The 225,857-nt window shown below is 69.0% G+C and carries 198 protein-coding genes, 4 tRNA genes and 3 pseudogenes (1 of these 205 running past the window's edge); 108 read left to right on the top strand and 97 right to left on the bottom strand.

Annotation, left to right across the window (positions count from 1 at the left end):
* From fhuE to AC07Q9_RS24305, 4 genes are all read right to left on the bottom strand, one after another.
* Positions 1-704, bottom strand: the start of a protein-coding gene (gene fhuE / locus AC07Q9_RS24320) for a ferric-rhodotorulic acid/ferric-coprogen receptor FhuE (protein WP_495312059.1). It extends 1,777 nt beyond the left edge of the window; the window shows 704 of its 2,481 coding nt (coding positions 1-704); its start codon is at positions 702-704; its stop codon lies beyond the left edge, outside the window.
* Between the two features lie 70 nt (positions 705-774).
* Positions 775-1,821, bottom strand: a complete 1,047-nt coding sequence (locus tag AC07Q9_RS24315) for a FecR domain-containing protein (protein ID WP_495312058.1) — start codon at positions 1,819-1,821, stop codon at positions 775-777.
* Positions 1,818-2,321: a sigma-70 family RNA polymerase sigma factor gene (locus AC07Q9_RS24310; RefSeq protein WP_070062515.1), complete on the bottom strand. Its 504-nt coding sequence runs from the start codon at positions 2,319-2,321 to the stop codon at positions 1,818-1,820. Before AC07Q9_RS24310 ends, AC07Q9_RS24315 begins: the two co-directional genes overlap by 4 nt.
* Positions 2,322-2,434: 113 nt before the next feature.
* Positions 2,435-3,184: an SDR family oxidoreductase gene (locus AC07Q9_RS24305; protein ID WP_495312057.1), complete on the bottom strand. Its 750-nt coding sequence runs from the start codon at positions 3,182-3,184 to the stop codon at positions 2,435-2,437.
* A 102-nt stretch (positions 3,185-3,286) separates the two neighbouring features.
* Here AC07Q9_RS24305 and AC07Q9_RS24300 point away from each other — a divergent pair, with 102 nt between their 5' ends.
* Positions 3,287-4,192: an AraC family transcriptional regulator gene (locus tag AC07Q9_RS24300; protein ID WP_495312056.1), complete on the top strand. Its 906-nt coding sequence runs from the start codon at positions 3,287-3,289 to the stop codon at positions 4,190-4,192.
* Positions 4,193-4,214: 22 nt separating this feature from the next.
* Here AC07Q9_RS24300 and AC07Q9_RS24295 read toward each other — a convergent pair whose 3' ends face one another.
* Entirely contained in the window at positions 4,215-5,912 is a 1,698-nt protein-coding gene (locus AC07Q9_RS24295; RefSeq protein WP_495312055.1) for a long-chain fatty acid--CoA ligase, read from the bottom strand.
* Positions 5,913-6,118: 206 nt separating this feature from the next.
* Here AC07Q9_RS24295 and AC07Q9_RS24290 point away from each other — a divergent pair, with 206 nt between their 5' ends.
* A complete protein-coding gene (locus AC07Q9_RS24290) occupies positions 6,119-6,679 on the top strand; it encodes a CHRD domain-containing protein (RefSeq protein WP_495312054.1) in 561 nt (186 codons plus the stop codon).
* A gap of 106 nt (positions 6,680-6,785) precedes the next feature.
* Entirely contained in the window at positions 6,786-7,226 is a 441-nt protein-coding gene (locus AC07Q9_RS24285) for an OsmC family protein (RefSeq protein WP_489058233.1), read from the top strand.
* Between the two features lie 25 nt (positions 7,227-7,251).
* Here the strand turns inward: AC07Q9_RS24285 and AC07Q9_RS24280 are convergent, their stop codons facing one another.
* Positions 7,252-7,980: a Crp/Fnr family transcriptional regulator gene (locus AC07Q9_RS24280; RefSeq protein WP_489058232.1), complete on the bottom strand. Its 729-nt coding sequence runs from the start codon at positions 7,978-7,980 to the stop codon at positions 7,252-7,254.
* Positions 7,981-8,122: 142 nt separating this feature from the next.
* Here AC07Q9_RS24280 and AC07Q9_RS24275 point away from each other — a divergent pair, with 142 nt between their 5' ends.
* From AC07Q9_RS24275 to AC07Q9_RS24235, 9 genes are all read left to right on the top strand, one after another.
* Positions 8,123-8,623, top strand: coding sequence for an ester cyclase (locus tag AC07Q9_RS24275; protein WP_223301409.1), 501 nt, complete (start codon positions 8,123-8,125; stop codon positions 8,621-8,623).
* Positions 8,620-9,393, top strand: a complete 774-nt coding sequence (locus tag AC07Q9_RS24270) for an SDR family NAD(P)-dependent oxidoreductase (protein ID WP_495312053.1) — start codon at positions 8,620-8,622, stop codon at positions 9,391-9,393. The genes AC07Q9_RS24275 and AC07Q9_RS24270 overlap by 4 nt, the downstream gene beginning before the upstream one ends.
* Positions 9,394-9,437: 44 nt before the next feature.
* The gene (locus tag AC07Q9_RS24265) at positions 9,438-10,511 is read left to right on the top strand and encodes an MBL fold metallo-hydrolase (RefSeq protein ID WP_495312052.1); all 1,074 of its coding nucleotides are present in this window, start codon (positions 9,438-9,440) and stop codon (positions 10,509-10,511) included.
* Between the two features lie 46 nt (positions 10,512-10,557).
* Complete coding sequence (locus AC07Q9_RS24260) at positions 10,558-11,895, top strand: MFS transporter (protein ID WP_495312051.1); 1,338 nt, start codon at positions 10,558-10,560, stop codon at positions 11,893-11,895.
* Between the two features lie 88 nt (positions 11,896-11,983).
* Positions 11,984-12,742 carry a GntR family transcriptional regulator gene (locus tag AC07Q9_RS24255; protein ID WP_495312050.1) on the top strand — a complete coding sequence of 253 codons (759 nt, stop codon included), beginning with the start codon at positions 11,984-11,986 and terminating at the stop codon, positions 12,740-12,742.
* Entirely contained in the window at positions 12,739-13,536 is a 798-nt protein-coding gene (locus AC07Q9_RS24250) for a transporter substrate-binding domain-containing protein (RefSeq protein WP_495312049.1), read from the top strand. Before AC07Q9_RS24255 ends, AC07Q9_RS24250 begins: the two co-directional genes overlap by 4 nt.
* A 15-nt stretch (positions 13,537-13,551) precedes the next feature.
* Complete coding sequence (locus tag AC07Q9_RS24245) at positions 13,552-14,214, top strand: amino acid ABC transporter permease (protein WP_062475944.1); 663 nt, start codon at positions 13,552-13,554, stop codon at positions 14,212-14,214.
* A gap of 18 nt (positions 14,215-14,232) precedes the next feature.
* Positions 14,233-14,886, top strand: coding sequence for an amino acid ABC transporter permease (locus tag AC07Q9_RS24240; RefSeq protein WP_095746234.1), 654 nt, complete (start codon positions 14,233-14,235; stop codon positions 14,884-14,886).
* The gene (locus AC07Q9_RS24235) at positions 14,870-15,655 is read left to right on the top strand and encodes an amino acid ABC transporter ATP-binding protein (protein ID WP_495302848.1); all 786 of its coding nucleotides are present in this window, start codon (positions 14,870-14,872) and stop codon (positions 15,653-15,655) included. Before AC07Q9_RS24240 ends, AC07Q9_RS24235 begins: the two co-directional genes overlap by 17 nt.
* Before the next feature lie 15 nt (positions 15,656-15,670).
* Here AC07Q9_RS24235 and AC07Q9_RS24230 read toward each other — a convergent pair whose 3' ends face one another.
* Together AC07Q9_RS24230 and idi are read right to left on the bottom strand one after the other, a co-directional pair.
* Complete coding sequence (locus AC07Q9_RS24230; RefSeq protein WP_489058225.1) at positions 15,671-15,994, bottom strand: LysR family transcriptional regulator; 324 nt, start codon at positions 15,992-15,994, stop codon at positions 15,671-15,673.
* 399 nt (positions 15,995-16,393) lie between these two features.
* A complete protein-coding gene (idi, locus tag AC07Q9_RS24225; RefSeq protein ID WP_489058224.1) occupies positions 16,394-16,939 on the bottom strand; it encodes an isopentenyl-diphosphate Delta-isomerase in 546 nt (181 codons plus the stop codon).
* A gap of 526 nt (positions 16,940-17,465) precedes the next feature.
* Here idi and AC07Q9_RS24220 point away from each other — a divergent pair.
* The 15 genes and pseudogenes from AC07Q9_RS24220 (at position 17,466) to pabB (ending at position 30,543) form a co-directional block, all read left to right on the top strand.
* A complete protein-coding gene (locus tag AC07Q9_RS24220) occupies positions 17,466-17,963 on the top strand; it encodes a P-loop nucleotide/nucleoside kinase family protein (protein WP_495312048.1) in 498 nt (165 codons plus the stop codon).
* Between the two features lie 20 nt (positions 17,964-17,983).
* Positions 17,984-18,472, top strand: a complete 489-nt coding sequence (locus tag AC07Q9_RS24215; RefSeq protein WP_495312047.1) for a GNAT family N-acetyltransferase — start codon at positions 17,984-17,986, stop codon at positions 18,470-18,472.
* Positions 18,473-18,544: 72 nt separating this feature from the next.
* The gene (locus tag AC07Q9_RS24210) at positions 18,545-19,126 is read left to right on the top strand and encodes a YceB family lipoprotein (protein ID WP_495312046.1); all 582 of its coding nucleotides are present in this window, start codon (positions 18,545-18,547) and stop codon (positions 19,124-19,126) included.
* On the top strand, positions 19,123-20,127 hold the full coding sequence (locus AC07Q9_RS24205; RefSeq protein WP_495312045.1) for a glycerophosphodiester phosphodiesterase: 1,005 nt from the start codon (positions 19,123-19,125) through the stop codon (positions 20,125-20,127). The genes AC07Q9_RS24210 and AC07Q9_RS24205 overlap by 4 nt, the downstream gene beginning before the upstream one ends.
* Complete coding sequence (locus AC07Q9_RS24200) at positions 20,124-20,399, top strand: hypothetical protein (protein ID WP_495312044.1); 276 nt, start codon at positions 20,124-20,126, stop codon at positions 20,397-20,399. Before AC07Q9_RS24205 ends, AC07Q9_RS24200 begins: the two co-directional genes overlap by 4 nt.
* A 40-nt stretch (positions 20,400-20,439) precedes the next feature.
* Complete coding sequence (locus tag AC07Q9_RS24195) at positions 20,440-20,850, top strand: hypothetical protein (RefSeq protein ID WP_495312043.1); 411 nt, start codon at positions 20,440-20,442, stop codon at positions 20,848-20,850.
* 200 nt (positions 20,851-21,050) lie between these two features.
* Positions 21,051-22,427: a TolC family protein gene (locus tag AC07Q9_RS24190; RefSeq protein ID WP_495312127.1), complete on the top strand. Its 1,377-nt coding sequence runs from the start codon at positions 21,051-21,053 to the stop codon at positions 22,425-22,427.
* Position 22,428: 1 nt separating this feature from the next.
* The gene (locus AC07Q9_RS24185) at positions 22,429-23,817 is read left to right on the top strand and encodes a multicopper oxidase family protein (protein WP_495312042.1); all 1,389 of its coding nucleotides are present in this window, start codon (positions 22,429-22,431) and stop codon (positions 23,815-23,817) included.
* A gap of 32 nt (positions 23,818-23,849) precedes the next feature.
* On the top strand, positions 23,850-24,368 hold the full coding sequence (locus AC07Q9_RS24180; RefSeq protein WP_495312041.1) for a cupredoxin domain-containing protein: 519 nt from the start codon (positions 23,850-23,852) through the stop codon (positions 24,366-24,368).
* Between the two features lie 27 nt (positions 24,369-24,395).
* Positions 24,396-24,845, top strand: coding sequence for a DUF411 domain-containing protein (locus AC07Q9_RS24175; RefSeq protein ID WP_495312040.1), 450 nt, complete (start codon positions 24,396-24,398; stop codon positions 24,843-24,845).
* Positions 24,846-24,883: 38 nt separating this feature from the next.
* Entirely contained in the window at positions 24,884-25,174 is a 291-nt protein-coding gene (locus AC07Q9_RS24170) for a copper-binding protein (protein WP_495312039.1), read from the top strand.
* A 70-nt stretch (positions 25,175-25,244) separates the two neighbouring features.
* Entirely contained in the window at positions 25,245-26,228 is a 984-nt protein-coding gene (locus AC07Q9_RS24165; RefSeq protein WP_489058212.1) for an acetyl-CoA carboxylase carboxyltransferase subunit alpha, read from the top strand.
* Between the two features lie 97 nt (positions 26,229-26,325).
* Positions 26,326-27,354 carry a P1 family peptidase gene (locus AC07Q9_RS24160; protein WP_095746246.1) on the top strand — a complete coding sequence of 343 codons (1,029 nt, stop codon included), beginning with the start codon at positions 26,326-26,328 and terminating at the stop codon, positions 27,352-27,354.
* A 27-nt stretch (positions 27,355-27,381) separates the two neighbouring features.
* Positions 27,382-28,764: a TAXI family TRAP transporter solute-binding subunit gene (locus AC07Q9_RS24155; RefSeq protein WP_495312038.1), complete on the top strand. Its 1,383-nt coding sequence runs from the start codon at positions 27,382-27,384 to the stop codon at positions 28,762-28,764.
* Between the two features lie 22 nt (positions 28,765-28,786).
* A pseudogene (gene pabB / locus AC07Q9_RS24150) lies at positions 28,787-30,543 on the top strand (aminodeoxychorismate synthase component I).
* A 67-nt stretch (positions 30,544-30,610) separates the two neighbouring features.
* Here the strand turns inward: pabB and ettA are convergent.
* The gene (ettA, locus tag AC07Q9_RS24145; RefSeq protein WP_062475998.1) at positions 30,611-32,272 is read right to left on the bottom strand and encodes an energy-dependent translational throttle protein EttA; all 1,662 of its coding nucleotides are present in this window, start codon (positions 32,270-32,272) and stop codon (positions 30,611-30,613) included.
* 290 nt (positions 32,273-32,562) lie between these two features.
* Here ettA and AC07Q9_RS24140 point away from each other — a divergent pair, with 290 nt between their 5' ends.
* Positions 32,563-34,374: a DEAD/DEAH box helicase gene (locus tag AC07Q9_RS24140; RefSeq protein WP_495312037.1), complete on the top strand. Its 1,812-nt coding sequence runs from the start codon at positions 32,563-32,565 to the stop codon at positions 34,372-34,374.
* Between the two features lie 119 nt (positions 34,375-34,493).
* Here the strand turns inward: AC07Q9_RS24140 and AC07Q9_RS24135 are convergent, their stop codons facing one another.
* On the bottom strand, positions 34,494-35,882 hold the full coding sequence (locus AC07Q9_RS24135; RefSeq protein WP_495312036.1) for a hypothetical protein: 1,389 nt from the start codon (positions 35,880-35,882) through the stop codon (positions 34,494-34,496).
* 130 nt (positions 35,883-36,012) lie between these two features.
* Between AC07Q9_RS24135 and AC07Q9_RS24130 the strand changes: the two genes are divergently transcribed.
* Positions 36,013-37,053 carry an endonuclease/exonuclease/phosphatase family protein gene (locus tag AC07Q9_RS24130; RefSeq protein WP_495312035.1) on the top strand — a complete coding sequence of 347 codons (1,041 nt, stop codon included), beginning with the start codon at positions 36,013-36,015 and terminating at the stop codon, positions 37,051-37,053.
* Between the two features lies 1 nt (position 37,054).
* On the opposite strand, the gene AC07Q9_RS24125 is transcribed toward AC07Q9_RS24130, so the two are convergent.
* The 5 genes from AC07Q9_RS24125 to AC07Q9_RS24105 all read right to left on the bottom strand — a co-directional run bounded on the left by AC07Q9_RS24125 (position 37,055) and on the right by AC07Q9_RS24105 (position 42,158).
* Positions 37,055-38,125 (bottom strand): ABC transporter ATP-binding protein, encoded by a 1,071-nt coding sequence (locus tag AC07Q9_RS24125; protein WP_492680603.1) that lies wholly within the window; start codon positions 38,123-38,125, stop codon positions 37,055-37,057.
* 19 nt (positions 38,126-38,144) lie between these two features.
* Positions 38,145-38,996, bottom strand: coding sequence for a carbohydrate ABC transporter permease (locus AC07Q9_RS24120; RefSeq protein ID WP_489058200.1), 852 nt, complete (start codon positions 38,994-38,996; stop codon positions 38,145-38,147).
* Complete coding sequence (locus AC07Q9_RS24115; protein ID WP_489058199.1) at positions 38,993-39,865, bottom strand: carbohydrate ABC transporter permease; 873 nt, start codon at positions 39,863-39,865, stop codon at positions 38,993-38,995. The genes AC07Q9_RS24120 and AC07Q9_RS24115 overlap by 4 nt, the downstream gene beginning before the upstream one ends.
* Before the next feature lie 43 nt (positions 39,866-39,908).
* On the bottom strand, positions 39,909-41,294 hold the full coding sequence (locus AC07Q9_RS24110; protein WP_492680605.1) for an ABC transporter substrate-binding protein: 1,386 nt from the start codon (positions 41,292-41,294) through the stop codon (positions 39,909-39,911).
* A gap of 120 nt (positions 41,295-41,414) precedes the next feature.
* Complete coding sequence (locus AC07Q9_RS24105; protein WP_489058195.1) at positions 41,415-42,158, bottom strand: FadR/GntR family transcriptional regulator; 744 nt, start codon at positions 42,156-42,158, stop codon at positions 41,415-41,417.
* A gap of 148 nt (positions 42,159-42,306) precedes the next feature.
* On the opposite strand from AC07Q9_RS24105, the gene AC07Q9_RS24100 reads away from it, so the two are divergent.
* The 5 genes from AC07Q9_RS24100 (at position 42,307) to AC07Q9_RS24080 (ending at position 47,108) form a co-directional block, all read left to right on the top strand.
* Positions 42,307-44,043 carry an IlvD/Edd family dehydratase gene (locus AC07Q9_RS24100; protein ID WP_495302866.1) on the top strand — a complete coding sequence of 579 codons (1,737 nt, stop codon included), beginning with the start codon at positions 42,307-42,309 and terminating at the stop codon, positions 44,041-44,043.
* A 293-nt stretch (positions 44,044-44,336) separates the two neighbouring features.
* Positions 44,337-45,248: a 2-dehydro-3-deoxygalactonokinase gene (locus AC07Q9_RS24095; protein ID WP_495312034.1), complete on the top strand. Its 912-nt coding sequence runs from the start codon at positions 44,337-44,339 to the stop codon at positions 45,246-45,248.
* Entirely contained in the window at positions 45,245-45,886 is a 642-nt protein-coding gene (locus tag AC07Q9_RS24090; RefSeq protein WP_495312033.1) for a 2-dehydro-3-deoxy-6-phosphogalactonate aldolase, read from the top strand. The genes AC07Q9_RS24095 and AC07Q9_RS24090 overlap by 4 nt, the downstream gene beginning before the upstream one ends.
* A complete protein-coding gene (locus AC07Q9_RS24085; RefSeq protein ID WP_495312126.1) occupies positions 45,886-46,668 on the top strand; it encodes an aldolase in 783 nt (260 codons plus the stop codon). Before AC07Q9_RS24090 ends, AC07Q9_RS24085 begins: the two co-directional genes overlap by 1 nt.
* 113 nt (positions 46,669-46,781) lie before the next feature.
* Positions 46,782-47,108 carry a hypothetical protein gene (locus AC07Q9_RS24080; protein WP_495312032.1) on the top strand — a complete coding sequence of 109 codons (327 nt, stop codon included), beginning with the start codon at positions 46,782-46,784 and terminating at the stop codon, positions 47,106-47,108.
* 6 nt (positions 47,109-47,114) lie between these two features.
* Here the strand turns inward: AC07Q9_RS24080 and AC07Q9_RS24075 are convergent, their stop codons facing one another.
* The 4 genes from AC07Q9_RS24075 to AC07Q9_RS24060 all read right to left on the bottom strand — a co-directional run bounded on the left by AC07Q9_RS24075 (position 47,115) and on the right by AC07Q9_RS24060 (position 51,179).
* Positions 47,115-47,822: an SDR family oxidoreductase gene (locus AC07Q9_RS24075; RefSeq protein ID WP_495312031.1), complete on the bottom strand. Its 708-nt coding sequence runs from the start codon at positions 47,820-47,822 to the stop codon at positions 47,115-47,117.
* Between the two features lie 35 nt (positions 47,823-47,857).
* Complete coding sequence (locus AC07Q9_RS24070; protein ID WP_495312030.1) at positions 47,858-49,282, bottom strand: MATE family efflux transporter; 1,425 nt, start codon at positions 49,280-49,282, stop codon at positions 47,858-47,860.
* Positions 49,283-49,297: 15 nt separating this feature from the next.
* The gene (locus AC07Q9_RS24065) at positions 49,298-50,614 is read right to left on the bottom strand and encodes an MFS transporter (protein ID WP_495312029.1); all 1,317 of its coding nucleotides are present in this window, start codon (positions 50,612-50,614) and stop codon (positions 49,298-49,300) included.
* 109 nt (positions 50,615-50,723) lie between these two features.
* Positions 50,724-51,179, bottom strand: coding sequence for a MarR family winged helix-turn-helix transcriptional regulator (locus AC07Q9_RS24060; RefSeq protein WP_307696068.1), 456 nt, complete (start codon positions 51,177-51,179; stop codon positions 50,724-50,726).
* 75 nt (positions 51,180-51,254) lie between these two features.
* Here AC07Q9_RS24060 and AC07Q9_RS24055 point away from each other — a divergent pair, with 75 nt between their 5' ends.
* From AC07Q9_RS24055 to AC07Q9_RS24015, 9 genes are all read left to right on the top strand, one after another.
* Positions 51,255-51,821 (top strand): PaaI family thioesterase, encoded by a 567-nt coding sequence (locus AC07Q9_RS24055; protein ID WP_369629653.1) that lies wholly within the window; start codon positions 51,255-51,257, stop codon positions 51,819-51,821.
* Between the two features lie 60 nt (positions 51,822-51,881).
* Positions 51,882-54,575 (top strand): phage head spike fiber domain-containing protein, encoded by a 2,694-nt coding sequence (locus tag AC07Q9_RS24050; protein ID WP_495312028.1) that lies wholly within the window; start codon positions 51,882-51,884, stop codon positions 54,573-54,575.
* Positions 54,576-54,744: 169 nt separating this feature from the next.
* Positions 54,745-55,806: a Fe(3+) ABC transporter substrate-binding protein gene (locus AC07Q9_RS24045; protein ID WP_062480133.1), complete on the top strand. Its 1,062-nt coding sequence runs from the start codon at positions 54,745-54,747 to the stop codon at positions 55,804-55,806.
* 35 nt (positions 55,807-55,841) lie between these two features.
* Positions 55,842-57,527: an ABC transporter permease gene (locus tag AC07Q9_RS24040; RefSeq protein WP_495312027.1), complete on the top strand. Its 1,686-nt coding sequence runs from the start codon at positions 55,842-55,844 to the stop codon at positions 57,525-57,527.
* Positions 57,524-58,207 carry an ABC transporter ATP-binding protein gene (locus AC07Q9_RS24035; protein WP_307587392.1) on the top strand — a complete coding sequence of 228 codons (684 nt, stop codon included), beginning with the start codon at positions 57,524-57,526 and terminating at the stop codon, positions 58,205-58,207. The genes AC07Q9_RS24040 and AC07Q9_RS24035 overlap by 4 nt, the downstream gene beginning before the upstream one ends.
* A gap of 14 nt (positions 58,208-58,221) precedes the next feature.
* Positions 58,222-59,478 carry a hypothetical protein gene (locus tag AC07Q9_RS24030; protein WP_495312026.1) on the top strand — a complete coding sequence of 419 codons (1,257 nt, stop codon included), beginning with the start codon at positions 58,222-58,224 and terminating at the stop codon, positions 59,476-59,478.
* A gap of 100 nt (positions 59,479-59,578) precedes the next feature.
* Positions 59,579-60,259, top strand: a complete 681-nt coding sequence (locus AC07Q9_RS24025) for a glutathione S-transferase family protein (RefSeq protein WP_095746263.1) — start codon at positions 59,579-59,581, stop codon at positions 60,257-60,259.
* 57 nt (positions 60,260-60,316) lie between these two features.
* A complete protein-coding gene (gloA, locus tag AC07Q9_RS24020) occupies positions 60,317-60,730 on the top strand; it encodes a lactoylglutathione lyase (protein ID WP_070062472.1) in 414 nt (137 codons plus the stop codon).
* A gap of 25 nt (positions 60,731-60,755) precedes the next feature.
* On the top strand, positions 60,756-61,322 hold the full coding sequence (locus AC07Q9_RS24015; protein WP_495312025.1) for a DUF1697 domain-containing protein: 567 nt from the start codon (positions 60,756-60,758) through the stop codon (positions 61,320-61,322).
* A gap of 12 nt (positions 61,323-61,334) precedes the next feature.
* On the opposite strand, the gene AC07Q9_RS24010 is transcribed toward AC07Q9_RS24015, so the two are convergent.
* From AC07Q9_RS24010 to AC07Q9_RS23995, 4 genes are all read right to left on the bottom strand, one after another.
* Entirely contained in the window at positions 61,335-62,063 is a 729-nt protein-coding gene (locus tag AC07Q9_RS24010) for a haloacid dehalogenase type II (protein ID WP_495312024.1), read from the bottom strand.
* Positions 62,064-62,065: 2 nt separating this feature from the next.
* Positions 62,066-62,701 carry a bifunctional 4-hydroxy-2-oxoglutarate aldolase/2-dehydro-3-deoxy-phosphogluconate aldolase gene (gene eda / locus AC07Q9_RS24005; protein WP_307696061.1) on the bottom strand — a complete coding sequence of 212 codons (636 nt, stop codon included), beginning with the start codon at positions 62,699-62,701 and terminating at the stop codon, positions 62,066-62,068.
* 42 nt (positions 62,702-62,743) lie between these two features.
* The gene (gene edd / locus AC07Q9_RS24000; RefSeq protein ID WP_495312023.1) at positions 62,744-64,573 is read right to left on the bottom strand and encodes a phosphogluconate dehydratase; all 1,830 of its coding nucleotides are present in this window, start codon (positions 64,571-64,573) and stop codon (positions 62,744-62,746) included.
* 200 nt (positions 64,574-64,773) lie between these two features.
* Positions 64,774-65,325 carry an OmpA family protein gene (locus tag AC07Q9_RS23995; protein WP_495312022.1) on the bottom strand — a complete coding sequence of 184 codons (552 nt, stop codon included), beginning with the start codon at positions 65,323-65,325 and terminating at the stop codon, positions 64,774-64,776.
* A 135-nt stretch (positions 65,326-65,460) separates the two neighbouring features.
* Here AC07Q9_RS23995 and AC07Q9_RS23990 point away from each other — a divergent pair, with 135 nt between their 5' ends.
* Both AC07Q9_RS23990 and AC07Q9_RS23985 read left to right on the top strand, forming a co-directional pair.
* The gene (locus tag AC07Q9_RS23990; protein ID WP_495312021.1) at positions 65,461-66,165 is read left to right on the top strand and encodes a gamma-glutamylcyclotransferase; all 705 of its coding nucleotides are present in this window, start codon (positions 65,461-65,463) and stop codon (positions 66,163-66,165) included.
* Positions 66,162-66,701, top strand: coding sequence for a superoxide dismutase family protein (locus AC07Q9_RS23985; RefSeq protein ID WP_495312020.1), 540 nt, complete (start codon positions 66,162-66,164; stop codon positions 66,699-66,701). The genes AC07Q9_RS23990 and AC07Q9_RS23985 overlap by 4 nt, the downstream gene beginning before the upstream one ends.
* A gap of 16 nt (positions 66,702-66,717) precedes the next feature.
* On the opposite strand, the gene AC07Q9_RS23980 is transcribed toward AC07Q9_RS23985, so the two are convergent.
* Positions 66,718-67,287 carry a nucleotidyltransferase family protein gene (locus tag AC07Q9_RS23980; RefSeq protein WP_307696056.1) on the bottom strand — a complete coding sequence of 190 codons (570 nt, stop codon included), beginning with the start codon at positions 67,285-67,287 and terminating at the stop codon, positions 66,718-66,720.
* A 29-nt stretch (positions 67,288-67,316) separates the two neighbouring features.
* Between AC07Q9_RS23980 and pdxH the strand changes: the two genes are divergently transcribed.
* A complete protein-coding gene (pdxH, locus tag AC07Q9_RS23975) occupies positions 67,317-67,973 on the top strand; it encodes a pyridoxamine 5'-phosphate oxidase (protein WP_354343788.1) in 657 nt (218 codons plus the stop codon).
* Positions 67,974-67,980: 7 nt separating this feature from the next.
* On the opposite strand, the gene AC07Q9_RS23970 is transcribed toward pdxH, so the two are convergent.
* The 6 genes from AC07Q9_RS23970 to msrA form a co-directional block, all read right to left on the bottom strand.
* Positions 67,981-69,195, bottom strand: coding sequence for an OmpA family protein (locus tag AC07Q9_RS23970; RefSeq protein WP_495312019.1), 1,215 nt, complete (start codon positions 69,193-69,195; stop codon positions 67,981-67,983).
* Positions 69,195-69,578 carry a hypothetical protein gene (locus AC07Q9_RS23965; protein WP_495312018.1) on the bottom strand — a complete coding sequence of 128 codons (384 nt, stop codon included), beginning with the start codon at positions 69,576-69,578 and terminating at the stop codon, positions 69,195-69,197. Before AC07Q9_RS23965 ends, AC07Q9_RS23970 begins: the two co-directional genes overlap by 1 nt.
* A 133-nt stretch (positions 69,579-69,711) precedes the next feature.
* A complete protein-coding gene (locus AC07Q9_RS23960; protein ID WP_495302887.1) occupies positions 69,712-70,662 on the bottom strand; it encodes an AEC family transporter in 951 nt (316 codons plus the stop codon).
* Positions 70,663-70,705: 43 nt separating this feature from the next.
* Positions 70,706-72,802 carry a TonB-dependent receptor gene (locus AC07Q9_RS23955; RefSeq protein WP_495312017.1) on the bottom strand — a complete coding sequence of 699 codons (2,097 nt, stop codon included), beginning with the start codon at positions 72,800-72,802 and terminating at the stop codon, positions 70,706-70,708.
* Between the two features lie 83 nt (positions 72,803-72,885).
* A complete protein-coding gene (locus AC07Q9_RS23950; protein ID WP_495312016.1) occupies positions 72,886-73,281 on the bottom strand; it encodes a hypothetical protein in 396 nt (131 codons plus the stop codon).
* A gap of 19 nt (positions 73,282-73,300) precedes the next feature.
* Positions 73,301-73,852 carry a peptide-methionine (S)-S-oxide reductase MsrA gene (msrA, locus tag AC07Q9_RS23945; RefSeq protein WP_139702890.1) on the bottom strand — a complete coding sequence of 184 codons (552 nt, stop codon included), beginning with the start codon at positions 73,850-73,852 and terminating at the stop codon, positions 73,301-73,303.
* Positions 73,853-73,955: 103 nt separating this feature from the next.
* Between msrA and AC07Q9_RS23940 the strand changes: the two genes are divergently transcribed.
* From AC07Q9_RS23940 to AC07Q9_RS23925, 4 genes are all read left to right on the top strand, one after another.
* On the top strand, positions 73,956-74,633 hold the full coding sequence (locus tag AC07Q9_RS23940) for a TetR/AcrR family transcriptional regulator (RefSeq protein ID WP_159270835.1): 678 nt from the start codon (positions 73,956-73,958) through the stop codon (positions 74,631-74,633).
* 94 nt (positions 74,634-74,727) lie between these two features.
* Positions 74,728-75,405: a protein-L-isoaspartate O-methyltransferase family protein gene (locus AC07Q9_RS23935; protein WP_062469799.1), complete on the top strand. Its 678-nt coding sequence runs from the start codon at positions 74,728-74,730 to the stop codon at positions 75,403-75,405.
* A gap of 16 nt (positions 75,406-75,421) precedes the next feature.
* A complete protein-coding gene (locus AC07Q9_RS23930; protein ID WP_492728021.1) occupies positions 75,422-75,775 on the top strand; it encodes a rhodanese-like domain-containing protein in 354 nt (117 codons plus the stop codon).
* A gap of 24 nt (positions 75,776-75,799) precedes the next feature.
* Positions 75,800-77,329: a TolC family outer membrane protein gene (locus AC07Q9_RS23925; RefSeq protein WP_495312015.1), complete on the top strand. Its 1,530-nt coding sequence runs from the start codon at positions 75,800-75,802 to the stop codon at positions 77,327-77,329.
* A 60-nt stretch (positions 77,330-77,389) separates the two neighbouring features.
* Here the strand turns inward: AC07Q9_RS23925 and AC07Q9_RS23920 are convergent, their stop codons facing one another.
* From AC07Q9_RS23920 to AC07Q9_RS23905, 4 genes are all read right to left on the bottom strand, one after another.
* The gene (locus AC07Q9_RS23920) at positions 77,390-77,830 is read right to left on the bottom strand and encodes a hypothetical protein (protein WP_495312014.1); all 441 of its coding nucleotides are present in this window, start codon (positions 77,828-77,830) and stop codon (positions 77,390-77,392) included.
* Positions 77,831-77,841: 11 nt separating this feature from the next.
* Positions 77,842-80,229: a M23 family metallopeptidase gene (locus AC07Q9_RS23915; protein ID WP_495312013.1), complete on the bottom strand. Its 2,388-nt coding sequence runs from the start codon at positions 80,227-80,229 to the stop codon at positions 77,842-77,844.
* Positions 80,230-80,486: 257 nt separating this feature from the next.
* On the bottom strand, positions 80,487-81,878 hold the full coding sequence (locus tag AC07Q9_RS23910) for a 3-deoxy-D-manno-octulosonic acid transferase (RefSeq protein ID WP_495312012.1): 1,392 nt from the start codon (positions 81,876-81,878) through the stop codon (positions 80,487-80,489).
* Between the two features lie 7 nt (positions 81,879-81,885).
* The gene (locus AC07Q9_RS23905) at positions 81,886-83,268 is read right to left on the bottom strand and encodes a phosphomannomutase/phosphoglucomutase (protein WP_495312011.1); all 1,383 of its coding nucleotides are present in this window, start codon (positions 83,266-83,268) and stop codon (positions 81,886-81,888) included.
* Between the two features lie 110 nt (positions 83,269-83,378).
* On the opposite strand from AC07Q9_RS23905, the gene AC07Q9_RS23900 reads away from it, so the two are divergent.
* From AC07Q9_RS23900 to AC07Q9_RS23890, 3 genes are all read left to right on the top strand, one after another.
* The gene (locus tag AC07Q9_RS23900) at positions 83,379-84,983 is read left to right on the top strand and encodes a DNA-3-methyladenine glycosylase 2 family protein (protein ID WP_495312010.1); all 1,605 of its coding nucleotides are present in this window, start codon (positions 83,379-83,381) and stop codon (positions 84,981-84,983) included.
* A complete protein-coding gene (locus AC07Q9_RS23895) occupies positions 84,980-85,477 on the top strand; it encodes a methylated-DNA--[protein]-cysteine S-methyltransferase (RefSeq protein ID WP_492680665.1) in 498 nt (165 codons plus the stop codon). The genes AC07Q9_RS23900 and AC07Q9_RS23895 overlap by 4 nt, the downstream gene beginning before the upstream one ends.
* 76 nt (positions 85,478-85,553) lie before the next feature.
* Entirely contained in the window at positions 85,554-86,516 is a 963-nt protein-coding gene (locus tag AC07Q9_RS23890; RefSeq protein WP_095746282.1) for a DMT family transporter, read from the top strand.
* Between the two features lie 7 nt (positions 86,517-86,523).
* Here AC07Q9_RS23890 and AC07Q9_RS23885 read toward each other — a convergent pair whose 3' ends face one another.
* A complete protein-coding gene (locus AC07Q9_RS23885) occupies positions 86,524-87,177 on the bottom strand; it encodes a DUF1345 domain-containing protein (protein WP_495312009.1) in 654 nt (217 codons plus the stop codon).
* Positions 87,178-87,318: 141 nt separating this feature from the next.
* Here AC07Q9_RS23885 and AC07Q9_RS23880 point away from each other — a divergent pair, with 141 nt between their 5' ends.
* Complete coding sequence (locus AC07Q9_RS23880) at positions 87,319-88,926, top strand: class I adenylate-forming enzyme family protein (protein WP_495312008.1); 1,608 nt, start codon at positions 87,319-87,321, stop codon at positions 88,924-88,926.
* Position 88,927: 1 nt separating this feature from the next.
* On the opposite strand, the gene AC07Q9_RS23875 is transcribed toward AC07Q9_RS23880, so the two are convergent.
* From AC07Q9_RS23875 to AC07Q9_RS23865, 3 genes are read right to left on the bottom strand one after another with little or no spacing between them, the layout of a single operon-like run.
* Entirely contained in the window at positions 88,928-90,472 is a 1,545-nt protein-coding gene (locus tag AC07Q9_RS23875; RefSeq protein ID WP_495312007.1) for an acyl-CoA synthetase, read from the bottom strand.
* 5 nt (positions 90,473-90,477) lie between these two features.
* Entirely contained in the window at positions 90,478-91,611 is a 1,134-nt protein-coding gene (locus tag AC07Q9_RS23870; protein ID WP_495312006.1) for a DUF5938 domain-containing protein, read from the bottom strand.
* A gap of 23 nt (positions 91,612-91,634) precedes the next feature.
* Positions 91,635-92,438, bottom strand: a complete 804-nt coding sequence (locus AC07Q9_RS23865; protein ID WP_095746287.1) for an SDR family NAD(P)-dependent oxidoreductase — start codon at positions 92,436-92,438, stop codon at positions 91,635-91,637.
* Positions 92,439-92,640: 202 nt separating this feature from the next.
* Between AC07Q9_RS23865 and AC07Q9_RS23860 the strand changes: the two genes are divergently transcribed.
* Genes AC07Q9_RS23860 through AC07Q9_RS23850 form a run of 3 tightly spaced genes read left to right on the top strand, consistent with a single transcriptional unit; the run spans position 92,641 to position 95,041 of the window.
* Complete coding sequence (locus AC07Q9_RS23860; protein ID WP_495312005.1) at positions 92,641-93,312, top strand: TetR/AcrR family transcriptional regulator; 672 nt, start codon at positions 92,641-92,643, stop codon at positions 93,310-93,312.
* A 7-nt stretch (positions 93,313-93,319) separates the two neighbouring features.
* Complete coding sequence (locus tag AC07Q9_RS23855) at positions 93,320-94,282, top strand: TIGR03571 family LLM class oxidoreductase (protein WP_495312004.1); 963 nt, start codon at positions 93,320-93,322, stop codon at positions 94,280-94,282.
* Positions 94,283-94,336: 54 nt separating this feature from the next.
* The gene (locus AC07Q9_RS23850) at positions 94,337-95,041 is read left to right on the top strand and encodes a glutathione S-transferase N-terminal domain-containing protein (protein ID WP_495312003.1); all 705 of its coding nucleotides are present in this window, start codon (positions 94,337-94,339) and stop codon (positions 95,039-95,041) included.
* 28 nt (positions 95,042-95,069) lie between these two features.
* On the opposite strand, the gene AC07Q9_RS23845 is transcribed toward AC07Q9_RS23850, so the two are convergent.
* From AC07Q9_RS23845 to AC07Q9_RS23835, 3 genes are all read right to left on the bottom strand, one after another.
* Positions 95,070-96,320, bottom strand: coding sequence for a glutamate carboxypeptidase (locus AC07Q9_RS23845; RefSeq protein ID WP_495312002.1), 1,251 nt, complete (start codon positions 96,318-96,320; stop codon positions 95,070-95,072).
* 74 nt (positions 96,321-96,394) lie between these two features.
* Positions 96,395-98,074, bottom strand: a complete 1,680-nt coding sequence (locus tag AC07Q9_RS23840; RefSeq protein ID WP_495312001.1) for a cyclic peptide export ABC transporter — start codon at positions 98,072-98,074, stop codon at positions 96,395-96,397.
* Positions 98,075-98,159: 85 nt separating this feature from the next.
* Entirely contained in the window at positions 98,160-98,393 is a 234-nt protein-coding gene (locus AC07Q9_RS23835) for a hypothetical protein (protein ID WP_062469860.1), read from the bottom strand.
* A gap of 162 nt (positions 98,394-98,555) precedes the next feature.
* Here AC07Q9_RS23835 and fhuF point away from each other — a divergent pair, with 162 nt between their 5' ends.
* From fhuF to AC07Q9_RS23805, 6 genes are all read left to right on the top strand, one after another.
* Positions 98,556-99,341, top strand: a complete 786-nt coding sequence (gene fhuF / locus AC07Q9_RS23830; protein ID WP_495312000.1) for a siderophore-iron reductase FhuF — start codon at positions 98,556-98,558, stop codon at positions 99,339-99,341.
* Positions 99,342-99,409: 68 nt separating this feature from the next.
* Positions 99,410-100,516 (top strand): GNAT family N-acetyltransferase, encoded by a 1,107-nt coding sequence (locus AC07Q9_RS23825; protein WP_495311999.1) that lies wholly within the window; start codon positions 99,410-99,412, stop codon positions 100,514-100,516.
* The gene (locus tag AC07Q9_RS23820; RefSeq protein WP_495311998.1) at positions 100,503-101,822 is read left to right on the top strand and encodes a lysine N(6)-hydroxylase/L-ornithine N(5)-oxygenase family protein; all 1,320 of its coding nucleotides are present in this window, start codon (positions 100,503-100,505) and stop codon (positions 101,820-101,822) included. Before AC07Q9_RS23825 ends, AC07Q9_RS23820 begins: the two co-directional genes overlap by 14 nt.
* A gap of 160 nt (positions 101,823-101,982) precedes the next feature.
* A complete protein-coding gene (locus AC07Q9_RS23815; protein WP_070062439.1) occupies positions 101,983-102,561 on the top strand; it encodes an RNA polymerase sigma factor in 579 nt (192 codons plus the stop codon).
* Positions 102,558-103,586 carry a FecR family protein gene (locus AC07Q9_RS23810; RefSeq protein WP_495311997.1) on the top strand — a complete coding sequence of 343 codons (1,029 nt, stop codon included), beginning with the start codon at positions 102,558-102,560 and terminating at the stop codon, positions 103,584-103,586. Before AC07Q9_RS23815 ends, AC07Q9_RS23810 begins: the two co-directional genes overlap by 4 nt.
* A 206-nt stretch (positions 103,587-103,792) precedes the next feature.
* Entirely contained in the window at positions 103,793-106,240 is a 2,448-nt protein-coding gene (locus tag AC07Q9_RS23805; RefSeq protein WP_495311996.1) for a TonB-dependent siderophore receptor, read from the top strand.
* A 96-nt stretch (positions 106,241-106,336) separates the two neighbouring features.
* Here the strand turns inward: AC07Q9_RS23805 and AC07Q9_RS23800 are convergent, their stop codons facing one another.
* The 10 genes from AC07Q9_RS23800 to AC07Q9_RS23755 all read right to left on the bottom strand — a co-directional run bounded on the left by AC07Q9_RS23800 (position 106,337) and on the right by AC07Q9_RS23755 (position 139,558).
* Complete coding sequence (locus AC07Q9_RS23800) at positions 106,337-113,725, bottom strand: amino acid adenylation domain-containing protein (RefSeq protein ID WP_495311995.1); 7,389 nt, start codon at positions 113,723-113,725, stop codon at positions 106,337-106,339.
* Complete coding sequence (locus tag AC07Q9_RS23795; RefSeq protein ID WP_495311994.1) at positions 113,726-121,489, bottom strand: amino acid adenylation domain-containing protein; 7,764 nt, start codon at positions 121,487-121,489, stop codon at positions 113,726-113,728. It abuts the gene before it with no gap.
* Entirely contained in the window at positions 121,486-124,581 is a 3,096-nt protein-coding gene (locus tag AC07Q9_RS23790; protein ID WP_495311993.1) for a non-ribosomal peptide synthetase, read from the bottom strand. Before AC07Q9_RS23790 ends, AC07Q9_RS23795 begins: the two co-directional genes overlap by 4 nt.
* A gap of 14 nt (positions 124,582-124,595) precedes the next feature.
* Positions 124,596-131,627 carry an SDR family NAD(P)-dependent oxidoreductase gene (locus tag AC07Q9_RS23785; RefSeq protein WP_495311992.1) on the bottom strand — a complete coding sequence of 2,344 codons (7,032 nt, stop codon included), beginning with the start codon at positions 131,625-131,627 and terminating at the stop codon, positions 124,596-124,598.
* Positions 131,627-136,894 (bottom strand): amino acid adenylation domain-containing protein, encoded by a 5,268-nt coding sequence (locus AC07Q9_RS23780; protein WP_495312125.1) that lies wholly within the window; start codon positions 136,892-136,894, stop codon positions 131,627-131,629. The genes AC07Q9_RS23785 and AC07Q9_RS23780 overlap by 1 nt, the downstream gene beginning before the upstream one ends.
* A 5-nt stretch (positions 136,895-136,899) precedes the next feature.
* On the bottom strand, positions 136,900-137,601 hold the full coding sequence (locus AC07Q9_RS23775; RefSeq protein ID WP_495311991.1) for a 4'-phosphopantetheinyl transferase family protein: 702 nt from the start codon (positions 137,599-137,601) through the stop codon (positions 136,900-136,902).
* The gene (locus tag AC07Q9_RS23770; protein ID WP_495311990.1) at positions 137,579-138,325 is read right to left on the bottom strand and encodes a thioesterase II family protein; all 747 of its coding nucleotides are present in this window, start codon (positions 138,323-138,325) and stop codon (positions 137,579-137,581) included. The genes AC07Q9_RS23775 and AC07Q9_RS23770 overlap by 23 nt, the downstream gene beginning before the upstream one ends.
* A 5-nt stretch (positions 138,326-138,330) precedes the next feature.
* Positions 138,331-138,579, bottom strand: coding sequence for an MbtH family protein (locus tag AC07Q9_RS23765; protein ID WP_070062433.1), 249 nt, complete (start codon positions 138,577-138,579; stop codon positions 138,331-138,333).
* A 157-nt stretch (positions 138,580-138,736) separates the two neighbouring features.
* Positions 138,737-138,985, bottom strand: coding sequence for a FecR/PupR family sigma factor regulator (locus tag AC07Q9_RS23760; RefSeq protein ID WP_495311989.1), 249 nt, complete (start codon positions 138,983-138,985; stop codon positions 138,737-138,739).
* A gap of 39 nt (positions 138,986-139,024) precedes the next feature.
* A complete protein-coding gene (locus AC07Q9_RS23755) occupies positions 139,025-139,558 on the bottom strand; it encodes a sigma-70 family RNA polymerase sigma factor (RefSeq protein ID WP_495311988.1) in 534 nt (177 codons plus the stop codon).
* 175 nt (positions 139,559-139,733) lie between these two features.
* Between AC07Q9_RS23755 and AC07Q9_RS23750 the strand changes: the two genes are divergently transcribed.
* From AC07Q9_RS23750 to AC07Q9_RS23730, 5 genes are all read left to right on the top strand, one after another.
* Complete coding sequence (locus AC07Q9_RS23750) at positions 139,734-140,573, top strand: plasmid replication/partition related protein (RefSeq protein WP_495311987.1); 840 nt, start codon at positions 139,734-139,736, stop codon at positions 140,571-140,573.
* Between the two features lie 348 nt (positions 140,574-140,921).
* Complete coding sequence (locus AC07Q9_RS23745; protein WP_495311986.1) at positions 140,922-141,638, top strand: hypothetical protein; 717 nt, start codon at positions 140,922-140,924, stop codon at positions 141,636-141,638.
* Positions 141,635-142,159, top strand: coding sequence for a GTP-binding protein (locus tag AC07Q9_RS23740; protein ID WP_062469903.1), 525 nt, complete (start codon positions 141,635-141,637; stop codon positions 142,157-142,159). Before AC07Q9_RS23745 ends, AC07Q9_RS23740 begins: the two co-directional genes overlap by 4 nt.
* Positions 142,160-142,209: 50 nt before the next feature.
* Entirely contained in the window at positions 142,210-142,593 is a 384-nt protein-coding gene (locus tag AC07Q9_RS23735; protein WP_062469906.1) for a roadblock/LC7 domain-containing protein, read from the top strand.
* A 103-nt stretch (positions 142,594-142,696) separates the two neighbouring features.
* Positions 142,697-143,056 carry a hypothetical protein gene (locus AC07Q9_RS23730; RefSeq protein WP_095746312.1) on the top strand — a complete coding sequence of 120 codons (360 nt, stop codon included), beginning with the start codon at positions 142,697-142,699 and terminating at the stop codon, positions 143,054-143,056.
* A 42-nt stretch (positions 143,057-143,098) separates the two neighbouring features.
* On the opposite strand, the gene AC07Q9_RS23725 is transcribed toward AC07Q9_RS23730, so the two are convergent.
* Genes AC07Q9_RS23725 through AC07Q9_RS23710 form a run of 4 tightly spaced genes read right to left on the bottom strand, consistent with a single transcriptional unit; the run spans position 143,099 to position 147,586 of the window.
* Positions 143,099-145,450 (bottom strand): penicillin acylase family protein, encoded by a 2,352-nt coding sequence (locus AC07Q9_RS23725; protein ID WP_495311985.1) that lies wholly within the window; start codon positions 145,448-145,450, stop codon positions 143,099-143,101.
* Positions 145,447-145,839 (bottom strand): Rid family hydrolase, encoded by a 393-nt coding sequence (locus AC07Q9_RS23720; RefSeq protein ID WP_447746431.1) that lies wholly within the window; start codon positions 145,837-145,839, stop codon positions 145,447-145,449. Before AC07Q9_RS23720 ends, AC07Q9_RS23725 begins: the two co-directional genes overlap by 4 nt.
* A gap of 42 nt (positions 145,840-145,881) precedes the next feature.
* Entirely contained in the window at positions 145,882-146,586 is a 705-nt protein-coding gene (locus AC07Q9_RS23715) for an aspartate/glutamate racemase family protein (RefSeq protein ID WP_495311984.1), read from the bottom strand.
* A 13-nt stretch (positions 146,587-146,599) separates the two neighbouring features.
* Positions 146,600-147,586, bottom strand: coding sequence for a Bug family tripartite tricarboxylate transporter substrate binding protein (locus tag AC07Q9_RS23710; RefSeq protein ID WP_489058118.1), 987 nt, complete (start codon positions 147,584-147,586; stop codon positions 146,600-146,602).
* Between the two features lie 60 nt (positions 147,587-147,646).
* Here AC07Q9_RS23710 and AC07Q9_RS23705 point away from each other — a divergent pair, with 60 nt between their 5' ends.
* Positions 147,647-148,723, top strand: a complete 1,077-nt coding sequence (locus AC07Q9_RS23705) for a helix-turn-helix transcriptional regulator (RefSeq protein WP_492680733.1) — start codon at positions 147,647-147,649, stop codon at positions 148,721-148,723.
* Positions 148,724-148,744: 21 nt separating this feature from the next.
* On the opposite strand, the gene AC07Q9_RS23700 is transcribed toward AC07Q9_RS23705, so the two are convergent.
* The 5 genes and pseudogenes from AC07Q9_RS23700 to AC07Q9_RS23680 form a co-directional block, all read right to left on the bottom strand.
* Positions 148,745-149,986, bottom strand: coding sequence for a dienelactone hydrolase family protein (locus tag AC07Q9_RS23700; RefSeq protein ID WP_495311983.1), 1,242 nt, complete (start codon positions 149,984-149,986; stop codon positions 148,745-148,747).
* 51 nt (positions 149,987-150,037) lie between these two features.
* Positions 150,038-150,526: pseudogene (locus AC07Q9_RS23695) on the bottom strand (flavin reductase family protein); the annotation flags it as partial.
* A 9-nt stretch (positions 150,527-150,535) separates the two neighbouring features.
* A pseudogene (locus AC07Q9_RS23690) lies at positions 150,536-151,771 on the bottom strand (styrene monooxygenase/indole monooxygenase family protein); the annotation flags it as partial.
* A gap of 13 nt (positions 151,772-151,784) precedes the next feature.
* A complete protein-coding gene (locus AC07Q9_RS23685) occupies positions 151,785-153,032 on the bottom strand; it encodes a styrene monooxygenase/indole monooxygenase family protein (protein WP_070062425.1) in 1,248 nt (415 codons plus the stop codon).
* A 47-nt stretch (positions 153,033-153,079) separates the two neighbouring features.
* Positions 153,080-153,874 carry an SDR family oxidoreductase gene (locus tag AC07Q9_RS23680; protein WP_062469920.1) on the bottom strand — a complete coding sequence of 265 codons (795 nt, stop codon included), beginning with the start codon at positions 153,872-153,874 and terminating at the stop codon, positions 153,080-153,082.
* Between the two features lie 183 nt (positions 153,875-154,057).
* On the opposite strand from AC07Q9_RS23680, the gene AC07Q9_RS23675 reads away from it, so the two are divergent.
* The 5 genes from AC07Q9_RS23675 to AC07Q9_RS23655 all read left to right on the top strand — a co-directional run bounded on the left by AC07Q9_RS23675 (position 154,058) and on the right by AC07Q9_RS23655 (position 159,000).
* Entirely contained in the window at positions 154,058-155,089 is a 1,032-nt protein-coding gene (locus tag AC07Q9_RS23675) for an AraC family transcriptional regulator (protein WP_492680739.1), read from the top strand.
* 297 nt (positions 155,090-155,386) lie between these two features.
* Positions 155,387-156,337, top strand: coding sequence for a universal stress protein (locus AC07Q9_RS23670; protein ID WP_489058112.1), 951 nt, complete (start codon positions 155,387-155,389; stop codon positions 156,335-156,337).
* Entirely contained in the window at positions 156,327-156,842 is a 516-nt protein-coding gene (locus tag AC07Q9_RS23665; protein WP_489058110.1) for a hypothetical protein, read from the top strand. The genes AC07Q9_RS23670 and AC07Q9_RS23665 overlap by 11 nt, the downstream gene beginning before the upstream one ends.
* Before the next feature lie 76 nt (positions 156,843-156,918).
* Positions 156,919-157,182: a hypothetical protein gene (locus AC07Q9_RS23660; protein WP_489058109.1), complete on the top strand. Its 264-nt coding sequence runs from the start codon at positions 156,919-156,921 to the stop codon at positions 157,180-157,182.
* Between the two features lie 174 nt (positions 157,183-157,356).
* Positions 157,357-159,000: an ATP-binding protein gene (locus tag AC07Q9_RS23655; protein ID WP_495311982.1), complete on the top strand. Its 1,644-nt coding sequence runs from the start codon at positions 157,357-157,359 to the stop codon at positions 158,998-159,000.
* On the opposite strand, the gene AC07Q9_RS23650 is transcribed toward AC07Q9_RS23655, so the two are convergent.
* The 10 genes from AC07Q9_RS23650 to folC form a co-directional block, all read right to left on the bottom strand.
* Complete coding sequence (locus tag AC07Q9_RS23650) at positions 158,997-159,620, bottom strand: DUF4337 domain-containing protein (RefSeq protein WP_495311981.1); 624 nt, start codon at positions 159,618-159,620, stop codon at positions 158,997-158,999. The two genes, AC07Q9_RS23655 and AC07Q9_RS23650, sit on opposite strands and share 4 nt — an antisense overlap.
* Positions 159,621-159,983: 363 nt before the next feature.
* Positions 159,984-160,060, bottom strand: a tRNA-Asp gene (locus AC07Q9_RS23645).
* 69 nt (positions 160,061-160,129) lie between these two features.
* Positions 160,130-160,205 (bottom strand) — tRNA-Glu (locus AC07Q9_RS23640).
* A gap of 51 nt (positions 160,206-160,256) precedes the next feature.
* Positions 160,257-160,332 (bottom strand) — tRNA-Ala (locus AC07Q9_RS23635).
* Positions 160,333-160,368: 36 nt separating this feature from the next.
* A complete protein-coding gene (gene gltX / locus AC07Q9_RS23630) occupies positions 160,369-161,757 on the bottom strand; it encodes a glutamate--tRNA ligase (protein ID WP_495311980.1) in 1,389 nt (462 codons plus the stop codon).
* An 11-nt stretch (positions 161,758-161,768) separates the two neighbouring features.
* Positions 161,769-162,992: an O-succinylhomoserine sulfhydrylase gene (locus AC07Q9_RS23625; RefSeq protein ID WP_495311979.1), complete on the bottom strand. Its 1,224-nt coding sequence runs from the start codon at positions 162,990-162,992 to the stop codon at positions 161,769-161,771.
* Between the two features lie 21 nt (positions 162,993-163,013).
* The gene (gene purF / locus AC07Q9_RS23620; protein WP_489058104.1) at positions 163,014-164,516 is read right to left on the bottom strand and encodes an amidophosphoribosyltransferase; all 1,503 of its coding nucleotides are present in this window, start codon (positions 164,514-164,516) and stop codon (positions 163,014-163,016) included.
* Between the two features lie 12 nt (positions 164,517-164,528).
* Positions 164,529-165,014, bottom strand: coding sequence for a CvpA family protein (locus tag AC07Q9_RS23615; protein ID WP_070062414.1), 486 nt, complete (start codon positions 165,012-165,014; stop codon positions 164,529-164,531).
* Between the two features lie 35 nt (positions 165,015-165,049).
* On the bottom strand, positions 165,050-165,913 hold the full coding sequence (locus AC07Q9_RS23610; RefSeq protein ID WP_495311978.1) for an SPOR domain-containing protein: 864 nt from the start codon (positions 165,911-165,913) through the stop codon (positions 165,050-165,052).
* Between the two features lie 72 nt (positions 165,914-165,985).
* Positions 165,986-167,293, bottom strand: a complete 1,308-nt coding sequence (gene folC / locus AC07Q9_RS23605) for a bifunctional tetrahydrofolate synthase/dihydrofolate synthase (RefSeq protein ID WP_495311977.1) — start codon at positions 167,291-167,293, stop codon at positions 165,986-165,988.
* A 36-nt stretch (positions 167,294-167,329) separates the two neighbouring features.
* On the opposite strand from folC, the gene AC07Q9_RS23600 reads away from it, so the two are divergent.
* The 4 genes from AC07Q9_RS23600 (at position 167,330) to argG (ending at position 170,180) form a co-directional block, all read left to right on the top strand.
* A complete protein-coding gene (locus tag AC07Q9_RS23600) occupies positions 167,330-167,683 on the top strand; it encodes an ArsC family reductase (protein ID WP_495311976.1) in 354 nt (117 codons plus the stop codon).
* A 58-nt stretch (positions 167,684-167,741) separates the two neighbouring features.
* On the top strand, positions 167,742-168,371 hold the full coding sequence (locus AC07Q9_RS23595) for a hypothetical protein (protein ID WP_495311975.1): 630 nt from the start codon (positions 167,742-167,744) through the stop codon (positions 168,369-168,371).
* 126 nt (positions 168,372-168,497) lie between these two features.
* Positions 168,498-168,824 carry a pyrimidine/purine nucleoside phosphorylase gene (gene ppnP, locus AC07Q9_RS23590; RefSeq protein WP_099791653.1) on the top strand — a complete coding sequence of 109 codons (327 nt, stop codon included), beginning with the start codon at positions 168,498-168,500 and terminating at the stop codon, positions 168,822-168,824.
* A 15-nt stretch (positions 168,825-168,839) separates the two neighbouring features.
* Positions 168,840-170,180, top strand: a complete 1,341-nt coding sequence (argG, locus tag AC07Q9_RS23585) for an argininosuccinate synthase (RefSeq protein WP_159273312.1) — start codon at positions 168,840-168,842, stop codon at positions 170,178-170,180.
* Between the two features lie 100 nt (positions 170,181-170,280).
* On the opposite strand, the gene AC07Q9_RS23580 is transcribed toward argG, so the two are convergent.
* Both AC07Q9_RS23580 and murB read right to left on the bottom strand, forming a co-directional pair.
* Positions 170,281-171,114, bottom strand: a complete 834-nt coding sequence (locus AC07Q9_RS23580; protein ID WP_495311974.1) for a glycine-rich domain-containing protein — start codon at positions 171,112-171,114, stop codon at positions 170,281-170,283.
* Positions 171,115-171,118: 4 nt separating this feature from the next.
* The gene (gene murB, locus AC07Q9_RS23575) at positions 171,119-172,171 is read right to left on the bottom strand and encodes a UDP-N-acetylmuramate dehydrogenase (protein ID WP_159273310.1); all 1,053 of its coding nucleotides are present in this window, start codon (positions 172,169-172,171) and stop codon (positions 171,119-171,121) included.
* A gap of 43 nt (positions 172,172-172,214) precedes the next feature.
* On the opposite strand from murB, the gene AC07Q9_RS23570 reads away from it, so the two are divergent.
* A complete protein-coding gene (locus tag AC07Q9_RS23570; RefSeq protein WP_099791661.1) occupies positions 172,215-172,700 on the top strand; it encodes a YajQ family cyclic di-GMP-binding protein in 486 nt (161 codons plus the stop codon).
* Positions 172,701-172,707: 7 nt separating this feature from the next.
* Positions 172,708-173,352, top strand: a complete 645-nt coding sequence (locus AC07Q9_RS23565) for a retropepsin-like aspartic protease family protein (RefSeq protein WP_495311973.1) — start codon at positions 172,708-172,710, stop codon at positions 173,350-173,352.
* Positions 173,353-173,371: 19 nt separating this feature from the next.
* Here AC07Q9_RS23565 and AC07Q9_RS23560 read toward each other — a convergent pair whose 3' ends face one another.
* The 4 genes from AC07Q9_RS23560 to AC07Q9_RS23545 form a co-directional block, all read right to left on the bottom strand.
* Entirely contained in the window at positions 173,372-173,725 is a 354-nt protein-coding gene (locus AC07Q9_RS23560; protein ID WP_070062404.1) for a RidA family protein, read from the bottom strand.
* A 7-nt stretch (positions 173,726-173,732) separates the two neighbouring features.
* Entirely contained in the window at positions 173,733-174,368 is a 636-nt protein-coding gene (gene plsY, locus AC07Q9_RS23555; protein WP_062469978.1) for a glycerol-3-phosphate 1-O-acyltransferase PlsY, read from the bottom strand.
* A 73-nt stretch (positions 174,369-174,441) separates the two neighbouring features.
* Positions 174,442-174,933 (bottom strand): aminoacyl-tRNA deacylase, encoded by a 492-nt coding sequence (locus AC07Q9_RS23550; protein WP_070062402.1) that lies wholly within the window; start codon positions 174,931-174,933, stop codon positions 174,442-174,444.
* Between the two features lie 9 nt (positions 174,934-174,942).
* Entirely contained in the window at positions 174,943-176,004 is a 1,062-nt protein-coding gene (locus AC07Q9_RS23545) for an aldo/keto reductase (RefSeq protein ID WP_062469984.1), read from the bottom strand.
* Between the two features lie 118 nt (positions 176,005-176,122).
* On the opposite strand from AC07Q9_RS23545, the gene AC07Q9_RS23540 reads away from it, so the two are divergent.
* Positions 176,123-177,052: an alpha/beta fold hydrolase gene (locus AC07Q9_RS23540; RefSeq protein ID WP_495311972.1), complete on the top strand. Its 930-nt coding sequence runs from the start codon at positions 176,123-176,125 to the stop codon at positions 177,050-177,052.
* Between the two features lie 2 nt (positions 177,053-177,054).
* Here AC07Q9_RS23540 and AC07Q9_RS23535 read toward each other — a convergent pair whose 3' ends face one another.
* Positions 177,055-178,161 carry a serine hydrolase domain-containing protein gene (locus AC07Q9_RS23535; protein ID WP_495311971.1) on the bottom strand — a complete coding sequence of 369 codons (1,107 nt, stop codon included), beginning with the start codon at positions 178,159-178,161 and terminating at the stop codon, positions 177,055-177,057.
* The gene (locus AC07Q9_RS23530; RefSeq protein WP_495311970.1) at positions 178,148-178,849 is read right to left on the bottom strand and encodes an aspartate/glutamate racemase family protein; all 702 of its coding nucleotides are present in this window, start codon (positions 178,847-178,849) and stop codon (positions 178,148-178,150) included. Before AC07Q9_RS23530 ends, AC07Q9_RS23535 begins: the two co-directional genes overlap by 14 nt.
* A gap of 132 nt (positions 178,850-178,981) precedes the next feature.
* On the opposite strand from AC07Q9_RS23530, the gene AC07Q9_RS23525 reads away from it, so the two are divergent.
* Positions 178,982-179,815: a MetQ/NlpA family ABC transporter substrate-binding protein gene (locus AC07Q9_RS23525; RefSeq protein ID WP_495311969.1), complete on the top strand. Its 834-nt coding sequence runs from the start codon at positions 178,982-178,984 to the stop codon at positions 179,813-179,815.
* Positions 179,812-181,167, top strand: coding sequence for an LLM class flavin-dependent oxidoreductase (locus tag AC07Q9_RS23520; RefSeq protein ID WP_495311968.1), 1,356 nt, complete (start codon positions 179,812-179,814; stop codon positions 181,165-181,167). The genes AC07Q9_RS23525 and AC07Q9_RS23520 overlap by 4 nt, the downstream gene beginning before the upstream one ends.
* Before the next feature lie 152 nt (positions 181,168-181,319).
* Here AC07Q9_RS23520 and AC07Q9_RS23515 read toward each other — a convergent pair whose 3' ends face one another.
* A complete protein-coding gene (locus AC07Q9_RS23515) occupies positions 181,320-182,222 on the bottom strand; it encodes a LysR family transcriptional regulator (RefSeq protein WP_070062397.1) in 903 nt (300 codons plus the stop codon).
* A gap of 111 nt (positions 182,223-182,333) precedes the next feature.
* Here AC07Q9_RS23515 and gcl point away from each other — a divergent pair, with 111 nt between their 5' ends.
* The 3 genes from gcl to AC07Q9_RS23500 are packed head-to-tail and all read left to right on the top strand — an operon-like array spanning position 182,334 to position 185,871.
* On the top strand, positions 182,334-184,127 hold the full coding sequence (gene gcl / locus AC07Q9_RS23510) for a glyoxylate carboligase (protein ID WP_095746339.1): 1,794 nt from the start codon (positions 182,334-182,336) through the stop codon (positions 184,125-184,127).
* Positions 184,128-184,144: 17 nt separating this feature from the next.
* Positions 184,145-184,930 (top strand): hydroxypyruvate isomerase, encoded by a 786-nt coding sequence (gene hyi / locus AC07Q9_RS23505; protein ID WP_095746340.1) that lies wholly within the window; start codon positions 184,145-184,147, stop codon positions 184,928-184,930.
* 23 nt (positions 184,931-184,953) lie between these two features.
* Positions 184,954-185,871, top strand: a complete 918-nt coding sequence (locus tag AC07Q9_RS23500) for a 2-hydroxy-3-oxopropionate reductase (RefSeq protein WP_495311967.1) — start codon at positions 184,954-184,956, stop codon at positions 185,869-185,871.
* 1 nt (position 185,872) lies between these two features.
* Here the strand turns inward: AC07Q9_RS23500 and AC07Q9_RS23495 are convergent, their stop codons facing one another.
* Positions 185,873-187,213, bottom strand: coding sequence for an NAD(P)/FAD-dependent oxidoreductase (locus AC07Q9_RS23495; protein ID WP_495311966.1), 1,341 nt, complete (start codon positions 187,211-187,213; stop codon positions 185,873-185,875).
* Positions 187,214-187,433: 220 nt separating this feature from the next.
* Here AC07Q9_RS23495 and AC07Q9_RS23490 point away from each other — a divergent pair, with 220 nt between their 5' ends.
* Entirely contained in the window at positions 187,434-189,734 is a 2,301-nt protein-coding gene (locus AC07Q9_RS23490; protein WP_489058085.1) for an NADP-dependent malic enzyme, read from the top strand.
* An 83-nt stretch (positions 189,735-189,817) separates the two neighbouring features.
* Here AC07Q9_RS23490 and AC07Q9_RS23485 read toward each other — a convergent pair whose 3' ends face one another.
* The 3 genes from AC07Q9_RS23485 to AC07Q9_RS23475 are packed head-to-tail and all read right to left on the bottom strand — an operon-like array spanning position 189,818 to position 193,370.
* The gene (locus tag AC07Q9_RS23485) at positions 189,818-190,609 is read right to left on the bottom strand and encodes an aspartate/glutamate racemase family protein (RefSeq protein WP_495311965.1); all 792 of its coding nucleotides are present in this window, start codon (positions 190,607-190,609) and stop codon (positions 189,818-189,820) included.
* 13 nt (positions 190,610-190,622) lie between these two features.
* Positions 190,623-191,672 carry an S-methyl thiohydantoin desulfurase domain-containing protein gene (locus AC07Q9_RS23480; RefSeq protein WP_495311964.1) on the bottom strand — a complete coding sequence of 350 codons (1,050 nt, stop codon included), beginning with the start codon at positions 191,670-191,672 and terminating at the stop codon, positions 190,623-190,625.
* A gap of 42 nt (positions 191,673-191,714) precedes the next feature.
* Complete coding sequence (locus AC07Q9_RS23475; protein WP_495311963.1) at positions 191,715-193,370, bottom strand: OPT/YSL family transporter; 1,656 nt, start codon at positions 193,368-193,370, stop codon at positions 191,715-191,717.
* 160 nt (positions 193,371-193,530) lie between these two features.
* Between AC07Q9_RS23475 and AC07Q9_RS23470 the strand changes: the two genes are divergently transcribed.
* The 11 genes from AC07Q9_RS23470 to AC07Q9_RS23420 all read left to right on the top strand — a co-directional run bounded on the left by AC07Q9_RS23470 (position 193,531) and on the right by AC07Q9_RS23420 (position 204,141).
* Entirely contained in the window at positions 193,531-194,307 is a 777-nt protein-coding gene (locus tag AC07Q9_RS23470) for an IclR family transcriptional regulator (protein WP_495311962.1), read from the top strand.
* A 283-nt stretch (positions 194,308-194,590) separates the two neighbouring features.
* Complete coding sequence (locus AC07Q9_RS23465; RefSeq protein ID WP_495311961.1) at positions 194,591-195,505, top strand: dihydrodipicolinate synthase family protein; 915 nt, start codon at positions 194,591-194,593, stop codon at positions 195,503-195,505.
* A 38-nt stretch (positions 195,506-195,543) separates the two neighbouring features.
* Positions 195,544-196,161 carry a TRAP transporter small permease gene (locus tag AC07Q9_RS23460; RefSeq protein WP_354343885.1) on the top strand — a complete coding sequence of 206 codons (618 nt, stop codon included), beginning with the start codon at positions 195,544-195,546 and terminating at the stop codon, positions 196,159-196,161.
* A gap of 1 nt (position 196,162) precedes the next feature.
* Entirely contained in the window at positions 196,163-197,428 is a 1,266-nt protein-coding gene (locus AC07Q9_RS23455) for a TRAP transporter large permease (RefSeq protein ID WP_062473357.1), read from the top strand.
* Between the two features lie 52 nt (positions 197,429-197,480).
* Positions 197,481-198,479: a TRAP transporter substrate-binding protein gene (locus AC07Q9_RS23450; RefSeq protein WP_495311960.1), complete on the top strand. Its 999-nt coding sequence runs from the start codon at positions 197,481-197,483 to the stop codon at positions 198,477-198,479.
* A 155-nt stretch (positions 198,480-198,634) separates the two neighbouring features.
* Positions 198,635-199,669: an ABC transporter substrate-binding protein gene (locus AC07Q9_RS23445; protein WP_495311959.1), complete on the top strand. Its 1,035-nt coding sequence runs from the start codon at positions 198,635-198,637 to the stop codon at positions 199,667-199,669.
* Complete coding sequence (locus AC07Q9_RS23440; protein WP_495311958.1) at positions 199,669-200,532, top strand: ABC transporter ATP-binding protein; 864 nt, start codon at positions 199,669-199,671, stop codon at positions 200,530-200,532. The genes AC07Q9_RS23445 and AC07Q9_RS23440 overlap by 1 nt, the downstream gene beginning before the upstream one ends.
* Before the next feature lie 10 nt (positions 200,533-200,542).
* Positions 200,543-201,313, top strand: coding sequence for an ABC transporter permease (locus tag AC07Q9_RS23435; RefSeq protein WP_495311957.1), 771 nt, complete (start codon positions 200,543-200,545; stop codon positions 201,311-201,313).
* Positions 201,314-201,324: 11 nt separating this feature from the next.
* Positions 201,325-201,801, top strand: a complete 477-nt coding sequence (locus AC07Q9_RS23430; RefSeq protein ID WP_495311956.1) for a nucleoside deaminase — start codon at positions 201,325-201,327, stop codon at positions 201,799-201,801.
* A gap of 14 nt (positions 201,802-201,815) precedes the next feature.
* Complete coding sequence (locus AC07Q9_RS23425; protein ID WP_495311955.1) at positions 201,816-202,619, top strand: aminoglycoside phosphotransferase family protein; 804 nt, start codon at positions 201,816-201,818, stop codon at positions 202,617-202,619.
* Positions 202,620-202,629: 10 nt separating this feature from the next.
* The gene (locus AC07Q9_RS23420; RefSeq protein ID WP_495311954.1) at positions 202,630-204,141 is read left to right on the top strand and encodes a hypothetical protein; all 1,512 of its coding nucleotides are present in this window, start codon (positions 202,630-202,632) and stop codon (positions 204,139-204,141) included.
* Here AC07Q9_RS23420 and AC07Q9_RS23415 read toward each other — a convergent pair.
* The 3 genes from AC07Q9_RS23415 to AC07Q9_RS23405 form a co-directional block, all read right to left on the bottom strand.
* Positions 204,105-204,326, bottom strand: a complete 222-nt coding sequence (locus AC07Q9_RS23415; RefSeq protein ID WP_495311953.1) for an oxidoreductase-like domain-containing protein — start codon at positions 204,324-204,326, stop codon at positions 204,105-204,107. The two genes, AC07Q9_RS23420 and AC07Q9_RS23415, sit on opposite strands and share 37 nt — an antisense overlap.
* Before the next feature lie 16 nt (positions 204,327-204,342).
* A complete protein-coding gene (locus tag AC07Q9_RS23410; protein WP_495311952.1) occupies positions 204,343-205,689 on the bottom strand; it encodes a sensor histidine kinase in 1,347 nt (448 codons plus the stop codon).
* 61 nt (positions 205,690-205,750) lie between these two features.
* Positions 205,751-206,431: a response regulator gene (locus AC07Q9_RS23405; protein ID WP_062473345.1), complete on the bottom strand. Its 681-nt coding sequence runs from the start codon at positions 206,429-206,431 to the stop codon at positions 205,751-205,753.
* A 121-nt stretch (positions 206,432-206,552) separates the two neighbouring features.
* On the opposite strand from AC07Q9_RS23405, the gene AC07Q9_RS23400 reads away from it, so the two are divergent.
* Positions 206,553-207,245 carry a phosphatase PAP2 family protein gene (locus tag AC07Q9_RS23400; protein WP_495311951.1) on the top strand — a complete coding sequence of 231 codons (693 nt, stop codon included), beginning with the start codon at positions 206,553-206,555 and terminating at the stop codon, positions 207,243-207,245.
* Positions 207,246-207,255: 10 nt separating this feature from the next.
* On the opposite strand, the gene lpxO is transcribed toward AC07Q9_RS23400, so the two are convergent.
* From lpxO to AC07Q9_RS23385, 3 genes are all read right to left on the bottom strand, one after another.
* Positions 207,256-208,152 (bottom strand): lipid A hydroxylase LpxO, encoded by an 897-nt coding sequence (gene lpxO, locus AC07Q9_RS23395; RefSeq protein WP_062473341.1) that lies wholly within the window; start codon positions 208,150-208,152, stop codon positions 207,256-207,258.
* A gap of 94 nt (positions 208,153-208,246) precedes the next feature.
* Positions 208,247-209,677 carry a sensor histidine kinase gene (locus tag AC07Q9_RS23390; protein ID WP_492680801.1) on the bottom strand — a complete coding sequence of 477 codons (1,431 nt, stop codon included), beginning with the start codon at positions 209,675-209,677 and terminating at the stop codon, positions 208,247-208,249.
* Positions 209,674-210,357, bottom strand: coding sequence for a response regulator (locus AC07Q9_RS23385; RefSeq protein WP_062473337.1), 684 nt, complete (start codon positions 210,355-210,357; stop codon positions 209,674-209,676). The genes AC07Q9_RS23390 and AC07Q9_RS23385 overlap by 4 nt, the downstream gene beginning before the upstream one ends.
* Before the next feature lie 166 nt (positions 210,358-210,523).
* On the opposite strand from AC07Q9_RS23385, the gene AC07Q9_RS23380 reads away from it, so the two are divergent.
* Positions 210,524-211,672 (top strand): alpha/beta hydrolase, encoded by a 1,149-nt coding sequence (locus AC07Q9_RS23380; protein WP_495311950.1) that lies wholly within the window; start codon positions 210,524-210,526, stop codon positions 211,670-211,672.
* A 3-nt stretch (positions 211,673-211,675) separates the two neighbouring features.
* Here the strand turns inward: AC07Q9_RS23380 and AC07Q9_RS23375 are convergent, their stop codons facing one another.
* Positions 211,676-212,554 carry an NAD(P)-dependent oxidoreductase gene (locus AC07Q9_RS23375; RefSeq protein WP_495311949.1) on the bottom strand — a complete coding sequence of 293 codons (879 nt, stop codon included), beginning with the start codon at positions 212,552-212,554 and terminating at the stop codon, positions 211,676-211,678.
* A gap of 127 nt (positions 212,555-212,681) precedes the next feature.
* Between AC07Q9_RS23375 and AC07Q9_RS23370 the strand changes: the two genes are divergently transcribed.
* Entirely contained in the window at positions 212,682-213,035 is a 354-nt protein-coding gene (locus AC07Q9_RS23370) for a winged helix-turn-helix transcriptional regulator (RefSeq protein WP_062473331.1), read from the top strand.
* 131 nt (positions 213,036-213,166) lie between these two features.
* On the opposite strand, the gene AC07Q9_RS23365 is transcribed toward AC07Q9_RS23370, so the two are convergent.
* From AC07Q9_RS23365 to AC07Q9_RS23355, 3 genes are read right to left on the bottom strand one after another with little or no spacing between them, the layout of a single operon-like run.
* The gene (locus tag AC07Q9_RS23365) at positions 213,167-213,568 is read right to left on the bottom strand and encodes an OsmC family protein (RefSeq protein WP_070062377.1); all 402 of its coding nucleotides are present in this window, start codon (positions 213,566-213,568) and stop codon (positions 213,167-213,169) included.
* Positions 213,569-213,599: 31 nt separating this feature from the next.
* Complete coding sequence (locus AC07Q9_RS23360; protein ID WP_495311948.1) at positions 213,600-214,079, bottom strand: GNAT family N-acetyltransferase; 480 nt, start codon at positions 214,077-214,079, stop codon at positions 213,600-213,602.
* Positions 214,076-214,543 carry an Lrp/AsnC ligand binding domain-containing protein gene (locus AC07Q9_RS23355; RefSeq protein WP_492743192.1) on the bottom strand — a complete coding sequence of 156 codons (468 nt, stop codon included), beginning with the start codon at positions 214,541-214,543 and terminating at the stop codon, positions 214,076-214,078. The genes AC07Q9_RS23360 and AC07Q9_RS23355 overlap by 4 nt, the downstream gene beginning before the upstream one ends.
* Positions 214,544-214,671: 128 nt before the next feature.
* On the opposite strand from AC07Q9_RS23355, the gene AC07Q9_RS23350 reads away from it, so the two are divergent.
* Entirely contained in the window at positions 214,672-215,973 is a 1,302-nt protein-coding gene (locus AC07Q9_RS23350; RefSeq protein WP_495303530.1) for a D-amino acid dehydrogenase, read from the top strand.
* A gap of 42 nt (positions 215,974-216,015) precedes the next feature.
* Here AC07Q9_RS23350 and AC07Q9_RS23345 read toward each other — a convergent pair whose 3' ends face one another.
* From AC07Q9_RS23345 to AC07Q9_RS23330, 4 genes are read right to left on the bottom strand one after another with little or no spacing between them, the layout of a single operon-like run.
* A complete protein-coding gene (locus AC07Q9_RS23345; protein ID WP_495311947.1) occupies positions 216,016-216,366 on the bottom strand; it encodes a hypothetical protein in 351 nt (116 codons plus the stop codon).
* 28 nt (positions 216,367-216,394) lie between these two features.
* Positions 216,395-217,219, bottom strand: a complete 825-nt coding sequence (locus tag AC07Q9_RS23340) for a MetQ/NlpA family ABC transporter substrate-binding protein (protein ID WP_495311946.1) — start codon at positions 217,217-217,219, stop codon at positions 216,395-216,397.
* 43 nt (positions 217,220-217,262) lie between these two features.
* The gene (locus AC07Q9_RS23335; RefSeq protein WP_056571730.1) at positions 217,263-217,925 is read right to left on the bottom strand and encodes a methionine ABC transporter permease; all 663 of its coding nucleotides are present in this window, start codon (positions 217,923-217,925) and stop codon (positions 217,263-217,265) included.
* Complete coding sequence (locus tag AC07Q9_RS23330) at positions 217,918-218,787, bottom strand: methionine ABC transporter ATP-binding protein (RefSeq protein WP_062473317.1); 870 nt, start codon at positions 218,785-218,787, stop codon at positions 217,918-217,920. Before AC07Q9_RS23330 ends, AC07Q9_RS23335 begins: the two co-directional genes overlap by 8 nt.
* A gap of 235 nt (positions 218,788-219,022) precedes the next feature.
* Between AC07Q9_RS23330 and AC07Q9_RS23325 the strand changes: the two genes are divergently transcribed.
* The 6 genes from AC07Q9_RS23325 to AC07Q9_RS23300 all read left to right on the top strand — a co-directional run bounded on the left by AC07Q9_RS23325 (position 219,023) and on the right by AC07Q9_RS23300 (position 225,659).
* Positions 219,023-219,838: a MetQ/NlpA family ABC transporter substrate-binding protein gene (locus AC07Q9_RS23325; protein ID WP_495311945.1), complete on the top strand. Its 816-nt coding sequence runs from the start codon at positions 219,023-219,025 to the stop codon at positions 219,836-219,838.
* Positions 219,839-220,040: 202 nt separating this feature from the next.
* Positions 220,041-221,145, top strand: a protein-coding gene (gene prfB / locus AC07Q9_RS23320) for a peptide chain release factor 2 (RefSeq protein WP_095950518.1) whose coding sequence is annotated in 2 segments (ribosomal slippage) — positions 220,041-220,121 and positions 220,123-221,145 — 1,104 coding nt in all. Because the reading frame shifts where the segments join, the coding sequence is not laid out codon by codon here.
* 3 nt (positions 221,146-221,148) lie between these two features.
* Complete coding sequence (locus AC07Q9_RS23315) at positions 221,149-221,838, top strand: HAD family hydrolase (RefSeq protein WP_070062371.1); 690 nt, start codon at positions 221,149-221,151, stop codon at positions 221,836-221,838.
* A complete protein-coding gene (pepN, locus tag AC07Q9_RS23310) occupies positions 221,822-224,521 on the top strand; it encodes an aminopeptidase N (RefSeq protein ID WP_495311944.1) in 2,700 nt (899 codons plus the stop codon). The genes AC07Q9_RS23315 and pepN overlap by 17 nt, the downstream gene beginning before the upstream one ends.
* Before the next feature lie 23 nt (positions 224,522-224,544).
* Positions 224,545-225,558 (top strand): class 1 fructose-bisphosphatase, encoded by a 1,014-nt coding sequence (locus AC07Q9_RS23305; protein ID WP_056571748.1) that lies wholly within the window; start codon positions 224,545-224,547, stop codon positions 225,556-225,558.
* Positions 225,559-225,583: 25 nt separating this feature from the next.
* A tRNA-Thr gene (locus AC07Q9_RS23300) sits at positions 225,584-225,659 on the top strand.
* Positions 225,660-225,857: the final 198 nt, after the last annotated feature.

Here is a 225,857-nt window from a genome sequence, read left to right as displayed (position 1 = left end):
TGGTAGTTGTCGATGTAGAAGCCGCGCGCGTACAGGTCGGTGCGGTCGCTGTCGGAGCTCACCGAGAACACGCCAGGCACGCTCTGCATGGCCTGGCCGAGCGACAGCAGGTTCTGGTCCTCGATCTGCTGGCGCGTGATGACGGTGACCGACTGCGGCGTCTCGCGCGGCGAGAGCGCGAGCCCGGTGGCCGCCGCCGTGGCGCGCGTGGTGTAGGCGCCGGTGCCTTCGGTGGTGCCGCTGCGGTCGGCCTCGGCCGTGACGGTGACGGGCGAGAGCGTGTCGATGCCGCCGGCCCCTGCGGCGGGCGTGCCGGCCTCGCGGCGGTGCAGCGTGTAGCTGCCGTCGGTGCGCGCCACCACCTGCAGGCCGCTGCCCGCGAGCAGGCGCTCGATGGCTTCGCGCGCGGTGTAGCGGCCCGCCACGGCGGGGCTGCTGCGCCCCTGCGTGAGCGCGGGGTCGAACGACAGCGCGATGCCGTTGCCCGCCGCGAAGGTGGCGAGCGTGCGGCCCAGCGGGCCGGCGGGAATGTCGTAGGCGCGGGACACGGCGGCGTCGAGCGATGACGATGACGCCTGCGCGAAGGCCGGCCCTCCCGCGCCGGCCAGGCCGCCGAGGGCAAGCGCCATCAGGGCATGGCGAAGGACGGTGTTCAGGCGGCGCTCTGCGAACGGGCGCAGGGCGGACGGGCGGGATGCGGACATGGAGACGGGCCTTTCGGTTGGGCAACGGTGGGTTCTTCACCCTCCTTGCCAGCCGAAACGAAAAAAAGTCTCACCCCCGGATCGATATATTTTTCGAAGCGCCCGTCGCGCGCTCTTCGGGTGCCGCGCGCGGCACGAGCGTGACCCAGTAGCCGCGCAGGCGCGTGGCCGCATCCACCGGGTAGGTCGACACCAGCATGCGCAGCACGCCGTCGGTGTCGGCCAGCGGAAAGGCGCCCGAGACACGCAGCTCGGCCACCGCCGCGTCGCACTGCAGCAGGCCGGGGCGGTAGCGCGACAGCTCGGCGGCGAAGTCGGCCAGCCGCATGCCGTCGGCCAGCAGCATGCCTTGGGTCCACGCCAGCACCGAGGCGTCTGCCGGACGGAAGTCGTCGATGCCGTCGGCCGTGAAGCGGGCCTGCTGCCCGGCCGGCAGCACGCGCGCGGCGGCGCGCTCGGGCGTGATGCGCACCGCGCCTTCGAGCACGGCGATGTGGGTGGCGCCGCCCGCCTCCTTGCGCACGCTGAAGCGCGTGCCCAGGGCCTCCAGCGTGCCGCCGGCGCTGGCCACGCGGAACGGCCGATGCGCGGCGGCGGGGTCGGGCGCGGTGGCGATGAAGATCTCGCCCGCCTGCAGCACCACGCGGCGCTGCGTGCCGTCGAAGTGCACATCGACCGCGCTGGCGGTGTTGAGCGTGAGGCGGCTGCCGTCGGCCAGCCGCAGTTCGCGGCGCTCGCCGGTGGCGGTGCGGTGCCCGGCCATCCAGCCGCGCTCGCCCGCCGTCTCGACCGCCTGCCAGCCGAGCCAGCCGGCGGGCACAGCCGCGAGCAGCGCGGCCAGCCGGCCGAGGGTGGCGCGGCGGTTGTTCGCGTTGCCGCGCACGGGCCGTGCGAGCGACGACATGGCCAGCGCCGGCGGCAGGCCGCCGAGCTTGTTCATCAACTGCTCGGCGCGCGCCCAGGCGCGGGCGTGGTCGGGGTGGCTCTGGCGCCAACGCTCGCAGGCGCGGCGGTCTTCGTCGGTGACGGCGCTGTCGTGCAGCCGCATCAGCCATTCGGCGGCTTCGTCGAGCACGCGCGGGGCGAGCGTCGATGTCTCGAAATTCATCGCGCTCATGCCATCACCGCCAGGCACCCCCGAAAGCCCTGCTGCATGTAGCGCTTGACCGTGACCAGCGACACGCCCAGCTCGCGCGCGATGTCCTCGTACTTCATGCCGTCGAGCTGCGACAGCAGGAAGGCACGTCGTGCGAGCGGCTTGAGGGCGTCGAGCATCGCGTCGATCTCGTGCAGCGTCTGCAAAATCACCAGCCGCTGCTCGGGCGACGGCGCCTCGGGCTCGGGCATGACGGCCAGCGCCTCGAGGTAGGCCCGCTCCAGCGCCTGGCGCTGGTACCAGTTCACGAGGATGTTCTTGGCCACGCTCGTGAGGTAGGCGCGCGGCTGCACGATGACCTCGGGGTTGCGCGCCGTCAGCAGCCGCGCGAAGGTGTCCTGCGCGAGGTCGGCCGCGTCGCACGAATTGCCGAGCTTCTTGCGCAGCCACGACTGCAGCCAGCCGTGGTGGTCGCTGTAGAGGGTGTGGACTTGCTGGAAGGCGGCTTCGGCAGCGGACATGGCGGGCGGCACGGCGGCGGGGGCTCCGCCTACAAATAAGAATTATTCTCATTTTAAGCAAAAAGGCTGCAGTACCGCCCTGCCCGTCCTGTTCGCACTGCGGACAGCGTGGCTCAGGCCGGCCGGGCTGCCGCGAGCGCTACCGCGTCCGCGCCCGCCGGATAGCGCAGCGTCGCATCCGAGTCGTTCGCGGCGCGCCAGACGGCCTCGGCCACGTCGGCCGCCGTGGTCACGGCCGTGGGGTTGCCCAGCGCCGCGAAGACGCCCTGCGCCAGCGCTGCGTAGTCCGACGGGATCAGGCCCTGCATGCGCTGCGCCCCGTTCTCGGTGAACCGCGTGCCGGGGCCGTAGCCCGGCTCGACCAGCTTCACGCGCACGTTGAACGACGCCAGCTCGAAGGCGAGCGAGGCGGTGAAGCCCTCGATCGCCGTCTTGCTCGCGGTGTACGCGGCCACCAGCGGCATCGGCGCGAGCGTGACGGTCGAGGTGACGTTGACCAGCACCCCCGAGCGCCGCGCCCGGAACTGCGGCAGCACGGCCTGCGCCATGGCCATCATGCCGAAGGTGTTGGTCTCGAACACCTCGCGCACGGTGGCCATGGGCGTGGCCTCGAAGGCGCCGAAGAGACCGACGCCGGCGTTGTTCACGAGCACGTCGATCGGGCCCGCGTTCTCGATGGCGGCGGCGATGCTGTCGGGTTGCGTCACGTCGAGCGGCAGCACGCGCAGGTTCGGCGCGTCGGGAAAGAGGTCGTCGCGCGGCGTGCGCATGGTGGCGACGACGCGCCAGCCCCGGGCGTGGAAGTGGCGCGCGGTGGCCAGGCCGTAGCCGGAGGAGCAGCCGGTGATCAGTGCGGTTTTCAATGGGGTTCCTTGGTGGTGGGTGATGAAGAGCCCCAACGATAGGGACAACCGGCCGGACTTGCTACCATCGAACGTCGCCATTTCTTTTGCAGGAGTCCAGCCATGGCCGATCCCCTGGCCGAAGTCATCGCGCTGCTTCGCCCGCGCGCCGTGTATTCCAAGGTGATCGCGGGCGCCGGCGCCTGGGCCGTGCGCTACACGGCCTTCGGCCAGCCCAGCTTCTGCACCATGCTCGAGGGCGAGTGCATCCTCGCGGTCGACGGCCAGCCGCCGCTGGCGCTGGCCGCCGGCGACTTCCTGCTCATGCCGGCCACGCCCGGCTTCACGCTGTCGGGGCGCACGCCGGCGCCGCCGGTGTTTCTCGATTCGCATGAACAGGCGGCGCGCGAGGACGCACACAACGAGGTCCGCCACGGCGACCGGAACGGTCCGCCCGAGGTGCGCATGCTCGGCGGCTACTTCGCCTTCGATTCGCCGGACGCGGCCCTGATGGTGTCGCTGCTGCCCTCGGTGCTGCACATGCGCAGCGTCGCGCGGCTGTCGCTGCTGGTGCAGCTCGTGCGCGAAGAGTCCCTGGCGCAGCGGCCGGGGCGCGACCTCGTGCTCGGGCGGCTGGTCGAGGTGCTGCTGATCGAGGCGCTGCGCTCGGCGCCCGGCGAAGGCGCGCCGCCGGGGCTGCTGCGCGCGCTGGCGGACAGCCGGCTGGCCGCCGCCGTGCGGCACATGCACGCGGACCCCGCACGTTCATGGACGGTGGAAGAACTCGCCGGCAAGGCCGCGCTCTCGCGCTCGGCCTTCTTCGAGCGCTTCTCGCGCGCCGTGGGCGTGCCGCCGATGGAGTACCTGCTGGCGTGGCGCATGGCGCTCGCCAAGGACCTGCTGCGCCGCGGCGGCTGCGCGCCGGCGGAGGTGGCCGCGCGCGTCGGCTACAGCTCGGCCAGCACCTTCAGCACGGCGTTCAGCCGCCATGTGGGCCAGGCGCCGGGGCGCTACGCGCGCCAGCTGTAGCCCACAGCGGCGCAGGCGGCGATCAGGCCGCCGTGCCTTCCTTCTCCTGCAGCAAGCGCCACATCACCTTGCCGCTGCCGCTCTTGGGCAGCGCATCGACGAACTCCACCTTGCGCGGAATCTTGTAGACCGCCATGTTCTCGCGGCACCAGTCGATGATCTGCTGCTCGGTCGTGTCCTTGTGCGTGGCGCGCAGCACCACCACGGCCTTGACCGATTCGCCGCGGTAGTCGTCCTTGGTCGAGATGACGCAAGCTTCCTGGATCGCGGGGTGGCGGAACATCAGCAGCTCGACCTCGGCCGGCCACACCTTGAAGCCGCTCGCGTTGATCATGCGTTTCAAGCGGTCGGTGATGAAGAAGTAGCCCTCCTCGTCCATGCGGCCCATGTCGCCCGAGCGGAAGAAGCGCTTGCCCTCGAACTCGACGAAGGCGGCCTTCGTGGCGTCGGGGCGCTTCCAGTAGCCCTGGAACACCTCGGGGCCGTGGATGATGATCTCGCCCGACTCGCCGATGGGCATCTCCTGCAGCGTGTCGGGGTCGACCACGCGCGCGTCGGTGCTCATGAACGGAATGCCCAGGCACTGCTGCTTGGGGTGGTCCGAGGGGTTGGTGTGCGAAGGCGCGGCGGTCTCGGTGAGGCCGTAGCCTTCCTGGTACTTCAGGCCGTACTGCTCGAACAGGCGCTGCGCCACGGCCTGCGGCATGGCGGCGCCGCCGCCGCCGATGTGGGTCATGCTCGTGAGGTCGTAGCTCGCGAAGTTGGGGCTGGCCATGAGGTCGATGACCATGGTCGGGATGTTGGTCCAGCTCGTGACCTTCCAGCGCGAGATGAGCCGGCCCGCCACGTCGCGGTCCCAGCGCGGCATGATGACCAGCGTGGCCGCCGCGAGGATCGAGGTGTGCATCATGCTCACCACGCCGGTGATGTGGAACATCGGCACCACGGCCAGCACCACCGCCTCCGACGTCGCCTGGCCCCAGAGCTGGCCCGCCATCGCGTTGTGCATGAGGCTCGAATGGTGGTGCACGCAGCCCTTGGGCAGGCCGGTGGTGCCGCTGGTGTAGGGCAGCAGCGCCATGTCGTTGGCGCCCACCACATGCGCGGGGGCCGCGTGGCCGGCCGCGAGCGCGTCGGTCCACGCCATGACCTGCCCGCCGGCCAGCGCGGGCAGCGGGTGGCGGGTGCCGAGCCAGTCGGCCCAGGCCGGCGCGGGGGCGTCGTCGCCGGTCACGTTCGCATCGAAGGCGTCGGTGAACTGGCTCACGATGAGGTGCGACAGGCGCTGCTCGGGCGGCAGTGCGTCGCTGGCCTTGGCCAGCTCGGCCGCGAGGTCGCCGGTGGTGATCGCCACCTTGGCGTCGGGGTCCGTGATGTAGTGCTTGAGCTCTTCGGCCCGGTTCATCGGGTTGACCGGCACCACGACGGCATTGGCGCGCAGGATCGCGAAATGCGCGATCACCAGCTGCGGGCAGTTCTGCATGTTCAGCACCACGCGGTCGCCGCGCTGCACGCCCAGCGCATGCAGCGTGCCGGCCAGCCGCTCCACCTGGTCGGCCACGTCGCGGTAGCTCAGCACGCGGCCGAAGAAGACCAGCGCGGCCTTGTCGGGGTAGCGCGCCGCCGAGGTGGCCAGGTTGTGCCACAGCGAGGTCGCGGGGACGGTGATCGAATGCGGGAGGCGCTTGGGCCAGAACTTGTAATGCGGGCGTGGTTGCATGGTCTGTGAACAGGCGAAGGAGGAAGGAGAGGGGAAGGAAAGCGGTGCGACAAAGGCGCAATGCGCCAGCCTAAGCCGCACCGGCCGCCGCTCCCATCGGGGAAGCCCCCGGGGCGTCACCTTGGCGACGCCCATTCTTCGTACGTCGGGTAGGCACAGGCGCGTCGGCTATCGTGCGGGCTCCGCTTCACCTGTGCCTGCCTGCCATGCCCGATCCCGCCCGCCCCACCTTGCGCCGACGCATCGCCCTGTTCAGTGCCGCACTGGCCGCCCTGGCCGCGGCGGGCTGCTCGCGGGTCCCCCGGTTCGGCATGTCGGCCCCCGTGACGGACTCGCCGTCCAAGGAGCCGCCGACATGGTTCGTGGCCGACTGCTGGCTCGGGACCGAGGACGTGGTCCCGCCGCACAAGAGCAAGGCCGGCGGCTCGGCGGCCGGCACCCTGACGCTGGCCACCGGGCTGTTCGAATGGCGCGTGAACGCCGCACGCCTGAGCGGGCCGGCGACGATCGTCGGCTTCTACGGCCCCGCCGCCACGGGCAACAACGGCCCGCTGGCGATCCAGCTGCCGCTGCCCAGCGAGGGGGAGCCGCGCAACGACGGCACCGGCACCGGCTACGAGCGCACCGGCACGAGCCGGCTGACGCCCGCGCAGATGGCCGACCTGATGGCGGGCCTCTGGTATGTCAGCGTATCGACACAGGCCTGGCCGGGCGGCGAGGTCCGGGGCCAGCTCAAGCGCAGCACCTGGGGCGTGCACGGCGGCTGACGTCGCCGCGTGCGATGCGCCCTGCGACTACAGACAGCGGCGACTTTCGGGGCGATACCTGCGGTTCTCCCTCCGAGCAACCCCCACCCCGACTGAAGGAATAGCCATGGCAGCAGACAAGCACGCAAGCGTTCACTGGGAAGGCGCCGGCAAGACCGGCAAGGGCCTGGTCAGCACCGAGACCGGCGCCCTCAAGGACTACCCCTACGGCTTCGCCAGCCGCTTCGAAGACGACAAGCGCGGCACCAACCCCGAGGAAATCGTCGGCGCGGCCCATGCGGCCTGCCTGACGATGGCCTTCGCCTTCGCGCTGGAAGCGGCGGGCCTGACCGCGACGCGCATCGACACCAAGGCCGCCGTGCGGCTGGCCAAGGACGGCGCCGGTTTCAAGATCGACCGCATCCAGCTCGAACTGGACGCGGCCGTGCCCAACCTCGACGAAGCGAAGTTCCAGGAAATCGCCGCCGCCGCCAAGGCCGGCTGCCCGCTGTCGAAGGCGCTGGCGAGCGTGCCCGAAATCACGTTGAAGGCGACGCTGGCCGGCTGATCGCCGACGAGCGTGCGCGCCGCGCTCAGCGCGGCGTGGCCGCGTGCCGCTCCAGCTGCGCGCGGTCGAGCAGCTCGATGCTGCGGTAGCGCACGCGCAGCGTGCCGTCTTCTTCCCACAGCTTGAGCTGCCGGTTCACGCTCTGGCGCGACACGCCGAGCATGAACGACAGGTCTTCCTGCGACACGCCCAGCAGCGTGCCGCCGCCGTCCTGCGCCGGCGCGATCGCGCGCGCGTCCAGCGTGAGCAGCCGGTGCGCCAGCCGCACGGGCAGCGGCATCAGGATCACGTCGTCGATCCAGGCCAGCGCCTGGCGCAGCCGCAGGCACACGAGCCGGGTGAAGGCCATGTGCACGTCGGGATGGTCGGCCACCAGCCGGTGGAAGTCGGCCGCCGCGACCACCGCCATCTCGGTGGTGTCGACGGCGCAGGTGTCGTAGACGCGCTCGCGCCCCACCAGCAGCGAGACCTCGCCGAACCAGTGGCCCGGCTCGAGCATCGCGATCACCGCCTCGCGCCCGCCCGACGCCACCACGCTCACGCGCAACGAGCCGCTGACCACGCCGAACAGCGCGTCGGGCGACGAGCCCTTGTGGAACAGCGATTCGCCGCGCACCAGCGTGCGCCGGTGCGCCACCGCGAGCAGGCGCTGCTGCACATCGTCGGCCAGCCGCATGTCGCTGTTGTGCACCGGCGAAGGCTGCGCGTCCGGCTCGGCGGGGCTGGCGCTGGAAGAAGGGGAAGAGCGTGGCATCGCGGGTTTGTCCGGGGCCTCGATTGCCAACACCGGACAGTCTGGGTTCGAGGGGCTGTCGATAGTACGCAGGCCCCCCGGGTCGACGCATTCGCGGCAACCCGATGTCCCCTGTCACCCCTGTCGCATGGAGCACACCCCGATGACCACACTGACCGACCTGCAAGCCCGCCGCGAGCGCCTCGTGCTCGACCATTTCGCCGACGAGACCCGCCAGGACTTCGACGCGGTGCTGGGCACCTTCCCGCACCCGCACTACGAGCTGATTCCCAGCGGCGAGGTGCACGACGGCATCGCCGACGTGCGCCAGTACTACACCGACACGCGCCGCGCCTTCCCCGACCAGCGCCACGAGATCATCCAGCTGCGCCATGCCGACGACTCGGTGATCGTGGAGTTCTGGCTGCTCGGCACGCACCGCGGCCCGCTCAAGGGCCTGCCGCCCACGGGCAACAGCTTTCGCTGCCGCATGAACGCCTTCTTCATCTTCGAGGGCGACCGGCTGGTGTGCGAGCGCGTGTACTTCGACACGCTGACGATGCTGCGCCAGCTGCTCGTGGGCGTGCCCCCGGAGATGGTGGGCGGGCTGGTCGCCGGACTGCTCGGCCAAACCGCCCCGCGGGCCGAGGCCGCCACGGCATGACCGACACGCTCGCCCGGGCGCTCGAAGGGCGCCATGCGATCGTGACCGGCGGCGCGCGCGGCATCGGCCTGGCCATCGCGCGGCGCTGCCTCGCGAACGGCGCGAGCGTCGCGCTGTGGGACGTCGAGGCCGCGACACTGGCGGAGGCGGAACGACAACTGGCACCGCTGGGCACCGTGGTCACTGCATTGGTGGATGTGCGCGACGAAGACCAGATCGCTCGCGCGGCTTCGCAGTCGCAGGAGCGCTTCGGCCGCGTCGACGTCCTCGTCAACAACGCGGGCGTGCTGGGGCCGACGGTGCCCGCGTGGGAGCACACGCCCGCGCAATGGCGCCACGTGCTCGACATCAACCTCACGGGGGCCTGGCTGTGCTGCCGCGCCCTCGCGCCGCTGATGCTGGCGCAGCGGCGCGGGCGCATCGTCAACATCGCCTCGGTCGCGGGCAAGGAAGGCAATGGCTTCAACGCCGCCTACTCGGCCTCGAAGGCCGGGCTCATCGCGCTGACCAAGTCGCTCGGCAAGGAGCTGGCCTCGTCGGGCGTGCTGGTGAACTGCATCACGCCGTCGGCGGCCGACACGGCCGTCTTCGCGGACGTGCCCGCCGAGCACCGCGAGCAGCTGCGCACCGCCCTGCTCTCGCGCGTGCCGATGGGGCGCTTTGTCGAGGTCGACGAGGTGGCGGCGATGGCTGCGTGGCTGGCGTCGGACGAGTGCTCGTTCAGCACCGGGGCGGTGTTCGATATCTCCGGGGGGCGCTCGATGTACTGAGCGACGCACCAGGCAGCCCACGCATCCAGACACAGGAGACGACCATGACCCGAGACCCCGACCCCACCGGCTTCGCGCAGATCACCGAGCTCGACGGCACGCGCGACGTCGCCATGCCGCAGGACCGCCTGCGCGCCATCCGCCGCGGTGCCGAAGCCCTGCGCGAGCGGCTGCTCGACGCACCGCCCGTTCACTTCGCGCGCAGCTTCAACCTGCTGCGCATTCCCTACCCCGCGTGGTTCGCCTTCACCGGCGTGTACTCGCAGCAGCTGCTCAAGCCGCACATGGTGCATCTGCTGGCGCGCACCGTGCTCGTCCAGTACGACGACTTCGAAGGCCGGCTGCGCACGCTGCTCTTCACGCCGGCCGACTTCGAGGCCGGCAACGCAACGCCCTACTTCAAGCGCCTGAGCGACCAGACACCGAAGTTCCTGCACAAGGCCATCGCGCCGGTCTACCAGACCGTGCTGCAGGCACTCGCCGGCTGCGGCGTGGCGCCCGAACAGATCGACCACATCACCTACGACCACCTGCACACGCAGGACGTGCGCCGCTGGCTCGGCAGCGCCAACGCGCCGGGCCTGCTGCCGAACGCGAAGCTGCTGGTGCACCGCCAGGAACTCGCGAACGTGCAGGGCCTGCTGCCGGTGCAGGCCGAGTGGTACTGCCCGCACGGCCTGGACGGGGTACCGGCCGAGCGCGTCGTCGCCTTCGACGGCAGCCTGCAGCTCGGGCCCGGTGTCGCGCTGGTGCACACGCCGGGGCACACCGAAGGCAACCACTCGCTGGTGTACCGCACGGGCGACGGCCTGCGCGTGAGCAGCGAGAACGGCGTGTCGGCCGACAGCTGGGCGCCGCTGCAGTCGCGCCACAACGGCATCCGCCGCTATGCGCAGGCCACGGGCGCCGAGGTGATCCTCAACGGCAACACGCAGGAAAGCAGCAACGACCAGTACCTGTCGATGGTGCTCGAGAAGACGCTCGCGGGCACCTCGGCGCTGCACGGCTTCAGCAACGTCGTGCCGTCGGCCGAGTGCTCGCCGCACTGGCTGTTTCCGGGCGCGCCCACGAGCCACCTGTGGGGCGAAACCAGCTTCGGCGCGCTCGTGCGGGCCTGACCTGCCAACACGCGCACAACAGCAAGAAAGAGAAGGAGACACCCCGATGAACACCGCCACCCTCGATGCCGCCGCTGGCGCGCACGCACCGGCCTCGGCCGATGCGCGCGACGACGCCGCGCTCTTTCGCAAGATCACCTGGCGGCTGATGCCGCTGCTGTGCGCCTGCTACGTGCTGAACTACCTGGACCGCACCAACGTCGGCTACGCGCAGCTGCAGATGAAGGACCAGCTGGGCTTCAGCGACGCGGTGTTCGGCCTGGGCGCCGGCATCTTCTTCCTGGGCTACGCGGTGTTCGAGATCCCGAGCAACCTGATGCTCGCGAAGATCGGCGTGCGCGCCACGCTGCTGCGCATCATGGGCCTGTGGGGCCTGGCCTCGGCGGCGATGATGTTCGCCACCACGCCCACGCAGTTCTACGTGCTGCGCTTTCTCATCGGCGTGTTCGAGGCCGGCTTCGCACCGGGCGTGCTGTTCTACCTGACGCTGTGGTTTCCCTCGCGCCGCCGCGCGCAGGCGACCGCGCTCTTCTTCATGGCCTTCGGCGCGGCGCCCATCGTCGCGGGGCCGATCGCCGGGCTCACGATGACCTACCTGGACGGCGTGCTGGCGCTGCGCGGCTGGCAGTGGCTGTTCCTGCTCGAAGGGCTGCCGAGCGTGCTGCTGGGCGTCATCGCCTTTCGCACGCTGTCGAACAGCCCGGCGCAGGCGCCGTGGCTTTCGGCGGCCGAAAAGCAGCGCGTGGCCCACCTGCTGGCCGAGGACCAGGCCGCGCACGGCGGCGCCGGGCGCCACACCTTCGGCGCGGCGATGCGCGACGGGCGCGTGTGGCTGATCGGCTTCATGTCCTTCCTGATCATCCTGGGCATCTATGCGCTGTCGTTCTGGCAGCCGACGATCCTGAAGTCGATGGGGCTCAGCGTGCTGCAGATCGGCTTCTATTCGGTGATTCCCGCCGTTGCGGGCATCGCGGCCAACATCGTCGTGGGGCGCCACTCCGACCGGCACCAGGAGCGCCGCTGGCACTTCGCGCTGGGCGCGTTCGCGGGCGCGGCCGGGCTGGCGCTGACCACGCTCTTCATGCAGAGCCCCATCGCCGCCGTGCTGTGCCTGGCGCTGGCGTCGATGGGCATCTCGAGCGCCTTCACCGTGCTGTGGGCGATTCCCGGCAGCTTCATGTCGAAGAGCGCGGCGGCGGCGGGCATTGCGCTCATCAGCACCATCGGCGGCAGCGCGGGGCTGGTGGCGCCGATGATGGTCGGCGCGCTCAAGACGCTCACGGGCGGCTTCACGGCCAGCCTGTATGTGCTGAGCGGCGCGCTGGTGCTGTCGGCGCTGCTCATGCTGCTGGCCCTGCCCCGCAGCGCGCTCGGCCAGCGGTAGCGCGCACCGTCGGCGCACCACGGCCGGCCCATTTCGGTGCACACGGCTTGCATACCAGTTGGCACGGAAGCTGCTGATATGCAGGCCCATGGCCATCTCCGCATCCGAAATCAGTGCACGCATCGTCGAAGCGGTGATGGCGCAGAAGCTCGCGCCCGGCGCGCGCCTGGGCGAGCAGCCGCTGGCGATGCTGTTCGATTGCAGCCGCACCATCGTGCGCGAGGCGCTCACGCGGCTGGCCGCGCGCGGCATCGTCACGGTGAGCGCGCGGCGCGGCTGGTTCGTCATCGAGCCCTCGCAGGACGAGGCGCGCGAGGCCTTCGAGGCACGGCGCGTGATCGAGCTCGGGCTCATCCGCAGCACGGACAAGATCGACAAGAATGCTCTGCGCCAATTGAAGGCGCACCTGCAGCGTGAAAAGGCCGCACTGAAAGAGAGCGACGTCGGCCACCGCAGCTTCCTCTTGGGCGACTTCCATGTGTGCCTGGCCGAGTGCCTGGGCAACACGCTGCTGGCCGACACGCTGCGCGACTTCACCGCGCGCACCACGCTGATCGCCATGCTCTACCAGAGCACGCACGACGCCGTGCAGTCCTGCGAAGACCACGTGCAGATCGTTGCGGCGCTGGAGCGCGGCGACCACGCCGCCGCCGAGGCGCTGATGGCCGCGCACATCGGCACGGTGCAGTCGGCGCTGCGCGTGCAGGCGCCCGCCGACCCGCTCGCGCAGCTGCGCGATGCGCTGGCACCGCTGAACAACACCCCCACGCCGAAGCGCCGCCGCAAGGCCGCGCCCGCCGACGACGCCACCACCGATTCATCGACCTACCTAGGAGCCCTGCTATGACCTCTTTCGCCTCCCGCCGTCTTGCCCTCGCGCTGGCCAGCGTCACCCTGCTGGCCGCCGCCGGCGCCGCCCAGGCGCAGAACGCGCTCGACAACGTGCTCAAGGCCAAGACCATCAAGATCGCCGTGCCCACCGACTACCCGCCGTACGGCTCGGTCGACCGCAACATGCAGCCGCAGGGCCTGGACGTCGAGATGGCGCAGCTCGTCGCCGCCAAGCTCGGCGTGAAGGTCGAGCTGGTGCCGGTGACCAGCGCCAACCGCATTCCCTATCTGCAGACGCGCAAGGCCGACCTCGTGATCTCCACGCTCGGCAAGAACGTCGAGCGCGAGAAGGTGATCGACTTCAGCGCGGCCTATGCGCCCTTCTTCCAGGCCGTGTATGCGGCCAAGAGCATGAAGCTCACCAGCTTCGCCGACATGGCCGGCAAGACCGTCGCCGTGACGCGCGGCGCCATGGAAGATCAGGAACTGAACAAGGTGGCGCCGCCGAACGTCGACTACCGCCGCTTCGAGGACAACAACGCAACGATCGCGGCCTTCGTGGCCGGCCAGACGCAGACCCTCGCCACCAGCGCGGCGGTGGCCGGCGACATGCTCGCGAAGAACCCGAAGGTGAGTGCCGAGTACAAGCTGCTGCTCAAAGACAGCCCCTGCTTCATCGGCATTGCGAAGGGCGAGACCGCATTGAAGACCCGGGTCAACGAGATCATTGCCGCCGCCAAGAAGGACGGCACGCTCGACGCGATGTCCAAGAAGTGGCTCGGCAAGGCCGCCGGCGACCTGCCGGTCTGATCGAAGGGCGCGGCCATGGGCATTGAATTCGACTTCGGCGCGGTGCTCGCCGAGTGGCCGCTGCTGCTGCGCGGCGTGGCATGGACGCTGGGCCTCACGGCCGTCGGCACCGTGCTCGGCCTGGCCGTGGGCACGCTGTGCGCGTGGGCCCGTTCGGGCGGGCCGGCGTGGTTGCGCGCGCTCGTGGGCGCGTACGTGGAGCTGATCCGCAACACGCCCTTCATCGTGCAGCTGTTCTTCATCTTCTTCGGGCTGCCGGCGGCGGGCGTGAAGCTCTCGCCCGAGGTGGCGTCGGTGATCGCGATGGTGATGAACCTGGGCGCGTACTCCACCGAGATCATCCGCGCCGGCATCGAGGCCACGCCCAAGGGGCAGATCGAAGCCGCCGTGAGCCTGGCGCTCAGCAAGGCGCAGGTGTTCCTGCGCGTGGTGCTGCCGCCGGCGCTCAAGAAGGTGTGGCCCGCGATGGTGAGCCAGATCGTCATCGTGATGCTGGGCTCGGCGGTGTGCGGGCAGATCTCGACCGAAGAGCTGAGCTACGCGGCCAACCTGATCCAGAGCCGCAACTTCCGCGCCTTCGAATCCTTCATCGTCGCCACGCTCATCTACCTGGCGCTGGCCGTGGCGCTGCGCCGCCTGCTCCAGTGGGCGGGGCCGCGCTTCTTCTTCGGCCGCTGACCGCGAGGCCCTTGCACCATGGTCGATTTTTCCTTGTGGGACATCCTGCGCAACCTGCTGATGGCGCTGCGCTGGACCGTCGTGCTCTCGCTCATCGCCTTCGTCGGCGGCGGGATCGTGGGCGCGCTGCTGCTGTTCGCGCGGCTGCGCGGCGGCAAGGCGGCGCAGCGGGCCGTGGGCCTGTACGTGCAGCTGTTCCAGGGCACGCCGCTGCTGATGCAGCTGTTTCTCGCCTATTTCGGCATTGCGCTGTTCGGCATCGACGTGTCGGCGTGGACCGCCGCGAGCGTGGCGCTCACGCTGTACACCAGCGCCTTTCTCACCGAGATCTGGCGCGGCTGCGTGGCCTCGATCCCGAAGGGCCAGTGGGAGGCCTCGGGCAGCCTGGCGCTGAGCTTCGGCGAGCAGATGCGCCACGTCATCCTGCCGCAGGCCGTGAAGATCGCCATCGCGCCGACGGTCGGCTTCCTGGTGCAGGTGATCAAGGGCACGGCGCTGGCGTCGGTGATCGGGTTCGTCGAACTCACCAAGGCCGGCAGCATGATTTCGAACGCCACCTTCCAGCCCTTCGTGGTGTTCAGCTGCGTCGCCCTGCTTTACTTCGTGCTGTGCTTCCCCGTGAGCCTGTACGCCAAGACCCTCGAGAGGAAGACCCATGGCCGCCGTGCTTGAACCCCAAACACAACCCGAAACCGCATCGTTCGCCGCGCCCATCGTGCGCATCACGGCGCTGCGCAAGTCCTACGGCACGAACGAGGTGCTCAAGGGCATCGACCTGGACGTGAAGCGCGGCGAGGTGATCGCCATCATCGGCAAGAGCGGCTCGGGCAAGAGCACGCTGCTGCGCTGCATCAACGGGCTCGAGGTGTTCCAGGAAGGTGCGCTCACGGTCGACGGCAAGCCGCTCTTGCACGAGAGCGCGATGGCCATGCGCACGCTGCGCCAGCGCGTGGGCATGATCTTCCAGGGCTTCAACCTGTTCCCGCACCTCACGGTCGGCAAGAACGTGATGCTGGCGCCCACGCTGGTGAAGAAGCGATCGCAGGCGGAAGCCGCCTCTCAGGCGCGCAAGCTGCTCGAGCGCGTGGGCCTGGCCGAGAAGTTCGATGCGATGCCCGAGCAGCTGTCGGGCGGCCAGCAGCAGCGCGTGGCCATCGCCCGCGCGCTCGCGATGGAGCCGGCCGTGCTGCTGTGCGACGAGATCACCTCGGCGCTCGACCCCGAGCTGGTGGGCGAGGTGCTGCGCGTGGTGGAGTCGCTGGCCGACGAAGGCATGACGCTGTTGATGGTCACGCACGAGATGAGCTTTGCGCGCAAGGTCAGCGACCGCGTGATCTTCATGCACCAGGGCCGCGTGCACGAGATGGGCCCGCCGGCGGAACTCTTCGGCGCGCCGCAGACGCCGGAGCTGAAGCAGTTCCTGTCGTCGCTGCACGACTGACCCGGCCCTGGCGGGCTACAGGCGCTGCTGCGATTCGTCGATGCCACACAGCAGGCCGGCGGCCTGCGGCGGCAGCGGCCGCCCGCCGCGCCGCTCGACCTCTTCGCCGGCCTGCAACACGACCTGCACCTGCTGGAACAGTTCGCAGCCGGCCGCGGTCAGCTGCACGCCCTGCTGGCTGCGCGCGAACAGCGCGTGCCCGAGGATGCCTTCGAGCTCCCTCACGCGGGCCGTGATGGCGGGTTGGCTGACGAAGAGGTGGCGGGCCGCCGCGTTGACGGAGCCCAATGTCGCGGCCCAGTGAAAGGCCTCCAGCTGCCGGAAGGTGATGCGCAACACCGCTGCCACCTCTCAGCCGGGGGCTGTTGTGGACGTGCAGGGGTACACCGCGGCCTGTTCGCTCTTCTGCTTCATGTCTGCCTTCTTTCAAAGCAATTCAATCGCATCGAATGGCGAGAAGGCCACGCAACGGGGAATTCTCATTGCATGAATTCCCATGACTACGGATGCACAACCACGGATCCCATCAATTCAACAGAGGTGATTCCTTCTCATCAAATCCTTGAATTACCCGACTTCCCAGCTTGTAAGGCATCGCCGGGAGCGAATTGATAATTTAGTGCAATAAATGTTCTCGTTAAAGAGAAATTTTCTGATATAGAACTTTGGAGCTACATGCAATGAGGACGCAAAGCAACGGAAACCAGTAGGCCTTGCGAGCCCGTAGCCCAGCGCGCGTCACCCCGTCGCCAACGCGCGTTCCTGCCAGGACCCCAGGCCTTCCGGCCCGAAGCGCTCGGCGATCCGGTGCAGCCAGATCGTGAAGTGCGCCGGGGCCCGCGCCAGTTCGCGGTGCAGGTCGGGCAACGCCAACCATCGCCACGCGCGCACCTCGCCGGGGTCGGGTTGCGGCAGGTCGTGCGCGATGCCGACGAACACGTGGTCGTACTCGTGCTCGACCAGTTCCGCGGACACCGCCTCCCGGTAGAGAAAGGCCGTCACCGGCTGTAGCGCGCACCGCAGGCCCAGCTCTTCGTGCAGCCGCCGCAGGGCGGCTGCGCCGGTTGCCTCGCCGGGGCGCGGATGCCCGCAGCAGCTGTTGCTCCACAGGCCGGGCGAGTGGTACTTGCCCAGTGCGCGCTGCTGCAGCAGCACCCGGCCCTGCGTGTCGAACAGGAAGATCGAGAACGCCCGGTGCAGGATGCCCTCGCGGTGGGCGTTCATCTTCTCGACCGCGTGCAGGGGGCGGTCTTCGGCGTCGACGGCGATCAGGAATTCGTCCATGAGGTGCTCCCGAAGTGCGGGCCGGAAAGCCTCGCGGCCCCCCGGTTTCCGTGGCCTGTTGGCCTTGAAAAAATCGGCTCGCTTCTTTAGCACGTATTTTTTGATTCCCCTTAATAGGAAATTCAAATTAGTTCTAATTAATTACATCGATGCGGAATATATAAAATGGAATAAACACAAATAATTACATAGATAACAAAAATATCGAATTGAATTCACAAATGCACCCGGCCTGTCCGAAAGGAATTTCCGGCGCATTTCAAACCGTGGTTCCTAGTTCGCGCCGTTGCCCGGTCAATGGCGCGCAGTCGGCAAAGACGTGATCGCCGCCGCTTCCCCGCAAACCCCGGGCCGGGTTACCCTCGAGCCCCATGGCCCGCCTTCGCACCGCATCGATCATTCGCCCGCTCTCGCGAGAGCGGGTGAGCTAGCGCACGGTTCGAAACCACGCCATGCAACCCGCCCCAGGAGGCGGGTTTTTCTTGTCCGTCTCCCGGGGTTTGTTCCCCCACCCGCAGGAGACCGAATGACATCGACACCACCCCCACCGCCCGTGCTCCACATGGTCTGCGGCAAGATCGGCGCCGGAAAGTCCACGCTGACCCGGCGCCTGGCGCAGGCGCCCGCCACCGTGTGCATCAGCGAAGACACCTGGCTCGCCGCGCTCTACCCCGGCGAAATCCACGCACTGCCCGACTACGTGCGGGCCGCGGGCCGGCTCAAGCAGGCGATGGGCGGGCACGTCTGCGCGCTGCTGGGCGCCGGCGTGTCGGTGGTGCTCGACTTTCCGGCCAACACCGTGAGCCACCGCGCCTGGGCGCGCGGCCTCTTCGAGCAGGCCGGCGCGGCGCACCAGCTGCACTTTCTCGACGTGCCGGACGACATCTGCAAGGCGCGGCTGCGGGCGCGCAACGCGGCGGGCGAGCACCCCTTCGAGACCTCCGACGCGCAGTTCGACCTGATCACCCGCCACTTCGTGCCGCCCACGACCGAGGAAGGCTTCCACGTGATCCGCCACACCTGACACCGGTAAGCTGCGCGCCGATGCACATCGAACCCGCCCTGTCCACCGAAGCGCCCGCCGTCGCGGCCGTGTTGACCGAAGCCGCGCAATGGCTCGCCGAGGGCGGACGCCCGCTCTGGAGTGCCGCCGACACCGGCCTCGAACGCATCCAGCGCGACACCGACGCCGGCCGCTACGTGGTGGCCAAGGAGAACGGCGACTGGGCCGGCGTGATGCGCCTGGACCTGGAAGACCCGTCGTTCCGGCCCGAGATCGCGCCCGGCAACGCGCTGTTCGTGCACAAGCTGGCCGTGCGCCGCGCCTGGGCCGGCCGGGGCGTGTCGCGCGCGCTGCTGGGCCATGCACGCGACCACGCCCGCGCGCTCGGGCGCCCCTGGCTGCGGCTGGACTGCGTGGCCGACCGCACCGCGCTGCGCACGCTGTACGAAGGCTTCGGCTTCGCGCTGCACAGCTGCATCGACCTGCGCGGCGGGACCTTTGCGCGCTACGAACTGCGCGTGAACGGCTGACCGTCCGACACGCCGACGCGCCCCTTCGGCGCTGGCGGGAACCTCATCGCCTGTGGCAAGCTCGCACGCTTCATGACCGACCGAATCCCGCCCTCTCATTTCCGCCGTCGGGTGCTGCGCGCGCTGCTGGGCGCCGCCGCCCTGCCTGCGCCGTTCGCGGCGCTGGCCGGCTTCAATTTCTTCACCAACGAATACACCGCCACGCGCGAAGAGCTGCAGTCGCAGATCGCCAAGCGCTTTCCGGTGGCCGAGCGCTATGCCGAGATCTTCATGGTCGGGCTGCGCGACCCGCAACTGGGCCTGGACGGACGCACCAACCGCGCGGCCATCACGGCCACGCTGACCATCGCCAGCCCGCTGTTGGCGGCCTCGCCGGTGCAGGGCGTGGTGTCGGTGAGCAGCGCGCTGCGCTACGACGCGGCGGCACGCGCGCTGCGGCTGGACCAGCCGAAGGCCGAGCGGCTCGAGCTGCAGGGCGTGGAAGGCCGCGACGCCGAGCGCCTGCAGAAGGTCGGCGCGGTGGTCGCGCAAGAGTTGCTGCAGGGTCAGATCCTGCGCAGCTTCACAGCCGACGAGCTCACGGTCGGGCGCAAGACCTACGAGGTGGGCGACATCACGGTGCAAGACAACGGCATCAAGGTGCAACTCAAATGAAACATCGCGCCGTCCTTCTCCTGATCGCCGCTGCGCTCGTCGGCGCCGGCTGTGCCGCTGTCGCCCCCAAGGTGAAACAGCACTTCGACCTGCAGGCCCACCGCGGCGGACGCGGACTGGCGCCCGAGAACACGCTGGCCGCGTTCTCCAACGCGATGGCCCTGGGCGTGACCACGCTCGAACTCGACATCGGGCTCACAGCCGACGGCGTGGTGGTGGTCTCGCACGACACGGCGCTCAACGCCGACCACACGCGCGACGCGCGCGGTGCCTGGCTCACGGCCCAACCCGCCCCGTCCGTGCGCTCACTCACGCTGGCGCAGCTGCAGACCTACGACGTGGGCCGCCTCAACCCCGAGAGCAACTACGGCAAGCAGTTCGCGCTGCAGCAGCCGCGCGACGGCGAGCGCATTCCCACGCTGGCCGCGCTGTTCGCGCAGGTGCAGTCGCGCGGCGCCGATGCCGCACGGGTGCACTTCAACATCGAGACCAAGATCGACCCGACCAAGCCCGACGAGACGGCCGCACCCGAACCCATGGTGCGCGCGCTGCTGGCCGAGATCGACAAGGCGAAGGTGGGCGAGCGCGTGACCATCCAGAGCTTCGACTGGCGCACGCTCGCGCTGGTCGGCCAGCTCGCGCCGCAGCTGTCGCGCGCCTACCTCACCACGCCCCGCACGCTGAAGGACAGCCGCTGGACCGCCGGCCTGGCCTCCGCGAACTTCGCCTCGGTGCCGCAACTGGTGAAGGCTGCGGCCGGTGCATCGACCGGGCCGGTGATCTGGTCGCCGGCGCATGCCGACCTGGGCGCCCCCGCGATCCGCGAAGCGCAGAAGCTCGGCATGAAGGTCGTGCCTTGGACCGTGAACCAGCGCGCCGACATGGTGCGGCTCATGGACGCGGGCGCCGATGGCCTGATCACCGACTACCCCGACGTGCTGCGCGACCTCATGCGCGAACGCGGGCTGGCACTGCCACCACCAGCGAAGGCCACCTCATGAGCACCGTGACGCAACTCGACACCATCGCCTCGGGCATCGCCGCGCTGCAAGGCGGCAGCGGCTCCGTCGCCACGCTCTCCACGGCCGCGCGCGCCAGCACCGAGCTGCTCGGCGCCCTGCCGCCGCGCTACGGCGAGGTGCTGCTGAACCTGCTGGACCGCCTCGAATCGAGCGCGCTCTTCAGCGAGGAAAGCTGCTCGTTCAGCCAGAAAGACCTGCTCGACAACCTGCAGGTGTGGGTCGACAAGGCCCGCGGCCAGCTGGTGTCTTGAGGCGCCGGCGCCCCGCCCCGGTTTATCATCGCGCCCAACCATGCGCACCCTGCTGCTCGCCCTCATGATCGCCCTGCTGCCCATCCGCGGCTGGCTCGGCGACGCCATGGCGCTCGAGATGGTGCGGCATTCGCTGCCCGCCGCCGAGGCGGTGGTGGCCGCAGCAAACGGCATCGCCGAATCGCACTGCCATGAAGCCACGATGGAGGCCGACACCGGCCACGACATGGCGGCCATGCACGACAGCAGCGGCGACGCGCAACAGTCCCACGGCACCGACCACGCGAACTGCGGCACCTGTGTCGCCTGCCAGGTCTGCCACACGGTGGCGCTCGGCGGCATGCCGCTGGTCGACACCCCGCACGCGGCGCCCCAGGCGCCGCCGGCCGCGCACGCGGCCCGCTTTGCCAGCGCCGAGCCCGTCCTGGGCTTCAAGCCGCCCATTTCCTGATCTTCCTGCCCGTAGTCCGTCCGCAGTGAGCCTTTGCCGGCTCGCCGCGTTCGCCGTATTGCCCATGGAGATCGCTCGTGAATTCCCTTGCTCGCCGGCCGTATGCAGGCATCCCCCGCTATCGAACAGATAGCCCGCCCCCCGGGCGAAAAAGTCACTTTTCATTCCTCCGAACCGCCACCGCGCTGACCGCTGCGTTGGTGCTCGCCGGCTGCGCCAGCCTGTCGCCCGACGGCGGCGCCGGCGACGTGCAAGCGCTGGTCGACGGCAACCCGCTCATGGCGGGCGCCGCGGCCCAGCGCAAGCCGGACGACGCCTCGCAGCAAAGCGTCGACGCGCTGCTGGCCAAGCCGCTGGACGCCGAAGCCGCCGTGCGCATCGCGCTCGTCAACAGCCCGCGCGTGCAGGACGCCTTTGCCACGCTGCAACTGAGCGACGCCGACCGCGTGCAGGCCGCGAGCCTGCCGAACCCGGTGCTGTCTTTCAGCCGCCTGGCGCAGGGCAGCGAGCGCGAGTTCGAGCGCATGCTGAGCTTCAACGTGGTGGGCCTGCTCACGCTGCCGTGGCAGGCGCGCTGGGCCGGCCAGCGGCACGAGGCCGCCAAGCTGCAGGCCGCGCAAAGCGTGCTGCTGCTGGCCGCCGACACCCGCCGCGCCTGGGTGCGCGCGGTGGCCGCGCAGCAGAGCGTGAGCTACCTGCGCGATGCAAAGGACGCCACCGAGGCCGGCGCCGAACTGGCGCACCGCATGGCCCAGGTCGGCAACTGGAGCGCGCTGCAGCGCACACGCGAACAGCTGTTGCTGGCCGACGCGTCCGCGCAGCTCGCACGCGCCGAACAGGCGGCCGTCGCCAGCCGCGAACAGCTCACGCGCCTGCTGGGCCTGAGCGGCACGCGCACCGCCTACACCCTGCCCGACCGCCTGCCGCCGCTGCCGAAGGCCGCGCCCGAACTCGGCGACGTGCAGGCGCTGGCGCTGCGCGACCGGCTCGACGTGCGCTCGGCGCAGGCACAGAACACGGCCGTGGCCGGCTCGCTCGGCCTGACGCACGCCACGAGCGTGATCAATGCCATGGAGCTGGGCGTGGTGCGCAACACCACCTTCGAGAACGATGCCGATCGCTCGAAATCGACCACGCGCGGCTTCGAGCTCGAGCTGCCGATTCCGATCTTCGATTGGGGCCAGGCCCGCAACGGCCGCGCCGAGGCGCAGTACCTGCAGTCGGCGGCACGTGTGCGCGACGTGGGCGTGCTCGCGGCCAGCGAGGCGCGCGAAGCCTGGCAGGGCTGGAACACCGCCTACGCCCTGGCGCGCCGCTACCGCGACGAGGTGCTGCCGCTGCGCAAGCAGGTGAACGAAGAGATGGTGCTGCGCTACAACGGCATGCTCGCCAGCGTGTGGGAGCTGCTCGGCGAAACGCGCGCGAGCATGCTCGCCGTGAACGCCGGCATGGAGGCCCAGCGCGACTTCTGGCTGGCCGACACCGATCTTCAACTGGTGCTCACGGGCAGTTCGCCCGGCGGCATGACGGCCCTGCAGACCGCGGCCACCAACGAACCAGCGGCGGGAGGCCACTGACATGAACCGTCGCAACTTCTTTGCGGGCGCCGCCACGGCCGTGGCCGCCACCACCGTGAGCCGCGTGAGCATGGCCGCGCTGCCCGAGCCGGTGACGCAGGCATCGACCGCCACCGCGCCGCCGCTCGTGCCGCCCAACGGCCGGCCCTACAACCCCGTCGTCACGCTCAACGGCTGGACGCTGCCCTGGCGCATGAACGCCGGCGTCAAGGAATTCCACCTCGTCGCCGAACCCGTCGTGCGCGAGATGGCGCCCGGCTTCAAGGTCAACATGTGGGGCTACAACGGCCAGTCGCCCGGCCCGACCATCGAGGTGGTCGAGGGCGACCGCGTGCGCATCTTCGTGACCAACAAGCTGCCCGAGCACACGACCGTGCACTGGCACGGCCAGCGCCTGCCCAACGGCATGGACGGCGTGGGCGGCATCACGCAGCCGCACATTCCGCCGGGCAAGACCTTCGTCTACGAGTTCACGGCGCGCCGCCCCGGCACCTTCATGTACCACCCGCACGCCGACGAGATGGTGCAGATGGCGATGGGGATGATGGGCTTCTGGGTCACGCACCCGAAGGCGGAGCATCCGCTGATCGAGAAGGTCGATCGCGACTTCTGCTTCCTGCTCGGCAGCTTCGACGTGGAACCCGGCAGCGCCACGCCCAAGGTCAACACCATGACCGACTTCAACATCTGGAGCTTCAACAGCCGCGTGTTCCCGGCCATCGACACGCTCAACGTGCGCAAAGGCGACCGCGTGCGCATCCGCGCGGGCAACCTCACGATGACCAACCACCCGATCCACATCCACGGCCACGAGTTCGAGGTCACGGGCACCGACGGCGGTCCCGTGCCGCGCACCGCGCGCTGGCCCGAGGTGTCGGTCGACGTGGCGGTGGGCCAGATGCGGCAGATGGAGTTCATTGCCGACGAGGAAGGCGACTGGGCGCTGCACTGCCACAAGGCGCACCACACCATGGGCCCGATGGGGCACGACGTGCCGACCATGATCGGCGTGGACCACAAGGGCGTGGCCGAGAAGATCAAGAAGCTCGTGCCCGACTACATGGTGATGGGCGACAAGGGCATGGCCGACATGGGCGAGATGGAAATGCCCATCCCCGACAACACCGTGCCCATGATGACCGGCACCGGCCCCTTCGGCTCGGCCGAGATGGGCGGCATGTTCACGCTGCTGAAGGTGCGGCGCGACCAGAAGCCGGGCGACTACCGCGACCCGGGCTGGTTCAAGCACCCGGCCGGCACGGTCGCGCGCGAGGTGTCGGCCAGCGGTGCGCCGGTGGCGCCGCGCAAGACGGGCACCGCGCCCGCGAGCCCCGACAGCGGCAGCGCCACCGTGCGCAAGCCCTCGGGCCATGGGGCCCACAACCATTGATCGCATCGATCCAACTTTTTGAAATTCCATTCATGAACACCCGTTTCTCACCCCTCGTCGCCGGCATCGCACTGGCTGCCCTCACCTCCTTCGCCACAGCCCACGAAAGCCACGCACCCAAGGCCGGCACCGCCGCAGCATCGCTCGCGCCCGAGCAGAAAGCCTGGGGCATCGCCGGCAAGGCCAGCGCCGTGAAGCGCACCATCGACATCGCGATGGCGGACGACATGACCTTCACGCCCTCGGTCCTCGAAGTGCGCGAAGGCGACACCATCCGCCTGCGGCTGAAGAACCGCGGCAAGGACCTGCACGAGCTGGTGCTGGGCACCGCCGCCGTCATCGAGGACCACGCCGCCATGATGAAGAAGCACCCCGGCATGGAGCACGACGAGCCCTGGATGGCGCATGTGCAGCCGGGCAAGACCGGCGAACTGATCTGGACCTTCAACCGCGCCGGCGACTTCGACTTCGCCTGCCTCGTGAAGGACCACTACGAACTCGGCATGGCCGGCCGCGTGCGCGTGCTCGCCGCGGCCGCCCCCGCACGATGACGATGACCCACTGAAAGGAACCCCACCATGCAACGACGAACCCTCCTGAAACTCGCCGCCGCCACCGCGTCCCTGCCGCTCGCCGCGCAGGCCGCCGCACCGATGGTCGAGATCTGGAAAGACCCGAACTGCGGCTGCTGCCAGGACTGGGTCAAGCACCTCAACAAGAACGGCTTTGCCACGCGCGTGCACGACGAGGGCAACGGCCCGGCGCGCGAGCGGCTCGGCATTCCGACGAAGCTGGGTTCGTGCCACACCGGCCGCGTCGGCGGCTACGCCATCGAAGGCCACGTGCCGGCGCGCGAGATGCAGCGCCTGCTGAAGGAAAAGCCCAAGGCCATCGGCCTGGCCGTGCCGGGCATGCCCATCGGCTCGCCCGGCATGGACGGCCCGGCCTACGGCAACCAGCGCGACGCCTACGACGTGCTGCTGGTGCTGGCCGACGGCAGCACGCGCGTCTTCCAGAGCTACCGCTGAAGCCCCCTCCCCGAACACCCATCGCAAGGACATTTCCCATGAAAAAACTTCTCACTGCCTTGTCGGCCGCCCTGCTCGCCGCCACCGCTTTTGCCCAGGCCGCGCTGCCGTCCGTCGACGGCGAAGTGCGCAAGATCGATACCGAAGCGAACAAGATCACGCTGAAGCACGGCGACATCCCGAACCTCGACATGACCGGCATGACGATGGTCTTCCGCGTGAAAGACCCGGCCTTGCTGACCAAGGTGAAGGCCGGCGACAAGGTGCGCTTCACGGTCGACAAGGTCGATGGCGCGCTGACCGTGCTGTCGATCGACCCGGCGAACTGAGTCCGGCCGGGGAGCCCGTCGCCGCATCCCTAGAATGCGGCGACGAAAACGCCGGACACAGGAACAGAACTTGCCCAAACGCAGCTATCTCGACTTCGAACAACCCATCGCGGAACTCGAATCAAGAATCGAGGCATTGCGATCGATGCAGGAAGGCTCCGCGGTCGACATCTCCCAGGAAATCGACCAGCTCGACAAGAAGGGCCGACAGCTCACCCAGGACATCTACGGCGAGCTCACGCCCTGGCAGGTCTTCAAGATCGCGCGGCACCCCGAACGCCCACTCACGCTCGACTACATCCAGGCCATCTTCACCGACTTCGTGGAGATGCACGGCGACCGCCACTACGCCGACGACATGGCGCTGGTGGGCGGGTTGGCCCGCCTCAATGGCACGCCCTGCATGGTGCTGGGCCACCAGCGCGGCGCCGACACCCGCGAGCGCGTGCTGCGCAACTACGGCATGTGCAAGCCCGAGGGGTATCGCAAGGCATTGCGCCTGATGAAGACGGCCGAAAAATTCGGCCTGCCTGTGTTCACCTTCGTGGACACCATGGGCGCCTACCCCGGCATCGACGCCGAGGAGCGCGGGCAGTCCGAAGCCATCGGCCGCAACATCCTGGAAATGGCGCAGCTCGAAGTGCCGATCATCACCACGGTGATCGGCGAAGGCGGCTCCGGCGGCGCGCTCGGCATTGCCGTCGCAGACCAGATGCTGATGCTGCAGTACGCCGTGTATTCGGTGATCAGTCCCGAAGGCTGCGCGTCGATTCTCTGGAAGACCAGCGAACGGGCGCAAGACGCCGCCGAGGCACTGGGCATCACCGCCCCGCGGCTGAAGGCGCTGGGCTTGATCGACAAGATCGTGAACGAACCGGTCGGCGGTGCCCACCGCGACCCGAAGCAGGCCGCGGCCTCGCTCAAGCGCGCCCTGGGCGACGCGCTGCGGCAGCTGTCCGACCTGAAGCCCCAGGCGCTGCTCGACCAGCGCTACGAAAAACTGCAGAGCTACGGGCGCTTCATGGACGTCAAGGCCAGCGCAAGCGGTCGCTGACGGGCACTGGCGAGCACTGGCGCCGACGACAGAAGAAACTACTTCTTGCAACTGCCGGGGCGACGGTGACGAAGGCGCGGTCCCATAATCGGCCGCCATGTCCGCTGCGTCTTCCTCCCCCTCTTCTCGCGCCGGTGCCATCACCGACGTCGCCGGCATCGAAGTCGGCCATTTCTCCGACACCCGCCGCCCCACCGGCTGCACCGTGATCATTGCGCGCGACGGCGCCGTGGCCGGTGTCGATGTGCGCGGCGCCGCGCCCGGCACGCGCGAGACCGACCTGCTCTCGCCCGGCAACCTCGTGCAGGAAGTGCATGCCGTCATGCTCGCGGGCGGCAGCGCCTGGGGCCTGGCCGCCGCCGAGGGCGCGATGCGCTGGCTCGAAGAGCGCGGCGTCGGCATGGACGTGCGCTTCGGCACCCTGCCCATCGTGCCGGCCGCCGTGCTGTTCGACCTGCCGATGGGCGACGCGCGCATCCGCCCCGACGCAGCCGCGGGCTACGCCGCCTGCGAAGCCGCCTCGACCGACGCGCCCGCCGAAGGCAACGTGGGCGCGGGCACCGGCGCGCTGGTGGGCAAGCTCTTTGGCGTGCACCGCGCGATGAAGGGCGGCATCGGCACCGCCTCGGTCACCGTGGGCGGCGTGACCGTGGGCGCACTCATCGCAGTCAATTCGCTGGGCGACGTGATCGACCCCGACACCGCCCTGCCCGTGGCCGGCGCACGCACGGAGGACGGCGCCGCCCTGCTCGACACGCGCCGCGCGCTGCTGCGCGGCGACCTGCCCAAGCCGCTGCTGGCGGGCACCAACACCACCATCGGCGTGATCGCCACCGACGCGGTGCTGACCAAGGTGCAGGCCAACCGGCTCGCCATGGTGGCGCACGACGGCCTGGCGCGCGCCATCAACCCGGTGCACACCATGAGCGACGGCGACACGCTGTTCGCGCTGGCCACCGGCCGCGTGCCGCTCGAAGGCGATGCGCCCGGCATGACCGTGCTGAGCACCATGGCCGCCGAGGCCACCGCCATCGCCACCGTGCGCGCGGTGCGCGCCGCGCGCGCGATGACCGTGGGCGAGCTGCACATTCCCTGCGCCGCCGACCTGGCCGCACCGCGCGGCTGACGCGCGCACCGCACGACGAGGCACCCCATGGCGTTTCCCCGCACCCTGAAGCTGATCCTGCTGTCGATCCGCGACCTGATCGCCTCGGCCGGCCCGATCGTGTTCATCGTCATCGGCCTGCTGGTGGCCGCCTACTGGTGGCTGCAGCCGCAGCCGCCCAAGCACGTGACGCTGGCCACCGGCCCCACGGGCAGCGCCTATGCGCAGTTCGGCAAGCGCTACGCCGAGGCCCTGAAGCACAGCGGCATCACCGTCGAGCTCAAGGCCACCTCGGGCTCGACCGAGAACCTGCAGCTGCTGCGCAGCGGCGACGCCGACGTGGCCTTCGTGCGCGGCGGCAGCGCCGACCCGGTGGCCGACGAAGAGGCCGGCCTGCGCTCGCTGGGCGCGCTGTTCTTCGAGCCGATCTGGCTCTTCTACCGCACCGACAGCGCCCAGAAGATCGACCGCAAGACCAGCACGCTGACCTCGCTCACGCAGCTGCGCGGCCTGCGCGTGAACGTCGACCTGCCCGGCAGCGGGCTGCCCGAGATCATGGAGCGCCTGCTCAAGGCCAACCGGCTCGGGCCCGACGACCTGCTGCTGTCGAACCTCGAGCAGGCCGCCGCGGCCGAGGCGCTGCAGGCTGGGCTGCTCGACGCCATCGTGCTGTTCTCGGCGCCGCAGTCGCCGCAGGTGCAGCGGCTGCTGCGCGCCGGCGACATCCAGCTCATGGACTTCGGCCAGGCCGAGGCCTACACGCGGCGCTTTCCGTTCCTCTCGGCCGTGACGCTGCCGCGCGGCGTGGTCGATCTGTCGAAAGACCTGCCGCTGCACGACGTGTCGCTGCTCGCCGCCACCACCTCGCTGCTGTCGCGCGACGAAACCCACCCGGCCCTGCGCCAGCTGTTCGCGCAGGCCGCGCAGACCGTGCACAGCGACGCCGGCTGGTTCAACCGCGCGCGCGACTTCCCCAACACCCGCACCAGCGAACTGCCCGTGAGCCCCGAGGGCGACCGCGCCATCAACGGCACACCGCCCTTCTGGCAGCGCTACCTGCCGTTCTGGGCCAGCAACCTGGTCGAGCGCATGTGGCTGGTGCTGGGCGGCATGCTGGTGCTGATGCTGCCGCTGAGCCGCGTGATCCCGCCGCTGTACCAGTTCCGCGTGCGCCGCCGCGTGTTCCGCTGGTACGCACGGCTGCGCGACATCGAGGCCAAGGTGGACGGGCGCCAGAGCCAGGCCGAGCGCGACAAGCTGCTGGAAGAACTCGACGCGCTCGACCGCGTGGTCAACAAGGTGGCCGTGCCGCTGTCGTATGCCGACGAGCTCTATGCGCTGCGCAACAACATCTACGCGGTGCGCAAGCGGGCGCTCGCGGGCTCGGCGGGCGCAGCAGCCGCCGCCGCGCCGGTCCGCGCGGCCACCTGACCAGGGACCGGGCGCGCGCTTGCTGTCCACGCTGATCGATTTCGCCGACCCGCGCACCGACGGGGCGACCCGGCTGCGCGCCGCCTTCGGCGCGCCCGTGCGCGTGCTGGTCGCCCATGCGCCGCACGAGGTGCGCCCCGTGCTGGACGCCGTCGAGGCGCTGGCCCGCGAAGGCCGCTGGTGCGTCGGCCACCTGCGCTACGAGGCCGCCGCGGCGTTCGATGCGGCATTCGAGGTGCACGCGCCCGATGGGCCGCTGGCCTGGTTCGGCGTGCATGACGAAGTGCTGCCGTGGCCGGACGCGCCGGTGCCCGCTGTCGCTCCCGTCGCGTGGACGGCCGACCTGTCGCGCGAGGCCTTCGACCGCCACATGGGAGCGATCCACCGCGCCATCGCCGACGGCGTGCTGTACCAGCTCAACTACACGGCGCCGCTGCACGCCACTTTCGACGGCGACGCGCAGGCCTGGTTCCACGCATTGCGGCGGGCGCAGCCCAACGGCTACGGCGCCTTCATCGACACCGGCGACGAGCAGGTGCTGTCGGTGTCGCCCGAGCTGTTCTTCGACCGCGACGGCGACCGCATCCTCGTGCGCCCCATGAAGGGCACCGCCCCGCGCGGCGCCACGCCCGCCGAGGACGCGGCCCACGCGCTGCGGCTGCGCACCGTGCCCAAGGAGCGCGCCGAGAACGTGATGATCGTGGACCTGATCCGCAACGACCTCTCGCGCGTGGCCCAGCCCTTCTCGGTGCGCGTGCCGCGCCTCTTCCACACCGAGGCGCTGCCCACCGTGTGGCAGATGACCTCCGACGTGGAAGCCCGGCTGCGCGAGGGCACGACGCTGGCCGACCTGTTCGCGGCGCTGTTCCCCTGCGGCTCCATCACCGGCGCGCCGAAGGTGAGCGCCATGCGCATGATCCGCGCGCTGGAGCCCGACGCGCGCGGCGTGTACTGCGGCGCCGTGGGCGTGGTGCGGCCCGGCGGGCACGCGACCTTCAACGTGCCGATCCGCACCGTCACGCTGCGCGGCAACGCGGCGCGCTGCGGCATCGGCAGCGGCATCACGGCCGATGCGCAGGCGGATGCGGAGTGGGACGAGTGGCGGCACAAGCGCGCCTTTCTCGGCGCGGCGGTATCTTCGCCACCATGACCTCCTTCGAGCTGCTCGAAACCCTGGCACTGGCCGATGGTGCGCTGCGTGATGCGCCCGCGCACCTGGCGCGCATGCATCGTGCGGCTGCGCACTTCGGCTATCCATGGCACGAAGCACAAGTAGCGGCCTGCCTGGCGCAGCTGAGCACGGCCCGTGCGACGGGCACATGGCGCGTGCGCCTGCTGCTCGATGCGCAAGGGCAACCGCGCGCCGAAGCCTTCGCCATGGACGCTGCGCCGCCTCGCGTGCGCCTGCAGCTGGCCGCGCGCGCCTTCAACGAGGCCGACAGCGAGTTCTCGCGCTTCAAGACCACGCGCCGCGCGCACTACGAGGCCTTCGCACCGACCGCGCCGGGCGTGTTCGACACGCTGCTGTGGAACCGCGAGGGCGAGATCACCGAATGCACGCGCGGCAACATCGCGCTGCGGCTCGACGGCCGCTGGGTCACGCCGCCGCTGCACTGCGGCCTGCTCGACGGCATCGGCCGCGCGCGCCGACTGCGCGACGGGCAACTGACCGAGGCGGTCGTGCGCGTGGACGACCTGCCGCGCGTCGAAGCCCTCGCCTTCGTCAACAGCCTGCGCGGCTGGCTCGACGCCGACCTCGTCGACCACGACGCCCCCTGAACGACAAAGCGCGCGGCCCCTTGCGGAACCGCGCGCTCTGGTCGAAGCAGCCGAAGCTGCCTGCGTCTTACTTGAGGGCCTTGTAGCGCATGCGCTTGGGCTTGGCGCCTTCTTCGCCCAGGCGCTTCTTCTTGTCGGCTTCGTACTCCTGGTAGTTGCCGTCGAAGAAGGTCCACTGGCTGTCGCCTTCGGCGGCCAGGATGTGCGTGGCGATGCGGTCGAGGAACCAGCGGTCGTGGCTGATGACCATCACGGTGCCGGCGAACTCAAGCAGCGCGTCTTCCAGGGCGCGCAGGGTTTCCACGTCCAGGTCGTTCGACGGTTCGTCCAGCAGCAGCACGTTGCCGCCCGCGATCAGCGTCTTGGCCAGGTGCAGACGGCCGCGTTCACCGCCCGACAGCGTGCCGACCTTCTTCTGCTGGTCGGCGCCGTTGAAGTTGAAGCGGCCCGCGTACGCGCGGCTGGCCATCTGGAACTTGCCGACGTTGATGATGTCCAGGCCGTTGGAGATGTCTTCCCACACGGTCTTGTCGGACGCCAGTTCGTCGCGGTGCTGGTCGACGAAAGCCATCTTCACGGTCTGGCCGATGACGACCTCGCCCGTGTCCGGCTTTTCCTTGCCCGCGAGCAGCTTGAACAGCGTCGACTTGCCGGCGCCGTTCGGGCCGATGATGCCGACGATCGCGCCCGGCGGCACGGTGAAGCTCAGGTTGTCGATCAGCATGCGGTCGCCGAAGGACTTGCTGACGCCGTGGAACTCGAACACCTGCTGGCCCAGTCGCTCCGCCACAGGAATGAAGATTTCCTGCGTTTCGTTGCGCTTCTGGTATTCCATGTCGCTCAGCTCTTCGAAGCGGGCCAGGCGCGACTTGCTCTTGGCCTGGCGTGCCTTCGGGTTCTGGCGCGACCACTCGAGTTCCTTCTTCAGGGCCTTGGCGTGGGCTTCTTCGCTCTTTTGCTCCTGCGCCAGGCGTTCGCCCTTCTGCTCGAGCCAGGTGCTGTAGTTGCCCTTCCAGGGAATGCCGCGGCCGCGGTCCATTTCCAGGATCCACTCGGCGGCGTTGTCCAGGAAGTAGCGATCGTGGGTGATGGCCACCACGGTGCCCGTGAAGCGCTGCAGGAACACTTCGAGCCACTCGACCGATTCGGCGTCCAGGTGGTTGGTCGGTTCGTCGAGCAGCAGCATGTCGGGCTTGGACAGCAGCAGGCGGCACAGCGCCACGCGGCGCTTTTCACCGCCCGACAGCAGGCCGATCTTGGCGTCCCACGGCGGCAGGCGCAGCGCGTCGGCGGCGATTTCCAGCTGGTGCTCGGAATCGGTGCCGGCGGTGGCGATGATGGCTTCGAGCTGGGCCTGCTCGGCCGCCAGCGCGTCGAAGTCGGCGTCTTCGGCACCGTAGGCGATGTACACCTCTTCCAGGCGCGCCTTGGCCGCGAACACCGCGCCCATGGACTCCTCGACCGACTCGCGCACCGTGTGCTCGGCGTTGAGCTTGGGTTCCTGCTCCAGGTAGCCGATCGTCATCCCCGGCATGGGCAGAGCCTCGCCCTCGAATTCCTTGTCCACACCCGCCATGATCTTGAGCAGCGTGGACTTGCCCGAGCCGTTCAGGCCGAGCACACCAATCTTGGCGCCGGGGAAGAAAGAAAGCGAAATGTCCTTCAAGAGCTGCCGCTTGGGCGGCACGGTCTTGCTGACGCGGTTCATCGAATAGACGTATTGAGCCATCTGTGAATGGTTACCTCGGTAGCTTGGGATTTGCGTAAAAGCACGGTCGTCCGGACAGTCATCCGGGCGCGGCGAACCCATGATTATCGACTCATGCGACAATAGTCCTCGTTGCCGGGTCCAGTTGCCCGCAAACCGGCTCTCTGCCGGGGACGAAGAAACCCCTTATCACAACGGGTTTTCCGGCTCCCACCCCTGACCTTCATCTGCCTTGACTGGCTCGGCGTCATCCAAACGACGCCTGGCGGGCCGATGCCACTGCGCCGTGTATGGCGCTTGTTGTTTCCACAATGAATTTTGACGAACTGAAGCTGGCTCCGGCCATCTTGAAGGCTGTGCTCGAACACGGCTACGACACCCCTACGCCCATCCAGGCACAAGCCATTCCCGTGGTCCTCGACGGCCACGACCTGCTGGGCGGCGCCCAGACCGGCACCGGCAAGACCGCGGCCTTCACCCTGCCGATGCTGCACAAGCTCACCATGAGCCGCAGCGCCACCAACAAGTTCGGCGGCATCGGCATCCGTGCCCTCGTGCTGACCCCCACGCGTGAACTCGCGGCCCAGGTCGAAGAGTCGGTGCGCACCTACGGCAAGTACCTGCAGCTGGACTCCACCGTGATCTTCGGCGGCGTGGGCATGAACCCGCAGATCAGCAAGCTCAAGAAGGGCGTCGACATCCTCGTGGCCACCCCCGGCCGCCTGCTCGACCTGCAACAGCAGGGCATGCTCGACCTGAGCCAGGTCCAGATGCTGATCCTGGACGAAGCCGACCGCATGCTGGACATGGGCTTCATCCACGACGTGAAGAAGATCCTGGCCCTGGTGCCCAAGGAAAAGCAGAGCCTGCTGTTCTCGGCCACCTTCAGCGACGAGATCCGCGACCTCGCCGGCTCGCTGCTCAAGAACCCGCAGAGCATCCAGGTCACTCCGCGCAACACCACGGTGCAGCGCATCACGCAGGTGATCCACCCCGTGGGCCGTGGCAAGAAGAAGGCGCTGCTCGCGCACATCATCAACGAGCACAAGTGGAGCCAGGTGCTCGTGTTCACGCGCACCAAGTTCGGTGCCAACAGCGTGGCCGAGTTCCTCACCAAGAACGGCATCGAGGCGATGGCGCTGCACGGCAACAAGAGCCAGAGCGCCCGCACGCAGGCGCTGGCCGGCTTCAAGAGCGGCGACATCCGCGCGCTGGTGGCCACCGACATCGCAGCCCGCGGCATCGACATCGACGAGCTGCCGCACGTCGTGAACTACGAAATCCCGAACGTCAGCGAAGACTACGTGCACCGCATCGGCCGCACCGGCCGTGCCGGTTCGAGCGGCGAGGCCGTGAGCTTCGTGTGCCTGGACGAAGAAGGCTTCATGCAGGAAATCGAACGCTTCACGAAGCAGACGATCCCGGTGCAGAAGGTCGAGGGCTTCGGTCCTGAAGAAGGCGAACGCGCCGAGCCGATCGCCATGGGTCGCCAGACGATCTGGGGCGGCGCCGGCCGCCCGCCGAGCCGCGAAGTCATGCAGGCAGCCGCCAAGGCCGCCCGCACCGAAATGATGTCGCGCATCCGCGAGAACAAGGCCGGCCAGGGTGGCGGCAACGGCGGTGGTGGTGGCGGCAATGGCGGCGGTCAACGCCGCGGTGGCGGCCAGGGCGGCGGCGGTCAAGGCCGCAATGCCAACGGTGGCGGCCAAGGCCAGGGCCAGGGTCCTCGCGGCCAGGGCGCAGGCCGTCCCGCACAGGGCCGCGGCCCGCAGCAAGGCCAGCCGCGCGCACCGCAGCAGCCGCATCACCACACGCCCCACGAAGAGCGCCAACCGCGCCATCACGGCAACAGCCACAGCCCGACGCAAGCCAACCAGGTCGCGCACCTGCGCGCTGAAGCCGTCGCAGGCGGCGGTGCGGCCGGCCAGCCGGATCCGTTGCGCACGAGCGTCGACCACATGGGTGGTCGCGGTCGCGGCGGTCGCCCGGGCGGCAGCGGTGGTGGCGGCTACGGCGGCAACCGTTCGGGTGGCGGTGGCCGCTCGGGTGGTGGCGGTGGTGGCTACGGCGGTGGCGGTGGCGGCGGCGGCCGCTCCGGCGGCGGTCGTTCGTTCGGTCGCTGAGCACTGCGGGCAGGAACACCTGCCCCAGAAATGAGCAAGGGCACTTCGGTGCCCTTTTCTTTTGTCGGCGCGTCAGCGCAGGCTGCGCAGCAGCGCGCGCCGATGTGTCATGACGGCGCTCATTGTTCGACCGCTGTGATCTTCTTGATGCCTTCGGAAGGCGGCTTGGCCGCGACCTCTCGAACCTGTACGGCGTAGCCGTAGTCGGTCAGATAGACATAGGTGTCGGTCCGACCGAGCGAGTCGGGCTGCATGCGGCACTCCAGGCGCCTGGCGTCGCCGCTCAGGGCGGGATGAAGCTCGGCGGCCGCACTCACGCCGACGACCTTACAGACCGTCGTGTAGTCGTAGGTCACTCCGCCGATCATGCTGAACAGGCTCAGTTTCTTCGTCTCGTAGCGCAACTCCGAGCCCACGGCCATGCGTTGCCAGTCGCCCGTCAACGTGAGCTCGGTCATGGCCTGGCTGATCGTGTCGGAGCCGGGGAGAAAGTTGACGAAGCTGCTCAGGTCGACCAGGCCCAGGAATGAAGCGGTCTGCGACCGCGTGCCGTCCGCGGGGCCTGTGCCGGTCTTCGTCCGGGTTCGGAACATGGAAGCTGCCGCATCCGGCGCAATCTGGAGTTCGCTGCGGGTCGGCGTCGTCTTCCCGTCGCGGGTCCAGGTGCCTTCGAGCACGACACGCTTCAGGCGCTTGGGCGCCGGCGGAAGCCCCAGCTGGGAAACGGACTGAATCACCGCCGGGTTCGGCGGTGTCAGGCCTGCGGGATCGGGCAGCGCCTTGGCGCGAGAAGTGAAGGCAGGCAACGCCTGCCCTGCCGAAGCACCGCCGCAGGCCGCCTTGAAGAGCGCCTTGTAGTCCGCATTCGTGTCGCCGCCGACCGTGTACGACTTCGCCCTGTCGCCTTCAACCCGGCCGTCCGTGACGCGGCCGCGCTCATCGATGTCGAAGCCGCTCACCTGGGCATAGGACTGCGATGGGCACGCGAGCCTGAAGCGCTCGCGCTTCTGGCCAAAGGGTGCCCGGTAAGGCAGGTCGAAGTCCATGCGCGAATAGTCGAACGCGCCCCAGAAGAGCAAGGCACCCTCGGAGGCCTCGACGCTTGCGATGTCGATGAGCGTGAATGTGCCGTCTGCACCGCGTTGCACCTCGCGCCAATCGGGTGGGGTTGCGCGGCATGCGCGTTCGACCGCCGGCTGCGCTTTCAGAGCCAACGCCTGGCGCTCGTCCAGTTCCTTGCGCACGCCATACCGCCGGCCGGTCACTGGATAGCTGCGGCCCGTTCGCAAGTCGGAGTAGAGCAACCACGCCTGCGGCGCATTGCACGCGACCGTGAAGTTGCGCGTCTCGGGCCCATCTTCCAGGGCAAAGGACACATGGTCCTCGACGCGCAGCAGGCTGTGTTCGACAAGGCTGCCGCCGAAGGACATCGAGGGATGGCTCCTGGACGCGCAGCCCGCAACGAGCAGCGCCGCCACGGCGCAGGTGGTGATATGGATGAGCTTCATGCATTCCGCGCTGGGCGGCTCCCTGGTTTCGTTGTTATTTCTTGCGGCCAGCCTCGCCATCGAATGACATGGACGACATGGCGGGCGCACCTCAGCTTGAAATCCTAACCCGGGACACAATCGCGTTTCCATGCCATACATCCCGCCCAACTACGCCACGCTCTTCGTCGCCACCTGCAACCTGCTCAACCTCGCGAACCCCAACCGCGTGTACTACGAGAACCAGGACGCCTACAACGAGCGCGAATACGAACGCAAGATCGACTGGATCGGCGAGCGCATCCACGCGCTCAACGCCGACGTGCTCGCGGTGCAGGAGGTGTGGGACGAGGCCGCGCTGAAGGCCGCCATCGGGCGCAGCGGCCTGCGCTACGACTTCGTCTCGGTGCCGGGCGCCGAGAACTCGCCGCCGCCCGGCAGCCCGCCGGGCACGCCCGGGCGGCCGGGCGCACAAGGCACGCCGCGCGTCGGCATCGTCACGCGGCTGCAGGTGGACAGCGTGCAGTCCTTTGTCGACTTTCCCCCGGGCTTCGGCGTCGAGGTGCCGGGCATCGGTGCGCACACGCGCTTCGAACGCCCGCCCCTGCTGGCCACCGTGCGCATGAAGCACGGCCAGCTGGTGCATGTGCTGACGGTGCACCTGAAGTCCAAGCGCCCCAAGTTCCTGCAGGACGCGCAAGGCAACCACCTGGAAGACCGCGACGACCGCAAGATCGGCGCCATGGCCTCGTTGCGCTCGCTGCTGATGCGCGGTGCCGAGGCGGCGGCTCTGCGCTGCATCGTGATCGACCTGCTGCAGGGCACCAATGTGCCGCTGGTGGTGATGGGCGACTTCAACGACAACCCGCACAGCGTGACCACGCAGCTGGTGGCCGCGACCTCCGAGGTGGCCTACGACAAGGCCGCGCGCGACGTGGCGCTGTTCAACGCCTACGAGATGCAGGGCGAGTCGGCGCTCAAGAAGGATGTGGCCTATTCGCACATCCACCAGGGCTTCCCGGATGTGCTCGACCAGATCCTGGTGAGCGAGGAGTTCGTCGCCAGCAGCCGCCACAGCCTGGGCGACGTGCGCCGCGTCGACTACTTCAACGACCACCTGCACGAAGGCCGCGACCGCTCACGCTCGGACCACGGCTTCGTGCGCGCGCTGCTGCGCCTGCGCACCGACTGAATCACCCCATGCGCCGGCCGGTCTGGCGGTCGAACAGGTGCACGTTCTCGGCGTCGATGGCCAGCTGCACCGTTTCGTCGGGCCGCGCATCGACGCGGCCGTGCACCGCGAGCACCAGCTTCGACTCGCCCACCTGCACCAGCAGTTCGGTCTCGGCGCCCGTGGGCTCGACCACGATCACCTTGGCAGCCACGCTGTTCGCGCCGCCGCCGAGCGTGATGTCGCCGGGGCGCACGCCGTAGTGCACCGGCTGGCCGTCCGGCGCCGACGTGCCGGCCGGCACGGGCCAGCGCGCGCCCTGCGCCTCGACATGGCATTCGCCGCCCACGCGGCGCACCGTGCCCTCGATCACGTTCATCGACGGCGAGCCGATGAACTGCGCCACGAACAGGTTGTCGGGGCGGTCGTACAGGTCGAGTGGCGTGCCGATCTGCTCGACGATGCCGTCGTGCATCACCACGATGCGGTCGGCCATGGTCATGGCCTCGATCTGGTCGTGCGTCACGTAGACGGTGGTGGTCTTCAGGCGCTGGTGCAGCGCCTTGATCTCGGCACGCATGGCCACGCGCAGCTTGGCGTCGAGGTTCGACAACGGCTCGTCGAACAGGAACACCTTCGGGTCGCGCACGATGGCGCGGCCCATGGCCACGCGCTGGCGCTGGCCGCCCGAGAGCTCGCGCGGGTAGCGCCCGAGCAATGCGTCGAGGTTGAGGATCTTCGCGGCGCGCGCCACGCGTTCGTCGGTCACCGACTTCTCGGCGTTGCGCAGGCGCAGGCTGAAGCCCATGTTCTCGCCCACCGTCATGTGCGGGTACAGCGCGTAGCTCTGGAACACCATCGCGATGTCGCGGTCCTTCGACTCGAGGTCGTTGACCACGCGGCCGTCGATCATGATCTCGCCGCCGCTGATGTCTTCCAGGCCCGCGAGCATGCGCAGCAAGGTCGACTTGCCGCAGCCCGAAGGCCCGACCAGCACGACGAATTCACCGTCGGTGATGTCGAAGCCCAGGCCCTTGATGATCTGGGTCTTGCCGAAGGATTTCTGGATATTGCGAAAGGATACGGAGGCCATGTTTTGTCCCTGAAATCGTTCAGCTCTTGACTGCGCCAGCCGTCAGACCGCCGACCATGTAGCGCTTGAAGGTGTAGTAGATGGCCGCAGGCGGCAGCGCGTAGATGAGGCCGGTGGCCATCAGCAGCTCCCACGGCGAATCGTCGGCCGAGAGGAAGTTGCCCAGCGCCACCGCCAGCGTCACGCTCTTGTCGTTCGACAGCAGCAGGAAGGCGTAGAGGTATTCGTTCCACGCCAGCAGCAGCGAGTAGGTGCCCACGGCCACCAGCGAAGGCACCATCAGCGGCAGGTACACGAGGCGGAACAGCTGCAGCGGCGAGGCGCCGTCCATGCGCGCCGCTTCGTCGAGCTCGTAGGGCAGCTTGTCCGATGCCTGCTTGAGCACCCAGATGCAGTACGGCGAGGCGATCGTCACCATCGCCAGAATCAGCGCCCACTGGCTGTTGAGCAGGCCGTAGTTGCCCATGGTCTTGTACATCGGCACCGCGAGGAAGGCCGCGGGAATGAAGTAGGTGAACAGCGCCAGGTTCATCACCGTGCGCCCGCCGCGCACGCGCAGCCGGCTGATGGCAAACGCGGCCGTGGTGGCCACGAACAGCGTGATGGCGCCCACCGACAGCGCGATGACCAGCGAGTTGCCCAGCTGCACCCAGAAGTGGTCGAGATAGAAATGCTTCTGGTGGAACACCGTGCTGAAGTTGGCCAGCGTGGGCTTGGTCGGCCACAGGTGGCCGGAGGTGGCCGAGTCCTTGGACGAGAAGGCGAACAACGCCATGTGATAGACCGGGATCAGCGTCCACAGCAGCACCGGAAGGCCAATGAGCAGCAGCTTGGCCTCGGTCGCTATGGCCTTGGGGGTCCAGCGTTTCATTTCGAGAGCCTCTTCATCATGAAGTACACGAGGGGCAGCACCAACGGCATGGCCACCACGATGGATGCCATCGACAAGTCGACCTGGTCGAGCCGCAGGTAGCGGATGCCCAGCGTGGCCAGCACGTGCGTCAGGTCGGCAGGCCCGCCGCCGGTGAGCAGGTAGACGCTGTTGAAATCGCCCAGCGTCCAGATCATCGAAAGGATGAGCGACGTGACGTAGAGCGTCTTGAGCGCCGGCCAGCTCACGAAGCGGAACTTCTGCCACGACGAGGCGCCGTCCACCGATGCGGCCTCGTACTGTTCGGTGGGAATGGCCAGCCGCCCCGCCACGAGGATCAGCGTCCAGAACGGCAGCGACTTCCAGATATGGACCAGCATCGCGAAGCCGAGCGCCAGCGTCGGGTCGTTGAGCCAGTTGGGACCATCGGCGCCCGTGAGGCGAAAGATGGTGGTGTTGATCACGCCCCACTCGGGGTTGAGCATGAAGCGGAACGACAGGATGGTCGGAATCGACGGCATCGCCCACGGCAGGATGAAGATCGCCGAGACGATCTTGATCCACCAGCGCGAGGTGACGAAGAAGCCCGAGAGCACGAGGGCCACGAGCATCTTCAGGTTGATCGCCACGACCAGGAAGATGGCCGTGTTGATCACCGAGCGAAAGAAGATCGGGTCTTCGACCAGCTTGACGTAGCTTTGCGGATGGCGCGCGAGCCACAGCCCGTAGCCCACCGGGTACAGCACGAACACCACGAACACCAACAGGTAAGGCACGACCATCACCGCGCCCCAGAACTGCCAGCGCGCATGCCGCGCTCCAAGGTTGGCAACAGGCGCCGGGCCTGGCGCGGTGGTGGTGGTGCTCATGCGATTGCCCCCGTTGGTGAAGATGGTGCCGCGTGCCGCTGGCTTACTGCGCCGCCACCGTCTTGATGCGCGCGATCATCTCGTCGACCGCCTTGTCCACCGGCACCTTGTCGGTGACGACGCGGCTCATGGCCTTGGCCCAGACGTTCTCGTTGTTGATCACGGTGAATCGGTAGTTCTTGGTGAACTCGAAGGTCACGGTGCCGGCGGCGTACTGGTTGAACACCGACTTGCGATGCGAATCGGCCTGCCAGAACGGGCTGGCCTGCCCGGCCTTGGTGACCGGGAACCAGCGGCCCAGCGAGCCTTCGACGTACGGCGTGAGGTTTTCTTCCTGCAGCAGGAAGGCCACGAACTCCTTGGCGCGCGCCTTGTTCTTGGCATCCTTGAACACCACGCCGGTCTTCACCGCCGTGCGGTAGACCATCTTGCCGCCGTCGGGCTTGCTCGGGAAGCCGGCCGTGCGAATGCGCTCGGTGTAGTTCTTGCGGGCTTCTTCACGCTGCTCGGGCGTGAGCGTGGCGTTGTTCGAATCGTCGAGCCACTTGGCCGGCAGCGAGATGGTCGCGTTGTGCGTCATCACGGTCGTCTTGTTGTGGAACGCGACGTTGTTGTCCGGGTCCTTCCAGCTTGTCGACGACGGCGGCGTGCAGCCCGTGAGGTAGGGCTTGGTGTAGTCGGTCATGGCGCTGATGAGGCCGGCGCGCACCTTCGGGTCGTCGACCAGCAGCTTGCCGCTGTCGTCCACCAGCTTCACGTTGTAGGCGTCCATGAAGGTCAGGAACGAATAGAAGGCGTCGCTCGAATCCACGCCCATCGGCATGCCGATGCCGAAGTTGCGCTTGCCGCTGGCCTTGCGGCTGGCAGGCTGCACCTTCTCGCACCAGAACGACCAGTAGTCGTTCCAGGTGGTGGGGATGTCGCTTTCCTTGAAACCGGCTTCGGCGAGCATGTCGAGCCAGTACTCGATGTGCATCGTCTGCTGCTTGATCGGGAAGGCGTAGTAGGCCTTGGTCTTGGTCTGGTTGTTGTAGAGGTTCGTGGTCTCGATGGTGTTGGGCGCGAAGCGGTCCTTCATGGGCGTGAGCACACTGCCGATGTCTTCGAGCTTGCCGTCGAAGGCCCACTTGCCGGTGACCTGGAAGTCGTACACGTCGGCGTACGCCACATCGGGCGGGCTGCCGGAGTCGAGCGCGGACACGGTCTTGGGGATCATGTCCTGCACCGGGTACTGCGACAGCTCGATCTTCACGTTCTTGTTCTTCTCTTCGAACTTCTTGATGGCCGCGAAGAGCGCATCGTCTTCCGCCTTGTAGAAGCCCTTGACCCACCAGACGGTGAGCTTTTCCTGCGCGGCGGCCGGGCTGGCCGACGCCAACAACCCCAGCGCGACCAGCGTCGGCGCGATGAGCGACTTGACGAGTTTCATGGTGTCTGTCTCCTTCTTCTCGGGTGGGAAATGCTCGGAACGCGAGCGTGGGTGAAAGAACCTCAGATGCGAAACGGGGCCTGCGCCGCCGACGGGCACCCTGCCCGCCCGACGCACGGTCTAGCTGGCCTTGAGCCGGGGCGGCGGCCGGCTCAACCGGGGCAGGCGGCGGCGCGAGCCGAGCACGTCCTCGATGTCTTGCCGCGCACCGTCGATGAGCCGGATCACCGCGCGCTCGGCCTTGGCCGGGTCGTGCGCGATGACCGCGTCGAGCACCGCGCGATGCAGCGGCAACGACAGCGCCGGGCCGTCGGGCTTGGCGGTCGAAATTTCGAAGCTGGTGCGCAGCAGCGCGCTGAGCGCCTTGCTCATCTGCGCCAGCATGCGGTTGCGTGCGGCGCTGAGCAGGCCGGTGTGAAAGCGCAGGTCGAAGGTGACGTAGTCGCCGCCGTTCTCGACGGCGTCCTTCATGCCCGCGTAGGCACGCTCGATTTCCTCGATGTCTTTCGGGCCCGCGCGTTCAGCCGCAAGGCGCACGGCCGCCGGCTCCACCACGCGCCGCAGGTCTTGCAGGTCGCGCAGGAACTCGGGCGTGAGGCCCGCGCGCGACTGCCAGGTGATGACGTCGGGGTCGAACCAGTTCCATTTGTCCTGCGGCAGCACGCGCGTGCCGACCTTCGGCCCGGTGGAGACCAGGCCCTTGGCCGCGAGCGACTTGATGGCCTCGCGCACCACCGTGCGGCTCACGCCCAGTTCTTCACCGAGCAGCGGCTCCGCAGGGATCGACGCACCGATCGCATAGCGCCCCGCCACCACGGCTTCGCCGAGCAGTTCGAGGGTGCGGCCATGGATGTTCTTGATCATGTGCGATGTGAATTTCGGTATCCCGCCGTTCCAAAAATTCAGGCTCTGGCAGGCTCTCCACGCTTATCATATGATGATTGAAATTGCATTTCGGCAGGACAAACCCTGAGGTCCGCCGCCACAAAATCAGCAGTTGGAGACAAACCCCATGAGCACGATTCCCAAGAAGAAATCAGGTGAGTTGCGCAGCCAGCAATGGTTCGGCCGCAACGATCGCGACGGCTTCATCTACCGCAGCTGGATGAAGGGCAAGGGCGTGCCGCACGACCAGTTCGACGGTCGCCCGGTCATCGGCATCTGCAACACCTTCAGCGAACTCACGCCCTGCAACTCGCACTTCCGCACGCTCGCGGAGCAGGTGAAGATCGGCGTGTACGAAGCGGGCGGCTTCCCGCTCGAGTTCCCGGTGATGTCGCTCGGCGAAACGCTCTTGCGCCCCACCGCCATGCTTTATCGCAACCTCGCGAGCATGGACGTGGAAGAAAGCATCCGCGGCAACCCGCTCGACGGCGTGGTGCTGCTCATGGGCTGCGACAAGACCACGCCCGCGCTGATGATGGGCGCGGCCAGCGTCGACCTGCCGACCATCGGCGTGTCGGGCGGGCCCATGCTCTCGGGCAAATGGCGCGGCCAGGAGCTGGGCTCAGGCACCGGCGTGTGGCAGATGAGTGAGCAGGTGCGCGCCGGCACGCTCAAGCTGCAAGACTTCTTCGAGGCCGAGAGCTGCATGCACCGCAGCCACGGCCACTGCATGACGATGGGCACGGCCAGCACCATGGCCAGCATGGTCGAGTCGCTGGGCATCGGCCTGCCGGGCAATGCGGCCTACCCTGCCGTCGACGGCCGCCGCAACGTGCTCGCGCGGCAGGCGGGCCGGCGCATCGTCGACATGGTCCACGAGGACATGAACATGTCGAAGATCCTCACGCGCCAGGCGATCGAGAACGCGATCAAGGTCAACGCGGCCATCGGCGGCTCGACCAACTTCGTGATCCACCTGCTGGCCATCGCGGGCCGCATCGGTGTCGAGCTCACGCTCGACGACTTCGACCGCCTCGCCGCCGACCTGCCCTGCCTCGTGAACCTGCAGCCCTCGGGCCAGTTCCTGATGGAAGACTTCTGCTACGCGGGCGGCCTGCCGGTGGTCATCAAGGAAATCGCCGACCACCTGCACAAGGACATCCTCACCGTCACCGGCCAGAGCGTGTGGGAGAACGTGAAAGACGCCGAGAACTACAACCCGCAGGTCATCCGCACCCAGGCCGAGCCCTTCAAGGACAAGGCCGGCATCTGCGTGCTGCGCGGCAACCTCGCGCCCAACGGCGCCATCATCAAGCCCAGCGCGGCCACGCCCGAGCTGCTCGTGCACAAGGGCCGCGCGGTGGTGTTCGAAAGCGCCGACGACCTGCACAAGCGCATCGACGACGAGAACCTGGACATCGACGAGCACTGCATCATGGTGCTCAAGAACTGCGGCCCCAAGGGCTATCCGGGCATGGCAGAGGCGGGCAACATGCCGCTGCCACCGAAGGTGCTGCGCAAGGGCATCACGGACATGGTCCGCATCAGCGATGCGCGCATGAGCGGCACCGCTTACGGCACGGTCGTTCTGCATACCGCGCCTGAAGCGGCTGCAGGCGGCCCGTTGGCACTGGTGCAGGACGGCGACATCGTCGAGCTCGACGTGCCGAACCGCAAGCTGCACCTGCATGTGAGCGACGAGGAACTGGCGAAGCGCCGCGCGAAATGGGTGGCGCCCAAGGCACCGCTCGATTCGGGGTACTGGAAGCTGTACGTCGACACGGTGCTGCAGGCTGACCAGGGAGCGGACCTGGACTTTCTGCGTGGCCGCCGTGGGGCTTTTGTGCCGCGAGACAATCACTAATTTGGAGAGGTCCAGGGCGCGCTCCCGCCGACGGGGTACCTTGCTCCGCGAATGTCCCCCGCCCTTCGGGCTCCTCCTTGATTTCGCTGCGCAAGGCACCCCATCAGCGTGATCGTTTTCAGAGCACGGGTTGATCGGCCGCAAACCGACAGCGTGCCCTCGTGCACAGGGCACTGGGTGCTTCCCGCAGCGAAATCAAGGAGGAGCGAAGCGGGGGACATTCGCGGAGGGAAGTACCCGGTGTCCTGTGCACGCACCCTGAACAAACTCTCGAAACGCAACAGACGACAGACATGACAAGACTCATCGCCATCGACTGGGGCACAAGCTCGCTACGCGGTGCATTGCTCGACCCGAGCGGGCAGGTCATCGAAGAACGCAGCGACGCCCGCGGCATCCTCACCGTGCCCGAGGGCGGCTTTCCCGCCGTGTTCGAGTCGCTGTTCGGCGACTGGATGCGCCTGGAAGACACGCGCTGCCTGATCTCCGGCATGGCCGGCAGCAAGCAGGGCTGGGTCGAAGCGCCCTACTGCCCCTGCCCCGCAGGCCGCGTGGAAGTGGGCCGCAAGATCATCGACATCGCCGCCCTCCCCGGCGCGCGCATCGCCATCGTGCCCGGCCTCAGCGACGAACACGCCGGCGTGCCCGACGTGATGCGCGGCGAAGAGGTGCAGATCCTCGGCGCCATGACGATCACCGGCCTGGACGACGGCGTCTTCGTGCTGCCCGGCACCCACAACAAATGGGCCACGGTCAAGAAAGGCCGCGTCGCGGGCTTTCGCACCTACATGACGGGCGAGTTCTACGCGCTGCTGAGCCAGCACTCGATCCTGGGGCGCACGCTCGATGCCGCTGCGCCGCTCGACGAAGCCGCATTCCTCGAAGGCGTGACGCGCTCCGAGAACGGCCACGGCCTGCTGCACAACGCCTTCGGCACCCGCACGCTCGCGCTGTTCGAGCGCATGCCCAGGGAAGAGCTGTCGAGCTACCTGTCGGGCCTGCTCATCGGCGAAGAGCTGCGCACGCAGTCCGTGCAGGCCGTCGGCGAGGTCGTGCTGATCGGCTCTTCCGCCCTCACCCAGCGCTACACCCTGGCCCTGCGCGCCACCGGCGTCGCCACGCGCACGCTCGGCGCCGAAGCCACCTGGGCCGGACTGCACACGCTGTCCGGCTTCCTCGACACCGACAGGACACCCGACCCATGACCACCCCCCTCGATAAATTCAACGCCGCGATGCAGGCCCTGCCGCTCGTGGCCATCCTGCGCGGCCTCTCGCCCGCCGAAGCCGCCGATGTGGGCGATGCCATCGTCGAGCCCGGCTTCCGGCTGCTCGAAGTGCCGCTCAATTCGCCGCAGCCGCTGGAGAGCATCGCGCTGATGCGCCAGCGCTTTCCCACCGCACTGGTCGGCGCCGGTACGGTGCTTGAAGCAAAGCAGGTGCGCGAGGTGCAGGCGGCCGGCGGCGAGCTGATCGTGTCGCCCAATTTCAACGCGGAAGTGATCCGCGAGGCGGCGCGCCTGGGCATGGCCTGCCTGCCCGGCGTGATGACGCCGACCGAGGCCTTCGGCGCGCTCGCGGCCGGTGCCACGGGCCTGAAGCTGTTCCCGGCCGAGCTGGCCTCGCCCGCCGTGGTGAAGGCCCTGCTCGCGGTGCTGCCGGCCGGCACGCCCGTGATGCCCGTGGGTGGCATTTCGCCGGACAACATGGGCACGTGGCGTGCGGCCGGCGCGGCCGGCTTCGGCATCGGCTCGTCGCTCTACAAGCCCGGCAAGACCGCCGCCGCCGTGCGCGAAGACGCGCAGCGCTTCGTGGCGGCCTGGGCCGGGCTGCTCCGCGCCTGATCCGACAAGCCCCATCCACCACAAGAAAGAAGGAGACCCCCGCGATGTCCGCCGATTCCGAATACGCCAGCCCCGCCGTGCGCCAGTTGCGCGAAGACCTCGCACTCGCATTGCGCGCAGCCGCCCACCACGGGCTGTCCGAAGGTGTGTGCAACCATTTCAGCGTGTTGCTGCCGGGCGCGCAGGACCGCTACCTCATCAACCCGCGCGGGTTGCACTGGAGGGAGATCGGTCCCGACGACATCGTGCTGATCGACGTGCACGGCGAAGTGCTCGCGGGCCGCCACCGCGTGGAGCCCACCGCCCTCTTCATCCACGGCGCGGTGCACCGGCTCACCGGCCACGCCGTGGTGCTGCACTGCCACATGCCCTACGCGACGGCGCTGACGCTCACGGTCGACCGCGCGCTCGACCCGACCGCCAGCCAGAACGCCATGCGCTACATGAACCGCATCGCCATCGACGCCGAGTACAACGGCCTGGCGCTCGACGACGCCGAGGGCGAGCGCATCGCGCGCGCCATGGCCGGCAAGGACGTGGCCTTTCTCGCGAACCACGGCGTGATCGTGGCGGGCGGCACCATCGCGCATGCCTACGACGACCTGTACTACCTGGAGCGCGCCTGCCTGCACCAGGTGATCGCGCAATCGACCGGGCGCCCGCTGGTGCCCGTCAACGCCCAGCTGGCCGCGCACGTGGCGGCGCAGATCCAGGGCGAGCGGGAACAGTCCGACCTGTTCTTCGAGGCGCTGCGGCGCATGCTGCCGGCACCGCAACGCTGAAAAGGCGTGCGCGCAGCGGCTTACAGCTCTTCATGCGATTTCGCTTGCGGCTTACAAGAACTTCACACAATGACGTGACGATGAGGCATCGCAATCACTCCCCAGGAGTCGCCATGAAAAAGCTGACATTCGCCTTCGGTGCCGCTGCCCTGCTCTCGCTGGCCGCCCTCACCGCACCCGCCCATGCCCAGGCCGGCGGCCCGTTCATCCAGGCCCAGGTGTACGTGACGCCCGCGCCGCCGCCGCGCCATCACTACTACGCCCCGCCGCCGCCCCCGCGCCACTACCACCCGCGCTACTACGAAGGTCCGCGCCGCCACGGTTACTACGACCATGGCCGCCGCGATTGGGAAGGCCGTCGCCACGGCCGCCGGGACAACGACGGCGACGGTGTGCCCAACCGCTACGACCGTCGCCCCAACAACCCCTACCGCTATTGACGCACTTCAGACCGGCGGGCTCGCATAAGCGGGCCGCTCGGTCGACAGGCTCTGCTTGAGCTGGCGCGTGACCTCGTCGGCCAGCACTTCGGGCAGCCCCGCTTCCACGCCCGCCAGTGCCTGGCGCGCCGCGTCGTCGGGCGAGGTCTTGGGGCCGGGCATGTGGGCCGCCATGTCGGTGTCCATGAGCGCCACGTGCAGGCTCGTGACCTGCGTGCCCTGCCCCGCCAGTTCGTTGCGCAAGCCGTTGCTCAGCGACCAGGCCGCCGACTTGGTGGCGCTGTAGGTCGCCACGCCGGGGAACGTCGTCCAGGCCAGGGCCGACAGCACGTTGAGGACCGCACCGCTGCCGTTCGACGCGAGCACGGGCGCAAAGGCCTGCGTGAGCGCCCAGGGGCCGAAGAAGTTGGTCTCGAACTCGGCGCGTGCTGCAACCACCGCGTCGGCCGAACCCAGGAAGCTCGATCCGCGCGAGATGCCCGCGTTGTTGACCAGCAGCGTCACGTCGCCGCAGGCGCGCACGGCGGCTTCGATCTGCGCGGGCTGCGTCACGTCGAGCGCCACGGGCACGACGCCCGCGAGCGTGATGCTCTTGGGGTCGCGCGCGGCCCCGTAGACCTTGCGCGCGCCGGCCGCGAGTGCCGCCTTGGCGAACGCCAGGCCGAGCCCCCGATTGGCACCGGTGATGAAGACGACGGAATCCTTGATCTGCATGACGAGCCTTTCGTTGAAAAGAAAAAGCGAGCGCTTCAGGCCTGCGCCACGCGGCGCAGCAAACCCTGTGTCGTGCGCGGCCAGCCGACGCGGCCGAACCACGCACCGCCCGCGATGGCCGAGGCGATGACGATGCCGTACACCACCAGCGCCACGCCCTGCGCCGCGAACACGCCGGTGAGCCCGCCGCCCCAGCGCAGCGCCAGCCAGCCGCCCGTGCCCGCCACGGCGAGCCGCGCGATGTTGCCGAGCACCGGCCACAGCAGCCGGCCCGCGCCCTGCGAGGCGAAGTACAGCACCAAGCCAACGCCGAAGAAACCGTACAGCGGCCCCACCACGCGCAGGTAGTGTGCGCCGGTCTCGAGCATCACGGGGTCGTGGCCGAACAGCATCAGCCACGGGCGCGGGAACAGCGCAGCGGCCAGCCCGATGACCTCGGCCATGCCGAAGGCCAGCGCCGCCCCGGCCCAGGTGGCACGCAGCGCGCGCTCGCGCAGCCCCGCGCCCATGCAGGTACCGACCATCGCGACCAGCGGCGCACCGAGGCCGAACACCAGCGGCACCAACAGGTACTCGAGCCGCGACGCCGTGCCGTAGCCGGCCAATGCGCCCGCGCCGAAGTGGCCAGTGAGCGCGGTGGCGATGCCGATCGACAGGTTGGTCGCCACGGTCGACACCGTGCCCACCAGCCCGATGCGCAGGATGTCGCGGAACAGCGGCCAGCGCATCTGGAACGCCGCCAGCGTGGGCCGCAGCAGGCTGCGCGGCGAGCGCAGGTAGGCGATGAGTGCGAGCGAGCCCAGCAGGTAGTACAGCAGCAACGCCAGCGCCCCGCCCGCGATGCCCATGCCGCCCCACGGCCCGATGCCGAAGATCAGGAGCGGCGATGCGGGAATGAGGAACACCACGCCCACCACCGTCACCTTGGCCGGCACCGCCATGTTGCCGGTGCCACGGATGATCGCGGACAGCGAGTTGAAGAGCCACACCAGCACCGCGCCCGCGAACACCCAGTTCGAGTACGTGAGCGCGGCTTCCAGTGCGGCGCCGGTGCCGCCCATCACGCCGTAGAGCCAGCGCCCGCCCAGCAACAGCGCGAGCGTGAAGCACAGGCCGAAGCCGATCGCGATGACCACCGCGTGCCACACCAGCGCATCGGCGTCGCCCCGGCGGCGCGCGCCCAGCGCACGCGCGATCGACGAGGCGATGCCGCCGCCCATCGCGCCGCTGGAGGTCATCTGCATCAGCATGACGATGGGGAACACCAGCGCCATGCCGGCCAGCGCGTCGGTGCCGAGCTTGCCGACGAAGTAGGTCTCGATGAGCCCGACGGAGGCCTGCGCCAGCATCACGAGCACATTGGGCGCGGCCAGCCGCAGCAGCGTGGGGATGATGGGCGCCTCGAGCAGGCGGCGCGTGCGCGGGTCGAGGTCGCCGTTCACTTGTTGCGTGGTGGTCATGCGGGTCTCCGGCGGTCAGGCGCGCGCGGCGGCGTTGGTGGTGGCCGCGGCCGGTGCGGTGGCGGTCTTGGCGGGGCGGCGGATCGCCATCACGATCACCGCCGCGAGCAGGCAGGCCGCGCCGGCCGTGTACAGCGCGGGCGTGTAGGTCAGCAGCAGCGTGCGCGCAAAGCCGGCACCGTAGGCTGCGGTGGCCGCGCCCAGCTGGTGGGCCGCGAAGATCCAGCCGAACACCAGCCCGACCTTGGCGGGGCCGAAGGCGGCGCCCGCGAGCTTGACGGTCGGCGGCACGGTGGCGATCCAGTCCAGGCCGTAGAACATCGCGAACAGGCCCAGGCCGTAGATCGTGAATTCGGAGTGCGGCAGCCAGAACAGCGACAGCCCGCGCAGGCCGTAGTACCAGAAGAGCAGCTTGCGGTTGTCGTAGCGGTCGGAGAGCCAGCCCGACAGGATGGTGCCGACGAAGTCGAAGGCGCCCATCATCGCGAGCACCGAGGCGGCGGGCACGGCGCTCATGCCGTAGTCGCCGCACAGCGAGATGAAGTGCGTCTGCACCAGGCCGTTGGTGCTCAGGCCGCAGATGAAGAAGGTGCCGGCCAGGATCAGGAAGGTGCGGTTGGTCGCCACCTCGCGCAGCACGCGAAACGGCGTGGCGAAGTTCATCGTGAAGGCGGGCGCCGGCGCCGGCTGCGTGCCGGGCGCTTCACCGTAGGGCTGCAGGCCGATGTCCGACGGCCGGTTGCGCACCAGGCACAGCGCAAGCAGCGCGATCACCACGCTGCCGATCACGATCGGCACGATGGCCGAGCGCCAGCCCCAGTGCTCGATCATCCAGGCCGCCAGCGGCAGGAAGGCCAGCTGGCCGGTGGCCGCGCTGGCGGTGAGCATGCCCACGACCAGGCCGCGCCGCGCGACGAACCAGCGGTTGGCCACCACGGCGCCCAGCACCAGCGCCGTCATGCCGGTGCCCAGGCCGAGCATCAGGCTCCACAGCACGAACAGCTGCCACAGCTGCGAGGCCGTGGTGACCAGCGCCATGCCCAGGCCGACCAGCGTGAGGCCGGCGCACATCACCGCGCGCAGGCCGTAGCGCTCCATCAGCACCGCGGCGAACGGGCCCATGAGGCCGAACAGCGCAAAGCGCAGCGCGAGCGCGGACGAGATCTGCTCGGTGCTCCAGCCGAACTCCTCGCCGAGCGGCTTCATCATCGCGCCCGGCAGGCCGAGCGCGGCCGACATGGTGAGCATGGTCAGGAAGGTGACGGCGGCGACGATCCAGCCGTAGTGGATGCCGCGGCGCTGCAGCCATGCGGAGACGTGGGTGGCGAACATGGGACCTCTGGAACTGTTGGAATGGGTCGGGGGAGAAACGAAGAGACAGGGAATCCGGCCGCGCGGCTTCAGGGGCGCGGAACGTGTTCGTTGAAAGGGGGTGGGAGCGTCAGTCCTGCACGTCGACCGGCTCGCCCGTGCCCAGCAGCGCGAGCGATTCGTCGATGAGCGTATGCAGCGCGAGCACGCGCTCCACGCCCAGCAGCGCATTGAGCTTGAGCTGTGCCGTCTTCCAATGCTGCTGCGCTTCGCGCCACTTGGCGTCGCCCGCGTCGGTGAGCGACACCAGCCGGCTGCGCGCATCGGCGCCCGCCACTTGCGCCACCCAGCCCGCGGTGATCAGCGGCTGCAGGTTGCGGCTCAGCGTGGAGGCGGTCATCTTCAGTTCGCCCGCCAGGTCGACCGGGCGCATCGGGCCCAGGCGCTTGAGGTGCGACAGCAGCGAGTACTGCGTGGTCTTGAGGCCGCTGCGCGACACCTCGGCGTCGTAGTGCTGCGTGAGGCGGCGCATCAGCTGGCGCGTCTTGAAGCTGGTGCAGCCGCGGGGTTGGGTCGGTGTGTCCATGGGGTATTATTGTATGTGCAACTATTGCATATGCAATCAACCCCTCCCCGCAAAGCCCCCAGCAGGAACACAGGCATGACGCAGCAAGCTTTCACCGACACCCCTTCCCATCTGCTCGACGCATGGATCGCCGAAGAGCGGCAGATCGCCGAGCGCCTCGAGAACGGCCCCGGCCCCGGGCTCGCGCGCCCCGAACAGGTCGCCGGCAAGACCGGCCTGGAGGTCATGCAGGCCATGCTCAACGGCGAGATTCCCTACGCCGCCATCGCCAAGACGCTGGACTTCACCATCGTCTCGGTCAGCCGCGGCATCGCCATCTTCCAGGGCACGCCGCTGCCCCAGCACCTGAATCCGCTGGGCACCATCCACGGCGGCTGGGTCGCCACGATGCTCGACTCCGCGCTGGGCTGCTCGGTCCACACCATGATGCCGCCCGGTCGCGCGTACACGACGGCCGAACTCAGCGTGAACTACGTCAAGGGCCTCACGCCGAAGGTGCAGCGCGTGCGCGCCGAGGGCAAGGTGATCCACTGCGGCAAGCAGCTCGCCACCGCCGAGGCGCGGCTGGTCGGGGCGGACGGCACGCTGTACGCGCATGCGACGACGACGTGCCTGGTGTTCGAGGTGCCGGCGGGGCGGTGAGGCGAAGCCCCCGTCTTCGCTGATCTGCAGGGCGCCCCGCCCTCCTCTGAAGGCCGACATATGTCGGCCTTTTTCGTTGGGGCGTTCGGCGAGAAAGTCGTCATCGCCAACCAAGGAAAAGACTGCCATGGCCGCCATGGGCTGGCCGGCGACGGAACCCTTCGTCGCCGAACCCGAAGGCGCCGCCTGCGTTCGCGCAAGGCAGCCCGCAGAGGACCCAACCAGATGACAACGACACTTACCGAAAAGACTTTTGCCGAGCTGTTCACCTATGCGGGCGGCGCGAACGGCTCTCGCGTCAACGCCCAAGGCTTCATCGAGCCCTGCGCCACGCCGCGCTTCGACTTCGATCCGACCACGAAGGTGGCGAAGGGGCTGCTCATTGAGAACACTCGGACGAACTTGCTGCCGTTTTCGTCTCGGTTCGAAAACCCGGCCTGGGTGAAGGCCAGCGTGACCGTCGTGCCTGGCGCCGCCCAGGCGCCGAATGGCCGGTGGGACGCTTGCAAGCTGACCCTCTTCAACGGCGTGAACGCAGGCACCGGAAACCTCCTTCGAGAGGACGCAAAGGCAGCGACGCCGGTCACCTACGCCTTTTCGGTCTATGCGAAGGCCGCAGGATCGTCCGCCGGATGGCTCTACGCGAAGGGAACCACCGGCAGCATCAGCATTCCCTTCAATCTGTTGACGGCGACCGCTTTGCCTGGCCCTGCCACCGGAGGTTTTGTCGAGGTCTCCAAGAGAGTTGTCGATGTCGGCAATGGGTGGTGCAGGGTCGAGATCGCTTTCACGACCGATGCAACCACATCGATCAGAACGTGCATCTACCCCGGGTCGTCTGCAGGCAACACCGGCCCAGGGGACGGCAACGCCGGCATTTACATCTGGGGTGCCCAACTTGAAGTGGGTGCGTTCGCCAGCTCCTACATCCCCAGTTTGGACGGGGTCACCGCACGCGCCTCCATCGGCAGCTACTGCGACACCAAGGGCATCCTGCGATATGCGGCGGCGGGCGTTGCGCGCAACAGCTACGAACCGTCGAACCTGACGCTGCCGCCTGTGTTGATGGTGGAAGAGCAGCGGGTGAACACCCTGCAACGCAGCAGCGACATGCACATCGCGCCGTGGACCTTGTCCGGCGCTACCCGGACGCCGGGCAAGCAGGCACCCGATGGAACGTTCCGTGCCATCGAAGTGTCGGGAGCGTCGACCAGTCCGTTCGCCCAGAACCTTCCTGCGACCGCGACGGTCATGACCTACTCGATCTACGTCAAGAACGTGTCGAGAACACAGCCGCTCTCGCTGCTCGTGCGCAACAATACGACGGGCGTCAATTCTTCGTACGGGTACCCAGCATTGCATGGCGCAACACCTTCGATCGCCGGGGCTGGCTGGGAGATGCGCTCTGTCGGCAATGGCTGGTTCCGCTGCACGTACACAACGGCGATGCCGATTGCCGTTGGCGACTCCCTGTATGTCTATGCAGGATTCACTGGCACGATGGCGGACGCCGGCGCCTTCCAGGTCTGGGGCGCCCAGTTGGAAGCTGGTGCATTCGCCACCAGCTATATCCCGAGCACCGAGACCTTCACTGGCCGCGCGTCCATCGGGACTTATTTCGACTCGACGGGGGCGATGAAGACTGCGGCGGCTGGCGCTGCGCGGATGACCTACAACCCGACGGATCTAAGCATCGCGCCGTGGCTGATCCAGGAGGCGCAGAGCACGAACCTGATGACCGAGAGTGAGTTTCGCAACGGACTGGCGGACGTGGGATCGCAAGTCGGTGTTGAAGCGTCAACGATGAGTGGCTTTGCGGGGGCCATTCGCCACCCGGGAGGCAATGCACTCGCGGGGAAGTTCCCTGCACTGTCTCCCTCTACGACGTACACGCTCTCCGTGATCGTCGAGTTTGAGGATGGGAAGCCCCCGGTCTTCGTCGGGGGAGTCTCTGGGGTAGCGAACTCGTTCGTCCTGGTCATCGGCAATGCGGGACTCTCGACGCAAGCCTATGTTCTGCAGAGCTTGGGTGGGTCGCGTTGGCGGGTCTCCGTTACGTACACGACACCGTCCAGCCTCCCGAGCATGGTGAGCGGGGTGTGGCGCTACGCTGGCAATGAAACCCGACCGTTTCGGTTCACGGCCCTGCAGATCGAACAAGGCTCGTTCGCTTCGAGCTACATCCCCACAACGACGGCAACAGTGACGCGGGTTGCAGACATCGCGACGTCAGCAGCCACCACCCGCCAAGCAGACACCGCAACCTCGGCCGCCACCACGCGCACCGGTGACCTCGTTCGCGTCGACACGACCAAGGGCTGGTGCAATACCACCGAAGGCACCCTCTTCATGGAGTTCGGACGACCAAGAGAAGGTGACGCTTCAACTCGAAACCTGATCGAAATCGGCTCCGCCATTGCCAATCGCGTCGGCATCGGGTTCAACGCGACGGGCTCGGCCTATGCCTACTCCAACGCCAATGGCGTGTCAGGCCCAAGCACGGTGGCGGTCGGCCTCCTCGGCACCCCCGTTGGAAGCCCGGTCAAGACCACGGTCAGCTATGGCACCGACGGCCTTCGCTACGGATGCAACGGCCAGTTGTTCAAGGCGGCCATGACGACGGTCCCGCCCATGAACTTCCTGGGCATCGGGAACCTGGCCACTGGCGGCAACCAGCCCTTCCTTCATGTCCGATCGGTGCAATATCGGCCGCAGAAGCTGACCGACGCGGAAGTCGTGGCCTTGACCGCCTAGCGACACCCAGGCCCGAAGCAACGCCAACGCGCCGCAGTAGGCCCTTAAGCTGTAAGCCAAAAGGAAAACCCGCTCCTTCCTGTCAGTGATAATTGTTCGCATCAGCGACACGCACCCGCCGTCGCCGATGCCTTTCCTAGAACACCTCACCGCACCTGGAGGATCCTTCATGACCGACCGTTCCGGCCCCCAGGGCCGCGTGGCGCACGCCCTCCTCGGCGTTTCCGCCGCCTGGCTCGCCCTCACCGCCCTGCCCGCGCACGCCGCCAATGACGAGCTCACGCTCTACACGACGCGCGAGCCGGCGCTGATCCAGCCGCTGATTTCGGCGTTCAGCGCGCAGAGCAAGATCAAGGTCAACACGGTGTTCGTGAAGGACGGTCTGCTGGAGCGCGTGAAGGCCGAAGGCGCGCGCTCGCCGGCAGACGTGCTGATGACGGTGGACATCGGCAACCTCGTCGACCTCGTCGAAGGCGGCGTGACGCAGCCGGTGAAATCGGCCGCGCTCGAGTCGGCCATTCCGGCCAACCTGCGTGGCGCCGACGGCCAGTGGTTCGCGCTCTCGCTGCGCGCGCGCGTGCTGTACGCCGACAAGAACCAGCCGCTGACCAGCTTCCGCTACGAAGACCTGGCCAACCCGAAGTACAAGGGCAAGGTCTGCATCCGCGCCGGCCAGCACCCCTACAACACGGCCCTGGTGGCCGCGATGATCGCGCACGACGGCGAGGCCAAGACCGAGCAGTGGCTGCGCGGCGTCAAGGGCAACCTGGCGCGCAAGGCCACCGGCGGCGACCGCGACGTGGCGCGCGACATCCTCGGCGGCATCTGCGACATCGGCGTGGCCAACTCGTACTACGTGGGCCAGATGAAGAGCGCCAAGGAAGGCACCGACGCGCGCAAGTGGGGCGACGCCATCAAGGTGATCCGCCCGACCTTCGCCAGCGCCAAGAGTGGTGGCACGCACGTGAACATCAGCGGCGCGGCCGTGGCCAAGAACGCACCGCAGCGCGCCAACGCGGTCAAGCTGCTCGAGTTCCTGGTGTCGGAACCGGCCCAGGCGCTGTACGCCGACGCCAACTACGAATACCCGGTGCGCAAGGGCGTGGCCCTCGACCCGATCATCGGCCAGTCCATCGGCGAACTGAAGGTCGACCCGCTGCCGCTGACCGAGATTGCCAAGTACCGCAAGCAGGCCAGCGCCCTCGTCGACAAGGTCGGCTTCGACCAGTGACCTTGCATGGCCGGGCACACCTTGCCGGCAACTGAATGCTGATTTCGCGGCGCCAGCCGCCGGGCCTGCGCGCCGCGGGCCCGGCATGGCGCTGCGCGTCGTTCCTGATCGCGCTCGGCGTGCTCGCGCCGGTGCTCACGCTGGGCTGGCTCGCGTTCGGCTCGGGCGTCGGCCACTGGGGGCCGCTGTTCGCGCACGTGCTGCCGCAGGCGGCGCTCAACACCGCGCTGCTGCTCGCGGGCGTCGGCACCCTGGTCCTTGTGATCGGCACCGGCTGCGCCTGGCTGGTCACGGCGCATGACTTTCCCGGCCGCGGCGTGCTCAACTGGGCGCTGCTGCTGCCGCTGGCGATGCCGACCTACATCGTCGCCTTCGCCTACCTCGACCTGTTGCACCCGATCGGCCCCGTGCAGGGCGCGATCCGCTGGATGCTGGGCTTCGACAGCCCGCGCCAGTTCCGCCTGCCCGACCTGCGCTCGATGCCGGGCGCGATCTTCGTGCTGGGCTTCGTGCTCTACCCGTACGTCTACATGACGGCGCGCGCGATGTTCATGACCCAGCCGGCGCACCTGCTGGAAGCGGCGCGCACGCTGGGCGAGAACCGGCGCGGCGCGTTCTTTCGCGTGGCGCTGCCGCTGGCGCGGCCGGCGCTGGCCGTCGGCCTGAGCCTGGCGCTGCTCGAGACGCTCAACGACATCGGCGCCTCCGAATTCCTCGGCGTGAACACGCTCACGGTGGCGGTCTACACCACCTGGATCACGCGCTCCGACCTGGCCGGCGCCGCGCAGATCGCCTGCGCGATGCTGTTCGTGGTGGTGGCGCTGGTCTGGCTCGAACGCAACGGCCGCCAGCACCAGCGCTTCGGCTCCGCGCAGCGCATGCGCGCAGTGCAGCCCCGGCGCCTGCACGGCGGCGCGGCCTGGGCGGCGACCGCGACGGCGGCGCTGCCGGTGCTGATCGGCTTTGTCGCGCCCGCGCTGTACCTGGTCTGGGAAAGCGGCAAGCGGCTGCACCAGGGCGGCGGCATTTCGCAGGGCCTCGTGGCCAGCCTCGGCAACACGCTGGCACTGGCGGCCGGCGTGACGGTGGTGGCCGTGGCGGCGGGGCTGGTCGTGGCCTGGGCCTCGCGCAGCCAGGGCACGAGCCTCAACCGCGCCCGCTGGCAGGCGCGCGCGGCCACGCTGGGCTACGCGGTGCCGGGCACCGTGCTCGCCATCGGCCTGCTGACGCCGGCCTTGGCCTTCGACGCGGCGCTGGCAGGTGCGATGGGCTGGCAGGGCCTGCCGCTGATGGGCGCGGGCATTGTGCTGGTCATGGCCTGCGCCATCCGCTTTCTTGCGATGCCCGTGGGCGGCATCGAGGCCGGGCTGGCGCGCATTCCGCCCGCCATCGAGCAGGCCTCGCGCCTGCTCGGCGAGACCACCGGCGGCACGCTGCGCCGTGTGCACCTTCCGCTGCTGCAGCCCGCCATCGCGGCGGGTGCGCTGCTAGTCTTCGTGGACGCCATGAAAGAGCTGCCGGCCACGCTGCTGCTACGCCCGGCCAACTTCGACACCCTCGCCACCTGGCTCTACGCCGAGGCCGCGCGCGGCACCTACGAGGAAGGCGCGATCGCCGCGCTGGCCATCGTGGTCGCCGGCCTGCTGCCGGTGGTGCTGCTGGCGCGCAACCAGCTCGGCACGACACCGGCGACGACACCTCCCGACACGGACCCCGCATGAGTTCCCCGCTTCATCTCGACTCGCTCCAGCTCGCCTACGACACGCCGCGCGGCCCGCACACGGTGGTCGACGGCTTTTCGCTGGACCTGCCCGCGGGCGAGATCGCCTGCCTGTTCGGCCCCTCGGGCTGCGGCAAGACCACGGTGCTGCGCGCCATCGCCGGCTTCGAGCCCGTGCGCGACGGCACCATCCGCCTCGGCGACACGCTGCTGTCGTCGCCCCAGAAGCACCTGCCGCCCGAGCAGCGGCGCGTGGGCATGATGTTCCAGGAGTACGCACTGTTCCCGCACCTGTCGGCCGCCAGGAACGTGGCCTTCGGCCTGCGCCGCCTGGGCCGCGCGGCGCAGCAGGCACGCGTGGCCGAGATGCTCGCGCTGGTCGGCCTGGCCGAGGCCGGCGAGCGCTACCCGCACGAGCTGTCGGGCGGCCAGCAGCAGCGCATCGCGCTGGCCCGCGCGCTGGCGCCCTCGCCGGCCCTGCTGCTGCTGGACGAACCGTTCTCCAACCTCGACGGCGGCACGCGCGAGCGCCTGACCGCCGAGGTGCGCGGCATCCTGAAGAAGGCCGGCCAGACCGCGATCCTCGTCACGCACAACGAGGCCGAGGCGCATGCGATGGCTGACCGCATCGGCGTGATGCACAACGGGCGGATCACGCACTGGCTCGAGACGGCCTCGTAACGGGAGGCGCTCCGATGCACAAGGCGACCCGACTCTTCCTCGCGTGGGCGACATTGCTCGGGTCGGCGATGCCGGCCATGGCTGAAGTCCGCACGGTCTACCAAGGCACCCTCGGCACCAGCGAGGTCGTGCTCGAAGTGAATGCCACTGGCGGCGGGCGGTATTTCTATCGCCGCCACGGTGTCGACATTCCACTCTCCGGGCCGGTGACGAAGCTCGCGGAAGCCCTCCCGATCCAGGGCGAGGCGATGTACCGGGCGGCACAAGGCGGCAGCGTGCCGTTGTTCGAAGACGCGCAGACCCGACAGCCGGGTCCGACGTGGCGCGGCCAGGTGGTCGACGGCACCTTTGCCGGAAGCTGGAGCGATGGCCCTGGCAAGCAGAACGTCGCGTTCGAGCTTCGACAGGTTCGCCAGTACGACCCGGACAAGAGTCCCGGCGCCACCGAGCCGGTGACGCGCACCATCCCGCCAGGCAACACCACCGGCGCGGCTTCGGACGCACCGGTTTCCATCGAGACGGCGCCCTACGAGCACCTGAAGCTGCAGACATCGCTCAAGCAAGGCGCGGAGCACGTCAGCGGAGCGGTGGCATGGCGCATGGTCATCGATCCGCGCACGCGCTTTTCCTACCCGCGGCTCACGCGACACCCGAATGCGCGCGTCGTCGAGAAGGTCAACGCCATCCTCGCGCGCAGGCACGGACAGCTCAGCCTCGCCGCGCTCGAATGCAAGGCCACCCCCTACACCGAGACGCACCCGGCGGCCGGCTCGCTGGGAAACTACGACGCGGAATCGGTGCGCGTCACCTTTCTCAGCCCGACGCTGATGAGCGTCGTCGAATCGGGAAGCGCCGACTGCGGCGGCGCCCATCCCCACAACCACTACGCGCCCTACACGCTCGACCTGGTCCGCGGCGAGTACCTCGACTTCGATCGCCTGTTCCGCGCGTTCACCCAGACACCGGACGGGTTCGTGCCGAGCAAGACGCTCATGGCGCTGATCGGGAAGAAGCTGAAGGCACAGGGGCGCGGGCCCGAATCCGCAGCCGCCGCAGACCCGCAGCACTACACGGGTTGCGACGAGGTGTGGCCCGAGTACCTGGCATTGCATTTCGAGCGCACCCGCGGGCGCGATGCGTTGGCCGTCGCGGTCAGCGGCGTGCCGCATGCGCTCGGCGCCTGCCTCGGCACCACGGTGGCGCTGCCGTTCACCGAACTCAAGCCCCTTCTCAAGCCTGCCGCCGGCGCGTACCTTTTTCCTAAGCCGTAGCTACCGGGCGGCGCCCGAATGGGCTTTTCGGGAAAAGGTTGTTCAGGCCCGCAAGAATCGCGGCGATCCCGACCCCAACTCTTCGAGAACGGAACGCCCCATGACCCAGGCCCTCACCCTCGTCAGCCACCTGCTGTGCCCCTACGTGCAACGCGCCGCGATCGCGCTGCACGAGAAGAACGTGCCCTTCGAGCGCGTCGTGATCGATCTCGCGAACAAGCCCCAATGGTTTCTCGACATCTCGCCGCTGGGCAAGGTGCCGCTGCTGAAGGTGCAGCGCCCCGACGGCACCGAGGCCGTGCTGTTCGAGAGCAACGTGATCTGCGAGTACCTTGAAGAGACACAGCCCGGCGCCCGCCTGCACCCCGAAGACCCGCTCGCACGTGCGCAGCACCGCGCATGGATGGAATTCGGCTCGGCCATCCTCGCCGACCTGTGGGGCTACGAAACCACGCAGGACGCTGCCGTGTTCGCGCAGAAACGTGAGGCGCTGGCCGCCAAGTTCGAACGCGTCGAGGCCGCGTTGGGGCAAGGCCCCTACTTCGCGGGCGAAGCCTTCAGCCTCGTCGACGCGGTGTTCGCGCCGGTGTTCCGCTACTTCGAGGTGTTCGATGCGATCAGCGATTCGCACCTGTTCGACGCGCTGCCCAAGGTGAATGCCTGGCGCCATGCGCTGGCGGCGCGCCCCAGCGTGCGCGCGGCGGTGGTGCCCGAGTACCCGCGGCACCTGATGGATTTTTTGAAGAAGCACCAGGCGCACCTGCTGACGCTGGCGGCTTGATCGCGAGGCGCAGAGGGCGACAATAGCCCCCTTCCCCCATAACGACAGACCCACGAGATGCGACTTCTCCACACCATGCTGCGCGTTGGCAATCTCCAGCGCTCCATCGACTTCTACACGCAGGTGCTCGGCATGACGCTGCTGCGCACGTCGGAAAACCCCGAGTACAAGTACAGCCTCGCGTTCGTCGGCTACGGCAACGGCAACCCCGACCAGGCCGAGATCGAGCTCACCTACAACTGGGGCACCGAGAGCTACGAGCTCGGCACCGCCTACGGCCACATCGCACTCGGCGTGCCCGACGCCTACGCGGCCTGCGACAAGATCAAGGCCGCCGGCGGCAACGTGACGCGCGAGGCCGGTCCGGTCAAGGGCGGCACGACGGTGATCGCCTTTGTGACGGACCCCGACGGCTACAAGATCGAACTCATCCAGCGCAACGAGAACGCCGCGGGCGGCGGCCTGCGCTGAGCCGTTTCGGGCCGCACCCCACACCATGGCAAGCCCGAAGAAAAAGAAAGACGCGCCGCTGACGCGCTACGTCGCCCTGCTGCGCGGCGTGAACGTCAACGGCATCACGATCAAGAGTGCCGACCTGAAGGCGCTGTTCATCGACGAACTCGGCTTCGGCGCGGTGCGCACGGTGCTCGCCAGCGGCAACGTGCTGTTCGACACCGACGCGCCCGATGCCGCCGTGCTGCGCACGCGCATCGAGCAGGCGCTGCGCCAGCGCTTCGGCTACGAGGCTTGGATCGTGTTGCTCACGCAGCGGCAGGTGGCCGACATGGCGGCGGGCTATCCCTTTGAGCGCATCGACGACACGCACCATCCGTACCTCGTGTTCGGCTCCGACGCCGCGATGCTCGACGAGATCATGGACAAAGCCGGCGCGGTCGATGCCAAGGTCGAGCAGCTGGTGCGCGGCGATGGCGTGCTGTACTGGCAGTGCCCGCGCGGCGAAAGCCTGGAGACGCCGGTGGCGAAGGTGCTCGCGAAGACCCGCTACAAGTCGAGCACCACCACGCGCAACCTGCGCACGGTGGAAAAGCTCATCACCGACTGATCAACAGCGCGATCAGCAGCCCAGCCGGTCGGCCAGCGCGACGATGTCGCGCACATGCAGGCTGTTGTCCGGCTGCGGCGACACATCCTTCGGCTGCTGGCGGCCGAATTCGTGGGGCCGCTCGATGTACGCCGTCTTCAGGCCGCACACGCGCGCAGCCGCCAGGTCGTCGTGGTGCGCCGCGGCCAGCATGACCTGCCCGGGCGTCGCGTCGAACACGCCCGCCACGCCGAGGTAGGTGCGCGGGTCGGGCTTGTAGGCCTTGAACACCTCGGCCGACAGCACGCAGTCCCAGGGCAGGCCGGCGCGCTTGGCCATCTCGGTGAGCAGGCCGATGTTGCCGTTGGAGAGCGTGCAGATGGTGAACTTCTTCTTCAGCCGCGTGAGCCCCTCGACCGCGTCGGGCCAGGCCGGCAGGCGGTGCCAGGCGCGGCTCAGGTCGCGCTTGGCGGCGCTGTCGAGGTGGTCGGCCAGGCTGAAGTCGTGCAGCACCTGTTCGAGCATGCTCAGGTGCAGCTCGTCGAGCAGCGTGAAGCCGCCCTCGCCGGCCGCGATGCGTTCCATCACGGCCTTCATGGCCGGCTGGTAGCCGGCGCGCCAGGCCAGCGCAAAGGCCGCGCCGTCCACGCCGGGCAGCACGCGCTCGACCTCGGCCGCGATACCGCTGTGCCAGTCGACCACCGTGCCGAACACGTCGAACGCGATGACCTTGAGGTCGCCCGCGTCGAAATCGGTCGACATGCTCAGCGCGGCAGCTGGCTCGCGGCGCGCGCCAGTTGCTCGATCAATGCCCAGTTGCCTTCGCGGATGGCGTCGGTCGGCACGATCCACGAGCCGCCCACGCAGGCCACGTTCGATAGCGCGAGGAACTCGGCCGCGTTGCCCGCATGGATGCCGCCCGTGGGGCAGAAGGTGACGTCGCCGAACGGGCCCTGCCAGGCCTTGAGCATCGGCAGGCCGCCGGCCTGCAGCGCGGGGAAGAACTTCAGCTGGGTGTAGCCGTCTTCTTGCGCCGTCATGATCTCGCTGCCGGTGGCCACGCCGGGCAGCAGCGGCAGGCCGAGGTCGTGGCAGGCCTTGCCGACCGCGCGCGTGTAGCCCGGGCTCACGCCGAACTTGGCGCCGGCCAGTGCGGAGGCCTGCGCGTCGGCCGCGCTGCGGATGGTGCCCGCGCCGGCCACGGCCTCGGGCACTTCCTTGGCGATGGCCTCGATGCACTGCAGCGCCTGCGGCGTGCGCAGCGTCACTTCGAGCATGCGGATGCCGCCTGCGACCAGCGCACGCGCCAGGGGCACGGCGTCCTTCACGTCGTTCAGCACGATGACCGGAATGACGGGTGCGTCGCGCATCACGTCGAGGGGGGTGAGTCTGTCTGTCATCTCATGGCTCCAAAAATTTCTTGCGGCCCGCGTGGGGTCCCGTCACATCCAGGTGCAGGCGCCCTCTTCGGCGGTCAGTGCGTTGCGGCGCATGCCGGCGAACAGTTCGCGGCCCAGGCCGTGGCCGTCCGCGATGCGTTGTGCGTCGGACAGCGTCGCGGTCTCGCGCGCGGCCCATTCGTCTTCGGGCAGCAACACGGCGAGCGTACCCGCTACGGCGTCGAGGCGGATCAGGTCGCCGTCGCGCACCTTGGCCAGCGGACCGCCCGCAGCGGCTTCGGGCGACACGTGGATGGCGGCGGGGATCTTGCCCGAGGCACCGCTCATGCGACCGTCGGTGACCAGCGCCACGCGGAAGCCCTTGCCCTGCAGCACCGACAGCGGTGGCGTGAGCTTGTGCAGCTCGGGCATGCCGTTGGCCTGCGGGCCCTGCCAGCGCACCACGCAGACCACGTCGCGCTCCAGCTCGCCGGCCGTGAACGCTTTCTGCAACGCGGCCTGCGAGTCGAACACACGGGCGGGCGCTTCGATGACGTGGCGGTCGTCGGGCACCGACGACACCTTGATCACGCTGCGTCCCAGGTTGCCGCTGAGCAGCTTGAGGCCACCGGTGGCGCTGAAGGGGCTGGCCACCGGGCGCGTGACGGCTTCCTTCTGCAGCGGCGCAGCGGGCGTCCATTGCAGGGTGTTCTCGCCGGCCAGCGACGGGATGTTGGCGAATTCGCGGATGCCGCCGGCACGCACCGTGAGCACGTCGGCGTGCATCAGGCCGGCCTCGACCAGCTCACCGATCACGAAGCCCGGACCGCCGCAGGCTTGGAACTCGTTCACGTCGGCGCTGCCGTTGGGGTACACGCGCGTGAGCAGCGGCACCACGTCGGACAGCTGGGAGAAGTCGTCCCAGTCGATGAGGATGCCCGCGGCGCGCGCCACGGCCACCCAGTGGATCAGGTGGTTGGTGGAGCCGCCCGTGGCCAGCAGCGCGACCATGGCATTGACGATGCAGCGCTCGTCGACCATCTCGCCAATCGGCGGACAGTTGAAGGCGGTGTCGCTGGCCTTGCCGAGCACCGAGCGCACCGCTTCGCGCGTGAGCGTCTCGCGCATCGCGTCGCCGGGCTGGATGAAAGCCGTGCCGGGCACGTGCAGGCCCATGGCCTCCAGCAGCATCTGGTTGCTGTTGGCGGTGCCGTAGAAGGTGCAGGTGCCGACCGTGTGGTAGGCCGCCATCTCGGCCTCGAGCAGGCCCTGGCGACCCACGAGGCCCTGCGCCGCCTGCTCGCGCACCTTCGATTTGGCCGTGTTCGACAGGCCCGAGGGCATCGGCCCGGCGGGTACGAAGACGGTGGGCAGGTGGCCGAAATGCAGCGCGCCGATCAGGAGGCCCGGCACGATCTTGTCGCACACGCCAAGCATCAGCGCACCGTCGAACATGTCGTGCGTGAGCGCGACGGCGGTGCTCATGGCGATCAGGTCGCGGCTGAACAGGCTCAGCTCCATGCCGGGCGTGCCCTGCGTGACGCCGTCGCACATGGCAGGCACGCCGCCGGCGACCTGCGCGGTGGCGCCGTGGCGGCGGGCCTCGTGCTTGATGATGTCCGGGTAGCCCTGGTACGGCGCGTGGGCCGAGAGCATGTCGTTGTAGGCGGTGACGATGCCCAGGTTGGGCGCGCGCTCGGCCACCACCTTGAACTTGTCGTTGGCCGGGATGCCGGCCACGGCGTGCGCCACGTTGGCGCAGCCCATGCGGTCGGAGCCGCGGTCGCGGGCGCGGATTTCGGCCAGTCGCGTGAGGTAGGTGCTGCGCGTGTCGCAGCTGCGCGCGCGGATGCGATCGGTGACGTCGCGGACGGTGGGGTGTGTGCTGCTCATGGGGAAGTTGGCTCTTGCTGCGTGTCGCCGGCGCGACTGGGGGCCTGGAGGCCCATCGTACCAACTCGAGCGCAAAACCCTGATGAAATCAGGCCGCAGAACGATACGAAATCAGTCGGACATGCCACCGGCCGGGTGCAGGCACAAAAAAACCCGGCCATGCCGGGTTTTTTGCTGGGGGATGCGGAAGGCCGGATCGCTCAGTCGACCAACCGGACCTCGACGCGGCGCGCCTCGGCGTTGTTGCCCGAGCCGGCGGTGACGGCGGGCTTCTGCAGGTCGATCTTCTCGGCCGGCACGCCCAGGCCCGTCAGCACCTCGCGCACCATCTGGGCGCGGCTCTTGGCGAGTTCCTCGTTGACGGCGGCGTCGCCGGTGGTGTCGTGGAAGCCCGAGACCACCGCCTTGCGGCCACCTTCGACGCCCTTGATGACCAGGGCCAGCGCCTCGGCGGCGCCCGGTGCGAGGTCGGCGCTGCCGGTCGCGAAGTAGAAATTCACCACGCCGCCGACCACGCGGATGCTGGCGCCGTCGGGGATCACCACGGTGACGGTCTCGGTGACTTCGGTCACCTGCACCGCGCCGCCCGGCGCCGCTGAAGCCGAAGCCGCGACAGCGGGCTTCGCGTGCGCGGCCGTCGCGCCCAGACCCTTGTGCCAGAAGGCGACGCCGATCACGAACATGATCACGAGCGCGATCAATGCCACCAGGAAACCGAGGGCGAAATTCTGTTGGCTGTCGTCGTTGTTCATGGAAGCGCGAACTCCGTAGGAAAGGGGTCGGTAAATAATGGTGCGGTGAACCATGATCACGAAATTGTAGGCGCCCCCTCCGACACCCCCGTGTCAGCCGTCGCGCCGGACCCCGGTCCGCCGGGGCTGGACCCGATGCCCCGTCCGCTGCGCGACCCGCAGCCGATGCTGGAACGCGCGATCGCCGACTGGGGCGGGCGCGACGATCTCTGGCTGTTCGGCTACGGCTCGCTGATCTGGCGGCCCGAGTTCGGCTTTGCGGAACGGCGCGCGGCCACGGTGCAGGGCTGGCACCGCGCGCTCAAGATGTGGAGCCGGGTCAACCGCGGCAGCGTGCAGACGCCGGGCCTGGTCTTCGGCCTGCTCTCGGGCGGCAGCTGCCGGGGCGTGGTGTTCCGCGTGCCGAGGGCCGAGGGCCTGGAGACGCTCAAGCGCCTCTGGCTGCGCGAGATGCCGACCGGCGTGTACGACCCCAAGTGGCTGCAATGCGGCACCGCCGAAGGGCCGGTGCGCGCGCTGGCCTTCACGCTGTCGCGGCGCAGCCCCAACTTCACGGGCGAACTCAGCGACGAGCGCTACCGCCACATCTTCGCCCACGCCGTGGGCCGCTACGGCAGCTCGCTCGACTACGCCCGCCAGACCCTGCTCGAGCTGCAGCGCCACGCGATCCACGATGCGGCGCTGGCCCGGCTGGTGGCGTTGGCCACGGCCGATGCACCGTCCGAAGCCCCTGTCGCGGCACCGGCCGATTGCGGCGCGCCGCCGGCTCCGGTATATGTTCCGGGGTCTTCCGACAATCCATCCTCTTCTTCCGCATCGTTCGACAAGGAAAAACCATGAACCATCGCCGCCTCCTCGCCACCGGCACCGCCCTCCTCGCCACCGCCGTGCTCGCCGCCTGCGGCAGCATGGGCGGCAAGCCGAGCACCACGGTCGAGCTGACGCCGACCGCCGCCGTCACGCCCAACCCCGCGCGCGGCTCGGTGACGCTCACCGCCCTCGACCACGGCGTGCGCGTGTCCGGCGAGGTGCGCGGCCTGGCACCGGGCAGCGAGCATGGGTTCCACATCCACGAAAAGGGCGACTGCGGCGACAACGGCAACGCCTCGGGCGGCCACTTCAACCCGGCTGGCGGCACCCACGGCAAGTTCTCCGCGCCCGGCAGCCATGCCGGCGAACTGCCCAGCCTCGTGGCCGACGCCAGCGGCGTGGCGCGCTTCAGCGTCGAGAACCACGCGATCTCGCTGACCGACGGCGCCGCCAACAACGTGCGCGGCCGTGCCCTGGTGGTGCACCGCGACCGTGACGACTTCACGACGCAGCCCGCCGGCAACTCGGGTCCGCGCGTGCTCTGCGCCGTGATCCCCAAGGGTTAAGCAGAAAGAAGAAGGCTCAGGCGCCCGCGCGCGCTTGCCAGAGCGCCTCGGCCCGCGCCAGGGCCTCGGGCGTGTCGATGTCGGTCACCACGCCGGCATCGTCCACCGCCAGGTCGACGACCGCATCGATGGCACGCATCGCCCGCAGCACGGACGATGCGCCCAGGTTCCCCTCCAGCGCCGCCAGCTGCGCCCCGCAGCCCGCCGCAAAGCCCACCGGGTGCCCGCGCTCGCCCCGGTACTGCGGCTGCACGGCATTCACCCGCCCGCCGAGCGCGGCGGCCACCGCCCGAAGCGTCGCGGGCAGCACCAGCGGCAGGTCGCCCGGCAGGATCAGCCAGCCCGCCGCGTCGGGCGTGGCGCGCACCGCGGCGGCGATCGAATCGCCCATGCCGGGGTGACCCGCGTCTTCCAGGTGCCAGGGCAGGCCGCTCGCGCGCACCGCGTCGAGCGTGCGCTCGAGCACCGGCCGGCCCGCCAGCAGCGCCTTCAGCTTGGAGCCCGTGCCGCCGGCCGCGATGAAACGCTCGCCACGGCCCGAGGCCAGCACGATCACGGTCGGGGAGTTCGCCTCTGTCGTCGTCATGGGGCGAGTATGTGCGCAACAATCCCGGCATGACTTCTTCTCCTCTTTCCAAGGACGCGCTGGCCGCGCTGCGCAAGAGCTACGAGCGCGCCGAGCTCGACGAGACGCGCAGCGCCGCCGACCCGCTGCAGCAGTTCGAGCGCTGGCTCACCGAAGCCGTCGACGCGCACATCCCCGAGCCCAACGCGATGACGCTGTGCACCGTGGGCAGCGACCTGCGGCCGTCCAGTCGCATCGTGCTGATCAAGGGCTACGACGCGCGCGGCATCGTCTGGTACACCAACTACGACAGTCGCAAGGGCCGCGAGCTGTCGGGCAACCCGTATGCCTCGCTGCAGTTCCACTGGGTCGAGCTGGAGCGCGTGGTGCGCATCGAGGGCCGCGTGGAACGCGTCAGCGCCGAGGAGAGCGACGCCTACTACGCCAGCCGCCCGCTCGACTCACGCATCGGCGCCTGGGCCAGCCCGCAGAGCGAAGTGATCAGCGGGCGCGACGTGCTGGTGAAGAACGCCGCCGTGTACGCCGCCAGGCACCTGCTCTCGCCGCCGCGACCGCCGCACTGGGGCGGCTTCCGGCTCGTGCCCGACCGCTGGGAGTTCTGGCAGGGCCGCAAGAGCCGCCTGCACGACCGGCTGCGCTACCGGCTCGAGGGTGCGGACTGGGTGCGCGAACGCCTGGCTCCCTGAGTTCGCATCAGGCCTCGCACGCAGCGACTTTGAATTCGACGCGCCGATCGAGCGCATCGCTCGCATCGTCGGCGCCCGTGCCGACGATGTTCTCGCGAAAGCCCATGCCGGCTTCGCGCAACTTCTTCGACAGCGGCGGCGCCTCGCCCACCAGCCGCGCCTTGACGCTGGTCGCGCGCTGCAGCGACAGCCGCTCGTTGACCGCCTCCGAGCCCGTGCGGCTCGTGTGGCCCGTGACCACCACGCACGCATCGATCTGCGCCGCCTGCCGCGCGATCTGGCGCAGCCACATCGGGTAGGCCGCGCTGATCTTCGGGTCGGCCAGGAAGTCGGTCGAGCCCGGCTTGAACAGGAACTTGACGCTCAGGTTGTTGCTCTCGAGCCCCAGCCGCGCCAACGTGCCGAAGGTGCGTTCGGCGTCGGCCGTGCGGCCCAGCTGCGACTGCGTGAGGTACAGCCCGCTGTAGATGCGCAGCTGCTGGCCGTCGGCGCGTTTCGACGCGGCCTCGTAGCGGCTCAGGGCCTCGCTCATGCGGCCGGCCTCGTAGGCGGCGGTGGCCTCCTGCAGCACCGTGGCGGTCGGCAGGCGCTCCAGGTACAGCGCGTCGGCGGCCTGCCCGGCCGGCGTCTCGGCGGTGCGGATGTAACCCTCCACGCCGCGGTCCTTGCCGTTCACGGGGCTGTCGCGGAAGAAGGCGGTGGGCCGCGTGTCGAGCGAGGCATCGCTGATGCGCGCCACCGACTGCGCGATCACCATGCCGCTCTTGATCTCGGTCATGGCGAGGTTCAGCCGGTACGGTGCGCCCGAGGCGTCCTTGTCGCGCACCAGCGTGCCGTTGAGCACGTACTGCGCGTTGCCGATCTCGTTGGCGTTGAACGGCGTCACGGTGAACTGCTTGAACTGCGCCTGCATGCGCTGCACGATGCGCTGCTCGGCCACGCGCGTCACCTCGGTCTGCTGGCCGCTGGCGCCTTCGAGCAACGGGTCGATCACGATGCGCCGCTGCGTCAGCGTCGACTCCACCTTGGCCAGGAAGGCCGGCAGCTTCTGGGTCTGCACCATGAGGTCGTCGACCGCCTGGGTGACGGCCTGGTCGAAGGGCATGGCGCTGCTGGGCGCGGGGCGGTGCGCGCAGGCGGCGGCCAGCAGCGCGGCAGTGCACAGCGCCAGCACGCGCCACAGGGTGCGGGGGACGGCGGTGTTCATGGTGGTCGTGGTCATCAGCACTGGCTCCTCAAAATGGTCATGTCCTGGTCCGACAGCGGCTCGCCCACGGCGGCGCGCATGTTGATCTCGCTGCAGCGTTTCGATGGCGCAGGGCGCCGCTCGGCCGGTTCGCGATGCACCTCGGGCGCCGGGGCCGGCGCTGCGGTGGCGGTGATCTGCGGGCGTGGCTTCGGCGCCGGCCGCACGACGGCGGGCCTGGGCTCCACCTCCTTGGCCTGCGGCGCCTCGGCCGGCACCGGAACGGCCAGGCAGGGCGTGCGGCATGGCTTGGCCTCGCCCGCCGCATGCGCGCGTGCGCCGTGCAGCGCGATCACCGTCGCGACCACCGCCGTCACTGCAAGGGCAAGGGGCGAAACACGCGCCGGGTAGATCGTCATCAGCCGGCAAATGTAGGGGCGCGAACGCCGCGCGCCAGCCCACCAAACGGCCACCCCTGCCAAACGGCATAGGGCTAGCGCTGTCGCTCAGTCGGGCAAAAGTTCGCGAAAAACGCGGAAGAAATGGGGGCCGTCAGGGCAACCACTGCACCCAGACCATGACCAGCGTGAGCGTGCCCAGCGCCAGCACGGTCGACACGGCGACGCTGGCCGTGACCAGGTCTTCGGCGCTGCGGTAGCGCTGCGAGAACAGGAACACGTTGGCGCCGATGGGCAGCGCCGCCGCCACCACCATCACGGTGAGCGGAATGCCGCGCACGCCCAGCAGCCAGCCGATGAGCGCCACCAGCAGCGGGTGCACGAGGTTTTTCACCAGCGCCTGCACCAGCGCGCCGCGCCAGTGGCGCCCGATGGGCGTGAGCGCGAGCGTGATGCCCACCATCACCAGCGCGACCGGCCCGAAGGCCTGGCCCAGCAGCTGGATCGGCTTGTCGATCACCTCGGGCATCACGAGCCCCGTCTGCGCGAACAGCAGGCCCGCAATGATGGGCAGCGGCACCGGATGGATGATGGCGTTGCGCAGCGCGCGCCCCACGGTGCGGGCCATGGAGCGCCGCTGCGCCCCATCCACGGCTGCATGCTCGCGCGCCACGGCCAGTTCGAGCACCACGGTGGCGCTGGTCATGAGCACGAGCGAGTGCAGCGAGATCAGCGTGAGCAGCACCACCATGCCGGGCTCGCCGTAGGCCAGGCCGATCAGCGCGATGCCGATCATCACGGTGTTGCTGTAGGTGTTGGCCAGCGCGAGCACCGCGCCCGTGCGGTTGAAGCCGCGCCACGCGAGCGTGGCCGCGAACAGCAGGCCCGAGGCGATGAAGTACGCCGCCACGGGCTTCAGGCTCAACTCCTGCACGTGCACCGTGCTCATGGCGCGGAACAGCAGCGCGGGCGCGAGCAGCAGGAAGATGAGGTTCGACAGGTCTTTCACCGCATTGCCGCCGATCCACCGGCGCCGACCGGCGAGGTAGCCGGCGGCAATGAGGAGAACGACGGGCAGCAGGGAAGAAATGACGAACGAATTCACCCGGCGAGGATAGCGCGCGCCCGTCGCGCGAAAGGCCGGCGCCTCAGAACGTGACGCGCAGGCCCACCTTCAGCGAACGCCCCGGCAGCGGCGCCTTCGGGAACACCGTGGTCGTCAGGATCGAGGTCGGCGTGTAGGCCAGCGTGTTCCCGATGTTGTCCATGCGCGCGTACCAGGTGAGGTTGGCGCGCTGCACCTTCATGCGGTAGCTGATGGACGCGTTCCACAGCGTGTACGCGTCCGTCTCGCGCGCGCCCACGCTCGGCACCCGGCGCTGCGCCGCGTTGTAGTCGAAGCCGACGCGCGCGGTCCACGGCCCGTTGCCGTAGGCCAGCGTGGCGCCCAGGCGCAGCGGCGCGATGCGCGGCAGCGGCTCGCCGGTGTCGAGATTCTTGGCGCGCACGATGTCGCCGCGCCACTCGAGGTCGAGCGTGCCCGCGTCGGCCATGCGCGCAAAGCCGTCGGTGCCCAGCAGTCGGAGGTTGCCGTTGGCCTCGATGCCGGTGAAGCGCGCGCGCATGCCGCCGTAGCGGTACTCGGCCAGCGTGTCGGTCGCTTCGGGGTCGGTGACGACCTGCCCTTCCTCGTCGAGCGTGCGGCCCGACGCGGTCAGGCCGATGTAGTTGCGAAAGCGCGTGACGTACGCGTTCACGCGGGCCGTGTTCGGGCCCGACTTCCACTGCGCGCCCAGGTCGAAGCCGGTGGACTTTTCCTTGCCCAGGTTCGGGTCGCCCACCTCCCAGGCCGCCGTGGCCACGTGCGGGCCGTTGGCGAGCAGTTCGTAGTCCTTCGGTGCGCGCTCGGTGTAGGCCAGGTTCGAGGTCAGCTGCCACTGCGGCGTGAGGTTGACCAGCGCGCCGAACGCCGCGCTGTGCGGGTTGAAGGTGCGCTCGCCGATGGCGAAGCGCGTCACCGACAGGTCGTCGGGGTAGCCCAGCGAGCGCACCGTGACCTTCTCGGTGCGTGCGCCGAAACTCAGGCGGCCCCACGAGGTGCCGAGCTCTTCGTGCAGGAACAGCGCGTTGGAGCGCGTGCGGCTGTGCGGCGCGAAGGCCTCCGAGCCGTCGGCGGCGAAACGGTTGGTCTCGCGGCTGAAGCCGACCAGGCCTTCGAGGTTGCCGATCTTCTCGTGCCGCGCCTCGATGCGCAGGTCGTTGCTCAGGTTCGAGAAGGTGGTGCCGGCCTCGCGGCCCTCGAACTCGGTGTGGCGGTAGTCGGTGCGGCTGACCTTCGCGTGGATGCTGCGGATGAAGCCGCCCGGGCGCCATTCGCCTTCCAGCGCGTAGCGATCGGATTTCATGCCGATGGTCACGTCGTCCTCGGCCACGGTGCCGTAGTTGCTGCGGTAGGTGCTGGCCGAGGCGCCGATCCAGCCCTGGCTGAAGAAGAGCGTGCCGCCCACGGCGCCGCCGTGCGCCTCGTTGGCGGAGTTGCAGATGCGGCGCGCGAGCCAGGGGCGCCCGGGCTTGCTGCATTCAAGCTCGACCGGCACCGCCACGTCCTTCGAATCGCGGTTGAAGGCATCGACGTGCAGTGCGAAGCGGTCGTTGCCGCCTTCGAGCAGCACGCCGCCGCTCTTTTCCTTGTTGCCGCTGGCGTAGCCCAGGTCGGCACGGCCGCCGAAGCCGTTGATGGGCTCGGTCGGGATGCGGTTGTCGATCACGTTGACCACGCCGCCCACGGCGCTGCCGCCGTACTGCAGCGCCGAGGGGCCGCGCAGCACCTCGATGCGCTCGGTCACCAGCGCATCGACGGGCACCGCGTGGTCGTAGCTCAGCGCCGAGGCGTCGGGCGCGCCACCGCCGTTCTGCAGGATGCGGATGCGGTCGCCGTCCTGCCCGCGGATGCTGGGGCGGCTGGCATTGGGGCCGAAGTAGCTGCTGCTCACGCCGGGCAGGTTGTTCAGCGTTTCGCCGAGCGTCGATTCGGAACGCAGCAGCAGCTGGTCGCCCGACAGCGAGGTGGTCGGCGCGATCAGGTCGCTCGCGCCCAGCGGGTTGCCGGTGACGGTGACCTCGCGCAGGCTGGCTGAGTCAGCGGCCGGGGCGGCGGCGGTGTCGGCGGTCTGGGCCAGGCTCGCCACCGAGGCGAGCGAAAGAACGGCAGCGCCGATGGCGTTGCGACGGAATTGGGGGGTCATGAAGAAAGAACACTCGTTGAATCGGGGAACGACCGGCCGCCCTCACCCGCCCGAAGGGGTGCGGCAACCGGAACACGGGGGATTCAGCGAGTGGACGGCGGGCCGCGCGCGTCGAAGAGCGCGACCCAGCGGGCGATGGCTTCGCCCTGCAGATAAGCAAACGTGGCCGCCGGCAGCAGCATCGGCAGCACCACCAGCGGCACGCCGGGCACGCCCGTGCCGTGCGCGAGCTGGTCGTACAAACGGCAGTCGGCGTCGTCGTGCACGCCGAACAGGCTGGCCAGCGTGTGGCCGGTGACGTGCCGATGTTCGGCCTGTGCCGTTACGGCTGCTGCAGCGGCGGGCAGGCCCGGTACGTGCAGCGAACGGTGCATCAGCCCCATCGTGCCCGCGAACCAGAGCGCGAACGCCAGCGCGACGACGAGCGCGCGGGTGGCGCGCGTCATGCGGGTCGGGGTCTGGCGCAGGGTGGCGGACACGGGGGCGTAAGAAAGAGACTCAGGCCTTGACGCGCGAAGCGAAGGTCTTCTGGAACTTCTCGACCTTCGGGCCGACCACGAACGCGCAGTAGCCCTGGTTCGGGTGGTTCAGGAAGTAGTCCTGGTGGTAGGCCTCGGCCGTCGAGTAGTTGGCCAGCGGCGCCACTTCGGTCACCACGGGCGAGCTGTAGGTCTTGCTGGCCTCGATTTCGCGGATGACGGCGTCGGCAACCTCTTTCTGGGCGTCGCTCGTGGTGTAGATGCCGCTGCGGTACTGGGTGCCGACGTCGTTGCCCTGGCGGTTGAGCGTGGTGGGGTCGTGCACCACGAAGAAGATTTCGAGCAGCTCGCGCAGGCTGATCTGCGCCGGGTCGAATTCGAGCTTCACGACCTCGGCATGGCCGGTGCGGCCAGTGCAGATCTGCTCGTAGCTCGGGTTCAGGGTCTGGCCGTTGCTGTAGCCCGATTCGACGTCCAGCACGCCCTGCACCCGGTCGAACACCGCCTCGGTGCACCAGAAGCAGCCTCCGCCGAGCACGATGGTTTCGGTGGGCGACGGTGAGGAAGACATGGCGCGGCTCCGGGTGGGTTGGAAAAAGCGGGGACCGGTATTGTCGCGGCTTGACGGGCCGGATGCCGGTCACTACATTACTAACCCGTCAGTCATTAACACCATGGCCTCCCCCCGTTCCCTCGTCGACAAGTTCTGCCCGCTGCCGTCCAAGCGCGAGCGGCGCAAGGAGGCGCGTCCGGGCGAGCTGCTGGCGGCGGCGCTCGACCTGTTCGTCGAAAAGGGCTTTGCCGCCACCCGCTCGGAGGAAGTGGCGGCCCGCGCCGGCGTGTCCAAGGGCACCCTCTTTCTGTACTTTCCGAGCAAGGAAGAGCTGTTCAAGGCAGTGGTGATCGAAAACCTCGGCGGCCGTTTCACAGAGTGGAACGCCGAATTCGAGGCCTTCGAAGGCACGACGGCCGAGATGCTGCGCTACTGCATGAACGTCTGGTGGGAGCGCGTCGGCCTGACCAAGGCCTCGGGCCTGACCAAGCTGATGATGAGCGAAGGCGGCAATTTCCCCGAGCTGGCGGAGTTCTACCGCCAGCAGGTGGTGCGCCCCGGCCACGACCTGCTGCGCCGCATCCTGCAACGCGGCATCGACCGCGGCGAGTTCGTGCAAATGGACATCGACCACGCCATCTACTCGGTGGTCGCGCCCATGGTGTTCCTCATGCTCTGGAAGCATTCGGCCATGGTCTGCGTCGACGGCGTGAGCACGCTCGACCCCGAAAAATTCATCGCCACCCAGTGCGAAACCGTGCTCCACGGCCTGTGCGTGCGCCCCGGGAGCCCCGCATGACAGCCATCGGATGGCCGACTGGCGCGGTGGCGTCATCGGTGCGACCTAAAATTGAAGGTTTGTCCCGTCCAGAGCCTTCAAGGAAAGCCACGCCATGAACCCCACGCCCACCCTCGAGCGCTTGCGCTTCAACATGATCGAACAGCAGATCCGTCCTTGGGACGTGCTGGAGTCGGACATCCTCGAGCTGCTGGCCGAGATTCACCGCGAAGACTACGTGCCCGACGCGCACCGCACGCTGTCCTTCTTCGACATGGAACTGCCGCTGCTCGACGGCTCGGTGCCCGGCGAATTCATGCTGTCGCCCAAGGTCGAAGCCCGCACGCTGCAGGACCTGCACATCCAGAAGCACGAATCGGTGCTCGAGATCGGCACCGGCTCCGGCTTCATGGCCGCCCTGCTCGGCGCCCGCGCGGCCCAGGTGCTGTCGCTCGAGATCAACCCCGTGCTGGCCGCCCGTGCCGCCGAGACGCTGCGCAGCAACGGCGTGACGAACGTCGAAGTGCGCCACGCCGACGGCGCCGTGCCCCTGGCCAGCGGCCCGAGCTTCGACGTGATCGTGCTCAGCGGCTCGGTCGCGCGCATTCCGCAGAACCTGCTCGGTTCGCTCAAGGTCGGCGGCCGCCTGTCGGCCATCGTCGGCGACGAGCCCATGATGCGCGCCCATTTCGTGACCCGCACCAGCGAAAGCAAGTGGGAAACGATCCAGCCCTGGGACACCGTGGCGCCGCGCCTGCTGAACTTCCCCGAGCCCTCGCGCTTCGCGTTCTGATCGAGCGGCCCACCGAATGATCGATCAAGTCCGCCCCGCCGACCTGGCCGCCTGGTTCGCACAGGACGCCGACGCCGCCCCCGTGCTGCTCGACGTGCGCGAGCCCTGGGAGCTGCAGACGGCGAGCGTCGCGCCGCAGGGCTTCACGCTGGTCGCGATCCCGATGAACGAGATCCCCGGCCGGCTGGCCGAACTCGCCGGCGGCGACGGACAGCCCGCGCTGCGCATCGCCTGCCTGTGCCACCACGGCGCCCGCAGCCAGCGCGTGGCCGCTTTTCTGCACCAGAACGGCTTTGACTCGCTCGCCAACGTGGCGGGGGGCATCGACGCCTGGTCCGCGCAGCACGACCCGAGCGTGCCGCGCTACTGATTCTTTCCCTCCCAAGGACGTTCAATGCCTCCCAGGCCCCGGCTTCTGCCACTTTCCGCAGCCCTCGCAAGCGCCATTGCGAGCCTGCTCGCCCTGCCGGCCCAGGGCCAGACACTGAACGAACTCTACGATTCCGCGCGCGGCTTCGATGCCACCTACCAGGGTGCGCGGGCGCAGTACGAGGCCAACCTGGCGCGTGCCGCGCAGGCCAAGGCCGGCATCCTGCCGGCCGTCGGGCTCACCGCGGGCGTGAACCGCAGCGACCTGGACATCGACACCCTGACGGGCACCGGCCGCGGCAGCAGCGCCTCGCGCGACTTCACCACGCAGAACGTCGGCATCAACGCCACGCAGCCGCTGTACCGCCCCGCCAACTGGGCCACCTACGAGCAGGGCAAGCGCCAGGCCGAAGTGGCGCAGGCGGTGCTCACCATCGCCGAGCAAGACCTGATCGTGCGCGTGAGCCAGGCCTACTTCGACGTGCTCGCCAGCCAGGACAGCCTGGCCCTGGTGCGCGCGCAGAAGGTGGCCGTGGCCGAGCAGCTGGCCTCGGCCAAGCGCAACTTCGAGGTCGGCACCTCCACCATCACCGACTCGCGCGAGGCCCAGGCCCGCTACGACCTCGTGATCGCCCAGGAGATCGCCGCCGAGAACGACCTGCAGGTCAAGAAGGTGGTGCTCGACCAGTTGGTCGGCCGCCCGGGCAGCGTGCCCGTGCCGCTGGCCGCGCCGGTCGTGCTGCCGACCGCGCAGCCCGCCGACATCAACGCCTGGGTGGCGCAGGCCGACGAGGTGCATCCGGCGATCCGCCAGGCGCGCCTGGGCCTGGACGTGGCCGGGCTCGAGGTGCAGAAGGCGCAGGCCGGCCACAAGCCCACGCTGGACGCCAACCTGGGCTACAACGTCACGCGCAACCCGACCGGCACCAGCACCAGCACCGTGGGCACGCGCGTCAACGCCGCCACGGTCGGCGTCACCTTCAACCTGCCGCTGTTCGCGGGCTTTGCCACCGAGAACCGCATCAAGGAAACGCTGGCCCTCGAAGACCAGTCGCGCAGCGTGCTCGAGGGCACGCGCCGCAGCGTGGCGCAGGCCACGCGCGCGGCCTACCTCGGGCTGGTGTCGGGTGCCGGCCAGGTGAAGGCGCTCGAAGCGGCCGAATCCTCCAGCCAGAGCGCGCTCGACGCCAACAAGCTGGGCTACCAGGTGGGCGTGCGCATCAACATCGACGTGCTCAACTCGCAGAGCCAGCTGTTCCAGACCAAGCGCGACCTGGCGCAGGCGCGCTACAACGTGCTGCTGGGCAACCTGAAGCTGCGCCAGGCCAACGGCACGCTGACCACCGACGACATGAACGCGATCAACGCGACGCTGGCGCGCAACGGCGCCACGCCGGCCGTGCCTGCCGCGACGACGGGGGCGCCCGTGGTGCCCGTGACGCCGCCGGCCATTCCGGTGGTGCCGCCGGTGCCGGTGCAGCCGTTCAACCCGCCCGCGCCGACGATGCCGTCGGCACCGCCGCCGCCGGTGATCCTGAATCCGCCGGTGCGCTGATCTCGTCGGTCAGCCCTGGGTCGCCTCCACCGAGACCTGCTCAGGCCTGCGGTCTACAGTTCAATTGGCCCAGTTGCAGCCGGACTCTTCAAAGCCTGCAGTCGGGTCGAGTACGAAATTCCGCACCCTGTTTCCTGCGTAATTTCTGTAGGTCGCCACATATCCAGAGACACCTGTTCCTGCGCCTTCGCGCTTGAGAACATACTCTCCAGTGACTTTTCCACGCCAGATTTCCAACCACTTGGTGGAGGGTTCGTGTATTCCTTCGCCCAAATCACTCGCGGAGGTCGATGAAAAAAATATCACTGGAATCGAGTTCCTTGAATTTTCATATCTGACGAACCCAGCGCTCCATTTTCGATTTGAATCGTGGTACGTGTGAAATTCAAACCTCACAGAATCTGCGCCAATAGAAACGTAGCAGGCAGTCTCATTCGTGATCGCAGCCTCGGCACCAAAAGGCTGGAGACACAGCCCAATCATAATTGCCATGAATTTCATGGTCGCCTTTGTCACGGCTTCTGCCTATCGAGGGGTACCCCAATCGTGTGTTGACCGAGATAGTATTTCATCAAAGGACGTGGTGGATTTCCAGTTGAAACTGCCCGGCCTTGAGCATCCAGGACAGCCTCTTTTCGGCTGTTCCTTCGCCACGCGAAATTGATCGTTTCAGTGGTGCTGCGAGTCACGTCTTCAAGAAGAATATACTTGAGATAAATAATGCTTTGCAAGCGAGCATCCAATCCATTCAAATTCTCGATCGACACATAGCCATTGACATCCTTACTTGCCGTGATCGCATCCGCCTGCGAAATACCATTATCCAGGTGGTTCAGCATGTTTTCTCTTTTCACCAAATAGAAGCATGCACTGTCTACGCAATTTTCAGCGTTGCGTCCACCTCTGTTGTCGCGAGCTATCAGCGTGTCGGGGTCCCATCCAAGAGAGGGAAAATTATTCGATGGAAATGTCCTTTTAAAACTTCGAAACTCCCCATATGCTTTGTAATTTCCAAGATGGGTCAACTGAATGAGACCACGCCCGTAGTAAGGACTGTATCGCGCATTCTCTCCACCACCTTCTTTAACCATACTTAAGTTTGCGGTCTCCGGAATTACATGGGCAAACAGATGAAGCAATCTTTGCCTGGATGCGCTGACTCCATACTTCCTTGTCGCCCTGTTGAACGGAAGCGCCCACTCGTTTGCTCGTGCAATGGCTGTTTGCCAGGTGATCTGCGACGAATTGAAAGAACCGCCATTCAAATGCAATTGTTTTCTCGGAAAACACTGCGCGAGTTCCTGTGCGCTCAACCATCCGCATCGCCGCATGTGCCCCACAAATTCTCTCGGATGAAAACGCCAGTCAGCATCCAGAACTGCTTGGGGTAGTTCAGGAAAGCTGAGCGCTTTCGCGTGGTTCACGAATCGGCGCCACTTCTGTGCACTCGTGGCGTCATCGTCGGTCGATTTGGAGTCTCCGGTTTCCAGCCATCCGTAGCGCGCCTCAATGCTTGTTTGATCCCATTCGCTGGGGAATCGACAAATGGCTCGGCGCAGCTTCTTTCTTACTTCGACCTCTCCCAGCCGACGCGCCAATTGAGCGACTTGCATGCGCTGGTCATTCTTGGGGTCGGGGTCACGAATCAGCGTCTTCATATGCAGCGAGTCGCATCGCTGATCGGTCGGCGCTGGATCGTCGTCAAAGCAGTTCCAACCCATGACAGGCAGGAAATCGGCATCGCTGAACTTGAAGGTGCCTTGTGCATTGAGGTCCGCCCATATCTCTCCGGAGCTCGTGGCGATCTTGCGCCAATGGGCTGCGTTGGCTGGGAGCGGATCGCTCCCCAGGTTGCGCCCGAAGCGCAGCAACTCATACCAGCCGCTGGGACTGCTCGTGGCCTGCGCGGCGGCATCCAGCGCATCGTGACGATCATTGGAAGCGAGGTACAGGTCGTATTCGAAGCTCTGACTGGCGGTTGCTGGAGCGTTCGCGCGATGAACATAGTCGTCTCGACTGTCGTTCCTCGGCGAGCCGACTGGCACGCCGCGCGCGTCGTAGCTCGTCAGGGTCGCTCGACCTTTTTCGTAGGCGATTTGCACCCACAAAGGGGCGTGCAGCGTGTTGGGCGGAAAGTAGTCGGAGGCGGCGCTTGCCGCGCCACCCGGGTTGCCAGCTGTGCGCATGTGACTGGTCGGCCGGCTGGTGCTGGTCGGCGTGCCGGCAGGCAGATAAATATAGAGACTGCCAAAGACACTGTCGGTGCGGCCATTGGCGGCAGGAGGCGTCAGCGCCAATGGGTCGACCCAATCGGGGCCGCGTCTCGTGAGCGACACAAGGTTCGCCTTGTTGCAGCAGATTTCGAAGTGAACCTGCCCATCGTGACCATAGATTTGCCCCGGTGAGCCAAGCTCTTCCTTTCGATAGACGGCATTTCCAACCGACCATGCCATGCCTGTTCTGGGGCAGGCGGCAATGCTGCTCAGATGCATGCAAACGCTGTAGTAGACGACCTCCGTGGCGAGAGTCCCCGCAGCACCGATCTCCGTCTTGTGTTCGATGACAAGGAGCCCGTCGCTGGTCCAGGCGGCGGAAGGCGTATCAGTGGGAAGTGGGTTGTAGTTCAGCGGATGATCGAGCTCTGCATTCCGCGCAGTGGGTGAATGAACAAAGACGACCGTGCCATCGGCGACGGCACGAACTGACAAGTACGCCCCATCGACAATGGGTGCCTGGATATGGATACCGTTGTGCCAAGCCAATTTCAGGCTCAAGGGAAACGAACCCTCAGGTGCGTTGGTGCTCGTCAGGCGAGAGGCAGGTTGCGCCATGGCCGTGTCGAGCCATGCATCGTCGGACTGGCCGGCATGATCGGGCAGAAAGGGCGGGCTGATGATCATGTACGCGTCTCACAAGGAGACCCCGTCGAGATCAAGACCGGCGTCGCTCGCCGCAGCAGGAAAAAAGGGAAACGCAGGAGAGTGAATCGAGAGCAGCACGGCATCGACGGCTTCCATGACAAGGAAATAGGTCGAGGCAGTTTGCTGGGGCTGCTCTGCTCACACTGCGAACAATCGTCACCCGAAACTCAGTTAGGCGGGCCTGGCATCTAACTACCAGCCCGACCCGTGAAAAAGTCGATACCGCAGGGAAATGCTCAGTCCAGCGTCGGCTCCGCTCTGGCCTCAGGCGGCGGTGCGCCGTCGTCGCCGGCCACCGGCGTCCCCACCGGCTCCGCCGCCTGCGCAATCGCCAGCACCGCCGCGGCCGTGCGTTCGGCCGCCCCGCGGTTCGACGACGAGAAGGCCAGCGCAGCCTGCGCCATCACGGCGCGGCGCTCCGGGTTCTCGACCAGCTTGAGCGCGGCCGTCACGGCCTGCTCCATGCCCTCGACGCGCAGCGACGCGCCCGCCGCCAGCGACAGCTGCGCCGCCTCAGCGAAGTTGAAAGTCGACGGGCCCATGACCACCGGGCAGCCGCAGGCCGCCGGCTCGATGAGGTTCTGCCCGCCCAGCGGCTCGAAGCTGCCGCCGAGCAAGGCCACGTCGGCCAGGCCGTAGTACAGCGCCATCTCGCCCAGCGAATCGCCGAGCCAGATCTCGGCCTCGGCCGGCTGGCCGGCCGCGCTGCGGCGCGCCACCGCGAAGCCTTCGGCCTCGATGAGCGCCGCCACTTCGTCGAAACGCTGCGGATGGCGCGGCACGATCATCCATTGCACGTCGTGCACGCGCTTGGCGATCGAGCGGATCGCGCCCTGCTCGGGCGGCACCGGCGAGGTGGCGCCGAAGCGCTTGAGCACCTCGAGCAGCAGCCGCTCCTCGCCGTCGCGCGAGCTGGCCAGCACGACCATCGGGCGCGGCAGGTGCTCGCGCAGCGACACGGCCGTGGCCAGTTGCCGCGCGTCGGGCGTGGCGTCGAACTTGAGGTTGCCGTAGATCCCGGCCACCTTGGCGCCCAGCGACACCAGCCGGTGCGCGTCGGCTTCGGTCTGCGCCCAGACGGCGGCGAGCGCCGAGTACGCCGGCCGCGCCAGCCCGCTGAGCCGCTCGGCCGCGGCGCGCGATTTCTCGTTGAGCCGCGCATTGGCCAGCACCAGCGGAATGCGGCGCTCGGCGCAGGCGGCGGCCATCTCGGGCCAGACCTCGGTTTCCATCAGCACGCCGATGCGCGGCTGGAAGCGGTCGAGAAAGCGGGCGACGGCGCCCGGCGTGTCCCACGGCTGCCAGACCTGCGTGTCGCCCGGCTCGAGCAGCTTGGCGCCCTCTTCGCGGCCCGTGGCGGTGCCGTGCGTGAGCAGGATCGGAATGCCCGGGTACTGGCGCCGCAGCTCGGCGATCAGGATGGCGGCGGCGCGCGTCTCACCCAGCGAGACGGCGTGCACCCAGCACTGGGCAAAGCCGGTGGTGGCGTCGTCGTAGTGGCCGAAGCGCTCCTCGACGGCCACGGCATAGCCGGGCTCGGCGACGGCGCGGCGGCGCAGCTTGCGGCGGACCAGCGGTTGGACGGCGGTGGTGAAGACGCCGTAGAGGCGAAGCAGCAGGGAACGCACAGGTTCTTCAGTGGGCAGCAGCGGCCAGCGTGGCGTCGGGCTTGACCGTTCGCAGCACCGCAAGCATCTCGGTCTCGATGCGTTGGAGCGCCGCCTCGGTCTGGCCTTCGAAGCGCAGCACCAGCACGGGGGTGGTATTGGAAGCGCGGATCAGCCCGAATCCATCGGGCCAGTCCACGCGCAGGCCGTCGATGGTCGAGACCTGGGCAGGCGCGTCGAAGCGCGCGTTCTGCACGAGCTGGGCGACCAGCGCGTGGGGCTCGCCTTCGGCGCAGGCGACGTTCAGTTCAGGGGTCGAGAAGCTGGTGGGCAGCGCATTCAGCACGGCGTTCGCGTCCGGGTGCTTGCTCAGGATCTCGAGCAGGCGGCAGCCGGCGTAGGTGCCGTCGTCGAAACCGTACCAGCGCTCCTTGAAGAAGATGTGGCCGCTCATCTCGCCGCCCAGCGGCGAATCGATTTCCTTCATCTTCGCCTTGATGAGCGAATGGCCGGTCTTGTAGATCATCGGCGTGCCGCCCGCGGCCTCGATGGCCGGCGCCAGGCGCTGCGAGCACTTCACGTCGTAGACGATGGTGCCGCCGGGCACGCGCGAGAGCACGTCCTGCGCGAAGAGCTGCATCTGGCGGTCGGGGAAGATGTTCTGGCCGTCCTTCGTGACGATGCCCAGGCGGTCGCCGTCGCCGTCGAAAGCCAGGCCCAGCTCGGCCTGGCCCTTGGCCAGTTCGACCATCAGGTCCCGGAGGTTGTCGGGCTTGCTCGGGTCGGGGTGGTGGTTGGGGAAGTTGCCGTCGACCTCGCTGAACAGCTCGACCACATCGCAACCGATGGCGCGGAAGATGGCCGGTGCGGTCGCGCCCGCGATGCCGTTGCCCGAATCGACCACGATCTTCATGGGGCGCGCCAGCTTGATGTCGCCCACGATGCGCTGCACGTAGGCGTCGGTCACGTCGACCTTGCGCACGCTGCCGCCGGGCGCCAGCGTGGCGCTGCCGTCTTCCATGGTCTTGCGCAGGCCCTGGATCTCGTCGCCGTAGATCGCGCGGCCGGCCAGCACCATCTTGAAGCCGTTGTAGTCCTTCGGGTTGTGGCTGCCCGTGACCTGGATGCCGCTGGTGCACAGCGTGTGGGCCGCGAAGTACAGCATCGGGGTCGTGACCGCGCCGATGTCGATCACCTCGACGCCGGTGGCGACCAGGCCGTCGATCAGCGCGTCCACCAGCGCCGGGCCCGACAGGCGCCCGTCGCGGCCCACGGCCACCGCGGTCTCGCCGGCCGCGCGGGCTGCGCTGCCGAAGGCACGGCCCAGCGCCTCGGCCACTTCGACATCGAGACTGAGGGGCACGACGCCGCGGATGTCATAGGCCTTGAAGATCGATGCGCTGAGCTGCATGAAGGGCGGGGTCACTGTTGGTTCGGAGTCGGGCATTGTAGGCAACGTGTTGTAGACATCGATGTCCGAAAACGGCCAGTTGAAACGAGTCGAAACCGTATCATTTCCCCATGTCTACCGCCCACGCCCCCTCCGAAGTGCTCGAGAGCGACGCCTGCTACCTGGCGATGAAGACGCACGACGCGCGCTTCGACGGCTCGTTCTTCACGGCCGTGACCTCCACCGGCATCTACTGCCGGCCGGTGTGCCGCGTGAAGCTGCCGCGGCGCGAGAACTGCCGCTTCTTCCGCCACGCGGCCCAGGCCGAGGCCGCAGGCTTTCGGCCCTGCCTGCGCTGCCGGCCCGAGCTGGCACCGCGCGCGGCCAGCTGGTCGACCGAAGATGCCTCGCGCATCCTGGCGCTGCAGGCGGCGCGGCTCATCGACGAGCCCGATGCCTGGTCGGAGGAAGGCCCCGGCGCGGCGCAGATCGCGGCCCGCCTGGGCGTCAGCGACCGCCACCTGCGGCGCATCTTCGAGGCGCAGTTCGGCGTGTCACCGCTGCAGTACCTGCAGACGCGCCGCCTGCTGGCCGCCAAGCAGCTCATCGCCGACACGCGCCTGCCGATGACGCAGGTGGCGCTGGCCAGCGGCTTCGCGAGCGTGCGGCGCTTCAATGCAGCCTTCGTGGAGCACTACGGGCTCAACCCGAGCGCGCTGCGCCGCGCGGGCGGCACCGAGGGCGGAGAAGGCAAGGCCATCGAGGTGCGGCTGGGCTTTCGCCCGCCCTACGACGCCAACGCCATGCTCGGCTTCTTCGCACGGCGCGCGCTGCGCGGCGTCGAGACCGTGCACACCGCCGACGGCAAGGAGCCCGCCAAGGGCAGCACGCCGACCTACGTGCGCCTGGCGCGCACCCTGCGCGTGCAGCAGGGCGGGCAGACGCACGCCGGCTGGCTGCAGCTGCGCTTCGACCTCGAACGCGAGCAGGTGCTGCTGGCCGTGAGTGATTCGCTGGCCGCGGTGCTGCCCATCGTCATCAGCCGCGCCCGCGCGCTGTTCGACCTCGACGCGGAGCCGATGGCGATCAATGCCGCCCTGCACGCCGCCTTTCCGCATGGCGACGGGCTGCGCGTGCCGGGCACGGTCGACGGCTTCGAGCTCGCGGTGCGCGCGGTGCTGGGCCAGCAGATCACCGTGGCCGCGGCACGCACGCTGGGCTCGCGGCTGGTCGAGGCCTTCGGCGACGCGATCGACACGCCCATCGACGGCCTGACCCGCCTGTTCCCCACACCCGCCGCGCTGGCAGCGGCCAGCGGCGATGCGCTCGGGCAGCTGGGCATCGTGCGCCAGCGACAGGCCGCACTGCAGGCCATCGCGCGCGAAGTGGCCTCGGGCCGGCTGGCGCTGCATGCGGGCGCCGACGTGCCTTCCACCCTCGCGGCGCTGCAGGAACTGCCCGGCATCGGCGCCTGGACCGCGCAGTACATCGCGATGCGCGCGCTGCGCTGGCCCGACGCCTTTCCCGCCGGCGACGTGGCCCTGCAGAAGGCGCTGGGCGTGACCACCGCGCGCGCCGCGGGCGAGGCCTCGCAGGCCTGGCGCCCCTGGCGCAGCTATGCGGTGCTGCGCGCGTGGCACACCCCACCCGCGCCACCCGAACCGGCATCGGCTGTAACGCCGACCGCCACATCTTCCGACCTCGCAACGGCAGGCCCCGTGCCTGAAAGACCATGAAATTCAAGCGCACCGTCATCTACACCTCGCACACCGACACGCCGCTGGGCGGCGTCACGATGGCCGCCACCGACCAGGGCCTGGCCGGCGTCTGGTTCGACCACCAGCGCCACTGGCCCGACACCACGGGCTGGCAGACGAAAGACGACCACCCCGCGCTGGTCGAGGCCGCTGCGCAGCTGCGCGACTACTTCGCGGGCCGCCGCAGCCACTTCGACATGCAGCTCGACCTGTCGCACGGCACCGCCTTCCAGCAGAGCGTGTGGCAGGCGCTGCTGGCCATCCCGGCCGGCGAGACCACGACCTACGGCGCGCTGAGCCAGCGCGTGGGCAACCCGGCCGCGGTGCGCGCGGTCGGCGCGGCGGTCGGACGCAACCCGATCAGCGTGATCGTGCCCTGCCACCGCGTGCTGGGTGCAGACGGCTCGCTGACCGGTTACGCTGGCGGGCTCGAGCGCAAGACGGCCTTGCTCGAACTCGAGACCGGCAAGTAAGACAGAAGAAAACACCGCCCATGGCGCAGCGCCACATCCCCTCGATGTGGCGCCGCGCCATTCCCCAAAGAGACGCATGACCACAACGAACAACAACACCACCGTCGCTCCCTCGCCTTCGCCCGCTCCCGCCGCGCTCGCACCGAAGGCGTGGCTCATCGATCTCGTGCTGCTGGGCGCGCTGTGGGGCGCCTCTTTCCTGTTCATGCGCATCGGCGCGGCGGAGTTCGGCGCGCTGCCGACCGCGGCCGTGCGCGTGGTCATCGCGGCGCTGTTCCTGCTGCCGATTGCGCTGCTGCGCGGCCAGGGGCCGTCGATCGCCAAGCACTGGAAGGCCAGCCTCACGGTCGGCATCTTCAACTCGGGCATGCCCTTCGCGCTGTTCTGCTTCGCACTGCTGACCATCAACACCGGCCTGGCGGCGGTGCTCAACGCCACCACGCCGATGTTCGGCGCGCTCGTGGCCTGGGCCTGGTTCCGCGAGCGGCCGAACGGCTCGCGCCTCGTTGGGCTGGTGATCGGTTTCGCGGGCGTCGCGATGCTCGCCAGCCGCAGCGCCGGCCTGCATGCCGGCGCCAGCAACCACGCCGCGCTGTGGGCCGTGCTGGCCTGCCTGGCGGCCTGCCTGTGCTACGGCATCTCGGCCAGCGCCACGCGGCGCCACCTGTCCGGCGTGCCCGCGCTGACCACGGCCACCGGCAGCCAGATCGGCGCCAGCCTGTTCCTCGCGCTGCCCGCGATCTGGCTCTGGCCCGCGCAGATGCCCAGCCTGCGCGCGTGGCTGGCGCTGCTGGCCCTGGGCATCGCCTGCACGGGCGTGGCCTACATCCTGTTCTTCCGGCTCATCGAACGCGCCGGCCCGGCCCGCGCGCTCACCGTGACCTTCCTCGTGCCGGTGTTCGCGCTGTTCTACGGCGCCGTGTTCCTCGGCGAGCAGATCACGCAGTGGATGCTGATCTGCGCCTTCGTGATCGTGTGCGGCGTGGCGCTGTCGACCGGCATCGTCAAGCTGCCGTCGCTGCGCAAGGCCGCGGGCTGAGCTTTCTTCAGACCACGCCGGCCACCACGTTCACGGACAGGGCCAGCACGAGCATGTTGAAGGCGAAGGCGAGCACGCTGTGGACCAGCGTGATGCGCCGCATCTCGTGCGAGGTGGCCTGCACGTCCGACACCTGCGAGGTCATGCCGATCACGTAGGCGTAGTACATGAAGTCGAAGTAGTCGGGCGCTTCCTTGCCCGGAAAGTCGAGCCCGCCGTCGGAGGCGCTTTCCTTGCGGTCGATGTAGTAGCGGTGCGCGTAGTGAAAGGCGTAGATCGTGTGCATCATCAGCCACGACCCCGCCAGCGCCACCAGCCCCAGCGCCACGTGCGCGCCGCGCGCCCAGCCGCTGAGCTGGCGCACCTGCTGCAGCAGCATCGCGATGGCGACGACGCTCACGCCCACCGCCACCAGCATCGAGACCAGGATCACGACGTTGGGCTGGTCCAGCTGCTGTGCGCGCTCGCGCGTGCGCTGGGCGTCGAAGGTCTCGGCCAGCCACCAGCTGAGCAGCTGGTACACCGCCACGCCGGCGCACCAGCCGGCCAGCGCGCGCGCCGTGAGGCCCATCGGCCAGGGCAGCAGCGCCACCGCGACGGCCGCGGCGGCCCCATAGAGAAGGCGTTGGGGACCGGTGGTGGTGGAAAGGTGTTGGCGCATGGGCGCACTGTAGCGCCGCTCGCCCTCGCGGCCGCACGGGCGAGGCAGAACCCGGCATAGCCACTCCCCGCAAGACCGGCAGGCGGTGCCGGTCTTAGTCTGCGCTCCGATCGACACCACAACGACCGGAGACACGCCCCCATGCCCGCCGCCCGCCCCGAGCCCACGCCCTCCTCCTTCCAACGCATCGCCCGCATCGCGCTGGGCGACGTGATCCACCGCAGCGCGCGGCGCTTCGGCGCGCGCACTGCGCTGATCGAGGGCGAGCACCGCATGAGCTACACCGAGCTCGACGCCGCATCGAACCGCTTCGCGCACCACCTGCTAGGCCTGGGCCTCGCAAGCGGCGAGCGCGTGGCCATGCTGTGCAACAACTCGATCGAGATGGTGGTCGCGCTGCTCGGCATCCAGAAGGCCGGGCTCGTGTGGGTGCCGATCAACACGGCGCTCGCGGTCGACGCCATCGGCTACATCCTCGAGCATGCCGAGGCGCGGCACCTCGTGATCGACACCGCGCTGCACGCGCGCCCCGAGTTGCGCCAGCTGCTGGACACGGCGGCCGTCTCGCCGCTGCTGTGCGTGCTCGACGGCGACACGCCGCCGCCCGGCGTGCCCACCGTGGCGCAGGCCATCGCGCAGGGCCCCGCCACGCTGCCCGACGTGGCCATCGACACCAACCAGCTCGCGCTCATCATGTACACCAGCGGCACCACCGGCCGGCAGAAGGGCGTGATGCATTCGCACGCCTCGGTGCACTCGGTGCTCCAGAGCAACATGCTCGAATGGGGCGGCGGCCCGGCGCACCACGACGTGTGGAGCAACGTGCTGCCGCTCTTTCACTGCGGGCAGCACACGGTGTTGATGTCGGCGCTCGCGGTGGGCGGCACGAACGTCATCCTGCGCGGCTTCGACCCCGGCGCGATGCTCGCCGCCATCGAGCGCCACAGGATCACCGTGACGGTCGGGCTGCCCATGATGTACGGCGCGCTGCTGGCCCACCCGCAGCGCGAGTCGCGCGACCTGTCGAGCCTGCGGCTGTGCGTGTATGCGATGGCGCCGATGTCGCGCACGCTGCTGCTGCGCCTGCTCGATGCGCTGTGCCCGAACTTCGCGCTGGCCTCGGGGCAGACCGAGATGTACCCCGGCGCCACCATCTTCGAGACGCACCAGCAGCGCGAACGCTTCGGCTCGTACTGGGGCGTGGGCACGCTGGTGAACGAGGTCGCGGTGATGGGCGACGAGGGCGAGCTGCTGGCGCCGAACCAGGTCGGCGAGATCGTCTTTCGCGGACCGAACGTGATGCTCGGCTACTACAAGGACCCGCAGGCCACGGCGCATGCGCAGCGCTTTGGCTGGCACCACTCGGGCGACCTGGGCAAGCTGGACGACGACGGGCAGCTGATCTTTCTCGACCGGCTCAAGGACATGGTCAAGTCGGGCGGCGAGAACGTGCCCTCGCTCAAGGTCGAGGAGGTGCTGCTGCGCCACCCGGGCGTGCTCAACGCCGCGGTGGTCGGCCTGCCGCACGAGCGCTGGGGCGAGGCCATCACGGCCTTCGTCACGCGCCGGCCCGATGCGCCGGCGGACTTCTCGGAAGCTGCGCTCACGGCGCACTGCAAGGAACACCTCGGCGGCTTCGAGGTGCCCAAGGACATCGTCTTCCTGCCCGCGCTGCCGATGACCTCGACGGGCAAGATCCAGAAGTTCGAGCTGCGCCAGGCGCACCAGGCGCACTACCAACGCGACTGAATCAGGATGACGACAGCTTCTGCAGCAGCGACGCGCGCACTTCCTTCTTGAGCACCTTGCCGACCTTGGAGCGCGGCAGGTCGGCCCACACCTCGACCTGCTTGGGCGCCTTCACGCTGCCGATGCGCGACTTGACGAAGGTCTTGATCGCCTCGGCATCGACGCTGCGGCCCGCGTGCAGCTGCAGCACGGCCACCACGCGCTCGCCCCACTTCTCGTCGGGCAGGCCGACGACGGCGCTGTCCTGCACGTCGGGGTGCTGCATCAGCACCTGCTCCACCTCGGCGGAGTAGACGTTGAAGCCGCCCGAGATGATCATGTCCTTGGCGCGGTCGACGATGTACAGGAAGCCGTCGCCGTCGAGGTAGCCGATGTCGCCCGTGTGGTGCCAGCCGTGGCGCGAGGCCTCCTGCGTGGCCTTCGGGTCCTTGTAGTAGCCGCGCATCACGAGCGAGCCGCGCACCACGATCTCGCCGCTCTCACCCGTGGGCAGCAAGGCGCCCTCGCCGTTCATGATGCCGACCTGCACCAGCGGCCCGGGCCGCCCCGCCGAGGCCAGGCGCTGGCGCGCCACAGAGCCGTCGGCGTTGAAGTGGTCGCGCGGCGGCATCATCGAGACCATCATCGGCGCCTCGGTCTGGCCGAAGAGCTGGGCCATGACGGGGCCGATCTTGTCGAGCGCTTCTTCGAGCCGTGCGGCCGACATGGGCGCGGCGCCGTACCAGAAGCACTGCAGCGAGTCGCGCTTCGTCTGCGCCAGGTCCGGGTGCTGCAGCAGCATGTAGATCAGCGTCGGCGGCAGGAAGGTGTGGGTGACGCGCCGGCGCTCGATGAGCGAAAGGAACTCGCTCAGGTCGGGCTTGGGCATGATGACCACGCGCCCGCCCAGCGCCATCACGGGCAGGCACAGCACGCCGGCCGCATGCGTGAGCGGCGCGAGCGCCAGGTACACGGGCCGGCCCTCGAAGGGGTAGCCCATGAGGGTCAGCGCCGACATGGCCTCCAGGTTGCCGCCCGACAGCATCACGCCCTTGGGCTGGCCGGTGGTGCCGCCGGTGCCGGCGATCATGGCCACGTCGTCGGGCGGTGCGATGTCGATCGGCGCATCGTCCAGCCCGTCGAGCCATTCGTCCATGGCGGGCGCGAAGGCCTGCCGCTGGTCGAGGCACACCAGCGCCTTCAGCTTCGGCAGCTGCGCGCGCATCTGCTCGACCATGGGCGCGTAGTTGCTGTGGAACACGAGGCAGGCGCAATCGAAGGCATCGAGCACGAAGGCGTTCTCGCTGGCCTCGTTGCGCGGGTTGATCGGGCACCACACGCCACCGGCGCGCGAGATGCCGAACACCGTGGCGAAGGCCAGGGCGTCGTTGCTCGAGAGCACCGCCACCTTGTCGCCGGGCGGGATGCCCGCGCGCTGCAGGCCGCGCGCCACGCGCCAGCTGATGCGTTGCACCTGGCCGTAGCTCAGGTCGGCGTCGCCCATGGTGAGGCACGGCGAATCGGCGCCCTGCTGGGCGCCTTTGTCGAGGTAGTCGACGAGGCGCATGCGCGTCAGCCCATCCGCGTGAGCACGGGTTCCTGCACCAGCCCGAAGCTGCGCAGCGCCCCCAGCAGCTCGCGGTGCCCGAAGGCCTGGCAGCCCGAGGCAAAGCCGGCGCGGCGCGGCGCCTGCTGCAGCAGCGAAGCCGCGGCATAGGCCTGCAGCAGGCCGGTCTGCTTGTAGTTGCAATTGCCGAAGATCACGCAGTGCGCGCGGCCCAGCGGACCGGAGGCATGCACCGAATCGACGGACTTGTTGATGCGCGGGTTCTCGCGCGGCGGCATGGTGTTCATCACGCCCGCGGCCGTCTGCGCCAGCGCCGCATAGCGGTCTTCGTCGTTCATGCCTTCGGTGGCCTTGAGCGCGGCGGCCACGATCTGCGGCACGCCCAGCATCAGCGGCTTGTTGAAGACGCCGCCGAGCACCTTCACGTTGGCCACGCGCGGATCGCGCTTGAACCACACCGGGTGCGAGGTGCCGCCCCAGGGCAACGCCAATGCGGCTTCGTGCTGACCCGGAATCGACAGGTGGTACAGGCCCGCGTCGGGTTGCCATTCGACGTACTGGTTCTGCTCCAGGTAGAAGGCCTTGGACGTAGCCGCGTTCACCAGGATGGTCTGCGTCGACGCGATGGTCGGGCTGCCGCCCCAGAACACGGCGATGTCGAGCGTGTCGAGGCCCGGCGTTTCCAGGCACAGCTGCGCCGCGATTTCGCCGGTGGTGTACATCTGCGCCAGGCCGGGCGACAGCAGCAGGCCGGCCGCCGCGAACTTGGCGCCGTATTTCTGGTCGAGCGTGATGAGCCAGTCTTGTTCGCCGGTGGTGTCGGTGTAGTGGCAGCCGGCGGCCAGGCAGGCATCGACCACCTCGGGACCGAACTTGGCGAACGGCCCCACCGTGTTGAGCACCACCGAGGCGCCGCTGAAGAGCTCGGTGAGCGCCTGGACCGTGTGCGCGACCTCGACCACTTCGTAGTCCGCGGTCTCGATGCCGGGCACGTTCGACTTCATCGCGGCCTCGAGCTTCTCCGCGCTGCGGCCCGCCGCAATGAAGGGGATGTGGTACTCGCGCAGGTACTCGCAGACCAGGCGTCCGGTGTAGCCAGAGGCGCCGTAGACGATGACGGGTTTCTTCTTGCTGCTCATGTTTTTTGCTCCTTGTTGATCGCTCACATGCCCATGCCGCCGTCCACCGCGAGGCCCGCGCCGGTGATGAACCGGGCGGCGTCGGAGCAGAGGAAGACCACCACGTCGGCCATGTCGCCGATCTCGCCGAGGCGGCCCAGCGGCGTCTGGCCGATGACGTCGCCCACGGCGGCCTCGACGCTGGGCGCCAGCCCCGCGGCCACGATGTCGTTGGCGAGCTTCATGCCCATGTCGGTGGGCACGAGCCCGGGGTAGATGCAGTTGACGCGCACGCCGTAGCCCAGCTTGCCGGACTCCATGGCCGCCACGCGCGTGGCGCGGTCGACCGCCGACTTCGTCGCCGAGTAGCCAGCGATGGCGGGAAAGGCGATGGTGGCCGCGACCGAGGCGATGTTGACCACCGCCCCGCCGCCACCCGCGCTGCCGCCGGGGCGCATGGCGCGAAAGGCGTGCTTCATGCCCAGCAGCGTGCCGGCCACGTTCACGTCGAGCATGCGGCGCAGGTCGTCGCCGTCGACGTCGACCACCAGCGAGGTGATCTCGATGCCGGCGTTGTTGACCAGGATGTCGAAGCCGCCCAGCGCCTTCACCGTGGCTTCGGTGGCAGCCGCCCAGTCGCCGTCCTTCGTGACGTCGAGCGGGACGAAGCCCACCTTCGCCCCTTCGGCCGAGAGCCGCTGCGCGGTCTCCTTGCCCAGATCGGCGAGCACGTCGCCGATCATCACCGACGCACCCGCTTGCGCCAGTGCCTGTGCGATGCCCGCGCCGATGCCGCGCGCACCACCCGTCACCAGGGCCTTGCGCCCCGTCAAGTCGAACTTGGCCATCACTTGTCTCCTGTGGATATGTGTATGAGATGGAGCAGCCATGCTAGGAATCGACTTGACGAGTGTCAAGAATTTTTTTGACGACTGCCCAAATTTCGTAAAATGCCTCTGGAATGCACGTAGGAGGGATTTCCCACGCCGCGTGCTATGGTTTGCAATCACCAGGAAACACAGCGGCCGGCACTCTGCGGCCTGGCTAGAAATGACCACTCATTCACGGGTAAAGAAGCACGCCGGACGGGTGCAGAAGGCGCCGGCCGACAAGTTCGAGCAGCGCCGTGCCGAGCTCGGCGAAGCCGCCCTCACCACGCTGGCCACGCTCGGCTACGCACGCACCAGCCTGCGCGAGATTGCGCAGAACTCCGAGTTCTCGCATGGCGTGCTGCACTACTACTTCAGCGACAAGGTCGACCTCATCGTCTGCAGCGTCAAGCAGTACAAGGCGCGCTGCGTCACGCGCTACGACCACGCGGTCGACACCGCCACGACGTATGCCGAGCTCATGGAAGGCTTCCTGCAGAGCCTGGGCGACACGCTGCAGGGCGAAGGCCACGTGCACCGGCTCTGGTACGACCTGCGCTCGCAGGCGCTGTTCGAAGCGGCCTTTCACGACGACGTGGTGCAGATCGACAAGAGCCTCGAAGACATGATCTGGCGCATCATGAGCCGCTTCGCCGAACTCTCCGGCCAGGCACCGGGCCTGCCGCCCTCGGCCTGCTACGCCCTCTTCGACGGGCTGTTCCTGCAGGCGCTGCTCAAGCACCTCTCGGGCGACACCAAGGCCATCGCCGACATGCAGGCCGACGTGCGGCAATCGATCGAGCGGCTGTTCGCTGCGCCCGCCGCGCCGGCCTCCCGCAAGCGGCGCGCCTGACGCCGCCATGGCGCCGTTCAACACCGCCTACCGGCAGACGCTGCTCGCCGGGCGCCTCACCCTGGGCCTGATGACGCCGCTGGCGCGCCCGCCCGGCACGATGGCCGACCCCGCGTCCGAACTGCACCTGGCCCGGCTGGCCGACACGCTCGGCTTTGCCACGCTGTGGACGCGCGACGTGCCCGTGATGCTGCCCCAGGGCGAAGAGACCGCGGTGCTCGACGAGCCCTTCGTCTGGCTCACCGCGCTGGCCGCCGCCACGCAGCGCATCGCGCTCGGCACCGCCGCCGCCGTGCTGCCGCTGCGCCATCCGCTGCACGTGGCCAAGGCCGCGCTATCGCTCAACCGCCTGTCGAACGACCGCTTCATCCTCGGCCTGGGCTCGGGCGACCGCGAGGCGGAGTTCGCCATCTTCCAGCAGGACATCGCGCTGCGCGGCGACGTCTTCCGCGAACGCTGGAACCTCGTGCGCTCGGCCCTCTCGCCCGATGCGAACGAGCGCACTGCGTTGCACGAAGCCACCGGCGGCCACGACCTCATGGCGGCGCCCACCGCGCGCATCGGCATGCTGGTGGTGGGCTCGGCGCGCCAGTCGCTGCAATGGACCGCCGCCCACGCCGACGGCTGGGCCACCTACCACCGCGACGAAGCGCGCCAGCAGGGCCGCATCGGCCTGTGGCAGACCGCGCTGCGCGAACGCGCGGGCGGCGAGGCCAAGCCCTTCGTTCAATCGTTGCAGCTCGACCTGCTGGACGATGCCGACGCGCCCGCCGAGCCCATCGAACTCGGCCTGCGCGCCGGACGCCATGCGCTCGTCGACTACCTCGACCGCATGGAAGACGCCGGCGTCGCCCACGTGCTGCTGAACTTCGTGCGCAGCAGCCGGCGGCCCGCGCAGGACGTGGTCGACGAGCTCGGCCGCGAGGTGCTGCCGCGCCTGCAAGGCCATGCGCGCACACCGCCCGCCTGAGCCGGGCAGAATCCGGCGCTCGCCGTTGTCGCCCCTATTCCAAGGACTTTCCCCATGACCGATCTCTCGCACTTCCCCATCACGAAGAAATGGCCCGCGCAGCACCCCGAGCGCCTGCAGCTGTACTCGCTGCCCACGCCCAACGGCGTGAAGGTGTCGATCCTGCTGGAGGAAACCGGCCTGCCCTACGAGCCGCACCTCGTGAGCTTCGAGACCCAGGACCAGATGTCGCCGGAGTTCCTGTCGCTCAACCCGAACAACAAGATCCCCGCCATCCTCGACCCCAACGGCCCGGGCGGCCAGTCGCTGGCGCTGTTCGAATCGGGTGCGATCCTGCTGTACATCGCAGAAAAGACCGGCCAGTTCATCCCGAAGGACGCGGCGGCCCGCTACGAGACCATCCAGTGGGTGATGTTCCAGATGGGCGGCATCGGCCCGATGTTCGGCCAGCTCGGCTTCTTCAACAAGTTCGCCGGCAAGGACTACGAAGACAAGCGCCCGCGCGACCGCTACGTGGCCGAATCGAAGCGCCTGCTCGGCGTGCTCGACAAGCACCTCGCCGACCGCGCATGGATCATGGGCGACAGCTACACCATCGCCGACATCGCGACCTTCCCGTGGGTGCGCAACCTGATCGGTTTCTACGAGGCCGGCGACCTCGTGGGCTTCAGCGATTTCAAGAACGTCGCGCGCGTGCTCGAGGCCTTCGTGGCGCGGCCGGCGGTGGTGAAGGGCCTGGGCATTCCGAAGCGGGGCTGAGGCCCCGACGACACGCCGAGCAGCGCGATCAGTTCGCGCTCAAGTCCATGAGCATCCGCGACAGCAGATAAAGCCGCGGCACCACGCTCTCGACCTCGGCGTATTCCTCCGGCGTGTGGATGCCGCCGCCCACGATGCCGAAGCCGTCGAGCACGGGCACGCCGACACCGGCCACGAGGCTGGCGTCGGCGGCGCCGCCGCTGCTCTCGATGGTGAGCTTCTTGCCGATCTCGCCGTAGATGCCCTCGGCCATGCGCACGAGCTTGTCCGATGCGGGCGAGCGCGGCATCGGCGGCAGGCCGCGCACAAGGCGCACGCGCACCTCGGTCTCGGGGATCAGCTTGTTCTGCGCGATGCGCGTGAGGTCCTTCTCGACGCGGTCGAGCTCCTCGGGCGTGGCGGCGCGCACGTCACCCTTGGCGCTGGCTGACGCGGGGATCACGTTGGTCGGGCCGTTGGCCGTGAGCACCGTGAAGTTGACCGTGGTCTTCTTCGCCGCATCGGCCACCTTCGACAGTTGCAGCACCTGGTGCGCGACTTCCATCGCGGCGTTGCGGCCCGCCTCGGGCGCGACGCCCGCGTGCGACGCGAGCCCCTTCACCTCGATGAGCGCGGTGGCCGAGCCCTTGCGCTCGACCACGAGGCCATCGGCCGGGCGGCCCGGCTCGAGGTTCAGCGCCACGTCGTGCTGCTTGGCCACGCGCTCGATGAGTGCGCTGGTGCCGACCGAGCCCGTCTCTTCGTTGGTGTCGATCAGGAAGGTGATCTGGCCGTAGTCCTTGAAACCGATCTTCTGCAGGATCTTCAGCGCCTGCAGGCCGGCCACGACGCCGCCCTTGTTGTCCATCACGCCGGGGCCGTAGGCACGGCCGTCCTTGATGTAGAAGGGCTTGGCCGCGGCCGTGCCGTCCTTGAACACAGTGTCGATGTGGGCCAGGATGAGGATCTTCTTCTTGCCCTGGCCGGTCAGCGTCGCGACCAGGTTGGTGCCCGGGTGCGGCTCGGCGGGAAAGCTCTCGATGCGCGCGTCGAGCTTGCGCAGTTCGTCCGCCACCATCTCGCGCACCTTGGCCAGGCCCTCGGTGTTGGTCGAGCCCGAATCGATGTTGACCATGCGCTCCAGCAGCTGCAGCGTCTCGTCCCTTTGCTGCGTGGCGGCGTCGAGCACGCCCTGGTGCGGCTTCTGGGCCAAGGCGTTGACAGCAAGCAAGGCACTGGCCAGCACGGCGCTCTGGCAGGCGGCGCGCGTCCATGAACGCGGGGTGGAGCGAGGGTGCATGAGGAAGCCTGTTCTTTCTGTTGTGGAGGTTCGTTCGAAGCGAACCCCACACTAGCACCCGCTTCGCGAACGGGTCAAGCCGCGAGGCTCGGCGCCGGCGCCTCGGTGGCCTGCGCGATGCGCCCGGCCTTCATGTGGACGATGCGGTCGGCCACGTGAAAGTAGCGGTCGTCGTGCGAGATGACCACCAGCGAGTGCCCCTTGGCGCGCAGCTCGGGCAGCAGCTCGGTGTAGAACAGATGGCGAAAGGCCGGGTCCTGGTCGGCGGCCCATTCGTCGAACACCAGCACCGGCCGGCCTTCGAGGTACGCATGCACCAGCGCCAGCCGCTTGCGCTGGCCGGTCGAGAGGTCTGTGGTGCTGAAGGCGCCGTTCTTCACCGACACCTTGTGCGCGATCTCCAGCCGTTGCAGGTAGGGCAAGGCGGTTTCGGGCAGCGCCTGGTGGCCGCCCTCTTCGCCGGCCACGAGGTCTTCGAACAGGTAGAAGTCGGAGAACACGGTGGTGAAGAGCTGGCGGTAGTCGTCGCGCGTCTGCGGCGTCACGGCCTTGCCGTCGAGCAGCAGCTCGCCATCCACCGGCGCGTACAGGCCCAGCAGCAGCTTGATGAGCGTGGTCTTGCCCGAGCCGTTGTCGCCGACGACGAAGACGATCTCTCGCCGCCCGATGCGCAGGTCCACCGGGCCGAGCACGAAGGGCTCCGCGCCCTCCACCGCCGGGAACGCATAGCGCGCGCCGCGCAGTTCGATGGCGTCGTGCAGCACGGGCGCGGCGGGCGGTGCGTGCAGGTCCAGGTGCGGCTCGGGCGTGGCGAAGCGGGCCGACAGGTCGGCGATGCGCTCGAACGCGACCTTGGCGCGCCCCAGGTGCGGCAGCGCGCCCACCACCTGGTCGAGCGGCCCCTTCAGGAACAGCAGCACCAGCACGAAGCCGCTGAGCACGACCGGCTCGGTGTCGCGCAGCGCGGCCCAGCCCAGGATCAGCGCGATCAGGAGGAAGAACAGCGCCGAGCCGAACGACGACGCAAGCACGAAGGTGTTGATGGCGCGCCGGTTGATGTCGTGGATGCGCTCCACCGTGTGCGCCACCTGCTGCTCGTACACCTTGGCGCGGCGCGCGCGGTGCATGCGCAACTCCTTCGCGCCTTCGCTGATGCCGCGGTAGGCCTTGTGCAGCGCCTCTTCCTGCTCGCGCGCCTTGAAGAAGCCCGAGATGCCGCGCGCATGCGCCAGGCTCTGCACGGTAATGCCCACGAGCAGCGCCGCCAGCAGCAGGCCGAACAGCGGCGGCGACAGCCAGGCCAGGTAGCCCAGGCAGCCGAAGGAGACGGCCAGCGCGATCATGGTCGAAGCCATCATGAAGGCCACGTCGCTGATCATGTCGACGTCCTGCGTGAGCACGGGCATCAGGCGGTGCATGCGGTAGCGCTCGAGCGCATCGATGGGCGCCGCAAGAATCTTCAGCGCCAGGCTCTTGCGCACCTGCGCCACCAGCCGCTGGCCCACCACGTTGTTCGACATGTCGGAGGTGGCGCGCCCCACCAGCGCCGCCACGCACAGGCCGATGAAGGTCAGCAGCAGCCCGCCGGCCAGGCCGCCGGGGCGGTTGAGCACCTGGTTGATGGTTGCCAGCAGCGCGACGGTCGCGATGCCCGCGCCGATGCCGGTCACGGTCGACAGCGCGATCCACGGGAAGTAGGGCCGCAACAGCCGGACGAGTTCGGACGCGGGGGCGCTGGCGGGTGTGAGGTTCATGCGGCGGACGGTTCGTTGCAAAGGGAGACGGGCTCCCTGCAATGACGTTCGGCGCGCCTGCTTGTTTAGCAGGAAGGCGCGGCGCCTATTGCAGCAGCGGCTGCGCCCCCGCCTCGCGCGCGGCCTCCACCACCGAGGCGCCCGCCAGGGCCCACAGCGTCAGGGCCTCGTCGAGCGCGCGCACGTGGCCCGGGTCCTGGCCGAGCCAGGCCACGAGCTGCTCGGCGCGCTCGGGCGACGGTGCGTCGTGCAGCTCACGAAAAAGCCGCCAGGCCATGCTGAAGGCCGGATCGGAAGGACGGTGTCTCGGGAAGCTCATGGGGATTCGCACGCCTGCACTGCTGTCGATGAGTGAGTAGACGCTCCGTGGGGCACGCTGTTTAGGCGCGGGGCCTGCGTGGACTAAATTTCCGGCCCGCCGGCGCGTCTTCTGCTGCATGCCTGTGCGCCTTCTTCTTCACGCCACCTTCGGCCCCGCCCCGTGATCCCGCTGCTCGCGCCGATCTTCCAGGGCGAGTGGGCGCCCTACGGCGAAACGCTGGCCTGCGCCCCGCACCCGCCGCCCGACGCCGTGCGCGTGGCCGATCTGCTGGCCGACCCGACGCGCCTGCTGGCGCTGCTGCGCCTGAAGGCGCGCACGCTGCACATGCCGGAGCGCGACCTGCGCGCGGTCGCGTCCGCCTGGAGCATGAACTACCTGCACGCGCTGCTGCCGCCCGTGGCCGCCGCGGCGAGCCTGCTGCAGCACGGCTTTCCGGTCCGGCCCGAGCAGGTCTGGGTCAGCCTCGATGACGAAGACGGCGACCCGGAGTGCTTCCACATCGTCGAGCTCGGCACGCCGCGCCCCGGCACCGATACGGCGGCGCGCTACGACGTGCTGCTGTGGACGCACCTCGCGCCCCTGTTCGCGCGGCTGACGCAGCTCACGCGGCTGGCGCCCAAGATCCTCTGGGGCAACGCCGTGCGCTACCTCGAGCCGGTGCTGGAAGAAGGCCTGCGCATGAGCGGCCAGGCGCCCGCCGTGGCCGCCGACCTCGAGCACCTGCTGCACCGCCCGACCTGGCCGCAACCGTGCGGCACGCTGCGCGACAACCCGATGTGCATGCCCGCGCGCCGCGGCGTGCGCGTGACCGACCGCAGCGCGCCGCCCGTCACGCTGCACCGCCAGTGCTGCCTCTACTACCTCGTGCCGCGGCTGGGCTACTGCGGCGCGTGTCCGCTCTCGCCCGAGTTCGAACGGGAGCGCTGTGCAAGCACCGCCGACTAAACATCCGGCCGCAGCCCGCGTCTTCCTTCTGCATCCCACACACATCGACCACACCCCGGAGGTTTTGCTTGACCGCCCACGACACTGCATGGCGCTTTCACGCGCATCCCGAAGGCCGGGTGCTGGACGTCCGGCTGGAAGGCACCGTGCTCAGGGTCACGCCGCACGACGGCGACCGCCACGGCAGCACCTGGGCCCTGCGCGCGCAGCCCGGCACGCCGCGCCTCGAATGGCTGGGCGCCTGCGCGGGCGAGCCTGACGAAGCGCACCTGCTGGCGGCGATCGAGGCGACCTTCCTGCGCCACCCGGCCGCGCGGCAGCTCGCGCTGCAGTCGCCGCTGCCGACCGGCACGCGGCTGGTGGATGCGGGCATCGTCACGCCGGCCGAGGGCGCGCTGCCCACGGTCGCGCGCGAGGCCTTCTGGCAATGGCCGCGCGCCTGGCTGCCGCAGCCGCGCGAGCCCTTCGCGCAACGCTTCGTCGTCACGCAGGGCAAGCGCCATCCGCTGCGCCCCGCCAAACCGCAGGGCACGGTGTACCGCCGCCACATCCCGTGGCTGGGCCAGACGCTCACGCTCGACACGGTCGACATCGAACGCGACCTGCCTGCCTTCCATCGCTGGATGAACGACCCCGTGGTCGCGCATTTCTGGGAAGAGGAAGGCGACCTCGCGCGCCATCGCCAGTACCTGGAAGGCATCGCGGCCGACCCGCGCGTGACCGGCCTCGTCGGCCGCTTCAACGGCGAGCCTTTTGGCTACTTCGAGGCCTACTGGGCCAAGGAAGACCGCATCGCGCCCTTCTATGACGCGGCCGACCATGACCGAGGCTGGCACGCGCTGGTGGGCGAGGCGCGCTTTCGCGGCAAGCCCTTTCTCACGGCCTGGATGCCGTCGGTGTCGCACTACCTCTTCCTGGACGACCCGCGCACGCAGCGCCTGGTGATCGAGCCGCGCGCCGACAACGAAAAAATGATCCGGAGCCTGGGCCGCTGCGGCTACGCCCATGTGAAGGAGTTCGACTTTCCGCACAAGCGCGCCCTGCTGGGCGTGCTGTGGCGCGAGCGTTTCTTCGGCGAGGCGCTGTGGATTCCGCGCGCTGACCCCACCGCCGCTTCGCCGGCCCCGGCTCGTCGACACGAGCCATCCCTGGAGGACATCCATGCAAATCCATGACCTGATCGGCGTCGGCTTCGGCCCGTCCAACATCGCACTGGCCATCGCGCTCGACGAGAAACGCCAGAAGGGCCACTTCGTCGATGCGCTGTTCATCGAGAAGCAACCGGGCTTCGTCTGGCACCGCAACATGCTGCTGGACAACGCGCACATGCAGATCTCGTTCCTGAAGGACCTGGCCACGCTGCGCAATCCGTCGAGCCGCTTCACCTTTTTGAACTACCTGCATGAGAAGGAGCGCCTGCAGGACTTCATCAACCTCAAGAGCTTCTTCCCGAGCCGCCACGAGTTCAACGACTACCTCGGCTGGGCCGCGGCGCAGTTCGAAGACCGCTGCGCCTACGGCGAGGCCGTGTTCGAGGTGGTGCCCGAGATGAAGGGCGACGAGGTCTCGCTGCTGCGCGTGCGCTCGCGCGACGCCAACGGCGCGGTGCGCGAGCGCCTGGCGCGCAACCTGGTGGTGAGCGTGGGCGGCGTGGCCAACATCCCGGCGCGCTTCCAGCCCCTGCGGGACGACGGCCGCGTGTTCCATTCGAGCACCTACCTGGAGGCCATCGCCCGCCATCCCGGCGCCGACCGCATCGCCATCGTGGGCGCGGGCCAGAGCGCGGCCGAGATCTTCATGGACCTGCAGTCGCACCCCGCGAAGCCGCAGGTCGACCTGATCATGCGGGCGCGCTCCATCAAGCCCTCGGACGACAGCCCGTTCGTGAACGAGATCTTCAACACCGACTTCACCGACTTCGTGTTCAACCGCTCGGTGAACGAGCGCGCCGAGCTGCTCGAGGAGTTCTGGCACACCAACTACGCCGCGCCCGACCTGGAGCTGATCCAGCAAATCTTCAACGTGTTCTACCGCCAGCGCGTGGCCGGCTCCACGCGCCACAGCTTCCTGCGGCGGCATGAGGTGTCGGCCGTGCGCGCCGCGCAGGACGGCATCCACCTGTCGCTGCACGACCTGAACACCGGCGCGCGCCACGACAAGGCCTACGGCGCCGTGGTGCTCGCCACCGGCTACGCGCGCGACGCGCACCGCACGCTGCTGGCACCGCTGGCGCCTTACCTGGGCGATTTCTCGGTCGACCGCGACTACCGCGTGCAGGGCACGCCGGCGCTGCGCCCGGGCATCTTCCTGCAGGGCGCCTGCGAGACCAGCCACGGCCTGAGCGACACGCTGCTGTCGGTCACCGCCATCCGCTCCGACGAGATCGGCCAGGCGCTGCTGAACGCCACGCCGCGGCACACCGCGCAGGCGCCACAAGCGCCCGCCGCGGAGCGCCCCGCCCACGCCGCGCCCGTGGTCTAGCCACGGAAACGCAAGGCTTCGGTGCTACACTCAATAAGAATAGTTCTTATTCACCTCATCCCCGGGGTCACCGAAGCCAGCGCCCTCGCCTCCTCTTCATCGGCGCGCACCAGCCATCGGCCCAGGGGTCCTTTGTCGATGCTTGCGAGAAGGCGACCGGATGCGCGACCTCGTCCAGGAACTTGTGTCTCACTACGCGGACTTGCGCCGGCAGCTCACGCGCGACCTGCGCGACCCGCACCATGCGGCCGACATCGCGCAGTCCAGCTTCGAGCGCGTGTACACGCACACGCTCGGCCTGCGTGACGGCGCCGCCATCGAGTCGCCGCGCGCCCTGCTGTTCCGCGTGGCGCGCAACCTGTGCATCGACGAAGCCCGCCACCGCAAGGTGGCGCAGGAGTGGGCCGTCTCGCATGCCGTCGTGGGCACGCACCTCACGGCCCCCTCGTCCGAATACGTCGTAGCCCAGCACCGCGTGCTGCGCCGCGTGGTGGAAACCATGGAACAGCTGCCGCCGCGCCGGCGCGAGGTGTTCCTGCTGTTCCGCGCCTACGGCCACTCGCGCGCCGAGATCGCGCAGCGCCTGGGCATCACCGAGATGGCGGTCGCCAAGCACCTGCTGCGCGCCACCATCGACTGCTCGCGTGTGTTCGCCGAGCTGCGCCATGAACTGATCGAGCCGCAGGCGGTGAACAGCCACGCCGGTTTCGACACCGCACTGGCCGAAGACTTTTCATGAGCCGTGCGGCCACAGCGGTCGTTCCGCGTGAACGGCTGATCGAACGCGCGCTCGCGCTCATCGTCGAGGACGAGATCGCGCCGCCGAGCCCGGCCGCCAACAGCGCCCGGCTCGCGCTCGACCAGTGGCGCACGCGCTCGCCCGAACACGCCGCCGCCGTGCGCGAGGCGCGCGAGCGCTGGAACGCGCTGGGCGGCATGGCCGACGACCTGCGCGCGCACTTCGACGAGCCCGTGCCCGCACCGGCCCCGCGCAACCCCTCGCGCCGCAAGATGCTGCTGTCGGTCGCCGGGCTGCTCGGCGCCGGCGTGGTCGCGGGGCGCGGCGTGCAGTGGTACTGGCAGCAGCCCGTGTTCCAGGCGACGTACCGCACGCCGAACGCGCGGATGCTCAAGGTCACGCTGGCCGATGGCGCCGATGCCTCGGCCGGCAGCCGCCTCGACCTGGCGCCCCAGAGCGCCGTCGACGTCACGCTCTACCGCCGCCGCCGGATGATCGACATGGCGCGCGGCGAGGTCCGCTTCGACGTGGCGCCCGACGCCGACCGTCCCTTCGTGGTGCGCACGCGCGAGGCGATCATCGAAGTCGTCGGCACCGCCTTCACCGTGCGCGACCGCGGCGGCCCGATCACCGTGGGCGTCGAGCACGGCCATGTGCGCGTGCAGGTGCTGCGCCACGCCGGCACCGAACGCAGCGGCGAAGTGGTCGACCTGCGCGCCGGCGACATGCTCGAGGTGCGCGACGGCCACGCCGATCCGGTGCGCCAGGCCGACACCGCCGCCCTCTCGGCCTGGCGCGACGGCTGGCTGGTGTTCGACAACACGCCGCTGGGCGACGCGCTGGCCGCGGTCAACAGCTACCGTAGCGCGCCCATCGTCGGCGCCGACGCCCGCATCGACGCGATGCGGCTCTCGGGGCGCTTTCGCACCAACGACTCGGCCGGCCTGCTCGACGCGCTGCCGGCCATCCTGCCGCTGGTGGCGGTGGCCCGGCCCGACGGCAGCGTGCGCCTGCAGGCGCGCTGACCCTGGTGCGCCCGCCGGCGCGCCGCTCCCTCTTTCCGCTCGTTTTTAGCCCCGCATCGACGCGGCGGCCGATGCCTTGTCACGGGCCTGTCTCTCTTTTTCGAGTTCAAACGTCTTACATCCAGAAGCACCCCGCATCCGATCGACGGCTGCGGCGCGCCCCCGTTTTCATGCCGCACCGATTTATTTGTCTGGAGCCTTCACCCATGCGTTTCTCGCCTCGCCACCAACTCCTGAGCGCCGCGCTTGCCGCGGCCTTCGGAACCGCCCTTGCCAGCTGGAGCGGCCTCGCCGCCGCCCAGGGCGCCGACCAGGCCGCTGCACAAGCACGCGACATCAACGTCCCCGCCCAGCCGCTGGGCGCCGCGCTCAACGAGCTGTCGCGCCAGACCGGCGTGCAGGTGCTCGCCGCCGGTGACGTGGTCTCGGGCCTGGCCGCACCGGCCGTGTCGGGCCGCCTGAGCTTCCAGCAGGCGCTCGACCGGCTGCTGGCCGGCAGCGGCCTGGTGGCGGTGCGCAACGGCCCCACGCGTGTCACCATCCAGCGCCAATCTACGGCCGGCGCTTCCACGCTGCCGGCCGTGACCGTGGCCGCGCAGGCCGCCACCGACGGCACCACCGAAGGCACGGGCTCGTACACCACGCGCGCCGCCGCCGGCGCCACGCGCATGGACCTGTCGCTGCGCGAGACGCCGCAGTCGGTCAGCGTCATCGGCCGCCAGCAGATCGACGACCAGAACCTCGTCACCCTCGAGGACGTGCTGCGCCAGACGCCCGGCATCGTGGCCGACCGCAACGACGAGCGCGTGACCTTCTCCTCGCGCGGCTTCGCCCTGAGCACCATGATCGACGGCGTGCCCACGCTGGGCTTCAACAGCGTGGCTGGCGAGTCGAGCATGATCAGCACCGCCTTCTACGACCGCGTCGAGGTGATCCGCGGCGCGGCCGGCCTGCTCAACGGCGTGGGCTCGCCTGGCGGCGCCATCAACCTCGTGCGCAAGCGCCCGACCTCCGAATTCGCCGGCCACATCTCGGGCGGCATCGGCAGCTGGAGCCGCTACAACGCCGAGATCGACGTGGGCGGCCCCCTCAACGCCGACGGCACCGTGCGCGGCCGCTTCATGGCCTCGCGCACCGACGGCAAGAGCTTCATCGAGAACAAGAAGCGCAGCGAAGACGCGCTGTACGGCATTCTCGAAGTCGACCTCGCGGCGGGCTCGCGCCTGTCGGTGGGCTTCGAGCACCAGAAGACCGCCATCGACGGCGCCAACTACGGCCAGAGCCCGCTGTTCTTCAGCAACGGCCAACGCACCAACCTGCCGCGCTCGTTCAACTCCAGCGCCCCGTGGAGCTACTGGGACATGTACTCCGACAAGGTGTTCGCCAACCTCGACCAGCGCCTGGGCGCGGGCTGGCAGCTGAAGGTGGACGCCAGCTACCTCAAGAGCAAACGCGAGCGCGCCTCGGGCGACCTGAGCATCTACCGCGCAATCAACGCGCGCACCGGCGCCTCCACCATCGACATCCGCGAGAACCCCGCCGAAGGCGCCAACAAGGCCCTCGACGTGCACCTGAAGGGCCCGTTCGAGGCCTTCGGCCAGACGCACGAGGCCGTGGTGGGCATGAGCTACAACACCTACGACGCCACCGTGTACACGCGCGGCGCCGTGCCGCGCATGATCGACCGCCGGCCGCTGAACTTCTACCAGCTGCAGAGCTTCCCCGAGCCGACCTCCTTCTCGTACCCGCTGTACACGGCGCCGCTGAACACCACCGAGAAAGCCATCTACGCCTCGACCCGCCTGAAGCTGGCCGAGCCGCTGTCGCTCATCGTCGGCGCGCGCGGCACCTGGTACAAGTCCGATGCGTCCACGCTCGACTGGACCACCTGGCGGCGCACCGGCGTGAGTTCGATGCGCGAGAACGGCGTGGTCACGCCCTACCTGGGCGTGGTGTTCGACGTGAGCAAGGAACTCTCGCTGTACGGCAGCTACACCGACATCTTCCAGCCCAACACGGTGCGCGACCGCAACAACTCGCTCATCGCTCCGCAGCGCGGCAAGAACATCGAGCTGGGCCTGAAGGGCGAGCACTTCGGCGGCAAGCTCAACACCAGCGCCGCGATCTTCAAGACGCGCGAGACCAACCTGGCCGTGATCGACACCGGCGCCGGCTCGCTGCTGCCCGACGGCGGCATTCCGTACCGCGCGGTGCAGGGCGCCAAGAGCAAGGGCTTCGAGCTCACCGCCGCCGGCGAGGTGCTGCCGGGCCTGCAGATGCTCGCGGGCTACACCTACCACGCCAAGCGCGATGCCGACGGCGTGCTGCTGAACCCGCAGTACCCGCGCCGCCTGTTCCGTGTGGCCACCAGCTACCGCCTGCCGGGCGAGTGGAGCAAGCTCACCGTCGGCGGCAGCGTGAGCTACCAGAGCGGCATCTACTACGACGAGTTCAACGAACTCGGCCGCGCCTCGCAAGGCGGCCTGACGCTGTTCGGCCTGATGGCGCGCTACGACATCAACAACCGCCTGAGCGCCTCGCTGCACATCGAGAACCTCGGCGACAAGCGCTACTACAACGGCCTGGGCGCCTACAACGGCTACACGCAGGGCAACCCGCGCAACGCCTGGCTGAAGCTCAGCTACAAGCTCTGACACGCACCAACGAAATGAAATAGGGCGGCACCGGCAGAAGGGTGCCCTTGACGCACGACCCGGCTGCCGGGTCGTGCGTTTTTTTATGCCCGGGTCTCAGGCCGCGAGGGCTTCGGCCTCGCCCAGTCGCTCGCCCAGTTGCGTCAACAACACCGGGCTGCGCAGGATCACGTGGTGGTCCTCGTCGAGCGCCGCGGCGCTCGCGAGGTCCGGCCGGCCCAGTTGCAGCGCGAGCGCGGCGCGGTCCGCCGCCGGGCGCCGTGCGATCCACCAGCACTCGGCGCGACATCGCAGCGGCACGAGCGCCTCGGTCTCGATCGCCTTCAGCTGCTGGCTCACGAGGAAGATGCGGGCCAGCTCGTCGTCGGGCAGGTTCGCGTGCGCCGGCATCTCCAGCGCATCGCCACGGGCCTGCGCCTTGGCACGCGCCTGCGCGATCAGCGCAGCCACCGTCGCCTCGTCGCAGACGAAGTCGTCGATGTCCAGCAGCCCGTCCAGGCGCGCCGCAGGCCAGGCCGAGGCGACGAAGTCGGCGAAGTCGCGGCGGCCATCGTCGTCCACCGTCTGCAAAGGCGCGTCGGGCTCGGGCACATAGGGATCGACCAGCCCGAGGAACGCCACGGCCTGCCCTGCGCCCTCGAGCCGCGCGGCCACGGCCGCCGCGAGCGCGCCGCCGAGCGACCAGCCCAGCAGGTGGTACGGCCCCTGCGGCTGCACGCCACGGAGCATGCGGGCGTAGTCGTCGGCCATGCGCGCCAGCGACACGTCGCGGTGCGCGGGATCGGCGAGCATGCGGCACGGCAGGCCGTACACGGTGCGCACGCCCTGCAGGCGGCGCGCCAGCGGCGCGTAGTCGTACACCGTGCCCAGCGCGGCGTGCAGGCAGAACAGCGGCGCCGCGCCGGGCACCACGGCGTTCAGGGCCACCAGCGACGGCGCCTCGGCACGCCCGCCCAGCAGCCCCGCGATGGTCGGCGCGCGCAGGAAGTCGTGCAGCTTCAGATCGAGCGCCGGCAGGCCCAGGCGCCGTGCCTGCGCCATCACCTTCAGGCTCAGCAGCGAATCGCCGCCGAGTTCGAAGAAGTTGTCGTCGCGGCCCACGCGTGCCACGCCCAGCACCTCGGACCAGATGCGCGCGAGCGCCTGCTCGGCGCTGCCGCGCGGCGCGTCGTAGCCGTCGCCGCCGGCGAACACCGGCGCCGGCAGCGCATGGCGATCGACCTTGCCACTCATGTTGAGCGGCAGCGTGTCGAGCACGACGATGGCGGCCGGCACCATGTGCTCGGGCAGCAGCGCCGCGAGGCCGGCACGCAGCTGCGAAGGCTCGATGCGCTCGCCCGCCAGCGGCGAGACATACGCCACCAACCGCGCGCCGCCCGCGCCGTGGCTGGCGACGACCACGGCCTCGCGCACCTGCGGCAGCGCCAGCAGCTGCGCCTCGATCTCTCCGAGTTCGATGCGAAAGCCGCGGATCTTCACCTGGTGGTCGATGCGCCCCAGGTAGGCCATCTGCCCATCGGCCTCCCAACGCACGAGGTCGCCCGTGCGGTAGAGCCGGCCGCCCGGCGCGCCGAAGGGGTCGGCCACGAAGCGTTCGGCGCTCAGGCCCGCGCGCTGCAGGTAGCCGCGCGCCAGACCGTCGCCGCCCAGGTACAGCTCGCCGGCCACGCCGGGCGGCACCTGGTTCATGGCGCCGTCGAGCACGTAGGCCGTGCGGTCGCCGACGAGGCGGCCGATGGGCATGTAGGCCGCGTCGAAACCCTCGCCCGGCGCGGCCTTGGCGATCATCGGCGTGATCACCGTCTCGGTCGGCCCATAACCGTTGACGATGCGCGGCGGCTTCAGCACCGACTGCACCAGCGCGAAGCTGGTGCGCGGCATCGCCTCGCCGCCCACGGTGTAGGAGCGAATCGGCAGCCGGCTCGCGGCCTCGCCCATCAGCTCGGCCATCTGGTGCAGGTAGCCGGGCGTGAAGCAGGCGATGGTGATGCCGTGGCGGGCAATTTCGGCGCAGGTGCGCTCCACCGGCCAGACCTCTTCGTCGCGCGGCATCAGCGCCGCGCCGAAGGCCAGCGGCACCCAGGTGCGCTCGTGCGCGCCGTCGAAGTTGATCGACGCGAACTGCAGCTCGCGGTCCTCCGGCGTCATGCCGTAGACCTCGCCGATGGACTGCACATGCATGGCCAGCGGGCCGTGCGCCACGGCCACGCCCTTGGGCTTGCCGGTCGAGCCCGAGGTGTAGATCACATAGGCCAGGTGGTCGCGGTGCACCGCCACGCCGGGGTCATGTGACGGGCCACTCGACAGGTCCAGCGTGTCGAGCGTCAGGGCCTTCACACCGGGCAGGCCGATACGGTCCAGCACGGCGGCATCGTCGGCCAGCAGCAGCGCGACGCCGCTGTCTTCCACCATGTAGGCCAGGCGCTGCGGCGGATACGCCGGGTCGAGCGGCACGTAGGCGCCGCCCGCTTTCAGGATCGCGAGCAGCGCCACGACCATGTCGGCCGAGCGCCGCATCGCAAGACCCACGCGCACTTCGGGCCGCACGCCCGCGCGCACGAGGTGGTGCGCCAGCCGGTTGGCACGCGCCTCCAGTGCGGCGTAGCTCAGTGTGCGGTCGCCGAAGATCAGCGCGGTGGCCTCGGGCCGCAGTGCGGCCTGGCGTGCCACCAGCACATGCACCGGCGGAGTGTGCTGGTAGGCCGGCGTGTTCTCGCCCCAGGCCTGCAGGCGCTGCGCCTCGTCGGCCGCGTACAGGTCGAAGGCCACGACGGGGTGCGTGGCCGCTTGCGCGAGGTCGTCGGCCACGCGGCGCACCGCGTCGTGCATGTACTGGCACACGCGCGCGGCACCGACCGATGCATCGATCTGCGCGGTCAGCGCGAAGCCGTCGGCGCGTTCGTTCACCGACAGCGCGAAGGCGTAGTTCGAGCGCTCCTGCGCGCCGAGCGTCTCGATGCCTTCCCAGCCGCCGGCATCGGCACCCGCCTCGGGCGCCTGCGCCACATAGCGGTAGTTCAGCAGCGTCGAAAACAGCGGCGTGCCCTTGGGCACCGCGCTGCAGCGCTGCGCGAGCGACAGGCTCGCGTGCTCGTGGTGCAGCAGGCCGGCCAGCGCGGCGTGCGTCTGGCGCACGCAGGCCAGTGCATGGCTGCGACCCAGCGTCACGCGCAGCGGCAGCGTGTTGATCATCATGCCGAGCGCGCGCCCCGCGCCCTCGCCGCCTGCGAGCCGGCCGAACAGCACGGTGCCGAACACCACGTCGTCCTTGCCCGTGGTCTTGGCCAGCACCAGCGCCCACGCCAGGTGGAACAGCGTGGCCGCGCTCACGCCGCTGCGCTGCGCCTGCGTGCGCACGGCCTGCGCCAATGCCGCGTCGAGTTCGAGGTGCGCTTCTTCCACGGCCGTGCCGTCGCCGCGCGCATCGAACAGGTCGAAGGGCGCGGTCGGTTCACGCACGTCGCCGAGCATGCGGCGAAAGAACGTCTCCTGCTCGGCCACGTCGGCACCGAGCCGCGCCTGCGCGACGAAGCTGCGGAATGGCACGGGAGCGGGCAGCGCGTCGGCGCGGCCCTGCAGCAGCAGCGTGATCTCCTCGACCAGCAGGTCGCGCGACACATGGTCGAGCGCCAGGTGGTGGCTCGGCAACTGCAGCAGCCAGCCACCGCCCGCCGCGTCGTGCGCGGCGATGGCGCGCAGCATCGGCGCGCGGCGCACGTCGAGGCGGTAGTGGCCGGGGCGCACATGCGCTTCGAGCTGCGCGGCAACGTCGCCTGCAGCGGCGTCGATAGCCAGCCATTCGATCTCGGCGGGCGCATGACGGTGCACCACCTGCACCGGTTCCGCCAGCCCTTCCCACAGTACGGCGGTGCGCAGCATGTCGTGGCGCACGATGACGCGGTTCAGGCAGTCCATGAACGCGTGGAGCCGCGCCTCGCTGTCGAAGCGCATCTGCAGCGACTGCACATAGACGTCGCCCTCGGCCTGCATCAGGTGATGGAACAGCAGGCCTTCCTGCAGCGGCGCGAGCGGGTAGATGTCCTGGATGTTGGCCGCGCCGCCCGGCACGGCGGCTTCGATGCGGCGCAGCTGCGCGTCGTCGAGCGCGACCAGCGGCAGCATCTGCGGCGTGAGCCAGGTGCAGCCGTTGGGAATCGCGTTGTCGGGCACCACCGGCGCCGGGCGCGGCGAGGCACCGGCCTCCAGCGTGGCGCGCGCGAAGTCGGCGAAGCGCGGGTTCTGGAACAGCGTGCGCACCTGCGCACCGAAGCCCTGGCGACGCAGCCGCTCGAGCAGCTGCATGGCCAGCAGCGAGTGGCCGCCGAGTTCGAAGAAGTTGTCGTTGCGGCCCACGCGCGGCGCGCCCAGCACCTCGGCCCACACGGCGGCCATCGCCTCCTCGGCCGCGCCCTGCGGCGCTTCCCAACTGTCGGCTGTAGCAGCGAACACGGGCTCGGGCAGCGCGGCGCGGTCGACCTTGCCGTTGGCGTTCAGCGGCAGCGCCGCGAGCACCGTGATCGCCGACGGCACCATGTACTCGGGCAGCACCTGCGCCAGCCCGTCGCGCAGCGTGAAGGCCTCGACCGGGCGTTGCGCGTCGAGGCTCGACACGTAGGCCAGCAACAGCGCACCGCCTGCACGCTCGCGCGCGACCACCACGGCCTCGCGCACGCCGGGCTGCGCGCGCAGCCGCGCCTCGACCTCGCCGAGTTCGATGCGGAAACCACGCACCTTCACCTGGTGATCGAGCCGCCCCAGGTACTCGAGCTGCCCGTCGGCGCGCCAGCGCACGAGGTCGCCCGTGCGGTACAGGCGCCCGCCGTTCGCATCGAAAGGGTCGGCCACGAAGCGCTCGGCGCTCAGGCCCGCTCGGTTCAGGTAGCCGCGCGCCAGCCCCGCACCGCCGAGGTACAGCTCGCCGGCCATGCCGGGCGGCACCAGGTTCATGTCGGTGTCGAGCACCACGGCGCGGCGGTCGCCCACGGGTGCGCCGATGGGCAGGTAGGCCGCGTCGAAGGTGGTGCCGGCATAGGCCTTGGCGATGGTCGGTGTGATCACCGTCTCGGTCGGGCCGTAGCCGTTGATGAGGCGTGGCGGCTGCAGCGTCTGCATCACGCGCTCGCAGGCCACGCGGCCCATGGCCTCGCCGCCGACGGTGTACGAGCGCAGCGTGGGCACGCGCCCGTCCTCGCCGAGCTCGTCGGCCATCTGCTGCAGGTAGCCCGGCGTGAAGCAGACCACTGTGATGCCGTGGCGCCGCATCTCTTCGCGGCTGCGGTGCACGGTCCACAGCTCCTGGCTGCGCGGCATCAGCGTGGCGCCGAAGGCCAGCGGCGTCCAGATGCGCTCGTGTGCGCCATCGAAGTTGATCGACGCGAACTGCAGCTCGCGGTCTTCGGGCGTCATGCCGTAGGCGCGGCCGATGGTCTGGATGTGCATGCTCAACGGGCCATGCGCCACGGCCACGCCCTTGGGCTGGCCGGTGGAGCCCGAGGTGTAGATCACGTAGGCCAGGTGCCCGGGATGCACCGCGACATCGGGTGCGTCTTCGGGCCCGCTGTCGAGCACGCCGCCATCGAGCAGCAGCGCGGGCAGCGCCTGCATCGACGCGCCCAGCCGCTCGCGCACGCGCGCCTGCGTGAGCAGCAGCCGCACGCCGCTGTCGGCCGCCATGAAGTCGAGCCGCTCGGGCGGGTAGTCGGGGTCGAGCGGCACATAGGCCGCGCCCGCCTTCAGCACGCCGAGCAGCGCCACCACCATCTCGGGCGAGCGCTCCACCGCGAGGCCGATGCGGTCCTCGGGCCGCACGCCCTGCGCGATGAGGGCGTGCGCGAGCCGGTTGGCACGCCGATCGAAGTCGCGAAAGCACATCGGCACGCCGTCGACGATCAGCGCCGTGGCCTCGGGCCGCAGCGCGGCCTGGCGCTCGACGAGCCGGTGCACTGGAACCTCGTCCCAGGCCGTGTCCCGGCCCTCGCCCCATTCACGCAGCTGGGCGTGCTCCTGCGGACCGAGCAGCGCCACGTCGCGCAGCGTGCGCGACGGGTCGTCGGCCAGCTGGCGCAGCACCGCGACGTAGTGCGCGGCCATGCGCTCGATGGTGGCGGGCTCGAAGATCGCGCGGGCATAGGTGAAGCTCAGGCCGAGCGTGCCGTCGACCTGCTCCAGCGTGTCGAGCGCAAGTTCGAAAGGCGCCGCCTGTTCGTCGAGTTCGCAGGGCTCGATGCGCAGGCCTTCGAGCCGGTCGAGCGCGCCCAGGTCCTGCTGCCGGTGATTGAAGATCACCTGGAACAGCGGCGGGTGGCTCAGGCTGCGCTCGGGCTGCAGCGCCTCGACCAGCTGTTCGAACGGCAGATCCTGGTGCGCCTGCGCGCCCAGCGCCGCCTCGCGCGCCTGTGCCAGCGCCTGGGCCAGTGTGGTGTGGCCGGCCAGCTCGGCGCGCAGCACCTGCGTGTTGACGAACAGGCCGAGGATGCCGGCCGTCTCGGGCCGGTCGCGGTTGGCCACGGGCACGCCGAGCCGGATGTCGCTTTGTCCCGTGTAGCGGTGCAGCAGCGCCTGGAAACCGGCCAGCAGCACCATGAAGAGCGTCGCGCCCTCGGTGCTCGCGCGGCGGCGAAGCGCCTGCGTCAACTCATCCGGCAGTTCGAGCCGATGGCGTGCGGCGAGGTACGGCCCCTGCGGCGGACGCGCGCGGTCGGCGGGCAATTGCAACAGCGGCTGCTCGCCACCGAGCCGCTCGGTCCAGTAGGCGAGCTGGCGTTCGCCCTCGCCTGCTTCGAGCCAGTGGCGCTGCCAGGCCGCGTAGTCGGCATACTGCAGCGCGGGCGCGGGCGCGGGCGCGGGCGGCACGGCGGCGTCGTTCCCTTGACGGTGCACCTGGTACAGCGCGCCGAAGTCGTCGACCAGCAACTGCATCGACCAGCCGTCCGACACGATGTGGTGCATCACCAGCACCAGCAGGTACGCGGTCTCGCCGGTGCGCAGCAGGCCCACGCGCAGCAACGGGCCGTTCGCCAGGTCGAAGGGCGTGCGCACAAGGCGCGCAGCCTCGTCGCGCACCTGCGCGGGGTGGGCGCGCAGATCGGCTTCGCGCAGGTCGAGCACCGCCTCGGGCGACACGGTCTGCTGCGGCACGCCGTCGTCGCTCACGCCGAAGCGCGTGCGCAGCGACGGGTGCCGCGCCACCAGCGCCTGCAGGCTCGCGCGCAGCGCCCCACAGTCGAGCGCGCCATGCAGCGTGAGTGCGGCCGTGATGTGCTGCGCCGTGCTTTCGGGGTCCATCTGCCAGAGGAACCACTGGCGCGCCTGCGCGTACGAGGCGGGCCGCGGCGCACCGGGCACGGCGGCCGGGTCGGGCACGATCGGCAGGCGGCCGAAATCGATGCCCTGCGCACGCAACGCGGCGATGAATTCCTTCTGCCGCGCCGGCGGCAAACCCGCCAGCCGTTGGGCGATGGCCCTACTGCGTTCGCTACTGCTCACTCAACCCCCCAGACTTTCCAACAATGCATCCATGCGATCGAGATCGCTCTCGGCCTGCGCGGCCTGCTGCGCCTGCGCCGGCCCTTGCGCGTCGAGCGCCTGCGCGCAGGCCGCCAGGTCGGGCAACTCGAAGTAGCGCTGCAGCGGCAGGTCGATGCCCATCTGCGCCTTGACCTGCTGGCGCAGCTTGAGCACCGCGAGCGAATGCCCGCCGAGCTCGAAGAAGTTGTCGCCGCGCCCCACGCGCGACAGCCCCAGCACCTGCGCCCACAGACCAGCCAGCGCGGTTTCGGTGGCGCCCTGCAGCGGCACGTGGGCGCGCTCTTCCGCCGCCTCGGGCGGTGGCAGCGCCTGCCGGTCGACCTTGCCGTTGGCGTTCAGCGGCAGCCCCTGCGGCATCGCGACGATGACGCTCGGCACCATGTAGTCGGGCAGCGCCGCCGCCAGCCCCGCACGCAGCACCGCGGGGCGCAGCGGCTGGCCTTCGGCGCCGGCCGCATAGGCCACCAGCCGCGCACCGCCCGGCCCTTCCTGCGCCAGCACCAGGGCCTGTCGCACGCCGGGCTGCGCGAGCAGCTGCGCCTCGACCTCGCCGAGTTCGATGCGAAAGCCCCGCACCTTCACCTGGTGGTCGAGCCGGCCGAGGTACTCGAGCTGGCCGTCGCCACGCCAGCGCACGAGGTCGCCGGTGCGGTAGAGCCGCCCGCCGTGCCCATCGAACGGATCGGCGACAAAGCGCTGCGCCGTCAGGCCGGCCTGGTGCAGGTAGCCGCGCGCCAGCACCTCGGCGCCGACGCACAGCTCGCCGGCCACGCCGACGGGCACGGGGTTCAGTTGCGCGTCGAGCACATGCAGCCGCGCGCTCGATGCGGGCGTTCCGATGGGTGGCAGGTCTTCGTCGCCTGCGCCGTCGAGCACGAACTCGCTCACCACATGCGTCTCGGTCGGCCCGTACTGGTTGACGAGCCGGCACTGCGATTCGCGCGCCAGCCACTCGGCCAGCGCGGGCGTGCGCTTGAGCTGCTCACCCGCGGTGATGACCTGGCGCAGCGCCGGCAGCCGGCGGCCCGAGGCCAGCGACTGCTCGGCGAAATGCTGCAGCACCGAGAAGGTGAGGAACATGCGTTCGACGCCTTCTCCGTGCACCAACGCCTCGAGCGCATCGAGGTCGAGCCGCTGCGCGTCGGTCGTCTGCACGAGGCAGCCGCCGCCGGCCAGCCCGCTGACCATTTCCTGGAACGCCACGTCGAAGCACGGCGACGCGAACAGCAGCGTGCGGCTCGCGCCCGGCAGGCGTTGCAGCTGCCACGCGATGAGGCGCGCCACCGCGTCGTGGCGCATCGCCACGCCCTTGGGTCGGCCGGTGGAGCCTGAGGTGTAGAGCACGTAGGCCAGCTGCTCGCCATGCACCGGCACCGCCGGGTCGTGGTCGGGCCAGGCGGCCATGCCGTCGTCGGCCGCGTCGAGGTCGAAGGCCAGCCGCTGCACGCTCGCTGCGTCGGGCAGGCGCGGCATCAGCGCGCGGCGCGTGAGCAGCAGCGAAGCGCCGCTGTCCTCGACCATGTAGGCCAGCCGCTCGGGCGGGAACGCCGGGTCGAGCGGCACGTACGCACCGCCGGCCTTGAGCACGGCGAGCAGGCCGACGACGGTTTCGGCCGAGCGATCGACGGCGATCGCGACCGGCATGTCGGGCCGCACGCCCTGCGCGATCAGCCGGTGCGCCCAGCGGTTGGCGAGGCGGTTGAGTGCGGCGTAGGTGAGGCGATGCTCGGCTGCGACCAGTGCCAGTGCGTCGGGGTTCGCCTTCGCTTGCTGTTCGATGAGGTGGTGAACGGGCACGACCGCCTGCGGTGCGAATGCACCGCGCGACCATGACGACAACCGCTCGCGCTCGGCCGCATCGGCCAACGTCAGCTGGCCCACGACCTGCGCCGCATCGCCGGCCAGCGCCAGCAGCGCCGCGCGCAACTGGCCCACAAGGGCCGTGGCCTGTGCTTCGTCGCACACGTCGAGCGCATGCACGAGGTCGATGTGCAGCGCTGCATCGTCGTGCACCATCAACGTCAGCGGGTACGAGGTTTCTTCCTGCGTATGCACCGCGCCGAAGCTCAGGCCGGCCGCCGCGTCTCCGCGCAAGGCCGCATCGACCGGGTAGTTCTCGAACACCACCAGCGTGTCGAACAGCCCCTGCCCGCCCAGCCCGGCCCAGGCCTGGATCTCGTGCAGCGGCGTGTGCTCGTGTTCGCGCGATGCGACCTGCGCCGCCTGCAGTTCGCGCAGCCATTCGCCCACGGGCTGGCCGGGTCGCAGGCGCGCGACCACGGGCAGCGTGTTGATGAACAGGCCCAGCATGCGCTCGGCGCCCGGCATCTCGGCGTTGCGGCCGGCGACGGTGGCGCCGAACACGACGGTGCCGGTGCGCGTGCGCTGGCCCAGCAGCAGCGCCCAGGCGGCCTGCACGAAGGTGTTGAGCGTGACGTGCGCGGCGCGCGCGGCCTCGCGCAGGCCGCGCGTGGCGTCGATGTCGAAGGCCAGGCGCTGGCGGGCCTTGCCGGGGCGCGGTGCCACCGGCGGCACCAGCGCGGTCGCCAGGCGCGTCGGTTCTTCCACGCCGGCCAGCACGCGGCGCCAGTGCGCCTCGCCGGCTTGTGCGTCGCACGCCGCGAGCCACGCGATGTGGTCGCGGAAACGCCCGGGTGCAGGCTCGCCGGCCTGCCCCCCATAGCTGCGCAGCACCTCGGCCAGCAGCTGCGCCACGCTCCAACCGTCGAGCAGCAGATGGTGGTAGGTCCAGACGAGGTGATGCCGCTGCGCCTGCGTGCGCGCCAGCGCGATGCGCATCAGCGGCGGGCGCGCGAGGTCGAAGCCGTTCGCGCGCTGCGACGCGGCCAGCCGCGCCAGCGCGCACTGCATGTCGGCGCTCTCGCGCAAGTCTTTCACCGCCCACGGCATCTCCGCGCCGCGCGCCACCCATTGCAGCGGCGTGGCGCCGTCGGCCAGGAAGCCGCTGCGCAGGATCTCGTGGCGCGCCAGCACGCGCTGCCATGCCGCGTGGAAGCGCTCGGCATCGAGGCCGTCGATGTCCATGCACAGCTGGTTGATGTAGGCCTCGCCCTGCGCATCGACCAGACTGTGGAACAACATGCCCGACTGCATCGGCGAGAGCGGGTAGAGGTCTTCGAGTTGCGCCACGAGCAACGGCAGCGCATCGAGTTGCGCGGCGTCGAGCCCGGCCAGCGGGAAGTCCGACGGGGTGACGCCGAAAGCACCCGACGTGCAGTGCGCGATCAGCGCCTCGAGTTCGTCACCGAAGCGATTCACCCAGCCCTGCACGTCGTCGGATGCATGACGCGCCGCGCTGAAGTCCACGGTCAGTTGCAGCGCACTGTCGCGCACCTGCGCGTTGACGCTGAATTCGTGCAGCAGCGGCGCGCTCGCCGCGACGGGTTCGCCGGCGTCTTCGGATGCGAGCGACCATGCAGCCTCAACCGCACCGTCGACCTGCCCCAGGTAGTTGAAGACCAGCTGCGGGCGCGGCAGCGCGCGCAGTGCCCGTTGCTGTGCGTCCGCGCCCAAGTGCATCAGCACGCCATGACCGAGCCCGCGTTGCGGCACGCGGCGCAGGTCTTCCTTCACGCGTTTGATCGCATCGCCCCACGCGCCCAGCGGATCGAGCCGCACGGGGAACAGGCTGGTGAACCAGCCGGTGGTGCGCGACAGATCGAGTGCCTTCTCCGCCGGCAGGATGTCTTCGCGGCCGTGCCCTTCGAGCAGGATCGCGAGCTGCGCGTGCCCGCTCCAGCCGCACAGCGCGCGCCCGAGCGCGGTGAGCAGCAAGTCGTTGACCTGCGTGCGGTAGGCGGCCGGCGCCGTCTTGAGCAGTGCCTGCGTGCGCGCGCGGTCGAGCTGCCACGCGATGCTGGCGCGGCGCGCCACGGTGTTCACGCCCTCGGGCCGCGCGCAAGGCAGCGCGAACGGCACGTCGGCGAAGGCCTGCCAGTGCGCGAGTTCGCCGCCCATCGCGGCAGCCTCGCCCTGCAGCGCGCGCGCCCAGGCCTGCAGGCTGGCGCTCTTCGGCGGCAGCACGACGGGCCGGCCGTCGCGGCACTGCGCGTACGCGGTGGCCAGGTCGTCGAGCACGATGCGCCACGACACGCCATCGACCACGAGGTGGTGCGCCGCCAGCAGCAGGCGCCAGTCGCCGCCGGGCAGGCGGATGACCAGCGGACGCAGCAACGGCCCGTGCGCGAGGTCGAGGCTGCGCTGCGCCTCGTCGCACAGCGCGGCGATCTGCGCGGGATTCGCTGCATCGCGCACCCAGAGCCATTCCTCGCGCCAGCGCGCCGGCAGAGCCTCGTAGGCCTGTTTCCATCGGCCATCGCCCGCGCGATGGAAGCGCAGGCGGAAGGCGTCGTGGTGCTGCACCACGGCCGCCAGCGCGGCTTCGAGCGCGGGCACCGCCAGCGGCTCGCGGCCTTGCAGCAACAGCGACTGGTTCCAGTGGTGGCGCTCGGGCATGTCGGCCTCGAAGAACGCGGCCTGGAACGGCAGCAGCGGCACCTCGCCTTCGGCTGCGGTCTGCTCGGCCTGCACCGCGGCGCCCACGGGCTCGGCCACAGCCGCCTGCCCGGCGACGGTCTGGCGCTCGAACATCTGGCGCGGCGTGAGCTTCCAGCCCGCCGTGCGCAGCCGCGACACGATCTGCAGGCTCAGGATCGAATCGCCACCGAGTTCGAAGAAGTTGTCCTGCCGGCCCACGCGCGGCAGGCCCAGCACCTCGGCCCAGACGGTGGCGAGCGCCTGCTCGACCGCGCCCTCGGGCGCTTCGTAGGCCTGCGCCCCGCCGCGCTCGGGCTTGGGCAGCGACTTGCGGTCGATCTTGCCGTTGGCGTTGAGCGGCAGGGCCGGCAGCACGCACAGCAGCGCCGGCACCATGTACTCGGGCAGCACCTCGGCCAGGCGCGCCTTGAGCACGGCCGCATCCACCGCCGCACCGGGCTGCGGCGATACGTAGCCGACCAGCCGCGTGCCGCCCGGGCCTTCGTCGGCCACCACGACGGCCTCGCGCACCTGCTGCTGCGCCAGCAGCTGCGCCTCGATCTCGCCGAGTTCGATGCGAAAGCCCCGCACCTTCACCTGGTGGTCGATGCGGCCCAGGTAGGCCAGCTGGCCGTCGTCGCGCCAGCGCACGAGGTCGCCCGTGCGGTACAGGCGCTCGCCGCTGTCGCTGAAGGGGTCGGCGACGAAACGCTCGGCCGTGAGGCCCAGCCGGTGCAGGTAGCCGCGCGCCAGGCCGATGCCACCCAGGTACAGCTCGCCGCCCACGCCCGGCGGCACCGGGTTCAGGCCCGCGTCGAGCACATATGTTCTGCAGCCCGCGATGGGGCGGCCGATGGCGACGTGGTTCAGCCCGTCGGCGCGGCAGGTCCAGTGCGTCACGTCGATGGCCGCCTCGGTCGGGCCGTAGAGGTTGTAGAGCCCCGCGCCCGGCAGGCGCTCGAACACCTTCGCCTGCGCCTCGGCGGGCAACGCCTCGCCGCTGCAGACGATGCGCCGCAGGCTGGTGCAGGCCTCGATGCCGTCGTGCGCCAGGAAGGCCTGCAACATCGAGGGCACGAAATGCAGCGTGGTCACGCCGTGCGTGCGGATCAGCTCGACCAGGCGTGCCGGCTCGCGGTGATCGCCAGGCGCAGCGACGACAAGGCGCGCGCCCTGCATCAGTGGCCAGAAGAGTTCCCACACCGACACGTCGAAGCCGAACGGCGTCTTCTGCAGCACGGTGTCGGCGTCGCCCAGCGTGTAGGCGTCCTGCATCCAGGCCAGGCGGTTGTACAGCGCATTGTGGCGGTTGGCCGCGCCCTTGGGGCGGCCTGTGGAGCCCGAGGTGAAGATCACGTAGGCGAGGTTTTCGCCATGCAGTGCGACCTGCGGGCACGCTGTGGATTCGCCGGACAAGTCGAGCGCATCCAATGCCAGCAACTGCACATGCGCCGCCACTGGCAACGCTTCACGCAGGTGCGACTGCGTGAGCAGCAGGGTCACGCCGCTGTCTTCCAGCATATAGGCGATGCGTTCGCGCGGCAGCTCGGGGTCGATGGGCACATAGGCGCCGCCGGCCTTCAGGATTGCCAGCAGCCCCACCACCATCTCGAGGCTGCGCTCGGCAGCGATGCCCACGGGCATGTCGGGCCGCACACCGAGGCCGATCAAACGATGCGCGAGCGCGTTGGCGCGCGCGTCGAGTTCGCCATAGCGCAGCACCGTGTCGCCGAACACCAGCGCCACCAACTCCGGCTGCTGACGTGCCTGCGCTTCGATGAGCCGGTGCACGGGCTGCATGTACGGGCGGTGCGGCAGGTTCTCGCTCCACGCACGCAGCCGCGCCTCGTCGTCCACATCGGTGAGCACGAGGTTCGCGAGCACGCGGTCGGGGTCGTCCCACATCGCCTGCAGCACGCGCTGGTAGGCGCGCACCAGGCGCTGCGCCGTCGTGGCGTCGAACAGGTCGGTGTTGTATTCGAGCCGCCCGCGCACGCCGTGCGGGTCGATGTAGAAGTCCAGCGACAGGTCGAACTTGGCACCCGCGTCGTCGAACTCTTCGAGCTCGGCGCGCACGCCCGCGAAGTCGAGCGCGACGGCCTCGCCGGCCATCTGCACGCCGAACATGGCCTGGAACAGCGGGCTGCGCGCGGGATCGCGGCGGTCCTTGCGGCTGGCCAGCAGCACCTCGAACGGCAGGTCGGCATGGTCGAGCGCGGCCAGCGCGTCGGCGCGCACCTGCCGGCACACCTCGCGCAGCGTGCGCCGGGGCGCGAGCCGCGCGCGGAACACCTGCGTGGTGATGAAGAAGCCCAGCAGGTCCTGCACCTCCTCGCGGTGGCGGCCTGCGTTGGGCACGCCGATGGCGAAGTCGTCCTGCCCGCTACAGCGCGACAGCAGCACCTGCCAGGCCGCGAGCAGCACGACGAACGGCGTGCAGCGTTCGGCGCGGCAGAAGGCCTGCAGCGCCGCCGCGAGGGCCGGCGGCAGCTCGAAGCCCAGCGCGGTGCCGGCGAAGGTCTGCTGCGCGGGGCGCGCGCGGTCAGTCGGCAGGTCGAGCGACGGCACCTCGTCGCCGAGGTGGCGGTTCCAGTGGTCCAGCTGCGGCGCGAGCGCCCCGCCCTGCACGCGGGCGCGTTGCCACACCGCGAAGTCGGCGTACTGCACGGGCAGCGGTGGCAGCTGCACCGGGCCGCCGCTGCGCAGCGCCAGCGCGTAGGCCGCGCCGAGGTCGCGCGCCAGGATCGGGTTCGACCAGGCGTCGGACACGATGTGGTGCAGGCAGACGGTCAGCACATGCCGGTCGTCGGCCAACTTCGCGAGCCGCGCCACCAGCGCGGGCGCGCGGCCCAGGTCGAACACATGCGTCGCGGTGCGGCGCACGAGTGCATCAACCGCGGCCTGCTGCGCTTCGGCGCCCTGGTCCGAGAGGTCGATGCGCTCCAGCGCGAACGGCACCTCGGCCTGCACCACCTGCATCGGCACGCCGTCGTGCTCGTCGAAGTGCGTGCGCAGGATCGCGTGGCGCGCAACGACCGCCTGGAACGCGCGTTCCAGCGCATCGGCGTCGAGCGCGCCGGTCAGCCGGAACACACGCGGCAGGTTGTAGGCCGTGAGCCCGGGCTCGAGCTTCTGCAAGAAGCACAGCTGCTCCTGCGCATACGACAGCGGCACCGCCTGGCCGTCGTGCACGGTGCGGGTGATCTCGTCCATGGCGATGCTCATGCGGCCTCGCCCACGGCTTCGTCGGCGAGGTCGCGCTGCCGGTGCGTCTGCGCCAGCTGTTCGAGCGCGACGGCATCGGCGCTGGCCTCGCGCAGCACGGCGGCGAGCGCCGCCGGCGTCGGGTGATCGAACACCACGCCGGCCGCCACCTCGACCTGCAGCAGCTTACGGATGCGAGCGACCAGCTTGATGACCTGCAGTGAGTGGCCGCCGAGTTCGAAGAAGTCGTCTTCCACGCCGACCGGGCCGCTGCCCAGCAGCGTGGCCATGCCGTCGGCGAGCAGCGCTTCGAGCGCGTCGCGCGGGGCCTTCACTGCACGCTGCGGCGCTTCGGCCGGAGCCGAGGCCGCCAGCGCGAGCCGGTCGATCTTGCCGTTCGGCAGGCGCGCGAAGGCGCTCACGGCCGTGCAGCTCGCGGGCACCATGTGCGCGGGCAGCAGCCCGGCGATTTGCTCGCGCAGCGCGCGGCCGTCGGCCGCCTCGCTGTCGCCGACGAAGAAGGCGGCGAGCGTGGTCGCACCGGCTGCATCGGGCACGGCCAGCACCACCGCCTGCCGCACGCCGGGCCGCGCCAGCAGCGCCGCCTCGACCTCGGCTGGCTCGACGCGGTAGCCGTGGACCTTCACCTGGTGGTCCGCGCGCCCCGCCAGGCGCAGGCCGCCTTCGGGCAGCACCCACGCGAGGTCGCCCGTGCGATAGAGGTGCTCGCCTGCGAGGAACGGGTCGGCGACGAACACGTCAGCGTTCGCGCGGTTCAGGTAGCCGCGGCACAGCTGCGCACCACCGATGTAGACCTCGCCCAGCCCACCCGCCGGCACGAGGCCGCGCGACGCATCGAGCACGCGCACGCGGTTGTTCGCGAGCACGCGCGTCAGCGGCAGCTGCTCGGGCACCGGCGCGCCGGGTTCGACGGCATGCACCATGACGCCGACCGTGGCCTCGGTCGGCCCGTAGTGGTTGTAGATGGCGCACTGCGGCGCCAGCCGCGCGATGCGCTCGACCAGCGCGCGCGGCGCGGCCTCGCCGCCCAGCACCAGCGTGCGCGGCAGGCAGGGCGTGGCGCTTTCGAGCAGCGCCTCGAGGTGCGAGGGCACGATCTTCAGCGCGTCGACGGCGTGCGTGCGCATGAAGCGCGCGAAAGCCTCGGCGTCCTTGGCCTCGTGCGGCGCCGCCACGACGAGGCAGGCGCCGTTGTGGAACGCGCCGAACAGCGCGGTGTTGCCCAGGTCGGCCGCCACCGAGCTGGTGAGCGCCCAGCGGCGGCAGGTGTCGAGCTGCATCGCGGCCGAGACGGCTGCAACGTAGTTCTGCAGCTGGCCCTGCTCGACGGCCACGCCCTTGGGCGTGCCGGTGGAGCCGGAGGTGTAGAGCACGTAGGCGAGGTCACTCGGTGTGGCGATGTGCGACGCGGCTTTCGCTTCGGGCAGCGTGGTCGCATCGGGCAATGCGGCGTCGATGGTGAACACCGGCTTCGCATCGGCCAGCACCGCCGCGCGACGCGCCTCGGGCCAGTCGGGGTCGAGCGGCAGGTAGGCGCCGCCGGTGCGCCAGACGGCGAGGATCGCCACCGGCAGGTCGAGCGCACGCGGCAGGTTCAGCGCGACGATCGCACCGGGCGTCACGCCCTGCCCTTGCAGCCAGTGGGCGATGCGACCGATGCGCTGGTCGAGTTCGCGGTAGCTCAGGCGTTGCTCGCCCGCTTCGAGCGCGGGCGCGTCGGGCGTTTCGGCAGCCCAATGGGCGATGCGCTGGGTGACCGTCTGTGTGCCGACATCGGCCACGGCCTCTTGCGACTGCAGCAGCAGCTCGCGCTCGCGCACACCGACCAGCGGCAGCGCACCGAGCGCAGTGCCGGGGCGTTCGACGATGGCATCCAGCAGGCAAAGGTATTGCATCAGCAGGCGCTGCGCCGCCACCTCGCTGTGGCGCGCGGCATCGGCATGCACCGAGAGCGCGGCGCCATCAATATCCCATGCGATCTGCAAGGCGAGTTCGAAAGTCGACAGCGGCCCCGGCAACGCAGCCAGTTGCCATTGCGGATCGACGCCATGGCGACGCGGCCGCTCGTGGCACGCGAAACCGACCGCGAGGTGCGCGCCGATGCTCTGTGCATCGACGGCCCAGTACTCCTGCGCCTCGACATGCGCGGCCAGCGTGCCGTCGACGTTGTCGAACCAGTCGGCAAAGCGCGTCTCGGGCGCGGTCTCGACGATGAGCGGCAGCACCTTGTCGAACACGCCGACCGCACCCTGCATCGGCGGGTAGTCGCGGCGGCAGTCGTGCTGCCAGCCGGCGACGAAACGGCCGGTGCCGTCCAGGCGCGCGAGCAGCAGCCACCAGACGGCCTGCAGCAGCGCGTCGGGCTGTGCGCCCAGCGTGTCGGCGCAGGCGGCAATGCGGCCTGCAAAACCGGCGTCGATGGATTCTTCGGCCTGCACGCGCGCGGCCTGTTGCGCGACAGCAGCTTGCCGGCCGACGAGGCGCGGCGGCGTGAGCGAGGACGCCTGCGCGAGGTAGCGCTGCCAGTAGGCGCGTCCCTCGGCGGCGTCTTCGCCGTCGAGCAGGTCCTGGCGCCAGGTCACGAAGCGTGCATACGGGAACACCTCGGCCGCATCGAAGCCGTTCGCGTCCGCAAAGGCCGTGGCGATCTGGTCGAACAGGTGCTGCAGGCTGCCCCGGTCGCCGACCCAGGCGTGAACGGAAAGCGCCAGCGTGTGGCGCGCCTCACCGGTGCGCGCGAGCCCGGCACGGACCATCTCGCCGCGCGCGATGTCCAGCGGCGCGGCCTGCAGGTTCGCCAGCCAGTCGGCCAAGGCAGCTTCAGGCGCATCGCGCAGGTCTGCGTCCGCCCAGGCCAGCAGCGTCATCCCGTCGGTGTACTGCTGGCGCAGGCCGCGGTAGCCCGGCACCGCGCGGATGGCGCTGCACAGCGCGCCGTGCGCGCCCAGTACGCGCGCCACCACGTCGCACAGGCGCGCAGCGTCGAGCCCGCCCTCGATGTCGGCGCGCAGCAGCAGGCGCGGCGCATCGGCCGGCACCGCGCGTTGTTCGGGGCTCAGCGGGAAGGTCGTGTCGTCGAAGTGGTCGGTCATGGTCGTCATTTCGTTCAGGCGCCCTGTTCGTCGGCCAGGCGGGACTCGGCAACGCGCGCGCCGTCGTCGAGCGCGGCGCGGTCGAACATCGCACCCATCGCCACCACGATCTTTCGCGGGCCCTCGAAAGGGTCGCGTGCATGGGCGGCGAGCATGTTGTCGAGCATCACGACGTCACCCTGGCGCCAGTCGAAGCGCACGGCGCAGGCCTCGTAGGCCTGGCCGACGATGGCCATCGTTTCGTCGGCGATGGGCGAGCCGTCGCCGTAGGTCACGTGGCGCGGCAGGCGCTCGACGCCGCCCATGGCCAGCAGGTCTTCGCGCACCTGCGGCTCGAGGCAGGCGACGTGGTGCAGCTGCACCTGGTTGAAGAACACGCGCTCGCCGGTCAGCGGGTGGCGGATCACGGCAGGGCAGCGGGTGCGCGTTTGCAGCGTGTCGCCGTCGAACCAGCGCCATTCGATGCCGGCGGCGGCCAGACGCGCCTCGACGTCTTCGCGGCGGTCGGTCTTGTAGAAATCCTGCCAGCTCACGTCCAGGCCGGGCGTGAAGGTGCGCACGTACTGCAGCCCCTTGCGCTCGAAACCGGCCACCACCTCGGCCGGCAGGCGGCGCAGCATCTCGCGGCAGTCGACGATGGGCGTGGCGCCGCCCACGGGCGACGGCAGCTCGCAGAAGAACCACTGCTTGCGCGGCCAGCGGTCCAGGTGCGCACTCTCGTTGTGGAACAGGATCATCTGGCGCTCGGGGTACGGCGTGGAGCGGTAGGTCTTCTTGCCGCCCTCCTTCTTCGGCAGGTCGCCGTAGCTGCCGTACAGCTCGGGCTCGATGGCTTCGGCAAAGGCCTCGAAGTCCTGCGGGGTCTTCAGGCCGAAATCGCGGAACAGGATGCCGCCGTGCCTGGCGACCAGCATCTCGATGTAGTCGGCCTGGCCCTTGGCCCAGGCGACGGTGTCGAGCTCGGGGCTGGTGGCCTGCAGCACGATGGGGAACTCGGCGCCGGGCTTGAGGAACGAGGTCTGCACGGCGGGCCGCGCGGCGGCGCGCACGGGCGCGCGGCCGGCGCCCAGGGCGTCGAGCTTTCCGAGTTTGTCCAGTTTCGAGGCCGGGCGGACGTTGGGAGCGTTTGTCATGGCGATGGATTCCTCCGAGGGCATGGGGGCCAGCGCGTCGATCGGCCGGCCGGGTGTGGCGACGATCCGCTCCAGCAGCGCATGCCACGAAGCGGTGAAGGTTTCGACGGTCTCCCGCCGGTAGAGGTCGGTGGCGAACACCCACTCGGCGGTGAGCGCGCCGTCGTGTTCGCTGGCGAACACCGCCAGGTCGAACTTGGATTCGTTCATCTGCTGGGGCAGCACCTCGACCTCGGCGCCTTCGATGGCGAACCGGATCTCGGGCGTGTTCTGGAGCACGAAGAGCACCTGCACCAGCGGGTTGCGGTCGCGTGCGCGCGGCACGCCCGACAGCTCGACGATGCGGTCGAAGGGCACGTCCTGGTGGTCCATCGCGGCCAGCGTGTCGGCCCTGGTGGCGGCCAGCCATTGCGCGAAGTCGGTGCCTGTCTTCGCACGGCGCGAGCGCAGCGGCACCACGTTGACGAAGAAGCCGAGCAGCCCTTCGAGGTCCGGGTGGCCGCGGCCCGCGACGTCGGTGCCGATGACGATGTCGTCGGCGCCCGAAGCCTGGTGGAAGAACAGGAAGAACGACGACAGCAGCAACGTGAACAGCGACGTGTCCGACGCCCGCGCGAGCGCGGCCAGCGATTGCAACAGCGGGGGCGACAGCGTGAGCCGCACCGAGTCGCCGGCGTGCGTGGGCACAGCGGGGCGCTGGTGGTCGGGCTTGATGCCCGAGGCCTGCGGTGCGCCCGCCAGCCGCTCGCGCCAGAACGCGGCCTTCGGCGCGAAGCCGTCGGAGGCCAGAGTGCGCGCATACCAGGCGGCGTAGTCGACGTACTGCACGGGCAGCGGTGCCAGTGCCAGCGGCTGGCCGCGCCGCGCGCGCTCGTAGAACGCGGCCAGCTCGCGCGCGAACACGGCGATCGACCAGCCGTCGAACACGATGTGGTGCACCACGAGCACCAGCACATGCTCGCGCGCGGCCATGCGCACGACGGTGGCCTTGATCAGTGGCCCTTCGGCCAGCGCGAGCGGTGCACGCACGAGTTCATCGAACAGGGGGCCGTAGCGCGCGCCGTCGTCGAGTGCGATGACGGGAATGTCGAGCGGCGCGCCGGGGCGCACGACGGCCATCGGCTCGCCGTCGTCGTCTTCAGTGAACACGGTGCGCAGCACCTCGTGGCGCGCCACGATGGCGTCGATGGCGGCGCGCAGCGCGCCGATGTCGAGCTCGCCGTGCAGCGCGAGGCCGGCCGACATGTTGTAGGCCGCACGGCCGCTGCGGTTGGCGGCGTCGGTGAGGCGGTCGACCAGCCAGAGGCGGCGCTGCATCGGCGACAGCGGCAACGCACCGCCGCGCGCCACGGGCGTGATCTCCATCGCGCTGCGCTGTGGCGCGGCGGCGGTCGAGGCGACACCGAGCCGCGCGGCCAGGCCGGCGATGGTCGGCGCCTTGAAGAACTCGCTGGGGTGCAGCTCGGTCGCGTAGCACTTGCGCACGCGCGACAGCAACTGGATGGCGACGAGCGAGTCGCCGCCGAGCTCGAACAGGTTGTCGTCCACGCCGATGGGCGCGATGCCCAGGCGCTCGGTCCACAGCGCGGCGAGCGCGGTTTCGACCTCGCCCTGCGGCGCGACGAACGGGGTCTGCAGCGCGGGCCTTGGGTGGGCCGCGCCTGCGGCAGCGGCCGGTGCCTCGTCGCCGAGCAGGTCGAGCATGCCGTTGTCGAGCGGGCCCAGGCGCGTGGCCAGGTCGGTGGTCGAAATGACGGTCTGCGCGCGCGCCGGGCCGTTGACGATGCGCTCGAAGACGCGCGCGCCTTCGGGGCCGTCCATGCCGATGTCGTCGGGCACGTCCATGTGCGCGGCCATGCCCAGGCCGCGCCAGGCGTCCCAGTTGACCGAGAACACCGGGAACGCGCCGAGCCGCTCGTGCGCGACGGCCACGGCGTCGAGGTAGGCGTTGGCGGCGGCGTAGTCGCTCATGCCCAGGCCGCCGGCCACGCTGGAGATGGACGAGCACAGCAGCACGAAGTCCAGCGGCTGGCCGCGCAGCGCGTCGAGCAGCACGCGCGTGCCGCGCACCTTGGTTGCGAACACGGTGTCGACCTGCGCGCGCGTGCGCCCGGCCATCATGCCGCCGCCCGCATCGCCGGCGGCGTGCACGACGCCGTGCAGCGGGCCGAAGCGATCGTTCGCCTGTGCGAGGACGGCGCGCATCGCGTCGGCGTCGGACACGTCGGCCGACACGGTGAGCACCTGTGCGCCGAGCGTTTCGAGTTCGAGCAATTGCTGTAGCCGCAGCTTCAGAGCGGCGGGCGTGCTGTCGGCCGCAACCAGTGCGAGCCATTCCGCGCGCGGCGGCAGCGCGATGCGGCCGAGCAGCACCAGCCGCGCCTGCCACTGCACGGCCAGGTGCTTCGCCAGCGCGAGGCCGACACCGCCCAAGCCGCCGGTGACGAGATAGACGCCCTCGCGGCGCAGGCGCGGCTGCACGGCAGCGGTCAACGTCGCGGGCTCGTAGGTCCTGATCCAGCGGTGCGCACCACGGCAGGCCACCAGCGGCTCGCCGGGCTCGGCCTGCAGCGCCGCGGCCTCGGCCACGATCTGCGCGACCAGCCGGCCTTCGGCATCGCTCTCGGGCGCAGGCAGCACCACGTCGATCACGCGGCAATGCACGCACGGGTACTCCTGGCCGATCACCTTGCCGATGCCGCGCAGCGTGGCCTTCTCGGGGCACAGCGGCTCGGTGCCGGTGACGTCTTCGAGCTGGTTGGCGACGACGGCGAGCGGCAGTGTGCGCTCGCCGGCTTCGAGCGACTGCACGAGCGCGAGCAGGCTGAAGAAGCTGCGCTCGAGCAGCTCGGCCTGCGGCTGTTGCGCGGGCAGCGCTTCGTCGAGGCTCCACAGGTGGTAGATGCCGGCGATGGCGCCGAAGTCGGCCGCGATCTCCGTCTGCAAGCGGGCGTGGTCGTCGCGTGCGCCGGGGCGCAGCGTCCAGTGGCCGTGGCCCGTGCGCGCGAAGGCGCTGCCGCGCTCGGCCAGCACCACGGTGCGGCCCTGCGCACGCAGCTGGCGCACGAGGTGGCCCGTGAGGCTGCGGCTGTCGCCGAGCACGAGCAGGCAGCCGTCGGCATCGCTTGAAGGCGCGAGCACCAACGGCTCCGTGCGCTGCCACGAGGGCACGTAGAACGCGTCGGCGTTGGTGCGTTGCACCGCCTTTGCGGCGTCAGGCGCTTCCACCCAGTAGCGGCGGCGCTGGAACGGATACGCCGGCAGCGGCACGCGCCGACGCGCGGCGCCCGCGCGGCAGGCGGCCCAGTCGATGTCCACGCCCGCCACCCACAGCTGGGCCAGCGTCTGCGCGATCTGCTGCGCGTTGCGCGCCTGTTGCTGCGGGTGCACCTGGCTGGCGAGCACGCCGGCGGCGGTGTCGGCCAGCGGATGCTGGCGCGCCAGGCCCGCCAGCGTTTCGCCGGGGCCGACTTCGAGCAGCACGCGGCCCGGCACCTGCAGCAAGGTGCCCACGCCGTCGGCGTACTGCACGGTGCCGCGCAGGTGGCGCGCCCAGTAGGCGGGGCTCATGGCCTCTTCGGGCGTGATGAGTTGGCCCGTGACGTTCGAGACAAAGGGGATCGTCGGTGGCCGGCGCGGCACCGAGGCGATGAGCGCTTCGAGCGGCGCGAGCAGCGGCTCGGTCATCGCCGAGTGCGAGGCGATCGACACATGCAGCCGGCGCGGCAGGTGGCCCGCCGCGCGCAGCCGCGCCTCGGCGGCCTCGACCGCCTCGCGCGGGCCGGAGATCACGCTCAGCTGCTCGGCATTGGCGGCGGCGAGGTCGCAGCCCGGCGCCAGGAAGGGCGCGAGCGCGGCTTGCGACAGCGGCACGGCGGTCATCGCGCCGGGCGGCATCGACTGCAGCAGGCGTCCGCGCAGGGCCGCGACACGCAGTGCATCTTCGAGGCGGAACACGCCCGCCAGGCAGGCGGCGACGTACTCGCCCAGGCTGTGGCCCATCATCACCGCGGGCCGCACGCCGCGGCGCATCCACCACTGCGCCATCGCGTACGCGACGACGAAGAGTGCGGGCTGCGCGAGCGCGATGTCGAACAGCCGCGCGTCGGCCTCGGCTTCGCCGCCGGGCGCGGGGAACAGCACGGTGCGCAGGTCGAAGCCCAGCTCGGGTTGCAGCAGCGCGCAGCAGCGGTCGATGTCGTCGCGGAAGGCCGCGTCGTCCTCGTAGAGTGCGCGGCCCATCTGCGCATGTTGCGTGCCACCACCGGGGAAGAGGAAGACCACTTCGGGTGCCTGCGCGGGTGCGGCGCGCACGGCCAGTCCTTCGCCCGCCGAGAGCAGCTGCACGGCCCCTTCGGCGTGGTCGGCCACCACGGCGCTGCGATGCTCGAAGACGCGGCGGCCCGCCTGCAGGGTGTGGGCGACGTCGGCGAGCGGCAACGCGGGGTGCGTGCGCAGGTGATCGGCCAGTTGCTGTGCGGCCTGGCGCGTTGCGGACGCACTGCGGGTCGACAGCGGCAGCGCCTGCCAGCCTGTCGTTGATTCGGACGCAGCGACGGGCGGCGCCTCTTCCAGCACGACGTGCACATTGGTGCCGCCGATGCCGAAGGAGCTGACGCCCGCCCGGCGCGGCGTGTCGCCCTCGGGCCAGGGCTGCGCCCCGGTGTTCACGCGGAACGGGCTGTTCGCGAAATCGATCTGCGGGTTCGGTTGCTCGAAATGCAGGCTCGGCGGCAGCGTGCGGTGGCGCAGCGCCAGCGTCGCCTTGATGAGCCCCGCCACGCCGGCTGCCGCATCGAGGTGGCCGATGTTGGTCTTGACCGAGCCGATGGCGCAGTAGCCGCAACGCCCGCCATCGCCACCGTCGGCACGGAAAGCCTGCGTGAGCGCGGCCAGCTCGATCGGGTCGCCCAGCGTAGTGCCCGTGCCGTGCGCCTCGACATAGCCGATGGTGTGCGCGGGCGCGTCGGCCATCAGTTGCGCCGCACGGATCGCGCCGGCCTGGCCCTGCACGCTCGGTGCGGTGAAGCCGATCTTGTCGGCGCCGTCGTTGTTGGCGGCCGTGCCCTTGATGACGGCGTGGATGGTGTCACCGTCGCGCAGCGCGTCGGCCAGCCGGCGCAGCACGACGATGCCCGCGCCGCTGCCGATCACCGTGCCCGCGGCCTGGGCGTCGAAGGCGCGGCAGTGGCCGTCGGGCGAAAGGATGGCGCCGTTCTGGTAGCGGTAGCCGCCCTCCTGCAGCAGGTTGAGCCACACGCCGCCGGCCAGCGCCATGTCGCAGTCGTGGCTCAGCAGGCCCTGGCAGGCCAGGTGCACGGCCACCAGCGAGGTCGAGCATTCGGTCTGCACGCTCAGGGCCGGGCCGCGCAGGTCGAGCTTGTAGGCCACGCGCGTGCACAGCGAGCCGGCGGAGTTGCCGCTCATGAGGCCCAGCATGTCGGCGATGCCGGTGCCCGCGTCGATGCCGACGGCGGGCAGCAGGTGCTTCATGAGGTAGAGGTTGGGGCCGTCGCCCGCGTAGACGCCGACCGGCGCCCCGCCCTTCTGGCCGGTCGGCCAGCCCGCGTGGTCCATCGCCTCCCAGGCGCATTCGAGAAAGATGCGCTGCTGCGGATCGAGGTGCTCGGCCTCGCGCGGCGAATAGCCGAAGAAGCCGGCGTCGAAGCGGTCGAAGCCGTCGAACAGCACGCCGGCCTTCACGTAGTCGGGATCGGCCAGTGCGCGCTCGGGCACGCCGCGCGCGCGCAGTTCGTCGTCGCTGAAGACGGTGACCGACTCGACGCCGTCGCGGATGTTGCGCCAGAAGGCGTCCACGTCGGGCGCGCCGGGAAAGCGGCCGGCCATGCCGACGATGGCGATCTCGAGGCCCGTGGTTTCGGGGGAAAGCGGGGTGTCGTCTTGCGCGTGCATCAGAGGGTTCTTTCCGTGGGTCGGCGGCGTTGCAACAGGGCCGCGCGCTGCTGCTGCGCGCGCTGTTTCGCCTGCGCGGCGTCGTCGGTAGCAGTGGTGACGGCGGGGCCGCGCCCCTTCTGCTCGATGTGGCGGGCGAGTGCGCCGACGGTCGGGTACTTGAAGAGGTCGACCACCGCCAGGCCCGGCTGCAGGCGGTCTTCCACCAGCCGGTGCATGCGGATCACGAGCAGCGAGTTGCCGCCGAGGTCGAAGAAGTTGTCGTGCAGGCCGACCTGTTCGACCTTGAGCAGCTCGGCCCAGATCGCGGCCAGCGTCTGCGCGACGTCGCCGTGGGGGGCTTCGTAGCCTGGCGCGCCGGCGGCCGCCGGTGCGGGCAGCGCGCGGCGGTCGACCTTGCCGTTGGCGCCGAGCGGGAAGCTGTCGAGCACCATCAACGCCGAGGGCACCATGTAGTCGGGCAGCGCCTGCGCCAGCCGCGTCTTGAGCGTGGTCGCGTCGAGCGATGCGCCTGCAGCGCGTGCGACGTAGGCCACGAGCGAGGGGCCGGCTGCGCCCTCGTGCAGGCACACCAGCGCCTCGCGCACGCCGGGCTGCTCGCGCAAGCGCGCCTCGACCTCGCCGAGCTCGATGCGAAAGCCCCGCACCTTCACCTGGTGGTCGAGCCGTTCGAGGTACTCGAGCTGGCCGTCGGCGCGCCAGCGCACGAGGTCGCCGGTGCGGTACAGGCGCCCGCCTGATGGATCGAAGGGGTCGGCGACGAAGCGCTCGGCCGTCAGGGCCGAACGCCCGAGGTAGCCGCGCGCGAGGCCTTCGCCGCCGAGGTACAGCTCGCCGGGCACGCCCTGCGGCACGGGCTGCAGGTCGGCGTCGAGCACATGGGCGGTGCGGCGGCCGACCGGGCGGCCGATGGGGGCGTAGCCCTGCACGACGGCCTCGGCCTCCGCAGACCACAGGGTTGGCGTGATCACGGCCTCGGTCGGGCCGTAGGCGTTCACGACGCATGCCGGGTGCAGCACGCGGCGGACCAGCGCGAGGTCTTCGCCGGTCCAGGCCTCGCCGCCGAAGAGCGCGAGGCGCACGGCGTGCTGGAACGGTGGCTGGTCTTGCAGCAGCTGGCGCGCGTAGGCCGGCGGCAGGTCGACCACGCTGACGCGGTGGCGCTGCAGCAGGGCATCGAGTTCGCTGGCGAGCGAGCACCACTGCGGCTGCAGCACCAGTGCGGCGCCGGAGGTCAGCGGCAGCAGGCACTGCTCGATGGCGGCATCGACATGCGGCAGCGCGAACTGCAGCGAGCGGTCGCTCGCCGTGAAGCCGCAGGCCTCGGCCATGGCCTGCAGGTGCATCGACAGCGCACCGTGCGCGACCGCCACGCCCTTGGGGCGACCGGTGGTGCCCGAGGTGTGGATCACGTAGGCCAGGTGGTGGTCGTGCAGCGTGACTTGCGGGGCCTCGTTCGATTCGTCGTCGAGCGATGCGTCATCGACCGTGATGCGCGTGAGGGGTCCGGTCACCGAGCTGCGGCTGCCCGTCAGCAGCAGCGCGGCGCCGCTGCCGGCCAGCAACTCCGACAGCCGCTTCGGCGGGTGCGACGGGTCCATCGGAAGGTAGGTGCCACCGGCTTTCAGCACGGCGAGCAGGCTGGCGACGCGGTCGATTGGGGCATCGACGGCCACGGCGACCCGCGTGTCGGGCCGCACACCGTGGCACAGCAGGCGGTGCGCAATATGGTTGGCGCGGCGGTCGAGGGCGGCGTAGGACAGTTCGGTGTCGCCTGCGATCAACGCGACGGCATCCGGCGCACGGCGGACGTGCGCTTCGAACAGGCGATGCGCGGGCGTCGCAGCCAATGCGGACGATGTACCCGTGCCCCAGGCATGCAATTGCGCCTGCTCTTCGGCAGCGAGCCACGGCGCATCGCCAATGGCGCGGGCCGGGTCGGCCGTCAGCGCGTCGAGCAACGCGCGGTAGTGCGCAGCCATGCGCGCAACCGTCGCCGCATCGAACAGCTCTGCCGCCGCGGTGAAGACCGCGCGTACCTGGCCGTCGGCGCGCTCGCGGATGTCGAGCGCGAGTTCGCACTGCGCGGCGCTGTCCTCCATGCGGTACTCGTCGACCGCCAGGCCCGGCAGGCCGCGCAGGACCGCCGTGTCTTCGCGCAGCAGGTTGAACATCACCTGGAACAGCGGGTTGTGGCTGAGGCTGCGCTGCGGCTGCAGGGCGTCCACGAGCTGCTCGAACGGCAGGTCCTGGTGCGCCTGTGCGCCGAGCGCGGCCTCGCGGGTCTGGGCCAGCAGTTGCGCGAACGGAGTGCGGCCGTTCAGCGTGGCGCGCAGCACCTGCGTGTTGACGAAGAAGCCGATGAGGCCCGTGGTCTCGGGGCGGTGGCGGTTGGCGACCGGTACGCCCACGCGCACATCGGGCTGACCCGTGTAGCGATGCAGCAGCGCCTGGAAGCCCGCGAGCAAGACCATGAACAGCGTGGCGCCATGCGCCTGCGCGGTGGCGTGCAGGCGGGCGACGAGGACTGCGTCGAGGTCGAAGGCATGCGAGGCCGCGCGGTAGTTGGCGACCGCGTGGCGGGGGCGGTCCGTGGGCAAGGCCAGCACGGGATGGTCGTCGCCGAGTTGGGCGCGCCAGTAGGCCAGCTGGCGTTCGGCCTCGCCGGCGGCGAGCCAGTCGCGCTGCCAGGCGGCGTAGTCGGCGTACTGGATCAGTGGCGTGGCGAGCGACGGCGTCTCGTCCTTCGCGTGCGCCGCATAGGCCACGCCGAACTCGTCGAGCAGCACCTGCAGCGAGGCGCCGTCGGACGCGATGTGGTGCGTGACGATCGCGAGGATGTGGTGCGCGTCGCCGAGCTGGAGCCAGGCCGCGCGCAGCACGGGGCCGGCTGCGAGGTCGAAGGGCTCGGCCTGCAGCGCGCGTGCCTGTGCGGCGGCGGCGTCTTCACGTTCGTCGACCGGCAGCGCGCGCAGGTCGATGTGGGCGAGCGCCAGCGGCGCCGTCGGCAGCACCTGCTGGCCGACCGTGCCGTCGGCCGCGGTGCGGAACACGGTGCGCAGGCTCTCGTGGCGCGCGAGCAGGTCTTCGAGCGCCGCCTTCAGTGCGTCGGCATCCAGCACGCCCGACAGGCGCAGCGCCACGCCCACGTGGTAAGCGCTGTTCTGCGGATCGAGTTGCCAGAGGAACCACTGGCGCGCCTGCGCATGCGACAGCGCGAGCAGCCCCGTGCGGCGCTCGGCCGGCAGGGCCGGGATCGGCTGGTGCGCGCGGCGTTGGCCAAGCGCCCGCACGCGCCGCAGTTCGCGCGCGAGGTCACCCAGGCGCGGCTGCTCGAACAGCGCGCGCAGCGGAAAGTCGATGTCCCAGCGCTCGCCGATGCGCGCGGCCACCTGCGTGGCGGCGAGCGAGTTGCCGCCGTGGGTGAAGAAGTGCGCGTCGCGCGCCAGCGGCCGCTCGGCGGGGCGGCGCAGCACCTCGTGCCAGATCGTGACGAGGGCCTGTTCGACGTCGTCGAGTGCGGCTTCGGCTGTGTCGACTGCGGGGGCGCTGCCGCCCAGCACGAACGCGCCGTGTGCGTAGATCGCATAGGCGTCCGCCGTGCGATCGATCCATCCCTGGCGGCAGGCGCCGCGCTGCAGCTTGCCGCTCGTGGTCTTGGGCATGCCGCCGGGGTTGAGCAGCATCACGACCGACAGCGGCTCGCCGCACTGCTCGCTCACGGCCGCGCTCAGCGCCTCGACCAGCACCTCGGGCCGCACCAGCTTCTGGATGCTGCGTGACACCTCGGCCGCAAGGCCGATGCCCTCGCCTTCCAGCCCCTCGACCGCGAAGGCCGCGACGCGGCCCTTGCGCACGGCCTCGACCTCGCGCTCCACTTCGCGCTCGATGTCCTGTGGGTACAGGTTGTGGCCGCGCACGATGATCATGTCCTTGATGCGGCCGGCCACATAGAGCTGGCCGTCGTGCACGAAGCCCAGGTCGCCGGTGCGCAGCCAGCGCGTGCCGTCGTGCTCGACGAAGGTCTGCTGCGACACCTCGGGCTTGTTCCAGTAGCCGCTGCCCAGGCTCGGGCCCGAGGCCCAGATTTCGCCGACGGCGCCATCGGCGCCCACGCTCAGCGTGGTGGTGTCGACGATGCGCACCGCGTGGTGCGTGACGCTGCGGCCGCAGCCCACGAGCATCGCGCCGCCGTCGTCGCGCACCACGGCGCCTTGCGCCAGGCGTGCCTTGTCGAAGGCGTGCGCGACCATGCCGGCGCCGCGGTGCCCGCCCGTGACGAACAGCGTCGATTCGGCCAGGCCGTAGCAGGGGTACACCGCTTCGGCCGGAAAGCCTGCGGGCGCGAAGCGTTGCTGGAACGACCGCAGCGTGTCGGCGCGCACCGGCTCGGCGCCGGAGAACGCGAGGCGCCAGGACGACAGGTCGAGCCTTTGCAACTGCGCGTCGGACACGCGGTCCAGGCACAGGCGGTAGGCGAAATCGGGCCCGCCGCTGACGGTGGCGCGCAGCCGCGAGACGGCTTCGAGCCAGCGCACGGGACGCTCGAGGAAGTAGCGCGGCGACATCAGCGCCACGACCGTGCCGCGGTGCATCGGCTGCAGCAGGCCGCCGATGAGGCCCATGTCGTGGTTCAGCGGCAGCCAGGTGACGAAGGTGTCGCTCGTGCAGACCGAAAGGCCCTCTTCGATCGCGCGCATGTTCGCCATCAGGTTGGCGTGCGTGACCATGACGCCCTTGGGCGCCGAGGTGGAGCCGGAGGTGTATTGCAGGAAGGCGATGTCGGTGGCGGCCGGCGTGTGCGGGCGCCATGCGTCGGCGCCGGCGGCGTCGATCTCATCGACGGCGATGAGCACGGCCTGCGCAAAGGCAGCGTCCAAGCCCGCCATCGCATCGCGGATGGCGGCGTGGGTCAGCACGCAGCAGGCACCGGCATCGGCGGCGATGCCTTCGAGCTTGCCCAGGTGGCGCTTGCGCGTGGACTCGGGCGGGAACACCGGCACGGCGACGAGGCCCGCGTAGAGGCAGGCGAAGAAGCTCACGACATAGTCGTCGCTGTTGTCCAGCATGATGAGCGCGCGACCGCCGGGCGCGAAAGCCTGCTGCAGGTGCGCCGCGAGGCCGCGCACGCGCGCGTCGAGGGTGCGGTAGCTGATGGGCGTGTCGAGTGCGGCGCCGTCGCGGTCGGTGATGGCGATCAAGGCGATGTCGTCGGGGCGCTGCGCGGCGAGGCCACGCAGGTGGGTCACGAAGTCCACGGGATGCATCGGGTTCACAGGGGTTGTTCCTTGGTGTGCCAGGCCAGCGCGGCGGCGTAGCCCGGCGGCGCGGACAGCGCCATCGCTTCGATGCCGGCCCACGCGGGCACGGCGCAGTCGACGGCGAGCGCGCCATGGGCATCGGGGTGGATGCCGACCCTTTGCAGGTGCTCGGCCATGCCGACGCCGGCGGCCTTGAGCACGGCCTCCTTGCCGACCCAGCGTCCGTAGAAGGCACGTGGCAGGTCGGCGTCGCTGCGAATTTCGCGCTGCTCGCGCGCGGTGAAGGCCATGGCGAGCAGCGCATCGGCGTCGGCCATGAGGTCGCGCGCGCAGGCTTCGATGTCGACACCCACGCAGCGCACGCGCGCCGGATCGGCCAGCGCGATGAGCGCGTGGTCGCCGGCGTGCGAGATGTTGAAGAGGGGTGCGGCGTTGTCGCTGCCGGCTTCGACGAAGGGCTTGCCGTGTGCGTCGGCGCGCAACGGCACCTCCGCCGGACAGCAGGCAAGGCGCTGCGCGATCAGGCGGCGCACGGCGGCGCGGGTGTGGGCGAAGCGCACGCGGTCGGCGTGGCGGGCGAAGCGAGTCGCGCGTGCGCGCTCGTCGGGCGTGAGATCGGCCCAGGCATCACCGTCCTCGGCCGCAAGGTCCAGGTCCAGGCGGTGCAACGCGATGCCCGGCGGCAACGGGTCATGCCAGGGCACGAGCCGCATCGACGCCTCCTGCCGCCATCAGCGCCGGCGCGAGGTGCCGCGCCAGCGCAGCCAGCACGGAGGTCTCGTGCTGGCGGATGAAGAAGTGGCCGCCCTCGAACCCCTCGAGCGTGAAGCGCGCATGCGTGGTCTCGGCGGCCCAGGCCTGCATGCGCCACGGGGCGATGTCGTCCTGGCGGCCGGCCAGCACATGCAGCGGCACGGGCAGCGGCGCAGGGTCGGCGTGCACGAAGCTGCGGCACAGGCGGTAGTCGGCGCCGAGGGTGTCGAGTGTCATGCGCAGCAGCTCGGGGCTGTCGAAGAGTTCGTCGGGCGTGCCGCCCTGCTTGCGCAGGTCGGCGACAAGGGCCGCGTCGTCGGCGGTGTCGAGAAAACGGTCGGGGTCGCGCTGCGACGGTGCCGCGCTGCCGGAGACGATCAGCGCGCCCGGCAGCGGGCGCTGCTGCTGCCGCTGGTGCTGCGCCATGCCCCAGGCCAGCAAGGCGCCCATGCTGTGGCCGAAGAGCGCGTAGCGACCGCGCAGCACGCCTTCATGCTCGGCGCACAGCTGCGCGACCATGCGGTCGAAGTCGTCGACGAAGCTCTCGCCCAGGCGCCCGCCGCGGCCCGGCAGCTCGACCGGCACGACCTCGATCCAGTGCGGCAGCGCACGCCGCCAGCGCAGGTACATGGTGGCGCTGGCGCCCGCGCAGGGCAGGCACAGCAGGGGCAGCGAGGCCTGCATGTGCGTCAGGCGGAGGCGGACGCGTTGTCGCTCTGCTGCTGCGCGGCCATCCAGTCGCGCAGCGACTTGGGGCGCATGTCGGTCCACTGGGCTTCGACGTAGTCGAGCACGGTCTTCTTGTCGCCCTTGACGCCGTCGACGGCGGTCCAGCCGCCGGGCACGGCCTTCCAGTGCGGCCAGATGGAGTACTGCGCTTCGTGGTTGACGAGCACGATGAAGGTCTCGTCCTCGCGGTCGAAACAGCTGGTAGACATGGGCGGTCCTCTTGGTAAGTGCAATGACGGGCAGGGTTTGCCCTTGCGATACAAGACGCGCCGCGAGGCCGGGTGTTTAGTCCTCTGTGCATGAAAGCCGCGCACGGCCGCGCCGCGGCGGGGCCGCAGTTGGAACTGCGAGAAAAGAGCGTGCGGGTTAGCGGGCTGCGTCTTCGGCGTCCGGCGAAGGGACGTCGTGCGCGGGCGGCACGAGGCCCACGAGCAACCAGAGGCGGGCCGCTTCTTCGTAGGCCTGGCGATGGGCGGGCTCGGCGGCGAGCCATTGCGCGAGCTCGGCGCTCGCGGCGGCGTCGAGCGCGCCTTCGCCGGCGTGCTGGCGGCGAACCCACGCCCAGGCGGTCTGCCAGGTGGGATCGCTTTGCTTGTCGTTGGGACTGCTGCTCATCGGCGGCCATCGTAGCGCCGATGCGGTGCGTCGGAAAACTCAGGCGGCCTGCACGAGGTAGCGGCAGCTTTCGAGGGCGGCGTCGGCGTCCTTGATCATGAAGTTCACGAGCGTGGCGGAGCAGCCCAGGCGCGCGGCGATCTCGCGCTGGGTCAGGCCACTCAGGCGGTTGAGTTCGAACGCGAGGCGGGTGCGTGGCGGCAGCGCTTCGAGCACGCGGTCGATGGCCACCAGCGCCTGCCGGCCGCCGAGCACGCGGTCGGGTGCGTCGTTGCTGCTGGGCGGGCTCACGAGTTCGACGTCGTCGCAGTAGGTGCGGTAGCTGGCCTCCACGGAATGGTGGCGGTGGTAGTCGACCGCCACGTTGCGCACCACCTGGCAGCAATAGCCGAGCGGCTTGCGGACATCGCGCACCGAAGCGCCGTCGGCGAGCTTCAGGTAGGCGTCCTGCAGCACTTCGTCTGCGAGGTCAACGGTGCGGACGATCTTCTGCGCGACGCGCTGGAGCTGGGCACGGTTCGCGATGAAGACCTCCCCCAGCGTGGGCGCGGACGGGGAAAGCGACAGATCCATGGGTACTCCTGAAGTGTTCAAGGGCAAAGATGCAAATAAGAACTATTACCATTTGATGACGCAAAAGAGCCCTGTTTTTCCCAGTGGCGCCTTTCCGTCTCTCTCCCTGTCTAGACGTTTGAGCGGCCGAAACCGAGACACCTAAAATTCCGCCCCTTACATTGCTCCCGTACCCATGAACATCGTCGTCAACGAAGAACTCAAAGCCTATATCGATCCCTTGACGCCGGAGGAGTACGAAGCCCTCGAACGCAGCATCCTCACCGAAGGCTGCCGCGACGCGCTGGTGCTGTGGGGCGACGTGCTGGTGGACGGCCACAACCGCTACGGCATCTGCCAGAAGCACGGCCTGCCGTTCCAGACGGTGCAGAACACGCGCTTCAAGACGCTGCAGGACGTGCACCTGTGGATGATCGACCAGCACCTGGGCCGCCGCAGCATCTCGGACTACCTGCGCGGCGTGCTGGCCCTGCGCAAGAAGGACATCGTGGACGAGCGCCGCGCCCGCAGCACCGTCACCACCCCGACCACGGCGGACGATCCGCCCTTCGATGTCGACGACGCGCCCGCTTCGACCTCCACTCCCGCTTCCGACGAAGCCCTGCCGCCGCCCGTGCCGCTGAACAGCCGCGAGGCCATCGCCCGCGCCGCGCGCCTGAGCAGCAGCCAGGTCACGATGATCGAGAAGATCCAGAAGCAGGCCGCGCCCGAGCTGGTGGCGGCCGTGAAATCGGGCGTGATCTCGATCAACACGGCTGCGGCCGTCGCCTCGCTGCCCGCCGAAGAGCAGGTGACGGCCGCCAACGCCGGCAAGGACGAACTCAAGCAGGCCGCCAAGCGCGTGCGCGAGGCCAAGCGCAAGCCGCGCGAGGCCGCACCTGAAACCGAAGAAGGCGCCGAACCGGCGTCGCTCGACGCTGTCCAGCAACTGGAACAGCGCGTGGCCGAACTCACGGCCGAAAACGCGGACCTGCGCCGGCAAGTGGCCGCGCTGCAGGCGCAACTGGCGCACTGACGCCCCGGCGGGCGCCGTTCTGCGCGCCCGCCTCTTTCACCGCCCCCTGAAACCTCGCGCGCCGCGCTGCGGCCCGCGAGGCTTTGTCGCGTCCGAGACCCACTGAAAACAGTTGTTCGTAATCTTGTGTTTTTATTTGCAACAAGTGTTATATTTTTGACGCCACCTCCAAACAAACACTTTAGTTCTCCAAGCCAGCGTTGCGGACGGCGTCACCGTCCAACTTCCTACAGTGAGTGCTTAAGTTGCAAAAAGAACGGCGATGCCGCCCCCAATCGGTGTTTTCGATGCGGTTGAACGCAATGCCCCGCAGCGGTCGGCTGGCGGGCTTCGCTTTGCGGAGGCTGCATGACGGCCGTTAACACTGTTCCCAAAAGTCAACGCGCCCTGCTGAGCTACAGCGTCGAGGGACTGGCGCACCGGGAAGAAGTGCTGCTCAAGTCGCTGATCCGGCTGCTCGACCACCGCACGCACCAGAACTGGTCGTGGAAGGCCGAGCAGGCCGACCTGCGGGTCGTCGGCGAACAGGTCGCCATTGCGGCTTCTTCGTTCCAACCGGCGGTGCCCACGCTGACCGTCGCCCATGCCGACCCGCAGCGCGGCCCTTTCCTCGCCCTGCCGCTGCACACCGATGCGCTGGAAGTCGCGCTCAACCGCCTCGGCGCGATGGTGGTCCACGCCCGCGGCCTGGGGCTGGCCGTGACCGAGGTGCCGATCGGCGAGCACGAAGAATTCCGCATGCTGCGCTGGCCGCCCGCGGCGGTGCTCGAAGCGCCGATCCGCCTGCGGCTGGCCACGCTGATGTCCAACCGGCCGGCGTCGGTGCTGTCGCTGCAGCAGCGCTCGCCCGCCACGCGCCAGGAGTGCGCGGACTTCCTGGCCGACCTGCAGCGCGCCGGCCTGCTCGAACGCGCCGCCAGCCCCGGCGTTCTTGTGGCCGCCTCGGCCCCCGACAGCGTCTTCCCCGACAGCCGCTTCCCGGCACCCGCCCGCGACACCGTGCAGCCCGGCCTGCTGGCACGCATCAGGAACCGACTCGGCTTGCTGCCGTCAGGCCCTCAATGACCGTAGAACACAAGATCCTCTTCACCGGCACCATGGGCGCCGGCAAAACCACGGCCATCGCCGGCGTGAGCGAGATCCCGCCCGTGAGCACCGATGTGCGCAACAGCGACACCTCGGTCGCCAAGGCCACCACCACGGTCGGCCTGGACTACGGCGAACTCACGCTCGACAACGGCGAGAAGCTGCGCCTGTACGGCACGCCCGGCCAGATGCGCTTCGACTTCATGTGGCGCATCCTGGGGCGCGGCGCGCTCGGCGTGGTGATCCTGGTGGACAACAGCCGCCCCGATCCGCTGGCCGACCTGGACATCTACCTGGACGGCTTTGCCGAACTCATCGCGCAGACCGCCTGCGTGGTGGCGGTGGGCCGCATGGAAACGCACCCGAGCCCCGGCATCGACGCCTACGCCCGGCGCATGGAGGCCAAGGGCGTCGTGTGCCCGGTGCTGCCGGCCAACGTCACCGATGCGCAGCAGGTCGTGCAGCTGCTGGAACTGCTCCTGCTCCAGCTCGAGGTCTGACGACACGACTCCTTTTCTCTTTCTCTCCTTCTCATTCCATTCAAGCAGCAATGAACATCACTCCAAGAATCAGGCTTGCAGCGGAATCGGCCATCGACACCCTGATGCGGGAAATCAAGGGCGTGAAGGCCGTGGTGATCTCGACCGAAGACGGCCTGGAGCTGGCCGCGCGCGTCGAGAACACCGCACAGGTCGCGCGCCTGTCGGCCATCGCCAGTTCGCTCGCCGCTTTGGGCGCCGTGGCCGGCGAGGAAAGCCAGCTGGGCCACTGCGACAACGTGGCGATCGAGGCCACGCACGGCCACATCCTGATGCTGCAGGCGCGGCATCCCGAGATGACGCTGATCGTGAGCGTGGTCACCAGCCGCGAAGCCATCATCGGCCAGGTCCTCTACTTCGCGAAACAGGCAACGCAGCTGCTGCAGCACGCCTGACGACGGGCATCGGCCCACCACACCCATTCGACACCGGCAGCCGCCCATCCCCTTCGCCCGGGTGGCCGCCGACTTTCAGGGGCGAGGACTAGGAAAGATTTCGATGGCAAATATCAAGCAATCCATGGACGACCTGATGACCTGCGACGGCGCCCTGTGCGCGGCGCTGGTCGATTCGAGCAGCGGCATGATCCTGGGCCAGATCGGCTCGGGCGTCGACCTCGAGGTGGCCGCCGCCGGCAACACCGAAGTGGTCCGCGCCAAGCTGCGCACCATGCGCGACCTGGGCCTGAACGACAGCATCGAAGACATGCTGATCACGCTCGGCAAGCAGTACCACATCATCCGCCCGATGCAGAAGAAGGAAGGCTTGTTCGTCTACCTGGTGCTGGACAAGACCAAGTCGAACCTGGCCATGGCGCGCCGCAAGACGCTCGACGTCGAACAAGGCATGACGGTCTGAGCGACGTCGTTGCCAGGCCCCGTTCAGGGCCTGGCGACACCGTCACTCGCGCAACGTGCGCCGCTCCAGCTTCGGGTCGGCCGCGATCTCCTCTTCGGTGAAGGGCGGCGTCACCAGCTGCTTGCGCGAGAAGAGTTCGAGCTGATCGTCGTGGTGCGGCGAAGCCGGGTCGCTGGACTGCCCGCCCGCCACCATCACGCGCGCCACCGGCTTGCCCTGCGCCCACGTGACCACATGCACGTACGAGGTGCCGGCGATGATGTCGCCGTAGCCGTCTTTCGTGAGCGGCGCGCCCTCCAGCGCATTGAGCACGCCCTGCCCGCCCGGGCCGCCATGCAGCGGCACGCGGCCGCGCGGCGTGGGCCGCGCCAGCATGTCACCCCATCGTTCGTCGCCACGCAGCCCCAGCGCCGCCAGCGCATCGGCCGTGTCGCGTATCGCCGCGACGATGCCCGCCGTCACGCCCGCCGCCGACGACACCGGCCGCACGCGGAACGGATGTGCCGGGTCGTAGGGCTGGGCATACAGGCCAGGCAGGCTTTCGAGCCGGGGCCCCAGCTCGACGAACAGCAAGGCACCGCGGCTGTCGACGTTGTGGCGCCGGTCCCACGCGGCCAGGATGCCGCAGGCGCGCTGCACCGTGGCATCGCCCTTCGCGCTGGTGCAGGCGGCCAGCACGGCATCGAGCGTGGTCTCGGCCAGGTAATTGCGATTGCCGAACACCAGGTTGGTGGCTTCGGCCACATCGATGCGGCCATCGGTCAGGCTGTCTTCGATCTGCCGTTGCGACATCAGCGTGCGCGCACTGGGCGGAGCCTTCGCGCTGCCGAGCAGCAATGAATAGCCATCGAGCTGGCGCCCCACCAGCGAGAGGCTGTAGCTGTCGTTGGCGTTCTGCACGATGCCGCGCGTGGCCAGCGCCGGAAGGCGGGAGGCCGGTGCCAGGCGCGGCTGGCCGTCGGCATCGCGCACCGCACAGGCGCTGCGACGGCCGTCGAGTGCGCCCGGCACGGTGGCGTCGTCGGGCGGCGGCACGACGGCGCAGTCGCGCAGCGCGGCATCGCCGATGTCGAGCAGCGGCCCCGACTCGATGTACATCGCCTGCCCCTGGCTGTCGCCCGCGATCAGGTGCGCGGTGATGCCGCGGTTGCGTGCCACCGCCTGCTCGAAGGCGCCGATGTCGCGCGCCTTCGCCACGGCAAGGATCTGGTCGAGCGCGCGCGCATTCGCCACGTTGGGGTCGGTCACGGCATGCCAGCCGACCGGGCGGCCCGCTTCCGCAGGCAAGCGGTACAGCGGTCCGAGGTGCGAGTACGGCAGGTCGTGGCTTTGCGTGCGCACGCTGCCGTCGGGCTGCTTCACGCGCAGCGCGACGGTCTTCATCGTCAGTTCGCGCGGTGCGCCGTCGACCGTGTACGAAGGCTTCGCACCGGGCTTCACGTCCAGCGCCACCAGCAGCGGATAGGTCACGGTCGAGGGCGCTTCGATGCTCCAGGCCAGGTGCCGCGTGAAGCCCGACAGCGGCAGCGGCAGGCCCAGGAAGTCGGCGCCCATCACGTCGATCTCGCCGGGAATGGTGAGGTGCATCTGGTGCATCAGCAGCCAGTGGTCCTGCCACAGCGTGTGCGGGTTGGCCACCATGATCGAGGTGTTCGTTCCCGTGGCCTCGGCGCCGTAGGCCCAGGCGTTGCTGGCCATGCGCTGCGTCGGTGGGCGGTCGCCCTCGGCCTTCGCCACGGGTGGCGCGCCCAGCTGGTCCCAGGTCGATGCCGAGGCGTACGCCGCGACGCTCAAGGCCTTCCACAGCGAGCCCACCTGCATCGTGGCGCGCACCACATCGCTGGCTTCCATCTGCGGCAGCGCCAGGCCCTTGCACGCGGCGGGGCGCGCCTCGGGCGACAGGTCGCGCACCCAGCGGTTGAAGCCGGCGGCATAGCCTTGCGCGAGCTGGCGTGCATCGGTGGACAGGCCCTGCCAGGCGGTCTCGACCTCGTCGTCCGACAGCTGCACGCGGTAGAACAGGTCACTGTCCAGGTTGGAAATCTGCAGGAAGGCCACGGTGGCCAGGCCGTCCGGGCCGAAGCGTTCCGAGCGCTCGCCGCGCAGCGTGAGCACGCGGTCGGCCAGCAGGCACAGGTGGTCGCGCGCGACGGCGTAGCCATGGCCATAGCCCAGGCCCGCGTAGTTGCTGGCCTTGATGTGCGGCAGGCCGTATTGCGTCCAGCGCACCTCGGCGCTGTAGGTGTCGCTCGACGCGGGTGGGGCGGAGGGTGGCGTCACCGCCGGCCCACCGAAGAAGCCGCCACCGCCTCCGCTGTCGCCGCCGCAGCCGGCCACGACGCAGGCGAGCGCGCAGAAACCGGCACGCAGCAACCCGCTGGCGCGCGGTGTCATGGCCTGGCCCCGCCCACCGGCTGGCTCTTGCGCGCAATCACCTGCATCTCCACCCAGGCCTTCGGCACGGCGATGCCGGCCAGCATGGCGGTGCCGGTCGGCTTGCAGGGCAGCACTTCCGACAGCGTCTTCACCACCGCGCCCAGGTGCTCGGCGCCGGCCACGATCAGCGTGTAGTTGATGACCTGCTCGAGCCGCCCGCCACAGGCCGCCAGGTACTTCTCGATGTTGCGCACCATCAGCCGGGTCTGGTCTTCGGCGCTGACGGCCAGCGTCTGCGTGTCGTAGTCCATGCCGATGGTGCCGGAGACGAAGATCCACTCGTCGTCGAACATCGCGCGGCTGTAGGGCGCATTGACAAAGGGCAAGGGGAAGTCGGCGGTCTGCATGTGAAGGTCTCTCTTTCGTTCTCTGTGTGTGTGGAAATGGAATCAGGCCCGCGTCATCTCGCGCACGATGGCGCGGGCGTGGATGTCGGTGGAATCGAACAGCGGTGCGGCGCACGCGATCCAGGGCTTCACGGCGCTCAGCTCGGTACAGCCCAGCACGATGCCTTCGGCCCCGCGCGCCACGAGCGCGTTGCACAGCGTCGAGATGACGGCCGCGTCGGCGGGGCTGGCCTCGCCGCGCGCCAGCGGCCCGAAGATGGCTGCGTCGAGCGTGCGGCGTTGCGCGGCGTCGGGCAGCACCAGCTCGAAGCCCGCGCCCTCCCCCAACATCTGGCCGAAGAACGGCGCATCGAGTGCGAAGCTCGTGGCCAGCAGGCCGAGGCGGCGCATCGACGGAAACCGCGACGCGATCTCGTCGCCGGTTTCACGCGCCACGTGCACCAGCGGCACGCCCGACGCGGCCTGCACGGCGTCGGCCGCGAAGTGACCGGTGTTCGCAAGGATCGCAATGAGCTCCGCACCGGCCGCACGCGCCTGGCGCGCGGCGGTTTCCATCTGGGCGCGTGCATCGTCGCGGCGCCCTTCCGTCATCGCGGCGACGACGCCGGCGAAGTCCAGGCTCACGATCACGCAGCGCGCCGAGTGCAGGCCGCCGAGTTCGCGCTGGATGTGCTCGTTCAACAAGCGGTAGTAGCTGAGCGTGGAGGGCCACGCGACGCCTCCGATCAGGCCCGCGGTTTTCATCATGGCGCGCACCCCGTCAGTCGAGCTTGAAGCCGAGCTTGCGGATCACCGGGCTGTAGCGCACCAGGTCGCTGTCGATGCGGCCCTTGAGTGCGCTCGCGCTGGTCTGCGCCGCCGGCTCGAAGCCGAACACCAGCAGCTTCTCGACCACATCGGGCTGGCGGATCGCCCAGTCGACGCCGTCGCTCACGCGCTTGGCGATCTCGGGCGGCAGGCCGGCCGGGCCGACCACGCCGAACCACACGGAGAAGTCGACGCCCTTGTAGCCCAGCTCGTCGAGCGTGGGCACGTCGGGCAGGCCCGAGAAGCGCCTGGCCGAGGTGACGGCCAGGATCTTCGCGCGCCCCGCCTTCACGAACTGCACATAGGGCGCCATGCCGTCGAAGGCGGCGTCGATGTCGCCCGCGATGGTGGCCTGCGCCACTTCGGCGCTGCCCTTGTAGGGCACGCGCGTGGTCTCGATGCCGGCGCTGCGGTTGAACTCTTCCAGCGCCATCTGCGACAGGATCGCGGCGGCGCCGATGTTGATCTTGCCGGGGGCGGCCTTGGCGCGCTTCACCAGCTCATGCACGTCGCCCACGCTGCCCGCCTGGGTGCGCGCGATGACGGCCGTGGGCGAGGTGATGGCCAGCGCCACCGGCGTGAAGTCTTTCCTCGGGTCGTAGGGCAGCCGGTTGTACAGCGAGGGGTTGAGCACGAAGGTCTGGTCGATGGACCACAGCAGCGTGTAGCCGTCGGGCTGGGCCTTCATGATCTCTTGCGCGCCGATCAGCGTGTTGCCGCCCGGCTTGTTGTCGACCACCACCTGCTGGCCCAGCTGCACCTGCAGCTTGGCCGCGATGAGCCGCGCGGCCACGTCGGCGCCGCCGCCCGCCACGAAGGGCACGACGAGGCGAATCGGCCGCGAAGGCCAGGCACTCTGCGCACCGGCAAGCGCCGGCAGGCACCCCGCGGCGAGGGCCGCCAGGAGCCCCAGAAACCGGCAGACACGTCGAGCATTCATCCATAAACTCCGTTCAAACCAAAGTGTTGCACACGCTAACGCCGCCTGTCAGGGTTTTCTATGCCGATCCCATCGCAGACTGTGCCGATCCAGCCTTCGCCGTTCACGGCCGCCGCGCTGCGCGAGGACGACTTCAACGCCGCGCTGATCCGCCTGCCCGCCGACCGCCCCCTCGCGCTGCCGGCCCTGCACGACGGCGCCAGCCGCGAGGTGCGCTGGCCCGACGACGGGGGCCGCATCCTGCGGCTGCGCACCACGCCCTGGGAAGGCGCGAGCGCGCTGTATTTCGATTTCAGGTTGAACGACGACCTGCACGTGCAGCTGGCACCCGGCAACGAGCTGCTGCTGACCTTCTTTCTTTCGGGCCACGTCACGGGCGAGATCGGCAGCGCGCAAGGGCGGCCGCTCGACTTCCGCGTCGACCGCGCGCTGCTGCGCACGCCGAACCGCGACGGCGGCTACCTGATCCACATCCCCGGCGCCTGCCGCAACAACTTCGTGCAGTTCCGGCTGCGGCGCGACCTGCTGCCGCGTTGGCTGCATGCGCTGGGCGTGCGGCTGCCCGCGCGACAGATGAGCGAGCTGGTCGAGCGCGACGACGGCCGGGTGCTGTGCAACGCGGCGCTCACGCCGCGCGTGCGCGACTGCCTGGCACGCATCGGCGACGAGCCTTCCGATCGGCCCGCCTTCGTGCCCCTGTTCCATGCGCGCGCGACCGAGCTGCTGACCTGCGTGCTGCTCGACCTGGCGCAGCTGCTGCGCCCGGCACGTTCGGAAGACACCCACGGCAGTGCGGCAGCGCAGACGGTGCGCAGGCTGCGCGCGCTGCTCGGCGAAGCGCCAGCGCAGGCGTGGACGGTCGATGCGCTCGCGCAGCGGCTCGACCTGCGCGCCACGCGGCTGCAGGCCCATGTGAAGGAGGCCGAGGGCACGACGGTCTACGGCCTGCTCGTGGCCGAGCGGCTGGCGCTGGCCGCGCGGCTGCTGCGCGACACGCAGCTGAGCGTGCAGGCCATCGCGGCCGAGGCGGGGTGGGAGTGCCATGGCCGCTTCACCGCGGCATTTCGCAAGCAGCACGGCATGGCGCCGCGCGACTACCGCTTGCAGCAGGCGCCGCCGGCCAACAGCGGCGCCTGAGGGATCAGCCGCGCGGGCGCATCAAGCGCGCGTCAGCAGCGTGTTCGATGGCAGCGTCTCGTCGAGCAGCTTGCGCGCCGTTTCCACGCCCGCCACCGGCAGCAGCGCCGCGTCGAGCAGGCCCACCTGCACCAGCACGCTCGCCTGGTCCCAGTAGATGTGCTCGTGGTAGAGCTTGTCGCCGCGGAACTTGATCACCGCGAGCAGCGGGATCTCCACGCGCTTTCCGGTAGGCGCCACGCCGGGCAGCATCCACGGGATCTCGGTGGTGTGGGTGAAGCAGAACAGCATCTCGTCGACCACCTGCGTCGCGCCCACGGTGCGCGAGATCGGCACCAGCGAGGTGTCGGGCGGGTTGCTGTTGACGAAGTGGTTCGTGTAGAACGCGTGCAGGTTCTTGTAGCCCACGCCGCCGGTCATGGTCGGGATGTGGTTGACGTAGGGCTCGGCCACCATGGTGCCCATGGTGTCGTCGACGTTGCGGGTGCCGAACTCGTACTCGCAGTGCTTGTCCCACAGCGCGGCCAGGTCGTAGTTCGGGCCGATGGCCGACTTCAGCGCGGCCACGCTGCGCTCGTGCGCCATGAGCGCCGAGGCACGATGGAAGTGCTCGCCGCCCACACGCGCGAAGGCGTGGTCGACGCCGGGGTACACGTGCACCTCGACGTTCGGCCGGCCGCGCAGGGTCTGCACGATGCGGTCGCGCGCCTCGGGCGGACAGAAACCGTCGAGCTCGGCCACGTGCAGCGCGAGCTTGCAGCGGATGCGGTCGGCCTCGTCGAGCGCGGCGTCGATGCCCACGCCGTAGTAGCCCACGGCCACATCCGCGTCGGTGCGGCAGGCCGCGAGGTAGGCGAGCTTGCCGCCCAGGCAGAAGCCGAGCACGCCGACCTTGCCGCCGGGCACCTCGGGGCGCTGGCGCAGCGCGGTGATGGCGGCCTGCATGTCCTGCATGCCGAGCACTTCGTCGAAGCCCTGGTACAGCGCGAAGGCGCGCTGCCAGTCGTCGGGCGTGTAGCCCAGCTGCACGTCGGGCTGCTGGCGCCAGAACAGGTCGGGCACGAGCACCACGTAGCCTTCCTCGGCGTAGTAGTCGGCCACGTCGCGCATGGTCTTGTTGACGCCGAAGATCTCCTGCGCGAGCACCAGGCCCGGGCCGGTGCCGCCGCGCGGCAGGGCCAGGTAGGCGCCGAAGCTGCCGCTGCCGTCGGTGGTCTGGATGCGGATGTCTTGCGACGACGATGGGGATGCCTTGTTCTGCATGGGTGTGTGACTCCGTTCAATGCTCAAAGGTGGACGTGGGGAACCAGGGGCTCACTGTACGCATTCTGGATGGCGCGTCGTGACCTGGTAGTAGCCCGAGTGAAAAACCAGCGGCTCGCCGTCGAAGCGCTCGTAGCCTTCGACCTCGCCGATGAAGATCAGGTGGTCACCGCCGTCGTACTGTCGCACGTTGCGGCACACGAAGCGCGCGAGCACACCGTTGAGCAGCGGCACGCCGGCCGTGCCTTCGCAGCAATCGACGCCGCCGAACTTGTCGGCCTGCGGCGTCGAGAACTGGCGCGACAGATGATGCTGCGGCGCGGCCAGTACGTTGATCGCGAAGTGGCTCGCACCGGTGAAGTCGGCCACGCTGGGCGCCTGTCGCGCGAGGCTCCACAGCACCAGCGGCGGATCGAGCGACACCGACGAAAACGAGTTGGCCGTCATGCCCACGCGGCGCCCGTCGAGCGCGCGCGTGGTGATCACGGTGACGCCGGTGCTGAACTGTCCGAGCGCCTTGCGGAAGTCGCGCCGGTCGAAGCGGTCGACCGCAGCCTCGCGCGCCTTCGCTTCGAGAAAGCGATCGGCCTCGGCCGCGTCGAACCACCAGGGCGCGAAGTTGCGCGGGTCGTCGAAGCCGTTGACCACCGCGCTCGCCACGGCCGGCCTGTGCGTGGCGCTCTGCAGCAGCTTCTGCAGGTGCGGCGCGGGCGGCGTGAGCAGGCTGTGCGTCCAGTCGGTGGCCCAGCGGGCGTAGCCTTCCCAGTAGCGGTCGAAGGTCTGCTGCATCCACGCGGCGTCGAAGGGCGCGTCGCCGTGTTCGAGGGTGCGCTTGAGGTAGATGTCGGCCGCCTTGGCCGCGTTGTTCGAGCCCTGCCCCGTGATCGGGTCGTTGAGCACCACGGCGTCGGCCAGCCCCAGCACCTGGCGGCCCGAAGGCAGCGTGGCGACCGGGTGGCGCACCACGGGCGTGACGCGGCCACGCAGCACGCCGTGGTCGTCGGTGAGCTCGATGTGTTCGCAGCGCTCGGCCTCCCACGGCAGGAAGGAGGCAAGGATCTGCTTGCTGCGCGCGAGGTGCTCCTGCGGTGTCTTCACGTCGTCCCAGCAGTCCATGGGACCGCCCGGAACGCCTTCGAACACCATGATCTCGCACGGGCCGCTGGTGGTGAGCGCGGGGAACACGAAGTACTCGCCGACACCCGGAATGAGGTTGAAGCTCACGGCCGCGAACGGCTCGCGCGGGCGCATGCCCTTCACGTAGGTGAGCGCCAGCGCGCGCTGCGGTGCGTCGAAGGGCGAGCGCGCCGCGTCACGCGGAAACAGCGCCGAGATCTCGCCCTTGCCGCTCGCGACGACCACGAGGTCGTGCGTGCGCGCGCAGTCCTCCAGCGTGTCGAGGTCGGCGTCCTGGTGCACGAGACGGCCGCCGCGCGCTTCAAAGAGCTGCATCCAGGCAGAAATCTTCAGGCGCTGGTCGACCGACTGCGCCGGGCCGTCGAGCTTCGCCTCCCACGCGATGGCACGGCTGCCTTCGGGGCTGCGCACCGACATGCCGATGCCCTCGACCACCGGGCAGGTGTCGGCCCAGCCGTCGAGCCCCAGTTCACGCTCGGTCTGCAGCGCGGTCTCGAACATGCACTGGCTGGACATCACCGGCCCGTCGAAGATCTCCTGCGCCGTGCGGTTCGCATACACCGTCACGGCGTACCCTTTGGCCCGCAGGCCCAGTGCGAGCTGCATGCCGGACTGGCCGGCGCCGACGATGGCCACGCGTCGTGTCATGCGCTGGCTCCGCCTACGCAGCCGCCGCGGCAGCCGCGCAGGTGTCGAGGTAACGGTCGGCCTCTTGCGGGTCGGCGAACCACGGGAAGAAGGTGCGCGGATCGTCGAAGCCGTTGGCGATGGCGCTGGCCATCGGCGGCACGGCGCCGGCGCTGCCGAGCAGCTTGAGCACGTGCGGCGGCGGCGGTGCGAGCAGCATGTTGGTCCAGCGCGTGACCCACTGCGCGTAGCCGAACCAGTAGCGGTCGAAGGTCTGCTGCATCCACGGCGCATCGGCCGCGCCTTCGCCGCGCGCCAGGATGCTTTTCAGGTACGTGTCGGCGCACTTGGCCGCGTTGTTCGAGCCCTGCCCCGTGATCGGGTCGTTGAGCACCACCACGTCGGCCAGGCCGAGCACCTTGCGGCCCGAGGGCAGCGTGGCGATGGGCTTGCGCACGGTGGGCGCGAAGCGGCCGGCGAGGATGCCGTTGTCGTCGGTGAGTTCGATGTCGGCGCAGCGCTCGGCCTCCCAGGGCGTGAAGGTGTCGAGGATCCACTTGCTGCGCGCCAGGTGCTCCTGCGGCGTCTTCACGTCGGCCCAGCAGTCCATCGGGCCGCCGGGCACGCCTTCGAACACCATGATCTCGCACGGGCCCGTGGTGGTGAGCGCCGGGAACACGAAGTACTCGCCCACGCCCGGAATCAGGTTGAAGCACACGGCCGAGTACGGCGTGCGCGGGCGCATGCCCTTCACGTAGGTGAGCGCCAGGGCGCGCTGCGGCTGGTCGTAGGTCGACTTGGCGGCGTCGCGCTCGAAGAGCTTGGAGATCTCGCCCTTGCCGCTGGCCACCAGCGTGAGGTCGTGGCTGCGGGTGCAGGCCTCGAGGTCGTCGATGCCCGCGTCCTTGAAGACCAGCTCGCCGCCCTTCTGCTGGAACAGCGCCATCCAGGCCGGCACCTTCACGCGCTGGTCGACCGACTGCGCGCTCGAGTTCAGCCGCGCCGCCCATTCGATGGCCTTGGCGCCCTTCTGCTCGGGGTGCGGCACGGCGAAGCCGATGCCGTCCACCGTGGGGCAGTCGCTGGCCCAATGGTCGAGCCCGAGGTCACGCTCGACCTGCAGCGCGGTGTGGAACATGCACTGGCTCGACATGACCTTGCCGTGGCGGATGTCGTCCGCCGTGCGGTTGCTGTACATGGTGACCTCGTAGCCTGCGTCCAGCAGGCCCAGTCCCAGTTGCAGGCCCGACTGACCTGCGCCGACGATGGCGATTCGCTTCATGGCTTGCTCCTTCTTTCGTTGTCTCGTGGTGTTGTTGTCAATGCCGATCAGGGTTCCATCAGGCGGGGAATGGCCGGCACGGCCTGCTCCGGGCCCATGGCGGAATAGCCGCCATCCACCGCGTAGTCGGCGCCGGTGACGAAGCTCGCGTGCTCGGAGCACAGGAACAGCACCACCTGCGCCACCTCGTCGGGGTCGCCGACGCGCCCCAGCAGGTGGTAGGGCGCAGCCACGCGGTCGGTGCGCGCGCGGTCGCCGCCGGTCAGCTGGTCCATCACGGCCGACCAGGTCCAGCCCGGCGAAACGCTGTTCACGCGGATGCGGTCGGGTGCGAGGTCCATCGCCATGTTGCGCGTGAGCTGCGCCATCGCGGCCTTGCTCACGGGGTAGAGCCAGCGCCCGGTCTGGGCCACGCGCGACGAGATGCTGGTGAAGTTGACCACCGCCCCGCCGCCGGCCGCCACCATGTGCGGGTGCACCGCCTGCAGCATGGCCACGGCACTGGCCACGTTGACGTTGAACGAGGTGAGCCAGTCGGCGCGCGGCGACTTGAAGCCGTCGTCCACGTACGAGCACGCCAGGTTCACCAGAAAGTGCACGCCGCCGTGGCGGGCCGCGGCCTCGTCGACGCAGGCCTTCACCTGCGCGTCGTCGGTGATGTCGGTGCGCACGAAGCGCACACCGGCGCCCAGCGCGTCGGCCAGCGGCTGGCCCTTGTCGGCGTCGATGTCGGCGATGACCACCTTCACGCCCGCCGCGTGGAAGGCGCGCACCACGCCGGCGCCTATCAATGTCGAACCACCCGTGACGATGGCGCTTTTGCCTTCGAGTCCCTTGAACATGACGCTTGCTCTCCTCGGTTGAATCGCCGGTTCGGCGATGGGCCAAAGGTAGAGCGCCGGGCCTCGCCGGCCGATCCGGAAAACGCAGGCGCTGTCCCTGCCGCGCAGGTTTTTTCGGGGGGTCCAAGGGACGGCCCGAATTGTGGGCTGGAAGGCTTTTTGCTACGGTCGCTGCGCTTCCCTATGGAAACCGCCACCGCCCCCCGGCTGCCGCTGCAGCGTTACCGTTTGTTCGAGAGCCACGACATGGACGAGGCGCGCGAGAGCGTGGCCCGCGTGTTCTGCCCCCACGGCCTCACGATGCTGCGCCCGCGCACCGAACTGGACGCCTGCCACCACAGCGCACGGCTGCACCGCGACGTGAGCCTCAATTACGTGCAGTACGGCCCCGGCGTGCAGATCGACCCGGGCTATCTGCAAGACTTCTTCCTGTTGCAGATCCCGTTGCGCGGCGGCGCCGACATCCGCTGCGGCGGCCAACAGGTCGAGGCCACGCCGCGCGTCGCCTCGCTGCCCTCGCCCACCGAGCTGCTGTCGATGCGCTGGGCCGACGACAGCCCGCACCTGATCGTGCGCATCGCGCGCGCGGCGCTGCTGTCGCGGCTCGAGGCGCTGCTGCAGGCGCCCGTGCGCCAGCACCTGGTGTTCGACCTCGGCGTGCCGCTGGACAACCCCGCGCTCGCGCCGCTGGTGCACTTCATCGACTACCTGCGGCTCACGCTCGACGCCGGCAATGCGCTGCAAGGCGGCGGGCGCCTGGCCGAGCATGCCGAGGAGTACCTGATGTCGAGCCTGCTGATGTCGGCGGGCCACAACCACTCGCGCGCGCTCGCCGGCGACGCGCAGCGCCACCTGCTGCCGCGCGCGGTGCGCAAGGCGCAGGAGTTCATGGCCGCACACGCCGAGCAGCCGCTGTCGCTGGCCGACGTGTGCCGCGAGGCCGGCTGCAGCGCGCGCGCCCTGCAGATCGCGTTCCGCCAGCATGCGGGCCAGGGACCGATGGAGTTCCTGCGCGAGCTGCGGCTGGACCGGGTGCGCGCCGAACTGCAGGCCGCGTCCACGCGCACCGGTGTACGCGACGTGGCGGAGAAATACGGTTTTCTTCACCTGGGCCATTTCGCGGCGCAGTACCGCGCGCGCTTCGGCGAGCGGCCGTCGGAAACGCGTGCGCGCTGCGCGCCTGAAGAAGACACCTGTCAACAAAGCCGGGCGTGATGGGCCCGCAATCTGGCAAGGATCGTGCGGGTACTGACCGGATCTGCACGCATCTGGCCTAGACTCTGCGGCATGAACGCCCAGCCTTCCCTCCACACCTTGACGTCCCGCCCCGGCGGTTGCACGCCTGCGTTGGCGTGGATGACAGCGGCGGCCCAGCAGACGCCCGCACATTCCTGAGCCCGGCGGTCCGCCTCTTTCCCTTCTCTCTTTTCAGCGCAAACCATCGACCGCCGGGCACCCGCCCCGCGCGGCTGCGCCCCCGTCCTCCGGGGTCGCGTTCGACTGGAGTGCGTCATGCATCACCATCAGGTTCAGCGGGAGCACGTGCTTCCCGGCGGCGGCGTCGCATCCAACACGCCTTCCTTTCAATCCATCCTCGCCGTCACCGATCTGACGGCACGCGGCAACCGCGCGGTCGAACGGGCCGCCCTGCTCGCAGCCGAACATGGCGCGCTGCTGAAGCTCGTGTACGCGCCCGCGGACCTCGCGCCGCTCGCACACGCCGAAGCGGCCACCGCACTCGCAGGCCTGGCCCGCACCATGGCCTCGCGTTTCGACGTGCTGGTCAAGCAGGTCGCGGGACCGAGCGGCGGCCTCGCGCAGATCGTGGACGAGGCGCGCTACGTCGACCTCGTGGTGCTGAGCCACGAACGCGACCGCTCGCCCGGCGCCTTCTTCACCGGCCAGCCCGTGGAGCGCCTGTTGCGGCAGCTGCGCTGCCCGGCGCTCGTGACGCGGCTCGACACGCGTCTGCGGTACAGCCGCATCCTGGTGGCCGTCGACTTCACGCCCGCCTCTCGCGAGCTCGTGAGCCTGGCCCACGGGCTGGACCCGAATGCTGCGCTGGAGCTGTTCCATGCGCTCAACACGATGCACGAAAGCAAGCTGCGCTATGCGGAGGTGTCGGACCACGCCATCAAGACCTACCGCCACGACAGCATGCGGCAGGCGCGCGAGCGACTCTTCTCGCTGACCGATTCGTCGAGCGCACGGCGCAACCGCGTGCTGTCGGCCATCGGCCGCGGCGACCCGGCGCGGCAGGCCACGGTGCAGCAGCAGCATGCGCGCGCCGAACTGCTCGTGGTCGGCAAGCGCCGCGCCCATCCGCTGGCCGACTTCCTGTTCGGCAGCGTCGCGCAGCGTGTGCTGTGCTGGGCCACAGGCGACGTGCTGGTGGTGCCCTCCGACCGACGCGCCGACGCGTCGCCGGTCGTCATGTCGGGGAAGCTGCAAGATGTTCGCTGAAGACCCCCTCACCAAGTACCCGCTGCGCCAGTCGCTGCTGCCCGGTGCCGAGGGCCTGGCCGTCTTCGCCCAGCGCGGGCCGGTCGACTGGCTCTCGCGCCCCGACCAGTACATCTTCATCTGCGAAGGACGCGGCGGCCGGATCTATGCGGCGAACGAGGCCTCGCTCGAAGAGGCCCAGCAGCTCATCCGGGACGCGCACGGCGACCAGGTCGTGTCGCGCGATCCCGAGATCCATACCTTCGTCGATCCCGCGCTCGACGCCGTGGTCGAGCCGATCATGTTCCTGCGCCTGAAGAGCCCGCGCGCCTACGCCACCGTGCTGCGCGACGAACTCGACCGGCGCCGCGCGGATGTGAAGGAAGAAGACCTGCAGCGCCACGACGTCGTGATCCGCGCCGAGGTGCGGCTGGCCGACCTCATGGGCTACGCGAAAGCGGCATTGGCGATGTCGAACGGGTCGGCGGTGATCTGGAACTGGCTGCTGCGCTACGGGATGGCCTGAGGGCTTCGGCCGGGCGCCTCTTTCCCTCCCACAAACCCGGGAGTCGGATTGCGTGCAGCGCGGCTAGATTCGCGGCATGGCCGACAACCCGCTGTTCCTCTTCGTCACGATGACCGAGAAATTCTCGGACCACCTGAGCGCGACCGGCGCCTATCCGGAGAAGTTCGTGCTGAACCTGGCGCAGCACGACACCTACCTGCGCGACGTGGCGCTCTTCAACGTGGGCCGCCAGCGCCCCCTGGACCCGGCCTTGCACATGGGCATCCGCATCGAGATCGATGCGGCCTCGCCCGGCGTGATGGTGGCCTCCGACGGCACGCAGGTCCTGCTGCTGGGGTAGCGCTGCGCTCCTCTTGAATTTCCGCAGCCAGGGCAAGCGCGGATCGGTCAATGACCGGACAGGGCGCCCGATCAAAACCGGCGCACCGCCAGGCAAAGGCGGCTGACGAGATCGTCCGCAGAATCAGACTCCCATCGGAGCGACGCGCGTCGCCAGGCGTCGATCAAAGTCCAAATGAACTTGAATCTGGGAACTGCTGCGTTCTTCACGGCGCTGGTGGAGTTCGTCCTTGCCGCCGGCATGCTGGCGCTGTGGGCGAAGGGACGCGCACGCTATCTGGTGTTCTGGGGCGTCGGCTTCCTTGTCTTCGGAATCGGCGCCTTGCTGCTCATCCTGCGGGACAGAATCCCGGACTTCTTCTCCATCCTCCTCGGGAATTTCCTCACGACACTGAGTTCGGTGCTGTTCTATGCAGGCATCTGCCTGTTCTTCGATCGGCGCCGCGCGTGGCTGCCCTGGATGGCAGGGGTCGTGGCTGTGGAAATGACCTTGCTGGCCTTCTTCTCCTATGTCACGTACGACACCTCGGCGCGTGTCTACGTGTACGGCGCGGCCCAGTCGGTGATCGCACTGATGACCCTTCAGACACTGTGCACGATGGGTCGTGCGCGCGGGGGAAAGATCCATCTCGAGGTGCTCGTCGTCGCCTGGCTGGCGTTGCTGGTTCATGGTGCACGCCTGGCCGGCACCCCCTTCTTTCCCGTGCCACAGGATTTTCTGGCGTCGGGCAATTTCCAGACCCTGCTGGGCTTCGGTTTGAAACTGACGCACATCGCCTACGCACTGGCGTTCGGCAACATGCACGCCGCCGCCTTGCATGCCGATCTGCGCGCGGCCCTCGCCCACATCGAGGCCAAGGCCCATCAGAAAGTCGAGATCCTGGGCTACATCGGCCACGACCTGCGCGCACCGCTTGCGACGATCGGCGGGTACGCGTCGCTCCTGCTCGCCGATGCGCACGACAAGCAGCGCAAGCACCTGCTGACCATCCAGCGCAGCGTCAAGTACCAGCTCCACCTGATCGACGAACTGCTGGAATACGCCAAGGCAGAACTGCAACCGCTGACGGTCCGCCCCGTCACCACCGACCTGCCGCACCTGCTGGACGACATTTCCGACTACGCCGTCGCCCTGTGCGCGCAGCAGAACAACCGCTTTCGCTATCACCCTTCCGAGCGAATGCCCCGGCACATCGGCCTGGACGGAAAGCGCATGCAGCAGGTGCTGCTGAACCTGCTGTCCAACGCCGCCAAGTTCACGCGCGACGGTGTGGTGACCTTGTCGGTCACGGCCAGGCCCGAGGGGCGCGCCTGTGTCTTGAGCTTCGCGGTCAGTGACACCGGGGTCGGCGTCGACACGAGTCGGAACGTCGACATCTTCGGCGCCTTCCAGCAGATGCACCCCGCGAGCGGCAGCACGGGACTGGGCCTGTTCATCGCGCAGCGCATCGTCTCGGCCATGGGCGGCACACTGAGCGTGGCCAGCACGGCCGGCCAGGGCGCCACGTTCTCCTTCGCGCTGTCGGTGCCGGTCGATGCATCCGACGCAGACTGGCCTCTCGTCGCGCAGCGGGAGACAGAGCCCGGCGAGCCATCACCGATGCCTGCCATCCCTCGACATGTCATGCCGGGGGATCACGCGCTGGACGAGCTCGCCAGCCTGGCGCTTCAGGGCCGCGTCACGGACATCGAGCACTGGATCGAACGCCACGCCGACGAAGCCAACTACGCTGCGTTCATGGCCCTGCTTCTGGACCTGCTGGAACGGCTGGACTTCCGCGGGATTCACGCGCTCGTGAATCGCCCCCGCGGGTCCTAGATGTGCAGCGCCGCCAGCGCGCCGATCGCGATCCCTGCGACGGCCACGCCGTACATGGCGCGCTCCAGCCATTTCTTCCGGGTGAGCAGCGCAATGGCCGCCAGCGCGATGGAGACCTGCAGCACCGTGGTGGCCTGCGCCCAGCGGTGGTGCTGGTGCATCTGGGTCTCGGATTGCGCGTCCCAGCGGCTGGCCTCATCTTCCAGCTTCTTTGCAGCAGCCTGGATGTCGGTCTTCTCCTGCTCATAGCGAGTGACCTTCACTTGCCAGCCTTGACGGCGGCCGTCGTCGGTGGCGGTGTCGCGTGCGAACTCCGCCAGCGCCTGCTTGGTGCTCTTCGACTGGAAGTAATTCCACTGATTGGAGGCCTCGGTCTTCTTGATGGCCGCGTTGTTCTTGTAGAGGCCGGCGTTGGCCTGCGTGGCCCCGCCCATGTACGCGAAGATCGCGCCCGCCGTCGCAATGGCAGCGGTGCTCACAGCGATCTTTCCCGTCGTGCTCATGCCCTTGCCTGAAGAGGCGGCATCGGCATCGCCATGGCCATGGTCGTGACCGCCGGAAGCGGCATGTTCGAGTTCGTGATCGTGCGGACCATGCACGTGAAAACCGTGTCCAGACATGAAGTTCTTCTTGGAGTTGTTGGAAAGAAACCCGGAGGGCGCGCGAGTATGCCCGGACTTCACGCGTCGATGGCCCGGGGAAAGTCCTGTCAGCTCTGCGGATGCGCATGCAGGATGCCGGTGCGCCGTGGTTCCAGGGGCATGGCGGCCAACATCCAGACCAGCACGGCCAAGCAAGAAATCCACGATCTGCGCAGAGCTCGCCCGCGTCGGACCTCTCGTCACACAGAAGATTTTTTCCGCTCGACTCACGGGCAACCGCCGCAAGCGCTGGAGTGCATTCGGGCCATCAAGCGACAACCGCGCTGGAAAACAAAAAAGCCACCCGAAGGTGGCTTTTTTGCTGGAGCAAGCTCCAAATACTGGCGGAGTGGACGGGACTCGAACCCGCGACCCCCGGCGTGACAGGCCGGTATTCTAACCAACTGAACTACCACTCCTGGTAGACAACGTTCGTTCCTTGCGGAACCGAGTGTTGACGACTCGTGCCGACTTCACCGAAGTGAAACTGGCGACCCTACGGGGATTCGAACCCCGGTAGCCACCGTGAAAGGGTGGTGTCCTAGGCCTCTAGACGATAGGGTCAAAACCTTGGACGTGCTGCGATCAGCATCTCTAACCTACTCGACACTTTGATGGTGGAGGTAAACGGGATCGAACCGATGACCTCTTGCATGCCATGCAAGCGCTCTCCCAGCTGAGCTATACCCCCGTGTGGGTGTCGAGCCTCGAATTATAGCCCGATTTTTCAGGCCTTTTTCAATCGCTCGATAACTTTTTCGCGGGAAAAAATTTCGAGCACTGAATCGAGGGACGGTGTCTGCGATGTTCCCATCACAAGCACTCGTACTGGCATCGCTAACACGGGCATTTTCAGCGCGTGTGTCGCGAGGACTTCCTTGATCATAACTGCGATTTCGGCCCTCTCCCAGGCGACCGTCATCAATTTTTCAACGAGCGTTGCGATTGCAGGCTTCACTGCATCGGTGATGTGCTGCGCGCGGTCTGCATCGGTCACTTCGATGTCCGCATAAAACGCTGCAGCCCAACCAGCGAGCGCCACTGTCGTATCGCAACGGTCTTTGAAGAGCGTACAGATCGCAGGCAGACGCTCATCGGCGACGATGCCTCGCTTTTGCAACTGCGCTGCAACAAGCGGTGCGAGCTCATCGCCGCTCTTGGCCTTGATGTACTGCGCATTCACCCACGCGAGCTTGGCTGCATCCCACTGCGCGGGGCTCTTCGAGAGGTGCGTGCCGTCGAACCAGCTCACCATCTGCTCGCGCGTGAACAACTCGTCGTCACCGTGGCTCCAGCCGAGGCGCGCGAGGTAGTTGAGCATCGCTTCGGGCAGGTAGCCGTTGTCCTCGTAGGCCGTGACGCTCACGGCGCCGCGGCGCTTGGAGAGCTTCTGCCCGTCGTCGCCGAGGATCACCGGCACGTGGCCGAACTGCGGCAGCGGTGCGCCGAGCGCGCGGAAGATGTTGATCTGCCACGGCGTGTTGTTGATGTGCTCGTCGCCGCGGAACACGTGCGTGATGGCCATGTCCCAGTCGTCGACCACCACCGCGAAGTTGTAGGTCGGCACACCATCAGGACGCAGGATGATCAGGTCATCGATCTCGCGGTTGTTGATGGTGATCTCGCCCTTGACGAGGTCGTTCCACGTCACGTCGCCTTCGGGCGGATTGCAGAAGCGCACCACGGGCGGCACGCCTTCAGGCACGGGCGGCAGCACCTTGCCCGGCTCGGGGCGCCAACGGCGGTCGTACAGCGTTTTCTCGTTGCGCGCACGTTGCGCTTCGCGCATCTCGTCGAGTTCGGCCGGCGTGCAGTAGCAGTGGTAGGCCGTGCCGGCCGCGAGCATCTGCGCGATGACTTCGCGGTAACGCTCGAGACGTTGCATCTGGTAGATCGGGCCTTCGTCGTAGTCGAGGCCGAGCCAGTGCATCGACGCGAGGATCTGGTCGGTCGAGTCCTGCGTGGAACGGGCCACGTCGGTGTCCTCGATGCGCAGCACGAACTCGCCGCCGTGGTGGCGCGCGTAGGCCCACGAATAGAGTGCGGTGCGCGCCGTGCCCAGGTGCAGAAAGCCGGTGGGAGACGGTGCGATGCGGGTGCGAACTTTGCCGGTCATGAAATGAAGAGTCAGGAAGTCAGTGTGCTCAGGCCGCGCGAAAGATCGGCCGTGATGTCGTCGATGTATTCCAGGCCGACCGCAAAGCGGACCAAGCCCTGGCTGATGCCCGCGGCCTGGCGCTGCGCCTCGGTGAGGCGGCCGTGCGAGGTGGTGCCGGGGTGCGTGATGATCGACTTGGTGTCGCCCAGGTTGGTGGCGATGCTCACGACGCGCGTGCTGTTGATCACATGGAACGCGTTGGCGCGCGCCGTCTCGGGGTCGTTGCCGACCACGTCGAAGGACACGACCGCGCCGCCCAGGCCCGACTGCTGGCGCATGGCCAGTTCGTGCTGCGGGTGCGAGGCCAGGCCCGGGTAGTACACGCGTGCCACGCCGGGCTGCGTTTCGAGCCACTGCGCCACGGCCAGCGCATTCGCGCACTGCGCCTGCATGCGCACGCCCAGCGTCTCCATGCCCTTGAGCACGACCCAGGCGTTGAACGGCGACAGCGCCATGCCGGCGGTACGCACCACGGGACCGAAGACATCGACGATGAGCTTCGAGGGCCCGCAGATCGCGCCGGCCATCACGCGGCCCTGGCCGTCGAGGTACTTGGTGCCCGAATGAATGACGAGGTCGGCACCCAGTTCGGTCGGACGCTGCAGGATCGGCGTGCAGAAGCAGTTGTCGACCGCGAGCAGCGCACCGGCACCGTGCGCCAGGTCGGCCAGCGCCCGGATGTCGCAGACATCGGTCAGCGGGTTGGTCGGCGTCTCGGCAAACAGCAGCTTGGTGTTGGGCTTGAGCGCGGCGCGCCATTCGGCCACGTCGGTCTGCGAGACAAAGGTGGTCTCGACGCCGAACTTGGCGAACTCCTTGCCGAACAGGTTCAGCGTGGAGCCGAACACCGAGCGCGAGCAGATCACGTGGTCGCCGGCCTTGAGCAGGCCCATGCACATCATGAGGATCGCGCCCATGCCGGTCGAGGCGCCGATGGCGGCCTCGGTGCCTTCGAGCGCGGCCAGGCGCTGCTCGAAGCTGGCGACCGTCGGGTTCGAGGTGCGCGAGTAGGTGAAGCCGGCCTCGGTGCCGGCGAAGCGGCGGGCCGAGGTTTCGGCGTCGGGCTGCACGAAGCCGCTCGTGAGGAACAGGGCCTCCGAGTGCTCGCCGTGCTGGCTGGGTGCCAGGCCGGTGCGCAGCGCGAGGGTGTCGCGGTGCAGGCCGGGCGGCAGGGTGCGTTCGTTGTCGCTCACGTCGGCCCTCTCTTCTTTCTCTTACTCGCTGGGGTTCGGCAGGGCGAGGCGCGAAGCGTCTTCTTCGTTTTCCTCGATGCGCGGGCGGTTGCCGTTCATGCGCGAGATGGCTTCGGTGTCGATGTCACCCGTCACGTACACGCCGTCGAAGCACGAGGCGTCGAAACCGGCGAGCTTCGGGTTGAGCGAGCCGATGGCGCGCTTCATGGCATCGACGTCCTGGTAGATGAGCGCATCGCAGCCGATGAGTTCGCGGATTTCCTCGACGGTGCGGTCGTGCGCCACGAGTTCGTCCTTGGTTGGCATGTCGATGCCGTAGACGTTGGGGTAGCGCACCGGCGGCGCGGCGCTGGCCAGGTAGACCTTGCGGGCGCCGGCGTCGCGCGCCATCTGCACGATCTCGCGGCTGGTGGTGCCGCGCACGATCGAGTCGTCGACCAGCAGCACATTGCGGCCCTTGAACTCGCTGGCGATCACGTTGAGTTTCTGGCGCACCGACTTCTTGCGAACGCCCTGCCCCGGCATGATGAAGGTGCGGCCCACGTAGCGGTTCTTCACGAAGCCTTCACGGTACGGAATCCCCAGGAGGTGCGCGAGTTGCGTGGCGCTCGGGCGGCTCGATTCGGGAATCGGAATGATCACGTCGATCTGGTTCGGCGGCACGGTCGAGACCACGCGCTTGGCCAGCGTTTCGCCGAGGTTCAGGCGTGCCTGATACACCGAGATGCCGTCGAGCACCGAGTCGGGACGTGCGAGGTACACGAACTCGAAGATGCACGGGTTGAGCGAGGCGCCCTCGGCGCATTGCATCGAGTGCACGTTGCCTTCGAGGTCGATGAACACGGCCTCGCCCGGTTCGATGTTGCGTTCGAACACGTGGCCCGAGCCTTCGAGCGCGACCGATTCGCTGGCCACCATGACGGTGCCGTCGGCGTTGCGGCCCATGCACAGCGGGCGGATGCCGTAGGGGTCGCGGAAGGCCAGCAGACCGTGGCCGGCGATCAGCGAGACCACGGCGTACGAGCCGCGCAGGCGCTTGTAGACGTTCTTGACGGCGGCGAAGACCTCGGCCGGGTGCAGCGGCACGCCGCGCGAAGAACGCTCGATTTCATGCGCCAGCACGTTGAGCAGCACTTCGGAGTCGCTCTCGGTGTTGGTGTGGCGGTGATCGGTGGAGAACAGCTCCGCACGCAGGGCGTGCGCGTTGGTCAGGTTGCCGTTGTGCACGAGCACGATGCCGAAGGGCGCGTTCACGTAGAAGGGCTGCGCCTCTTCTTCGCTGTAGGCGTTGCCGGCGGTCGGGTAGCGCACCTGGCCCAGGCCCACGTTGCCCGGCAGCGCGCGCATGTTGCGGGTGCGGAACACGTCGCGCACCATGCCCTTGGCCTTGTGCATGAAGAACTTGCGTTCCAGCAAGGTCACGATGCCGGCCGCGTCCTGGCCACGGTGCTGCAGCAGCAGCAGCGCGTCATAGAGCAGCTGGTTGACGGGTGCGTTGCTGACAACGCCGACGATTCCACACATGAACGATTCCTCTCAGGGCAGGTAGCTTGCCAACTTTTCAGGCAGCGAGGGTTTGAGGCCCTGCAATGCCGCATCGAGAACAATGGCGCTGCGCGATTCGTGCCACCAGGCACTGTCGCTCAACGCCAGCAAATGAACAACGACCGCCAGCACGAGCAGGGCCACTGCCCCCCGTGCCGCGCCGAACGCTGCTCCCAAAATCCGGTCCACCGGCCGCAGGCCGACCGCGGCGATCAACTTGCGCGTGAGGGCTGCCGCCAGCCCCACGCCGAACGCCACCGCCACGAACACCAGCACAAAGGCCAGCGGGTAGCGCCAGGTGGCCTGCGGGTCGCCGAACGGCAGCCAGGCCGCCACGTCGGAGGCCACCCACTGGGCCACGATGAAGGCGGCCACCCAGCCGATCAGCGAAATCACTTCGAACACGAGGCCGCGCACCAGCCCGAACAGCATCGACAGCACGATGAGCGCGATGGCGATCCAGTCGAGCAGGGCCACGGCAATGAACTACAGGCAGCGGGCGATGACGGTGCTTACAACGTGAGGATGGCCGCGGCCAAAGACAAGCCCTTGACCCGGTCCGCGGCCTTCTCGGCCTCGGCACGCGAAGCGAACGGCCCGACGCGCACACGCGTGCGCTCGCCGTCGGCCGTCTTGGCGACGTGCACGTAGGTCTTGAGGCCGGCGCGCTCGAGCTTCTGGCGCACTTCGCGCGCCTTGTCGGCATCGGCAAAGGCGCCGACCTGCACGACGAAGCGGCCGTTGTCGTCGGCGGCCGGCTTGGGCGCGGCGGCGGGCGGCTTGCCTTCGAGCAGCGCGCGGGCCCGGGCGCCGTCGTCGGCGTTCGCGGCGGGCTTGGCGGGTTCCGGCTTCGGCTTGGGCTCGGGCTTCGGTTCGGGCTTCTTCGGCTCCGGCTTGGGTTCCGGTTTGGGTTCGGGCTTCGGCTCGGGTTTGGGTTCCGGCTTTCTCTGCTCGACGGCGGGCTTGGGCGCCGCCGGAGTCGCGGGCACCGTCGCGCCCGGTTCGATCACGGTGCCGTCGGCGGTCTCGGTGATCATGCCGCCGGCCGACGAGGCTGCCGCCACGCGGGAGCTGCCATCGGACGAGGAAGAAGGCGCGCTGCTCGTTGCGGGTGCCGGCGTGGCGGGCACGGGCAGCGGCTTGGCCTTGTTGCGGTCGGGAATCTCGATCGGGATGTCGACCGGCACGGGGCGCGGCTGGGTGTCGAACAACAGCGGGAAGCCGATCACACCGACCAGCACCAGCACCGCTGCACCGAGCAGCCGATGGCGCGCACGCCGGCGCATGGTTTCGACACTTTCCGCCGGCACCGCCGCGGGGGCGCTGCGTCCTTCGTTGCCTTGTGGGCCGCGCGCGCGGAACTTGAAAAACGCCATGAAGTTCGATCCCTGGAGGAGTGCAGCGAGGTGGTGCCCGATGGTGTCGGAGGGGTGTGGACAGCCCGACGATCAGCCGCCTGGCAGCAGGTGTTTGGCTTGCAGCCGGGGGGTGCCGTTTTCGAGGACGCCACCCACGGTGAAGAACGATCCGAAGACCACGATTCTATCAGTGGCACCTGCCTGCTCGATGGCCGCGCGCAGGGCGTCCATCGGGCTCGCATGCACGCTGCCGGAGGCGTCCTTGCGCGTGTTCTGCGCCTGCCACGCGGCCAGCAGATCGGCCGCCTTGGCGGCGCGCGGCGTGGGCAGGTCGGTGAAGTACCAGCGGTCGATCAGCGGCCCGATGCGCGCCAGGATGGGCGCGAGGTCCTTGTCGGCCATGACGCCGAACACGCCGTGCGTGGTGGGCGAAAAACCCATCGCGTCGAGGTTCTCGGCCAGCGCCGCGACGGCGTGCGCGTTGTGCGCCACGTCGAGCACCAGCGTGGGCTCGCCCGGCACGATCTGGAAGCGGCCCGGCAGCTCGACCATCGCCAGCCCGTTGCGCACCGCCTGCGCCGTGATCGGCAGCTGCGGGCGCAGCGCCTCGAGCGCCGCGAGCACGCCCGCCGCATTGAGCAACTGGTTGGCGCCGCGCAGCGCCGGGTAGGCCAGCCCGCTGTAGCGCCGGCCGCGGCCCGACCAGCCCCACTGTTGCTTGTCGCCCGAGACGTTGAAGTCGTGCCCGAAGCGCCACAGGTCGGCGCCGATGGCGTTGGCGTGGTCGATCACGCTTTGCGGCGGCACCGGGTCGCTCACGATGGCGGGCTTGCCGGCGCGCAGGATGCCGGCCTTCTCGAAGCCGATGCTTTCGCGGTCGGGGCCGAGGTATTCCATGTGGTCCAGGTCAATGCTGGTGATGACCGCGCAGTCGGCGTCGATGATGTTCACCGCATCGAGCCGGCCGCCCAGGCCGACCTCGAGGATCGCCACGTCGGGCTTCTCCTGGATCATGCAATGCAGGATGCCAAGCGTGGTGAACTCGAAGTAGGTCAGGGCCATGTCGCCGCGCGCCTTTTCCACCACCTCGAAGCTTGCTATCAGTTTGGAAGCATCGACCGCTTCGCCCTTGAGCCGCAGCCGTTCCTCGAAGCGCACCAGGTGCGGCGAGGTGAACACGGCCGTGCGGTAGCCCGCGTGCGTGAGGATCGATTCGAGCATGGCGCAGGTCGAGCCCTTGCCGTTGGTGCCCGCCACCGTGATGACGGGGCAGTCGAAACACAGGCCCAGACGCTGCGCCATTTCTTTGGCGCGATCGAGCCCGAGCTCGATCTTGTCGGGATGAAGGTGCTCGGCGCGCGCGAGCCAGTCGTTCAGGGTTTCCATGGAGGCCGGCATTGTCGCCGACCCGCCGCTCGCGGCATCATGGCGGCCATGACAACCCTATACGGCATCCCGAACTGCGACACCGTCAAGCGCGCCCGCGCCTGGCTCGACGACCATGGCGTGGCCTACGCCTTCCACGATTTCAAGAAACAGGGCGTGCCCGAAGCCGAGCTCGACCGCTGGCTCAAGGCCCCCGGCTGGGAGGCGCTGGTCAACCGCAAGGGCACCACCTGGCGCAAGCTCGACGAGGCCACGCGCGACGCGGTGGTCGACGCCGCCTCGGCCCGCCCCGTGCTGCTGGCCAACCCGAGCCTGATCAAGCGGCCGGTGGTCGATTGGGGCCCGAAGACGGGCGTAACGACTGGTTTCGATGCCGATCGCTGGGCTGTGAACGCCGTGTAAACCCCGGAACCCCGTCCCGCCGGCCGGCCTCCAACCCCGATCTGCAGGAGAGAACACCATGAACAGACACGTTTTTCGCATCCTCACGGGGCTTTCGGCGGCCGGCCTGCTGGCCACGGGCGCCAGCGTCGTGCAGGCCCAGCAAGTGGTCCAGGCGCGCGTGATTTCCGCCACGCCGATCCGCGAAACGACCGGCAGCGACGTCAGCTACAACGTCACCTACGAATACCAGGGCCGCCAGTACACGACCCGCACCACCAGCCGGCCGGGCGCCACCATTCCGATCCAGGCCAGCGCTTACGGCGTGACCACCGCACCGGTCCAGCCCCAGTCGCAATTGCAGCCCTACCCGGTCGAGGCCAACAACGGCCCGCAGTACCCGGAACAGTACCCGCAGCAGGGGCAGTACCCGTACCAGCAAGGCGCCAACTCCCCGTGGGACAGCGTCGTGCCCGAACCCGGCGTGGTGGTGTCCAACGCACCGGCGCCGGTCTACACGCAGCCGGCCCCGGTGTATGCCCCGCCCGTCTACGTGCAGCCCGCCTACACCTACCCCTATGCGCAGCCCTACGTCTACCCGCCGGTCGGCATCTCGCTGAACCTGGGCTATTCGCGCGGCTGGGGCGGTGGCGGCTACTACCGCGGCTATCGCGGATGGGGCGGCTATCGCCACGGCTGGCGCTACTGAGTTCCCCCACGGCGGGCCGGCTCTGCCGAGCCCCTAAAATCGAGGGCTTCTCCAACCCCGGGGGTGCTGCTGCCGCGGCGCGTCCCTCGATCCGCCGAACGCGCAGGCGCCGGCGCCATCCATCCAATGACGACGACTACCGACACCATCAACAGCGCCGCAGTGGCCACCAAGGCCAATGTGTATTTCGACGGCAAGTGCGTGAGCCACAACCTCACGCTGGCGGACGGCACCAAGAAATCGGTCGGCGTGATCCTGCCGTCCACCCTCACCTTCAACACCGGCGCGCCTGAAATCATGGAAGGCGCCGGCGGCAGCTGCGAATACCAGCTCGCAGGCACCAGCGAATGGATCGCCTCGGGCCCCGGCCAGAAGTTCAGCATTCCCGGCAATTCGAGCTTCCAGATCCGCGTGAGCGGCGAGCCCTACAGCTACATCTGCCACTTCGGTTGAAACGGAACCCCTGACATGTCGACCATTCTCCAAAACGTTCCCGCCGGCCAGAAGGTCGGCATCGCCTTCTCCGGAGGCCTGGACACCAGCGCGGCGCTGCACTGGATGAAGCTGAAGGGCGCCGTCCCCTACGCCTACACCGCCAACCTCGGCCAGCCCGACGAGCCCGACTACGACGAGATCCCGCGCAAGGCGATGCTCTACGGCGCCGAGAACGCCCGCCTGATCGACTGCCGCGCACAGCTGGCCAACGAAGGCATCGCCGCCCTGCAGGCCGGCGCCTTCCACGTGACCACCGCCGGCGTGACCTACTTCAACACCACGCCGCTGGGCCGCGCCGTGACGGGCACCATGCTGGTGTCGGCCATGAAGGAAGACGACGTCCACATCTGGGGCGACGGCAGCACCTACAAGGGCAACGACATCGAGCGCTTCTACCGCTACGGCCTGCTCACCAACCCCGCGCTGAAGATCTACAAGCCCTGGCTCGACCAGGTCTTCATCGACGAGCTGGGCGGCCGCGCCGAAATGTCGGCGTTCATGCAGAAGGCCGGCTTCGCCTACAAGATGTCGTCCGAGAAGGCCTACTCGACCGACTCGAACATGCTGGGCGCCACGCACGAGGCCAAAGACCTCGAGCATCTGAACAGCGGCATGCAGATCGTGCAGCCCATCATGGGCGTGGCCTTCTGGAAGGACGAAGTCGAAGTCAAGCGCGAAACCGTCTCGGTGCGCTTCGAAGAAGGCGTGCCCGTCGCGCTGAACGGCGTGCGCTACACGAACCTGGTCGAGCTGATCCTCGAAGCCAACCGCATCGGCGGCCGCCACGGCCTGGGCATGAGCGACCAGATCGAAAACCGCATCATCGAAGCCAAGAGCCGCGGCATCTACGAGGCCCCGGGCCTGGCGCTGCTGTTCATCGCCTACGAGCGCCTGGTCACCGGCATCCACAACGAAGACACCATCGAGCAGTACCGCGACAACGGCCGCCGCCTGGGCCGCCTGCTGTACCAGGGCCGCTGGTTCGACCCGCAGGCCATCATGCTGCGCGAAACGGCCCAGCGCTGGGTGGCGCGCGCCATCACCGGCGAAGTGACGGTCGAGCTGCGCCGCGGCAACGACTACTCGATCCTGAACACGGAATCGGCCAACCTCACGTACAAGCCCGAGCGCCTGAGCATGGAAAAGGTCGAAGGCGCGTTCACGCCGCTGGACCGCATCGGCCAGCTCACGATGCGCAACCTGGACATCGTCGACACGCGCGAGAAGCTGGCGATCTACACCCGTGTGGGCCTGCTGTCGTCGGGCGAAGGTGCCTCGCTGCCGAAGCTGGCGAACGACGGCGACGCGAGCTGATCGATCGATCCCCCTGCCCTTGCCACGCAAAAGGGCAGCAATGAAAAACGGGCCCTTGCGGCCCGTTTTTCTTTGGGAGACTTTGGGAAATGCCCCGGCGTCAGTCGCCGCCGCCTCCGCACCCACCGCCGCATCCACCGCCCCCATCGGACGCGCCACCTCCGTCGCTGGAGCCGCCATCGCCGCCCCCGCTCGACTCGCTGCCGCCGAAGCCCCCGGCATCGCCCGAGCTGCCGCCGTCGGACGACGAATCGCCGAAGCTCGAGCCGCAGTGCGCGTCGGTGCCCGTTGCGCGCTCGATCGCCCGGCAATCGGGGATGTAGTGAAAGCCGTCCGCAATCGCGAACTTGATGTCCAGCGCGAACAGCAGCGGCAGTCGCGCCGGATTGCGCGGGTCGATGCTTTCTTCCTTGCAGGCCCAGTACCAGGTGCGGCGCAGGCCGTCGTTGCGCCGCGCGTCCTGGCCCAGCACCTCGGCCGGGCTGTGGTGCAGCATGCGCCCGAAGGCCGCCTGGCACCAGGTCTGGTAGCCCTGCGTGTGCAGGATGAACTCGTGCCAGGCCGTGTCGACCACCCGCGAAGGCATGGCGACGAACTTGAGGTTGCTGCGCAGGTGCGCCATGAAGAACTGCCGCAGCCCGCGCAACACCAGCTCGGCGTCGCGTCGGCTCAGTTGCGGGTGCGCCGCGCGCAGCTTGCCGATGAGGAACGGCGGCAGCCGGGCCTCGCGGATGAACTGGCGGCGCAGGCTGAGTTCGATCTGGCTCAGGAGCCCCGCGAATAAAAGGGCCGCGAGGATCAGCAGCACCGACCCCCACCAGCCCGCCCGCACCAGGAACACCGAGGCGATGCCCGCCACGATGACGACAAGCTGCGCCCAGCCCAGCACGGCGATGCGCCGGCGGTAGTTCAGGTGCAGGAAGTCGAGATCCACCGTCTCAGACCACCACGGGTTCCGGCTCCAGCCGGATGCCGAAGCGCTCGTACACGCTGGTCTGGATCGCCTTGGCCAGCGTCATCACCTCGCCGCCGGTCACCGGGTTGGCCGAGCCGCCGCGGTTGACCAGCACCAGCGCCTGCTTTTCGTACACGCCGGCGTTGCCCACCGACTTGCCCTTCCAGCCGCAGGCGTCGATGAGCCAGCCGGCCGCGAGCTTGATGCTGCCGTCGTCCATCGGGTAGTGAACGATCTTGGGGTCGCGCGCGATGATGTCGGCGCACTGCTCGGGCGTGACGGTGGGGTTCTTGAAGAAGCTGCCGGCGTTGCCCAGCACGCGCCAATCGGGCAGCTTGGCGCGGCGGATGGCGCAGATCCACTCGAAGATGTCGACCGCGCTGGGCGTGAAGTTGGCGGTTTCTTCCATCTTGCGCTCGAGGTCGAGGTAGCCGACCACCGGCTTCCACGGCTTCGGCAGCCGGAAACGCACCCGCGTGATGACCGCCCGGCCCGCCAGGCCGAAGTCGTTCGGGCCGCTGCGCACGTGCTTGAAGACCGAATCGCGGTAGCCGAAGGCGCACTGCGCGGCATCGAGCGTGAAGGCGCGGCCGGTTTCGAGGTCGAAGGCGTCGAGCGAATCGAAGCGGTCCTGCAGTTCGACGCCGTACGCGCCAATGTTCTGCACCGGCGCGCCGCCCACCGTGCCGGGAATGAGCGCCAGGTTTTCCAGCCCCGGGTAGCCGCTGCGCACCATCCATTCGACGGTGTCGTGCCAGGTTTCGCCGGCGCCGGCCTCGACGATCCAGGCGCGCGGCGTCTCTTCGACCAGCCGGCGGCCCTTGATCTCGACCTTCAGCACCAGCGGCTTGACGTCGCCCGTGAGCACGATGTTGCTGCCGCCGCCGAGCACGAAACGGGGTTCGTCGCGCCAGGCGGGGTCGGCGTGCAGCGCGGCCAGGTCGGCCTCGCTGGCGATGCGCGCCAGGTGCTGCGCACGCGCGACGATGCCGAAGCTGTTGTAGGGCTGCAGCGGGACATTGGACTCCACGATCATGGGAGAATTGTCGCATTCAGTCCCCGTGCGTCCAGGAGTGCCCATGCCGTCTTTCGATACCGTCTGCGAGCCCAATCTGCCCGAAGTGAAGAATGCGGTGGAAAACACCGCCAAGGAAATCGGCACACGCTTCGATTTCAAGGGCACCGCCGCTGCCGTCGAGCTCAAGGACAAAGAGATCACCATGATCGGCGACGCCGAGTTCCAGCTCGTGCAGGTCGAAGACATCCTTCGCAGCAAGCTCACCAAGCGCAGCGTCGACGTGCGCTTTCTCGACAAGGGCGACGTCCAGAAGATGGGCGGCGACAAGGTCAAGCAGGTCATCAAGATCAAGAACGGCATCGAGACCGAGCAGGCCAAGAAGATCACCCGCATCATCAAGGACAGCAAGCTCAAGGTGCAGGCCGCGATCCAGGGCGATGCCGTGCGCATCACCGGCGCCAAGCGCGACGACCTGCAGGCCGCCATGGCCCTCATCAAGAAGGACGTGCCCGACATGCCGGTGTCCTTCAACAACTTCCGCGACTGACCCGCGCATGAAGGCGCTCCTCGTCGCGGCGCTGTGCTCGGCCGCGGCCATGGGGGCGCACGCCGCCGACTCGGTCACGCTGACCGGCTCCATCGGCAGCCGCGCCATCCTCATCGTGAACGGCGCGCCCCCCAAGACGGTGGCGGTCGGGGAGACCTTCCAGGGCGTCAAGCTGGTGTCGCTGCAGGCCGACCAGGCGGTGGTCGAATCGGCGGGCAAGCGTTTTTCGCTGCGCATGGATTCGCCCGTGAGCATCGGCCGGGGCGGCATTGCCGGCAGCGGCGGCAACCGCATCGTGCTGCAGGCCGACAGCCGGGGCCACTACATGACGCAGGGCCAGATCAACGGCCGCGCCGTCACCTTCATGCTCGATACCGGCGCAACCACCATCGCGCTGTCGGCGGTCGATGCCCAGCGCATCGGGCTCGACTACAGCAAGGGGCAGCCGGTGCAGATGCGCACGGCCAACGGCAACGCTGCGGGCTACAGGCTGCGGTTGCAGAGCGTGCGCGTGGGCGACGTCGAGGTCTACGACATCGACGCCATCGTCTCGCAGCAGCCCATGCCCTTCGTCTTGCTGGGCAACAGCTTTCTCAATCGCTTCTCGATGCGGCGCGACGCCGACGAAATGATTCTCGAGAAGCGGTACTGAGACCGCTCCCGATCCGGCCTCAGGCCTGTGCGGCCGTGACGACGATCTCGATCTTGTAAGCCGCGTTGGCCATCTTGGCCTCCACGGTCGCGCGCGGCGGCGTGTTGCCGGCCGGAATCCACGCGTCCCACACCTCGTTCATGGCGCCGATGTCGCCGATGTCGGCCAGGAAGATCTGCGTCATGAGGATGCGCGACTTGTCGCTGCCGGCCTCGGCCAGCAGGCGGTCGACCATGCCGAGCACCTGCGCGGTCTGGCCGCGGATGTCCTGCGTGGTGTCGTCGGGCACCTGGCCCGCGAGGTAGATGGTGCCGTTGTGCACCGCGGTCTCGGACAGACGCGGGCCGACGTGGAAGCGGGTGATGGATGCCATGGTGAGTTCAAGCCTTTTTCTTCGAGCCGAGTTTCGACTCCGTGCCGGCCGCGAGCCGGCGGATGTTTTCGCGGTGCCGCCAGATCAGCAGCAGACTCATGATGATGATCGCAATCAGCACCGTGCGGTCGAGTGGCCACGCAATGTTGCCACCCAGCAGGTAGTAGGCCGGCGCGAAGAACGCCGCCACCAGCGACGACAGCGACGAGTAGCGGAAGAAGATCGCGATGATCAGCCAGGTCGCGCCCGTGGCCAGCCCCAGCCAGGGCGCGATGCCCACCAGCACGCCGGCGGCCGTGGCCACGCCCTTGCCGCCCTGGAAGCCGAAGAACACCGGGTACAGGTGGCCCAGGAAGGCCGCCAGGCCGGCCAGCGCGGCCACGCCCTCGCCCAGCCCCCACTGCGCGCCGAACTGGCGGATCAGGAACACCGGCAGCCAGCCCTTCGCCGCGTCGAGCAGCAAGGTGGCCAGCGCTGCGCCCTTGTTGCCCGAGCGCAGCACGTTGGTGGCGCCGGGGTTGCCGCTGCCGTAGCTGCGCGGGTCGGCCATGCCGAGCGACTTGCTCACGATGACCGCGAACGACAGCGAACCGATCAGGTACGACGCCACGATGGCAAGGAGGGAAGGCAGATCGAAACTCAAGGCGGTCTCCGGGGAACGGATTGTTGTTGTGCGCCGCCGGCCTGCATGCCCGGCGGGAAAAAGCAAACGCCGGCTATTCTGCCAGCGCGCACTGCACGGGCTTGGCGCCCAGGAGCGTCACGCACACCTGCGGATCGATGCCCACGAGGTAGCCGCGCCGCCCGCCGTTGATCGCGATCTTCGGCAGTTCGAGCACGCTCGACTCGATGTAGACCGGCATCTCGCGCCGCGTGCCGAAGGGCGAGGTGCCGCCCACCATGTAGCCGCTGTGGCGCTGCGCCACCTCGGGCTTGCAGGGCTCGACCGACTTGGCGCCGATCTGCCGCGCGAGGTTCTTGGTCGACACCGTGCGGTTGCCGTGCATCAGCACGATCAGCGGCTTGGCGTCCTGGTCCTGCATCACCAGCGTCTTGACCACGGTGAACGGATCGAAACCCAGCACCTGCGCGCTGTGCTGGGCGCCGCCGTGCTCTAGGTACTCGTACGGATGCTCGGTGAAGGCGACCTGGTTCGCCCGCAACCACTGGGTCGCGGGCGTCTCGGAAACGTGGGCTTTCTTGCTCACTTGCTCAGATCAGGCGGCGGGGTCGCGGATGTCCAGGCGGATCTTGTCGATCTCGGCCAGCACCTCGGCCGACAGCGTGGTGCCGTAGGCGTCCAGGTCTTCGTCGAGCTGCGCCACCGAGGTCACGCCGATGATCGTGCTCGCCACCTGCCACTTGGTGTAGCAGAAGGCCAGCGCGAGCTGCGTGGGGCTCAGGCCGTGGTCGCGGGCGAGCTGGTTGTAGCGCCGCGCCGCGCGCAGCGCGTCGGGCTTGCCCCAGCGCTGCTTGCGCACCGACTCGTAGCTCGAGATGCGCGCGCCCTTGGGCGCGTCGGGGCCCTCGATGCCGCTCTGGTCGTACTTGCCCGTCAGCAGGCCGAAGGCCAGCGGCGAGTACGCCAGCAGCGACACGCCGAGCCGGTGCATGGTTTCGTCGAGCGCGTTCTCGTGCGCGCGGCTCACGAGGTTGTAGACGTTCTGCACCGACACCACGCGCGGCAGCCCGTGCTGCTCGGCCAGCCGCACGAACTCGTGCACGCCGTAGGGCGTCTCGTTCGACAGGCCGATGGTGCGCACCTTGCCCGCCTTCACCAGCTTGCCCAGCGCTTCGAGCTGGTCGTGGATCGGCGTCTGCGAGGTTTCCTTCTCGGGGTTGTAGTGGATGTTGCCGAACACCGGCACGTGGCGCTCGGGCCAGTGGATCTGGTACAGGTCGATCACGTCGGTCTGCAGGCGGCGCAGGCTGCCGTGGCACGAGGCCTCGATGTCGGCCGCCGTCATGCCCGTGCCTTCGCGCACCCAGGGCATGCCGCGCGAGGGGCCAGCCACCTTGGTCGCCAGCGTGATCTTCTGGCGCGTGCCGGGGTTGGCCGCAAACCAGTTCCCGATGATGGTTTCGGTCGCGCCGCAGGTTTCCTTGCTTGCCGGCACCGCGTACATCTCGGCCGTGTCGATGAAGTCGACGCCGCGCTCGAGCGAACGGTTCAGGACGGCGTGGGCGGTGGGCTCGTCGACCTGCTCGCCGAAAGTCATGGTGCCGAGGCAGATCGGGGTGACGTGGAGGTCGCTCTGACCGAGTGGAATCTTTTTCATGCGCGGAATGCTAGCGCGCCCGCGCGGCAGGCGCTGCCCCGGCCCCGAGAAACCGAGTGCCGCCCTGTCCTGTGGCGGACTGCGCGCGGCGCGGCCTCTCCGTATCATCGAGCGCCATATGTACCAAGCCCTCCGCCCCTCGCGCAGCGAATTCGTGCCCGTGCGCAACCTGAACTACCACGTCCGCCTCTGGGGGCAACCGTCGAGCGAGCGCCCGCCGCTGGTGCTGGTGCATGGCTGGATGGACGTGGCGGCCTCCTGGCAGTTCGTGGTCGATGCGTTGAAGGACGACCGCTTCATCATCGCCCCCGACTGGCGCGGCTTCGGCCTCACCGACGGCGGCGGGGTCGACAACTACTGGCTGCCCGACTACCTGGCCGACCTCGAATGGCTGCTCGACCACTATGCCGGCGAAGGTGACGATGCACGCCCGGTCGACCTCGTGGGCCACAGCATGGGCGGCAATGTGGCGATGCACTACGCGGGCGTGCGCCCGGCGCGCATCCGCCGCCTCGTCAACCTCGAGGGCTTCGGCATGCCCGCGCGCCAGCCCGCCGAGGCGCCCGCGCGCTACGGCCAGTGGATCGACGAGCTCAAGGGGCTGCACCGCGGCGAGAAGGCGCTCGCGGGCTATTCGGCGGTGGACGGCGTGGCGCGCCGCCTGATGAAGACCAACCCGCGCCTCACGCAGGACAAGGCCGACTGGCTGGCCGGCCACTGGTCGGCGCCGCAGGCCCAGCCCGACGGCAGCACGCGCTGGCAGATCCTCGGCGAGGCCGCGCACAAGATCGTCAACGCCAACATCTTCCGCGTCGACGAAACACTGGCGCTCTATGCGCGCATCACCGCACCGACGCTGATGGTCGAGGCCTCGGACGACAGCCTGCACAGCTGGTGGAAGGCCCGCTACACGCTCGCCGAATTCCATGAGCGCTTGAAGTCCGTGCCCTCGGTGCGCATCGAGCAGCTCGACGACGCGGGCCACATGCTGCACCACGACCAGCCGCAACGCGTGGCGCAGCTGATCGAAGACTTCCTGGCCGATTGAACTCAGCCGCAGGGCGCCGATGCGAGCCGCCTGGCGGCGCGCAGGAAGTCCTCCGGTTTCACCGTGCTCGGGTTCCAGTTGCCCGCCACCGGCACCTGGCGCTTGTGCGCGATCACCATGTGTCGCTTCGGGATCACGAGGATGTACTGGCCGTGCACGCCCCACGCCATGTACGCCCCGTTCAACGCGGAGTCCGACGGCTCTTCCAGCAGCCACCACAGGTAGCCATAGCCGAAGCCGCGCCTGGCCACGTGGGGCGGATGCATCTGCGTGGACGGGGTCGCGGGCTGCGTGATGCGCGTGACCCAGGCCGCAGGCACCAGTTGCTGCCCGCGCCAGTTGCCCTGGCGAAGCATCAGATGGCCCAGGCGCGCCATGTCCCGCGTCGACAGGAAGAACGGATAGGCCAGGTGCGCGGACTTCGCACCGTCGCCGCTGCGCTGGTGGCGGGCGAGCTCGAAATCCTCGAGCATCAGGGGCGCGGCCAGATCGTCGGCAAACGCCCGGTAGATGCTGCGACCGGTCAGTTTTTCGAAGGCGGTGCCCGCGGCGTTGAAATCCCAGTTGTTGTAGAGAAAGTAGCGGCCAGGCGCTTGCGATCCGCGCGCGGGGGCAAACGCAAGATCGTCCCCGCCATTGGCGGCTGCGTGATAGACGCCGGACCGCGCCGTGAGCAGATCGCGCAGGCGTGCCTCGCGCTCGCTGGCAAGCAGTCCGCCGACGTCATCGATGCCCAGATCGGCCAGCGTGCGATCCAGGTCGATGGTGCCGTCCGCCACGTACGTGCCGTACATCATGGACAGCAGGCTCTTGCGCACGGAGAACACGATGCTGACGGCGTCCACCGGGCCGTCGCTGAACAGCACGCGCCCGTCCTGCACCGCCATCAGGGCGGTGGTGTCCAGGGTCTTCAGGTACGCACGGGTTGCGTCGAGCTCGCGGCTGCACGCGGCGCTCAGCTGCGAACGGGGAATCGCCTCCCACGACGAGAGCGGAAAGACGGCCTCGTCTGCATGACGGGCAGCAGGCGCCGTGCATGCGCCTGCGAGCAGCAGGCAAACCGCCGCGAGGCAGGCCGCGAAGAAGCGCACCGGCTTACGTGCCGCCACCGGTCGCGCGGCGCAAGGCCGCGCGCGCCAGGAGCCGCGTCGAATCGAGCGTCGGCAGCGGCGAGTTCGCGTCGCTCATGATCAGCGGGATCTCGGTGCAGCCGAGCACCACCGCGTCGCAGCCCTCGGCGTCCTTCAGGCGCTGCATCACGCGCTGGAAGGTGGCCACGGCCTCGGGCTTGAAGATGCCGCAGACCAGCTCGTCCATGATGATCCGGCCGATCTCGGCGCGCTCGTCGACGGTGGGACGAACATATTCAAGACCGCGCGCCGAGAGCTTCTCGGGATACACCTCGCTGTCGGTCAGCCAGCGCGTGCCCGTGATGCCGATGCGGCGAAAACCCCGGCGCACGGCCTCGTCGGCCACCACCTCGGCGATGTGCAGCCAGGGCCGCGGCGAACGCGGCGCCACGTGGTCGAAGGCCTGGTGGATCGTGTTGTCGGGGCAGATCAGGAAGTCCGCGCCCGCCGCGGCGAGCTTGTGCGCAGAGCCGAGCATCAACTCGCCCACGCCCGCCAGGTCGCCCGCGTCCAGGCAACGCGTGTACTCCGCGAGCGAGGGCGTGTGCATCGACACCTCGGGGTGCGCATGCGGGCCGAGCAGCGCCGCGCCCTCGATGCAGATGGTCTTGTAGCAAAGGGCCGCGCCTTCGGCGGAGCAGCCGACGATTCCGATGTGCAGGGTCATGGGGCGCATCCTACAAAAGCCGGCGCGGTTTATCCGGCCTGCGGATATGCAAGCGCGCAAATCTTCGTTCGCGGCGCGCAGCGTGCGACCTAGAGTGCCCGACTCCCCTTGCCGTCTCCCGGAGTTGTCGCCATGCCTTCCCTTTCGCGCGCCCCCTCGTGGCTGCGCCGCCTTGCCCCGCTGTCCGGCGGGCTCGCACTGAGCCTGATGCTGCTCGCGCCCGCCCACGCGGACGACCTGCGTGTCGGCTTCATGCCGGGCCCCTACCGCGACGCCTTCACCCACGGCATCGAGCCCCAGCTGAAGAAGCTGGGCTACAGCATCAAGTACGTCGAGTTCAGCCAGGGCGTGCAGCCCAACGACGCGGTGGAGCGCGGCCAGATCGACGCCAACATCTTCCAGCACTCGCTGTACCTGAACGCCACCAACAAGCAGCAGGGCTTCGACCTCGTGCCCGTGGTGCACGTGCCGACGCCGCCCATGGGCCTGTACTCGCGCCGCCACAAGACGCTCGACGCCGTGCCCGACGGCGCCACCGTCACGCTGCCGGCCGACCCGGTGAATGCGGCGCGTGCGCTCAACATCCTCGCGGCCATCGGCTGGGTCACGCTCAAGCCGGGCGTGAGCCCGCTGAGCGTGTCGGAGCGCGACATCGCGAGCAATCCCAAGCGCCTGAAGATCGTGCCGCTGGACGCCGCGCAGGCACCGCGCTCGCTGGCCGACGCCGACCTCGCGGCCGTGCAGGGCAACTTCGCCGTGGCCTCGGGCCTGAAGCTCACCGAGGCGCTGAAGCTCGAAGACATGACGCTCCCCTACGTCAACGTGGTGGCGGTGAAGCGCAGCAACGAAAACGCGAAGTTCGCGAAGGACATCGCAGCGGCCTACCAGTCGCCCGCGTTCCAGACGTTCTTCAAGGCCAACCCCGTGTGGGCGGGCTACCGGCTGCCGGACTATTTCAACCCATGAGCAACCACAACACCACCGCGCCGCGCAGACAGCTGCACCTCAACGTCAACATCCTGCATTCGGGCTTCGTGCCTTCGGCCTGGCGCCTGCCGGAGAGCGACCCGTGGGCGTTCGCCGACATCCAGCACTACATCCGCACCGCGCAGATCGCCGAGGCCGCCAAGCTCGACGCCGTGTTCCTGGCCGACAACGCGGCCATCGTCGACCAGATCCACTTCCGCCCGATCACCGCGCTGGAGCCCACCATCCTGCTGGCCTGCGTGGCCGCCGCGACCACGCACATCGGCCTCATCGCCACCGCTTCCACCAGCTACAACGAGCCCTACAACCTCGCGCGCCGCTTCGCCACGCTCGACCACGTGAGCGCCGGCCGTGCCGGCTGGAACATGGTGACCACGGCCGACCTGCCCTCGGCGCGCAACTTCGGCCTGGACACCACGCCCGGCCATGCCAAACGCTACGCCCGCGCCTCGGAGTTCGCCGACATCGTCAAGGCGCTGTGGGACAGCTGGGAAGACGACGCCTTCGTGGGCGACAAGGCCGCCGGCCGCTTCATCGACCCGTCGAAGGTGCATGCCCTCGCGCACCGCGGCGAGCACTTCGCGGTGCAGGGCCCGCTCAACCTGCCGCGCCCGCCGCAAGGCCACCCCGTGCTGGTGCAGGCCGGCGCCTCGGCCGACGGGCGCGAGCTCGCATCGCGCCATGCCGAAGCCGTGTTCTCCGCCTCGCAATCCTTCGAAGAATCGCAGGCCTACGCACGCGCCCTCAAGACCCGCGCCGCCGAGCTGGGCCGCGGCCCCGACGCAGTGAAGGTGCTGGCCGGCCTCACCACCATCGTCGGCGCCACCGAAGCGCAGGCACTTCGCCGCCGCGACGCGCTGGTCGACCTGATCCCGTGGGACTACAGCCTCACGCGCCTGGCCGGCACGCTGGGCATCACGCCCGACCGCCTGAAGCTCGACGAGCGCCTGCCCGACGACCTGCCGCTGCCCGGCAATGGCAACGGCAACCACACCTTCTTCAACGCCGTGGTCGCGGCCGGGCGCACGCACGGCTACACGGTGCGCCAGCTGATCCGCGAACTCGCAGGCGGCGGCGGGCACCGCGTGATCGTCGGCACGCCCGAGCAGATCGCCGACGACATCGAACGCTGGTTCAAGGGCGGCGCGGCCGATGGTTTCAACCTGATGCCCGATGCGCTCCCGCATGGGCTGCAGGACTTCGTGGACGGCGTGGTGCCGATCCTGCAGAAGCGAGGCCTCTTTCGCACGGAGTACGAGGGGCGCACGCTGCGTGATCACCTGGGGTTGGCCCGGCCTGCAGGGCGGGCGGCACAGCGGCTCGCAGCCTGAAGCCGGCCTTTCACGCAGGGCGAACACCCACAGCGTGCCCTGTGCGCAGGGCATTGGGTGCTCCCCGCAGCGAAATCAAGGAGGAGCGAAGCGGGGGACATTCGCGGAGGGGAGTACCCGATGTCCTGTGCACGCGCCCTGAACAAACCCCGTCAGGCGTCCCACCACCCCTCGTCAAAGCGCCCTTGCAAGAAGGCAACAAACCCCGACACCTTCCCAGGCACCAGCTTGGGCGAAGGAAACACCGCGTGAATCTCCTGCTCAGGCAGCGCATGGTCCCCAAGGACGGCGTTCACCTTCCCCGCAGCCAGCGACTCGCTCGCCACATAGCGCGGCATCAACGCAATGCCCAAGCCGTCGCGCGCCGCAGCCAGCACCGCCGACAGATTGTTCGACCGGAAGCGCCCCGACACCGGCACCGTCACCGGATCGCCCTTGGGCGTGTGCATGCGCCAGAACTCGTCGCCCACCACGCTGCTGTAGATCAGCGCCACGTGCGCGCTCAGGTCCTGCGCGCGCTTGGGCGTGCCGTGCTTCTTCAGGTAGGCCGGCGACGCCACCATGACCCACGGATTCGCGCCCAGGTAGCGCGCCCCCAGTGACGAATCGGCCAGCTTGCCCATGCGGATCGCCACGTCGATGCCCTGCGCGATGAGGTCGACATAGCGGTCCTCGAAGCTCAGGTCGAGCTGCACCTGCGGATGCCGGCGCATGTACTCCAGCGCCAGCGGCACCACCACGCGCCGCCCGAAGGCCACCGACGTGCCCACGCGCAAGAGGCCCTGCGCCTGGTTCTGGCGCAGCTGCACGATGCTGTCGGCCTCCTCGGCGTCGCGCACGATGGTCTTGCACTTCTCGTAGTACAGCGCGCCCGGCTCCGTGAGGCTCACGCCGCGCGTGTTGCGGTTGAGCAGCCGCACCTTCAGGCGCGCCTCCGTGGCCGCGACCTGCTTGGTCACGGTGGGTTGCGTGGTGTTGAACTCGCGCGCCGCCTTCGAGAAGCTGCCGGTCTCGACCACGCGCACGAACATTTCCATTGCCAATAGACGGTCCATGGCCGGATGGTAGCCAGTTATTCCACCACGGAATAGGTTTTATGGCCCCCAGCCGTCTTCTTGGAATGCGCCCCGCTTCCTACAGTGAGGCCACCTCAAGGAGACTTTCAAATGGCAAAGATGACAGCGGTCCAGGCCGCAGTTCTGGTGATGGAAAAAGAAGGCGTCACGCAGGCCTTCGGCGTGCCGGGCGCAGCAATCAACCCGCTGTACTCGGCCCTGCGCCAGCGCGGCAGCATCTCGCACATCCTCGCGCGCCACGTCGAGGGCGCCTCGCACATGGCCGAGGGCTACACCCGCGCCGTGGCCGGCAACATCGGCGTGTGCATCGGCACCTCGGGCCCGGCGGGCACCGACATGATCACGGGCCTGTACTCGGCCTGGGCCGATTCCATTCCCATCCTGTGCATCACCGGCCAGGCACCGCGCGCCCGCCTGTACAAGGAAGACTTCCAGGCGGTCGACATCGAGTCCATCTCCAAGCCCGTCACCAAGTGGTCGGTCACCGTGCGCGAACCCGGCCAGGTGCCGCAGGTGTTCCAGCAGGCCTTCCACCTCATGCGCTCGGGCCGCCCGGGCCCCGTGCTCATCGACCTGCCCTTCGACGTGCAGATGGCGCAGATCGAGTTCGACATCGACGCCTACGAGCCGCTCAAGCCCTACAAGCCGGCCGCCACGCGCGCCCAGATCGAGAAGGCCATCGGCATGATGCAGGCGGCCGAGCGCCCGCTGATCGTGGCCGGCGGCGGCATCATCAATGCCGACGCCTCCGACCTGCTCGTGCGCTTTGCCGAAGCCACCGGCGTGCCGGTGATCCCCACGCTCATGGGCTGGGGCGCCATTCCCGACGACCACCCGCTCATGGCCGGCATGTGCGGCCTGCAGACCAGCCATCGCTACGGCAACGCCACCGTGCTCGCTTCGGACTTCGTGCTGGGCATCGGCAACCGCTGGGCCAACCGCCACACCGGCTCGGTCGACGTCTACACCAAGGGCCGCACCTTCGTGCACGTGGACATCGAGCCCACGCAGATCGGCCGCGTGTTCACACCCGACTTCGGCATCGTCTCCGACGCCAAGGCCGCGCTCGAACTCTTCGTCGAAGTGGCCGAGGAAATGAAGGCCGCGGGCAAGCTCACCGACCGTGGCGCCTGGGCCGGCGAATGCCGCGAGCGCAAGAAGACCTTGCTGCGCAAGACCAACTTCGACACCGTGCCGATGAAGCCGCAGCGCGTGTACCAGTGCATGAACAACCACCTGGAGCGCGACACCTGCTACGTGAGCACCATCGGCCTGTCGCAGATCGCGGCCGCCCAGTTCCTGCACGTGTACAACCCGCGCCACTGGATCAACTGCGGCCAGGCCGGCCCGCTGGGCTGGACCATTCCCGCCGCGCTGGGCGTGCGCGCCGCCGACCCGACACGCAAGATCGTCGCGCTCTCGGGCGACTACGACTTCCAGTTCATGATCGAAGAGCTGGCCGTGGGCGCGCAGTTCAAGCTGCCCTACCTGCACATCGTGGTCAACAACTCCTACCTCGGCCTGATCCGCCAGTCGCAACGCGGCTTCGAGATGGACTACTGCGTGCAGCTGGCCTTCGACAACATCAACGCACCGGCCGACGCCGGCATCGAAGGCAGCTACGGCGTCGATCACCTCAAGGTGGTCGAGGGCCTGGGCTGCAAGGCGATCCGCGTGCACAAGCAGGAAGAGATGGCGCCCGCCATCGCCCGCGCCGAGGCGCTCATGGCTGAGTTCCAGGTGCCGGTCGTCATCGAGGTGATGCTCGAGCGCGTGACCAACATCGCGATGGGCACCGAGATCGACGCCATCAACGAATTCGAACCGCTGGCCGAAAGCATGGCCGACGCACCCACGGCCCTCGCCGTGGCGATGCTGGATTGATCGAGGAGACAAGAGACATGCCCAAGTTCGCAGCCAATCTCACGATGCTCTTCACCGAGCTGCCGTTCATGCAACGCTTCGAGGCGGCCGCCAAGGCCGGCTTCGAGGCGGTGGAGTACCTCTTCCCCTACCCCTTCGACAAGAAGGAACTCACGGCCGCGTTGCGCGCCAACGGCCTGCAGCAGGTGCTGCACAACCTGCCGGCCGGCGACTGGGACAAGGGCGAGCGCGGCATCGCCTGCCACCCGGACCGCACCGGCGAGTTCCGCGAAGGCATCGCGCTGGCCATCGACTACGCCACGGCGCTGGGCTGCCCGCAGCTCAACTGCCTGGTCGGCAAGGTGCCGGCGGGCGTGAGCACCGACGCGGCCCACAAGACCGTGGTCGAGAACCTGCGCCTCGCAGCGCGCGAACTCGAAGCCGCGGGCCTGCGCCTGCTGATCGAGCCGATCAACACCTTCGACATCCCCGGCTTCTTTCTCACGCGCACCGACCAGGCGCTGGCGCTGATCGACGAGGTGGGCTCGGACAACCTGCGCGTGCAGTACGACATCTACCACGCACAGCGCATGGAAGGCGAGCTGGGCAACACGCTCACCAAGCAGCTGGCGCGCATCGGCCACATCCAGCTGGCCGACAACCCGGGCCGCGGCGAGCCGGGCACGGGCGAGATCAACTACCCGTGGCTGTTCCAGCACATCGATGCGCTGGGCTACGACGGCTGGATCGGCTGCGAATACAAGCCCCGCGCCACCACGGTGGAAGGCCTCGGCTGGCGCGAAGCCCTCACGAAGAAGCAATGAACGTTCACGAAGGAAACAGAGACATGACCACCGCAGCAACTGCACAAAAAATCGGATTCATCGGCCTGGGCATCATGGGCGCCCCCATGGCGGGCCACCTGCTCGACGCAGGCCACACGCTCTTCGTGAACACGCACGGCAACACGCCGGAGCCCTTCGTCTCGAAGGCCACCATCTGCGGCTCGGCTGCCGAAGTGGCGCGCAAGGCCGACATCGTCTTCATCATGGTGCCCGACACCCCTGACGTGGAAAAAGTGCTGTTCGGCGCCCCCGGCGCGGAAGGCGTGGCCGACGGCCTGAAGGGTTCGCAGGGCAAGATCGTGGTGGACTGCAGCTCCATCGACCCGATCGCCACCAAGGAATTCGCGCGCCGCATCGTGGCACTGGGCGCCGGCTACATCGACGCGCCGGTCTCGGGCGGCGAAGTGGGCGCCAAGGCCGCGAGCCTGACGATCATGTGCGGCGGCGACGAAGGCACCTTCGGCCGCGTGAAGCCGCTGCTGGACAAGATGGGCAAGAACGTGACGCTGGTGGGCGGCGCGGGCGACGGCCAGGTCTGCAAGGTGGCCAACCAGATCATCGTGGCGCTGAACATCGCCGCCGTGAGCGAAGCCCTGGTGTTCGCCTCGAAGGCCGGCGCCGACCCGGCCAAGGTGCGCCAGGCGCTGATGGGCGGCTTCGCCAGCTCGCGCATCCTCGAAGTGCACGGCGAACGCATGATCAAGCGCACCTTCGCGCCGGGTTTCCGCATCGCGCTGCACCAGAAGGACCTGAACCTGGCGATGCAAAGCGCCCGTTCGCTGGGTGTGGCCCTGCCGCAGACGGCCAATGCAGCGCAGCTGATGAACGCCTGCGCGGCGATGGGCTACGGCCAGCTGGACCACTCGGCGCTGGTGAAGGCCCTCGAAGCCCTCGCCCAGCACACCGTCGCTCCAGACTGAACTAGCTCTTTGCAGTCTCCAGGGACTCCTTCAGGTTGCGTCGGCGCCATGCCCAGGTCTTCACGGCCTGCGGCAGGATGCCGATGCACGACGCGTAGTACGTCACCTTGAAGCCCCAGAAGCGCGGCCCGATGGGCGTGTTGCGGAACAGGTCGCCCGCCAGGATGGACAACAGCGCCTCCTGCATGCGCCAGATGTTGCGCGGCGCCATGAACAGGCGGCGGATGGCGGGCGAGGTGATGCGGTAGATGAACCACGAGAACATCTTCGGCCCGTGCTTCATCACCTTCTCGTAATGGCGGAAGGCCTTCTCGGCCTCCTTCGCCTCGCCCTTGAGCCAGTGGTCGGCGCAGGCCGCGGCCTCGAAGCCGCTGTTCATCGCCAGGTACACGCCCGAGGAGAACATCGGGTCGACGAAGGCGTAGGCGTCGCCCACCATCATGAAGCGGTCGCCACGGCAGAACTTGGAGTCGTAGGCGTAGTTGCCGGTGGTGGTGGCGCCTTCCATGAGCGTGGCGTTCTTCAGCCGTGCGGCCAGCTTGGGCGCCAGCGCGATGGTCTGCATCAGGAAGTCCTCGAGCGACGCGCCCTGGCGCCGCTTGAAGTAGGCCGGCGAGGCCACGGCGCCCACGCTCACGGTGCCGTCCTTCAGCGGGATGTACCAGAACCAGCCGTGGTCGAACCAGAAGAGCGAAATGTTGCCCTCGAAGCGGCCCGGCCGGCGCTCGGCGTTGGCGAAGTGGCCGTACAGCGCCGCGCTCGCATGCTTGCGGTTGCGCTGCTTGGCGTCGAACTGGTTCGACAGCAGCGTGTCGCGCCCGCTGGCGTCGATCACGAAGCGCGGGCGCCATTCGGTCTCGGTGCCGTCGTCGGCCTTGACCTTCACCAGCGCCCGGTTGTCGGGTGTTCCCTTGCCCGCGTCCATGTCGACACCGGTGACGCGCCGGCCCTCGAAGGTGCGCGCGCCGCGTTTGCCGGCGTGGCGGAACAGCAGCTCGTCGAATTCCGAACGGCGCACGTGCACGGCATAGGGAAAGCTCTTGTCCATCGCCTGGCCGAAGTCGAAGTGGCTGGTGTGGTCGTGCCAGGGCGAGACGAATTCGGCGCCGTGCTTGCGCAGGCCGATGGCCTCGACCTCGGTGCGCACGCCGAGCCGGTCGAACAGCGGCATGTTCATCGGCAGCAAGGATTCGCCGATGTGAAAGCGCGGGTGCTGCGCCTTCTCGAGCAGCACCACGTCGTGGCCCTTGTCTGCGAGCAAGGCCGCCACCGTGGAGCCCGAAGGGCCTCCGCCGATGACCACGACATCCGGCTCGGTGCCGGTGAAAGGTCCGGGTGTCATTCGATGTCCCTCCGTGTTGTTCTGTGCTTGTGGACGTTGGTTCGCCGCACCGCCCGTGCGGCACGGATTTGCCCCCCTGAAACAGGGGTGTTGAAGTTTAGCGAGTCGGCAGACCCTCTCGATCAGGCGGAAGATAGAGGGTCTCGTCGTTCCCCCCGAGAGAAGAGGCTGCGCTTTTGCGGTAGCCTCATTGCCCGCCAGAACCAAGGAGACTTTTCAAATGGCTGCATCCCTGTCCCCCGCTGAAGAAGCACTTCGAGAAGCAGCGCGCGAATACCACCGCTCGCCCGTCAAGGGCAAGATCTCGATCACCCCCACCAAGCCCCTGCTGAACCAGCGCGACCTGTCGCTGGCTTACTCGCCGGGCGTGGCCTACCCCTGCCTCGACATTGCGGAAGATCCCGCGCTCGCGGCCGAATACACCGCCCGCGGCAACCTCGTGGGCGTCATCACCAACGGCACCGCCGTGCTGGGCCTGGGCAACATCGGCCCGCTGGCCTCCAAGCCCGTGATGGAAGGCAAAGGCTGCCTGTTCAAGAAATTCGCCGGCATCGACGTGTTCGACATCGAGCTGGCCGAGAACGACCCCGACAAGCTGGTCGACATCATCGCGGCGCTGGAGCCCACGCTGGGCGGCATCAACCTCGAGGACATCAAGGCCCCCGAGTGCTTCTACATCGAGAAGAAACTGCGCGAGCGCATGAACATCCCGGTGTTCCACGACGACCAGCACGGCACGGCCATCATCTCGGCCGCAGCATTGCTCAACGGCCTGGAGCTGGTCGGCAAGAAGATCGAAGACGTCAAGATCGCCGTCTCGGGCGCCGGCGCCGCCGCCATCGCCTGCCTGGACGTGATGGTCGGCCTGGGCGCCAAGCCCGCCAACATCTACGCCTGCGACTCCAAGGGCCTGATCTACATGGGCCGCGCAGGCGGCTTCGACGAGTCGAAGGCCCGCTACGCCCAGAAGGACACCGGTGCCCGCACCCTGGCCGACGTGGTGAAGGACGCCGACGTGTTCCTGGGCTGCTCGGCCCCCGGCGTCATGAGCGCCGAGATGGTCAAGACCATGGGCACGCAGCCGATCATCCTGGCGCTGGCCAACCCCGAGCCCGAGATCCGCCCCGAGCTGGCCAAGGCCGTGCGCCCCGACTGCATCATCGCCACGGGCCGTTCGGACTACCCGAACCAGGTCAACAACGTGCTGTGCTTCCCGTACATCTTCCGCGGCGCGCTCGACTGCGGCGCGAGCAAGATCACGGAAGAAATGAAGCTGGCCTGCGTGCGCGAGATTGCCGACCTCACCAAGGCCGACATCAGCGAAGAAGTGGCCACCGCCTACGCCGGCCAGGAGCTGGCCTTCGGCCCCGACTACATCATTCCCAAGCCCTTCGATTCGCGCCTGATCCTGCGCATCGCGCCGGCCGTGGCCAAGGCGGCCGCCGCCTCGGGCGTGGCCTCGCGCCCGATCGAGGACATGGAGGCCTACCGCCAGCACCTGACGCGCTTCGTCTACCAGACGGGCATGTTCATGCGCCCGGTGTTCAGCGCCGCCAAGATCTCCACCACCAAGCGCGTGGCCTACGCCGAAGGCGAGGACGAGCGCGTGCTGCGCGCCGCGCAGTGGGCGGTCGACGAAGGCCTGGCCCAGCCCATCCTGGTGGGCCGCCCCGCCGTGATCGAGGCCCGCATCCAGAAGGCCGGCCTGCACATCCGTTCGGGTGTCGACTTCGAGATCGTGAACCCCGAAGACGATCCGCGCTTTCGCACCTACTGGGAGAGCTTCCACAAGCTCATGGGCCGCCGCGGCGTCACGCCCGAGGCCGCCAAGACCATGGTGCGCCGCTCCAACACCACCATCGCCGCGCTGATGCTGCACCTGGGCGATGCCGACGCGATGATCTGCGGCCTGGTCGGGCGCTTCGACGTGCACCTGGAGCACATCCGCAACCTGATCGGCCTGAAGCGCGGCGCGCCCGGCTTCGCCACGCTGAACGCGCTCACGCTCGAGAAGCGCACGGTGTTCATCACCGACACCAACGTGAACGAAGACCCGAGCGCCGAACTGCTGGCCAGCATCGCCGTGATGGCTGCCGAAGAGGTGCGCCGCTTCGGCCTGCCGCCGAAGGTGGCCTTCCTGTCGCACTCGAACTACGGCACCTCCAGCCGCGGCTCGGCGCGCAAGATGCGCCTGGCGCGCGACCTGTTCTCGCAGATGGCACCCGACATCGAGTGCGACGGCGAGATGCACGGCGACGCCGCGCTGTCCGACGAGATCCGCCGCACCGCCCTGCCCGAGACCACGCTCACGGGCGAGGCCAACCTGCTGGTGTGCCCGAACCTCGACTCGGCCCACATCCTCTACAACGTGCTGAAGATGACCGGCGCGAACGGCATCACGGTGGGCCCGATCCTGCTGGGCGCCGCGAGCTCGGCCCACGTGCTGACGCCCTCGGCGACGGTGCGCCGCATCATCAACATGACGGCGCTGGCCGTGGCGAAGGTGAAGGCGCAGGACTGACGCTGACGCCGACGTTTCTTCCCTGAAACAACAACGCCCCGTCGCGGTCTCCGCGACGGGGCGTTTTTCATGGACGGCCGTGTTCAGGCGTGGACGGGCGACACCACCGGCACGTCGGCCGGGTCGAACACGTTCCAGGCCAGCAGCTCCTTGTCTTCGGGCGGCGGCTCGCAGCCGCCGACGCGGCTGGGCTTCCAATCGAAACGCTGTTTCATGTCGGCCAGCGCTTCGGCGCGCTTGAAGGCCGCCAGCGCCGAATCGATGACGGGCACGCCCAACGCGTCCTGCAGCTGGCGGTAGAAGCCGAACTCGAGCGTGCAGCCCAGGATGAGCGCCTCGGCACCGTCCTCGTCGATGGCGCGGCGGCCCTGCGCGATCATGCGGCGCACGGTCTCGTCGCGGTCGCGCTGGAAGTCTTCCACGCCGAGCTCCAGCGCGCGGAACGAGGCGATCAGGTGCGCATGGCCGTACTCGCGCACACGCGCCTCGATGCGCGGCACCCACTTGCGCCGCCCGACGATCACCGACACCTTCTGCGCCAGGTTGGACGCGACCTCGAACGAGGCCTGGCAGGGCGCGACCACCACCGTCTGGCCCGAGATCTCGCGCGCCTCGACCAGCACCGGGTCGTAGAAGCAGCCGACCACCACTGCGTCGAAGCCCTGCTGCGCGGTGTCGCGCACGGCGCGCACGATGTCGGCGCCCAGCAGCGCCTCGTAGCTCTGGTACTCGACGTGGTGCTGCACCGAGGCGTTGCGCAGCGACACCACCTCGACCTCGGTGCCGGGGTTCTTCACCTGCGCGAACTCTTGCGCGAAGCGCGCGTTGTAGGTGTCGTTGCCGACGGCCCGGATCCAGCGGATGCGCAGTGTCATGGCATGTCTCCGTTCAGGCCGGCGCGAAGGCTTCGCCCAGCGACTTCTCGAGCGGCCGGTACAGCTCGGGCATGAACATGGTGCGCGACAGCAGCAGCCGCGCGCGCGGCGCCACCAGCACGCGCAGCCGCGCGCCCTGGCGCACATGGGCCGACACCACGGGCTGGCCGTCGTCCGAGAAGGTCATGATCAGGTCGGGGAAGCGCGCGATGCGCTCGCCGCCCTGCGCCAGCAGCATGTACTCGTTGATGAAGCGCAGCGTGGTGCCGGCCGCGTCGTCGAGCTCGACCACGCCGACGTCCAGCCCTTCCTGCTGCTCGCAGCGGTAGCTGCGCACCGTGCCCTCGGCGACGAGGCGGCCGTCGAGCGAACGGGCCACGGCATCGACGCCGCCATCGAGAAAGGCCTGGCCCAGCGCGATGGCGTGGCTGATGGCGCCCGGTGCGCCGTGCTGGCGCGCGTAGCCCACGGTCACGGGGTTGCGCGCCACCGCCACGAGGCCGCCCGCCTCCACCGAGGCGCGGCGCACCACCGCCGAGGTCTGCTCGAGCCGGCCCGACACCACGCCTTCGACATAACGGTGCGGCTCGCCGCCGGCGTAGGCCTGCACCGAGAGGTAGTCGGGCTCGGTGTGCAGGCCCAGCGCGCCCATCACGCTCGAGGGGTGGGCGCGGCCGTTGCACGCGAGGTCGATCACGGGCAGGCCGGTCATGGCGGCGTGGAACCAGCCGTTGACCGTGGTCTCGGCGCCGTTCTCGTTGGCATGCAGCGCGACCAGCTTCTGGCCCGCCGGCAGCTCGCGCCGCAGCAGCTCCAGCGTGCGCAGCAGGTGCGCCGGCTGCACGTGCGGATCGGGCGCGGCCGGCGCACCCACGAGGGCCATGGTGGCGGTGAGCGCGGCCTCGTCGAACTCGTCGACGCTCCACAGCTGCGGCGTGCCGACCTGCAGCGCCAGCCGCGCGGCGCGCTCGCCCGCCGCGATGAGCCCGCCGCCCCCGCCGCCGAGGATGGCGCCGCCCCAGATGGCCGCGCGGACGTCGTCGCTGGTCAGATTGCGTTTCATGGATTCGATTCCTGTGTGTGTGATGAAAGGAAAGAAGGAGAACTACTTGCGCAGGCTCTTCACCGCGCCCGAGAAGAAGCTGTAGAGCGCGTCGCCCGCGATCACGCCGCCGGCGAACACCTCGAGCCGTTCGCGCGCGGCGGCGCCGAGCACGCCGTGCACCGCGAGCCGGCAGGCGATGCCGGCCGCGACCATCCAGCCGGCCATCGGGCTGGCGATGAGCAGGCCGGTGGCGAACAGCACGCCCAGCTGCTGGCGCGGCCCGCCCGCCAGCTGCAGCAGCGCGCCGGGCACGGCCCACAGCGCGAGGTTGCGCGCGGTCTCGCCCGAGATGCCGGCCTTGATCGCCGCCACGTAAGCGGCGTTGATCGGTGCGGTCTGGTGGTTGGCGAAGAACAGCGGGTAGGCGCAGGCCACCACCACGATCGCCACGCCGAAGCCGACCATGCCGGCAATCATCTGTTCGCGCCGGCCTTCGAGTTCGAAGGCCGAGCCCGAGGCCTCGCCGCGCAGCAGGTGGCCGGCCTTGAGGTCATAGCCCATGTCGGCAAAGGCCGGGCCGGTGGCGGCCGAGAAGCCGGCCAGCACCACCAGCGCCTCGGGCGGAAAGCCGATCAGGATGCCCAGCAGCAGCGAGATCAGCGCCACCGCGAAGGCCGGGAACCAGCCCGAGTGCATGGCCGCGATGCCCACGATGAGTTCGTGCACGAAGGCCGCGAAGGTGCCGTACACGATGAACAAGGCCAGCATGCCCGGCGACATGCCGGTGTAGATGCCGGTGCCCGCGCACAGCAGCACCATGATCGCGAGGTAGCCCGCACCGCCCAGCTTGAGCGAGCGGCCGAGCACGCTGGCACCGCGCGCCTCGGCCAGCGCTTCCTTCGTCACGGCGGGGCTGTCGGCCGCGCGCTCGTGCTTCTTCAGCACCACGCGCGCCACCTGCACCAGCGCGACGAGGCCGGCGCCGATCATCATCCCGTGCGGCACATAGCGCGTGCCGATGTCGAAGCCGAACAGCGGCGCCGAGTAGCCGCGCACCAGCAGCCCGATGCCGAAGGCGGTCATGGCGCCGAGCCCGCCGATCAGCGCCACGCCGAAGGCCGACATCGGCAGCTTGAACACCGCGCCCGCCACGCCGGTGGCCAGCCCGCCCAGCAGCAGCCAGGCCTGCTTGCCGCCGCCGTCGCCCGCCTTGATGGCCTCGGCCGCGGCGATGCCCAGCGGCCACGGGTTCTTCGCCGGGAAGGCGGGCGTGTCGAACATGCGGTAGAGCAGCCAGGCGTCGAGCAGCATCGCCAGGCTCACGCCGATGAGCATCGGCACCACCATCTGCGGCAGGCCGAACAGGAAGGGAATGCCGATCGGCAGGAACAGGCTGTTGGCCGCGCCGAAGGTGGCCGACGAGATGCTCGTCTGCGCCAGGTTCTGCGCATGCACCGAGCGAAAGCCCCGGAACATGGCCAGCGGCACGCGCGCCAGCGTCATCGCCGCGAGCGCGCCGATCAGCGAGGTGCTCGGCGTGATGCCCAGGCTGGCCAGCATCTGGATGCCGACGATGGCGCCGAACACGCTGAGCACCACCGTGAGGATCAGGTTGGCCGGCGCGAGCGCCTTGGGATGCAGCGCGGCCGGCGGCAACGCGGTGTGCCCGGCGCCCTTGTCTTCCAGCGGCGCGACGGCGGTCACTTCATGGTGCATGGTCATTCCTTGTTGGTTCCATATTTTGGAACCATGTCCAATAAACTTGGACTGAATGATAAAACCGTACTTTCGGCTGTCAAGCGGGCGTTCACCCGGGTCGGCCGAAAAGACGCACCGGCGCCGAACCTATGATTCCCACCCCAACCTATCGAACACGATGAGCACCCTTGCCAACGCCATGGACGTCCTGAAGCTGATCGCGCGGCTGCGTCGCGACATCACGGTGACGGACGTCGTGACCGAGCTGGGCCTGCCCAAGAGCTCGGCCTCCCGCACGCTGAGCATGATGGCCGGCTACGGCTTCCTGGACCGCGACGCGGCCACGCGCGCCTACCGCCCGGGCGGCGTGATCATGGAAGCCTCGTACCACTTCCGCGCCTCGCGCAACACGGCCTCGCTGGTCGAGGAGGCGCTCGACGCGCTGGTGCGCGAGACCGGCTGCACGGGCTACATCAACGTGCTCGACGGCACCGACACGCTGGTGATCCAGATGCGCACCGGTGCCGGCGCGCTGCAGATCTACACGCCGCCGGGCAGCCGCGCGCCCGCCTACTCCAGCGCCATGGGCCGCGCGCTGCTGGCGCGCCTAGACGACGACGAAGTCGGCGCCCTGATCGGCACCAAACTCGACCAGGGCCGCGGCCACGCACCGAAGACGCGCAAGGACCTGCTCGCGCGCCTGGCCGTGATCCGCGACACCGGCTGGGCCCTGTCGCGCGGCGAGTACGTGACCAACGTGGCGGGCATCTCGTCGGCGGTGCTCGACCCCGCCACGCGGCAGACCTACGCCTTCGGCATCGCGCTGCCCGCGGAGCAGCTGTCGGAAGCGCTGGTGGAACGCTTCGGCGCCACGGTGCGCGACGCCGCCAGCAGCGTGGGCAAGCGCGTGGGCGATCCGTACTGGCTGGGCTTCGGGGCGACGACGCCGAGCTGAGCACCGCGCCGGCGCCAGCCGCACGCCCCGCCGCGTTTGCCGCTGCGGGGCTTTTTTCGTCCGCTGCATCGTGAGGCACGGGGTGCGCCAAGGCGGTGCTTCCAGACGCCCGAACGCCCTTTCCAGAAGCCTCCAACCACCATTTCGGCTGGCATGCAATCTGCTAATACCCTGAGCAGATATTTCTCATATCTTACTAATATATTTAAAAACCAAGCCTTCAAGCCCTGGTTTCGACCGCTGTCCGCAGCGCCCTTTTCTTCTTTTTTCGAGGTACACATCCATGAGCAATCCCCGCTGGCAAGGCATCTTCCCCGCCATCACCACCAAGTTCCACGCCGACGAAAGCATCGACGCCGAGGGCACCGCCCGCCACATCGACTTCCAGATCCGCAACGGCATCCACGGCCTCGTCACCTGCGGCTCGCTGGGCGAAGCCAGCACGCTGACGCTCGAAGAAAAACTGCAGGTCGCGAAGATCGCCCTGGAGGCGGCCGACGGCCGCATCCCCGTGCTGGCCAACGTGTCGGAGACCAGCACCCGCGAAGCCCTGCGCTACGTGGACGGCGCCAACAAGCTGGGCGTGGCCGGCTACATGGTCATGCCCTCGGTGATCTACGTGGCCGACGCGCGCGAAGCCATGCTCAACGTGCGCACCATCGCCAACGCGGCCCAGAAACCCATCATGGTCTACAACAACCCGGTGGCCTACCGCGTGGACCTCAAGCCCGAGCACATGATCGAGCTGGCCGACTGCGAGTGGATCGCCGCCATCAAGGAAAGCACCGACAACATCCGCCGCATCACCGACCTGCGCAACACGGTGGGCGACCGCTACCAGCTGTTCCTGGGCGTGGACGACCTGGCCTACGAAGGCCTGGCGCTGGGCTGCGACGGCCTGCTGGCCGGTGTCGGCTGCGCCTTCCCGCGCGAGACGGTGGCGCTGTACGACCTGATGAAGGCGGGCAAATTCGCCGAAGCGCTCAAGCTGTACCAGTGGATGACGCCGATGCTGCACCTGGACGTGTCGACCAAGCTGGTGCAGAACCTCAAGCTCATCGACCTGCTGGTCGGCGTGGGCACCGAGCACATGCGCCGCCCGCGCCTGCCGCTCATCGGCGAGGAGCGCGCCTTCATCGAGAAGGTCGTCGCCAAGGCGCTGGCCACGCGGCCCGCGCAGTACCAGTCGGTCATGTAATCGCCGCGCGCACGACGCACCGCAAGGCCCAGAACACCATGCAAGACAACGCCTTGAAAGAGAGCGGCGGCCTGTCCCGCCGCGTGCTCGACGCGTCGGACTTCGTCCTGCGCTGCGAGCGCCACCTGCTCAGCAGCCTGATGGGGTTGCTCATCGTGCTGGTGCTGCTGAACGTGGTCACGCGCTACGGCGGCTTTCCGCTGTACTGGGTGGACGAGGCCTCGGTGTACTGCGTGGTCTGGCTCACCTTCTTCGGTGCGTCGGCGATGACGCGGCTGCGGCTGGACTTTGCGGTGACGCTGCTCACCGACAAGCTCGGCACCCGGGCCGCGCGCATCGCCAAGGCCAGCGCCTCGGGCGGCGTGCTGCTGCTCGGGCTGGCCCTGCTTGCGATGTGCTGGCTGTGGATGGACCCGGCCGGCATCGTGCGCCACGGCTTCGACGCGAAGGAGTTCGCGGCCGAGAGCTTCAACTTTCTCTACACCGAGCGCACGCAGACGCTCGACTGGCCGACGTGGGTGGTGCAGCTCATCCTGCCGATCTTCGCGCTCACCCTCAGCGTGCATGCGCTGGCCAACCTCCTCGAAGACCTCGGCCTGCAGCCCAAGCGCACGCACGACGAGTTCCATGTCGCCAACGCGGACGCCGTGAACTGAAATGCTGACCTCTGCCTTCTTCCTGCTGATCATGCTGGTCGGCGTGCCGATCGGTGCCTGCCTGTGCCTGTCGGGCATCGTCTACATCCTCAACTCGGGCGACACGGTGCTGTTCCAGTCGTTCCCGGTGCAGATGTTCGGCGGCGTCGACAGCTACAGCCTCATCGCGATTCCGCTGTTCATCCTCATCGGCGAGATCATGAACGGCGGCGGCATCACGCGGCGCCTCGTCGACCTCGCGCTGGCCTTCATCGGTTCGGTGAAGGGAGGCCTGGCCTACGTGAACATCCTGGCGAACATGCTGGTGTCGTCGATCATCGGCTCGGCCACCGCGCAGGTGGCGATCATGAGCCAGATCATGGTGCCCGAGATGGAGAAGCAGGGCTACGACAAGACCTTCGCGGCCGGCATCACGGTGTACGGCGGCATGCTCGGCCCGATCATTCCGCCCTCGGTGATGTTCGTGGTGTACAGCGTGCTCGCGCAGGTGGCGGTGGGCGACATGCTCATCGCCGGGATCATCCCCGGCGTGATCCTCACGGTGCTGTTCTTCATCGTGATCGCCGGCATGGGCGTGATCTACAACTACCCGCGCACCGAGAAGCGCACCGCCCGCCAGCGGCTGCACACGATCCTCACGGCCTGCCCGACGCTGCTCATTCCCATCGTGATCGTCGGCTCGATCCTCGGCGGCCTGGCCAACCCCACCGAATCGGCGGCGGTGGGTGCGGTGGCCGCGGTGCTGGTGGGTCGCTACGTGACCAAGGAATTCCGCTTCGCGATGATTCCGCAGATCCTGCTGAAGTCGGCGATCTACTCGGCGGTGGTGCTGTTCCTGGTGGCCGCCGCCGCGGTGTTCTCGTGGCTGCTCATCTACGGCAAGGTGCCGCAGGCGACGGCCGCGTGGATACAGACCGTGGCCAAGGACCCGATCGCCTTCCTGCTGCTGGTGAACGTGATCCTGCTGGTGATCGGCACCGTGATCGACGGCATTCCCGGGCTGATCATGACCGTGCCGATCCTGCTGCCCATCGCGACCGAGATCTACGGCATCGACCCGCGCCACTTCGGCGTGGTGGTGGTCATCAACCTCGTGCTCGGGCTGATGACGCCGCCGGTGGGGCTGAGCTTCTTCGTGGCGTCGGCGGTGACGGGCGCCAAGCCCGGAAAGATGTTCATCGTCACGCTGCCCTTCTTCCTGATCTGCTGCGTGGCGCTGGTGCTGCTGTCGCTGTTCCCGAGTCTTTCTCTCGCGCTCATCAAGTAAGCGCTGAACCGATCTCTTCCCGTTCCTTCACCTCACCCCACAGGAGCTTCGCATGCCCCTCTCCCGCCGCCAGTTCGTCCAGGCCGCCGCCGGCACCGCCGCCGCGTCGACCGCCCTCTTCGGCACCGTGTCGCGTGCCGCCGCCGCCAAGGAATTCCGCCTGGGCCTCATCACGCCCGCAGGCCACTCGTGGAACCGCGCCGCAGTGAGCTTCGGCGAGGCGCTGAAGAAGGCCACCGACGGCCGCCTGAGCGCCACGGTGTTCCACTCGGGCCAGCTCGGCAACGAGTCGGCCATGATGCAGCAGCTGCAGTCGGGCGCGCTCGACATGGGCTGGATCCAGGCGGCCGAACTCGGTTCGCGCGTGGCGAGCGTGGCGGCCATCAACGCGCCCTACCTCGTGCGCTCGACCACCAACGTCGCCTCGCTCGTGCGCACGCCCGCGGCGCTCAAGCTGCTGGACGTGCTGCCGCGCGAGACCGGCACCATCGGCCTGGGCTGGGGCATCACCGGCATGCGCGTGGTGTTCGCCACCAAGGACATCGCCTCGCCCACCGACCTGAAGGGCATGAAGCTGCGCATCAACCCCACGCCGGTGTACCGCGACTTCTACCAGCTGCTGGGCGCCGCGCCCACGCCCATTCCCACGCCGGGCGTGTTCGACGCCATGTCCAACGGCCAGGTCGACGGGCTCGAAGCCGACATCGAGTTCTCGTGGAACCAGCGCTTCGACCGCGTCGCTAAAACGCTGCTGCCGATGAACGCGCTGTTCATGCCCTTCGCGCCGCTGGTGTCGGGCCGCATCTGGCAGACACTCGATGCGAAGGACAAGGCGCTCATCACCGACCTCGTGAAGCAGCAACTCGACGCGCAGATCAAGGACATCGTGACCACCGAGCTGGGCCTCATCGACAAGTTCAAGGCCAGCGGCATCGCGATCAAGAGCGCCACCAACTACAACCCCGCGCCGGTCATCGCCGAATTCGACAAGGTCTGGCTGCCCAAGGCGCCGCAGATCGCCGAGCTGCGCAAGATCGGCGCCGCGCTCTGACGACGGCCCTGGGCCCCGATTCCCAGGCGCGGTGCACGCCGCACACGCCCTGGGCGGGCCGCGCACCTCGGTGATTCACCGGAAGGGTTCGCACCAATCGCGTGCGGGCACCGTTTTTGCTTGAATGCCGAAGCATTCACCTTCACGGAACCCGCATGAACAAGCGTCAACTGATCCAGTCCTTCCTCGCCGCCTCGGCCCTCAGCTTCGGCCTGTCTTCGGCCATGGCCCAGAGCCCGACGCCGATCAAGTTCCAGCTCGACTGGCGTTTCGAAGGACCGGCCGCGCTGTTCCTGCACCCCGCGGCCAAGGGCTACTTCAAGGCCGCCGGCCTGGACGTGACCATCGACGCCGGCAACGGCTCGGGCGGCACCGTGACGCGCGTGGCCTCGGGCGCCTACGACATGGGCTTTGCCGACCTCGCGGCGCTGATGGAGTTCCACGCCAACAACCCCGACAGCCCGAACAAGCCCGTGGCCGTGATGATGGTCTACAACAACACGCCGGCCTCGGTCATGGCGCTCAAGAAGAGCGGCATCACCAAGCCGGCCGACCTCGCCGGCAAGAAGCTCGGCGCACCGGTGTTCGACGCGGGCCGCCGCGCGTTCCCGATCTTCGCCAAGGCCAACAACATCGGCGCCGTGAACTGGACCGCCATGGACCCGACGCTGCGCGAGACCATGCTGGTGCGCGGCGACATCGACGCCATCACGGGCTTCACCTTCACCTCGCTGCTCAACCTGGAAGCGCGCGGCGCCAAGGCGGCCGACGTGGTGATCCTGCCCTACCCCGACTACGGCGTGAAGCTGTACGGCAACGTGATCATCGCCTCGCCCAAGCTGCTCAAGGACAACCCGGCGGCGGTGAAGAAGTTCCTCTCGGCCTTCGCCAAGGGCGCCAAGGAAGTCATCGCCAACCCGGCCTTGGGCATCGAGTCGGTGAAGGCGCGCGACGGCATCATCGACAGCAAGCTCGAGACGCGCCGCCTGCAGTTGGCGATCGACACCGTCATCAACAGCGCCGACGCACGCACCGACGGCTTCGGCGCCGTCAACGCGGGCCGCATGTCGCTCATGGCCTCGCAGGTCTCGGACGCCTTCAACACCAAGACGCGCGTGAGCCCCGACGCCGTGTGGACCGCGGCCCTGCTCCCGCCCGCGGCCGAGCTCAGCGGAATCCTGCGCAAGTGATGGCGGCCGGCGCAACGACACCCGACGCAGCCGCCCCCTTCGTCGATTTCCAGGACGTCTGGCTCGCCTACAACGAAGAGCTGCTGCGCGCCAACCACTTCGCGGTCGAGGCCATCGACCTGAAGGTGACGCGCGGCGAGTTCATCGCCATCGTCGGCCCCTCGGGCTGCGGCAAGTCGACCTTCATGAAGCTCACCACGGGGCTGAAGATGCCCTCGATGGGCAAGATCCGCATCGACGGCCAGCCCGTGACCGGGCCGCTGAAGATCTCGGGCATGGCCTTCCAGGCGCCCTCGCTGCTGCCGTGGCGCACCACGGTCGACAACGTGCTGCTGCCGCTGGAGATCGTCGAGCCCTACCGCTCGAACTTCAAGGCCAAGCGCAAGGAATACGAAGAGCGCGCCCGCCGCCTGTTGCAGAAGGTGGGCCTGGGCGGCTACGAAGACAAGTTCCCGTGGCAGCTTTCGGGCGGCATGCAGCAGCGCGCGAGCATCTGCCGCGCGCTCATCCACGAGCCCAAGATGCTGCTGCTGGACGAGCCCTTCGGCGCGCTCGACGCGTTCACGCGCGAAGAGCTGTGGTGCATCCTGCGCGACCTGTGGACCGAGCAGCAGTTCAACGTGATCCTGGTCACGCACGACCTGCGCGAGTCGGTGTTCCTGGCCGACACGGTGTACGTGATGAGCAAGAGCCCCGGGCGCTTCGTGGTGAAGCGCGAGATCGACCTGCCGCGCCCGCGCGAGCTGGAGCTGACCTACACCAAGGAGTTCACCGACATCGTGCTTGAACTGCGCGGCCACATCGGCGCCATCCGCGGCAACGCCACCACCACCTCCGCCGCTGCTGCGGCGGCAGCGCACTGAGGAGGCGGCGATGAAAAACAGCAAACAACTCGAGCGCTGGTCGCCGTGGCTGCTGCTCGTGGCGGTGCTCCTGCTGTGGCAGGTGATCTGCGCGGGCTTCGGCGTGTCGGACTTCATCTTTCCGAGCCCGCTGCGCATCTGGGAGCAGTTCTGGGAGTTCAAGGAAATCATCGCGGGCCACGCGTGGCGCACCTACTGGGTCACGATGGCGGGCTTCGGCCTGGCGATCGTGGTGGGCGTGCTGCTGGGCTTCGTGATCGGCAGCTCGCGCCTGGCCTATGCGGCGATCTACCCGCTCATGACGGCCTTCAACGCACTGCCCAAGGCGGCCTTCGTGCCGATCCTGGTCGTGTGGTTCGGCATCGGCATCGGGCCGGCGATCCTCACGGCGTTTCTGATCAGCTTCTTCCCGATCATGGTGAACATCGCGACCGGCCTGGCCACGCTCGAACCCGAGCTGGAAGACGTGCTGCGCGTGCTGGGCGCCAAGCGCTGGGACGTGCTCGTCAAGATCGGCCTGCCGCGCTCCATGCCCTACTTCTTCGGCTCGCTGAAGGTGGCGATCACGCTGGCCTTCGTCGGCACCACGGTGAGCGAGATGACGGCCGCCAACGAGGGCATCGGCTACCTGCTGATCTCGGCCGGCTCGGCCATGCAGATGGGCCTGGCCTTCGCAGGGCTGATGGTGGTGGGCGCGATGGCGATGATCATGTATGAGCTGTTCAGCCTCATCGAGAAACACACCACCGGCTGGGCACACCGCGGCTCGCAGAACCAATAAATAATGGGGGCATGACCCCCGAACAGATCACCCGCGCGCTGCGTCGCGCCGACGCCGTGGCGCGACGCGCCATGGCCATGGGCCGCCACCCCTTCGGCGCCGTGCTCGTCGCACCCGACGGCGAGACCATCCTCGCCGAGCAGGGCAACATCGACACGGTGCACCACGCGGAGGCCACGCTGGCGCGCCATGCGGCGCAGAACTGGCCCCCCGAGTACCTGTGGCAGTGCACGCTCGTGACCACCTTCGAGCCCTGCGCCATGTGCGCGGGCACGAGCTACTGGGCCAACATCGGGCGCATCGTGTACGGCGCGGAAGAATCCGCACTGCTCGCCCTCACCGGCGACCACCCCGAGAACCCGACGCTGAGCCTGCCCTGCCGCGAGGTCTTCGCGCGCGGACAGAAACCCGTCGAGGTGGTCGGCCCCGTGCCCGAGGTGGCCGACGAGATGATCGCCACGCACCGGGGGTTCTGGGAATCGCGCTAGTGGGTCCGCACGGCGTGTTCGCGCCTTACCTGGCACGTTGGCATCTCACGCCCGACGGCGGGGCCTTCACCTCGCTGAGCGGCACGCTGCTGCCCGTGCGCCAGCAGGGCGTGGCGGCCATGCTCAAGGTGTCGCACGAGGCCGAGGAGCAGGCGGGCAGCCTGCTGATGGCCTGGTGGAACGGCGACGGCGCCGCGCCCGTGCTGGCCCATGACGGCGAAGCCTTGCTGATGGTGCGCGCGCAAGGCACGGGCTCGCTGCCGCAGATGGTTCAGGACGGCCGCGACGACGAGGCCACGCGCATCCTGTGCGCCGCCGCCGCGCGCCTGCATGCCCCGCGCGACACGCCGCCGCCCCCGACGCTGGTGCCGCTCTCGCGCTGGTTCGAATCGCTGTGGGCCGGCGCGGCCACGCACGGCGGCGTCTTCGCGCACAGCGCACGCACCGCACGCGAGCTGCTGGCCGCACCGCGCGACGTGGTCGTGCTGCATGGCGACATCCACCACGGCAACGTGCTCGACTTCGGCCCGACCGGCTGGCTCGCCATCGACCCCAAGGGCCTGCACGGTGAGCGCGGCTTCGACCACGCGAACATCCTGTGCAACCCGGATGGCGAGAGCGCGCTGGTGCCGGGGCGCTTCGCGCGTCGCATCGAGGTCATCGCGGAGGCCACGGACATCGAGCGGCGGCGATTGCTGCAGTGGGTACTGGCGTGGGCCGGGCTGTCGTCGGTGTGGATGCTGGAAGATGGCGAGGCGCCCGGAAGCACGCTGGAAGTGGCGAAGCTGGCGGCCGCGGCGCTTGGAATCGCCGGCTAGATTCGGACGCATGTCTCGCCCCCACTCCTACCTCGATGTCCTCGCGCGGGTTCTGGCGCTGCCGATGTCGGAAGGCCTTGCATCTTCTGACGAGCGCTTTCATGCGGCATCGGCGGGTGCGGACACGCTGATCGTCGACGTCGAGAAGCGCTGCTACCACCGCGTGCCCGATGCGCGCCCTCTGAGCTTTGAAGACGCGCCGCACGACGGCGTCGCGCAGGCCGCGCTGCAGCTCGGACACAGCGATGGCGTCCGCACGATCGTGCTGGCCGCGCAGGACGACAGCTTCTGGACGCCGCTGCCCGATCCGCGCGTGATCGGCTTGCCGCGCATCCTGCAGCGGCATGACACGGCGTGGATGTCTCCGGCACCGCCGCCTTCAAATGCCCCTTCACGAACCAGCATCACCGACTGGCTGGGTTCGCTGGTCGCGCTGGCGGTGCTGGCCTTCTTTGCCGCCTTCGGTTTCAACGCACTGCGCTGGTCGTTGAATGGAGGTTGGAACCTGCTGTGGCTGCTGGTGGGGCTGCCGGTGTTTCCGGTCTTCACCGTGTTGACACTGTCGACCGCCTACGGCTTTTTCCGAACTGCGGTGCCACCGCGCCAGGCCCTGAACGCGATCGATGTCCGTCGCGACGAGCGCTTCCGCATCGGCGAACCCCTGGCGTTTCGCGTGGATGCCACAGTGCCAGCGTCGGTAGGCGATCAACCCGCGGAGCCGCCGCCCCAAGTCTTTGCTCGCCTGATCGTCCAGACGGTGAACGACAAGGAAGATGGCAGTTGGTCGGTGAACGATTGGGCGTGGGACGCGGCCCCCGCCGACTGCGTTTCATCGACGCTCACCGGAACAGGCGAGCGCCATGTGCACTATGCCGGTATCGTGACGGCATCGCGCAACACGCTGCGCGAGGCACAGGAGCGCTGGTCCCTGGCGTTGTCCGCCAGCCAGGAGCCAGGGACCGAGCCGTTCTATGTCACCAGCCTCGCCACGCCGCCCTTGAACACGCCCCTGCTGATGGTGCAACCGCCGGATCGCCTGGCACAGCTCAATGCCCTGCTGCACGGCGAGGAGTTGGAGTTGGTCCGCACAGCCTACGGCAGAGAAAGCAGCACGGCATTCTTCGAAGACTTCACGTCGAAGGATATCCAGGCAGTGTTCACTGTCGACGTCGAGGCGTTGGTAGACCACGCGATGGCCGCCGGCTGGCACGAAGGCAAGATCAAGACCGCGCGAGTCGGCGGCGACAGCGCCCTCTACCTGCTGAAGGAAGGTCCCGCCTACAAGGTGATGTTCACCGAACGCTGGTGGACCGAGTCGCTGTATGAGTCGACCGACCTGCGCAGCGCCGTGGCGCGCTACCTTGTGGCAACCCACCTCTTTGCCCAAAGCCTGCCGGGCGCCAAGGCGCTGGAGATTCCGGCGCCCTACAGCGACATGAGGCCCGACTCCGCTCCGTCGGTTTCCGCAACCGACGAGATGCCCCCTCAACCCAGCAGCAGCGACGCCTCATCCCGCCAATAGGCCACCGCCGCCAGCCACCCTTCCCACACGCACCCATTGCAGCCGCGCCCGCAGCAGGTGGTCGGCTCCGGCGGCGGCGCACGCATCGCGAGCCCCTCGGCATCGAGCATCGCCTGCACGCGCGCGATCAGCGCCTGCGCGCCGGCAAGGTTCGTGGATTCGGGCAGCCGGTCGATGGCGTTCATGGTGGGCGGGTCTTCTTCAGGCCTCGAGGTTCATCAGTTCGAGCCGCATCTTCGCGCCGCCCGATTCGCTCGAGCCGATGCTCAGCTGGCCGCGATGCAGCCGCGCCACCTCGGCCACGAGGTGCAGGCCCAGCCCGGCACCGCGCCCGCGCGGCACGAGCCGGTGGAACGGCGCCACCACGCGCTCGCGGTCGGCCTCGGGGATGCCGGGGCCCGAGTCGCGCACTTCGATGCACGAGGGCTCGCACAGCCGCACCTGGATGTCGCAGCCCGGCCCGCCGTGCTCGATGGCGTTCTGGATCAGGTTGGTGAGCGCGCGCTCGAGCGAAGGCGCGTCGCCGCGCACGGTGAGCGGCTGCGGCGCGTCGACCGACAGCGTGCAGCGGCTGCGGATCGCGAGCGGCGCGATGTCGGCCGCCACGCGCTCGCACAGCGACCTCAGTTCCACTTGCTGGTCGAGCGACAGGCCGTGGTCCAGCCGCTGCAGGTCGAGCAGCTGCTCGGCCAGCGTGGCCAGCCGCGCCGAGGCCTGCATGAGCTTCATCTTCAGCGGGTCGTTGGGCAGGCCTTCGAGATGGATCTGCAGCGTGGTGATCGGCGTGCGCAGCTCGTGCGCGGCATCGGCCAGGAAGCGCTCCTGCCGGTCGTAGCCTTCGTTGAGCCGGTCGAAGGCGCGGTTGACCGCGTTGACCAGCGGACGGATCTCGCTGGCCACGTTGGCCAGCGGCAGGCGCGTGGTGCGCTCGTGCACGTCGATGCCCTCGGCATGCTCCGCCGTGGCCACCACGCCCTTCAGGCCGCGCTTCACGACGAACGGCGTCGCCAGGATCACGCCCAGGCAGGTGACGAGTGCCATCGGCGCCACCAGGAACAGGAAGGCGATGCCGGTGCCCTTGAGCGTGTTCTCCACCGTGAGCGGGCCGCCGGTCTGCGCCATCACGGCCACCGGGCCGGCGCGCGATTCGATGCGCTCGAAACGGGCCTTGGGGCGGGTGCCGTCGCTCTCAGGGTCGATGGCCACGCGCTCGGTGTCGTCGAGCGCATCGAGCAGCCGCAGGTAGGTGGGCGGCACCTCGCCGTGGCGCAGCTGCACGCCGTTCGGGTCGCGCACGATGAACCAGAACTGCGGGTCGGCCTTCTGCAGCCGCCGCAGCGCGCTCGTGGGCTCGACCACCAGCTGGCCGTCGGCGCCGCGCATCAGGGCGCGCTGGATGGCCGCCACCGTCTCGTGGCCGGTCTCGTCGACCACGCGGCCCAACGCCCACGCCAGCCCGAGGAAGCCGCCCATCACCAGCAGACCGACCACCACCTGCAAGAGGATGAGGCTCCAGATCAGCCGCCAGCGCAGCGAAAGCAAGCTCATTGGTATGCCTTCGTGCTTCGCACTGCGGCGCGAGCTTGCTTGGGGCGGCCCGGCGCTGCGCTCATGCCGACTGCGGCGCGCACATGAGATAGCCCACGCCGCGGATCGCATGGATCTCGACCTGCGCGCCCGCCTTGTCGAGCTTGGAGCGCAGGCGCGAGACGTGCGTGTCGAGCGCGTTCGACTGGATGTCGTCCTTGTGGCCGTACACGCGGTCTTGCAGCGCCTCGCGCAGCACGGTGCGGCCGCGGTGTTCGAGCAGCGTCTCGAGCACCAGCAGCTCGCGCCGCGGCAGCGTGAGGCAGGCCTCGCCCACATGGGCCTGGCGCGTGTGGTGGTCGAAGCGCAGCTGCCCGAGCGTCATGATGAAGTTGGCGCGCACCGCGGGGCGGCGTGCCAGCGCGCGCACGCGGGCCAGCAGCTCGTCCATCGAGAAGGGCTTGGCCAGGTAGTCGTCGGCGCCGCCGTCCAGGCTCAGCACGCGCTCGGCCACGTCGGTCATGGCGGTGAGCACGAGCACGGCGCAGGCGATGTGGTTCTGCGCGAGGAACGCGACGAGCGACAGGCCGTCGCCGTCGGGCAGGCCGCGGTCGAGCACGACCACGTCGTAGGGCGCGCCGAGCGCGGCCTCCTCGGCCGCGCGCAGCGAGCTCGCCACATCGACCACCGCCTGGTTCTGGCGCAGCGCCGACGCGAGCGCCTGCGCCAGGTCGGCTTCGTCTTCGACAAGCAGGATTCTCATGGGGGGATGGGGAGGGACCGGACAGGCGGGTGATTCTAGAGAGCCCTCACATGAGGCAGCGCAATGTTCACGCAATGCATGCGCCTACGCTGTGGCGCTTCCCTCTCCTGAAAGCGCACCGGTGACGCTGCCCTCCCGCCCGAACCCCGCCGCCCTCCCCGTCACGCCCTGGCACCTGGCGCTGGGGCAGCGCTTCGCCACGCTGTGGGTCGTGAAGATGATCGGCACCACGCTCGGCATCTCGGGCTTCTTCGTCCTGTACTTCTGGGTGATGCATCACCCGCCCTCGGTGCCGACGGTGATGCCGCTCACCGCCATCGACCACTGGGTGGACGTGAGCGACGACGCGATGCTGCTGTACAGCTCGCTGTGGTTCTACATCTCGCTCGCCCCGGCCTTCACGAAAAACAAGGCCGAGCTGTGGGCCTGCGCGCGCGGGGCCGCGCGCATGGCGGCCATCGGCCTGGCGGTGTTCTGGTGTTTTCCGACGGTGGTGCCGAGCTTTGCGATCGACTGGTCGCAGTACCCGGCGCTGCAGTTCCTCAAGAGCGCCGATGCGGGCGGCAATGCCTTCCCGTCGCTGCATGTGGCCTTCGCTGTGTTCGCGGCCGTGTGGCTCGGCCGCCAGCTACGCAGTGTGCAGGCGCCCGCGTGGACGCAATGGGTGAACGTGCTGTGGGCCGCGGGGATCGTCTATTCGACGCTGGCCACGCGCCAGCACGTGCTGCTCGACGTGCTCGGCGGTGTGTTGCTGGCGGGCCTGGTGTGCTGGCGTCGCGCGCCGCGTGCCCGTTTGGTGCTGGCCGAGGCGTGAGCGCCGTCGGTTACCAGAAAATCCAGAGGGCGAGGCCGCCGAAGATCGTCCACTTCACGAGGTAGTACGCGCGCTTGTCCCAGGCCTTCAGGCGCTTGCCGACCACGCGGATCTGGTAGATGTACTTGAAGGCACGGTTCAGACCGCCCGTCTTGTCGCCCGCGTCGTTGGGCGAGGCGGCGGCGGCCAGCAGGTTCTTCGCGAACCAGCGGTTCACGGCGCTGGCCCAGCGGTACTTCAGCGGGCGCTCGATGTCGCAGAACAGGATCACGCGGTCGTGGTCGGTGGTGTTCTCGGCGTAGTGGATGTAGGTCTCGTCGAACACCACGGCCTCGCCGTCGCGCCAGTGGTAGCGCTGGCCGTCCACGTCGATGTAGCAGCCCTCGACGCCCGGCGTCCACAGGCCCAGGTGGTAACGCAGCGAACCGGCGAACGGGTCGCGGTGGCGCACGAGGCGGCTGCCCGGGGGCAGTTCCGCGAACATCGCGGCCTTGATGGTGCCGATGCCCTTGAGCAGCTCGGTGGTGCGCGGGCACAGCACGGCGGCCGAGGGGTGCGCCTCGTCGTACCACTTCAGGTAGAAGCGCTTCCAGCCGCTCTTGAAGAAGGAGTTGAAGCCCACGTCGTTGAACTGGCTCGAGGCCTTGATGCTGCCGCCGTTGCGCATGGCCAGCGCTTCTTCGCGGATCACTTCCCAGTTTTCCTCGAGGATGCGCATCTCGGGGAACTGCGCAGGCGACAGGTACGGCGTACCGGGCACCTTCGAGAAAAGGTACATGAAGACGTTCAGCGGCGCCAGGAAGGTCGAGTGATCAGAGAGCTGTCTGAAGAACTTGTGCCGGACCTGGCCACGGAAGTGAACGTAGAGTGCGCTGAGCACGAAGATGGCAAGAATGACCCACTTCATTGGTGAAAGTGTCCTGTAGACGAGCGCCGGGGGAGCCGGCTAGTGTAATTCCTCGCCCTGAAATGAGCCTGACCGGGGGCCTTTCCCCCGGGGCTCAGGCGCCGACGAGCAGGGGCTGCGGCACGTCGGCCTGCGCCAGCGGCAGCCGCACCGTGGCCAGCAGGCCGCCACCCGGGGCCTCGCCCAGCACCGCGTCGCCGCCATGCCGGTCGACCACCGACTTGACGATCGCCAGGCCCAGCCCGCTGCCGCTTTGCGTCTGGTCGGGGTTGCGGAAGAAGCGGTCGAACACGCGCTCGCGCAGCGCGGGCGGAATGCCCGGGCCCGTGTCGGCCACGGTCAGCAGCGCCCGCGCGCCCTCGCGCGCCACGTGCACCGTCACGGTGGCGCCGCAGGGGCTGTACTTGATCGCGTTGTCGATCAGGTTGTCGATCATCGAAACCAGACTTTCGCGCTCGCCGAGCACCGGCACGGCGTCGTCGCACACCAGTTCGAGCTCCACGCCGCGCGCACGCGCCAGGCCTTCGATCATGGCCAGCCGGTCCTGCACCAGCCCGTCGAGCGACAGCATCACGGGCAGCGCGTTGGTGGCCACCGCGTCGCTGCGCATGAGCTGTAGCAGCTGCCCCACCAAGCGCGCTGCGCGGTCGTTGCTGCGCAGCAGGTTGGCCATGAGTTCACGCTGGCCCTCGTCGGCGCTCTGCTCTTTCAGTGCCTCGACGTTCACGCGCATGGCAGCCAGCGGCGTGCGCAGCTCGTGCGCGGCGTCGGCGATCAGGCTGCGTTCGCGCGTGGTGCTGTCGCGCACCCGCAGCAACAGGCTGTTGATGCTCTGCACCAACGGCTTGAGCTCCTTGTGCGGCGGCGTGTAAGACAGCGGCGTCAGGTCGTCGGGACCGCGCTCGGCGGTTTCGCGGCTCACCTGGCGCCACGGGCGCAGCGCCAGCCGCACCGACAGCCAGGCGGGAAAGACCAGGAACGGCAGGCTGATCACCAGCGGCAGCAGGTAGTAGCCGCGCGACAGGATGGTGACGGCCAGCCGCCACACGCTGGGCTCGGCCAGCACCACGCGGGTGTCGGCGATGGGCGAGGCCATCGTGCGCGCGCGCCACTCGCGCCCGCCCGCGACCAGCGTCTCGTTGCGGTCGGGCACCGAGTTCAGCAGCACGGGCACACCGGCGCGCGAGTTGTAGATCAGCTTGCCGTGCTGCCAGACCTGCATGATCGCAATGGCTTCGGTCCCTTCGTCGCCGTCGCTGAGCGCCTCGATGAGCGCGGCGTCGAAGGCTTCGAGCGCTTCCCGTTGCTGTTCGGGTTGACCCTCCAGCTTCTGCGCAATGGAGATCGCCGCCTTGAAGATGCTGCTGAACCTGAGCAGCCCGGGGTCCTTGTACGAGTCGTACAACAGCAGCCCCACGGCCGAAGTCCACAGCAGCGCGACCACGGCCATCTGCGCCACCAGCAGGCGGCGCATCAGGGACGGCTGGTTCCAGTTCTTCCAGCCCCGCGCCAACTGGCGCATCATTTCGACGGGCTCCGCACCAGCGATTGCGTGTCGATCACGTAGCCGATGCCGCGCACCGTGCGGATGTAGCCCTGCCCGATCTTCTTGCGCAGGTTGGAGATGTGCACCTCGAGCGAATTGCTGCCGTTGGCCTGGCCGCCGGGCAGCACCTGCTCTTCCATCACGCGGCGCGTGACCACGCGGCCGGTGCGCTTGAGCAGGAGCGCCAGCAGGTCGAACTCGCAGCGCGACAGCTCCACCGGCTCGCCGTCGACGATCACGCCGCGCGTGGGTTCATGCAGCGCCAGGCCGCGCATGCGGATGGTCTCGTCGTTGAAGCCGTAGCTGCGGCGCGCCAAGGCCCGCACGCGCGACAGCAGCTCGGCCAGCGCGAAGGGCTTCACGAGGTAGTCGTCGGCGCCGTCGTCCAGGCTGCGCAGGCGGTCGTTGAGTGCATCGCGCGCACTCAGCACCAGCACCGGCAATATCTGGCGGGTGCGGCGCAGGCGCAGCAGCAGGTCGAGCCCGTCGCCGTCGGGCAGGCCCAGGTCGAGCAGCACCATGTCGAAGGCGCCGTTGTCGAGCGTGCGCAGCGCGTCGTCGAGCCTGCGGACCCACACCACGTCCAGGCCCTGGTTGGCGAGCGCAATGCGCACGCCGTTGCCAAGATCAAGATCGTCCTCAACAAGCAAAAGATTCATGGGAAGGATTCCAAGCGAACAAGCCCGGTTCCGGGAAGTGGCCGAAGTATCTGCCACACCCCGTCGCTGTGCTTCAGGAAGCCTTCATGAAGGCTGCAGGGCTTCTTCAGGCGGCGTGCCCACACTGCAAGGCTCTTACTTTCTTCTTCATGCCTGGAGCATCGACGTGCCTCGCCCCTCACCTTCCACAGTTCGCCCCCACTGGGCGAACCCGCTTCACTTCCAGCGCCGCGACCTGCTGCGCGCCGTGCTCTTCGGCAGCGCGGCCGGGCTGGCGGCCTGCGGCGGTGGAGGCGACAACGTCGGCACCGCGCCTGCGCCCCTCGGCAACGACCGGCCCGTGGCGGCCACCGACCGCCGCGTGAAGGTGTCGAGCACGCCCGAGGTCTCGCTGCAGGTGCGCGACTGGCAGCGCCCCGGCGGCACCGAAGCGTCGGGCCCCGTGATCGTGCTGCTGGCCGGCCTCGGCGGCAATGCGCGCTGCTTCGACAGCCTGGCGCCCGCGCTCGTTGCGGCCGGCGCCGCCTCGCGCGTCGTCGCGGTCAGCCGGCGCGGCTACGGCCTGTCGGACAAGCCGCTGCCGGTGAAGAGCGCCACGCAGCACTACGAGGTCGACACGCTGGTCGACGACCTGGCCGCGCTGTGCGAGGCGCTCAGCCTCACGCGCGTGGTGCTCGGCGGCCATTCGATCGCGGGCAATGAGCTGACGCGTTTCGCGGGCCGCTTCCCCGACCACGTGCGCGGCCTCGTGTACCTCGATACCACCTTCGACTACACGAAGGACGCCGACACCGGCGGCGAAGACCCGCCGATGAACCGCCGGCTCGACGAGCCCGCGCCCACGCCCGACGACGGCCGCTCGATGAAGGCGGCCATTGCGTACCTGCGGCGCAAGTCGAAGAACTGGTGGCCGGCGCTCGAAGCCAACCTGCGCGACGCGCTCGATGTGCAGGCCGACGGCAGCGTGCGGCCCAACACGCCCGACGCCGTGGAAACCGCGATGGACACCGCGGCCCACCGCTTCTCGCCCGACTACCGGCCGGTGCGCGCGCCGGCGCTGGTGGTGACCGCGCTGCCGTTCGACCAGCGCGACCTGTTCCCCTGGCTCGAACGGCCGCTCGATGCGCAGACCGGCCAGGACGCCGCCGACTTCCTGCGCATCTTCCGCCGCGTGCGCCGCGCCAACGCCGACCGCCTGGCCACCGCGCTGCAGACCTCGCACCGGCTCACGCTGGACCACTGCAACCACACCGACTTCTTCATGGAACGCGAGGCCGAGGTGGTGCGCGCGATCCAGTCGATGCGCTGGGCCTGATCCTTACTGGCGCAGCAGCTTGATCAGCGCCGCCAGTTCCTCGCCGCCGAGCCCCGCCGCATCGGCGCGCTGGAACAGGCCCGCGGCAAAGGCCGGGAACTCGGTGTTGATGCCCGCCTCCTGCGCGGTCTGCAGGATGCGCTGCGTGGCCTCGACCGAGATGCGCATCGGGCTCTGCGTGATCGTGAAGTCGCCCGACTGGATGACCGCGCCCTCGTGCTGGAGAAAGCCCGCGAAGGTCGGCATGATGCCCGCCACGATGCGGCCGAACTCGGCCACGTCGAAGCCTTCGTGCTCGGCGATGCGCGCACCGTGCAGGAAGCCGAGCATCGTGCCGTAGATGCTGGACAGCGTGGCCAGGTCCATGGCCGCGGCGGCGCTGGCCTTCTCGCCGAGGTAGACGATGCCGCCGGCCAGCACCTTCAGCAAGGGCTCGGCCTCGGTGAACACGGCCTGCGCGCCCGACACCAGCAGCGGCGTGTCGGGCCGGCCCATCTGGTCCGGTGCGGCCTGGATCGCGCCTTCGAGGTACGCGGCGCCGTGGCGGTGCGCCCAGGCTTCGGCCTCGCGCGCATCCTTCGGGCTGCCGGTGGTGAGCTGCGCGAGCAGACGGCCGTCCATGGCGGCGGCCACGCCGTCCATCGCGAAGATCGCGTCGGCGGCGCGGTAGTCGTACACGCACATCACGGCCATGCGGCTCGCGCGCAAGGCCTCGGCCGCGCTGCGCGCCAGCACGGCGCCGCGGGCGACCAGCGCGTCGGCCTTGTCGGCCGTGCGGTTCCACAGCGTGACCTTGTAGCCCTGGTCGAGAAAGAGCCGCGCGATGACGACGCCCATGGCGCCCAGGCCCAGAACCGAAACTTCCTTGTTGATGTTGCTCATGGCAATCCGATGCAGTGGTGGTTGATGACACCTGCATGGTAGAAATTACACTTCCACATGGTCAAGTACCTACGATAGAGTAAGGTACTTACCAAATGGGAAGTATTGGAATCGCAAGGAGCACAAGATGGCAGCGAAGAAGCCCTACAACTGCGGCATCGGCCCCGCATTCGAGGTCATCGGCGGCAAGTGGAAAGCCGTCATCCTGTGGGAGCTGCACCTGCAGCCCTACCGCTTCGGCGAGCTGAAGCGGCTGCTGCCCGAGGTCAGCGAGAAGATGCTGATCCAGCAGCTGCGCGAGATGGAAACCGACGGCCTCGTGCACCGCGAGGTGTTCCACGAAGTGCCGCCGCGCGTCGAGTACTCCGAGACCTCGCTGGGCGCCACGCTCAACGCGGCGCTGGGGCCGCTGGCCGATTGGGGCGACCGCTATGCCAAGCGCGTGGCGGCGGCGCGCAAGCAGGCCGAAGCGGCGAAGTAAGACCGGCGCCTCTGAAGGCGCGAAGAAACCGTAGCGAGCGCCCCGAGGTCGCGTCGAGGACCGGAACCGTACTCCCGTACGGTGAGGACCGCAGATGCGAGATCGGGACGCGCAGTAGGTTTATTGCGCCTTCAGTCGGCCCAGCCGGTTTCGATCTCTGTCTTGACCTCGGTCATCAGCTTGTGCACGGGGCACTTGCCCGCCACGCGCAGCAGCTCGTCGCGCTGCGCCTCGGTCAGGTCGCCCGTCAGGCGCAGGCCCGACTTCAGGCGGTAGATGCCCTTGCGTTCCTCGCTGTCGTCGCGGTCGACCACGACCTCGATGTCTTCCACCGGAATGCCCTTGCGGCGCGCGTAGAGCAGCACCGTGAGCGCCTTGCAGGCCGCCAGCGACGCGTCGTACAGGTCGTGCGGCTCGGCACCGCCGTCGCTGCCGCCGCCCGCGGGCGAGGCATCGACGGGGATCTCGTGGTTGCGGATCTTGAGGATGTGGCGCGTGCCGGTGGTGCCGTCGCGGCGGATCGAGAGGGTCATGCCGATGTCCTTGAAGGGGTGAAACGAAAGCTCAGGCCAAGTCTTTCACATACAGGATGGTCGTGAATCCGCTGTGCCATTCGAGGTCGGGGTAGCGGCCGGCCTCGCGGTAGCCGAGTGCGCGATACAGGCCCTGGCTCTGCGTGTTGAAGGTGTCGGTCTCCAGCCGCGCCTGCACCACGCCGTCGGCGCGCATGCCGGCTTCGGCAAAGGCCATGAGCGCGCGGGCGATGCCCTTGCGCTGGTGCGCGGCGGGCACGTGCAGGGCCTGCACGAAGTCGTGTTCCCAGTGCACCATGCCGACCACCTCGCCCTCGAGTTCCGCCACGAAGAAGGCCGGGCCGCTCTCGTCGATGTAGCCCGCGGGCTCGCCGCTGTCGGCATAGGCCTTCGCGGCCTCGGGCGTGAGCTGCGGCAGCCAGGTGCTCGCGAAGGTGTCGTCGAGGATGGCCTTCACCGCGTCGAAGTCGGCCAGGCGCCAGGGCCGGATGACGATAGCGGCGGCGCTCACCGGTCCACCGCCAGCATCAGCGTTTCCTTGATCTCTTCCATCACCACGTAGCTGTGCGACTCGGCCGCCACCGGCAGCTTCTTCAGGATGTCGCCCAGCAGGTGCCGGTACTCGCTCATGCCGCTCAGGCGCGCCTTCACGAGGTAGTCGAAGCTGCCCGACACCAGGTGGCATTCGAGCACCTCGGGCATGTGCAGCAGCTCCTGCTTCACCTTGTCGAACACGTCGCCCGACTTGGCCGAGAGCTTGATCTCCACGAACACCAGCAGCGTCTTGCCCAGCGCCTCGGGCGACACGTGCGCGTGGTAGCCGCTGATGACGCCGTCGCGCTCCATGCGCTTGACGCGCTCGGCGCAAGGCGAGGCCGACAGGCCGATGCGCTCGGCCAGTTCGGTCATGGAAATACGGCCCTGGCGCTGCAGCAGGTCGAGGATCTTGCGGTCGATTCGGTCGAGTTCGGGCATTTCACTCCGCGCGGGGTCTTGGACGGTTTTCGGCAGCGATTTTCACGGCCAAAGACCTAAAAACAATGGAATCCACTGCATTGTGCACTTTAGATTCACATCATTCCATTCAGATCAGCGGATACACCATGAAAGTCATCGTTCTCGGCGGCGGCGTGATCGGCACCACCACGGCGTACTACCTCGCGCGCTCCGGCGCCGAAGTCACCTTGCTCGACCGGCAGGCCGGTCCGGCCGAGGAAACGAGCTTCGGCAACGCCGGCCAGGTGTCGCCCGGCTACTCGACGCCGTGGGCCGCGCCCGGCATTCCGCTGAAGGCGATCAAGTGGATGTTCCAGAAGCATGCGCCGCTGTCGATCCGCCCCGACGGCACGCTGTTCCAGCTGCGCTGGATGGCCGCCATGCTGCGCAACTGCTCGCCCGAGCGCTACGCGGTCAACAAGGAACGCATGATGCGCGTGGCCGAATACAGCCGCGGCTGCCTACAGCAGCTGCGCGCCGACACCGGCCTGCAGTACGAGCACCGCACCGGCGGCACGCTGCAGCTGTTCCGCACGCAAGCGCAGCTCGACGCGGTGCAGCGCGACATCGCCGTGCTCGAGGAATGCGGCGTGCCCTATGAACTGCTCGACCGCGACGCCCTGGCGCGCGTCGAACCCGGCCTGGCCGGCGCGCGCGAGCGCCTCACGGGCGGCCTGCGCCTGCCCAACGACGAAACCGGCGACTGCCACCTGTTCACGCGCGGCCTCGCCGAGATCGCACGCGGCCTGGGCGTGGACTTCCGCTTCGGCCAGACCATCGACGGCCTCGAGACCGACGGCGGCCGCATCACCGGCGTGCGCACGCGTGCCGGCAAGATCCTCACGGCCGACCGCTACGTGATGGCCTTCGGCAGCTACTCGCGCGCCGCCATCGCCTCGCTGGGCCTCGACATCCCCGTGTACCCGGTCAAGGGCTACTCGCTCACCGTGCCGCTGCTCGACGAATCGCTCGCGCCGCAATCGACGGTGCTCGACGAAACCTACAAGGTGGCCGTCACGCGCTTCGACAACCGCATCCGCGTGGGCGGCATGGCCGAGCTCGGCGGCTTCGACCTGCGACTGAACCCGGCGCGCCGCGCCACGCTCGAGAAGGTCGTGAGCGACCTGTTCCCGGGCGGCGACCTGCCCAACGCCAGCTTCTGGACCGGCCTGCGCCCCATGACGCCCGACAGCACGCCCATCGTCGGCGCCACGCGCTACCCCAACCTGTTCCTGAACACGGGCCACGGCACGCTGGGCTGGACCATGGCCTGCGGCTCGGGCAAGCTGATCTCGGACCTGGTGACAGGCCAGCGGCCGGAGATCCGCACGGACGGGTTGGCGATGGACCGCTACACGCAAGGGCCGTCGCGTTCGGCGCGCCCGAACCCGACGACGGCGCCGGCCTGAGCGACGCCTGGGCTGCGACGGGCCGCGCAGGCCCGCGCTGACCTACTCGTCGCTCGCGTCGTTGCCCGTCATCGCGAGCACCTCTTCGACAAAGGCCTCGAAGCGCGGCAACGCGGCAGGCAGCCCGTCGAGCGAAGCGGCCTCGCCCGCATCGAAGAAATGCGGCGCATCGGCGGGCATGGCGACCCATTCCCCGCCTTCGACCAGCAACCCCAGATACCCCTCCGCCGTCGGCAGATAGAACAGCCCCGCGCTGTCGAGCGTGCGCTGGCCTTCGGCCTCGCCGCGCCCCCAGCGCACGCCGTGGCGCGCGAGGTGGTCGCTGATCCAGCCGTCGCACACGTGCGTGTCGCGCCAATTGGCCTGGCCATCGAATACGGCGAGCACGGGCATGGGGCGTCCTTCGCTGAAGCGTGGTGGATTACTGCAGGAAGCTGGGCTTGGCGTAGCCCTGGAACTTGCTGTCGACCACCGCCTTGAATTCCTTCGAGCGGTAGGCCTCGGCGATGTCCTTGGCCCAGGCGGCGTTCTTGTCGGCGCTCTTCACGGCGACCACATTCAGGTAGTAGTCGGGCGTCTTCTCGAGCACCACGGCCTCGGTGAGCTTCAGGCCCGACGAGATCGCGAAGTTGCCGTTGACGATGGCGTACTCGGTGTCACCCAGCGAACGCGGCAGCTGCGCGGCCTCGAGCGGAATGAACTTGAGCTTCTTCGGGTTCTCGGCCACGTCCTTCTCGGACGCGCGCAGCGGATCGATGCCGGCCTTGATCGTGACCAGCTTGTTCTGCTCCAGCAGCACCAGCGCGCGCGCCAGGTTGCTCGGATCGTTCGGCAGCGTCACGCGGTCGCCTTCCTTCACGTCGGCCAGCGTCTTGCGCTTGGTCGAGTACACGCCCATGGGCGCGATCGGGCCCTGCACCAGCTCGGCGAGGTCCAGCTTCTGGTCGGCCGAGAACTTCTGCAGGTAGACCCGATGCTGGAAGAAATTGGCGTCGAGCGAGCCCTGGGCCAGCGCGAGGTTGGGCTGCACGTAGTCGTTGAACTCGACCAGCTTCACCTTGTAGCCCTTCTTCTCGAGGATCGGAATGATGCCGGCCTTGAGCTGGTCGGCGTTGGAGCCGGCGGTGCCGCCGATCACGAGGTTCTTCTTGGCGTCCTGCGCCTGCGCCGACAGCGAGAGGCCGCCGAGCGACAGCGCGACGAGGGAAACGGCGAGGACAGAACGGCGCAGCAGTGCGGTTTTCATGGAATGGACAGAAAGATGAGAGAAGAAAAAGAAGAAGGGGAAATCAACGCTTGTCGAGCCGGCGCGCCGTGGTGTTGCCCACGAACTGCAGGATCTGCACCAGCACCACGAGCAGCGCCACGGTGAGCACCATCACGTCGGTCTGGAAGCGGTAGTAGCCGTAGCGGATCGCCAGGTCGCCGATGCCGCCGCCGCCCACCACGCCGGCAATGGCCGAGTACGACAGGAAGCTCACGGCCAGCACGGTGAGCGCGAGCACCAGGCCCGAGCGCGCCTCGACCACCAGCACGCGCCAGACGATCTGCAGCTCCGAGGCGCCCATGGCATGCGCCGCCTCGATCACGCCGCGCGGCACCTCGCGCAGGCACTGGTCGACCAGCCGCGCGAAGTACGGAATGGCCGCGAACGACAGCGGCACCGCGGCCGCGAGCGGGCCGATGGAGGTGCCCGCGATGATCCGCGTGAACGGCACCAGCGCCACCAGCAGGATGATGAACGGGAAGGAACGCACCGTGTTCACGATCCAGTTGAGGATGTGGAACGCCGGCTTGTTCTCGAGCGACTGGCCCGGCCCCAGCAGGAACAGCAGGATGCCCAGCGGCCCGCCGATGAGCACCGCCGCCGACAGGCCGATCGCCAACATCAAAAAGGTCTGGCCCGTGGCCGTCCACAGCTCGGGAAGGATGGGGGTGATGTTCTCAAACATAGGCCAGCTCCTGCGCGTTGCGCTGCGCGGTCGCCACGCGCGGCGCCACGGGTTCGCGCGCCTCGCGTTCGCGGCGGCGCACCAGTTCGTCGATCTCTCGGCCGAGCGCGGTCTTGCGTTCCTCGCTCGGCGCATCGACGGCGAACTGCTCGATGAGCCGGCCCTTTTCGAGAATGGCCACGTTGCGGCACAGCACCTCGACCACCGAGAGCTCGTGCGTGACGATCACGATGGTCACGCCGATCTTCTGGTTGATGTCGCGCAGCGTCTCGAGCAGCGCGCGGGTGGTTTCGGTGTCGAGCGCCGAGGTGGGCTCGTCGCACAGCAGCACCTGCGGGCGCGGCGCCAGCGCGCGGGCGATGGCCACGCGCTGCTTCTGGCCGCCCGAGAGCTGGGCCGGGTAGGTGTCGATCTTTTCGGCCAGGCCGACGAGGTCGAGGCACTCGCGCACCCGCTCGTTGATCTCGGCCTTGGAGTGGCGGCCGTGGATCTTCAGCGGGAAGGCCACGTTGTCGAACACTGTGGCGTTCTGCAGCAGGTTGAACTGCTGGAAGATCATGCCGATGTTCTGGCGCGTGTCGCGCAGCTCGCGGCGCGAGAGCGTCGTGAGGTCGCGCCCGCCGACGAACACCTGGCCCGCATCGGGGCGCTCGAGCAGGTTGATGAGGCGCAGCAAGGTCGACTTGCCGGCGCCGCTCTTGCCGATCAGGCCGAACACGTCGCCCTGCTGGATCTCGAGCGAGAGCGATTGCACGGCGTCGAACACCTCGCCGCTGGGCAAAGCGAAAGACTTCTGCACCGATTGAAGACGGATGACCGGCGCCGCGTTGCCGCGTGCCGCATCAGGCGAAGGGAAGGTCATGAAAGAAGGCGCGGGCCGCACAGGCGCGATCGCGCAGGTTCGCAAAAAGGTGCCGAGTATGAAAAGAAACGAGCCGAAAGGGAACGAACAAATCGGCTCGTGCTTATATGAAAAATCAGATAAGAAAGACCACATGAGGCGAGTGGACGCCATATCGATATGAGGATTGGTTCGTTCCCGATCCGCGGCGGCAATGCCACATTCGGCGCCTTCATTTCTTCGATTTCGCGCCACCATGCATTCCACTTTCCGCCGCCGCGGCCTCGTGCTCGCCACCCTCGTCACCGCCCTTTTCGCTGGCGGCACCGCCTTTGCGCAGGACAACAAGAACACCGTCAAGGTCGGCATTTCCGTCGGCAGCGCCGAGCAGGTGTTCGAGGTGGTCAAGAAGGTCGCCGCCAGGGACGGCCTGACCGTCCAGGTCGTGGTGTTCAACGACTACCAGCTGCCCAACGCGGCGCTGGCCGCCGGCGACCTGGACGCCAACGCCTTCCAGCACCAGCCCTTCCTGGACAACCAGATCAAGGCGCGCGGCTTCGACCTCGTGCCCGTGGGCCTGACCATCACCGCGCCGCTGGGCTTCTACTCGCGCAAGATCAAGTCGATCGACCAGCTGGCCGACGGCGCCTCGGTCGGCATCCAGAACGACCCCTCGAACGGCAACCGCGCCCTGCTGCTGCTGCAACAGGCCAAGCTCATCACCCTCAAGCCCGAGGCCGTGAAGAACAACAACGCCACGCCGCTGGACGTGGTGACCAACCCCAAGAAGCTCAAGCTGGTGTCGCTGGACGCCGCCCAGCTGCCGCGCTCGCTCGACGACCTGGCCATTTCGGCCATCAACAACGACTACGCCGAGAAGGCCGGCCTGTCCTTCGGCAAGGACGCCGTCATCAAGGAATCGGCCCAGAGCCCCTACGCCAACCTGATCGCCGTGCGCCGCGCCGACAAGGACAAGCCGTGGGCCAAGCGCCTCGTGGCGGCCTACCAGTCGCCGGAGGTGCGCAGCTTCATCGAGACGCAGTTCAAGGGGTCGCTCATCCCCGCGTTCTGATCCCGGGACTTTCTCCCTCCCCTCCCGGGGGAGGGCCGGGGTGGGGGCAAGCGGCACTCGCCAGGGGCGCCCTGCCCGCCCCCATCCCGGCCTTCCCCCAGAGGGGGAAGGAGCAATCCAGGGACTCTGCGGGGCGGGTGGTCCGAGCGTGAGAAAATGACGGGTTCCCCCGAACACCAACCTCACACAGTCAGGACACCCCATGGACGCAGAACAGATCAACCAAATCGGCGCAATGCTCGCGGACCTGAGCGTCCGTACGGTCGATTTACGGAGGTATCTTTGACTACGATGCCAAAGCTGAACGACTGAGGACAGTCAACGCATCGCTCGAAGACCCGAACGTCTGGAACGACCCCAAGAAGGCCCAGGAACTGGGCAAGGAAAAGAAGTCGCTCGACGACGTGGTCGTCACGCTCGACCGGCTCACCAACGGGCTGTCGGACAACACCGAGCTCTTCGAGATGTCGAAGGAAGACGGCGACCTCGATGGCCTGCAGGCCATTGCCGATGACGCCGCCACGCTCGAAGCCGACATCAAGCAGCTCGAATTCCGCCGGATGTTCAACAACCCGGCCGACCCGCTGAACGCCTTTGTCGACATCCAGGCCGGCGCCGGTGGCACCGAGGCCTGCGACTGGGCCAGCATGCTGCTGCGCCAGTACCTGAAGTACGCCGAGCGCAAGGGCTTCAAGACGCAGATCGAAGACGAAACGCCCGGCGACACCGCCGGCATCAAGGGCGCGACCATCAAGGTCGAGGGCGACTACGCCTTCGGCCTGCTGCGCACCGAGACCGGCGTGCACCGCCTGGTGCGCAAGTCGCCGTTCGACTCGTCGGGCGGGCGCCACACCAGCTTCGCCTCGATCTTCGTGTACCCCGAGATCGACGACTCGATCGAGATCGAGATCAACCCTTCGGACGTGCGCACCGACACCTTCCGCGCCTCGGGCGCCGGCGGCCAGCACATCAACAAGACCGACTCGGCCGTGCGCCTGACGCACATCCCGACCGGCATCGTGGTGCAGTGCCAGGACGGCCGCAGCCAGCACAGCAACCGCGACGTGGCGTGGAAGCGCCTGCGCTCGCGCCTGTACGACCACGAGATGCGCAAGCGCCAGGAAGAACAGCAAAAGCTCGAGGACAGCAAGACCGACGTGGGCTGGGGCCACCAGATCCGCAGCTACGTGCTGGACAACAGCCGCATCAAGGACCTGCGCACCAACGTCGAAGTCTCGGCCACGCAGAAGGTGCTCGACGGCGACCTCGACGTGTTCATCGAAGCCTCGCTCAAGCAAGGCGTCTGACCGATGAGCCTGAACACCGGCAGGGTCGAAGCCCTGATCTTCGACATGGACGGCACCATGATCGACTCCATGCCCTGGCATGCGCGCTCGTGGGTGACCTTCGCGCAGCGCCACGGCGTGCAGCTCGACGTGAGCGAGATCCTCGCGCGCACCACGGGCCGCACCGGCACCGAGAGCATGCGCGAGCTGTTCGAACGCGAGCTCTCCGATGCCGAGTGCCAGGCGATGGTGCACGAGAAGGAAGAGATCTACCGCGAGCTCTTTCACGACAACTTCACCGAGGTGGCGGGCTTCACCGCCTTCGCCAAGGCCGCGGTGGCACGCGGCCTGAAGGTGGCGGTGGGCACGGCCGGCGACCGGCACAACATCGCGTTCGCCATGTCGCGCCTGAAGATGGACCCGCTGCCGCTGGCCATCGTCGGCGGCGACGAAGGCTTTTCGGGCAAGCCCACGCCCGCGATCTTCCTGGAAGCCGCGCGCCGCATCGGCGTGGCGCCCGAGCGCTGCATCGTCTTCGAAGACGCGCCCTTCGGCATCGAAGCCGCCCGCCGCGGCGGCATGCGCGCCGTGGCCGTGTGCAGCACCCATACGGCCGCCGAGCTGGCCGGCCCCCACGTGATCGCCGCCGTTCGCGACTACAACGAACTGGCCCATTCGAATTTTCTGGAGACCCTCGATGCTGCTTCAGCGTGACGCCCAAGGGCAACCCATTGCCATCCGCCGCGAAGACTATGCCGCGCCGGCGTTCTGGATCGACACCGTCGACCTGACCTTCGACCTCGACCCCGCCAAGACCCGCGTGCTCAACCGCATGCAGCTGCGCCGCAACCCCGAGGTGCCGGCCCAGCCGCTGCGCCTGGACGGCGACGAGCTCAACCTGGCGCGCGTGCTCGTGAACGGCCAGGGCGCCTCGTTCCGCATGGAAGGCGACCAGCTCGTCATCGACGGCCTGCCCGATGCGTTCGAGCTCGAGCTCTTCACCACCTGCTGCCCCATCAAGAACACCAAGCTGATGGGCCTGTTCGTGAGCGAAGACACCTTCTTCACGCAGTGCGAGGCCGAGGGCTTTCGCCGCATCACGTACTTCCTCGACCGTCCCGACGTGATGGCGATGTACACCGTCACGCTGCGCGCCAGCAAGGCCGCCTACCCGGTGCTGCTGTCCAACGGCAACCTCGTCGACCAGGGCGAGCTGCCCGAGGGCCGCCACTTCGCCAAGTGGGTCGACCCTTTCAAGAAGCCCAGCTACCTGTTCGCCCTGGTGGCGGGCAAGCTCGTGGCGCGCGAGCAGCGCATCACCGCGCGCAGCGGCAAGGAGCATCTGCTGCAGGTGTACGTGCGCGCCGGCGACCTCGACAAGACCGAGCACGCCATGAACTCGCTGGTCAACTCCGTGCTGTGGGACGAGGCCCGCTTCGGCCTGCCGCTGGACCTCGACCGCTTCATGATCGTGGCCACCAGCGACTTCAACATGGGCGCCATGGAGAACAAGGGCCTGAACATCTTCAACACGAAGTACGTTCTGGCCAACCAGGCCACCGCCACCGACGCCGACTACAGCAACATCGAAAGCGTGGTCGGCCACGAGTACTTCCACAACTGGAGCGGCGACCGCGTGACCTGCCGCGACTGGTTCCAGCTGTCGCTGAAAGAAGGCCTCACCGTCTTCCGCGACCAGGAGTTCAGCCAGGACCTGTGCGCCGACGCCTCGGCCCGCGCCGTCAAGCGCATCGAGGACGTGCGCGTGCTGCGCACCGCCCAGTTCCCCGAAGACGCCGGCCCCATGGCGCACCCGGTGCGGCCCGACAGCTACATCGAGATCAGCAACTTCTACACCGTCACCATCTATGAAAAGGGTGCCGAGGTCGTTCGCATGATGCAGACGCTGGTCGGCCGCAAGGGCTTCGAAAAGGGCATCACCCTGTACTTCGAGCGCCACGACGGCCAGGCCGTGACCTGCGACGACTTCGCCCAGGCCATTGCCGACGCCAACCCCGACTCCGAACTGGCCCGCCTGCTGCCCCAGTTCAAGCGCTGGTACAGCCAGGCCGGCACGCCCCGCCTGGCCGCGCACGGCGTGTACGACGCGCAGAACCGCAGCTACACCCTGAGCGTGGTGCAAAGCTGCCCGCCCACGCCGGGCCAGCAGACAAAAGAACCCTTCGTCATTCCGCTGAACATCGGCCTGCTCGACGCCGCCACCGGCCGCGAACTGCCCATGCAGCTCGAGGGCGAGAGCGACGTCGCACGCGGCACCCGCACCATCGTGCTGTCGCGCGCCGGCGAGCAGATCACCTTTGTGGGCCTGGACGCCGAGCCCGTGCCGTCGATCTTGCGCGGCTTCAGCGCGCCGGTGATCCTCGACTTTGCGTACACCGACGCCCAGCTGCTCACCCTGCTGGCCAACGACCCCGACCCGTTCAACCGCTGGGAAGCCGGCCAGCGCCTGGGCCTGCGCGCCGCGCTGCAAGCCATTGCCGCGCACGCCACCGACACCACGCCGGTGCTCAACGACGCCTACCTCGACGCCATGCGCGGCGTGCTGCGCCACCCGCAGCTCGACGCCGCCTTCAAGGAGCTGGTGCTCACGCTGCCGTCGGAAACCTACATTGCCGAACAGCTCGACGTGGTCGATCCGCAGCGCGTGCACCTCGTGCGCGAAGCCATGCGCGCCCAGCTCGCCACCGCCCTCTTCGCCGACTGGGAACAGGCCTACGAAGACAACAAGGACACCGGCGCCTACACGCCCGACCCGACCTCGTCGGGCCGCCGCGCGCTGGCCGGCATGGCGCTCAACTTCCTGTGCCTGGCGGCGCGCGCCTCGGGCGACACCGTGTGGCCCGGCAAGACCCTGCAGCGCTTCAAGGACGCGGGCAACATGACCGACCGCTTCAACGCGCTCAACGCCCTCGTGGCGTCGGGCCACACCCTGGCGGCGCAGGCGCTGGCGCGCTTCCACGCCATGTTCAAGGACGAGGCGCTGGTCATCGACAAGTGGTTCTCGTTGCAAGCCGGCGCCAGCGACCGCGGCGGCGACATCCTGCCGCTGGTCAAGCAGCTCATGAAGCACCCCGACTTCTCGCTGAAGAACCCCAACCGCGCGCGCAGCGTGATCTTCAGCTACTGCAGCGGCAACCCCGGCGCCTTCCACCGCGCCGACGCCGCCGGCTACGTGTTCTGGAGCGACCGCGTGATCGAGCTCGACGCCATCAACCCCCAGGTGGCCGCCCGCCTGGCGCGCGCGCTCGACCGCTGGAGCAAGCTGGCCGAGCCCTACCGCAGCGCCGCACGCGAAGCCATTGCCCGCGTGGCCGCCAAGCCCGATCTCAGCAAAGACACCCACGAAGTCGTCACCCGCGCCCTTGCCGGAAACTGAACCCACCGAACCCCACAAGATCCATGGCTCAACAAAAAATCTCCTTCACCCGCTACCTCGTCGAGCAGCAACGCGCCGACGGCCTCATTCCCGGCCAGCTGCGCCTGTTGCTCGAAGTGGTCGCCCGCGCCTGCAAGAGCATCAGCCAGGCCGTCAACAAGGGCGCGCTGGGTGGCGTGCTCGGCACCGCCGAGAGCGAGAACGTGCAGGGCGAAATCCAGAAGAAGCTGGACATCATCGCCAACGAAGTGCTCATTGAAGCCAACGAATGGGGCGGCCACCTCGCGGCCATGGCCAGCGAAGAGATGGAAACCATCCACGTGGTGCCCAACCGCTACCCGCAGGGCGAATACCTCCTGATGTTCGACCCGCTCGACGGCAGCAGCAACATCGACGTCAACGTGAGCATCGGCACCATCTTCAGCGTGCTGAAAAAGCCCGACGACACCCCCGGCGTGCAGGAAGCCGACTTTCTGCAGCCCGGCACCCAGCAAGTGGCCGCCGGCTACTGCATCTACGGCCCGCAGACCACCCTGGTGCTCACCGTGGGCAACGGCGTGGCCATGTTCACGCTCGACCGCGAGCAAGGCAGCTTCGTGCTCACGCAAGAAGACATCCAGATTCCGGCCGACACCAAGGAATTTGCCATCAACATGAGCAACATGCGCCACTGGGACGAGCCCGTGAAGCGCTACATCGACGAATGCCTGGCCGGCAAGGAAGGCCCGCGCGGCAAGGACTTCAACATGCGCTGGATTGCCAGCATGGTGGCCGACGTGCACCGCATCCTGATGCGCGGCGGCGTCTTCATGTACCCGTGGGACAAGCGCGAGCCCGAAAAGGCCGGCAAGCTGCGCCTGATGTACGAGGCCAACCCCATGAGCTGGCTCGTCGAGCAGGCCGGCGGCGCCGCCACCAACGGCAAGCAGCGCATCCTCGACCTGAAGCCCACCAAACTGCACGAGCGCGTGAGCGTGATGTTGGGTTCGCGTCACGAAGTGGAGCGTTTGACGCAGTACCACGCCGAGAAGCCTTGATTTCTTGGCTATAATCTGAGGCTTCGCCGGTGTAGCTCAGTCGGTAGAGCAGCTCATTCGTAATGAGAAGGTCGGGTGTTCGATTCATCTCTCCGGCACCAGTATTTAGGTAATAAAATCAAGGACTTACGAGACCATACGGTTTCGTAAGTCTTTTTTTTAGCCTTCATTGCGGAGGCAAGTGCCAGGGCGAGCCCCAAAAGGACCTGCGTCATCGCAAGGTGTTGGATTCCGCCAATCTCTGACCCTAGATTTCCGTCGAATACTGACCCACCCGCTTTGTGAGCCTGAAGGCTTCA

This window comes from Variovorax sp. GW821-FHT09A10, from assembly GCF_059418385.1.
Note: the sequence above shows the minus strand (reverse complement) of the source record. Positions and strands in the feature narration are given on the sequence as shown.

Excerpts from the sequence above, each read along its gene's own strand:
- AC07Q9_RS24315 (WP_495312058.1), bottom strand. The coding sequence starts at position 1,821 with ATGAGCGCGATGAATTTCGAGACATCGACGCTCGCCCCGCGCGTGCTC.
- AC07Q9_RS24310 (WP_070062515.1), bottom strand. The coding sequence starts at position 2,321 with ATGTCCGCTGCCGAAGCCGCCTTCCAGCAAGTCCACACCCTCTACAGC.
- AC07Q9_RS24300 (WP_495312056.1), top strand. The coding sequence starts at position 3,287 with ATGGCCGATCCCCTGGCCGAAGTCATCGCGCTGCTTCGCCCGCGCGCC.
- AC07Q9_RS24295 (WP_495312055.1), bottom strand. The coding sequence starts at position 5,912 with ATGCAACCACGCCCGCATTACAAGTTCTGGCCCAAGCGCCTCCCGCAT.
- AC07Q9_RS24290 (WP_495312054.1), top strand. The coding sequence starts at position 6,119 with ATGCCCGATCCCGCCCGCCCCACCTTGCGCCGACGCATCGCCCTGTTC.
- AC07Q9_RS24285 (WP_489058233.1), top strand. The coding sequence starts at position 6,786 with ATGGCAGCAGACAAGCACGCAAGCGTTCACTGGGAAGGCGCCGGCAAG.
- AC07Q9_RS24280 (WP_489058232.1), bottom strand. The coding sequence starts at position 7,980 with ATGCCACGCTCTTCCCCTTCTTCCAGCGCCAGCCCCGCCGAGCCGGAC.
- AC07Q9_RS24275 (WP_223301409.1), top strand. The coding sequence starts at position 8,123 with ATGACCACACTGACCGACCTGCAAGCCCGCCGCGAGCGCCTCGTGCTC.
- AC07Q9_RS24270 (WP_495312053.1), top strand. The coding sequence starts at position 8,620 with ATGACCGACACGCTCGCCCGGGCGCTCGAAGGGCGCCATGCGATCGTG.
- AC07Q9_RS24265 (WP_495312052.1), top strand. The coding sequence starts at position 9,438 with ATGACCCGAGACCCCGACCCCACCGGCTTCGCGCAGATCACCGAGCTC.
- AC07Q9_RS24260 (WP_495312051.1), top strand. The coding sequence starts at position 10,558 with ATGAACACCGCCACCCTCGATGCCGCCGCTGGCGCGCACGCACCGGCC.
- AC07Q9_RS24255 (WP_495312050.1), top strand. The coding sequence starts at position 11,984 with ATGGCCATCTCCGCATCCGAAATCAGTGCACGCATCGTCGAAGCGGTG.
- AC07Q9_RS24250 (WP_495312049.1), top strand. The coding sequence starts at position 12,739 with ATGACCTCTTTCGCCTCCCGCCGTCTTGCCCTCGCGCTGGCCAGCGTC.
- AC07Q9_RS24245 (WP_062475944.1), top strand. The coding sequence starts at position 13,552 with ATGGGCATTGAATTCGACTTCGGCGCGGTGCTCGCCGAGTGGCCGCTG.
- AC07Q9_RS24240 (WP_095746234.1), top strand. The coding sequence starts at position 14,233 with ATGGTCGATTTTTCCTTGTGGGACATCCTGCGCAACCTGCTGATGGCG.
- AC07Q9_RS24235 (WP_495302848.1), top strand. The coding sequence starts at position 14,870 with ATGGCCGCCGTGCTTGAACCCCAAACACAACCCGAAACCGCATCGTTC.
- idi (WP_489058224.1), bottom strand. The coding sequence starts at position 16,939 with ATGGACGAATTCCTGATCGCCGTCGACGCCGAAGACCGCCCCCTGCAC.
- AC07Q9_RS24220 (WP_495312048.1), top strand. The coding sequence starts at position 17,466 with ATGACATCGACACCACCCCCACCGCCCGTGCTCCACATGGTCTGCGGC.
- AC07Q9_RS24215 (WP_495312047.1), top strand. The coding sequence starts at position 17,984 with ATGCACATCGAACCCGCCCTGTCCACCGAAGCGCCCGCCGTCGCGGCC.
- AC07Q9_RS24210 (WP_495312046.1), top strand. The coding sequence starts at position 18,545 with ATGACCGACCGAATCCCGCCCTCTCATTTCCGCCGTCGGGTGCTGCGC.
- AC07Q9_RS24205 (WP_495312045.1), top strand. The coding sequence starts at position 19,123 with ATGAAACATCGCGCCGTCCTTCTCCTGATCGCCGCTGCGCTCGTCGGC.
- AC07Q9_RS24200 (WP_495312044.1), top strand. The coding sequence starts at position 20,124 with ATGAGCACCGTGACGCAACTCGACACCATCGCCTCGGGCATCGCCGCG.
- AC07Q9_RS24195 (WP_495312043.1), top strand. The coding sequence starts at position 20,440 with ATGCGCACCCTGCTGCTCGCCCTCATGATCGCCCTGCTGCCCATCCGC.
- AC07Q9_RS24185 (WP_495312042.1), top strand. The coding sequence starts at position 22,429 with ATGAACCGTCGCAACTTCTTTGCGGGCGCCGCCACGGCCGTGGCCGCC.
- AC07Q9_RS24180 (WP_495312041.1), top strand. The coding sequence starts at position 23,850 with ATGAACACCCGTTTCTCACCCCTCGTCGCCGGCATCGCACTGGCTGCC.
- AC07Q9_RS24175 (WP_495312040.1), top strand. The coding sequence starts at position 24,396 with ATGCAACGACGAACCCTCCTGAAACTCGCCGCCGCCACCGCGTCCCTG.
- AC07Q9_RS24170 (WP_495312039.1), top strand. The coding sequence starts at position 24,884 with ATGAAAAAACTTCTCACTGCCTTGTCGGCCGCCCTGCTCGCCGCCACC.
- AC07Q9_RS24160 (WP_095746246.1), top strand. The coding sequence starts at position 26,326 with ATGTCCGCTGCGTCTTCCTCCCCCTCTTCTCGCGCCGGTGCCATCACC.
- AC07Q9_RS24155 (WP_495312038.1), top strand. The coding sequence starts at position 27,382 with ATGGCGTTTCCCCGCACCCTGAAGCTGATCCTGCTGTCGATCCGCGAC.
- ettA (WP_062475998.1), bottom strand. The coding sequence starts at position 32,272 with ATGGCTCAATACGTCTATTCGATGAACCGCGTCAGCAAGACCGTGCCG.
- AC07Q9_RS24140 (WP_495312037.1), top strand. The coding sequence starts at position 32,563 with ATGAATTTTGACGAACTGAAGCTGGCTCCGGCCATCTTGAAGGCTGTG.
- AC07Q9_RS24135 (WP_495312036.1), bottom strand. The coding sequence starts at position 35,882 with ATGAAGCTCATCCATATCACCACCTGCGCCGTGGCGGCGCTGCTCGTT.
- AC07Q9_RS24130 (WP_495312035.1), top strand. The coding sequence starts at position 36,013 with ATGCCATACATCCCGCCCAACTACGCCACGCTCTTCGTCGCCACCTGC.
- AC07Q9_RS24125 (WP_492680603.1), bottom strand. The coding sequence starts at position 38,125 with ATGGCCTCCGTATCCTTTCGCAATATCCAGAAATCCTTCGGCAAGACC.
- AC07Q9_RS24120 (WP_489058200.1), bottom strand. The coding sequence starts at position 38,996 with ATGAAACGCTGGACCCCCAAGGCCATAGCGACCGAGGCCAAGCTGCTG.
- AC07Q9_RS24115 (WP_489058199.1), bottom strand. The coding sequence starts at position 39,865 with ATGAGCACCACCACCACCGCGCCAGGCCCGGCGCCTGTTGCCAACCTT.
- AC07Q9_RS24110 (WP_492680605.1), bottom strand. The coding sequence starts at position 41,294 with ATGAAACTCGTCAAGTCGCTCATCGCGCCGACGCTGGTCGCGCTGGGG.
- AC07Q9_RS24105 (WP_489058195.1), bottom strand. The coding sequence starts at position 42,158 with ATGATCAAGAACATCCATGGCCGCACCCTCGAACTGCTCGGCGAAGCC.
- AC07Q9_RS24100 (WP_495302866.1), top strand. The coding sequence starts at position 42,307 with ATGAGCACGATTCCCAAGAAGAAATCAGGTGAGTTGCGCAGCCAGCAA.
- AC07Q9_RS24095 (WP_495312034.1), top strand. The coding sequence starts at position 44,337 with ATGACAAGACTCATCGCCATCGACTGGGGCACAAGCTCGCTACGCGGT.
- AC07Q9_RS24090 (WP_495312033.1), top strand. The coding sequence starts at position 45,245 with ATGACCACCCCCCTCGATAAATTCAACGCCGCGATGCAGGCCCTGCCG.
- AC07Q9_RS24080 (WP_495312032.1), top strand. The coding sequence starts at position 46,782 with ATGAAAAAGCTGACATTCGCCTTCGGTGCCGCTGCCCTGCTCTCGCTG.
- AC07Q9_RS24075 (WP_495312031.1), bottom strand. The coding sequence starts at position 47,822 with ATGCAGATCAAGGATTCCGTCGTCTTCATCACCGGTGCCAATCGGGGG.
- AC07Q9_RS24070 (WP_495312030.1), bottom strand. The coding sequence starts at position 49,282 with ATGACCACCACGCAACAAGTGAACGGCGACCTCGACCCGCGCACGCGC.
- AC07Q9_RS24065 (WP_495312029.1), bottom strand. The coding sequence starts at position 50,614 with ATGTTCGCCACCCACGTCTCCGCATGGCTGCAGCGCCGCGGCATCCAC.
- AC07Q9_RS24060 (WP_307696068.1), bottom strand. The coding sequence starts at position 51,179 with ATGGACACACCGACCCAACCCCGCGGCTGCACCAGCTTCAAGACGCGC.
- AC07Q9_RS24055 (WP_369629653.1), top strand. The coding sequence starts at position 51,255 with ATGACGCAGCAAGCTTTCACCGACACCCCTTCCCATCTGCTCGACGCA.
- AC07Q9_RS24050 (WP_495312028.1), top strand. The coding sequence starts at position 51,882 with ATGTCGGCCTTTTTCGTTGGGGCGTTCGGCGAGAAAGTCGTCATCGCC.
- AC07Q9_RS24045 (WP_062480133.1), top strand. The coding sequence starts at position 54,745 with ATGACCGACCGTTCCGGCCCCCAGGGCCGCGTGGCGCACGCCCTCCTC.
- AC07Q9_RS24040 (WP_495312027.1), top strand. The coding sequence starts at position 55,842 with ATGCTGATTTCGCGGCGCCAGCCGCCGGGCCTGCGCGCCGCGGGCCCG.
- AC07Q9_RS24035 (WP_307587392.1), top strand. The coding sequence starts at position 57,524 with ATGAGTTCCCCGCTTCATCTCGACTCGCTCCAGCTCGCCTACGACACG.
- AC07Q9_RS24030 (WP_495312026.1), top strand. The coding sequence starts at position 58,222 with ATGCACAAGGCGACCCGACTCTTCCTCGCGTGGGCGACATTGCTCGGG.
- AC07Q9_RS24025 (WP_095746263.1), top strand. The coding sequence starts at position 59,579 with ATGACCCAGGCCCTCACCCTCGTCAGCCACCTGCTGTGCCCCTACGTG.
- gloA (WP_070062472.1), top strand. The coding sequence starts at position 60,317 with ATGCGACTTCTCCACACCATGCTGCGCGTTGGCAATCTCCAGCGCTCC.
- AC07Q9_RS24015 (WP_495312025.1), top strand. The coding sequence starts at position 60,756 with ATGGCAAGCCCGAAGAAAAAGAAAGACGCGCCGCTGACGCGCTACGTC.
- AC07Q9_RS24010 (WP_495312024.1), bottom strand. The coding sequence starts at position 62,063 with ATGTCGACCGATTTCGACGCGGGCGACCTCAAGGTCATCGCGTTCGAC.
- eda (WP_307696061.1), bottom strand. The coding sequence starts at position 62,701 with ATGACAGACAGACTCACCCCCCTCGACGTGATGCGCGACGCACCCGTC.
- edd (WP_495312023.1), bottom strand. The coding sequence starts at position 64,573 with ATGAGCAGCACACACCCCACCGTCCGCGACGTCACCGATCGCATCCGC.
- AC07Q9_RS23995 (WP_495312022.1), bottom strand. The coding sequence starts at position 65,325 with ATGAACAACGACGACAGCCAACAGAATTTCGCCCTCGGTTTCCTGGTG.
- AC07Q9_RS23990 (WP_495312021.1), top strand. The coding sequence starts at position 65,461 with ATGCCCCGTCCGCTGCGCGACCCGCAGCCGATGCTGGAACGCGCGATC.
- AC07Q9_RS23985 (WP_495312020.1), top strand. The coding sequence starts at position 66,162 with ATGAACCATCGCCGCCTCCTCGCCACCGGCACCGCCCTCCTCGCCACC.
- AC07Q9_RS23980 (WP_307696056.1), bottom strand. The coding sequence starts at position 67,287 with ATGACGACGACAGAGGCGAACTCCCCGACCGTGATCGTGCTGGCCTCG.
- pdxH (WP_354343788.1), top strand. The coding sequence starts at position 67,317 with ATGACTTCTTCTCCTCTTTCCAAGGACGCGCTGGCCGCGCTGCGCAAG.
- AC07Q9_RS23970 (WP_495312019.1), bottom strand. The coding sequence starts at position 69,195 with ATGACCACGACCACCATGAACACCGCCGTCCCCCGCACCCTGTGGCGC.
- AC07Q9_RS23965 (WP_495312018.1), bottom strand. The coding sequence starts at position 69,578 with ATGACGATCTACCCGGCGCGTGTTTCGCCCCTTGCCCTTGCAGTGACG.
- AC07Q9_RS23955 (WP_495312017.1), bottom strand. The coding sequence starts at position 72,802 with ATGACCCCCCAATTCCGTCGCAACGCCATCGGCGCTGCCGTTCTTTCG.
- msrA (WP_139702890.1), bottom strand. The coding sequence starts at position 73,852 with ATGTCTTCCTCACCGTCGCCCACCGAAACCATCGTGCTCGGCGGAGGC.
- AC07Q9_RS23940 (WP_159270835.1), top strand. The coding sequence starts at position 73,956 with ATGGCCTCCCCCCGTTCCCTCGTCGACAAGTTCTGCCCGCTGCCGTCC.
- AC07Q9_RS23935 (WP_062469799.1), top strand. The coding sequence starts at position 74,728 with ATGAACCCCACGCCCACCCTCGAGCGCTTGCGCTTCAACATGATCGAA.
- AC07Q9_RS23930 (WP_492728021.1), top strand. The coding sequence starts at position 75,422 with ATGATCGATCAAGTCCGCCCCGCCGACCTGGCCGCCTGGTTCGCACAG.
- AC07Q9_RS23925 (WP_495312015.1), top strand. The coding sequence starts at position 75,800 with ATGCCTCCCAGGCCCCGGCTTCTGCCACTTTCCGCAGCCCTCGCAAGC.
- AC07Q9_RS23920 (WP_495312014.1), bottom strand. The coding sequence starts at position 77,830 with ATGAAATTCATGGCAATTATGATTGGGCTGTGTCTCCAGCCTTTTGGT.
- AC07Q9_RS23915 (WP_495312013.1), bottom strand. The coding sequence starts at position 80,229 with ATGATCATCAGCCCGCCCTTTCTGCCCGATCATGCCGGCCAGTCCGAC.
- AC07Q9_RS23905 (WP_495312011.1), bottom strand. The coding sequence starts at position 83,268 with ATGCAGCTCAGCGCATCGATCTTCAAGGCCTATGACATCCGCGGCGTC.
- AC07Q9_RS23900 (WP_495312010.1), top strand. The coding sequence starts at position 83,379 with ATGTCTACCGCCCACGCCCCCTCCGAAGTGCTCGAGAGCGACGCCTGC.
- AC07Q9_RS23895 (WP_492680665.1), top strand. The coding sequence starts at position 84,980 with ATGAAATTCAAGCGCACCGTCATCTACACCTCGCACACCGACACGCCG.
- AC07Q9_RS23890 (WP_095746282.1), top strand. The coding sequence starts at position 85,554 with ATGACCACAACGAACAACAACACCACCGTCGCTCCCTCGCCTTCGCCC.
- AC07Q9_RS23885 (WP_495312009.1), bottom strand. The coding sequence starts at position 87,177 with ATGCGCCAACACCTTTCCACCACCACCGGTCCCCAACGCCTTCTCTAT.
- AC07Q9_RS23880 (WP_495312008.1), top strand. The coding sequence starts at position 87,319 with ATGCCCGCCGCCCGCCCCGAGCCCACGCCCTCCTCCTTCCAACGCATC.
- AC07Q9_RS23875 (WP_495312007.1), bottom strand. The coding sequence starts at position 90,472 with ATGCGCCTCGTCGACTACCTCGACAAAGGCGCCCAGCAGGGCGCCGAT.
- AC07Q9_RS23870 (WP_495312006.1), bottom strand. The coding sequence starts at position 91,611 with ATGAGCAGCAAGAAGAAACCCGTCATCGTCTACGGCGCCTCTGGCTAC.
- AC07Q9_RS23865 (WP_095746287.1), bottom strand. The coding sequence starts at position 92,438 with ATGGCCAAGTTCGACTTGACGGGGCGCAAGGCCCTGGTGACGGGTGGT.
- AC07Q9_RS23860 (WP_495312005.1), top strand. The coding sequence starts at position 92,641 with ATGACCACTCATTCACGGGTAAAGAAGCACGCCGGACGGGTGCAGAAG.
- AC07Q9_RS23855 (WP_495312004.1), top strand. The coding sequence starts at position 93,320 with ATGGCGCCGTTCAACACCGCCTACCGGCAGACGCTGCTCGCCGGGCGC.
- AC07Q9_RS23850 (WP_495312003.1), top strand. The coding sequence starts at position 94,337 with ATGACCGATCTCTCGCACTTCCCCATCACGAAGAAATGGCCCGCGCAG.
- AC07Q9_RS23845 (WP_495312002.1), bottom strand. The coding sequence starts at position 96,320 with ATGCACCCTCGCTCCACCCCGCGTTCATGGACGCGCGCCGCCTGCCAG.
- AC07Q9_RS23840 (WP_495312001.1), bottom strand. The coding sequence starts at position 98,074 with ATGAACCTCACACCCGCCAGCGCCCCCGCGTCCGAACTCGTCCGGCTG.
- AC07Q9_RS23835 (WP_062469860.1), bottom strand. The coding sequence starts at position 98,393 with ATGAGCTTCCCGAGACACCGTCCTTCCGATCCGGCCTTCAGCATGGCC.
- AC07Q9_RS23820 (WP_495311998.1), top strand. The coding sequence starts at position 100,503 with ATGCAAATCCATGACCTGATCGGCGTCGGCTTCGGCCCGTCCAACATC.
- AC07Q9_RS23815 (WP_070062439.1), top strand. The coding sequence starts at position 101,983 with ATGCGCGACCTCGTCCAGGAACTTGTGTCTCACTACGCGGACTTGCGC.
- AC07Q9_RS23810 (WP_495311997.1), top strand. The coding sequence starts at position 102,558 with ATGAGCCGTGCGGCCACAGCGGTCGTTCCGCGTGAACGGCTGATCGAA.
- AC07Q9_RS23805 (WP_495311996.1), top strand. The coding sequence starts at position 103,793 with ATGCGTTTCTCGCCTCGCCACCAACTCCTGAGCGCCGCGCTTGCCGCG.
- AC07Q9_RS23795 (WP_495311994.1), bottom strand. The coding sequence starts at position 121,489 with ATGAGCATCGCCATGGACGAGATCACCCGCACCGTGCACGACGGCCAG.
- AC07Q9_RS23790 (WP_495311993.1), bottom strand. The coding sequence starts at position 124,581 with ATGACCGACCACTTCGACGACACGACCTTCCCGCTGAGCCCCGAACAA.
- AC07Q9_RS23785 (WP_495311992.1), bottom strand. The coding sequence starts at position 131,627 with ATGCACGCGCAAGACGACACCCCGCTTTCCCCCGAAACCACGGGCCTC.
- AC07Q9_RS23780 (WP_495312125.1), bottom strand. The coding sequence starts at position 136,894 with ATGCATCCCGTGGACTTCGTGACCCACCTGCGTGGCCTCGCCGCGCAG.
- AC07Q9_RS23775 (WP_495311991.1), bottom strand. The coding sequence starts at position 137,601 with ATGCGGCTCGTGCCCTGGCATGACCCGTTGCCGCCGGGCATCGCGTTG.
- AC07Q9_RS23770 (WP_495311990.1), bottom strand. The coding sequence starts at position 138,325 with ATGCAGGCCTCGCTGCCCCTGCTGTGCCTGCCCTGCGCGGGCGCCAGC.
- AC07Q9_RS23765 (WP_070062433.1), bottom strand. The coding sequence starts at position 138,579 with ATGTCTACCAGCTGTTTCGACCGCGAGGACGAGACCTTCATCGTGCTC.
- AC07Q9_RS23760 (WP_495311989.1), bottom strand. The coding sequence starts at position 138,985 with ATGAGCAGCAGTCCCAACGACAAGCAAAGCGATCCCACCTGGCAGACC.
- AC07Q9_RS23755 (WP_495311988.1), bottom strand. The coding sequence starts at position 139,558 with ATGGATCTGTCGCTTTCCCCGTCCGCGCCCACGCTGGGGGAGGTCTTC.
- AC07Q9_RS23750 (WP_495311987.1), top strand. The coding sequence starts at position 139,734 with ATGAACATCGTCGTCAACGAAGAACTCAAAGCCTATATCGATCCCTTG.
- AC07Q9_RS23745 (WP_495311986.1), top strand. The coding sequence starts at position 140,922 with ATGACGGCCGTTAACACTGTTCCCAAAAGTCAACGCGCCCTGCTGAGC.
- AC07Q9_RS23740 (WP_062469903.1), top strand. The coding sequence starts at position 141,635 with ATGACCGTAGAACACAAGATCCTCTTCACCGGCACCATGGGCGCCGGC.
- AC07Q9_RS23735 (WP_062469906.1), top strand. The coding sequence starts at position 142,210 with ATGAACATCACTCCAAGAATCAGGCTTGCAGCGGAATCGGCCATCGAC.
- AC07Q9_RS23730 (WP_095746312.1), top strand. The coding sequence starts at position 142,697 with ATGGCAAATATCAAGCAATCCATGGACGACCTGATGACCTGCGACGGC.
- AC07Q9_RS23725 (WP_495311985.1), bottom strand. The coding sequence starts at position 145,450 with ATGACACCGCGCGCCAGCGGGTTGCTGCGTGCCGGTTTCTGCGCGCTC.
- AC07Q9_RS23720 (WP_447746431.1), bottom strand. The coding sequence starts at position 145,839 with ATGCAGACCGCCGACTTCCCCTTGCCCTTTGTCAATGCGCCCTACAGC.
- AC07Q9_RS23715 (WP_495311984.1), bottom strand. The coding sequence starts at position 146,586 with ATGATGAAAACCGCGGGCCTGATCGGAGGCGTCGCGTGGCCCTCCACG.
- AC07Q9_RS23710 (WP_489058118.1), bottom strand. The coding sequence starts at position 147,586 with ATGAATGCTCGACGTGTCTGCCGGTTTCTGGGGCTCCTGGCGGCCCTC.
- AC07Q9_RS23705 (WP_492680733.1), top strand. The coding sequence starts at position 147,647 with ATGCCGATCCCATCGCAGACTGTGCCGATCCAGCCTTCGCCGTTCACG.
- AC07Q9_RS23700 (WP_495311983.1), bottom strand. The coding sequence starts at position 149,986 with ATGCAGAACAAGGCATCCCCATCGTCGTCGCAAGACATCCGCATCCAG.
- AC07Q9_RS23685 (WP_070062425.1), bottom strand. The coding sequence starts at position 153,032 with ATGAAGCGAATCGCCATCGTCGGCGCAGGTCAGTCGGGCCTGCAACTG.
- AC07Q9_RS23680 (WP_062469920.1), bottom strand. The coding sequence starts at position 153,874 with ATGTTCAAGGGACTCGAAGGCAAAAGCGCCATCGTCACGGGTGGTTCG.
- AC07Q9_RS23675 (WP_492680739.1), top strand. The coding sequence starts at position 154,058 with ATGGAAACCGCCACCGCCCCCCGGCTGCCGCTGCAGCGTTACCGTTTG.
- AC07Q9_RS23670 (WP_489058112.1), top strand. The coding sequence starts at position 155,387 with ATGCATCACCATCAGGTTCAGCGGGAGCACGTGCTTCCCGGCGGCGGC.
- AC07Q9_RS23665 (WP_489058110.1), top strand. The coding sequence starts at position 156,327 with ATGTTCGCTGAAGACCCCCTCACCAAGTACCCGCTGCGCCAGTCGCTG.
- AC07Q9_RS23660 (WP_489058109.1), top strand. The coding sequence starts at position 156,919 with ATGGCCGACAACCCGCTGTTCCTCTTCGTCACGATGACCGAGAAATTC.
- AC07Q9_RS23655 (WP_495311982.1), top strand. The coding sequence starts at position 157,357 with ATGAACTTGAATCTGGGAACTGCTGCGTTCTTCACGGCGCTGGTGGAG.
- AC07Q9_RS23650 (WP_495311981.1), bottom strand. The coding sequence starts at position 159,620 with ATGTCTGGACACGGTTTTCACGTGCATGGTCCGCACGATCACGAACTC.
- gltX (WP_495311980.1), bottom strand. The coding sequence starts at position 161,757 with ATGACCGGCAAAGTTCGCACCCGCATCGCACCGTCTCCCACCGGCTTT.
- purF (WP_489058104.1), bottom strand. The coding sequence starts at position 164,516 with ATGTGTGGAATCGTCGGCGTTGTCAGCAACGCACCCGTCAACCAGCTG.
- AC07Q9_RS23610 (WP_495311978.1), bottom strand. The coding sequence starts at position 165,913 with ATGGCGTTTTTCAAGTTCCGCGCGCGCGGCCCACAAGGCAACGAAGGA.
- folC (WP_495311977.1), bottom strand. The coding sequence starts at position 167,293 with ATGCCGGCCTCCATGGAAACCCTGAACGACTGGCTCGCGCGCGCCGAG.
- AC07Q9_RS23600 (WP_495311976.1), top strand. The coding sequence starts at position 167,330 with ATGACAACCCTATACGGCATCCCGAACTGCGACACCGTCAAGCGCGCC.
- AC07Q9_RS23595 (WP_495311975.1), top strand. The coding sequence starts at position 167,742 with ATGAACAGACACGTTTTTCGCATCCTCACGGGGCTTTCGGCGGCCGGC.
- ppnP (WP_099791653.1), top strand. The coding sequence starts at position 168,498 with ATGACGACGACTACCGACACCATCAACAGCGCCGCAGTGGCCACCAAG.
- argG (WP_159273312.1), top strand. The coding sequence starts at position 168,840 with ATGTCGACCATTCTCCAAAACGTTCCCGCCGGCCAGAAGGTCGGCATC.
- murB (WP_159273310.1), bottom strand. The coding sequence starts at position 172,171 with ATGATCGTGGAGTCCAATGTCCCGCTGCAGCCCTACAACAGCTTCGGC.
- AC07Q9_RS23570 (WP_099791661.1), top strand. The coding sequence starts at position 172,215 with ATGCCGTCTTTCGATACCGTCTGCGAGCCCAATCTGCCCGAAGTGAAG.
- AC07Q9_RS23565 (WP_495311973.1), top strand. The coding sequence starts at position 172,708 with ATGAAGGCGCTCCTCGTCGCGGCGCTGTGCTCGGCCGCGGCCATGGGG.
- AC07Q9_RS23560 (WP_070062404.1), bottom strand. The coding sequence starts at position 173,725 with ATGGCATCCATCACCCGCTTCCACGTCGGCCCGCGTCTGTCCGAGACC.
- AC07Q9_RS23545 (WP_062469984.1), bottom strand. The coding sequence starts at position 176,004 with ATGAAAAAGATTCCACTCGGTCAGAGCGACCTCCACGTCACCCCGATC.
- AC07Q9_RS23540 (WP_495311972.1), top strand. The coding sequence starts at position 176,123 with ATGTACCAAGCCCTCCGCCCCTCGCGCAGCGAATTCGTGCCCGTGCGC.
- AC07Q9_RS23530 (WP_495311970.1), bottom strand. The coding sequence starts at position 178,849 with ATGACCCTGCACATCGGAATCGTCGGCTGCTCCGCCGAAGGCGCGGCC.
- AC07Q9_RS23525 (WP_495311969.1), top strand. The coding sequence starts at position 178,982 with ATGCCTTCCCTTTCGCGCGCCCCCTCGTGGCTGCGCCGCCTTGCCCCG.
- AC07Q9_RS23520 (WP_495311968.1), top strand. The coding sequence starts at position 179,812 with ATGAGCAACCACAACACCACCGCGCCGCGCAGACAGCTGCACCTCAAC.
- AC07Q9_RS23515 (WP_070062397.1), bottom strand. The coding sequence starts at position 182,222 with ATGGACCGTCTATTGGCAATGGAAATGTTCGTGCGCGTGGTCGAGACC.
- gcl (WP_095746339.1), top strand. The coding sequence starts at position 182,334 with ATGGCAAAGATGACAGCGGTCCAGGCCGCAGTTCTGGTGATGGAAAAA.
- hyi (WP_095746340.1), top strand. The coding sequence starts at position 184,145 with ATGCCCAAGTTCGCAGCCAATCTCACGATGCTCTTCACCGAGCTGCCG.
- AC07Q9_RS23500 (WP_495311967.1), top strand. The coding sequence starts at position 184,954 with ATGACCACCGCAGCAACTGCACAAAAAATCGGATTCATCGGCCTGGGC.
- AC07Q9_RS23495 (WP_495311966.1), bottom strand. The coding sequence starts at position 187,213 with ATGACACCCGGACCTTTCACCGGCACCGAGCCGGATGTCGTGGTCATC.
- AC07Q9_RS23490 (WP_489058085.1), top strand. The coding sequence starts at position 187,434 with ATGGCTGCATCCCTGTCCCCCGCTGAAGAAGCACTTCGAGAAGCAGCG.
- AC07Q9_RS23485 (WP_495311965.1), bottom strand. The coding sequence starts at position 190,609 with ATGACACTGCGCATCCGCTGGATCCGGGCCGTCGGCAACGACACCTAC.
- AC07Q9_RS23480 (WP_495311964.1), bottom strand. The coding sequence starts at position 191,672 with ATGAAACGCAATCTGACCAGCGACGACGTCCGCGCGGCCATCTGGGGC.
- AC07Q9_RS23475 (WP_495311963.1), bottom strand. The coding sequence starts at position 193,370 with ATGCACCATGAAGTGACCGCCGTCGCGCCGCTGGAAGACAAGGGCGCC.
- AC07Q9_RS23470 (WP_495311962.1), top strand. The coding sequence starts at position 193,531 with ATGAGCACCCTTGCCAACGCCATGGACGTCCTGAAGCTGATCGCGCGG.
- AC07Q9_RS23465 (WP_495311961.1), top strand. The coding sequence starts at position 194,591 with ATGAGCAATCCCCGCTGGCAAGGCATCTTCCCCGCCATCACCACCAAG.
- AC07Q9_RS23460 (WP_354343885.1), top strand. The coding sequence starts at position 195,544 with ATGCAAGACAACGCCTTGAAAGAGAGCGGCGGCCTGTCCCGCCGCGTG.
- AC07Q9_RS23455 (WP_062473357.1), top strand. The coding sequence starts at position 196,163 with ATGCTGACCTCTGCCTTCTTCCTGCTGATCATGCTGGTCGGCGTGCCG.
- AC07Q9_RS23450 (WP_495311960.1), top strand. The coding sequence starts at position 197,481 with ATGCCCCTCTCCCGCCGCCAGTTCGTCCAGGCCGCCGCCGGCACCGCC.
- AC07Q9_RS23445 (WP_495311959.1), top strand. The coding sequence starts at position 198,635 with ATGAACAAGCGTCAACTGATCCAGTCCTTCCTCGCCGCCTCGGCCCTC.
- AC07Q9_RS23440 (WP_495311958.1), top strand. The coding sequence starts at position 199,669 with ATGGCGGCCGGCGCAACGACACCCGACGCAGCCGCCCCCTTCGTCGAT.
- AC07Q9_RS23435 (WP_495311957.1), top strand. The coding sequence starts at position 200,543 with ATGAAAAACAGCAAACAACTCGAGCGCTGGTCGCCGTGGCTGCTGCTC.
- AC07Q9_RS23430 (WP_495311956.1), top strand. The coding sequence starts at position 201,325 with ATGACCCCCGAACAGATCACCCGCGCGCTGCGTCGCGCCGACGCCGTG.
- AC07Q9_RS23420 (WP_495311954.1), top strand. The coding sequence starts at position 202,630 with ATGTCTCGCCCCCACTCCTACCTCGATGTCCTCGCGCGGGTTCTGGCG.
- AC07Q9_RS23415 (WP_495311953.1), bottom strand. The coding sequence starts at position 204,326 with ATGAACGCCATCGACCGGCTGCCCGAATCCACGAACCTTGCCGGCGCG.
- AC07Q9_RS23410 (WP_495311952.1), bottom strand. The coding sequence starts at position 205,689 with ATGAGCTTGCTTTCGCTGCGCTGGCGGCTGATCTGGAGCCTCATCCTC.
- AC07Q9_RS23405 (WP_062473345.1), bottom strand. The coding sequence starts at position 206,431 with ATGAGAATCCTGCTTGTCGAAGACGAAGCCGACCTGGCGCAGGCGCTC.
- lpxO (WP_062473341.1), bottom strand. The coding sequence starts at position 208,152 with ATGAAGTGGGTCATTCTTGCCATCTTCGTGCTCAGCGCACTCTACGTT.
- AC07Q9_RS23390 (WP_492680801.1), bottom strand. The coding sequence starts at position 209,677 with ATGATGCGCCAGTTGGCGCGGGGCTGGAAGAACTGGAACCAGCCGTCC.
- AC07Q9_RS23385 (WP_062473337.1), bottom strand. The coding sequence starts at position 210,357 with ATGAATCTTTTGCTTGTTGAGGACGATCTTGATCTTGGCAACGGCGTG.
- AC07Q9_RS23375 (WP_495311949.1), bottom strand. The coding sequence starts at position 212,554 with ATGAGCAACATCAACAAGGAAGTTTCGGTTCTGGGCCTGGGCGCCATG.
- AC07Q9_RS23370 (WP_062473331.1), top strand. The coding sequence starts at position 212,682 with ATGGCAGCGAAGAAGCCCTACAACTGCGGCATCGGCCCCGCATTCGAG.
- AC07Q9_RS23365 (WP_070062377.1), bottom strand. The coding sequence starts at position 213,568 with ATGACCCTCTCGATCCGCCGCGACGGCACCACCGGCACGCGCCACATC.
- AC07Q9_RS23355 (WP_492743192.1), bottom strand. The coding sequence starts at position 214,543 with ATGCCCGAACTCGACCGAATCGACCGCAAGATCCTCGACCTGCTGCAG.
- AC07Q9_RS23350 (WP_495303530.1), top strand. The coding sequence starts at position 214,672 with ATGAAAGTCATCGTTCTCGGCGGCGGCGTGATCGGCACCACCACGGCG.
- AC07Q9_RS23345 (WP_495311947.1), bottom strand. The coding sequence starts at position 216,366 with ATGCCCGTGCTCGCCGTATTCGATGGCCAGGCCAATTGGCGCGACACG.
- AC07Q9_RS23340 (WP_495311946.1), bottom strand. The coding sequence starts at position 217,219 with ATGAAAACCGCACTGCTGCGCCGTTCTGTCCTCGCCGTTTCCCTCGTC.
- AC07Q9_RS23335 (WP_056571730.1), bottom strand. The coding sequence starts at position 217,925 with ATGTTTGAGAACATCACCCCCATCCTTCCCGAGCTGTGGACGGCCACG.
- AC07Q9_RS23330 (WP_062473317.1), bottom strand. The coding sequence starts at position 218,787 with ATGACCTTCCCTTCGCCTGATGCGGCACGCGGCAACGCGGCGCCGGTC.
- AC07Q9_RS23325 (WP_495311945.1), top strand. The coding sequence starts at position 219,023 with ATGCATTCCACTTTCCGCCGCCGCGGCCTCGTGCTCGCCACCCTCGTC.
- AC07Q9_RS23315 (WP_070062371.1), top strand. The coding sequence starts at position 221,149 with ATGAGCCTGAACACCGGCAGGGTCGAAGCCCTGATCTTCGACATGGAC.
- pepN (WP_495311944.1), top strand. The coding sequence starts at position 221,822 with ATGCTGCTTCAGCGTGACGCCCAAGGGCAACCCATTGCCATCCGCCGC.
- AC07Q9_RS23305 (WP_056571748.1), top strand. The coding sequence starts at position 224,545 with ATGGCTCAACAAAAAATCTCCTTCACCCGCTACCTCGTCGAGCAGCAA.